Below are 225129 nucleotides of genomic sequence, written 5' to 3'. Positions count from 1 at the left end.
GCATAGAACAGGTTCTTGGTGTAGGTCGGAAGCCGCTCCGGAGCGTAGGAGACCTTCTTGTTCTCCTGCGCCCTCGCAAAAGTCGTCTCTTTTTCCGGGCGGTTCCTGAGATCGGCCAGGACGTTTTCCAGAACCTGCTCGGGCAGGAAATTGTCGATGCAGATATGCGGATAAGGCGATGCCGATTGGTAAGCCTCAGCATAATTCCTGGCCATCGACCGAGCAGCATCAACATCTGCCAGAAGAGTATCCGGATCAATGGGATATACTAACTGCGCCATTACACACCCCCAAACTATACTTCGGTCACAGTGTCATATTTTTTGGATGGCGCAAGCATGCCAAAAGCCCATACTTCGAAAGCGTTAGTTGTTAGAGGAATTCCAAATCAAGCTGCTACTTTTGAAATCCTGCAGTAGAATCAATAGTGTCGGTCGACGGCGCCTCGCATCCCGGCACCCCTTTTCCAAGGCAAGGCTCCGAAGCAGTATGCTTCTACGTCGAATGAAGTAATGGGGCCAATCGAGGGGCGCTGTCTCTAGCTCCGCTCGCCCTCGATCACCATGTCGAACTGCACGACATTGGAATAGATCGGCGTGCCGACATCCATGGCATAGCGCGAGCGGTAGATCCTGCCGCTGACGTTGAAGCCTATCTTTCGGCCGTTCCAGGAGGTCAGTTTCACATCGAAGATTTCGGATGAGCTATGCCCCTTGGCGGTCAGCGTGCCGGTGATGCGGGCACTGTCCGGGCCAGTCTGCTCGATCCGTTCCGACCGGAACGAGATCGTCTCGAACCGGGAGGAATCGAAGACGGCGCCGGAGCGCAGGAAAGCATCGATACGATCCTGGCCGGTGCTGACGCTTTCCGGCTTCAGGTCGAAATTCACCATGGAATGGGCGAGATCGCCGGCTTTCAGGTTGAACGTGCCCGAAAACTTGCCGAATTTGCCCTTGATGCCGCCGCCGCCGACCTGATCCACAGCAAAGGCGATACGGGAACCGGGCGTGATGGCATAACGCCCGGCCGCCTCCGTGAGGCTCGGGACGTCGACCGCGGAGAAGCTGGCCTGCGGAAGCGACATGGTGAGCAGCATTGCTGCGATGACGGTTGCCTTGCGGGTCATGGTCCCGGCTCCTCGATTGACGTTTTAACGGTGTGGTGCCGGCTGCCGAGCATGCGGGTGAGCACGTCGTCGTGCCTGACATAGTGGTGGTAGAGTGCGGCGGCGGAATGCAGGAAGACGAGCGCCAGCGTGGAATAGGCGAGAACCGCATGGACGGTCGTCCACCACGCCTCGGCCGCTTCCGACTTCGGCACCGGAAGATGCGTAATGACGACGAGGTTGAACGCGAAGGTCGGAATTTCGAGCGGCGATACGGAGGCGATCATCCAGCCGGCCACCGGCACAGCCACCGCCAAGGTCAGCAGCAGGTAGTGCATCACATGTGCCGAGCGGCGTTCCAGGGCACCCAGACCTTCCGCGGGCTTCACCCGCGCGACGGTCAGCGAACGGACGAGCCTCACGGCGGCCAGAAGAAGAGCCAGCATGCCAAAGGATTTGTGCCACTGGAAGAGCTGGAACTGCAGGGCGGGATCGATCGATCGGCGGGTCATGACAAAGCCGAGGATCAGCAGGCCGAGGATCAGCACCGCGATCAGCCAGTGCAGAGCAATCGCGACAAGGTCATAGCCATCGGCGGAGCGACGCGGCATGGGATGTTTCCGGGATTCTTCGGCAATTCACAGGTGGAAACATCGTACTTTCCGTCCCGAGCGGCAAGCGTCGGCACGATCACGCTCATTCAATATTATTGAATAGGGATTTGTGCCGCCGTTACTGATCGGCGGCCGTCAGGAACAGGATATTCAAATCCTTTTCGGGGGAGAAATCGTCGGCAGTCATCTCGAAGGTCGTGGGGCCGACCTTCTTAATGCCATTGCCGCAGAAGCTGACATAGTCCTGCGCCCTGCCCTTGTCGATCGTCAGCTTGAACTTGCCGATCGAGCCGCCCCAGTTGGCGCCGGTGGTGAGTATGTACGACACCCATTGCTCGGTGTAGTTCGGACCGCTTTTCCCAGCCGCGGCTTCGAGCTTTGCGGCCGTCTTCAGGAAGGCGGCGTCGATGCAGTAGCGCTCGGCATAGTCCTTGTAGTTGGTCGCCGGCTTGCCCTGGTCGATGAAGGTCATGGCGACAGTGCCGCCGACGCTCGGCTTGTAGCGATGGCTGACGCGGATGGGCTTGCCTGCCGGGAATTTCGTCTTCCACCAATAAACCGATCGCAGCGTCCAGGCAGGCGTCAGCTCCTCCTGCCAGCCCTTGCCGGCATCGTAACGGTTGACGAAAACCAGCCCCTCGGCGATCCAGGCGCCCTTCACGTCTTCTGGGAGGGCCTTGAGCGCGGCGAGCGTCCTGTCGCTATAGGGTAGAAGCGGAATGTTGCGCGCAACGAGTTCGTCGGTGCGGTCGACGCCTGTCGCCAGCACCCGCTGCTGCAGTTCCGGCTTGATCTGCCGGCTGTCCTGCACGACGGAGAAGCCGAGGAAATTGTCGGCGTCGGTCTCGTCGAGCGCGATGTTGCTGTCCATGCTGCCGGTAACATCCGGCATCGGGAAGGCGATGACGCTTTCGACGTCCTTGTCGCTGGTGTTCTTGAAGACGTAATCGACCAGCACTTCCTCACGGGAAATGTAGAGCTGCTCCTCGGCCATGGAGACGTCGGAGGTCTGGACGTAGATCAGCCCGCCCGTCTTCAACTCTGCCATGGTATCGTTGGCGAGTGCCGGGTTCGAGACAAGCAAAAGCCCGCCGATCAGCAAGGTCCACCGCATTTCCGTCCCTCCGGTTCGTTGCCGGCTTTCCGGCCGCCGGAAGATAGACGCAATTGTTGAAACAGAGAAGGCAGGCCGGATGGTCTTCCGGCCTGCCTTTGAGATCGAGCCATATGGGCGGATCAGAATTCCGACCACTCTTCCTTCACGGCCGCGGCGCTCGCCGCCTTGCCGGAAAAGGCGCGGGCGACGGTGGAACGCAGGGCGTTCGCCGGCGATGCCACCGGACGGGCTGCAGACGGGGCCGCAACCGGACGAGAGGTCCGGGCCGCCGGTGTGCCCCCGAAGTTGAACTGCCTCAGCAGGGCATCGAGCGCCTGGGCTTCCTGGGCAAGCTTGTGGCTTGCCGCGTTCTGCTCTTCGACCATGGCGGCGTTCTGCTGCGTGCCCTGGTCCATTGCGTTGACGGAGGTGTTGATCTCCTGGAGGCCGGTCGACTGCTCGCGGGTGGAGATGACGATGGCGGAGAGGTGCTGGTTGATCTGCTGCACTTCGCCGACGATCGCTTCCAGCGCCTGGCCGGTCTCACCGACCAGCGCGACGCCCGCATCCACCTGTTGGCTGGAGGTGGTGATCAACGCCTTGATCTCCTTTGCCGCATTGGCGGAACGCTGAGCGAGCTCGCGGACTTCCTGTGCGACGACCGCGAAACCCTTGCCCGCTTCGCCGGCGCGGGCCGCCTCGACGCCTGCATTGAGCGCGAGCAGGTTGGTCTGGAAGGCGATGTCGTCGATGACCGAGATGATATTGCTGATCTCGCCGGACGACTTCGAGATCTGCTCCATGGCGGAGACCGCCCGGCGGACCACCTCGCCCGATTTCTCGGCACCGATGCGGGTCCGCTCGACGCGCTGGCCGACGTCCTCTGCACGGCGGGCCGATTCCTTCACCGTCGTCGTCACCTGTTCGAGTGCTGCGGCTGTCTCTTCGACGGCTGCGGCCTGCTGTTCGGTGCGTCGGCCGAGATCGTCGGCCGCGGAGCGGATTTCGCCCGCGCCGGAGCTGATCGCCGAGGCGTTCTCGCCGACCGCCTGGAGGGCGGCCTGCAGCCGGCCGAGCGCCTGATTGAAGTCGGTGCGCAGCCGGTCGAGATTGCCGGAGAACGGCTTTTCGATGCGGTAGGCCACATCGCCGTCGGCAAGGCTTGCAAGCCCCGTGGCAAGCGCGTCGATCGCAAATTCGAGATTGGTGGCTTCGCGGGCCTTCTGGGCGTCGTTGTCGAGGCGTTCGCGCTCGCTGGTGTCGCGCAGGATATCCGCATCACGGGCCAGGCGCTGCTTTTCGATCGCCGCATCCTTGAAGACCGTGACGGCCTTGGCCATACGGCCGACTTCGTCGCCGCGTTCGAGAGCCGGGACCTGGATGTCATGATTGCCGCCTGCAAGGCTGGTCATGGCGTCCGTCATGCCGACGATCGGCTTGACGATGACGCGCGACAGGGCCAGCACGAGGGTAACCGCGATCAGGCCAGCAATGCCGCCGCCGATCAGAAGCGTCAGCAACAGGTCGGTGTGGGCGCGGGTCTGGGCATTGACCATGGCGGTGGACAGGTCGAAAGCCTGCTTCTTGATCTTGGCGGCAGCCTCGCGAAAGACGTCGAGTTGGCCCTTGGACTGGTTGCGGCCGATCTCGATGACTTCGTCGATCGGCTTGCTGGTGTTCTTGCGCGCATCGAGCTGCGGAACGGTGAGCTGGGTGTGGAAGACATCGGCTGCGGCCCGCATCGCATCGAGCGAAGTCAGCATATCCGGCATGCCGACGGCGGCCTTCTTGGCGGAGTCGATCGCCGCAATCATCTTCTCGCGGTTGTTGAAGACGTCCGCATAGGTGCTGTCGCTCTTGAAGAGCAGGAAGCCGCGCTGATTGACGGCTTGTTCCAGCATGGCTTCGAGCGCCGCGTCCACATGCATCAGGATGGTCTGGGAGACGACCTGCTGCGCGGAAGACCGGCTCGATTTCAAGGCCTGCCAATAAACGCCGGCGGAGGCCAGCAGACAGACCGACATCAACGCCGCGAAGGTGATGATCAGCTTCTTGTTCAGGGATAGGTTTTTAAGCGACATCAGGGGCTTCCGCTCTCAGTTGAAACAGCAATGGATATCTCCTCCAGCCTGGAGAGAATCCCAACATCATTAAAATTTGATTGAACGCGGCCGCGAGTTTTCATGGATCAAGCCCCTTGCAAGCCAGGCGATAGGCAGGCATTGACTGCACTCATGTCCTCAACTCCCGAAAACCAACGCCTCGACCAGCTTCTCGTCTCGCTCAATCTCGTCGCGAGCCGAGCCCGTGCGCGCGACGCGATCGCCCGCGGCACCGTTACCGTCAACGGCCGTGTCGTCACCAAACCGAGCCTCACCTTTCCGCTCGACGCGCAACTCACCATCGACGACCCGGCGCAGGATTACGTATCCCGCGCGGCGCTGAAGCTTGTCGCGGCGCTCGATCACTTCAAGCTCGACCCGGCGGGCCATGACTGTCTCGATATCGGCGCCTCGACCGGCGGCTTTACCGAAGTGCTGGTCATGCGCGGCGCCGAACATGTCACCTCGATCGACGTCGGCCACGGGCAGATGCATCCGCGACTGCTCGCCGAGCCGCGCGTCACCAATATCGAAGGCCTCAACGCCCGCTATCTGACCGCCGAGGATTACGACGACCGCGAGATCACCTTCATCGTCTCCGACGTCTCGTTCATTTCGCTGAAACTGGCGCTGGCGCCGGCGCTGGATCTTGCCGAGCCCGGCGCGCATTGCGTGCTGCTGGTCAAGCCGCAATTCGAGGCGGGACGCGATGCGATCAGCAAGGCTGGGCTGTTGAAGGAGCCGGAGACGGCACCCCAGGTCGCGGCCGAACTCGAACGTTGGCTCGTCGAAGAAATGGGCTGGGCGAGCCTTGGGATGATCCCCTCCCCGATCGTCGGCGGCGACGGCAACCAGGAATACCTGCTCGCAGGCGTGAAGCCCGGTGAACCGTCATGAGCACGGTCACCGTCACGATCAACCGGCTCGGCGCGCAGGGCCACGGCATCGCCAATGGCGAAGACGGCCCGGTTTATGTGCCCTACGCTCTTCCGGGCGAAACGCTGGCGATCGCCCGCAACGGCGATCACGGCACGGTCATGTCGACTTCCAACCCGTCGCCGGACCGGGTCACGCCGCCCTGCCGCCACTTCGGGCCTGACAGCGACGCGTGCGGCGGCTGTTCGCTGCAGCACCTGGCCGACGTGCCCTACCACGCCTTCAAGCGCAACCTCGTCGTCGAGGCGCTGAAATCCAAGGGCCTGACGCCCGAAGTGGGCGAACTGGTCATCGCGCATCCCGGCGAGCGTCGTCGGGTGGTGTTCTCCGCCCGCAGGACCGAGAAGGAATTGCTGCTCGGCTTCAACCGCGCCGAGACCAACCATATCGTCTCGATCGTCGAATGTCCGATCGCCTCGCCCGGCATCGTTGCCTGGCTCGAGGCGATCCGCGCGGTGGGCAAGGCGCTGGCGACGGGCTCGGAGACGTTCCGCATCGCGGTTCTCGAAACGCCTGCCGGCCTCGACCTTGCCGCGGAAGGGCTGAAGCCGCTCGACGACAAGCAGCGGCGCCTGGTCACCGAGACGGTGCTGGCGCTGAAAAGCATTGCTCGGGTTTCTGCCAATGGCGAGATCGTCATCGAATTGCAGAAGCCGCTGGTGGATTTCGGCGGCGTCAAGGTTTCCCCGCCGCCCGGCGCCTTTACCCAGGCGACGAAACCTGCGGAAGACGCGATGGCGGAACTGGTGCTGTCGCATGTCGGCAAGGCCAAGCGGATTCTCGACCTGTTTGCCGGCTCCGGCACATTTTCCCTCCGGCTCGCCCGCATCGCCAAGGTGCATGCGGTCGAAGGCGACGAGAAGTCGGTCAAGGCGCTCGATCACGCCGCCCGCAACACACAGGGGCTGAAGCCGGTATCGGTGGAGAAGCGCGACCTCTTCCGCCGGCCGATGATGGTGTCCGAGCTAAAGAACTACGACGCCGTCGTCTTCGATCCGCCGCGCGCCGGTGCCGAAGTCCAGATGAAGGAACTTGTCCGGTCTGGCGTGAAGACGGTCGTTGCGGTCAGCTGCAACCCGCTGACGCTCGCCCGCGACCTCAGAATTCTTGTCGACGGCGGATACCAGATCAAGGCCGTCACCCCGATCGACCAGTTCCTCTGGTCGCCGCACGTGGAGGCGGTAGCACTGCTGCAGAAGTAAGCTCGGGCAGAAGACCGCCGGGCCTCTTACCGAGCCAGATCAAGCGTGCCGCTGCCAACGACGCCGGAGCAGCGGCAACGGCCGCCGACGCGGCCCGGTTCGGCGTTGCAGACATAGGGACGACGGCGATCCATGCTCGGCGGCGGGGAGACAACGCAGACATAACGCTGCGGGCGGGGGCGATCTCTATCGCGGTCACGGTCACGGTCGCGATCCCGGTCCCGGTCCCCGTCACGATAACGGTCACGATCGTCGTCACGGCGGATGATGACGCCGTTCGGGCCGATGGTGACGGACGGGCTCTGGGCGAGTTGCAGCGGCTGGCTCTGCAATGGGAATGCCAGCGTCTCGGCCTGCGCCGGCGCTATTCCCAGAAGCAATACGAACAAGCACGACCAGAAACGATAGGACATTCTTTTCCTCCCAGGTTGTGGAGGCAATCTAGCGCCGAAGCTGCGCCAAAAGAAGACGGGAGCGGAGTTTCCCGCGGGACACCGTTAACGTCGCATGAAGGCCTCGAAGGCGGCGCGCGCCTCTGCACTTTTGAGCTGGGCGGAGAAATGCACCAGTTCCTCATCCATGCGGGCGAGCACCGCATCGCGCGGTCCGCGCACCAGGTCGCGGGCGATCCTCAGGGCCTGGGGCGGTTTCGCCGCGAGGCTTGCTGCAAGCGCCAGCGTCTCGGCTTCGACCGCCTGCGGCTCCACGATCTTCCAGATCAGCCCGGCATCGAGCGCCGCCTGCGCGGAAAATCCCTCACCCGCCACCAGCATGGCAAACGCGCGCTGGTGCCCGATGACTTTCGGCGCCAGCAGGCTGGAAGCGGCTTCCGGCACCAGCGCCAGGTCGACGAAGGGCGTCTTGAACAGGCTGCGGGCGGACGCGACCGTCAGGTCGCAATGCATGTTCAAGGTGGTGCCGATGCCGATCGCGAGACCGTCGACACCGGATACCAGCGGCTTTTCGGCAAGTGCCAAGGCCTTGATGAAAACGGCGGCGGCAGGCGCATCCTTCGATCCGGATATGGCATAGGCGAGGAAATCGCCCATGTCGTTGCCGGCGGAGAAGCAGCCGTCGGTGCCCAGGAAGGCGACGGCGCGCACGGCGTCGTCGCGGTTCGCCTCTTCGAGCGCGGCGGTCATGCGGTTGTACATGGCCGAGGTGATGGCGTTCTTCTTTTCCGGCCGGTTGAAACGGATCACCATGACGCCCGGCTGGGCCTCGGGGCGCTCGACGAGGATGTGGGTGTCGCTCACGGATGTCTCCTTCAGGCCAGGATCGCGCGGGCGGCTTGCAAGCTCTCGGCGCCTGAAATCACGCGGTCCTTCAGCGCCGAGGTTTCGGCGAGCAGGTTTTCGGCCATGAAGCGGCAGAGCGCGACGCGCTTTTCCGAGCCGCCGTTATCGGCGGCAACAAGCGCGCCCTTGGCGAGGTAACAGCCGGTCAGCACCAGGCCGAACAGGCGCTGATAGGGCGTCGCACCGGCAAGCGCCTCGGCGGTCCTGCCGGCGCCTTGAGTTTCCAGGAGCCAGCCGGTGGCGGTTTCGAGCGCGGCGATGGCGGCGCGCAGGCGATCTCCCGTCTCGCCGAATGCCGTATCGTTGGAGGCCGAGACCCTGTCGGCGATCTCCTTCAGTTCGCCGATGAAGCCGCGCACCTGGTCGCCCGAAGAGAGCGGCAGCTTGCGGGTCACGAGGTCGATCGCCTGGATGCCGTTGGTGCCCTCGTAGATCGGCGCGATGCGGGCGTCGCGCAGGTAACGGGCAGCGCCCGTCTCCTCGATGAAGCCCATGCCGCCATGCACCTGGATACCGAGCGACGCGACGTCGACGCCGGCATCGGTCGCGAAGGATTTGGCGATCGGCGTCAGAAGCGCTGCCCGTTCGGTCCAGTGGCGGGCCTCGTCGCCTTCGGTGTGGTGCGACATGTCGGTCGCGTGGGCGCAGGCGTAGCAGATCGCGCGAGCGCCTTGCGTCAGTGCCTTCATGGTGATCAGCGTGCGGGCAATATCCGGATGGTCGATGATCGGGCTCATGCCCTCCCCCGACCAGCCGGGCGCCTTGCCCTGGGTGCGTTCCTTGGCAAAGGCAACCGCCTTCTGGGTTGCGGCTTCGGCGATAGCCACGCCCTGCATGCCGACCGCCAGGCGCGCATTGTTCATCATCGTGAACATGCAGGCGAGGCCCTTGTTCTCCTCGCCGATCAGCCAGCCGATCGCGCCCTTGTCCTCCTCGTTTCCGGGAGAATATTTGCCGTCGCCGTAGATCATCGTGCAGGTCGGCGAGCCGTGGATGCCGAGCTTGTGTTCGATCGAATGGCAGAAGACGTCGTTGCGCGCCTCCAGCGATCCGTCGTCGCCCACCAGGAATTTCGGGACCAGGAAAAGCGAGATGCCGCGGGTGCCGACAGGCGCATCGGGAAGCCGCGCCAGCACCAGATGGATGATATTGTCGGCAGCGTCGTGTTCGCCCCAGGTGATGAAGATCTTCTGGCCGAAAATGCGGTAGCTGCCGTCGTCGCCGCGCTCGGCGCGGGTCTTCAGGACGCCGAGATCGGAGCCGGCATGCGGCTCGGTGAGGTTCATGGTGCCGGTCCATTCGCCGGACACCAGTTTTGCGAGGTATTTTTCCTTCAGCGCCTCGCTGCCGTGCGCGACCAGCGCTTCAATGGCGCCCATGGTCAGCGTCGGTGCCAGCGCAAAGGCCATGGAGGCGGAATTCCACATTTCGAGCGCGGCGACGTTCAGCATATGCGGCAGGTTCTGGCCGCCATAGGCTTCCGGCGCAGTCAGGCCGTTCCAGCCGCCTTCCCGCCAATGACGATAGAGTTCCGGCCAGCCGTCCGGCGTCGTCACCTTGCCGTCGGTCAGGCGGGCGCCCTGTCTATCGCCGATCTCGCCGAGCGGCGCCATCTCGTTGCCGGCGAACCGCCCCGCCTCCTCCAGGATCGCCTCGACCAGATCGGCGCTCAAGTCGCCGAACCTGCCGATCTCCAGGGCGTCCGAAAGGCCCGCCACATGGTTCAGGGTGAAGGCGATCTCCTCGACCGGTGCCTTGTACATGATGCTCCTCCTCCTGGGCGCAGGTGACTGCCGTATTCTAGCCGATTCTGCTCCGTCGGCATTCCTCATATGCTTTTTACGTAAACGTAAATGCGGTTGTCAATGTTCAGGCCAAGCCAAAGAACACGGCAAGCGACCGATTCACGGCTACGAGAATGTCATCTTCGATCGAACCGAAAACCCTCCCTATCTTTTCCCGCTTGAGGGTCATCGCCTTGTCGATCATGATCTGGGAAGGGCTGTTGAGCGCGTTGCTGGGCGTGGGCTGGACCATGATGCGGATGAGCGGCGTATCCACAATGGTACTGGACAGCAGCAGAACCGTCAGCGTGTCCGTGTCGAAGAGGTCGGATTGGATCACAAGCGCGGGGCGCGGTTTTCCGAAATCACCAGCCAGAGCAACCGTCACAAGATCGCCCCTGCGCATCATTGCTCCCCGAGATCAGCCAGGGCCTCATCCAGAAATTTCATCAGATCGGGATCTGCCGCATCCGCCGCCGCGACCAAACGCGACTGCCGATGGCATTCCTCCGCAAAACCAGGCCGCCGCGTATCGGGAACCCAAATTTGCACTGGACGCAACCCGGACGCTCGGAGATTTTCACGACGCTTTCTGACGCGCTCATTCACGGAACTGGCCATATGAAATACTCCTTGATTTGTTACATGTAACAAATGGCACTGGACCGTTCAAGGAATTTTTAGAGAATCTTGTTGAAACGGGCGTTACACAAGGGGTCTATGGAGTGATGCCTATGCTTCCGGATTCCTCGCCCATGTCCCTCATGAACCCCGCTGTCCCAGGCCTCGTCTGGGCCTATCGCTTCCATCCGGGATCGGCGCCCTGCACCCGGTTGCCGCTCGATGCGGCGCGTAGCGATCTCGATGTCGGCGACGGTTTCCTGTGGCTGCATCTCAACCTCGCCGACAGCCGGGTCAACGCCTTCCTGGAGAGCTTCCCAGGCCTGACACCGCCGGCTCTCGCCGCACTCACCACCCACGACACGCACGCCGCCGTGACGCTCGACGAGCAGCTCGTCTATGGCACCCTGGTCGATTTCCAGCGGGAATTCGACAGCGAGACACGCAATATCGGCTGGCTGCATTTCTTCGTCTCGGACAGGATCATCATCACCACCCGCCTGCAGCCCCTGCGCTCGATCGACCGGGTGCGGGCGGCGATCGAAAAGAACGCCTCGCGCTATAAAAAGCCGATCGACGTGTTCGAGACGCTGGTCGCCGAGTTCCAGCGCACGCTGATCGTGCTGGTGATGGAGCTCACCGAGGAAATGAACATCATCGAGGATTTCGTCTACGACAACACGCCGCGCGATGAACGCCGTCGGCTGGCGCCGATCAGGCGGACGGTGGTCAGGCTACACCGGCACCTGAGAACGGTGCTGACGCTGCTGCGGCGCGCAGCGGCGACCGACGACGACGAGATGCCCCCCGGTTTCGACGACGCCGCCTCGCGGCTAATCGGTCGGCTGGAGGCGGCGGACCACGACGTCTACGCGCTGCAGGAGCGGGCGCGACTGCTGCACGAGGAAATCGACTCGAAGCTCTCCTCCGAGACCAACCGCCACCTCTACATCCTGTCGCTGATGACCGCCTTCCTGCTCCCGCCGACCTTGGTCACCGGCTTTTTCGGAATGAACACCTCGTCGCTACCCTTCGAGGGAGGCTCCGGCGGAACGGCCTATGCCTTCGGCTTGATCGGCATTTCGGTGCTTGCCGCCTGGTGGCTGTTGAAGCGCACCGGCATTCTCTGACCGCCGGACAAACGAAACCCGCCCGGGTTCGATACCGGACGGGTGGGGTAGTGCCTGCCGGGCGCTCTTAGAAATAAGGCGAATAGCAGGTCTGGCGCCGACCGTAGTTCGGCTGGAACGAGTTCGAATAGGCGTCGTAGGAACGGTAGCGATCGGCGCACCATTCGTAGTGGCGCGGATTGATGTCGTCGCCGCCGCCATAGGCCGGAGCCGGCTCAGCATAACGCGGCTGGGAGGCAATGGCGCCGCCGATCAGGGCGCCGGCACCGAATGCCGCCAGCGGGAACCAGTAGCCGTTATGGCGGCGATAACCCGGACGGTAGTCGCGATAACCGCGATGCCCGCCATACCAGCCGCCGCCATGGCGACGGTACTGCACGAGGGTCACGTCGGTGTCGGCGCTGGTTTCGATCCCGGCGGCCGGAGCGGACGGCAGCGGCATCGCCTGAGCCGGCATCAGAGAGCCGGCGAGAACGGCAGCGGAGATGCCCGCAACCGCGATCTTCTTCAAAAGAGTCATGTTAGGTCCCCAGATCCCTTGTCTATGTTTCAATTTTCGACAGCCAATTATTTCAGTATGCAGTGAATTTCAATTTTGCCGCAACCTTAGGAAGTTCATCCTGAATGCGCCATTAACGTGCGCCGCGACGAAGCAAGCCCGGCCGCTGGCATATGCCGCGACCGGGCTTGGCGTAGAGGTGGCCAACGCTTGCTTATCTGTAAGGCGAGATGCAGCGTACCCGCACGCCGGCGCGCGGCGCATAGGTATCGTCCCAGGCCCGATAGCTGCGATAACGGCTTTCACACCAGGCGACGTGACGGCTCGAATAACCGCCCCGGTCGGCCTGTATGGCACCACCGATGATGGCACCGGCGCCGAACGCGGCGAGCGGGAACCAGAACCCGTTGTAATAACGGTAGCCGGGCCGGCGATCGCGATAACCGCGGTGGCCGCGATACCAGCCATAGCGGTCACGCCGGAAGTCGCGACGGTACTGGACATTGGTGATATCCCCGGCGGCCGAAATGCCTGACGGTGGAGCCGGCATCTGAATGGCCTGCGCTGGCACAAGCCCGGCAAAGGTGGTCGCGATGGCAACCGCCGCCGCAGTCAGACGTAGACGAAAGGCGTTCATGCGGTGTGTTTCCTCATTCTGATTTTTAATCAGAAAACAACGCCAGACGCAGGTTTCGGTTCCTGAAGACGTACCCGGCACCGATCACCGCAGATCACGAATTGGCGATCAGGCGACGATCGAGAGTTGCGCCTGGTCGCCCTGCAGCCGGTTGACCATGAAGTTCGAATACCATTCGACGAACTGCATGACGCCGCCTTCGTGGAGTGGCGAATAGGGACCCGGCTCATAAGCGGGCGAGCGGATGCCGAAGGCGTTTTCCTCGACGATCTGGCGGTCCTGGTCGTTGGTCATGTTCCAGACATGGGTCAGTTCTTCGAGATTGTAGTCGACGCCCTCGACCGCATCCTTGTGGACCAGCCATTTTGTGGTGACCGCCGTTTCCTCCGGCCCCAGCGGGGTGACGCGGAACGAAATCGCATGGTCGCCGAGAATGTGGTTCCAGCTGCTCGGATAGTGGAAGAGCAGCATGGTGCCGATCGAGTTGATCGTCACGTCCTCGGAGAGTTTGCGCTGCACGGCGTTGCGGCCGCTCATCGTATAACTCTCGGCATCCTCGATCAGCGGCATGCGCGCGACGCGGAACTGGCCGGTTTCGTCCATGCGGAACTCGCTCGGCAACCCAGCCTCCTCGCAACGCTGCCAATGGGCGGCGATGACCGGATCGTCCTTGGCACCCTGGACGCCGGTCGCGGTGGGCGATTCCGGATAGGTGCGGCAGAGCTCCGGATGGTTGGCGGCGCAGTGGTAGCACTCGCGGTTGTTTTCCCAGACGAGCTTCCAATTGCCCTTCTCGATGATCGTCGACTGGTGCGCGACCTTGGCTTCCGAGAGGCGGTGCGGCGCCATATAGGGCTCGATCGCCGCGCGGACCGGCGCGAAATCCGGTGCCTCGTTGGCAAGGCAGATGAAGATAAAGCCGGCGACGCTTTCGCAATGGACCTTCTTCATGCTGAACTGGGTCTTGTCGAAGTCCTGGCCCATCTGGCGGCCGACCAAAAGCGAGCCGTCCAGCTCGTAGGTCCATTGATGGTAGGGACAGACGAGCCGGACCGCCGAGCCGTGCTCCTTGGTGCAGACGCGGCTTCCGCGATGACGGCAGGTATTGTGCAGCGCCCGGATCTGGTTGTCGCGGCCGCGCACGACGACGACCGGATAATCGCCGATCTGCAGGGTGAAATAGGCTCCGGCTTTCGGCAGTTCGCAATCATGTCCGACGAACAGCCAGTCGCGATACCAGATCATTTCCAGATCGAGCTTGAAATAGGCGGGATCGGTATAGAAGGGCTGTTCGAGGCTGAAGCCTTCACGGCGGTTCTTGAGCTGCCGCAGGGCCTGATTGCGAATTTCCATATTATCTTCCTCGTCAATGTGGACAGCGGAAGGACATGGAAATGCCGGCCGGCCTCAAGGCCCACCCAACACCCTGTCCCGAACGCCCGCCGCGTCCGGTCGTCATTTTTGATCCCGAGGCTGGTTTCCGGGCTCAGGAGCTTGTCCCTTGTGGGACCGGCTCGGCGCCTTCCCGGGCGGCCCTTGCGGCTCTTTCCCAGTGGCTTATGCCGTGCCTTATTGCTCCACCACCGTTGCGGGGGCAGCGCCGGATTAGGGTTTCTAAAGACCCCTGCCGGCTTCCCAATTCTCCGCCTTCCCTAGTTAGGCGGCACCTCAAGATCGAGGCGGATATAATCATCGAGCGAGCGTGTCGCATAGGCGACATTGCGACATCGGCAACCGCGTTGGCGACAGCGGCGAAACGGCCCAGAATGCAACACTCCAGCCCCGCGAAAGCGAAACCTGTCATTAAGGGATAAGCCATAAAATCCCGGCGTGAATGGGAGCGATGCCACCGTGCAGGCCAAGGGAAAGATCCGTTATTACAAAGCTCCTCCACCAACGCCTCCGGCGCCGGTGGTTGTGAAGACTGCATCCCATTCGGAATTCCTCCGGACGGGGCGCAGCTCCCGCTACAATCCGGTCTGGCTGCCGGAAGAGCGCCGCTATCTCACCCATAACGAAGTCGCCGAGCGCACGGGCAAAAGGCTCGAGGCAGCCGGGGAGACGAGCCACAACCGGATCAACTCCTTCCATCGCTCGATCAAGTTTCCGAAGATCATCTTCCACCACACGCTCGATGAACGTCCGCATCTCGGCTATTGCCATGTCACTGCGGCAAGGACGTTTCTTCCACGCGGCGTCCCCGTGAGCTGGTCGTTCTATATCGCCAACTTCTTCTCCAAGATCGGCGAGGAAGAAACGTTCTTCGAGCATATAAGCCCGGCCAATTCGCGCATGTATTTTGCCGTTGCGGTCGAACGCGAGGCGGGTCAGCCGCTGCAGATCAACCGCACGATCCGCAAGAACGGCCTTCTGTTCCAGACCAATGATCCGATGGAAGCCATCAAGAACGTGCTGATGCTCGGCACTTCCAACGAAATGCTCCGCGAGATCATCAAAAAGCTTTGAAGACGCCCGGGTCCGCGTTATTGACGGGCGGATATGACGGCTCAAATCATCGACATCACCCGGGATCGTGACGGCGCGCTTCGTCAAGCCTGCACCGTCCTTGGCGACGGCTTGCCCGTGGCGATCCCGACCGAGACGGTCTATGGACTTGCGGCCGACGCCACCAATCCCGCCGCCATCACCCGCATCTACGAGACCAAGGGCCGGCCGCGCTTCAACCCGCTGATCTGCCACATGTCGGATCTCGACATGGCCGAGCGCTATGCCGACTTCGATCCGATCTCGCGCAGGCTTGCCGAAGCCTTCTGGCCAGGCCCCCTCACCCTGATCCTTCCGCTGAAGCCCGAGAGCGGCATTCATGCGCTGGCGACGGCCGGGCTCGATACGATCGGCATCCGGCTTCCCAAGGGCTTCGCTTCCGAGCTCATCCGCGCCTTCGGCAAGCCACTCGCGGCCCCCAGCGCCAATACGTCCGGCAAGGTGAGCCCGACCAGCGCGCGCCACGTGGCCGACGACCTGGGCGAGAAGCTGGCGTTGATCATCGACGGCGGTGCGGCTCCGGTCGGTGTCGAATCGACCATCGTTCGCGTCGAGAACGGTATGATCCGGCTGCTGAGACCGGGCGGGGTAGCCGCGGAAGAGATCGAGAAGGCAACCGGTCTTGCAGTGATCCGGCCTGAGGGACCGGCGGCGATCATCGAGGCTCCGGGCATGCTGGCCTCTCATTATGCGCCCGGTGCAGCGGTGAGGCTCAACGCCGACCATGTCGAGGCCGGCGAAGCATTGATCCGGCTCGGTTCCGCTCCGGTGAAGGGAATGGAACTCGCCGCGGCGGTTTTTGACCTGAGCCCGTCCGGTGACCTTGCGCAAGCGGCGGCAAATCTGTTCGATTATCTGAAGCGCGCCGACGCCACCGGTGCCGCCAGCATCGCCGTCACGCCCATTCCCGACCATGGGCTCGGCGAGGCGATCAACGACCGGCTGGCGAGGGCGGCCGCCCCGCGGGAATAAGACGGGGCTAAAGAGGAGGAGACGCCGATGGACATTTCAGGGCCGAACCCAGAGCTTCTCGACCGCTTCGCGGCGATCGTCGGTGAGAACCACGTCCTGCGCGACGCGAACGATCTTGCGCAGCATCTCGTCGAGGGCCGCGGGCTCTACAAGGGTTCTTCGCCTATGCTCCTGAAGCCGGGCTTGGTGGAGGAAGTGTCGGCGATCCTGAAGCTTGCAAGCGAGACCGGCACGCCGATCGTGCCGCAGACCGGCAATACCGGCCTCGTCGGGGGGCAGACGCCACGCACCGGCGGCAGCGACCTGATCGTCTCGCTCGAACGGATGAACCGCATCCGCGACGTCGATCCGGTCGCCAACGTGCTGGTCGCCGACGGCGGCGCCATCCTTGCCGACGTCCAGAAGGCGGCGGAAGCCGTCGACCGGCTGTTTCCCCTGTCGCTCGGTTCGGAAGGCTCCTGCCGCATCGGCGGCAATCTTTCCACCAATGCCGGCGGCACCGCCGTGCTGGCCTATGGCAATACCCGCCAGCTCTGCCTCGGGCTCGAAGTGGTGCTGCCGACAGGCGAGATCTGGGACGGCCTGCGCCGGCTCAAGAAGGACAATACCGGCTACGACCTGCGCGACCTCTTCATCGGCGCGGAAGGCACGCTCGGCATCATCACCGGCGCGGTGCTGAAACTCTTCCCGCAGCCGGTCGGGCACCAGGTCGCACTTGCCGGCCTCAACTCGCCGGCAGACGCGCTAAAACTCTTCGAGCGAGCCTCGAACCTCTGCGGCACGGCGCTGACCGGTTTCGAGCTGATGCCGCGCATCGGCATCGAATTCGTGGCCCGGCATATAGAGGGCGTGCGCGATCCGCTCTCCGAGCCGCATCCGTGGTATGCGCTGATCGACATCTCGACTTCGGATTCCGCCGAGACGGCCAGTTCCATGGTGCAGTCGCTGCTCGAACAGGGTTTTGAAGCGGGCCTCATCCGTGACGCCGTGATCGCCTCCTCCGTCGCCCAGCAGAAGGCGCTCTGGCACATGCGCGAAAGCATGTCCGACGCCCAGAAACCGGAGGGCGGATCGATCAAGCACGACGTGTCGGTGCCCGTCTCGAAAATCCCGAGCTTCATGGCCGAAGCCGAGCAGGCGGTGCTGGCAGCCATGCCGGGCGCCCGGGTCTGCGCCTTCGGCCATCTCGGCGACGGCAACATCCACTACAATATCTCGCAGCCGATCAGCGCTGACATGGCCGCCGACAAGGCAGCCTTCATCGGCCGCTGGCGGGAAATCAACGCGATCGTCCACGGCATCGTGCTCGCCGCCGGCGGGTCGATTTCGGCTGAACACGGCATCGGTCAATTGAAGCGCGACGAGCTTGCCCATATCCGCTCGCCGATCGAGATGGACCTGATGCGGCGCATCAAGCAGGCGTTCGATCCGGCCGGCATCATGAACCCCGGCAAGGTCGTGATCATTCCATGAGCCAACCGTCGAAGACCACGATACGAATCGACCTCGACAACGGCGTGCGGCTCGGTCCGGGCAAGGCGCAGCTTCTGGAATTGATCGCCCAACACGGCTCGATCCGGGCGGCTGGCGCCTCGATCGGCATGTCCTACAGGCGGGCATGGCTGCTCGGAGACGAAATCAACCGGATGTTCAAGGAGCCAGCGATCTTTACCCGCCATGGGGGGAAAAGCGGTGGGGGTGCGGGCCTGACAGAATTCGGCCAGGAACTGCTGTCCCGCTACCGGCGGATGGAAAAGGCGAGCCGCAACGCCATGCGCGCAGACCTCGACTGGCTCGAATCGAACGCCGATCCGCGCTTTGAGACGGCCGACAAGAGCGACGACGCCTGAGAAGACCGGTTCGCTCTCAGCTCAGCCTGATCTGGGACAATGCCCACAGCGTATCCGAGCTGATGCCGGCCGAGCCGCCGCTGCCACTCAGGATGCTGACCGCCGATGCGGTGTTCACGCTGTTCTCCAGATCGTACATGATCGTGAAGCGCTGCACCAATTTCCTGACCTTTTCCGGATCGGCCAGGTCTTCGAGATCGAGCTTTTTCTCCACTATCTTGGCCTGCTGATCGACATCCATGTTGCCGATTTCCGCCGGCAGGCTGAAGGTGACGCGGAAGAACTCCATCAGCGCCTCGTCGCCGAGGATCACGTAAGGGTCGGTGATGCTGTCGGACATGCGCTCGAAATAAAGCGCGAGGCGGACGCCCGGATTTTCCTCGCCCTGCTGGGTTTCGAGCATCTGGCGGACGTAAAGGTCCTGGGTCGCGACAACCTCGCCGCCGTTCTGGGCCTCGCCTGCGGCGCTGCGGTCGATGTCGCCCTTGGAATCGAAGTTGAAGGTGCCGACAATCTGCGCAAACCGCTTGTCCGTCTGGGTATTCACGAAGCTTTGGGGATCGGCAGGATCCGAGTTGAAAGCCTCCTTCAAGAAGTCGTTGGTGACCGTGGAAGGATCTATCCCCTTGGAGATCATCAGGATGTCGAGCGTCTTGCGGTCGGCCAGCAGTTCGTCGCGGCTGCCGATACGCTGCATCGCGTCGGTATAATATTTCGCCTCGGTCTGGGCCTTCGCCCTCGCCGCTTTGAGTTCATCGCCTTCCATGAACCGGCTTTGGCGCAGGATATAGTCCTTGGCGACGTTGGTGATCGCCGCATTGGACTGGAGCAGCACCTGCCGGGTGACGCCCCCCTTGCTGTCGAAATTGAAAAGCTTCGCAAGCGAGATGAACCGTTCGTCCTTCAGCTTGTAGATGTAGCTGTTCGGATCGGAAAGGTCGCTTTTCAGGGCGCTTTTGATCGTCAATTTCGAAACGGTCGTCGGATCGAGGCCAACCGCCTCGAGAGCGAACTTGTAAGAGTCGTTGGCATCCGCGCTCAGGAAGTCGTCAAGCGTCTTCACGGCCGTGAGGTCGAGCTTGTAGAACTTGATGGCCTTTTCGAGATCCGCTTCCTGCTTGTCGTCCCAGCGGCTCATATAGTTGCTGCGGGTGGAGCTGGTCTGCAATTCGTCCTGGGCCTGGCCGGCGGCGACGGTACCGTCGGTATTGAAATTGAAGGCCTTCGCCAGGTCGAGATATTCCGGATTGGTCGCGCCGAACCGGTTCGCGTAGCTGTCCGGATCGGAGAGGTCGCTCGTCAGGATCTGCTCGATCGTCGATTTCACGACCGTGGCCTTGTCGAGATTGAAGGCGACCCTGATATATTTGAGAAGTCGCGGGTCGTCGATGAAGTCGCTGATATTGTCCGCCGTCTTGAGCTCCTGCTCGAAGAGCTCCTGGTTGAACATCGCCTCGGCATGGGTGATACGGGTCTGCTTGTTGAAGAAGCCGCCGACGATCTCCAGCAGCTTTTCCTGAGTGACCGCGCCGCCTGCCGGCACCGAGCCGTCCGCATTGAAGTTGAAATCCTCGGCAAGCGATTTCATCAAGCCGAGATAAGGCGCGTCGGACGCCCCGGCGGCGATGAGCTTTGCTAGTTCGGCGCGCCGCTCGGCCGTCTGGGCGATCGGCACCAGCCTGCCATCCAGCTCGGTGTAACGCGTCTGCGATGTGGCAAGAGTGTCCTGGTCCCTCTGGATCGCCTCTACCGTTTTTGTCAATTCCACCTGCATAGCGTCGATCTGGGATTGGACCGCCGCGGGATCGCTGCTGCCGGGCAATTCAGCCTGCTTGGCGGCGATCTGGGTTTCGAGATCGGTTTTCCTCTGCTGGCCAAGCGCGAGCGAGTCCTGCAGAGCGGGAATGCCGGTACTGAGGCTCAGCCGCTCGGCAAGCTCGCTGTCCTCGGTTTTCATCGCATTATGCTGGTCGAGAGTGTTGCCGTAGGCGGTGTTGTAGAAGCTGGTCGGGTCGGCCGGATCGCTAACCAGCACGCCGCGGATCGCATTGTAATTGTAGTATTTCGTATCGATGCCATAGGCGGTGAACAGGTAATCGCGGAGCCTCGGATTGGCGAGCAGCTGGTCGACATTGGTGATATTGCCGGCCTCGCCCAGCATCGCCTTGAAATAACGGGTGTCGTCCTCGAACACATCGTTCTGGGCGGCGATCGTCTGGTCATAGGTATCGAAGAGCTCCTCCATCTGCCCATTGGACTGGGCGGCGGCCCCTTCTCCGTTGGAAACGCCGAAATTGAAGGCTGCAGCGATATTCTGATATCGATCGTCGGTCAGGCGGTTCGCAAAGCTGTTGTCGTCGCTGAGATCGCTTTCCAGCACCTGCTTCATGAACGCCTTGGCGTAGATCATGTCGTCCAGGCCATGCGCCTGCATCGCATAGGAATAGAGACGATAGTTATCGAGGAACTCGTCGACCGTTTTAATCTTGCCGATATTTTCCTGGTAGTATTTCGTGTCGCTGACGACCATCGTCTGCCCGGCGATCGTCTTCAGGCTTTTCTGCATGTCGCGATTGACAAGATCGAAGGTGAGATAGGTCGATACCACGGAAAGGCCCCACGAGTCGGAATGATGCTGCCGCAATCATCGCGACCTAGCCTTGCCCGGGGCTTTTCTGGGCGTTCCGGCGTCCCGCCGGGATTGTCCCAGGCCTGCACAGGAAAGCCGCGATTCACCTTCCAGAAACCCAAAAGCGTGCCCTTTCGCTAACCATCCAGGCAGGCAAGGCTTCTTTAACCGCTATTTTTAAGCAGTCTCGAACATGGCCCGCCCTATGCTTTGGCTATCAGAGGACAAAAGTCCCGTAGAGAAACCGGCAACGGCTCTCAGGTAAAACAAGGGTAGCATATCGATGACCAACACTGTTCTGAAGCCCGTTTGGGCAGGGTCGACATTCAGGCTCGATCCGTCTCGTTTCCCGCAGCAGGTTACCTATGCGCTGCGCGAGACATCAGGAGATGTCTCCATCACCATCGACGAACGCGGCGCTGTGCTGCGTAAGATCCTTCCCGCAAGCGGCCTGCCGCTCTCCTTCGCTTTGCCCGCCCGTGCCTTCAAAGGTGTTGCGGCCCGCGCCATAGACCACGGCGACGGCGAAGTGACGGTCACGCTCGAACTGCATCACGACGATCCGGATTTGTGCATTCCGCTGCTCGTCGCCCACGACCTCTGCGACATCGCCGCCGACTGGCGGAGCTGGTCGGACGCCTATCGCATTCCGATGCTGATGGTGGAAGCCGACGGCATCGCCCGGCCGCTGGAAAACCATATCGGCGACGTGCGCACCAGTGCCGTCAGGCAGCGCCGCCGTCATTCCTATTTCGCAGCCCGTCGTCCGCGCTTCCTGGTCCGCCGCACCACCGGCAGCCTCGGCGTGACGATGAAGATCGAAGGCAAGGAGATTATCGCGCGTCGGTAGGGCTTTGCTTGTCCCTTTGTCCACCGCCCGCGCGATAAGGTGGGAGAGAGCCCGATCCTCAAGCGGTCGGGCTTTTTCCATTAAAGGGCGAGCGACAGGGCGAGGCCGGCAAACAGGATCGCGCCGACCCGGTTGTTGGACTTGAAAAGCCTCAGGCACTGGTCGGCATTGTCGATATCGAGGACCAGAACCTGCCAGCCGAACATCACCGCCGCGACGAAAAGGCCGAGATAGGCCAGGAAACCGGCGCCAGCCGATCCGAAAGCGAGCAGCAGGAAGACGAGCGTCAGGCCGTAAAGGCCGATCAGCCAGGGCTTGGTATTGTCGCCGAACAGACGCGCGGTCGAGCGTACCCCGATCAGCTCGTCATCCTCCTTGTCCTGATGGGCATAGATCGTGTCGTATCCGATCGTCCAGGCAATGGCGGCGAGGTAGAGCCAGATGGCCGCAAGCGAAAGACTGCCGAACGTTGCGGCCCAGCCCATCAGCGCGCCCCAGGAAAAGGCGAGACCGAGGAAAAATTGCGGCCAGTCGGTAAACCGCTTGGCGAACGGATAGATCGCCACCACTGCCAGGGACAGGATGCCGAGCAGGATGGTGAAAGCGTTGAACTGGACAAGGACGAGCAGACCGACCAACGCCTGCACGGCGATGAAGACCTTGGCCTCGAAGCGCGAGACGCGGCCGGAGGGCAGCGGCCGCGAGCGGGTGCGCGCCACTTCCATGTCGATGTCATGGTCGACCAGATCGTTATAGGTGCAGCCGGCCCCGCGCATTGCGACCGACCCCAAGAAGAACAGCACGAGGTGGAAAAGCAGGAGGCCGAGGGAAAACGCGCCCTCCTCCTTCGCAGTATTCGCCGCCAGTGCCGCGGACCAGAAACACGGCCACATCAGAAGCTGCCAGCCGATCGGCCGGTCCCACCTTGCAAGCTGCGCATAGGGCCAGGCCGGCCGCGGCAGAACGCGGTAGACCCAGTTGTCGGATGGAGCGTCGGCCACGCGGCCGCTGAAATCGTCGGCGTTCGTCATGTCCGGTTCTAGCGCCGGCCGAACGTTACGGTCAAGCCGGCGCTTTGTCGCCTCACTAGCGTGGAAGAGCTACGCCTTCCGGCGCGGAAGAGCCGCGCCTTCCGTCGTGAGCACGCTCACGACTTAGGGCGTAGAAGAGCTACGCTCTCCGGCGCGGAAGAGCCGCGCCTTAGGGAAGCGAGAAGCCGAATTTGTAGCTTGCCGAAACGCCGAACATCAGCTGGTTCTTGGAACCCCGCTCGCGCACCAGGCTGCTGTCGGCGACATCGCCCGTCAGCCGCTTGTATTCGGCAAACGAGGTGAGCTCGAGCTGTTCGGTCGCCTTCCAGGTCAACGCCGCACCGACGCCGACAGAATGCAGGCCGCTGCCCGGATCGTAGGCGGAGAGGCCCGACGCTGCGGACTCGCTCGGGGTGACCTTGTAATAGGCGTCGTTGTAGCCGTTGCTTGCCCAGGTCGCCCGGGGACCGCCGGAAAGCCTGAGATCCGGCTGCAGATCCGTGAAAGCATCGACCGAGACATCGGCGACGACGCCGTCGTGGCTGCGGATGCCCTGGCGGATTTCGGCCCGGGCGCGGATCCAGTCGGTCGGATAGATATCGACGAAGCCACCGAGTTCGCCGCCGAGCTTGACCTTCTTCAGACCCTTCAGGTCGTCGGACGTGTCGCCGTCGCGCGGCATGATCAGCTTGGCGGCCACGCCCGCGCGGATCGAACCCTGGTCGATCAGCGCGAAGGAGATGCTGTCGTTGCGGGAGGAGAAACGTGCCTGTTTGCTGTTCTGACGGCCGAGCGAGATGATCGGCGAGAACTGCAGGCTGCGGCCGTTGTCACCCTCGAATTTCGGTGCGACGAAACCGGCGCCGCCGAGCGTCAGGTACCAGTCGCCGGACCAGAAACCTTCCTGAGCCCCGGCGCTGCCGGGAGAAACGATCGAAAAGACGGAAATGAAAAGGGCAGCCCGAAGAGGCAGGGACATGGCAATGGATCCTGAAAACGCAAAACAGAACAGAGACCCCACTGGGGATTTCTGTTCTATTATCGCATTTCCATTGCCAGCTTGTTAACCAAGCGGAAGATCACACCGCAACCTTGTCAAGCGGGATGCGACTTTCTTCGAAGGCCTTGAGCTCCGCCTCGCGCTCGTAGATGTAGTCGCGATTGTCCGGAACGGCCGTGCGTTTCTTGACGATCTGCATCTGGAAGATGAAGAAGCTTTCGTGGGTGAAGGCCATTTCCGAACCGGCCAGATAGAACTCCCACATCCGCACGAAACGATCGTCGTAAAGCGCCGCCGCCTTGTCCTTGTTGGCGATGAACCGCTCGCGCCAGTGGCGCAGCGTATGGGCGTAGTGCATCGGCAGGATTTCGATGTCGGAGACGAGCAGGCCGGCCTTCTCGACCGCCGGAATCACTTCCGAGATCGCCGGGATGTAACCGCCCGGGAAGATATATTTCTCGATCCAGGGATTGTTGATCAGGGCCGGATAGGGCTGGCCGATCGAATGCAGCACCATGACGCCGTCATCGGCGAGCACGTCGTTCACCTTGTCGAAGAACTTTTGATAGTTCAGCCGGCCCACATGCTCGAACATGCCAACGGAAACGATGCGGTCATAACGCTTGTCCGGGGCTAAGTAATAATAGTCCTGCAACTCGAAGCGGACGCTATTGGCAAGACCGCGCTTGGCGGCGCGCTGGCGGGAAATCTTGAGCTGCTGGGTCGAGAGCGTGATGCCGGTCACATCGACGCCGGACGATTCCGACAGATACATGGCCATGCCGCCCCAGCCGGAGCCGATCTCCAGCGCCTTCTGGCCCGGCTCGGCAAGCAGCTTGGCGACGATGTGGCGCTTCTTGGCGATCTGCGCCTCGTCGAGCGAAATGCCCGGCGGATTGAAATAGGCACAGGAATATTGCCAGTCCTCGTCGAGGAAGAGCGAAAACAGCTTTTCGTTGAGATCGTAATGATGGGCGACGTTGCGCCGATTGTGGTTGATCGGCACGCGATTGCGGAACTGGGAAACCAGCACGCGGGCGATGCCACGCCAGATCATCCCGAAGGTCAGGCCTTCGCTGAGGGTGTTGTCCTTGATAAGCGCCAGGAACTCGTAGATGTCGCCGTCATCGATGACGAGACGGCCGTCCATGTAGAGCTCGCCGAGCTTCAAGGGAGGATCCGCCACCAGTTCGCGTTCGGCGGCCTCATCGATAAAGCGTATCGAAACGGACCGCCCACCGCCGCCGCCATAACGCTGCTCGCCGGCCGAAGCGCGTACGATCAAAGTTCCAGTCTTGATGATTTTGCTGAGAAGATTGTGAAGGGACGAGGCCACGGACCCACCTCCAATAATACTAAGGATGCCTTACTAATCCAAAATCTAGTCGCTTCTTTGCGACTTTCAAGCACATTGCGACCATGAAAATGACATAAAAAAACAGGCCGTCAAACCCTTGGCTGACGGCCCGCACGCTGTGATTGAGATTTTCCGGAAGCCGGTGAAATTTACTTGCGTTTTAAAGCTTCTGCGAGTGCTGCACCGAAGGCGCCCTGAGATGAAGGTTTTTCAGTTTTCATCATTTTCGGGTTAACCGGCCGGACGTCGCGGTCTCCGCGGGGAGCGGGTGCCGCCTCGCCGCCGTCCTTCCGCATCGTCAGCGCTATCCTCTTGCGCTTCACATCGACCTCGACAACGCGCACTTTGACGACGTCGCCGGCCTTTACCACCTCATGCGGGTCCTTGATGAAGCGGTCGGCGAGCTGCGAGACATGGACCAGCCCGTCCTGGTGCACGCCGATATCGACGAAAGCGCCGAAGGCGGCGACATTGGTGACGGCCCCTTCGAGCATCATGCCCGGCTTCAGGTCGGTGATCTCGTCCACGCCTTCTGCAAAAGTGGCGGTCTTGAAGCTCGGGCGCGGGTCGCGGCCGGGCTTTTCCAGTTCGGCGATGATATCCTTGACGGTCGGCAGACCGAAGGTCTCGTCGATGAACCGCTTCGGGTCGAGCGCCTTGAGCGCCGCGCTGTCGCCCATCAGCGAGCGCAGGTCGCGGCCGCAGGCGGCGACGATCTTCTTGGCGACGCCATAGGCTTCCGGATGGACGGCGGACGAATCCAGCGGTTCCTTGCCGTTCGGAATGCGCAGGAAGCCTGCCGCCTGTTCGAAGGTACGGTTTCCGAGACGGGCGACCTTCAGCAGGTCCTTGCGGCTCGAAAAAGCGCCGTTCTGGTCGCGATGGGCGACGATCGCCTCGGCGATCGAGCGGCTGAGGCCGGAGACGCGGGCGAGCAGCGGCGCGGACGCCATGTTCAAATCGACGCCGACCGCGTTCACCGCGTCTTCGACCACCGCATCCAGCGAGCGGGAGAGTTTTCCCTGGTCGACATCGTGCTGGTACTGGCCGACGCCGATCGATTTCGGTTCGATCTTGACCAGTTCCGCCAGCGGATCCTGAAGGCGGCGGGCGATGGAAACTGCGCCGCGCAGCGACACATCGAGGCCGGGGAATTCGAGAGCGGCGGTTTCCGACGCCGAATAGACCGATGCGCCGGCTTCCGAGACGATGACCTTGGTGGGCTTCTGCCCGGGCAGGTTCAGCAGCATGTCGGCGACCAGCTTTTCCGTCTCGCGGCTGCCGGTGCCGTTGCCGATGGCGATCAGCTCGACATTGTGTTCGCGGACCAGCGAGGCGAGCTCGGCCTGGGTACCGCGGATGTCGTTCTTCGGGGGGAACGGGTAGACGGTGGTGGTTTCCAGCAGCTTGCCGGTGGCATCGACGATCGCCACCTTGACGCCGGTGCGGATGCCCGGATCGAGGCCCATCGTGGTGCGCGAGCCGGCGGGTGCGGCGAGCAGCAGGTCCTTGAGGTTGCGGGCGAACACGTGGATCGCCTCCTCCTCGGCGCGCTCACGCAATTCGCGCATCAGGTCGAGTGACAGCGAGACCGAGAGCTTGACACGCCAGGTCCAGCCGGCGGCTTCCATCAGCCAACGGTCGGCGGCCCCACGGTCGCGGATATCGAAGGCGAGCGCGATGATACGCTGGGCGGGTTTTACCGGCGACGGATCGTCCTGGTCGACTTCGATCGTCAGCGTCAGGAATTCCTCGTTCCAGCCGCGCAGCATGGCAAGCGCGCGGTGGCCGGGAGCGGTCGCCCAGCGCTCTGAATGATCGAAATAATCGGAGAACTTGGCGCCGGCCTCCTGCTTGCCGTCGACCACCCTGGCCTTCAGCGTCGCACCAGCCCGCATATGCTGGCGCAGCCGGCCGAGCAGGTCGGCATTTTCGGAGATCGTCTCGGCGACGATATCGCGGGCGCCTTCGAGCGCACCCTTCACGTCAGCGACCTCGTCCTTGACATAGGCTTCGGCAAGCTTTGCCGGATCGGCGTTGCGGTCGGCCCAGATCGCTTCGGCCAAGGGTCCGAGGCCACGTTCGCGGGCAATCTCGGCGCGGGTGCGGCGCTTCGGCTTGTAGGGGAGATAGAGGTCTTCGAGCTCGGCCTTGGTTGTGGCCTTGCCGATCTTTGCGGCAAGCTCGTCGGTCATCTTGCCCTGCGAATTGACCGAATCGACGATGGTGGAACGGCGTGCTTCGAGCTCGCGCAGATAGACCAGGCGTTCAGACAGGTTGCGGAGCTGGGTATCGTCCAGCCCGCCGGTCACTTCCTTGCGGTAGCGCGCAATGAACGGCACGGTGGCGCCCTCGTCGATCAGCCCGATCGCGGCGGCGGCCTGTTCGGGACGGGCATTGATTTCCGCGGCAATCGCGGCGGCAAGGAAACGGAGATCGGCGGCCATGGGCGTCCTCGTTCAAATGGGAGGCGCGACCATAGTCGAAGTTTGTGGCAAGGCAACGTGGCGAATGCCGGTTCCACAATTTGCTTGGCGCCAACCGTGCCGGAACGAGACATGGGGTGACCGATTGCTAACCAAGGCCCTGTGGAAAAGAACCAACGCACTCTCACCTCCGGCAAGAGGCTATTAAAATCATTCCGCCGCATGATGTGGCCGAATGGAGATACGAATGCCCAAAAACGCCGCCAGGACACTGGCATTTGACACGGCGGTCGCCAATGAAGAGCTAGAGGCTGCCATTTCCTATCTCGAACAGAAGCTGAACGATGCGTCCCTTCGGAACGAACCGGTACCTTTCCTCGCCTATCGGAACAGGGTGATCTTCCAGACGACACTGGACATCCGACGTGGCGCCAAAAATCGGCGCGGTGAATTCTGACCTTTATCGAACGCAACGGCCTCCCATCGAAACGCCATGATGGCCACAAGATGGGAGGCCACCTAAGCCTTGGCCCTTGACCTTTGCCTCCCCTCCCCTTAACCGCCGCGCAAGGCCAAGGTTTTCAGCGCAGGCGAGGGCAGGACATGAAGGTTCTCTTGATCGGTTCGGGTGGACGCGAGCACGCGCTCGCCTGGAAACTCGCCCAGTCTCCGAAACTCGGCAAACTCTACGCCGCCCCCGGCAATCCCGGCATCGCCGATCATGCCGAACTCGTATCGCTCGACATCGACGATCATGCCGCCGTCGCGGCCTTCTGCCTCGACAATGCAATCGGTCTCGTCGTCGTCGGGCCGGAAGCGCCGCTCGTCGCCGGGCTTGCGGACCATCTCCGCGCCAAGGGCATTGCGACCTTCGGTCCTTCCGCAGCCGCGGCCCAACTCGAAGGCTCGAAGGGTTTCACCAAGGACCTCTGCGCCCGCTATAATATCCCGACCGGCGCCTATCGCCGCTTCACCGACGCTGCCGAGGCCAAGGCCTATGTGCGCGAACAGGGCGCGCCGATCGTCGTGAAGGCAGACGGGCTTGCCGCCGGCAAGGGCGTCACCGTTGCCATGGTGCTCGACGAGGCGCTTGCGGCAATCGACGACTGCTTCGACGGCGCCTTCGGGTCGGCCGGTGCCGAAGTGGTGGTCGAAGCCTATCTCGACGGCGAGGAGGCGAGCTTCTTCTGCCTGTCCGACGGCAAGACGGCGCTGGCGCTGGCGACGGCCCAGGACCACAAGCGGGTCGGCGACGGCGATACCGGCCCGAATACCGGCGGCATGGGCGCCTATTCGCCCGCTCCCGTGATGACACCGGACATGGTCGCGCGCACCATGAAGGAGATCATCGAGCCGACGATCCGCGGCATGGCGACAAGCGGGCATCCCTTTACCGGCGTATTCTTCGCCGGATTGATGATCACCGCCAAGGGTCCGGAACTGATTGAATACAATGTCCGCTTCGGCGATCCCGAATGCCAGGTGCTGATGATGCGGCTGAAGAGCGACCTGCTCGACCTGCTTCATGCGGCAGCGACCGAAACGCTCGACCAGGTTTCCGCCGAGTGGAGCGACGACGTGGCGCTGACCGTGGTGATGGCCTCCAAGGGTTATCCAGGCGCCTACGACAAGGGCACCCCGATCGCCCACCTGCCGGAGGATGCTGCCGGCGGGAAGATTTTTCACGCCGGGACGGCTCTCAAGGACGGCAAACTTGTCGCAACCGGTGGCCGCGTGCTGAACGTCACGGCGACCGCCGGGACCGTCGCGGACGCGCAGGCGCGCGCCTACGGACTCGTGGACCAGGTCGAATGGGAAAACGGCTTCTGCCGCCGCGATATCGGCTGGCAGGCAGTAGCGCGCGAAAAGAGCTGAGTGCCGGAAACGCCAAGTTCATTCAAAATTTACCGATTATCCAGACGGGATAGAAACGAAGCGGCAGTAAACATTGGGAACCTCAAGAAGGATTCCCGGTCATGCGTCTCGTTCTGGCTACAGCTCTGGTGTTTGCAAGCGGTTCCGCTTTCGCGTCGTCGATCACGGTGATCAACAGCACACATCAGCCAGGCGTCAGTATCGTCACCAAGACCTGCGCAAGCTGCCCGGTCGCCGTGGCGCCGACATCGGACGAGGCAGCCTACAAGGTTCCCGATCTGCCGGCCGGCACCCAGAAGACGGAAATCATCGAGATCAACGGTGAGAAGAAGCTGGCGCGCACCGAAGCCTGGCTCGGCGGCTCGCCGGTGGTCCATGTCAGCAAGCTGCCCAAATGGATGGCTGAGGAAAAGGCCATTGCCGAGCTTCACCCGACGACCAACGGCTCGACCCAGACGCAGATCGTCGCCGCCGAAGCACCGAGTGACGGCATCGATACCGACGCCATGACCAGTGCCGTGAAGACAATCGGCGACGCGTCGGTCGGAATTGCCGAAGCTTCGCTCGCGCCGAAGCCGCTGGCCCTCGACATGTTCGAGCTGCGCACCAACCGGTTCTAAGTTAGAAAATCATTATATTTACATAGCAGAAAGTGCTTCTGGAACGCCGTTTCACGGCATGCGCGCAAATTGTGCATCATCAAATCCGACCTGCTCAAAATATTTGCGTTCGGGCCTGTCAAGACCCCGATAATTAAATTTTTATTCAAATGTTCGAGATCACTCTCCCGTCATAGTGCGATGTGAGCACGTGACCGGCGCAGGACGCGCTTCCCCAAAAACTTCGCCCCGCTCCGGCTCCTCCGGGAGAGTTCGGCTGCCTGAAAGTGAGTCGAAACATGAAGAATCTCAAGATTTCCCACCAGTTATTGACCATGGTGGCAGTGCTCATGGTGGCTTTTACCGCCGTCACCTACTATCAGATCCGCACGTCGATCGCCTCCATCTATGCCGAGCGCTACGAAATGCTGCGCACCCAGGTGGAATCGGGCATTTCCATCCTGCAATCCTATTACGACCGGGAAAAATCGGGCGAGCTGAAGCGCGAGGACGCGCAGAAATTGGCTTACGCAACCGTGGCAGGGATCAAATACGAGCCGGCCGGCTACATCTTCGGCCTGAACTACGAGACGGTGACGCAGTTCCACTTCAATTCCAAACTGATCGGCGTGAACCAGAAGGGTCAGCCGGACAAGATGGGCAACCTGTTCCGCGAAGAGATGGTCGCCAAGGGCCGTGCCGGCGGCGGCGTTACCACCTATTACTGGGAAAAGCCCGGCATGCCGGCTGACAAGGTCTTCGAAAAGGCCGCCTATTCCCGCGCCTTCGAGCCTTGGCAGCTCATTGTCGGCACAGGCGTTTACACCGACGACCTCGACGCCAAGATCAACAAGACGATCCTGGAAGTGGTCGGCATCGGCTTCGTCGCCTTCCTGTTCGCACTCGGCGTCGCCGTCCTCGTCATCCGCAACATCACCAAGCCGCTCGCCGCCGTGCACACGGCGCTGGAGGCCGTCGCCGACGAAAACGTCACCGCGACGATCCCGCATACGGACATGTCGAACGAAGTGGGCATGATGGCGAAGGCCACCCAGGCTCTGCAGGAAAAGATCCGCGAACGCCACGCCATGGCCGATCGCGAGGAAAAACAGAAGACGGAACTCGATCGCGAGCGCCAGCAGAATGTCGATATGCAGCAGCAGGAAGCCGCGCTGCAGACCCGCGTGGTCTCCACCATCGGCGAAGCGCTGGAAGCGCTTGCCCAGGGAGACCTCACTGTCCGCTGCAGCGATCTCGGAGCGCGTTACGAGACGTTGCGCCACAACTTCAACGAAGCGCTCGCCCATCTCGAAGCAGCGATGAGCAAGGTCAATGCCAAGGGCATCGATATCGGCGGCTCGAAGGAAGAAATCCGCCGCGCCTCAAGCGAGCTGTCGCAACGCACCGAACGCCAGGCCGCCAATCTCGAAGAGACGTCGGCGGCGCTCGACGAACTCACCGTCGCCGTTCGCCAGACGGCCGAAGGTGCACACGAGGCGGCCCAGCGCGTCACCTCGGTCAGCGCCGAGGCCACCCGTTCCGACCAGATCGTCGCTCAGGCGATCGACGCGATGGGCGGCATCGAACATTCGTCGGACGAGATCTCCAAGATCATCGGCGTCATCGACGATATCGCCTTCCAGACCAATCTTCTGGCATTGAACGCAGGCGTCGAAGCGGCCCGCGCTGGCGAATCCGGCAAGGGTTTTGCGGTCGTTGCCCAGGAAGTCCGCGAACTCGCCCAGCGCTCCGCCGCTGCGGCAAAGGAGATCAAGGATCAGATCTCGCGTTCTTCCGGACAGGTGCAGAACGGCGTCCGCCTCGTCGGCGAAGCCGGCGAAGCCCTGAAGCGGATTTCCAACCAGGTGAAGGCGGCGAGCGACATCGTCGGCAAGATCGCCCATTCGGCTTCCGAACAGGACACCACGCTGCGCTCGATCTCGTCGTCGCTGAACCAGCTCGACGCTGCGACCCAGCACAATGCGGCGATGGCGGAAGAAACCACCGCCTCGGCCGAAGCGCTTGCCGCCGACACCGATGAACTGCTGAGCCTGATCAGCAGCTTCCGCATCAGTGCAGGCCAGGACACCGGCTACAATGCCGGCGCCGGCAACCTCAACCGCGTCGCGCAGAAAATGCGCCGGGCCAGCTAATTAAAGTTAGTCGGGGGACGGGGAACCGCCGGGTCGAAAGATCCGGCGGCTTGCATCATAAGAGAGAATTAGCCTAAGTATAAATACGAAACTCAAGTCTACAACCGTAGATTTTAGATATTATTGTCAAATCTTTTCGATTTATGGAGCATTAGTGTTCCGAATTCCCTTTATTGTCGACAACTTTAAATACACAGCCCCATGAAAACATACACGTAATTTTTCCAGGTATTAAATATCCTTCCTGAAATTCGCTTTTGTTAAATTTTTATTCAAATATTGCACCATATTCTCTCAAGTGTGCGATGCAGCACATCTCCATGCGCAGAAGCGCCTCTCCATTCAGAATCATTCTTCCAAGTCGCTCGAGGCGAGCTCAATCACTTATGGAACGAACATGAAAAACCTGAGGATTTCAAACCAGCTCGTCCTGCTGGTTCTGGCCCTGATCGCCGGCTTCGCCGTCGTGACCTATTTCGAACTCCAGACCTCGACGCGGGCTATCTATGCCGAGCGGTATGGAATGCTGCGGACCCAGGTGGAGTCAGGTATCGGCATCCTCAAGAAGTTCCAGCAGCGTGAGGCGGCCGGTGAGCTGACGCGCGCAGAAGCCCAGAAACAGGCCTTCGTCGCAGTCTCCGCCATGAGCTTCCAGCCCGACGGCTATCTCTTTGCCTATGACTACGACGTGAAGATGCTGATGCATCCCGATCCGAAGAAGGTCGGCGAGAGCGGCAAGGGCAAACCTGATTCCGCCGGGAAACTGTTCCGCGACGAAATGGTCTCCGTTGGCAAATCCGGCGGCGGAATTGTCGACTATATGAGCACGACCAAGCCCGGTCTGCCTGATGGCAATTTTTCGAAGAGTTCCTATGCGAAGGCATTCGAGCCCTGGCAGATGGTCCTTGCGACAGGCGTCTACACCGACGACCTGCAGGCACAGATTCGCGGAATGGTGCTGGACGCACTCGCTACCGGCGCCTTCGCGTTGATAATCGCCCTTGCGGCTGCCTATGTGGTGATCCGCGGCATCACCAAGCCGCTCGCCGCCGTGCATGGCACGCTTCAGGCGGTCGCCGACGAAAACGTCACGATCGCCATCCCGCATACGGACATGTCGAACGAAGTGGGCATGATGGCGAAGGCCACCCAGGCGCTGCAGGAAAAGATCCGCGAACGCCATGCCATGGCCCATCGCGAGGAAAAGCAGCGCCAGGAGCTCGACCGCGAACGCCAGCAGAACCTCGACGGCCAGCAGCAGGAAGCCGCAAGCCAGGCCCGCGTGGTCTCCACCATCGGCGAAGCGTTGGAATCACTCGCCCAAAGCGACTTGACGATCCGCTGCGGCGATCTCGGCCCGCGTTACGAGACGCTGCGCCACAACTTCAACGAAGCACTCGCCCATCTCGAAGCGGCGATGAGCAAGGTCAATGCCAAGGGCATCGACATCGGCGGCTCGAAGGAAGAAATCCGCCGCGCCTCAAGCGAGCTGTCGCAACGCACCGAACGCCAGGCCGCCAATCTCGAAGAGACGTCGGCGGCGCTCGACGAACTCACCGTCGCCGTTCGCCAGACGGCCGAAGGTGCACACGAGGCGGCCCAGCGCGTCACCTCGGTCAGCGCCGAGGCCACCCGTTCCGACCAGATCGTCGCTCAGGCGATCGACGCGATGGGCGGCATCGAACATTCGTCGGACGAGATCTCCAAGATCATCGGCGTCATCGACGATATCGCCTTCCAGACCAATCTTCTGGCATTGAACGCAGGCGTCGAAGCGGCCCGCGCTGGCGAATCCGGCAAGGGTTTTGCGGTCGTTGCCCAGGAAGTCCGCGAACTCGCCCAGCGCTCCGCCGCTGCGGCAAAGGAGATCAAGGATCAGATCTCGCGTTCTTCCGGACAGGTGCAGAACGGCGTCCGCCTCGTCGGCGAGGCCGGCGAGGCCCTGAAGCGGATTTCCAACCAGGTGAAGGCGGCGAGCGACATCGTCGGCAAGATCGCCCATTCGGCCTCCGAACAGGACACTACGCTGCGCTCGATCTCGTCTTCGCTGAACCAGCTCGACGCGGCGACCCAGCACAATGCGGCAATGGCGGAAGAAACGACCGCCTCGGCCGAAGCGCTTGCCGCCGACACCGATGAGTTGCTGAGCCTGATCAGCAGCTTCCGCATCAGTGCAGGCCAGGACACCGGCTACAATGCCGGCGCCGGCAGCCTCAACCGCGTCGCGCAGAAAATGCGCCGCGCGAGCTGACCAAAGTTAGTCGGGGGACGGGGAACCGCCGGGTCGAAAGATCCGGCGGTTTTTTATTTGGGTCAGGATCAGGCGGCTGCCACTGCCAGGTGGATGCCCGAGCTTTCCTGCAATTGCCGGATGACATTGAACAGATTATCGGCGCGCGGATTGCCTTTAGGCCCGAACATTCGCATCAGGCTCTTGGCCGGCATATCGACCTTTTCGGCCAATCTTTCGAAACCGATCGTGGCGTTGATGAAGTCGCGCAGCACGCTCTTACCGGTTTCGAGATCACCTTCCAGAAGAAGTTCAACCGCATCCGAAAGCAAAGCGGCGCGAAATGCCGGATCCTGATCCAGCCGGGCCTTCACCGTTTCCTTGAATTCGCGTGTCAGGGCCATCTCAGCTTCCCTTCCTGGATTTGTAGTTCTGCCAATAGCCAAGCGCGGTCTCGATATCATTTTGCTGGCGTTGTTTGGTTCCGCCGACCAACAGGATCACCAGTTGCTCGCCGTCCCGACCGAAATAGATTCGGTAGCCGGGCCCATAATCGATCCGGTATTCCAGCACTCCGGCGCCGACCGACTTCACATTCGAGAGGTTGCCTTGTCCGATCCGCGTCAGCGCAATCGTCACCTTCGAGGCCGCACGGGACTCGATCTTCGAAAACCACCGCCCGAAAGGGCTCGATCCATCTGGTTCAAGGTATTCGGTGATCTTCATTGGATGATGGTAACATATGCGTCACCATAATCCAATAGCGTCGGATGTTCAGCCGCTGATCTTGGAAAAGTCCGCGACGGTCGCGGTTGCTTCGCGGATGGCCTTCAGGAGGGCCAGGCGGTTGGCGCGGATGGCGGCGTCCTCGTCGTTGACGAGCACGTCCTCGAAAAATTTGTCGACGGGGGCACGGAGTTTCGACAGGGCTTCCATGGCCGAGCGGAAGTCTTCCCTGGCGACGGCCTCGGCCGCTTCCTTCGAGGCGACGACGATCGCTGCCCAGAGCGCCTTTTCGGCATCGAGCCTCAGCAGTTCTTCCGAAACGCCATCGGCGACGACGGTGCCCTTCTTCTCTTCCGCGGCGAGCAGCTGCACGGCGCGTTTGGTGCCGGCGAGCAGGTTCTTGCCGTCTTCCGAGGTGATGAACGCCGTCAGCGCCTTGACGCGGCGGTCGACCATCAGGAGGTCGTCGGAGTCCGGGGTGAGGACCGCGTCGATCAGGTCGTGGCGGGCGCCCTGGTCGCGGAGGTAGACTTTGAGGCGGTCGTGGAAGAAGGAGAGGAGGTCGGCAAGATTTCGCCTACTTCTTACAACCCATTCAGATTCCCGCAGATTTTCGAGATATTCAAGGGGCAAATCCAAAGTGAAATTGTCCCAATGTTGAGCTATGAAGGCCTTGATCTCATTGCTTAAAGGTGCAGGAAAAGAATCCCCCAAGGCTTCACTCCGCGATGAGCCGCTTTTAAGAGCCAACCACCAGCTATAATAGTTCTGGAAATGATCGATAATCGCATTCTCGATCAGAGAGACCCGGGTTTTTCGCTCAAGCAAAATCCGTACGACGCCGAGCGCAGCGCGGCGCAGCGCATAAGGATCCTTTGAGCCGGTTGGCTTCTCATCAATAATCCAGAAACCAACGAGTGTATCGAGCTTGTCGGCGAGTGCGACAGTGATCGCCACCCGGTCTTCCGGAACGCGGTCGGAGGGGCCTTGCGGCTTGTAGTGGTCTTCGATGGCGGCGGCGACGGACGCATCTTCGCCCTGCAGCGCCGCATATTTACGGCCCATCAAGCCCTGCAGTTCAGGAAATTCGCCGACCGCCTCGGTACGAAGGTCGGCCTTGGCCAAGACCACGGCGCGATCGACGAGGGCCGGATCGGCGCCCGTGACCTTCGCCAATTCCTGAGCCAGTGCGCGGATGCGGGCGACGCGTTCGCCCTGTGTCCCGAGCTTGGCGTGGAACGTCACGTTCAGCGCGTCGAGCTTTGCCATGCGCTGGTCGAGTGGCTTCTTGAGGTCCAGGTCGAACTTCGCAGCTGATGCTTCCAGCGTGTCGAGGTCGGGCATGTCGCCCTGGTCGCGGGTCCAAAAATGCTTGGCGTCGGAGAGACGGGCGCGCACGACCTTGCCGTTGCCGTGCATGATCTCCTTGCCGCCGTCCTTCGCCTCGATGTTCGAAATCAGGATGAAGCGGTTGGAGAGCCCTTCCCCGCCGGCCTGCGGGCGGGTGACGAAACATTTCTGGTTGGTCTTGATGGTCAGGCGGATGATTTCGGACGGGATTTCGAGATAGTCCTGTTCGAATTCGCCCATCAGCACATGCGGCCATTCGACGAGGCCGGAGACTTCCTCCAGAAGGCCCTCGTCCTCGACTAGGTCGAGCCCGTTGGCGAAGGCGAGATCGCGGGCATCGTGCAGGATGACGTCCTTGCGGCGATCGGCATCGAGCATGACCTTCGCCTTTTCGAGGCTCGTCACGTAGTCGTCGAAACGGCGCACGGTGATGGCGGCAGGCGCATGGAACCGATGGCCGTAAGTGATGTTGCTGGCGGTCAGCCCGTCGATCTCGAAGGGGATGACCTGGGTTTCGTCATGTTCCGGGCCGAAAACGCAGACGATCGACTGCAGCGGGCGCACCCAGCGCAGGCTTTCCGGACCTTTGCCGTCAATGCCGGCGAAACGCGCGCCCTTCGGCATGGAAGCGGCACCCCAGCGCATCGATTTCGGCCACGGGAAATTGCGGATGATGCCGGGCATCACCTCGGCGATGATCTCTTCCGCCGGACGGCCGGGCCTGGCGATGACGGCGACGTAGAAATCGCCCTTCTTCGGGTCGTTGACGACCTGGGCCTCGGAGACCGACGAAAGACCCGCACCGCGCAAAAAGCCGGCGATGGCGCCTTCCGGCGCGTCGGTGCGCGGACCCTTGCGTTCCTCGCGCTGATCTGCCGAGCGAGCCGTCAGGCCGCGGATATCCAGCGTCAGGCGACGCGGCGTCCAGTACTCGCGCGCACCCTCATAGGTCAGGCCCGCTTCCACCAGCGCGTCGGTGACGAGCTTTTTCAGGTCTCCCGCCGCCTTGCGCTGCATGCGGGCGGGAATTTCCTCCGAGCGGAGTTCGAGAAGCAGATCGGGCATGATGATGTCTTTGCGCTAACAATAAGGTCGCGGCGGACTTAGCAAGCCCGTCGCCAAAAGTCATCAGTCGGATTGGGGAAAGTCTCTACCAGCCGCCTCCGCCGCCACCGCCTCCGCCGCCACCGGACGAACCGCCGGAAAAGCCGGAGGAGGAGGACGAGGATTTTGGCGCGGGGATGGTCGAGGCGATGGTGGAGGCCATCGAGGAGGAGAAACCGCCGATGCGGTCGCCGAAATTGGATCCGTAATTGCCGCTATACCAGCCGGGCGCATAGGCGCCGGCGGCAGCGCCTGCCGCGGCGCTTGCAAGCCAGGTCTCGAATGTGTTGCTCCACGGCTTTTCGACGCCGAGCGCTACCGCATAGGGCAGAAGCTTTTCGAAATGCTGCGGCGACATGGTAGGGGCGCCGGCCGTGTTCATGCGGTCCTTTTCGGCGAGCGTCAGGTAGATGCGCAGGCCCTCTATGCCATCCATCAGCTTGCGGCCGAGCGGCGTCGGCGCACCTATCAGGAAGAAGAAGATGACGTTGGCGAGCACGATGCCGCCGACCGAGACCAGGATCGGCCAATGCTCGTTGCCGGTCATCTCCGACAGGACCGCCACGAGGATGGCCGAGCCGATCGAGATCGCAACGAGGCCGATGACGCCGAGGATAACGACCGAGACGATTTTCGATAACAGCGACGAGCCGCGGCGGAAGCCCTTGCCGAAACCAACGGCAAGGAAACCGAAGACCACGGCGAAAAACGCGGTGATGATCAGCAGGGCGATCATGTCCGGTTCGAGATTGCCGAACACCAGCAAAGCCACGATGGAAAGCACGCTCAGGATGACGCCGCCGATCACGTAACCCTTGTTGCCGTTGTAATATTGGCCGCGATGTTCCTTCTCGATCGCCTGGCGGAAACTCGCGCCGATCGACTGGACAGTGGTGCCGTGGGCCTCGTCGATGATCAGTTCCTGCCCCTTGGCCCCGATGGAGCCGAGGATCGAGGCCTGGCCGATCGGCACCGCCCTCGGCACTGCCTTGTCGGTGCGCCGGATGACGATCTTTTCCGCGAGATCCTCCAGCGTCACATAACCCTTGACCGCCAGATCCAGCGCGCTTGCGGCAAACGCCGTCCAGCCGCCGCCGGAAAAGCCCTTGTTGTCGATGTAGTTGACCAGAGCCGGCGACAGCCCCTCCGGCGCATCCCAGCGCGGCACGACGACACCCCGATCCGGGTCGCGACCGACGCGGACCCAGAACGCGGCATAATAACCGACGACGAGGACAAGGCCGACGATCGAGATGATCGTCCCGATATTGTCGCGCCACCACCACGCGCTTTCCTGATCCCTGGACGGAGGGGCTACAACCCCCTTGGGAAAGCCCGCGACGATCGTCAGGCCCTCCTGCGCGCCGAGCGGCCTTGTGGTCGAGAACACCGCCTGATTGCCATTCGCCTGCATGCGGGCATTGCGGGCGGTGGAGCCGAGCGGGCCGGTATAGGCGGCGGTCTGGGTTATCCGCGCGCTGCCCGGCAGGGTCACCCGCGCCGAGGCCTGGGCGATGCGGAATTCCCAGCCATTGCCGGTGGCGTTCCAGTAAAGCTCGTCATGGTCGTCGAAATAGCGGATCTGCCGATCGGTCTTGTAGGTGAAAACGAAGGTGTGTTCGCCATCCCGGAGGAAGACGTCCTTGTCGCCGGAATAGATGCGGATGCCGCCGGTAACGCTTTCCGTATGGAAGGGTTCGGCCTGGCCGTCGCGGGTGACGGAAACGACCTCGAAGCCGACCCGCACGGTGCGGCCGGCCGCATCCGTCATGGTCAGCGGGAAGTCGCGAAACAGGCCGCGCTTGATCCTGTCGCCTTCCGCATTGGCGACAATCGTTTCGGCAACCGTCAGGTCGCCGTTTTCCGCGACCTGGATGTCGGAATGATAGGAGCGGATATATTCCTCCGTCGCGGCGGGCAGCGCCGCCGACAAGGAGAAAAGTAATGCCAGGCCAAGGCCGGAGAACCACCGCATCACGACATTCCTCCTCTTCGGCACCAGCCGATCCGGGTTTTCCGCTTAAACTATGTCCGTATATTCGACGCCGAGTGAGGCCAGCACGTCCCAATAGCTGGGGAAGGTCTTGGCGACGCAATCCGGATCGAGAATGGTGATGCCGCCGATCATCAACCCGGCAAGCGCAAAGCTCATGGCAATGCGATGGTCGGCGAAGGTGTTGATCTCCGCCGGCAGGGTCTGGCCGGCAAGCGACCGGTCGGAGGCGACGATCAGGTCGTCGCCCTCTTCCGTCGCAAGGCCGTCGCGAATGGCGTTGAGGCCGAGCGAGAGCGCCCTCACCCGGTCGCATTCCTTGACGCGCAGGTTGGCGATACCGGTAAAACGCACCGGCGTTTCGTTGAAGGCGGCGAGCACGGCAAGCGTCGGGATCGCGTCCTGCATCTGCGAGCCATCGATTTCGGCCGGCAGGTGCGGGAACTGCGCGATCACTTCGTAAGCCTTGGCATCCGGCTGGGTGAAGGCGGTGGCCGCCACGCCGAGATCGATGGCGCCACCGGTCAGCACCTCGGCGGCCCAGAGATAGGTGGCGGCCGACGCGTCCGGTTCAATCACGAAATCCGCCGCGCGATATCCGGTCGGTTCGACCTTCCATGTCGCCGCATCGATCTGCTCGACCTTGGCGCCGAAAGCCTGCATGGCGGCGAGCGTCAGGTCCACATAACCGCGGGCGCCGATTTCCGCGCCGGCCAGCGCAACCGTCAAGGGGGCGTTGGCGCCTTGGCTGACAAGCGGCCCCGCCATCAGCAGCGCCGAGACGTATTGGCTGGAGAGACCGGCATCGATCTCGACGCGGCCGGAGGCGAAATGGCCATTGCCGCGAACCGTCACCGGCGGGCAGCCGGTCGGCGCTTCGGCATCGATGCCGAGCGATTTCAGGGCGGCGACCAGCGGGCCGATCGGCCGCTTGCGCATGTGTTCGTCGCCATCGACGACGACGGTGCCCGCAACGGAAGCGACAGCCGCCGTGAGGAACCGGGTCGCGGTGCCGGCGTTGCCGAGGAACAGCGGGGTAGAGGGCGGCAGAAGCTTGCCGCTGCCGGTGACGACAAAGGTGGTCTCGTCCGGCTCGTCGACCGAAACGCCCATGGCCCTCAAAGCGTCGGCCATGTAGCGCGTGTCGTCGCTGCGCAGGGCGCCGGTCAACCGGCTGGTGCCGCTGGCAAGGCCTGCCAGAAGCAGCGCACGGTTGGTGATCGACTTGGAACCCGGCGGCATGGCGCGTCCGGAAAGCGGCTTGCCCGGCGGCAGGATGGTGAGTTTGGCTCTACCCATGATATTCGTCTCTTAACGCCAATGGAATGCCGCAACGAGCGGCCGACCGCGCTCTTAAACCGTTGCGGCACGAAGGTCCAATGGCGGATTTCAGAACTTGACGGTCGGGACCGCCCGATCGGCGGCGTTCTCGATCTCGAAATACTCGCGCTTCGAGAAGCCGAACTGGCCGGCGACGAGGTTGTTGGGGAAGCTCTCGACCTTGACGTTCAGATCGCGAGCCGCACCGTTATAGTACCGCCGCGACATCTGGATCTCGCTTTCGATGGTTTCGAGCGAGGCCTGCAGTTCGGAAAAATTCTCGTTCGCCTTGAGGTCCGGATAGGCCTCGGCAAGTGCTATGATCTTGCCGAGTGCCTGGCCGAGCAGGCCTTCCGCCTGGGCGCGACCGGCGACGTCGCCTGCCGGCACCGCCTGCGCCTGGTTGCGCAGCTTGACGACTTCCTCGAACGTGCCCTTTTCGTGGGCTGCGTATCCCTTGACCGTCTCGATCAGGTTCGGGATCAGGTCGGCGCGGCGCTTCAATTGAACGTCGATGCCGGACCACGCCTCCTCCGCCATCTGGCGCGCTTTGACGAGGCCGTTGTAGATCATAACGACGTAGAATGCGACGAGAACAATTATGCCGATCAAAATGTACATCTGAGTCTCCCGACTTGCCATTGCGATGGGACAGTAGAGGCCTGGTATAAAAAAGTGGTTGAAGTCATCGATTATTTTTCATGGTCAATTTTTTGACTTACCGCAAAGTCCCGACCGTCCGGATACCCTAGATTCTCTTACAGAAAAACGGGCGATTCCAAAGATTCGGCCCCACCTCAAAACAATCTGGATGGAATTGCCATGGCGTGCCTGGTGCGAACCGCCAATGTGCTGGCGTTTGCCGTGCTGTTTTTTCAGTACGGGGTAATGATGAGGCCCCCGGAGCCGGCCGGCACGCGCCGGTTTCTGCAGATCTACGCAGGACAGCTTCCAACCGGTGCCTACCCGACAATCAAACCTATCTGGCAGTTGGGCACGCAGTGGACCGGAGGCGTTTGAACGGTTCGCCGCGCAGCGTCAATCCCGCTCCAAAACCCGGACCTCAGGCGGCCCGGCCGAAATTCGCACCACCGGCATCGGTCATCAGGAAGGCCTCGCCGCAGGCTTTCGCCAGCGTGCGGACGCGCAGGATATAGCTCTGGCGTTCGGTGACCGAGATCACTCCGCGGGCATCCAGCAGGTTGAAGACGTGGGACGCCTTGATGCACTGGTCATAGGCGGGGAAGACGCATTTGTGCAGCATCTGGTTGGCGTTCGCGCCCGGAGCGCCGGCCGCGAGCAGCGCCTGGCATTCCTTTTCCGCGTCGATAAAATGCCGGTGCAGCATGGCGGTATCGGCAAATTCGAAGTTATGGCGGGAATATTCCTGCTCGGCCTGCAGGAAAACGTCACCATAGGAGATCTTTTCCTCGCCCTCGCGACCGTTGAAATTGAGCTCGTAGATGCTGTCCACGCCCTGCAGATAAGTGGCGAGGCGTTCGAGACCGTAAGTCAGTTCGCCGGCGACCGGCGCGCATTCGATGCCGCAGACCTGCTGGAAGTAAGTGAACTGCGAGACTTCCATGCCGTCGCACCAGCATTCCCAGCCGAGGCCCCAGGCGCCGAGCGTCGGGCTTTCCCAGTCGTCCTCGACAAAACGCACGTCGTGCAGCAGCGGATCGAGGCCGATTGCCGCGAGCGAGCCCAGATAGAGTTCCTGCAGGTTCGGCGGGTTCGGCTTCAGGATGACTTGGAACTGGTAATAATGCTGCAGCCGGTTGGGGTTTTCGCCGTAACGACCGTCGGACGGACGACGCGACGGCTGCACATAGGCAGCCTTCCACGGCTTCGGCCCAAGGGCACGCAGCGTGGTGGCCGGATGGAAGGTACCGGCACCGACTTCCATGTCGTAAGGCTGCAGGATCGCACAGCCCTTGTCCGCCCAGTAATTCTGGAGCGCGAGGATCAGCCCCTGGAAGGAGCGGGTCGGAGACATGTGGTCGGGCAGCTCGGTCATGGCCATATCTGTGTCGGTTCGAGGATGCGGACGAGTGCCACGCATCAGGGGCACGGGTCAAGGATTTATGCGTTTGGGGCGGTTGCGGGGATGCCGAAACGGCACGATCCATGTTAAGGTTCGCCCGTTCTTCCGGCGAAAGACCATGAACGTCAAGAACAGCTTCACCTTGTCCGAGCGCTCTCTGCGACTTGCCGAAAAGCTCGTTGAGGACGGTCAGTTTCCGTCCGTCGAAAAAGTCCTCGAGGCCGGCATCGAGAGCCTGCTGAGGGATGAGGAAAGTTCCGCTCATGAGGATCCGCTGATCGGCATGAAGGACGAAATCCGCCGCCGCGCGAAGCTGCCGCGAGATCAGTGGCTGCCGTGGGATGGAGATGAGATGGCTGCGCGCGTCCGCGAGCAGCTCGCGGAAAAGCGTAGGATCAACGGAACGGATTTATAACCGTAAGCGTCCCTTCGACGATCAAGCCGTCCTGAAGATCTTCCGAGTAATAGCGCGTGCAATTGGCTTCTAAAGCTGCTGCCACCATCAACGCATCATAGAAGGCGAAATTGTATCGCCCGACAAGCTTTAAAGCGGTCATTGTCATCTGCTGATCCATGGGAACGATCATTGACGCCAATCTGGAAAGAACCTCGATCGCTTCCTCAATCTGCTCCAGCGGATGTTTAAGCTTCTTCCGCGCCACGTTTGCGAACTCGTTCAGCCCCTGAGTACTGAGGACGAATGGAGAGGCCATTAATTGCTGGGCGGCCGCTGCTCGTGGGTCTTTGGTGAAGGCGTAGACGATGATGTTGGTGTCCAAAAAATTCGCGACCGTCGGCATCAGCGCGAATTCGCCTCGTCACGATCGAACTTCCAGTCAGGAGGCAAGTCCCATTTGAAGGATTTGAGCTTTTCGAGTGCTTTCCGCCGGGTATCGTCGCGCTCGATTTCAAATACGGCGGCATCCGCGACACGCACAGCAATATCATCGCCTTCCTTGAGGCCCAAAGCGTCGACCACGGACGCCGGAATCCGGATTGCGAGACTATTTCCCCACTTGGCGACCTGCATCACACGCTCCTATGATATACTTCGCAAACGTATATCATCAATCTGCCCTTTTGATAATAGGTCACTCCTCCTCCCTCTTCACCCTATACTCCCCCGTCGTCGGGTCCGGTTCCAGGGTGCCGATCGCGCCGGTCTGGCGTTCCTTTTCCTCGCGGCGGGTGCGCGATGACAGTCTTTCGGCGTCCTTGATGAACTTCTTGTAGAGCATCCAGCCGCCGCCGATGACGATGATCAGAAATAAAAGCTGCGCCATTTCCCCTCTCGCGCTATCCTGACGACCTCAAAGGCCGTAGCGGCTCCACATTGCCTTTTCTTCCAGGCTCGCCGCAAGTCCCGTGACTGCGCCTGCGGCGATTTCTCCAGCCTTGCCCTCGCCGAAGACGACGCCGGGCACGCGGCGGCCGAACAGGGTACGGGCGCTGCCGATCAGTTCCAGCTTCGTATCCTTGCCGTAACGGCGCTTGAGGACCTCGCGCATGTCGCCGAGACTGTCGACTAGGCCGAGATCGAGGCCGCGCAAACCGCTCCAGAACAGGCCCGAAAAGATCGTCGCGTCGTCGGCGAGCCGCTCGCCGCGGCGCATCTTGACCATCTCGATGAAGACCTTGTGGATTTCGAGCTGCAGGGCCTTCAGGTATTCGATGTCGCCTTCCTTTTCCGGCTGGAAGGGATCGAGGATCACCTTGTTCTCGCCGGCGGTATAGACGCGGCGCTCGACGCCGATCTTGCGCAACAGTTCCGGAAAGCCGAAACCGCCGGACACGACACCGATCGAGCCGACGATGGAGGTCGGATCGGCAAAGATTTCATCCCCGGCGAGCGCGATCATATAGCCGCCCGAGGCCGCGACATCCTCGACGAAGACCAGCACCTTCTTGTTCTTTTCTTCCGCCAGCGAGCGGATGCGCTGGAAGATCAGGCGCGACTGGACGGGCGATCCGCCTGGCGAATTGATCGAGATCGCGACGACCGGCGCATCCTTCTTGGCGAAGGCCTTGTCGAGCATCGGCGCCACGCCGGCCAGGTTGAGGCTCTGCTTGAACTGGCTGCCGCCGGCCATGATCGCTCCGTGAAGCCGCACGACGGGAATCGTCAGCCCCTTCTTACGGAACCGTTTCGGCATCAACCTCTTCAAAAACCCGGCCATTTCTTTTCCTTCTGTCGCGTTCGGCTCTGCCAAAGCATGTATGTGACGGATTTTCAAACGCAATGGCTGCGCCGCTTAAAGCAGGATTTTGATTTTCTAGTTGCGAATGACTTGCATTACCATTCCAACAAGGCATTATCCGCTCGCAAACGAAGAGAGTGTGACAATGGACGTTTTGGGTTCGAAGCAGGAAAGCGGCTGGCGGAACAAGCGGGGAGAGGCATCGCTTTCCGACGTCCATCGAAGCATCGACATCTCCCAATCCGGATCCCGTTGGCGGCGGCTCGCTGCCTTTGCGGGGCCGGGTTACCTGGTCGCAGTCGGCTACATGGACCCCGGCAACTGGGCGACCTCGCTCGCCGGCGGGTCGAAGTTCGGCTATGCGCTGCTCGCGGTCGCGCTGCTTTCCAACCTGATGGCGATCGTGCTGCAGTCGCTCTGTGCGCGCCTTGCGATCGCATCGGGCCGAGATCTGGCTCAGGCCTGCCGCGACGCGTTCCCGAAATGGGTTTCCATCCCGCTCTGGGCACTTGCCGAAATCGCCATCATCGCCACCGACATCGCCGAAGTGATCGGCACCGCCATCGGCCTCAACCTGATCTTCGGCATTCCGCTCGAGCTCGGCGTGCTGATCACGGCACTCGACGTTTTCATCATCCTTTACCTGCAGAAGATGGGTTTCCGCTGGGTCGAAGCCTTCATCATCACCCTGCTCGGCGTCATCGCCGTCTGCTTCGCAATCCAGATCTTCCTCGCCGATCCGCAGTGGGGCGGCGTCATCCGCGGCTTCTTCCCGACAACCGAGATCGTCACCAATCCGGAGATGCTCTATCTGGCGCTCGGCATTCTCGGCGCGACCGTCATGCCGCACAATCTCTACCTGCATTCCGGCATCGTGCAGACCCGCAACTATGGCCACACCCTGCCGGAAAAGAAGGAAGCACTCACCTATGCAACGATCGACTCCACCGTCGCGCTCTGTTTCGCACTGTTGATCAATGCCTCGATCCTGATCCTCGCGGCAGCCGCCTTCAACAGCACCGGGCGGACTGAGGTAGCCGAGCTCGGCGAAGCCCATTCGCTGCTGGCGCCGCTGCTCGGCCTTGCCATCGCACCGACGCTTTTCGGGATCGCCCTGCTCTGCTGCGGCCTGAACTCGACGGTGACGGCGACGCTTGCGGGTCAGATCGTCATGGAAGGCTTCCTCAAGATGAAGCTGCAGCCTTGGATCCGCCGGCTGATCACCCGGGCGATCGCCATCATTCCGGCTGCGTTCGTGACGATATGGTACGGCGATGCGGGCACGGCGGAACTGCTGATCCTGACCCAGGTCGTGCTCAGCCTTCAGCTTTCCTTCGCGGTCTTCCCGCTCGTCATGTTCACCGCCAGCAAGGCCAAGATGGGTCAACTCGTGGCGCCGATCTGGCTCTCAGGCATCGCATGGCTGATCGCCGTCGTCATCGCCGGCCTCAACGTCAAGCTTCTCGTGGATTTCGTTTCGGGCTGAGGCGGGAATAGGCGGCGCGGCCATTGTTCAGGTCGTCCACGAACGCCGAAAAAGCATGGCCATCCGCGCCATGCACGAAAAGCGGCGCCCTGAATGTCAGGCGGGCGCGCGAGCCCTTGACGGCGGTGACGAGGATGCGTGTGGCGCTTTCGTCCGGCCGAGGATGGAGAGCCGTGATTTCCAAGCCGCCGAAACGCCTGCCACAGGCGTCGATGATCTCGGCGATCGATTGCGGCCGGGCGATCAGCGACAACTGCCCGCCAGGCTTCATGATCGCGCCGGCGGTGCGGATCCAGGCTTCGAACAGATCTTCCGTCATCGCATGCGCCTCGGCCTTCAACGCATCAGGCGTCTTGCGGTCGCTGGCATCGTTGAAGGGCGGGTTCATGATCACGTGGTCATGAATTTCGTCGACAAGGCCGGCGGCGAGCCGCGGCTTTCCGGTCAGGGTCACATCCGCTTCCAGCACCTCGACGCGACCGGCCAGGAAGGCGTTTTCGGGAAGTTCCAGCGTCCTGCGCGCATAGTCGGCCATCAGCGGCGATTTCTCGATCAGCAGGACTTTCGAATGCGGCAGCCGCGCGGCGACCGCAAGACCTGCAGCGCCTGCGCCCGAACCGAGATCGGCGACGCTCACCGGCTTGTCAGCGGCGACCAGCGAAGCGAGCAGCATCGCATCGACGCCTGACCGATGCCCGCCGCCCTTCGGCTGCATGACGTGAAAGCGGCCGCGATGGAAGGCATCGACGGTGTGGGTTGGAGTGCTCATACTTTGCGGCACCATTGAGCGCTGGTAGTCGGCAGCCCCCCTCTGCCCTGCCGGGCATCTCCCCCACAGATGGGGAGATCACAAGCGGCGTGATCATCGCCCTCCCAAATACGGCGTGCCGGAAGAGAGGCCAGATAAAAATGTGCGAGAAGATACGCCGCACGTTGGTGCGCAGAATGAGACGTCAAATTTGAAGCGGCGAGCGTGCGCCCAGCCGATCTCCCAACCCGTGGGGGAGATGCCCGGCAGGGCAGAGGGGGGCGATCCGCGAGAACGCTCAATGCTAAAGCTCCGGAAAAACTGAGGACCGAGGATCCACAACCATCAAGGCCGCAGCTCCGCTTCCAGCCCCGCGTCCTTCAAGATCCGCCGAGCCTCGTCGGCGCGCTCGCCGTCGACCATCAGCCGGCGCTGCAAGAGGCCGAGAGAGCCTTCGAGCACGCTCATCGACTGGTCGGCCACCATGCAGTAGATGCCCGCATCCTTCATCAGGCTCTGGGCCAGCGACAGGATCACGATGTCGTTGGTGCGGATGATCTCCAGCATGGCTTGTTTGTTACCCCATTATATCTGGCGGGATGCGATTTGCGCTTGCCGCACTATCAGCCTCTTTCTATTGTCGTTTGAAAGATTTCGATAGGGAGGCCTGACATTGGGCGTCGTCATACCGCTTGAAGAAGGCAAAAACAAACTGGCATCCGTCAAACCGCTGGTGGATCTCACCAAGGCGGACATGGATCGGGTCAACCAGCTGATCCTTTCCAAGGCCGGCTCCGACGTGCAGATGATCCCGGAAGTCGCCAACCACCTGATCTCGTCCGGCGGCAAACGGCTGCGGCCGATGCTGACGCTCGCGTCCGCTGCCCTGTTCGGATACCAGGGCGAAGGCCATGTGAAGCTTGCGACCAGCGTCGAGTTCATGCACACGGCAACGCTGCTCCACGACGATGTGGTGGACGAAAGCGATCTGCGCCGCGGGCGTTCCACCGCACGGATGATCTGGGGAAATCAGGCAAGCGTTCTGGTCGGTGATTTCCTGCTTGGCCAGGCCTTCCGGATGATGGTGGAGGTCGGCTCTCTCGAAGCGCTCGACGTGCTGTCGGCCGCAGCGTCCGTGATCGCCGAAGGCGAAGTGCTGCAGCTTTCCGTCGCCAAGAACATGGAGACGACCGAGGACGACTATCTTTCCGTCATCCGCGCCAAGACGGCTGCGCTGTTTGCGGCCGCCGCCGAAGTCGGGCCGATCATCGCCAATGCCGACAAGGCCGGCCGGGGCGCGCTGAAATCCTACGGCATGAACCTTGGCCTTGCGTTCCAGCTCGTCGACGACGCGCTCGACTACGGCGGCAAGGCTGCCGATCTCGGCAAGAATGTCGGCGACGATTTCCGCGAGGGCAAGATCACGCTGCCCGTCATCCTCTCCTATCGCCGCGGCACCGAGGCCGAGCGCGCCTTCTGGCGCCAGGCGATCGAGAAGGGCGAGAGCAGCGACGAGAACCTGGAAAAGGCGCTCGGCCTGATCAACAAATACGGCGCCCTGAACGACACGATCGGCCGGGCGCTGCATTACGGCACGATCGCCCGCGATGCGCTGGCACCGCTTCCGGCCTCGCCGCTGAAAGCCGCTCTTCTCGAAGTGATCGACTTTTCGATCCAGCGCGTCAACTGACCGAAAGCCGCCCGCTGTCGAAGGTGTGACCGGCGCCGCCCCCATGCGGCGCTGGGGATTTCCTTGCGGACGTGCTTCAAAAAAGCCATTCTATCATGAATCAATAGGGCGGAATTGGCGGCGGTATCTCATCGAATCGCCATGCTCTTACGAAAGGCATGTTTATGCGGCAGAAATCCAGCCTTCTTCTGCTCTCCAGTGCGGCGCTTGCAACTGTTCTCCTGTTTGGAACGGTAGCCAATGCGGCGACGGCGGAAGTGAAGCCAGCGGTGAAAGACACGGTGACGTTCGGCCCTGGCAACGTGAAGACGTTTTCCGGTGCATTTCTGGCCGCACGGACAGCCGACGTCGACCACGACTACGACACTGCGATCGCGCTCTACCGCAAGGCGCTGGCTTTCGATGCCGCCAACCTGGAAATCCGCGAGCGGCTGATGATCTCGCTGTTGCTCAACGGCGATTTCGACCAGGGCCTCGCTGAAGCCAACGCGCTCAAGGACGACAAGGCCGTCGAGCGGATCACCAAGATCGTCCGCGGCCTCGATGCCCTGCGCGCCAAGAAGTTCGATACCGCCAAGAAGGTTCTTGCCTACGAAGGCCCGAACGATCTCGACCGGCTGACCCACCAGCTTCTTTCCGCCTGGGCGGATGTCGGCGCCGGCAAGGGCAAGCAGGCGATGGCCGGCATCAACAACCTCAAGGGACCGGCCTGGTACAAGGTATTCACCGATTACCATCTCGGCGCCATGGCGCTGGTGACCGGCGATATCGGCACGGCGCGGCAGCACCTCAATACCGCCGTCACCAACAAGGAAGCCGTCGCCACCGCGCCGGACACCTTTATGCGCGCGGTTATGGCGCTTGCGCGTCTCGAAGCTGCTGCCGGCAACAAGCAGAAGGCGCTGGACGCGATCTCCGTCGGTGACGGCATGGTCTCCAACTATGCGCCGCTGAAGGCCCTGCGCCAGAGCATCGAGAAAGGCCAGAAGCCCGAACAGCAGGTGAGTAATGCCGCAGAAGGCGCAGCCAGTGTCCTGTTTTCGATCGGCGGGGCGCTGAACCGCCAGGGCGCCGAGGACATGGTCTCGCTCTACCTGCAGATTTCCCATGCGCTCGACCCCAAGAGCGCCGACACGCTGATCCTGCTCGGCGGCATCGCTGAAAAGCTCAAGCAGCCGGAGCGCGCCATCAAGTTTTATGCCAGCGTCCCCGCCGATTCGCCGATGCGCCGCATTTCCGAGCTGCAGCTCGGCGTGACGCTTTCCGATACCGGCAAGGTGAACGAGGCCAAGCAGCACCTGAAGTCGCTGATCGATTCCGATCCGTCCGACATCCGTAGCTACATCGCCTATGGCAGCGTGCTTTCCGATGCCAAGGACTACAAGACCATGGCGGAGACCTACGACAAGGCTGCCGAGGTCATCGGGCCTGTGCCGAAGCCCGGCGACTGGACGATCTTCTTCCAGCGCGGCATCGCCTACGAGCGGCTCAAGAACTGGGCGAAGGCCGAGCCGAACTTCCGCAAGGCGCTCGAGCTCAACCCGGAACAGCCGCAGGTCCTCAACTATCTCGGCTATTCGCTGGTCGACATGAACAAGAACCTCGACGAAGGTCTCGACATGATCAAGCGGGCCGTCGATGCACGACCGGATGACGGGTATATCGTCGACTCGCTCGGCTGGGCCTATTTCCGGATGAGCAAGTTCGACGATGCCGTGACCGAGCTGGAACGTGCGGTGCAGCTGCGTGCCGGCGATTCGACGATCAACGACCATCTCGGCGATTCCTACTGGCGCGTCGGGCGCAAGCTCGAGGCCGTCTACCAGTGGAACCGGGCTCTGATCTCGGAAGGCGAGGACATCAACCGCGAGCAGATCAAGGAGAAGATCGAGAAGGGCCTGGCGCCGCTCGATCCGAACGCCACGACTGCCGACCGCAGCCCGACGGAGCCCGTGGCACCTGCCCCGCCGGCGCCTGCCAATCCCGACAAGAAATCCTGACGCGCATGTTCCTGGACAATCCGTCATCCGACAAATGGCTCGCCGACAAGGCGGGCCTCTTCGAACTGGCGCCCGCCAAGATCAATCTCGCGCTGCACGTGACCGGCCAGCGGGCCGACGGTTATCATCGGCTCGAAAGCATCGTGACTTTTGCGGACACCGGGGACCGGCTGTGCTTTAGCGAGACGGAGGCCGACGATTTTTCCGTTTCCGGCCGGTTCGCCTCGCTGCTGCCGGCCTCGCCGGAAGGCAAGAGGGGCAATCTCGTGCTGAAAGCGCGCGATCTCCTGCGCACGGCGCTGGAGGATAAAGGCGTTTTGGCGCCGCCGGTTGCCATCCATCTCGAAAAGAACCTGCCGGTCGCAGCCGGTATCGGCGGTGGTTCGGCTGATGCGGCAGCTGCCCTGCGCGGCCTGATGCGCTTCTGGAACGCCAGCCTGCCGGACGGGGAACTGGCAGCGCTCGGGCTTTCGCTCGGCGCCGATGTGCCGATGTGTCTGAAGAGCGAGGCGCTGATGGCCAGGGGGATAGGCGAGGAACTGACCGCGCTTCCCGACCTGCCCTCGCTGTCGCTGGTGCTCGGCAATCCGCTCGTCGGCGTCTCGACCCCCGATATCTTCCTGCGCCTGACGCAGAAGGAAAACGCGGCGATCGGGCCCTTCGACAGCGACTGGATCGGCTTCCTGAAAACCCTGCGCAACGATCTTGAACCGCCGGCGCGATCGCTGGTGCGCGAGATCGACCAGATCTCCAGCCTGATCGGCGCGGAGGGCACCATGCTGACGCGGATGTCCGGTTCCGGCGCCACCTGTTTCGGGATATTTCCTTCCTTCGAAGCGGCGGAAAAGGCGATGGAAAGCCTTAACGGCCAGAAGCCGGAATGGTATTTTCAGGCGGTGAGGACCGTTGGACAGGTGCCAGAGAAAACCCAATGAACCGGATCGACGAAACCCGTTCCTTCATCCCCGTCGGCATCGCCGTGCTGACAGTCTCCGACACGCGCACGGCGGCCGACGACAAGTCCGGCGACACGCTGGTGGCGCGGATCACTGAAGCCGGCCACGAGTTGAAGGCGCGGGCGATCGTGACGGACGACAAGGACCGCATTGCCGGCCAGGTGCGGGAATGGACGCTCGATCCCGATATCGACGTGGTGATTACCACGGGCGGCACGGGCTTTACCGGCCGGGACGTGACACCGGAGGCGCTGGAGCCGCTGTTCGAAAAGCGCATGGACGGCTTTTCGGAAGTGTTCCACCGCATTTCCTACGACAAGATCGGCACCTCGACGATCCAGTCGCGGGCGACCGGCGGCGTGGCCAACGCCACTTTCATCTTCGTGCTGCCGGGTTCGCCCGGCGCCTGTAAGGATGCCTGGGACGGTATCTTGAAGGCGCAGCTCGACTACCGCCACATGCCCTGCAATTTCATCGAGATCATGCCGCGGCTCGACGAGCACCTGAAGCGCGGCGGCAAGTAGCCGCTACCTGACGGCCGCTGCCACCCAGGCCGGAATAATCTCGCTGGCGAGCTTCGACACCTTCTGGCCGCGTGCCAGCGCTTCCAGGTCCATCCCCGATTTTGCGAGCGCGATCGCCTGCCGCTTCGGCAGCAGCATGCCGTATTCCAACGGCGGCACGGCGCGGCCGATGCGCTTGAAGAACGGCCGCCGATAGTTGCGCGCCGGCGCGAAGCGGGCCGGCTGCTTGTTCAGCGCGATATATTCCATCACCTCGTCGATCCACCCAGCCTGCAGCCGGGCGCCGGGTTCGACCAGCAACAACCATTCTCCACGGGCGCCGCGCAAAATATCCTTGATATCCCAATGGCCGTAAAAACGGCAGCCGGCCGCATCGGCGACGCGGGAGGAACCGTCCCGTGAACCGTGATCGAGCACCACGACATCGCTCACAAGTCCCTCTACCGCCGCGGAAACGAGCACCGAGAGCGTCTGCGCCAGCTCGGATTCCTGATCGCGGCATTCCATGATGACAGTCAGCATTCCTGACATGTAACGCATTGCCACAAGGAACGCCAGAAACGCCGGCCTTCAATTTTGTTCTTGCAATGTTCTCATTTCCGCGCTAGGAATTTAATCATCAGGAACGGGGAATTTCCCCTTCAGGAGCTAACCCATGAACGAGCTGCATCAGTTGCGGCAGGACGCTTTCGCGCCTGCCCATACGGCCGATATTGCCGATGCGTTGGTCAAATCCTCCGGTCTTCGGGTGGAGATCGACCGGCGTCGCGGGCGCGGCGCGGGGCTCAACCCGAGCGGCCGTTTCGAGGAAGAGCGCCGCGAGGCATTCGACGACGGCTGGCAGACCCTGGAGGAGCTCGAACCGTTCAGGACCGAGGTCCAGGTGGAAAAGCCGCGCACCGCGATCACCCGCAACGAATCTCCGGACCTTTCCTTCGATCGCTCGATCAATCCCTATCGCGGCTGCGAGCATGGCTGCATCTATTGCTTCGCCAGGCCGACGCACAGTTTCATGGGGCTTTCGCCGGGCCTCGATTTCGAGGCGAAGCTGTTCGCCAAGCCTGACGTGCCGAAACTGCTCGAACGGGAGCTGAGCCGCCCGGACTACAAGGTGCGGGCAATCGCGATCGGCACCAATACCGACCCCTACCAGCCGATCGAGCGGGAATGGCGGATCATGCGGCAGATCCTCGAAGTGCTGCAGAAGGCCAACCACCCCGTCGCGATCGTTACCAAGTCGGCGCTGATCACCCGCGACATCGACATCCTTGCCGACATGGCTTCGAAAGGGCTCGCGAAGGTCGGGATTTCGGTCACCACCCTCGACCGCAAGCTTGCCCGCACCATGGAGCCGCGCGCCTCGACCCCTCCCAAGCGCCTCACTGCCATCAAGGCGTTGACCGATGCCGGTATTCCGACTGCGGTCATGGTGGCACCCGTCATTCCGGCGCTCAACGACCATGAGATCGAGCGGATCCTCGACGCCGGCCATGCGGCGGGGGCGACGGAAGCGACCTACGTACTCCTGCGCCTGCCGCTGGAGGTGAGCCCCCTCTTCCGCGACTGGCTGCTGCAGAATTATCCGGATCGCTATCGGCATGTGATGTCGCTCGTCCGCTCGATGCGCGGCGGCAAGGATTACGACGCCGAATGGGGAAAGCGGATGAAGGGTGCCGGTCCCTATGCATGGCAGATCGGCCGGCGTTTCGAGATGGCGACCAAGCGGCTCGGCATGGTCCGGCGCGGCCTGCCGTTGCGCGACGACATTTTCCTCCGCCCCGACGGCGGTGGTATCCAACTCTCGCTGCTCTGACCGGGCCCTGGCCCGGTTAAATTGCTAATTCCAATTTTCGACGCGGACCCGCCCTGTCCCCCGCGTCGGAAAATACCCCGGTTCCACCGCCGCCCCTCGGTGGATAGCGACGCCGCAATCGCTTGGCCGGGGGTTGCAGGAGGTCGGGACGACGTGCGAGGTTGCCGCCATGTTACCTCGCACGTCGCCCGATTCTCCGATGCTTTTCGAAGATGTTCCGCTGGTTCCGGATTTCAGTCTGGAGCTTGTGGCACGCCAGGCCGGCCATTGGCCGGTCGCAGGCACCGACGAGGCGGGACGCGGGCCGCTGGCAGGCCCGGTCGTGGCCGCCGCCGTCATCCTCGACCCCGACAATATCCCGGACGGCCTCAACGATTCCAAACAGCTCACCGCAGCCCAGCGGGAAATTCTGTTCGAGGCGATCATGGCGACGGCCGAAGTGTCGATCGCCGCGTCCGGCCCACGCCATATCGACGAGCGCAACATCCTGCGCGCCAGCCTCGACGCCATGCGCCGCGCGGTGGCGGGGCTTGCCGTGACGCCGGCCTATGTGCTCGCCGACGGCCGCGACGTGCCGCAGGGGCTCTGCTGCCCCGGCAAGGCGGTCATCAAGGGCGATGCCCGCTCCGTGTCGATCGCCGCCGCCTCGATCATCGCAAAAGTCACCCGCGACCGGATGATGACCCGCGCGCATCTGGTCTTCCCCGGCTACGGTTTTGCCAACCACGTCGGTTATGGGACGCCCCAGCACCGCGCCGGCATCGAGACGCATGGCCCCTGTTCCCTGCACCGGATGAGCTTTCGGCCGCTTAAAAAGGATGATCTGCCGGAAAGCTGACCGGTAGAAATCCACGGCCCGTCCGGCGAAGCGCTTAGCTCGTCGGTATCGTCTTGAGCATGCTCGGCCGCACGGATACCCGCTCCCACCAGGACATCAGGCCGGAATGCTTGCCCAGCAGGTCGTTTGCGACGGGCGACTTCATGAAATAGTCGATCATCGGCGCCAGATGAAGGTCCGCCAGGCTGATCCCATCCCCGCAGAGCCACGCAGAGTTCTGCGACAGGTCGGCAAGGGCCTTCAGGCAGGTCGGCGCCCTTTCGAGCGCAGCATCCAGGCGGGCGGCATCCGTATCCCTGCCGCTGGCGGGTTTGGAAACCTGCTCGACATAAATGCCCCACACGAGTGTCGGGTAGACATAGCTGTCCGCAATGCCAATCATCTGGTTCATGCGCGCGCGAATGCGAGCGGTGGGCGGCTGCAACGCGGGACCATTAAATGCCTCGTCCACATAGCGCGTGATCGCTCCGGTCTCGTAGAGCTTAAAGTCGCCATCTTCAAACGCGGGGATACGCCCGAAGGGGTGGCGTTCGAGGTATGACATTGGCGGACCACCTGTCGCAAAGACATCGACCGGGACCAGTTCGTGGTCCACGCCCTTCTCCAGGAGTACGAGGCGGGCCGTCCGCACATAAACGCTGTAGTCCGCGCCGAACAATCGTGGCTTGCGCATGACGCTCTCCGTAGGAATCCTCTATTTTCCAAAACAAAAAAAGCCGGGGTTTTCGCCCCGGCTTCTGGAAGTCTTGTGGTGACTGAAATCAGTTCAGTCGTGACTGCACCTTGCCGACGGCGTCCTGGAAGAGCGTGTCCTGGGTGGACGCGTCGGCCTTGCGGGCGATGACGCTCTGGGCAGCGGCGATGGCGAGATCGACGGCGGCGGCACGGACTGCACCGATCGCTTCGGCTTCCGCCTGCTTGATCTTCTGCTCGGAAAGCGCGTTGCGGCGAGTGACGAATTCGTCGGTCTTCTGGCGAGCTTCCTCGGTCAGGGCCGCGGCCTCACGCTCGGCGACAGCCACGATCTGGGCTGCTTCCGCTTCGGCTTCCTTGCGCTTGCGCTGGTATTCGGCGAGCAGGGTCTGCGCTTCTTCGCGCAGGCGCTTGGCTTCGTCGAGTTCCTTGCCGATGTTGGCGGCGCGCTCGTCGAGCGACTTCGCCATCATGCCCGGCACTTTCAGGTAAACGATCAGGGCCAGGAAGATGACGAGAGCGACAAGTGCGAAAAATGTTGCATCCAATGTCATTGGATCAGGCCTCCGTCTTCGCGGCTGCAACTGCAGCCTTGATGTCGTCGCCGCTTGCCTTGGCGCCGATCAGCTGATCGACGATGGCGGTGGCGGTCTCTTCGGCGATCTGGCCAACCTCTGCGAAAGCTTTTGCCTTGATTTCACCGATGCGGGTTTCGGCAGCGGCCAGCTTCTCGGTCAGTTCGGCCTCGATCGCGGTGCGGTCGGCGGCGGCCTTGGTCTTGGCGGCCTCGCGAGCGGTTTCGGCGATCTTGTGGCCCTTGGAACGTGCAGCAGCCAGTTCCTTTTCATAGGTCTCGACGGCAGCGTCCGCTTCCGCCTTCAGGCGGGCGGCCTCGTCGAGGTCCTGGGCGATCCGGTCGTGGCGGTGTTCGAGAATGCCGCCGACGCGCGGAACGATGACCTTCTTCATCAGCAGGTAGAAGAGGCCGAAGCTGATGACCAGCCACAGAAGCTGCGAAGCGAAATAGGTGGAATCCAGGGGCGGGAACGCACCCTTGTGTTCGCCGCCGTGGGCAACGCCGGTTTCGGTATGCACTTCGCCAGCGGGCGCAGCAGGCGTATTTGGAGCGGCCGGCGCGGTCTGCGCATATGCCGAGGTCACGAACATCATCACCTCCAGGTGAATTCCAAATGCGAAAGACCACGGCCGCCCTGTTCAGGCGGCCGCGATCCGAATTCCTGGCCTAGATATCAGACCACGAACAGGAGAAGGAGAGCGACGAGCAGCGAGAAGATGCCCAGAGCTTCCGTAACGGCGAAGCCGAATACCAGACGGCCGAACTGGCTGTCAGCGGCAGACGGGTTGCGCAGTGCGCCCGACAAGTAGCTGCCGAAGATGTTGCCGAGGCCAAGAGCCGTACCGGCCATACCAAAGCAAGCCAGGCCTGCACCGATGAACTTTGCTGCTTCCGCTTCCATGAGAAACTCCTTCGAAATGGTTGTTGCGGCTGTAGACTGACGCCTATGACGCCAATGTCTTTATCCTTAGTGCCCGCCGGGATGGACCGCGTCGTTGAGGTACATGCAAGTGAGCACCGCAAAGACGTAGGCCTGGAGGAAGGCGACGAGGAATTCGAGACCGGTCAGGGCGACGGTCATGATGAGGGGCAGGATGGCACCACCGATGCCGAGTGCGCCGAGCGCTCCGAGCGAGCCGACGAAGCCCGCGAACACTTTCAGCGTGATATGGCCGGCCAGCATGTTGGCGAACAGACGAACGGAGAGCGAAATCGGACGCGAGAGAAACGAGATCACTTCGATCGCCACGACCAGCGGCAGCAATGCCCCCGGGACGCCGCTCGGCACGAAGAGCTTGAGGAAATGCAGGCCGTGCTTGTAAAAGCCGTAGACGATGACCGTGCCGACCACGAGAATCGCCAGCGCGAAGGTGACGATGATCTGGCTGGTGACCGTGAAGAAATAGGGGAACATGCCGAGCAGGTTTGCGGTCAGCACGAACATGAACAGCGAAAAGACCAGCGGGAAGAACTTCATGCCATGGCTGCCAGCGCCTTCGCGCAGCATGTTGGCGATGAATTCATAGGACATTTCCGCAACCGACTGCGCGCGGCCCGGGACGACCGAGCGCTGCGAGGTGGAGAAATAGAGGAAACCTGCGGCGCAGGCCACGGTCGCAACCATGAACAGGGATGCATTGGTAAAGGAGAAGTCGATGCCGCCGATTTCGATCGGAACGATCTTGCTGATCTGGAACTGATGGATCGGATCGTTTGCCACCGTCTACCTCTTTCATTCGCCGCTTTGAGCGGCTCCCTTCACTTCGCCGGAAACGCCCTTCTTAAAGGCCGCCTTCCTTTCCGTCTCCGTCACTGCGCTTCTGCAGGGCAGGCGGCTGAGCCACCTTTCCCACCGAGCGAAGCACGTTCAAGACACCGGCACAGAAGCCGAGGAGGAGAAGAATGATCATCCCCCACGGCGACGTGCCGACATAATAATCGAGCGCATAGCCCAGAATCGCGCCTACTGCGATCGCGGAGATGAACTCGGAGGAAATCTTGAAGCCGAGGGCCATGCCCTTTCGGCTTTCTTCAGATTGCGCGTCCCGCCTCGCCTCTGCGTCGTCTTCGGCCTTCCTTTCCGCAAGTTTTGCGGAAAGACGCCGCCGGCGCTCTTCCAGACCATCGTCGCGGTGATCCGTCATGTGCGTCCTCCCCTATTTCTGCTCCCGGCACAACCGGTTTTATGCTTTCCAACAGCAAAAAAGTGCAGTTGGCGGGGGATTTCGCGCCGTCCGGCCCGTTTTCAAGTCGCGCGCAACATAGTTTTGCCCGCCCCCATAGTCAAGGCGTCCAAGGTTCTTCGATTGAGGTAAATTAATCGAGCAAATTCAACCGGTTAAAACGAGTACAACCGGAGTCGGGTAAAACTGTCGCGGGAATCGCCGCCCGTTGAAGCGACGGGAACCGGCTCAGCTCCAGCCGCCGCCATAAGTGCGGTAGAAGACGTGCAGGCCGATGCGGCCGACCTTCTTCATCGTGCGCGCCCAGTCGGGACGAACATAGACGGCATGATAATGGGTGGCTGAACCGACTTCCGGAAACCAGATCTTGCCGGCGGTCACCGCCATGGCCACTTCGCGTGCCATCTTCCAATGATATTCGGAGCGGATGCGGTCCTTGATATTGTCGCAGGCAAAGGAAAACTGGCAGCGGTTGCGCCAGTCCTCGTTCTGGTAGACGACGTCGCAGATCGTATCCGGATAGGCCGGATTGCGAACGCGGTTCAGGATGACCTGGGCGACTGCCGCCTGGCCGCGGACGGATTCGCCGCGCGCCTCGAAATAGATGCCGGAGGCGAGGCACTGCTGCTCGCGCGCCGAAAAGGAGGCCGGCGGCAACGGCGTCGCAGCCCAGGCGTGATCGTCGAGACCGATCGGCGGAATGAAGCGGCCGGTGCTCGGCTTTTCCGTGAGGATCGCATCGAAGGGCGATTCCTTGGCGAAATCCTGCGCCGCCGGCGCATAGGCGGTCGCCAGCACATCGGCCTGATTGTTGTTGATGAGGCTCGCGATCATCGGCATCAGATCGTCTTCCGGCTTCGGCTCGTCCTTCTTGCGGAAATAGAAGGCGGCGAGTTCGACGGGCTTCTCGCTCTTGCCGGCCTTGGCAAACCTGGTCAGCTCATCGCGCGCGTCGAGCGGCAAGGTCAGCCCACTCGAACGCTGCAGCACGGAGCCTGCGGAAAAGGCCTTGGGCGGCTGCATGCGTTCGACGGTGACGATACGGCCCTTCTTGGCGGCGCGGTTGACGCGGTCTTCATCGGGGCGCGGATCAGAGGATTTCTTTTCGTCGACGAGCGCGATCTTGCGGCCGTCCGGGAGTTCGAGACCGGCATTGCCGGAGACCGCGTTCTTCAGACCGGGAAATGCCAGCGACGCCTGATGGATGGAGCCCGCCGGCGAATCGGTCAGCACCATGCGCCATTGTTCGGCGCCGTCGAAGCCGGTCAGGAGATCGGCGAGATCGCCATGAGCCGGGGCGGACGGAAAGATCAGCCAGCAGGCAAGGCCGAAGACGGCCGGGGAAGTCCATCCACTCAGTCCGGATGAGGACTTGCGACGCAAAACGCTATTCGAACGCAAAACCTTAAAACTCCACAGGGCAACAAGAACCCGATGAAGATCAATCATTAACCTTGATGAGCGGTTAACGCCGGCTGCCGAAACGCCCGGCAACCGGCTTGAATGAGCACATTCACATCAATGTCAGCGAAGGGCGTCCCAATGGCGCATCTCAGATGATGACATGCGAGCCGAGCTCGACGACGCGGTTGGCCGGCAGGTGGAAATAGTCGGACGGGTCGGTCGCGGTGTTGGCCATGGCGATGAACAGCCGGTCCTGCCACATGGGCATGCCGGACGCGGCATCAGGCACCAGCTTGCGGCGGCCCAGATAGAAGGAGGTCGACATGATGTCGAACTTGAAGCCCGTCTTGCGCAGATAAGCGAGCGCCTGCGAGACATTGTGCGACTGCATGAAGCCGAAGCGCAGTTCGATCAGCGTGAAACGCTCCGAGACCTTCTCGATCTTGAACCGCTCCTCGAGCGACACGCGGGGCTTGTTGACCGTGATGATGGTCAGCACCACGTTCTTTTCGTGCAGGACGTGGTTGTGCTTGATGTTGTGCAGCAGTGCTGCGGGCGCGGTTTCCGGATCGCTGGTCAGGAAGATCGCCACGCCGGGCACCGAGACCGGCGCATGATCGCTCTTCTTTTCGACCATCGGAATGAAGGTTTCGAGCGGCACGTCGATGCGGCGGGTCTTTTCGAAGAGGATCGCGGTACCGCGCTTCCAGGTCCACATAACGATGGTGAAGATGATCGCCATCATGACCGGGACCCAGCCGCCGTCGTGGACCTTCAAGAGGTTGGCGCCGAGGAAGACCAGTTCCAGGGCAAGCAGCGGAGCCAGGACGCAGATCGCAAAAGTCTGCGGCCATTTCCACTTCACGCGCACGAATTCGAAGGCCATCAGCGTGGTGACGACCATGGCGCCGGTCACCGAGATACCGTAGGCGGTGGCAAGCGATTCGGAACTTCCGAAGCCCAGGACCAGCGCGATCACACCGACCAGAAGCAGGGTGTTGACCCCCGGCAGGAAGATCTGCCCGGTATTGGTCTCGGAGGTGATCAGGATCTGCATGCGCGGCAGGTAACCGAGATGGATCCCCTGGCGGACCAGCGAGAAGGCACCGGTGATCACCGCCTGGCTGGCGATGATGGTGGCTGCGGTCGCGAGAATGACCACCGGCAGCAGCGCCCATTGCGGAAACATCAGGTAGAACGGATCGGACATCGCTTCCGGATGCTTGAGCACCAGAGCGCCCTGCCCCAGATAGTTCAACGTCAGCGCCGGGAAGACGAGCGTGAACCAAGCCCACTGGATAGGACGGCGGCCGAAATGGCCAAGGTCCGCATAAAGCGCTTCGGCACCGGTGACCGTCAGGAAAACGGCGCCGAGGACGACGATGCCGACGAAACTCTCGTTCAGCATGAATTCGACCGCATAGACCGGATTGAAGGACGCCAGGATGCTGTAGTCGTCCGATATATGGGCGACGCCGCCGGCGCCCATGACGATGAACCAGACGGCGGTGATCGGCCCGAAGAAGCGCGATACGAGGCCGGTTCCCTTCGACTGGATGGCGAAAAGACCAATCAGGATACCGACCGAGATCGGTACCACGGCGCTGCTCATCGACGGCGCCACCAGCTTCAGACCCTCGACGGCGGACAGGACCGACAGCGCCGGCGTAATCATCGCATCGCCCAGGAAAAGTGCGGCGCCGATGAGGCCGAGCAGCATCAACACTGCCCTGTGGCCATTGGCAGACTTGGTCAGAAGTGCAAGGAGCGAGAGCGTGCCGCCTTCGCCGTCGTTGTCGGCGCGCAGCAGGAAAAGCACGTATTTGAACGTGACGATGATCGTCAGCGTCCAGATCATCAGCGAAATGAGGCCGATGATCTCGAGTTCCGTGACGCCGTCGTGGGCGATCGGCTTCAGAGCCTCGCGGAATGCATAGAGCGGGCTCGTACCGATGTCGCCGTAGACGACGCCGACGGAGCCGAGTGCGAGCGCAAAAAGGCCTTGGACCTTCGTCTTCTCGGCGTCGTGATGTTCAGCGGGGTGACCCATGGGGGATGTCCGGCTTAAAGCCAGCCTTTCCAGCGAAAGAAGAAAAAGGGGATGATGGCGGACAGGAGCATCGCGAGGATCGCGAGCGGATATCCGATATGCCACTCGAGTTCCGGCATGAATTGAAAGTTCATGCCGTAGATCGAGGCAACGAGTGTCGGAGGCAGGAACACGACCGACGCGATGGAGAATATCTTGATGATGGCGTTCTGCTCGACATTGATCAGCCCGAGCGAGGCATCCAGCAGAAAGGCGATGTTGCCGGCGATGTAGGAGGCATGCTCCGAAAGCGAGTCGACATCCCGCGCAACGGTGCGGCAGAGGTTGTCGTCGCTCTTGTCCTGGCTGATCAAGGGCACGTTCATGAGAAAGGTCAGCAACCGGGCGAGCGAACCGAGGCTGTCGCGCACCTTGCTGATCAGCCGGTGGTATTCGGCGATATCGGCCAGCTTGCGTTCCAGGAACTTCGGCGGGCGGCGCTTGCCTCGGTCGCGGAAGATTTCCGTCGACAGCGCATCGACGTGATCGACCGTCTGCTCAAGAATTTCGGCGGTGCGATCGGCGATGGTTTCCAGAAGTTTTGCCAGCAAAGTGGCGCCATCGCGCCCCGGTTCCGGCAGGCGGCTCAAGCTGGCGATGAACAGCTGGAAGCTTTTCGGCTCGGCATAGCGCACGGTGATCAGCCGGCTGCCGGAGAGGATGAAGGCGACGTCGGTGAGCTGCGGATCCTTGCCATCGGCGCGCCAGACGAGCGACGCTGTCATGAACACTGAGCCCTTCTCTACATAAAGCCGGCTCGAAGGTTCGATGTCCTTCAGGTCGTCACGGGTCGGAACCTGAATTCCGAGGAGACCCTCGACATAGGCGTCCTCCTGCGGAGTCGGTTCGACCAGATCGATCCAGACGATGTCGTCGGCAAGCTGTCGCAACGCGTCGGCCGGCGCAAGCGTCTTCATCGAGCCAGTGGCGCTATAGGCATTGATCAATCGTGGTCTCCGGCCGAACGTCGTCGGCCCTGAACGAGAAGCGGGCTTGCCGGCCCCTGGTTTAGGGACCGCCAGCCGGCCATCAGCGGGACGGGCCTATAGAGACAGCCATAGTCAAAATCAAGAGCCGTATAAACCTCCTAGTGGGCGCCGCAACATGACTCCCGCGCCGAATATGTTCAAGGGGGCTTCGGCAACAAGGTGATTCGCGACCTACATCAAAGCCTTGACCGGGAACGGCCGCCAAAGTGACTGCCCATCGGCGCGAGGGAGGTATTCCGAAATGGTGAGGAACATATATGCGAATTCTTATTCGAAAACGATTGCAGGCGCCGGTCGGGGAGTAAGGCCACCGAGCTCGGCCCAGACCCTGGCAGCAATCTCGCGGTAGATTTTCGCCGAGGCTCCTTCGGGATCGGAGGCGACGACGGGCGTGCCCGCATCGGACCGTTCGCGGATGTCGATCGTCAGCGGAACCTCGCCGAGGAACGGCACGCCGATCCGTTCCGCCTCGCTTCTCGCGCCGCCATGGCCGAAGATGTCATAACGCTTGCCGGTATCGGGAGCGAGGAAATAGCTCATGTTCTCGACAATGCCGAGCAGCGGCACTTCGACCTTGCGGAACATGGCGATCCCCTTGCGCGCGTCGAGAAGCGCCAGGTCCTGCGGCGTCGAAACGATCACCGCGCCGGCCAGCGGCACCTGCTGGGCCATAGTGAGCTGCACGTCGCCGGTACCCGGCGGCATGTCGACGACGAGCACGTCGAGGTCGCCCCATGCGACTTCGCGCAGCATCTGCAGCAGTGCTGACTGGACCATCGGCCCGCGCCAGATCATCGCCGTCTCCTCATCGACGAGGAAACCCATCGACATGGCCTTCAGGCCGTAATTCTCCATCGGCTTGATGATGCGGTTTTCGATCTGCTGTGGACGGCCGGTAATCTTCAGGAGCCGCGGCACCGACGGCCCGTAGATATCGGCATCGAGAATGCCGACCCGCAGGCCGTTCGCCTGGAGCCCGAGCGCGAGATTGACCGCCGTCGTCGACTTGCCGACGCCGCCCTTGCCGGATGCCACGGCGATGATGGCGCCGACGCCTGGCACACCAGGCTTTTCCCGCTGCGGCGGCTGGCCCGGCTGCTGGCCCGGTTGCTGGCCTTGGGGCGGATGGCTGTGCCCGTGACCATGGGCGTGCCCGTGCGAATGCGGATGAGCAGCCGGTGCGGCAGGCTGCGGGCGCGGAGGCGGAGCGGAACCGGCCTTGCGGTCCGCCGTCAGCGTCACCAGCGCGCCCTTGACGCCCGGCATCGCCTTGACGGTACGTTCCGCTGCCACGCGCAGCGGTTCCAGTTCGTTCGCCCGCGCTGCCGGGACTGTAATCGAGAAATAGACCTTGTTGTCGGAGATGAAGACGTCCGAGACCATGCCGCGCGAGACGATATCGCCTTCGAGGTCCGGCCCGCGCACCTTGGCGAGAACCGCCAGCACTTCCTCTTTCGTCACGTCGGCCATGATTTCAAACTCCCGAATGCCTGATGCGATACCGATCCCTCAAAACGGGACGCTGCGTTCGCAGATATATAGGAGTTCGGCATTGCCAGGGGCAAGCAAGATAAACCGCCGTTCGATCGGCAGCCATGTGGCGCACTGATCGAACGGCAGCTTTTCTTGTCACGCCTCTTGGGGCGCTTGCAGTCCCCTCTGGACCTGCCCCTACAGAAGCACGAAACATGCCAGACGGGAAGATACTTCCTATTGATGAGCTTTTTCAACCACTTCTGGCCGAGAGCCCTGCTGCGGCGCAACATCCCTTGATGGAAGTGGCATTTCGTGACCGGTCAATGCTTGAGCAGTGGTGAAATTTTGTGCGCCGCAGCATTTTATTGGCTACTTGATCAAACCGATTCTGAGCGCCTTGGCGACCGCCTGGGTGCGGTTCACCGTATCCAGCTTCTTGGCCGCACGGTTCAGGTAGTGATTGACCGTGTGTTCGGAGAGGCCGAGGATCTCTGCGATTTCCGCGCTGGTCTTGCCGGCGGCCGTCCAGTTGAGGCAGTCGATCTCGCGGTCGGTGAGCACGTCCGTGGTGCGCACATCGAGGTTGCGGATCTCCGCCAGGCGCTCGAAGACGTGGATGGAGATGTACATCAACTCCATCATCTGCTGGTGCGTGAACGGCAGGCCATCGCCTGCGAAAGAAACGGCGCCGCGGCTGCCGGACATGTCATGGACCGGGAAATAAGCGCCTCGGACGAGACCGAACCTCCCGAACATGCCGCGGATGGCCGGTCCTTGCCGCTCGGGCGGCACCGTATCGAGATCGAAGGTGAACGGGATCGTGGAGGCGCGCAGCCGCCGAAGTACGGGGCTGGTCTGCATCATGCCTTCGCGGTCGAAAAGAGACAGCAGTTCCGCGGGCCAGTTGGTAATGACCGTGTTGTTGGACAGTTCGAGCGAGGTGGCGTGGGGCAGGTTGAGAACCATGAACGTGCGGCAACCATAATGCTCGGTTACCCGCTTCATGAACCGGAACACGTCGAACTGTGTCTTGAGATCCGCGATTTCTCCGACACTTCCGCCAAAGACACGAGCTTCTTCTGCTTTCTCGGTATTGGCCATCATCTGCTTCTCTGTCCGCCGGCTGGCGTCGAGCGATTCCTGGTGTTTCCCATACATCCGCCCAATCCGGTCCTTTATATTCGCATTGCCCGCCTCCGACCCGTGGAACGGAAAAGGCTCTCCGGATTTGCCCGGATAGCTCCCGCCGAACGTGCCTGCGTGGTGGAGGCTGCTATTTCAGATTTTAATTAGATGCTAAATTTGTGGCTATTATCAATTCCGAATAATCACGACATCAATTATCAACTTTCGACAATGATGACATCTACTCGGATTTGCAAACCTTTTGCATGCCTCCAGCCGTTTGTCAGGAGATAATTGTTGGGGATCAAATCACCTATGCGGGGAGTTTGCCGACTCTCTCCCGTCGATGATACTAATCGATTACCTCGGTATGCAATTGGAGATTTCACATGGCGACCACACACGCTTTCGAAGGCCGCGTCCTTTCCTCCTCTCTGTGCCAACTTGGAGAAGGCCCCTCCTTCGAATCGGAAACGGAGACGCTCTGGTGGTTCGACATTCTCGGCAAGGGATTGCACGAATTGCATCTGCCGACCGGGCGGGAGATCGTTCATGCATTGCCGGTGATGGGCAGCGCGCTTGCCTCGATCGACGCCGCCCGACAGATGATCGCGAGCGACAAGGGGATGTTCATCCGTGACCGCGCGACCGGCGCGCTGTCCCCCTATCTCGAACTGGAGCCGGAAAAGCCGGGCAACCGTTCGAACGACGGAAGGGTCCATCCCTCCGGCAGCCTCTGGATCGGAACGATGGGACGAAAAGCCGAGGACGGCGCCGGCGCTATCTATCATGTCCGTCAGGGTGAGGTGACGAAGCTGTTCGACCGCATCAGCATCCCCAACTCGATCTGCTTCTCGCCCGACGGGGCGATCGGTTATTATGCAGACACTCGTGTCAACCGGCTGATGCGCGTATCCCTCGACCCGGCGACAGGTTTGCCGAACGGCGAAGCCGAGCTCCTGGTCGACGAGAACGGCAGGCCCGGCGGCATAGACGGGTCGATCTGCGCCAGCGACGGGACGATCTGGAACGCCCGCTGGGGCCAGGGTGCCATCGATCATTATTCGGCTGACGGCCGGCATCTGTCGCGTCACCTGGTGCCGGCAAAACAGACCACCTGCCCCGCCTTCATCGGCAAGGACCGGTTGGCCGTAACTTCGGCGCGGGAGGGACTGGACGAGGCCGCTCGCGCCGCCGACCCCTTTGCCGGCTCGCTGTTCGAAATCACCGTTTCCATCCAATGCGATCCGGAGCCAGCCTATCGCCTCTAAAGGACGCAAAGAGCGCTTCAAACAAGCAAAACGCGAAAAAGTTCCCGCTCAAACGCCTAAAATTTCAGCAATCTTAGCCGGAACCAATCCGTCCTCATAACATTTTCCTCTCGAACCAGCGCGGCCGGAGAGCTCCGTAACGGAGGGCCGCGTGTTCAGAGATAATCTTGAGCAGAGGAAGGTAGGTTCGTTATGAAGAAGACCCTTAGCACGATGGCAGCCGTTGTTCTTTTGGCGTCCACCGCCATTGCACCGGCATATGCCCAGACCCAGCCGACGTCGCCGGCCTCCCCGGCTCCGGCAACCCCTGCCGCTCCGACAGATTCGGCTGCAAAACCGGCTGACAGCGCCGCAACGCCGGCTCCGAAGACCGGCACCGACACGGCCGCCGCTTCCGGCGGCTACCTGACCGAACAGGCTGAAAACCAGATCAGCGCCAACGACTATATCGGCAAGTCGGTCTACAACGCGGAAAACAAGAGCATCGGCGACGTCAACGACCTCATTCTTGAAGAAAGCGGCGGCCTCGTTGCAGCCGTGGTCGGCGTCGGCGGCTTCCTCGGCATCGGTGAGAAGGAAATCGCTCTGCCGATGGACAAGATCACCATGACGCGTGATGCGGAAAACAACAACGAAGTCCGTCTGACCACCACGGAAACGGCAGAAGCCCTTCAGACCGCTCCGGAATTCAAGAGCCTGGCAGACAAGCAGGCAGAAACCGACCGGACGACCACGTCCTCCACCGGCACCTCGATGCCTGCAGGCGGCGCTACTAACCCGTCGACGACACCGGCTGCCCCGAGCAAATAAACGCTCGATCAGTCAAGGGTCCGGAACGGGTGACACGTCGTCACCACGAAACGGGGCGGTACCGCAGGTGCCGCCTCTTTTTTGCAGGTGCTGAGTGCAAACCAGGCCTCGCTCAAGCCCGTTCGATGGTCATGAAGTCGCGGTAGTGTTCCTGGAGGTAGCGCAGGGTGACAGCGCTGTCAGCCGGTCTGCCGTAATAATAGCCCTGTCCCATCGCGCAGCCGAGTTCGTTGAGCTTGTCCGCATCGGCCTTTTCCTCGATGCCTTCCGCGACCACAGCCAGGTTGAGCCCGTCGCACATGGCGATGATCGCCTTGACGATGTGTTCCGACGCGCGGTCAGTGGTGATGCGCGAGACGAACGCGCGGTCGATTTTCACCTTGTCGAAGGTGAAGTCCCGCAGCCGCCCGAGGCTCGACTGGCCCGTGCCGAAATCGTCGAGCGAGATGCGCACGCCTTGCTGGCGCAGGTCGGTAATGATGCGCTGCGCCGTATCGGCCGAGGTCATCACCGCCGTTTCGGTAATTTCCAGTTCCAGGCGATGAGGATCGAGGCCGACGCGTGCCAGGGTCGCGAGGATGGTCTCGGTCGTGCCGGGGTCCATCAGCTGTGCTGAAGAGAGGTTGAAGGAGAGGAAAAGCTCGCGCGGCCAGGAGAGTGCAGCCTCGGCAGCCTTGTGCAGTAACGTTTCAGAAAGTGCGTCAATAAAACCGCGCTCTTCGGCAAGGGGCACAAAAACCGCGGGCGAGACGAAGCCGAGATCGGCATCGATCCAGCGCGCCAACGCCTCGAAACCGACCACTGCGCCATCGCTGATGCGAACGATCGGCTGAAAGTGGACATCCACGGCATCGGCGATGATGGCGTTGCGAAGCGCCTGTTCCAGCTGTGTCGCCCGCTTCATCTCCTGGGCGATTTCGCGGGAGTAGACCGTGATCTGTCCCCGGCCGCGGCGTTTCGAGCGGTAGAGCGCGGTTTCTGCGCTTTTCAGCAGTTCCTCGAAATCCGCGCCGGCGAAGGGATAGATCGCAAAGCCGAAGGAGGCCGATAGCCGGACGTTGCGGTCGCCGAGATCGTAGGGGGCGGACAGGACGTCCTTGATCATCTGGCCGATACGTTCGGCGCCGACGCGTTCAAAGACAAGAGGCAGGATGAAGGCAAACTCGTCACCGTCATGGCGGGTAACGGTCGCGCCGTCCGGAATGCAGGCTTTCAGGCGATGAGCGACCTGGCAGAGGATCTCGTCGCCCGCTTCGGCGCCGAACAGATCGTTGATCGGCTTGAAGCCGTCGAGATTGGCAATGCAGATGGTAAAGGGTGCAGGATCCTGGGCCCGCTCGGCAGCCAGCAGGCGCACCTTGTCACGCAGACGGTATCGATTTCCAAGTCCCGTCAGGGCGTCACTGTAGGCCATTGCCTGCAGTTCATTCTGGCTGACCTGCGGCAATGGGTTTCCCGCCGACTTCATGAATAATCCCGTTGCGCTTCACAGACCGGCGCAGGATGCGGGAAAAAGATTAAAAAATGATGGCCCGGGCTTAACTTACATGAACGGATTGATTAATCGGTTAAGCATACGACTGCTTTGCGGATATCCCGAGAAATGTCTGGAAAACGGCTTCCAGCGCCTCGGGGCTAATCGGCTTGAGGATCACCTCGTTCATGCCGGAGGCGAAACATTGGTCGCGATCGCGTTCGAAGGCCTGGGGAAGGACGCCGATGATCGGGATGGAGTTGTCGATCGTCTCCAGGTTCCGGATGCGCACGCTCGCATCGAACCCACTGAGCTTCGGAAGGGTGATATCCATCAGGATCAGCCGCGGCGACCGCTCCTGCCAGAGCCGGACCGCTTCTTCGCCATCGGCGGCGATCGCATAACGATAACCCAGGCCCTCGAGGATCTGGGAGAAGACGATCTGGTTCACTTCGTTGTCTTCGGCAACCAGAATGTCGATGCCGGCGCTTTCGCCGGCTTGCGAGGCAATCCAGGCGTCTTCGTCGCGCGCAGTCTCGTTTGCGGCAGGCTGGCTGAACTGGCGAGTGACGCCGGCGGCCAGTTCCCGCTTCACCCGGACCCCATTAATCGCCAAGGCGGGAATGCGGTGCCGCTGGACGATTTCAAGGCAAGCCTTGTCCGCCAGCGTGTCCACGACGACGAGATCGATTGCGATGCTGGCTTCCTTTGCGAGTTGTAGGAAGAGCTCCAGTTCCTCACCGTCTGAAACGGAAGAGGTGTCGAACCCCAGATCATCGAGAATTTCCAGCGCCTCGGCGCTCGTCCTCGGATCGGAGGAGGCGACAAGAACCTTGCGGTTGGAGAGATGGGTCGTGTCGGGCGCAACCGCCGCCTTCACTGGCACGTCGCGCTCCTGCCGAGCCAGCGAAGTGGCGATCAATCCGCCCCGACTCATGCGCGGCTTGATCTCCTCGCCGTCTTCATCGGTCGCGACCAGTCCGGTAATGTCTTCCATGGCGGTGACCAGGTAATAACGCCCCGGCTTCCCGATACGGTATTTGTTGGCGATGATGACGACCTGCGAGCCGTCCGGCCGGATCACCAGTTCGGACATCTGCTGGGGCTCGCCAAGATCGAGGACCCCGCGATTGATGCGGTCCAGGCGCTGCTCCACTTGCGGCGGATGAACATCGGACCCCTTGTGACCGAGAATTGCTTCGGGCGGCAGATCGAGGAAGCGCGCGGCCATCTTGTTGACGGCGACGAAGGTCAGGCTGCTGTCCTTGACGGTAATCGGGAACGGCAGGTTGTCGAGCACCTCTTCGGTGATCTGCACCCGTTCCATGTCGGCGCGCCACTGTTCCTCGCGCTTCTTGTGATCGGAGATATCCCTGACGACGCAGACGCCGTAACCGGACGACAGGCGGCGCTTGGTGAAGCTCACCCAGCGGTCGGTGCCGCGGCGTTCCTGCGACTCGGCCCGTTCCTTCCAGAGCGTGGCGATCTGTTCGGCGATCCAGTCCTCACGGCTCAGCATCCGGCGCGGACCGGAAGCATCGGTCAGGAAGCGTCCGCCGCCATCGTAGACAGCCCCGAGGAAATCCCGAAGGCGCGTGCCGGGCGTCAGAAAGCTCTTCGGAACCGGCAGGAGAGTCAGCAATTGCTGGCTCGCAAAGACGATCAGGTCATTCTTGTCATAGACAAATACGCCGCCCGAAATGCCCTCGGAAATCACTTCGAGCATGACAGCTTGAATGTTTGCGTCCGCCGACGCCAAATCATTCATAGGATGGAACTCCCCGTATGCTTTTTCGGACCGGACAAAGGCCGGGCCGTAATGCCGATATTCGCCTCTCGGCGTTATTCCTTCTAGTTTTCGTCTTGTCGGCGTGGGAACATGCTGGCTCCAAGTCCTCAACGGGTGATCGGGGCTCGCATGACGGTGCCCAGCTGGCCGCCATCCCGGTCACTCGCGGGAAGCTGGCGCCTCCCCGGTTTCATCCAAGTTTAATACCGAACAAATTATCTCGTTTATCTTAAAGCCGGATTAATGAACGGCCGTGCATCAACCTTAAAGTTCATTTCAATCGGTTAGGAAAGGTGCGATCCGGGCTTTCCTTCCGGTGCCGAATCCGGGAAAATGGCGCATGTCCGTCAAACAGCTCCCCGAGACCCTGATCAACCAGATCGCTGCCGGCGAGGTCATCGAAAGGCCCGCCAGCGCCGCGAAGGAACTGATCGAAAACGCCATCGATGCCGGCGCGACCCGCATCGAGATCGCCACCGCCGGCGGCGGCAAAAGCCTGATCCGGATTACCGACAACGGTTCCGGCATGGATGCGGCCGATCTCGATCTTGCGGTGCGGCGACACTGCACATCGAAGATATCCGAGACGCTCGACGACATCCGCACGCTCGGCTTCCGCGGCGAGGCCCTGCCCTCGATCGGTTCGGTGGCGAAGCTCACCATCACCAGCCGCCGCAACGGTCATTCGGAAGGATCGCAGGTGGCGGTGATCGGCGGCAAGATGAGCGGCGTGAAGCCGGCACCGGCCAATACCGGCACGGTGGTCGAGGTGCGCGATATCTTCTTTGCGACGCCGGCGCGGCTGAAATTCTTGAAGACCGAGAAGGCCGAGGCCGGTGCGATCACCGAAGTGGTCAAGCGCATGGCGATCGCCTTTCCGCATATCCGCTTCGTGCTGTCGGGTTCCGACCGCACGACGCTCGAATTCCCGGCGACCGGCGACGACCATCTCGCCCGCATGGCGCAGATCCTCGGCGCCGATTTCCGCGACAATGCGATCGAGATCGACGCGATGCGGGAAGATGTCGGGCTTTCCGGCTTCGTCGGCGTGCCGACCTTTCACCGTGGAAATTCGGCGCATCAATATGCCTTCGTGAACGGCCGGCCGGTACAGGACAAGCTGATCCTGTCGGCCCTGCGCGGCGCCTATGCGGAAAGCGTTCCCTCCGGCCGCTATCCCGTGGCGGTCCTATCGATCAAGATCGATCCGGCGCTGGTGGACGTCAACGTGCATCCGGCGAAGTCGGACGTGCGTTTTCGCGATCCCGGCCTGGTGCGGGGCCTCATCGTCGGGGCGATCCGAGAGGCGCTACATCGCGAGGGCGATCGGGCGGCGACGACCGGAACGTCAGGCATGATGCGCGCCTTCCGACCCGGCTTCCAGCCGGCTCATGCCACACCGCGCACCCCTTGGGCGGCCGCGGCCTCGCCGTTCAGGCCGCTCCATCCACAGCCGGCCAACGACTTTGCCGAACAGGCGCAATCCGGCTTCGACGTGCTGACCATGCCGACAGCCCGAGCCGATACGGCGATCGCGGAACCCGCTCCGAGGACCGCTGGCGAAGACGCGCCGCGATACCGCCTGGGTGCCGCCCGCGCGCAGGTTCACGAAAACTATATCGTGGCGCAGACCGAAGACGGGCTTGTCATCGTCGACCAGCACGCCGCGCATGAACGGCTGGTGTTCGAGGCTATGCGCAAGGCGCTCGACAACAAGCGGCTGGCGAGCCAGGTCCTCCTGATCCCGGAGATCATCGACCTGCCGGAAGAGGATTGTGACCGGCTGATGGCGAATGCGACGGAACTTGACCGGCTGGGCCTGGCGATCGAACGTTTCGGTCCGGGCGCTGTCGCCGTGCGCGAGACGCCCGCCATGCTCGGCGAAGTCGATGCGGCCTCGATGGTCCGCGATCTGGCCGACGAGATCGCCGAATGGAACACCGCCGGGGGCCTGCGCGGCAAGCTCGAATATGTCGCCGCCACCATGGCCTGCCACGGCTCGGTGCGTTCCGGCCGACGGCTGAGGCCGGAGGAGATGAACGCGCTGTTGCGGGAAATGGAAGCGACGCCCGGCTCCGGTACCTGCAACCATGGCCGGCCCACCTATATCGAACTCAAGCTTTCCGACATCGAGCGGCTCTTCGGCCGAAGCTGAAAAAGCTGGCAATTCAGGTTCAATCGGGGTAGAGCAGGCGCCATGTTTTTCCGCAGGAGACGACAGATGAACCGGTTCGAGGGAAGCGGATTCCGCGAAGCGAAGATCCGGTATCTCGATGGCGATTACCAGATTCTGACCGCCGGCTCCTATGTCATATGCGCCATGACTGGGGCGCAGATTCCGATCGACGAATTGCGGTACTGGAGCGTCGCCCGGCAGGAGCCCTATGTCGATTGCGCCTCCTCGCTGGAAGCCGACAAGCGCGCCGGCATTCTGCCCAACCAGAGCCGCGGCTAAATCTTCGCGGCGTTTCCTTCCGTGATACGCCGCTGGCGGAAGTTAGCGATCGCCGTATCGATGATCTTGCCCGGTGCCTGCGGATCGTCGAACGCCATGTCGACCTCGACCACGCTGACCTTTTCCGCCAGTTCCTCCATGCGCCCGTGATGTCCCTGCAGCCGCACCGCATCCTTGGCGGTGGTGACGAGCGTCAGTTTGTCCTTGGCGGCATCGTCCAGGAGGTCCGAGATCTCGTCCTCGCTGAAATAGTGATGGTCGGGGAAGTCGCGCTTTTCCACAACCAGCCCGCCGACCTCTCCGACGGTACGATAGAATTTTTGCGGATCAGCGATGCCGGCGAAGGCGAACAGCGCCTTGCCGGCGATGTCGCGATTTTCGCGCGGCTTCAGCGCCGCGACATAGATCTGCTTGCCGGCCCGGGCGGCCTGGCGCACCAGCTGGTCGGCCGCCTCGCCGTTGCCGACCTTGAGGATCGCCGAGAGCTGACGCATCTGCTCGGATATCGGCGCCCTCACCGGCCCGCCCGGCACGAGATGGCCGTTGCCGATGCCGCGCACCGTGTCGATAACGACGAGGGCGAAATCCAGCGCCAGGCGGGCGCTCTGGAAACCGTCGTCCATGATGATCAGGTCGGCGCCTTCGGCGACCAGTCGATGAGCCCCCTCGACGCGGGTGTGGGAAATCACCGTCAGCGTCTCGCGGCAGAGCAATAGCGCCTCGTCGCCCACCGCCTCGGCCCAGTGATGCTCGGGATCGACCACGGTCGTGACATCAAGCGAACCGCCGTAACCGCGGCTGAGGAAACCGGGCTTCAGGCCCTTTTCTTTAGCGGCGCGTGCAAGGGTGATGGCGGTCGGGGTCTTGCCGGCGCCGCCGACCGTGAAATTGCCGACGCAGATGACCGGCACGGGAATGCTGGCGCGCCTGGCTTTGGCCATGCGGCGACCGGCGATACGGCCATAAAGAAACGAAACGGGGGCAAGGCCCCAGGCACGCCAATCCGCTTTCGTCCACCAGAATGGCGGTGCTTCCGATACCATACCCAAACTCCGGCTGATCCGTCCTGAAACAGCCCGCGAACAAAATGGCAGTTTTGGAAAAAAGGCAAGCCTTTGAAACCAAAGCCCGCTTCAGGCGTGAAGCTTTTCCGGCAGAAGGTCCATGAGCGCGGTAATATCGGCAAGGCAGATATCCGCCGATGCCGACAGCGTCTCGCGGGAGCCGGTGCCGGTCAGCACCGCGACCTTCAGGCCGACGCCCGCGCTCGCACCCATATGCATGTCGTGATTGTTGTCGCCGACCATGGCGACCTCGGCGGGATCAAGCCCGGTGGCACGGCAGAAACCGAGCACCATGCCCGGCTCCGGCTTCACGCCGTGACCGCTGTCGTAGCCGGCGATGAAATCGACATGATCGATGATGCCGAAGCGGATGGCGGTCTGGCGGATCGCCTGTTCGTTGTCGCTGGAGGCGATGCCGAGCTTGAAGCCCCGCGCCTTGAGCTTGGCAAACAGCGCCGCCAGATCTGTGACAGCCACGGAAAATTCAGCCGAACGGATGAAAAGGTCGTCGAGCAGCCGGGTGAGTTCACCCACTTCGAGCGGCGAACCGGCGGCGACAAAGCCCGCGGCGATCTCGGCGGCGTTGCCGGCGGCCAGCAGGCTGTCCGGCCGGGTGTGGCCCGATACCGGGTCCATGCCGCCGGAAAACAGAAGCTGCGGTTCGAGCTCGGCGTCGCCGGCGGAAGCGATGCGGGCAGCCTCGCGGTTCACCGGTCCCCAGCTCTCGTCATAGAGCAACAACGTGCCGTCCTTGTCGAACAGGATGCCGGCGATGTGTGCGAGCTTTTCCGGGGTCATCGAACGGCGGCGGCTTTCGGCTGCAGCCTGGCGCTGACCGTCAGCGGATTGACATAGGGCTCCAGCGCCTTGATCGTCTTCGACAGCGCACCGCGCATCTCGTCCATCGCGTCATGGCCGGAATCGATCATCTTCACACGGGCGAGATCGTTGATCATCAGGTAGTGGACCGCCTTTGCCAGCATCTCCACGTCCTTGACGATGCGGGCACCGCCCTTGCGCACCAGATGCTGGTAGGCGTCGCGGAAATTCTGGACATGCGGGCCGGAAAGCACGGCGCAGCCGAGCATGGCCGGCTCCAGCGGGTTCTGCCCGCCCTCGTTCGTCAGCGACCTGCCGACGAAGGCGATCTCGGTCAGACGCAGGTAAAGCCCCATTTCGCCGATGGAGTCGCCGAGAAAGACGTCGGTCTCCGGCGTCACAACGTCGTTGCGCGAGCGGCGCGCCACGGTCAGGCCCATTTCCTTCAGCATCTCTTCGACCGCGTCGGCGCGATCGGGGTGGCGCGGCACGAGAATGGTCAGCTGGCCGTTCTTCGGTTTCAGCGCCTTGTGGACGGTCGCCGCCGCCTTTTCCTCGCCGTCGAAAGTCGAGATCGCAGCCCAGGTCCGGCGGCTGCCGATCTGCTTGCGATAGCTTGCCAGCACTGCCTCGTCGCAGGGCGGCGGATCGGTATCACTCTTCAGGTTGCCGGATGCGATGACAGGCCAGGCGCCGAGATCGCGGAAGCGCTCGGCATCCAGATCCGACTGAGCGACCACCAGAGCCATCTTGCCGAAGATGGCTTCGGCGATCGAGCTACGGTTGCGCCAGCGATCGAAGGACCGGTCGGAGATGCGGGCATTGACGCGGATCTGCGGAATGCGGCGGCGGGCGAGTTCGGCGATGGTAGTCGGCCAGATCTCGGATTCCGCGGTGATGCAGGCATCCGGCTTCCAGTAGGCGATGAAGCGCTTGATCGGAAATTTCAGGTCGAGCGGCACGTATTGGTGGATCACCTCGTCAGCCAGCCGCGACCGGACGAGATTTGCGGAGGTGACGGTGCCCGTCGTCAGAAGGATGTGGATCTCACGGCGCCGCAGTTCGCGGATCATCGGCATGATGGCGATGGTTTCCCCGACGCTTGCCGCGTGCACCCAGATGAGCGGGCCACGGGGCCGGGCAAGGCTTGCATAACCGAGCCGTTCCAGCTTGCGGGTCCTGTCTTCCTTGCCCTTCATGGCGCGATAAGCAAGGTAAGGGCCGACCAGGGGATAAAGGGAAATACCGGCCACCCGGTAACCAACGAGAGCCAGGCGCGCAGAAATCTTGCTCACCGTGTTTGCCCCCGATGCGTGATGGCCGCCATCAATGTGATAGACCCTCCGATTGCTCATCCGTAACCCAGTTTTTTGTGTTTTACAAATGCGTCAAAAAAGGGTCCCCGGGATCGATACCAGGCGAGGGACCAGCATTGCGAGCACATTGTAAAACGCGAGGCTTATCTCAAGCCGACTTAGTATCAGGATCGAGCAGACGGTGCATATGGACGATGAAATACCGCATATGGGCGTTGTCGACCGTCTGCTGCGCCTTGCCCCGCCAGGCGATCAGCGCGCTCGCGTAGTCCGGATAGATGCCGACGATATCAAGCGCCGAAAGGTCCTTGAATTGAAGGCCCTCCAGGCTCTGCAGTTCACCACCGAAGACCAGGTGCAGAAGTTGTTTCTTTTCGCCCGTTTCCGTCATTGTCCGATATTCCGTCCGTTCCAGCTCCCCCGGCTCTTCCTCTGCTGCATTCCCATGGAAAGGTCAACCCGGAGTGAGCCTAGCGAGCTGGGGTAAAAGGCTGTCGAGCGCGTGTTCGGCGCCGGCGGCCAGCATTTCGTGGCTGACGGTCTCGCGATTGTAGACAAGCCTGTTGCCGGTAAGATCGACGAGGCGGCCGCCCGCCCGTTCGAGAATGAGGTCGGCAGCCGCCAGATCCCAGTCGTGGGAGGCACGCTTGACGACGGTGCCGTCAATGCTGCCGTCGGCGATCATGGCGAGCCGGTAGGCGAGCGACGGCACATGCCGCACCCGGCGGACTTCGTCGCGGAACTCCGGCTCGAATTTCTTGACGAGGTTTTCGTCGGCCGCAATGACCAGTTCGCCATTGCTGCGGGCGACGGTGACGGAAATCGGCCGGCCGTTCTTCAGCGCCGGCCCATCCTTCACCGCGGAAAACTCCTCGTCGAGCGCCGGTGCCACAAGAACACCGGCCACCGGCTGGCCGCGATGCACGACGGCGACCGAGACGCACCAGGTCTTTTCTCCGTTGATGAAGGCGCGGGTACCATCAATCGGATCGACGACGAAGAGCGTTTCGCAGCTAAGCCGGGCGACATCGTCGTCGGTTTCCTCGGAAAGCCAGCCGTAGTTCGGCCGGTCCGTCAGGAGCAGGTTCTGCAGCCGGTCGTTGGCGGCGAAGTCGGCGGCGCTGACCGGCGACTTGCCCTCGTTCTTCCACCAGACTTCCGGCGAGCGGCCGAAAAATCCGTGGGCGATATCGCCGGCCTGGCGCGCCGCGTCGAGAATGAGTTCGAGATCCTGGCCCCAGGCTTCGGCGACCGTCATCGGGATCAGCGTCCCGCCAGTGTCATGCCCTCGATGGCGATGGTCGGGGAGGCGACGCCGAACTTTCGGTCAATGTCGTTGGCCGGCGTCAGGCGCATGAACATGTCCTTGAGGTTGGAGGCGATCGTCACTTCCGAAACAGGATATGCGAGCTCGCCGTTCTCGATCCAGAAGCCGGTGGCGCCGCGCGAGTATTCGCCGGTGATCATGTTAACGCCCTGGCCGATCAGTTCGGTGATGTAGAAACCGTTGCCGATCGACTTGATCAGATCCTCGGGTGAGATGTCGCCGGGCTCCAGCGCCAGATTGGTGGAGGCGGGCGAGACAGCCGTGCCGCCGCGCACGCCGCGGCCGTTGGTGGCAAGCCCCAGTTCGCGCGCGGTCGAGGTCGACAGGAACCAATGGTTCAGGACGCCGTCCTCGATCATCACCATGCGCTCGCCGGACACGCCCTCGCCGTCGAAAGGACGCGAAGAGGAACCACGCACGATCAGCGGATCGTCGGTGATGCTGAGCCCGGCTTTGAGCACCTGCTGGCCCATCTTGTCGCGCAGGAAGCTGGTCTTGCGGGCGACGGACGCGCCGTTGATGGCGCCGGCGACGTGGCCGACGAAACCGCGGGCGATGCGCGGATCAAAGACGACGGTGACGTTGCTGCCGGTGTCGACCTGGCGCGGATTGACGCGCTTGACGACGCGCTCGCCGGCGCGGAGGCCGATCAGCTTCGGGTCGTCGAGATCGGCGGCATAAAGGCGGCTGTCGAAATCGTAGTCGCGCTCCATCTTGGTGCCCTCGCCGGCAATGACGCTGACAGAACGGCCGAAACGGGATGCCATGTAGCTGCCGGAAAAGCCGTGGGAGGTGACGAGCACGAGGCCGCCCATGCCGGACGACGCGCCGGCACCGGAGGAATTGGTGACACCCTCAACGTCGAGCGCCGCCTGCTCCATTTCCAGCGCCGCTTCGCGCAATGCATCGGTCGGTACATCGGTCGGATCGTAGAGTTCGAGGTCCGGATAGGATCTGGCGAGATCGGCCTCGTCCGCAAGGCAGGCGAAAGGATCTTCGGGAGAGACCCTGGCCATGGCGACGGCGCGCTCGGCAAGCACCTTCATGTCGAAGCCGGGATTGGCCGAGACGCTCGCCACTTGGCGGCCGACGAAGACGCGAAGCGAGAAATCGTCGCTCTCGGACGCTTCCGTGCCCTCGACCTTGCCGAGACGGACGCTGACGGAACGGGATCGGGAGCGAACCACGACCGCATCCGCCTGATCCGCTCCCGCGGCCTTGGCTAGATCGATCAGTTGGCTGGCGCGGGAAAGCAGTTCGGCGGAATCGATTTCAGAGGTCATGATTGCAAGCCTTTCATTCTCGTCCCATTTATTGTGCACTGTCAGAAGCATCAAGGGCGGCTCGCCGATTCTTGATTTCCCACCTTAGACTGAAAGTATCCCGCATGACCGCTCCCGGCTCGCTATTTTCCCAAATGCTTCTCCTGCTTGCCGGCGCGGTGATTGCCGCCCCGGTGTTCAGGAAGCTGGGACTCGGCACGGTGCTCGGTTATCTCGCCGCCGGCGTGGTCATCGGACCGATCATGCAGCAGATCGTCGAGACGGAAGAAGTGCTGCATTTCGCGGAATTCGGCGTCGTTTTCCTGCTGTTCATCATCGGGCTCGAACTGAAGCCTTCGCGTCTCTGGCAGATGCGCGGCGACGTGTTCGGCCTCGGGCCGGCACAGGTGGTGATCTCAGGACTGGTGCTGACCGGACTGGCCTATCTGAGCAATATGGCTGACTGGCGCGGCAGCCTGATCGTCGGTTTCGGCCTTGCATTATCCTCGACGGCGTTTGCCCTGCAGATCCTCAACGACGACGGCGAGATGAACAGCCGGCACGGCCAACGATCGTTTTCGGTGCTGCTGTTCCAGGATCTCGCCATCGTGCCGCTGCTGGCACTGATTACCATCCTGGCGCCCGGGACCACGGAGACGGAAGCCTCGCCGCTTCTGGATTTCGCCATCGCGGTCGGGGCCGTGGGTGCGATGGTGATTGCCGGACGCTATCTCCTGACGCCGATGTTCCAGATTATTGCCCGCACCGGTGCGCGCGAGGTGATGATCGCCGCAGCGCTGCTGGTGGTGCTGGGGTCGGCAGCCGCCATGCAGGCGGTCGGCCTGTCGATGGCGATGGGCGCCTTCCTGTCCGGCGTGATGCTGGCCGAATCCTCCTACCGGCACGAGCTGGAGGCGGATATCGAACCGTTCCGCGGCCTGCTTCTGGCGCTGTTCTTCATGGCCGTCGGCCTGTCGCTGGAAGTCCATGTCATCCTCGACAACATCTTCTTCATCCTGCCCGCGGTGCCGATCTTCATGGCGCTCAAGGCGCTGATCGTCTACGGGCTCTCCCGGCTCTGGGGTTCGCCGCACAATGATGCGGTGCGCATCGCGTTCCTGCTGCCGCAGGGCGGCGAATTCGGCTTCGTGCTGTTCACCACGGCAACGGCGAGCGGCCTGTTCTCGTCGGCCACCGCCTCGCTGCTGATCGCCGGCGTGACGCTGTCGATGGCGCTTACACCCTTCGGTGCGGCACTTTCCAAACGGCTCCTCAACGGCGAGAGCCGCGAGGAACTGGAGGAGGATTTCAACGGTGCCGGGGCCGACGTGCTGATGATCGGGTTTTCGCGTTTCGGCCAGATCGCCGCTCAGATCCTGCTGGCCGGCGGCCGCGAGGTGACCGTCATCGACGATTCCGCCGACCGCATCCGCCAGGCCGCCTCCTTCGGTTTCCGTATCTATTTCGGCGACGGGACGCGTCGGGACGTGCTGATCGCGTCGGGCATCGAAAAGGCGAAGATCGTCGCCGTCACCACCCAGAAACGCGAGACGACCGACCAGATCGTCGATCTCATCCGCTCGCAATTTCCGGACGTGCGCCTCTATGTCCGCTCCTACGACCGTATCCATGCGCTGTCGCTGCGGGATCGGAACGTCGAATACGAGCTGCGCGAGACCCTGGAATCCGGCCTGCTGTTCGGAAAAAAGACGCTGGAAGCGCTCGGCATGAGCGAGAACGAGACCGACGAGATCGGCGACGACATCCGCCAGCGCGACGAGGAGCGGCTGCAGATCCAGGCCGTCCAGGGGCTCGGCGCCGGCCGCGAAATGCTGTTCAACAGCCCGGTCCGGCCGGAACCGCTGATCAAGCCGAAGCGGTCGATGGTGGTGGACGCCGACGAACTGAGCGCGGAACCGGCGACGGCGGAGAACGGCTAGGGCCGGCCGGCGCTCCCTCTTGCGACCATCGCGACGATCGTCTCGGAAAGCTCGGCCTTGGCCTCTGCCGCCGTGATGTCGCCGCTGGCGGCGGCGTCAGACAGCGCTTCGGCTGCACCGAGCAGGGCCCAGAGCCCGGGCGAAGCTATATGACCGGCCTCTGCGAACGGGAGAAGCGCAAGCCGGCATTTTTCCATGAATATGCCCTCGTATTCGTGCTTGATCCGTTCGAGCTCGGGAGAGCTCTCCAGCGCGGCGATGACGCCCGGTATCTCCCGGCCCTGCAACAGAACACAATCCACATAGGAGGAGGCGATGACCGCAGCCCGGTCGGCAAGCGTCGGCCCGCTCGATTGCAGGGCCGCGTCCATGATGGCCGTCTGGCGGCTGTCGAAATCCTGATAAAGCGCGGCCAGGAGAACGGGGCGGGTGCTGAAATGATCGTAGACGACGGGCTTTGCGACGCCCGCCTGCTCCGCCAGCCGGGGAAGCGTCAGGGCATCCGTGCCTTCTTCGCGGACGATGCGCCACGCAACCTCCATCAACTGCTGGCGCCTTCCCTGCCGCGACAGGCGCTGCCGGAGACGCGCCGGTTCTTTCATTTCGATGCTTGACATGACTATATACCAAAAGTAACTTACCAAAAGTATATAACCACTGCCCGTGAGTTTCAATCTGCCAGCAGGAGTTTTCGCCATGCACGCGCTGATCGTCGTTTCGCATCCCGAACCCGAATCCCTCACCCACAACGTCGCCGCCCATCTCGCCGAGGGCATCACCATGTCCGGCGGCTCTTTTGAAATTGCCGACCTTGCGGCGGAGGGCTTCGATCCCAGGTTTACACAGGCGGATCTCGCGGCGCATCGCAGGGAGGCACCACCCTCGGCGGATGTCACGGCCGAACAGGCGAGGATCGACCGCGCCGATGCACTGGTGCTCGTCTATCCCGTCTACTGGTGGTCGATGCCGGGGCTACTGAAAGGATGGATCGATCGCGTCTTCGCAAACGGCTGGGCCTATGACGACGTCAAAGGCGCCAAGGTGGTGAAGAAACTTCGCCACCTCCCCATCCATCTGGTCGCGATCGGCGGCGCCGACATGCGCACCTATGCGCGGCACGGTTATTTCGGCGCGATGAGGACACAGATCGATCACGGAATATTCGATTATTGCGGCGCGCCGGTCATGGCATCCGAGCTTCTGCTGGAAGAAGAACTGGCTAAACCCGATTTCCCGTCGGAGATCGCACGGAAGACCGGCCGCAATGTTTTCAGCGCTGTCCGGAAAACCGAGGCCGCGTAGCAGCTCAAACGTCAGGCTTCGGCTGCTGCCGCATGAAGCGCGTCAATGGCGCGCTTGAGCTCATCCTTGATGTGCTCGGACTCGTCGAGGATGTCGCGGGCCTTCAGGAAGTCCAGCACCCGGAAACGGTTGACCGACGGCCGAAGGAAGATCTGGGGCGGATTGAGCTTCAGCTTGAGCGCGATGCTTGCCTGCATGGTCAGCTGGCTGGCGCCGAACAGGCTGTCGATGCGATTGGGCGCATGGGTGCCGTCGCCTTCCGGCGCACCGACCACGTCGACGCCGATCACCACGTCGGCAACATCCATCAGTTGCTCATACGGGACGGGATTGAAGACGCCGCCATCGATCATCACCCGCCCGTTGACCCGGACCGGCATGAACAGGCCGGGAATGGCGGCAGACGCCGCGATCGCGGTGCGCAACTCGCCCTGTTCGAGGATCACCTCCGCCTGGCCGTAATAATCGGTAGCCGAGATCTTCATCGGGATTTCGAGATCGGCGAAATCCTCCGGCACCTGCGGCGGCAGGAAGGCATCGAGGATGAGTTCGAGATTGAACTGGCCGAAGCGGAAACCGCCGAGCTTGTCGCGCATGGTCGCCGGGCCGAGACCCCAGAGCTTGTTCAAAAGGGTACCGCGATGGCCGACCGTCTCCAGCGCGTATTCGCGGATCTCGCGTCCGGTCATGCCCGACGCCATGCCGGCGCCGATGATCGCGCCGATCGACGAGCCGGAAATCGCCACCGGCCGTATGCCGAGCTCGTCGAGCGCCTCGATGATCTGGATATGCGAGAGGCCCCGCGCGCCGCCGCCGCCGAGAGCAACCGCAAACGTCAGGCCGCCCTTGGCTCTGACGGCTTCGAGATCGGGAACTGCAAGCCTTGTGTTCATTCCTCTGACCTCAGGCCGGCTGGTAGCGGAAAAAATCCATGCGGGTATCGCCGAACGTCCGGCTCTCCAAAAACTTGAAGACGGCATCGACGGCAGGATTGATGTCGGCCCGCTCCTCCAGAATGGCAAGGGCTCCGGGTGCGAGCCAGCCGCCGGCATGGGCCGAAAGCATGGCGCCCTCGCCGAGCCCCTGGCCATAAGGCGGGTCGGCAAACAAGAAATGAAACGGCTCGATATTGTTGGCCGTGCCGAGCTTGGTGGCATCACGGCGCAGGATGCGCGCCCGGCCATGCAGGCCGAGGCTGTCGATATTCTCCCACAACAGGCCCCTGCCCTCGACGCCGTTCTCGACGAAGAGCGCACTCTTGCAGCCGCGCGACAACGCCTCCAGCCCCACCGCGCCGGTGCCGGCGAAGAGGTCGATCACCCGGCCGCCATCCAGTGCCTGCGGATAGACGTGGCCGATGATATTGAACAGGCTTTCGCGCGTCCGGTCGATGGTCGGCCGGATGTCGCTTGTTTTGGGCGTGGCCAGAGACCGGCCGCGAAATTCACCACCGACGATCCGCACTGCGCGTTACCCTCTCGGCGTGCGCGGCTTGCCGCCGGCCGGGCGTCCGCCCGAGGCGGGCCGGCCACCAGGCTTGCCCCCGGGCTTGCCGCCGGCACCCGCCGGTTTTCCGCGGCCGCCGGAAGGTTTTCCGCCAAAGCTCTTGCCGCCGCCCGGCTTTGCTCCGAAGGGCTTGCCGCCAGGCTTTCCACCGCGCGGCCTGTCACCTGTGGGCCGGTCACCTGCGGGACGATCACCACGAGGCGGCCGGTCCGAGAACGGCCGGTCGCTGCGCGGACGCTCGGAGCGGCCCTCGCCTGCGGAGAAGGACCGTGCGGGACGCTCTCCATCCTCGCGCGGCTTGCGGTCGCCGAACGACCGTTCGCCTCTCGGCTTGTCGCCGAACGGACGGTCACCACGGGGCGGACGGTCACCGGAAGGACGCTCGCCGCGCGGACGCTCGGAACGGCCTTCGCCGAAGGAACGAGCAGGGCGATCACCATCGGCGCGTGGCTTGCGGTCAGCAAACGGGCGGTCGCCTCTCGGCTTGTCGCCGAACGGGCGGTCGCCACGGGGTTTGTCGCCGAAGGGACGGTCACCACGCGGGCGCTCCGAGCGGGCGTCGCCCGAGAAGGATTTGGTCCGCGGACGGTCGCCGTCCTCACGCGGCTTGCGGTCGCCTCTCGGTTTGTCGCCGAAGGAACGGTCGCCACGATCCGGGCGGTCGCCAAAGGACTTCTTGCGGCCGAAATCGGCCTTTTCCGGCTTGTCAGGCCCGTCGGCGCGGATCCAGTCGCGGTCCTCTTCGGCGCGGTTGACGATGACCGGCCGGTCGTTCTGAGGCGTGGGCTTCTTGAAAAGCTGCTCGGCCTCGGCACGGGCGGAGGATTTGCGCGTCTTGTTTTCGGTGGTCGGGCGGGCGCCCGGCGCCATCCAGACATTGGCGGTGCGGCTGGTGCCCATCGGCGGACGCTTCTTCGGCCGGTCGTCCTCGTCCTCAGCGCGACCGCCGAACGGCTTTGCGCCGCGCGGCTTGTCGGCGAACTTGCGGTCGTCGCGCTTGGTATCCAGACGGCCGAGCGGCTTTTCGCGCCGGTCCTCCGGCTTGCCGGCACGCGGACGTTCGCTCCGCTCCGGCCTTGCCGCCCATTCCGACTTCTCGTTACGGGCCGAACGTTCGGCACGGGCGGGCTTCTCATCCTCTTCCGCAGCCGTCTCGGTATAGATCGGCGCGTCGAAATTCGCCTTGGATTCCTCGATCAGGCGCGGCCCGAGCTGGTCGCGCAGCATGCGGCCCCGCACTTCCACCACCTCGCCTTCCGGCAGGTCCCCGAGCTGGAACGGCCCGTAGGAGATACGGATCAGGCGGTTGACCTCGAGGCCGAGCGCGCCGAGCACGTTCTTGATCTCGCGGTTCTTGCCTTCGCGAAGGCCCATGGTGATCCAGACATTGCTGCCCTGGGTGCGGTCGAGCGTCGCGTCGATCGAGCCGTAGAGCACGCCTTCGACGGCGATGCCCTCCTTCAGCTTGTCCAACTCCTCCTGCTTGATCTCGCCATGGGCGCGCACGCGGTAACGGCGCAGCCAGCCGGTGGTCGGCAGTTCCAGCACGCGCGACAGGCCGCCATCGTTGGTCAGCAGCAGCAGGCCTTCGGTATTGATGTCGAGGCGGCCGATGGAGAGCACCCGCGGCAGACCTTCGGGAAGGTTGTCGAAGACAGTCGCGCGGCCTTCCGGATCGGAATTGGTGGTCACCAGGCCGGCAGGCTTGTGGTAGAGCCAGAGGCGGGTGCGCTCGATGCCGCGGATCGGCATGCCGTCCACCTCGATCTTGTCGGCGAGCGTCACGTTGACGACCGGCGTATCGAGGACCTTGCCGTTCAGGCTGACCCGGCCTTCCATGATCATCCGCTCGATATCGCGGCGCGACGCGACGCCGACGCGTGCGAGGATCTTGGAGATGCGCTCGGGCTTGCCCTCGGCCTCCATGGTTTCCGGTGCCGGCGGCAGCTTGCGGATGGGCTTTGCCGCCTTTTCAGCGCCGCTCTTGGCCGCGGAACTCTTCCTGGGCGCAAGGCCTTCCTTGGCGGAAAAGCCCGCCTTGCCGCCAGGGCCGGCCTTCGGAGCGGCTCTCGGTTTGGTTTCGCGAACGAAAGTCTTGCCTTCGCCGCGCTTCGGCTTGTCTTTGGAATTCATTTGTTGTTTGCCTGAAGCGTGATGTCTACGGAGCGATCCGGACATTCTTGTTCGTGTTGACTGAGATGGATTCGTGCCCGCAGCCGGGCGTCCAGTTGGATGCTTCCTACCAGTTCGCGCGATCCGGGTTAAGAGGAAATCGCCGAAATGCCTAATACCGATGGGTTCATGAATGCTGCCCTTGCGGAAGCCAAAGACGCGGCCGCCCGTGGCGAGGTTCCGATCGGCGCCGTTCTTGTCATCGACGGCGTTGTCGTCGCCCGCTCCGGAAACCGGACCCGCGCCGAAAACGACGTTACCGCCCATGCCGAAATCGCCGTCATCCGGGATGCCGCAGCCGCCCTTGGACAGGAGCGGCTATCGGGTGCCGACCTTTACGTGACGCTCGAACCCTGCACCATGTGCGCGGCGGCGATCTCGTTTGCGCGCATCCGGCGGCTCTATTACGGCGCGGAGGACCCGAAAGGCGGAGCGGTGGACAACGGCGTGCGCTTCTTTGCCCAGCCGACCTGCAATCATGCGCCGGAAGTCTATTCCGGCCTCGGCGAAAGCGAGGCCGCGATCCTGCTCACCGGCTTCTTCAGATCGAAAAGAGAGAGCTAAAGCGGGCTTAGAACAGCTTCCACCAGTCGCTGCCCTTCTTGGCTTCCGCGGCTTGCGCCTTGCGGCGCTTTTCCTTCTGGCTTTCGGGCTCGCCGACATCCGACAGGGCAGCCGCATCCGCCGAACGGAACTCCGCCGGCGGATCGGCGAGCGAACGGCGGCGTCCGGTGACGCTGACGGTCTCGGCGTTTTCCTTGGCCTTGCGGAAGGCTTCCCACTTTTCCGTTTCGGTCATCTGACCGGCCTGGCCGCTGCCTGCGAGCAGCGGTGAACGATAGTTGGGATCGTTCTCGTGGGCCGCCGCTTCGTCACGCAGACGCTTGCGGGTTTCTTCCGGAGATTCGACCCAGTTGGGATTGCTCTCGCGGTTCGCCAGCGATTGCTGCGGCGCCGGCAGCGCCTGATCCTGGCCCTTGGCGACAACCAGCGAAGGACGCGGGTTGTATTTCAGGCCCGCTTTCGCTTCGGCGCTCTTGCCGCCCAGCGAGACGGACTGACCGAGGTCGTCGGTCAGCTGCTCCATGGCTGTCTTGTCAGTGCCGTATGTCGGGCCGCCGATGCAGCCCGAAAGGGTCAATGTCGAGGCGAGGACACCGGCCACGCCCATGCCGACACGAAACGCATATGTCGCTTTCATCAAAACCCTTCCAGCGGCGCCCGTCCTGACGCCTCAGACACACTCAAACGCCTGATGACCGGAAAATCCGGCCAATTTCAGGCGGTTTTACCGGATGATTGCTCAAAGCGCAATCATCCGGTAACTTTCCACCATCAAAGCCGGCCGAGAGCGGCCAACTCGCGCAATGCGGCAGCGTCACGCGCCGAAACATCCGGATAGGCAGGATCGGAGCCGACATCGGTCGTCACCCGCCACGAGCGGGCACATTTGGTGCCTTCGGCGAGTTTCGGATCGACGGCAACGCCCTGCACTTCCGGCAGACGGAAGGCGCTCTCCGGCCCCTCGCCCGCAACGATCGCGATGCCCGACGTGATGCAGGTCTCTTCAAACTCCTGGCCTTCCAACGCCTTCAGCAGCTCCGGATCGTTGACATAAACGACCGGTGCGGCCTCCAGCGAAGAGCCGATCCGCTTGTCCTTGCGTTCGATTTCGAGCGCGCCTGTGACAACCGAGCGCACCTTGCGGATCCGCGCCCACTTTTCGGCAACCGCCTCGTTCTTCCACTCGGCCGGAACCGTCGGGAACTGCTCGAGATGGATCGAGACGGCGTTCGGGTTGCGCGACAGCCACGATTCCTCGGTGGTGAACGGCAGCATGGGCGCAAGCCAGGTCACCGTGCAGTCGAAGATCTTGCGGATGACCGCAAGAGCCGCACGACGGCGCAGCGACGACGGGGCATCGCAATAAAGCGCATCCTTGCGGATATCGAAGTAGAAGGCCGACAGCTCGATATTGGAAAAATCGATGAGCGCCCGGGCGATCTTCTTGAACTCGAAAGCGTCGTAGCCTTCGCGCACGAGTTTATCGAGCTCGGCCAGGCGATGCAGCATCAGCTTTTCGAGTTCCGGCAGATCGGCATAGGCGATCTCCTCGCCCTCGTCATGGGCCAGCGTGCCGAGCATCCAGCGGATCGTGTTACGCAGCTTGCGGTACGCATCGACATTGGTCTGGATGATCGTCTTGCCGAGGCGCTGGTCTTCCCAATAGTCCGTCGTCATCACCCAGAGGCGCAGGATATCGGCGCCGGCATCCTTCATGACGTCCTGTGGGGCCACGACATTGCCGAGCGACTTCGACATCTTCTGGCCCTTCTCATCCATGGTGAAGCCATGGGTGACGACCGTGTCATAGGGCGCCCTGCCGCGGGTGGCGGCGGATTCCAGCAGCGAGGAGTGGAACCAGCCGCGATGCTGGTCCGAACCTTCCAGATAGACGTCGGCCGGCCATTTCAGGTCCGGTCGGTCTTCCAGCGTGAAGGTGTGCGTCGAGCCTGAATCAAACCAGACATCGAGGATATCCCTTACCTGGGTCCAGCCTTCATTGGCACGCGACCCCAGAAAACGCTCGCGCGCTCCTTCGGCGAACCAGGCGTCGGCACCTTCGAGATCGAAGGCTTCGAGGATGCGCTGGTTAACCGCCTCGTCCTGAAGGATTTCGCCCTGCTCGTCGACAAAGACGCAGATCGGGACGCCCCAGGCGCGCTGACGCGAAAGCACCCAGTCCGGGCGCTGTTCGATCATGGCGCGCAGGCGGTTCTGGCCGGCAGCGGGCACGAAACGCGTGTCGTCGATCGCCTTCAGCGCGCGTGAGCGCAGCGTGGTGCCGTCGGCAAGGTCCTTGTCCATGTAGACGAACCACTGCGGCGTGTTGCGGAAGATGATCGGCTTCTTCGACCGCCACGAATGCGGGTATTGATGCTTCATCCGGCCGCGCGCAAACAGCGCGTTGCGCTCGATCAGCGCCTTGATGACGCGGTCGTTGGCATCGCCCTTCTTGCCGTTGTCGTCCATGACGCGAGCGCCCTCGAAACCGGGGGCGTCGGCCGTGTAGAAACCGCCGTCGTCGACCGTGAAGGGGATTTTCGACGAGATGCCGCGGGCTTCGAGCTCGCGGGCAACCGATGTCCAGGCGTCAAAGTCCTCGCGGCCGTGGCCGGGGGCGGTGTGGACGAACCCGGTGCCGGCATCATCGGTGACGTGATCGCCGGCGAGGAGGGGGACGGCGAAATCGTAGCCGCCACCGAGGCCTGCGAGGGGATGCGCAGCGGTGATCGCGCCGAGTTCATCGGCGGTGACAGATCCAAGACGCTTGTACTGCAGCTTCGCCTTGGCGAAGCTCTCCTCCGCCAGCTTGTCGGCGAGGATCAGCTTTTCTCCTGGACGGGGGCCGAAGTCGTTCGCCGCTTCGGTCACCTCATAGAGGCCGTAGGAGATCTTTGGCGAGTAAGCGATGGCGCGGTTGCCGGGGATGGTCCAGGGCGTTGTCGTCCAGATAACTAGGAAAGCCGATCTCAGCTCTTCCACAGTTGCGAGATCGAAACCGTCATCTGGTGCACTTTCGAAATTCACGTCCGAAACCGGGAACTTCACCCAGATCGTGTCGCTCTCGTAATCGTGGTATTCGACCTCGGCCTCAGCCAGCGCGGTGCGCTCGACGACGGACCACATGATGGGCTTCGAACCGCGATAGAGCTGGCCGCTCTTGGCGATCTTCAGGAGTTCGCCGGCGATGCGGCTCTCGGCGTGAAAGTTCATCGTCAGGTACGGGTTTTCGAAATCGCCGACGATGCCGAGGCGCTTGAATTCTTCACCCTGGACCTTGATCCAGCCGGCGGCGAACTCGCGGCATTCTTGGCGGAATTCGTTGATCGGAACTTCGTCCTTGTTCTTGCCCTTGGCGCGATAGGCTTCCTCGATCTTCCATTCGATCGGAAGGCCGTGGCAATCCCAGCCCGGAACATAGTTCGAGTCATAACCACGCATCTGGAACGAGCGGGTGATGACGTCCTTCAGGATCTTGTTCAGCGCGTGGCCGATGTGGATGTTGCCGTTGGCATAGGGCGGGCCATCATGCAGCACGAATTTTGTCCGGCCCGCGGCGGAGGCGCGAAGCTGCTTGTAGAGGTCCATCTGCTGCCAGCGGGCAACCAGTTCCGGTTCCTTCTGCGGCAGGCCGGCGCGCATCGGGAAATCGGTTTCGGGCAGATAGAGGGTCTTCGAATAGTCGAGCTTTTCGGCGGTATCGGTCATGGAAGCAATCGTCCTGGCGCCGCGACGGGGCGCATCTCGATGAAAATTCGCTGGCGGAAGGCGCTCATGAAGCGCCAAAAACCCGGACCCTCCGGCCGCTCTTACAGCGCGCGGAAGGCCGGGCCTATAATTCGAATGATCTGGGCCAGCCGGAATTTTTTCATGGTGGCGGTTCTTAAGGGTTTTTGCGGCGGAAAGGAAGGGGATTTACCAAGCCAATTTCGTCCAGAAAGCCGCATTTGATTTTAGTGCCATCTGCGCTTATATTTCTGGGCAAATGGCACGGAGCCGCCAAATGAGCACCACTGCTAACATGCCTATCCGCAAACGACTGGAGATCGCCTCCCATGGTCGCATCAAGACCTATGACGGAGCCACGGTTTCCAAGCTGACTGAACTCGGTTTTTCGATGGATGAACTCTATCGATTTATCGCACCCCGCCGCACGCTCGCTCGCCGGATCGCCAATGGCGAACCGCTGACCATCACCGAGAATGATGGCGCCCTGCGCGTCGTTCGCGTGATGGAGCTGGCCGAACAGGTTTTCGGCGAACGCGACACAGCCCAGCGTTGGCTACGCAAGCCGAACAGGGGCCTGGATGGTATCGTGCCGCTCGACCTTCTTGAATCGGAGAGCGGTGCCGTACTGGTGGAGCAAGCGCTGCATCAGATCGATCACGGCATTTATGTCTGACGCATGATCCTCTGGCGGATTTCCAATTACGCCGACCTTTCCGGCAGAGGCGGGCTGTTCGCTCCCGGGCGATGGCATAAACAAGGAACGCCGATCGTTTGTTGCTGCGACCATCCATCCACCGCACTTCTGGAGATACTCGTGCATGTGGATCCGGAAGATCTGCCTCGGGATTTTCAGCTGTTGAAGATCCGCTGCCCAGACGATCTTGCCGTTCAGACGATAGCGCCAGATGACATTAATTGCCGGGACAAAGCAGCGACGGAGCATGCGGGAAACGCGTGGCTCGTGGAAAACAAATTCTGCCTTCTGAAAGTGCCGTCGGCGATCCTGCCGGAGGCCGCCAATGTTCTTTTCAATCCTCAGCATGCGGATGCCGGGAAGCTGACAATCGAAAAAGCGGTGCGCTACCCCTTCGACAGCCGGCTGCTCCGCTAACCCCTCAAAACGCGATCTTGGCGTCCACTTCGCCAAGCGGCCTGACGCCGGACAGCAGCGCCCGCGCCTCTTCCTCGTCCCGCTTGATCTGAGCGACCAGGGCATCCAGCCCGTCGAACTTCAGTTCGTCGCGCAGGTGGCCGAAGAAGGAGACGGAACAGGTTTCGCCGTAGAGGCTGCCGGAGAAGTCGAAGAGGTAGGTCTCGAGCAGGGGCGCACCGTTTTCGGTCACCGTCGGGCGGCGGCCGTAGCTGGCGACGCCGTCGAAAAGCGTGCCGTCGGGGCGGCGGAAGCGCACGGCGTAGATGCCGGCCTTGAGTACGGCCTCCGGCGGCAGCTGCATGTTGGCAGTCGGGAAACCGAGCTGCCGGCCGAGCTTTTCACCGCCGATCACTTCTGCCTCAAGCGTATAGCGATAACCGAGCAGGCCGGCCGCGGCGGAGACATCGCCTTCCGCCAGCAGATCGCGGATGCGGCTGGACGAGATTACGTCAGCATTCTCGTCGCGAAAGGCATCGACCAGCTGCACGTTGAAACCGTGCTTGCCGCCCGATGCCATCAGGAAGGCCGGGCCGCCTTTCCTGTCCTTGCCGAAATGAAAGTCGAAGCCGGTGACGACGGCGCTGGCTGCCAGCCAATCCACGAGAATGGTCTGGATGAATTCTTCCGCCGAGCGGGTCGCGAACTCGCGGGTGAAGGGATATTCGATCACCGAGCGGAAACCCATGGCCTCCAGCAGGCGAGCCTTGAGCGGCGCCGGGGTCAGGCGGAAGACCGGTTCCTCCGGGCGGAAAACGGTGCGCGGATGCGGCTCGAAGGTCAGCACCAGGGCGGGTACGCCGTGCTGTTCGGCAAGTGCCAGCGCGCGCTCCAGCACGCTGCGATGGCCGCGATGCACACCGTCGAAATTGCCGATGGCGATGACGCCGCCCTTCAGTTCCTCGGGCAGCGGTTCCTTCTTCTCGTTGCGGTGGAAGACTGTCATGCGGCGGGTTCCGGTTCAGGCCGAATTCGGGCCCAGGGGCTATGCGAGGCGCGGCATCCAGTATTTCGGCGCGGCATTTTCCCGCTTCAGCCAGGCATTGAGGATCGCCTCGTCGGTCTGGCCGTTGACGGTGTATTCCGCGACATGGATGCCCGCGCTGATATAGAGCAGGTCGAGGCCGTATGCGAGCGCGCCGCGCACGTCGGTCGGCATGCCGTCGCCGATCGCCAGCACCCGGTTCATCGGGAACTCGCCGCGCACTTCTCGGGCGGCTTCGATCGTCGCCTCGTAGATCGGACGGTGCGGCTTGCCGGCGACGCGGGTCTTGCCGCCGAACTCTTCGTAATAGGCCGCCACCGCGCCTGCGCAGGGGATGATCTTGTGGCCGCGCTCGACGACGAGATCCGGGTTGGCGCAGATGAAAGGCACGTCACGCTTGGCGAACGCTGCCAGCATGTCGGTATAGTCTTCCGGTACTTCCTTCTCGTCGTCGAAGAAACCCGTGCAGACGATGCATTCGGCTTCGTCGGCGGAGACCACCTCGACGCCGAGCCCGTCAAACAGGTTGAGGTCGCGCTCGGGACCGATCAGAAAGACCTTTTTCGGGCCGTCGACGATCAGGTGTTGGGTGACGTCGCCGGATGTGACGATCCGGTCATAGGTGCCGTCGGGCACGCCGAGCGTGCGCATCTGCTCGATGACGCCGGGAGCCGTGCGCGGCGAATTGGTGATCAGCACGACGGTGGCGCCGGCTTCGCGGGCCGCGGCGAGCGCCTTGCAGGAATGCTGGAAGGCCTCGACACCGTTGTGAACCACACCCCAGACGTCCGAAAGGACCACGTCGTAGTCGCCGATCACTTCGTTCAGATTGCCGATGCGCTTTGCCATGTAACCTTCCCATCTCGCAAGTCCCGGGTCACATGACAAACCCGGTTAAGGATTACAAGAGATATTCGGGAGAAAAGCCGCAACCGCATCGGCACGTCGGCAAGGATAACTCTTCCCACTTCGTCCCTAGCTCGCTACCGCCAACCTGACGGCAAGGCCCACGACCGCGCTGACGGCCAGGACCGGCACCATGCCGATCTTCATGCGGAAGAGCAGGAAGGCCGATACCACGAAAAGCAGGAAGGCGAGCGGATCGAGCGTCGTCCAGACCGGCCAGAAAAGCCTCAAGCCGGCCGCGGGCCAGAGGGAAGTCTGCTCGACCTCGCGGAACAGGACGTGCAGGCCGAACCAGATGGCGAGGTTGAGGATTACGCCGACGACCGCGGCCGTGATTGCCGACAGCGCCGCCGAAAGGACCGGGTTGCCGCGCAGCCGCTCGATATAGGGCGCGCCTGCGAAGATCCAGATGAAGCTCGGCACGAAGGTCGCCCAGGCGACCAGCAGCGCGCCGATCACGCCGCCGGCGACCGGTCCGAGACCGGCGGCTTCCCGGAAACCGACCAGGAAGCCGACGAAGGACAGCACCAGAACCAGCGGCCCTGGCGTCGTTTCGGCAAGCGCCAGCCCGTCCAGCATTTCGCCGGGTTTCAGCCAGCCATAATTGTCGACCGCCACCTGCGCCACATAGGCGAGCACCGCATAGGCACCGCCGAACGTCACCATCGCCATCTTGGAGAAGAAGGTGAACATGACGGCCAGGCCTTCCGGCGCCGAGAACATCCACAGCAGCAGAAGCGGAAGCTGCCAGACCGCGATCCAGAAGACCAGTGTGGCGATCGCCGTCAACGGCTTCGGCCGTTTCGGCAGGTCGATCGCGTCGGAGCTTTTGGCTGTTCCACCGCCCCTGCGGGCGGCAAAGAAGCCGACTAACCCCGCCAGCAGCACCACGAGCGGAAACGGCAGGCCGAAGAAGAACAATGCTACGAAGGCGGCGCCCGCGATGCCGAACAGGAGGCGGTTCTTCAGCGTCTTGCGGCTAAGGCGGATCACCGCCTCGACAACGATCGCGAGCACCGCCGCCTTGAGGCCGAAAAACAGGCCGGTCAGCCAGCTCGTATCCTGATAGAGGGCGTAGGCCGTCGAAAGGGCGATGATGACGGCCAGCCCCGGAAGCACGAAAAGAAGGCCGGCGATCATGCCGCCGCGCACCCCGAACATCAGCCAGCCAATATAGGTGGCCAGCTGCTGGGCTTCCGGTCCCGGCAGCAGCATGCAGTAGTTCAAGGCATGCAGAAACCGCGCCTCGGAAAGCCAGCGCCTTTCGTCCACCAGGGTCCGGTGCATCAGTCCGATCTGCCCGGCGGGCCCGCCGAAGCTCAGGACCCCGATCTTGGCGAACACCGCCGTCAGCTCGCCGAGCGTCGGCCTCACCGCAATCTCGTCCTTCACCGCCTGATCCATCATTGCCTCATGCTTTTCCGCACCTGGTTACCTGTCGTCCATGGCGTCATGTACCCACAGGGCGCGGAAGCTCGCCGCCCCCTCTAGGAGCCATATGTGAAGGCCGTATGAAGGAAGAGAACTTCGGCATGGCGGTACGGCGTTGCGGCATTCGCAGGCCCCGCGCGGCTGTTAAATGCGCCGGCGCCTTTCTTCCACCAAAGTCCGGTGCAACATGCCGACCTGCCCGGAGAGGTAGCCGAAACCGACGACCCGATGTGGCCGGTAGCGGTCATCAGTCCGCCAAGCGCAGGCGTTGCCCAGCATCCGTATCGTTAAGCGTATTTCCCATGAGTTCCGAGCCGTCCCGAAAATTTTACGGCCGTTCTTGACTCATCCGCCGGTCACCCTTATCTCGACGCGGCTGGCACTCTCCAAACGGGAGTGCTAACAGCACCGAGATACGGGTTTCCACCCGTCCATGTCATTTGATCGAGGGATTAGACAATGGCAAGCACCAATTTCCGCCCCCTTCACGACCGCGTCGTTGTTCGTCGCGTCGAATCCGAAGCCAAGACCAAGGGCGGCATCATCATTCCTGATACCGCCAAGGAAAAGCCGCAGGAAGGCGAAATCGTCGCCGTCGGCACCGGCACCCGCGACGACAAGGGCAACATCACCGCTCTCGACGTCAAGGCTGGCGATCGCGTCCTGTTCGGCAAGTGGTCCGGCACCGAAGTCAAGCTCGACGGCGAAGACCTTCTGATCATGAAGGAATCCGACATCATGGGCATCATCGGCTGATCTCAGTCGGTTGCTTTCACTGAAATATCGCTGACACCCCTTTTCAGGAGTTCCCAAAATGGCAGCTAAAGAAATCAAGTTCGGCCGCACCGCGCGCGAAAAGATGCTGCGCGGCGTCGACATTCTCGCCGACGCAGTCAAGGTAACGCTCGGCCCGAAGGGCCGTAACGTCATCATCGACAAGTCCTTCGGCGCTCCGCGCATCACCAAGGACGGCGTTTCGGTCGCCAAGGAAATCGAACTTGACGACAAGTTCGAAAACATGGGCGCCCAGATGGTCCGCGAAGTTGCTTCGAAGACCAACGACATCGCCGGCGACGGCACCACGACGGCTACCGTTCTTGCCCAGGCGATCGTTCGCGAAGGCAACAAGGCCGTTGCAGCCGGCATGAACCCGATGGACCTGAAGCGCGGCATCGACCTCGCAGTGGCTGACGTCGTCAAGGATCTCCAGGCCAAGGCCAAGAAGATCTCGACCTCGGAAGAAGTCGCACAGGTCGGCACGATCTCCGCAAACGGCGACAAGCAGGTCGGTCTCGACATTGCTGAAGCCATGCAGAAGGTCGGCAACGAAGGCGTCATCACGGTTGAAGAAGCCAAGACCGCCGAAACCGAACTTGAAGTCGTCGAAGGCATGCAGTTCGACCGCGGCTACCTGTCGCCCTACTTCGTCACCAACCCGGAAAAGATGGTTGCCGATCTCGACGACGCTTTCATTCTCCTCCACGAGAAGAAGCTCTCGAACCTGCAGGCAATGCTCCCGGTTCTCGAAGCCGTCGTCCAGACCGGCAAGCCGCTCCTGATCATCGCTGAAGACGTCGAAGGCGAAGCTCTTGCGACGCTCGTCGTCAACAAGCTGCGTGGCGGCCTCAAGATCGCTGCCGTCAAGGCTCCGGGCTTCGGTGATCGCCGCAAGGCCATGCTCGAAGACATCGCCATCCTGACGGGCGGCACTGTCATCTCCGAAGACCTCGGCATCAAGCTCGAGAACGTCACGCTCGACATGCTCGGCCGCACCAAGAAGGTCTCGATCTCCAAGGAAAACACCACGATCGTCGACGGCGCCGGCTCCAAGGCCGACATCGAAGGCCGCGTTGGTCAGATCAAGGCTCAGATCGAAGAAACCACTTCCGACTACGACCGCGAAAAGCTGCAGGAACGTCTGGCCAAGCTGGCCGGCGGCGTTGCCGTGATCCGCGTCGGCGGCTCGACGGAAGTCGAAGTCAAGGAAAAGAAGGACCGCATCGACGACGCCCTCAACGCGACGCGCGCTGCCGTTCAGGAAGGCATCGTACCGGGCGGCGGCGTTGCCCTGCTGCGTTCCTCCGTCAAGATCACCGCAAAGGGTGCAAACGACGACCAGGAAGCCGGCATCAACATCGTTCGCCGCGCTCTGCAGTCGCTGGTTCGCCAGATCGCTGAAAACGCTGGTGACGAAGCTTCGATCGTGGTCGGCAAGATCCTCGAAAAGAACGAAGACAACTACGGCTACAACGCCCAGACGTCTGAATATGGCGACATGATCACCATGGGCATCGTCGACCCGCTCAAGGTCGTTCGCACGGCTCTGCAGAACGCAGCTTCGGTTGCTTCGCTGCTGATCACCACCGAAGCCATGATCGCCGAACTTCCGAAGAAGGAATCGGCTGGCGGCGGCATGCCTGGCGGCATGGGCGGTATGGGCGGCATGGACATGATGTAAGACCTCCGGGTCTTCACATCTGAGCCAATCGGTTCAGTTGAGAAAAGGGCGATCCTCGGATCGCCCTTTTTGTTTTGTCTGCGGGATGGAGCCCGGCTGACAAAGACGCAGACCACAATTACAGTCGCGCCATGAGTTTCTTCGAGAGCCTGCTCGTCCTGCTGCTTGTCGCGATCGTGCTCCTGCAGATCTCGCGCCGGCTTTCCGTGCCCTATCCGTCGATGCTGGCGCTGGCGGGTGCCGCGGTCGCGCTGGTGCCGGGCATGCCCTATATCTCGCTCGATCCGCACACCGCGCTGGCGCTGTTCATCGCGCCGGCGCTGCTCGATGCCGCGTTCGATTTTCCGCTCGGGACGGCCCGCCGGTTCTGGGTTCCGCTGCTTGTCTTTGCGATCGGCGGCGTATGTGCGACCGCGGCGGTCGTCGCCTTTGCGGGATGGGCTTTTGCCGGGTTGCCGATTGCCGCGGCGCTGGTGCTCGGTGCGATCGTCGCTCCCCCCGATGCGGCAGCAGCGACGGCGGTGCTGTCGTCGATGTCGATCCCGCGCACCACCGATACGGTCCTCCGAGGCGAGAGCCTGTTCAACGATGCGGCCGCGCTGCTGATCTTCGACGCGGCGCTTTCGGTGCAATCGGCCGGCAGCCTCGACACCGGCGTCGCGCTGCATCTTTCCGTCGCAGTGCCCGGCGGCCTGCTGCTCGGCATCCTTGCCGCCTGGGTGGTCCGGTATCTCATGCGGTTCGTCGCCGGCACGCTCGGCGGCGTCCTCCTGCAGTTCGTCCAAACCTTCCTTCTGTGGATCCTCGCCGAACGGCTTGGCCTGTCGGCTGTGCTCGCCATCGTCGCCTTCGCGATGACGCTGGCGAGAAGCAGCGAAGCCCGCTCCTCGGCCCGCATGCGGGTGCAGTCCTATGCGGTCTGGACTGCGGTCGTCTTCGTGCTCAACGTCATGGCCTTCCTGCTGATGGGCATGCAGGTTCGCGACATCGTCGGCGGAATGCCGGCCGATCATCTTTGGGATGCTGCGCAGTTTTCGCTGATCACCATCGTGATCGTCGTCGCCGTCCGTTTTATCGTCTGCGTCGGCTACAATCGCCTCACCGCCTGGTACGAGCGCAGCCGCGGCAGGCCGGAACCCGCGACGACGACGCAGGCGCTGCTGGCCGGCTGGTGCGGCATGCGCGGCCTAGTGACGCTTGCGACCGCCTTTGCCCTGCCGATGGATTTTCCGCAGCGCGACGTGGTGGTGCTGACCGCCTTTTCGGTGGTTCTTGCGACCCTCGTCGTCCAGGGACTGACGCTGACGCCGATCATCCGCTGGCTCGGCCTCGACCGCCGTGCCGAGGGGCATGGTGAACTCGCCATTCTGCGCAGCAAGATCGCCCTTGCCGGCCTTTCGAGACTCGAGGGCGCGACCGAGACGGAGGCGGAACTGCTGCGCTCCAAGTTCCGCATCGAGCAGCTGGCCGCTTCCCGCAGCGAGGACGCCAACTCGCTCGAGACCTACCGGCGGCTGGCCCTGACGGCGATTGCCGCGCAGCGGGAAGAGCTGGAAAAGCTTCGCTCGGTGCACAAGGTCAATGTCGACGAATACAATCTGCTGCTCGAGGAGATCGACTGGCGCGAACTTTCGGTCCTGCCGGAAGATGCACGCAGGATCGAGGAGAGCTGATCCGCCGTTCAGTCAGTACTATTGCGGGTAACGAAATGCCGGCGCGGCATGCGAAGGGCGGCCTGGAAGCCGCCCCGTTACACCGATCTACAGTTCCGCGTTGCGCAATCAGTAGATATCGCGGCCGTTATTGCTCTTGCGGTAGATGTTGCGCGAAGCGCGGTCCTGCATGCGCTCGATCCGCTGACGCTCCCGATAGGAAATGTAGCCGTCACGGCCGGCACGGGACTGCGCCCGGTCGATGCGATGTTGCTGGCGGGAGAGGTTGCGCAATTCGCGCGGCGTCAGCTCACCCCGGGCCATGCCGCGATAGATGCGGTATTCCTGGCGGTTTTCCCGCGCCTCGCTGCGGTAGGTCTGGGCAAGGGTCGGAACCGCGGATGCGACCAGGAGAGCGAGCGCGGTGATGATGATCTTCTTCATGAGGGGTTCCTTTCATCGGCAATGATCGCATGTTGAAGGAGAAACGATGAACCTTTGCTGAAGGTTGCGTTCAGCAAAGAGGAGCATCCTTGAAGGTCGCTGCCGTTTGAAGCAGGCGGCGGCGCAGTATCGGCCGCACGAGCGATTGTCTCCTTTTGTCGAACAAACCGTCAATCATTGTTCATCTTCCGGATACGGGCGAAATGGGGCACATACGGTCCCAGAGAATTCAACCCCGCGTGTCCCACCAGAGACACCGATCCGGAGATCCCAAAAATGTCCACCACCGCTACCAATTCCCTGCTTCTCGTCGGCCGCGTCCTCCTGTCCGGCATGTTCGTCATGTCCGGTTTCCAGAAGCTCATCGATCCCGCCGGCACCGCCGGCATGATCACCGGCGCCGGCCTTCCGGCCGGCATGCTGCTCGCCTATGTCGCGGGCCTGTTCGAACTGGTCGCCGGCCTTGCCGTGCTGACCGGCTTCCAGACGCGCATCGCAGCGCTGCTGCTGGCTCTCTTCTCGGCTTTCACCGCGTTCGTCTTCCATTCCGGCGCCATCAACGTCCCGAACTTCCCGGAGGCCGCCAACGGCCTGCTGACGCTCTTTAACAGCCTGATGATGATGAAGAACCTGACGATTGCCGGTGGCTTCCTGGTTCTCACCGCCGTCGGCGCCGGTGCATTTTCTGTCGATGCCCGCCGCGGTTCTGTCGCAATCGCTGCCTAAGCTTTCGAAATTCCCTGCCCAAGACTGCCCGCCGGATGAGAAGTCCGGCGGGTATTTTTTTGATCTCAATCGGTCTGGACGGCCGGCAGTTCAGTCATTTCGGGCAGCCAGGAAACGGCCGAGCGGCACCAGATCTGGCGCTGCGGCTTCAACTCCGCCCGCTGGTCGATACTGCCCCAGCGGATGCCCCAGATCCTGGCCGCCTCACCTTCGCCATTGACGAAAAGCGGCGAGCCGCATTCGGGGCAGAAATACTGCTGGCGGACGCGGCCGCTCTCGGCCACCTTACGGTAGAGCTTTGGCTCGTGCCCGGTGAGCTTCAGACCGCTTTCCGGTACGACGGCGGTGACACGAAACGGCGAACCGCTCAGCGTCTGGCAATCGGTGCAATGGCAGATACTGATCCGCTTCGGGTCGAGTTCGGCCTCATAGGTCACATAGCCGCAATGGCATCGACCGGTCACGTGCATCGTGCTTCCTCCTCTTCAAAACTCAGAGCGCGGCGCGGACTGCCTCCACGATCCCGGCGATCCGCGGATCCTTCTCGTGAGCCGGCTTGCGGGCCCGGACCAGGCAGGCCTCGGACTTCAGGATCACCCCATCCGACAGGATCTTCAGGTGATTGGCCCTGAGCGTCGATCCCGTCGAGGTGATATCGACGATGATATCCGCCTGGCCGGCGGCCGGCGCGCCTTCCGTGGCGCCGAGGCTTTCGACGATGCGGTAGAGCTGGATGCCGTGCTGGCTCGAAAAGAATTGCTGGGTGAGCCGCCAGTATTTGGTGGCGATAGCCAGCCGCCGGCCATGGCGGGCGCGGAAATCCGCCGCCACGTCGCCGAGATCGGCCATGGTTTCGACGTCGAGCCAGATTTCCGGCACGGCGACGACCACATCCGCGTGACCGAAGCCGAGGCGGGCGCAGAATTCGACCCGTCCGTCGGCGCCGGCCATGCCTTCGCGCACCAGGTCTTCGCCGGTGACGCCGAAATCGACGGCGCCGCTCGCAAGCTCGCGGGCAATCTCCGAGGCCGAGAGATAGGCGATCTCGACGCCTTCCATGCCCTCGATACGGCCGCGATAGGAACGGTCGTTGCCGACAGCGGAAATGGCAAGCCCGGCGCGCTCGAAGATCTCGGCTGTCTCTTCCTTGATACGGCCCTTGGAGGGCAGAGCGATGGTGATCGTGCTCATCTGGATGCCCTCGCCGTTTCAATCCGGTCGAGCCAGAGCGAGAAACCGACAGCCGGAATATGTTCCTTTGCGCCGAGCAGAGTCAGCAGCCGATCGAAACGACCGCCGCCGGCAAGCACTGCCGACGATCCCACTTCGGTCACCTCGAAAACGAGGCCGGTATAATAATCGAGCGGCCGGCCGAAGGCGGCGCGGTAAGTCATGGCGGAGAGATCGGCGCCGGCATTGGCGAGCGCTGCCAGCCGGGCGTCGAAGCGAGAAACCGCCGCGCCGAGCTTTAGGCCGGCGGCATCGGCAAAGCCGGCCAAGGCGGCGGGCGCTTCCGCGAGTGGCAATTGCAGCGTCAGGAATTCGCGCAGCAGCAGCAATGCAGTGCCGTCGAGCCGGGTTTCGGCCAGTTCCAGCTTCTCCTTTAGCCGTCTCGCGATCTCGGTCGGCGAACGGCTGGCGTTGGTGGAATAACCGGTTTCCTGCATGGTGCGGTCGATGCGGGCAACGAGATCCGCCTCGTTGTCCGAAGCGATCAATTCGGCGATCTGCGGATCGAGGCCGGTGACCGGCTGCGGCCTGGCAAGCCGCTCCAGCAGCGCTTCGAGGTGCGCCATGTCGCCGAACGCGTGGATCAGCCGCCGCTGCCAGCCGAACGGTAGGCCGAGCGCCTTGACCACCGCCTCGAACACCGCCTGGTCGCCGAGCGTGAGCGCGAGCTTGCGGCCGGGCAGTAGCGCTTTCAGGATGCCGGTCGCATCGCCGATGGCCCGGGCATCGGAACTGGCGATATCCTTATCGCCGAGATCCTCGATGCCGGCCTGATAGAATTCGTGGGAACCCTCACGGCGCTGGCGGAACACTTCGCCGAGATAGGAATACCGTTTTGGTGTGCCGGTGGCCGTTTCGATGTGCCGCAGGCAGACGGGGATGGTGAATTCCGGCCGCAAGCAGAGATTGGTGCCGGTCTCGCTTTCGGTGAGGAAAATCCGGCGGCGCAGATCCTCCCCGGCCATATCGAGGAACGGTTCGGCGGGCTGAATGACCGGCGTGTTGACCCGCTCGGTGCGGCGGGCGGCGAATTCGGCGAGGAGGTCGCTGGAGAAGTCGGGCATGTCGATCAGGGGCATGGGATCGCTCCGAAGACAAGTCCCCTCCCCAACCCCTCCCCACAAGGGGGAGGGACTAACCCGCGGCGCTCCAAGAGCACAATCTCAGGCGTCACCGAATCTGGGCGAGTTGATTTGGGCAGGCCAGCGCCGCGTAAAGCCCCTCCCCCTTGTGGGGAGGGGTTGGGGAGGGGTCTACACTCACGCATTGCCCGCCCTCTTCCGATCCTCGGCCTGAGCAGCCAGAATCTCCTTCACCTTGGCGACCAAATCCGCCTCGGGAACGGTTTCCTGCGCTACACGCGCCTCGCGCCAGCTCGCATTGTCCTCGATCTCGCCGGACAGGCGCTTGCCCTCGATCAGGTCCTTCATCTGCACGACGCCCTGCGCCCGCTCGTCGCCGCCCTGGATGATGGCGATCGGGCAGCCGCGGCGGTCGGCATATTTCAGCTGGTTGCCGAACTTCTTCCAGTTGCCCTGGTACATTTCGGCGCGGATGCCTTCGTTGCGCAGCGCCTGGGTGAAGCGCTGGTAACGGCCCATGCTCTCGACATCGCCATCCATGACAGTGATCAGAACCGGGGCGATCACCTCGTCCTGGCCGAGCTTGCCGAGGTTCTTCAGCGCCGTCATCAGGCGCGAAACGCCGATCGAGAAACCGGTCGCCGGAACCGGCTGGCCCATGAAGCGCGACACGAGGCCATCATAACGCCCGCCGCCCCCGACCGAGCCGAACACGACCTTTTCGCCCTTTTCGTTGGTGACGTCGAAGGTGAGTTCGGCTTCGTAGACCATCCCGGTGTAGTATTCGAGACCGCGGACAACAGACATGTCGATAAGTACGCGCTCCGGCCCATAACCAGCAGCTGTGACCAAACTCTTAAGGCTAAGCAGCTCATCGATACCGTTCAGGTATGTCTCGTTTTGCTTGTTTCCTCCAAGTACGCCTTGCAACGGCAACATCATCGACCGTCGGGCTTCTTCTGAAGATTGGACCTGCTTAATCGATTCGCTATCTTTCGTTTCCAAGAACAAACTTGCAATGTAATCAATGTGCATTTGTTTGAGCCCCGCACCCTTGGTGAAGTCGCCGGACTCATCCTTACGGCCTTCCCCGAGCAACAGACGCACGCCTTCAATGCCGAACTTATCGAGCTTGTCGATGGCGCGCAGCACGTTCAGGCGACGTCCGGCATTCTCCTCACCGCCAAGCCCGATCGCCTCCATGACGCCGTCCAGAACCTTGCGGTTATTCACCCGGATCACATAATCGCCGCGCTTGATGCCGAGCGCTTCCATCGTATCGGCCATCATCATGCACATTTCGGCATCCGCCTGGACACCCGGCGCACCAACGGTGTCGGCGTCGAACTGCATGAACTGGCGGAAACGGCCCGGGCCCGGCTTCTCGTTGCGGAAGACGTAGCCGGCGCGATAGGTGCGGAACGGCAGTTGGATTTCGTTGAAATTTTCCGCGACATGGCGGGCGAGCGGCGCCGTCAGGTCGTAGCGCAGGCTCATCCACTGGTCGTCGTCATCCTGCAGCGAGAACACACCCTCGTTCGGGCGGTCGCTGTCGGGCAGGAATTTTCCAAGCGCATCGGTATATTCAAACAGCGGCGTCTCGACCGGGTCGAAACCGTAACGTTCGTAGACCTCGCGGATCTTCGCGGTCATCTCGTTGGTGGCGTGGATATCGGCGGCGGAGCGATCGACGAAGCCGCGCGGCAGGCGGGCTCTCAGTTTCTGCGGTTTTTTGCTCTTGTCGTTCATGATCGGAATTCCATTGCCAAAGGCCCCGGAGAGGCCGGATTTGTGTGCGGTTTCTTAGAGGATAGAGGCCGGAGCGGCAAGGGCGGCGTCATGCCGGATACTGGAAGGTGCGGACATAAAGTGCTATACGAGCGAAGTCCCCGCCACAAAGGAATGCGCCGTGGGTAAGCACGCTGCCATTGAGCTCCCTGATGAGACGATCGAACGGCTCGAAGCATTGGCTGAGCGGACCGGAAAAGATCCGTCTGTTTATGTCACCGAGGCTGTGGAGCAGTTGCTGGAAGATATGGAAGATCTGCGTCTGGCCGAAGAGGCTACGCTCAGAATCCGGCGCGGAGAATCCGAAGTGATCAGCAGCGAGGAGTTCTGGCGTGGTCTGGTCGATTGAATTCGACAAGCTGGTCCGAAAACAAGTCGAAAAGCTCGATCCTCAAGTCCAAAAACGTATCCATTCCTTTCTTTATAACCGTCTGGCAAAGCTCGATAACCCGCGCCAGGCAGGCGAAGCCTTACACGGATCCGAACTGGGCAAGTTCTGGCGCTACAAGGTCGGCGATTACCGCATCATCTGCGACATCCAGGACCACAAGCTCGTCGTGCTGGTGATCGAGGTCGGCCACCGCCGAGAGGTCTATCGCTAATTCATGCTCACCGAAGCCATCCAATACGCCGCGACCTCCCTGGTCACGCCGAAGCAATTCCGTCCCTTCATCCGTTCGTCCGTCAGCCTGTGGTCGCGGGCCGGGCGGTGCGCGAAGGATTGGGCAGCGCATGAAGAGAACTGCAAAGCCTTCATTCGCGAAACGATGGCCGGAATGAAGCAGCGGCGGACCTGCGTCGTGCTGGGTTCGGGCCTGCTGCGCGACGTGCCGATCGACGATCTGGCGGCGAAATTCGATACGGTGGTGCTGGTCGACCTCGTGCATCTGGCGAGCGTGCGGATGCGGCTGAAGGCGAAGCGGTTCGGGAATGTCCGGCTGATTTCGCGCGACCTCTCCGGCTTCGACGATGCGGTCGCAGCCAAAATTCCGGAACCGCTGTCGTTCCTGCGGCAGGTGCCGTATCTCGATCTCGTCGTCTCGGCCAATATCCTGTCGCAGATCGGTGTCGGATCGAAACGCCGGCTGGAGGCCGAAAACAGTCCCTCGCGCGACGAGGTCCTGCAGCGACTGGTCCGGGCGCATCTCGACGGCCTCAAAGCACTGCCCTGCAAAACGGCTCTGATCACCGATACCGCCTATCGCGTCACCGATCGGGCGGGCCAGGTGCTGGAAGAAGCCGACCTGTTTTATGGCGTGCCGGCGCCGGCAGCGAAACGGGGTTGGACTTGGCCGGTTGCGCCTTATGGCGAGCTCAGCAAGGAGTATCAGGCGGTGCACGATGTCATCGCCTTGTGATCTCGGCGCGGTTGATTTCCCCAAGGACGACCGTAGATTCGGAACCATGTCACGCCGCGCCGCTGACGCCCCCTCCCCGCGCCTGACGTAAATTCGGCTCACGTCATCATCAAAACTCTGTCGGACACGGAAAGGAAACCTATGTCTGCAAAAATCTTTCTCATGACCGCCGCCCTCTCCGCTCTCATGACCGGGCCGCTCGCCGCGCAGGAGATGAAGGGGATGGACCACTCCAAGATGAGCATGCCGACGGGCGGCAGCCCCTCCACCAAGGCATTCGAAGATGCGAACGCCAAAATGCACAAGGACATGGCGATCCAGTATTCCGGTGATACGGATGCAGATTTCGTGCGCAGCATGATCCCGCATCACCAGGGCGCAATCGACATGGCCAAGGTCGAGCTTGCGCATGGCAAGGATCCGGAAATCCGCAAGCTCGCTGAAGCCGTCATCAAGGCGCAGGAGGCGGAAATCGCCGACATGCAGGCCTGGTTGAAGGCGCACGGCAAGTAACAACCCTTGATGCAGATCGGCGCCGGGCAGGCTTTCATCTTGCCCGGCGCCCCCTTTTTCGCCATATCAGCGGATGGAGGCAGATCCATGCGCCCGATTACCGCCATCGGCTTCGATGCCGACGATACGCTCTGGCAGAACGAACAGTATTACCGGCTGACGGAGGAACACTTCGCCAAGCTGCTCGGCGGGTTCGCCGAAGGCGCGCATATTGCGGAGCGGCTGCTGGAAGCGGAAAAGCGTAATCTTTCCCACTACGGTTTCGGCATCAAAGGGTTCACCCTGTCGATGATCGAGACGGCGATCGAGATCACCAACGGCAAGGTGCCGACCAGGACGATCAGCGAGATCCTCGACATCGGCCGCGACCTGCTGCGCCATCCGGTCGAAACTCTGCCGCATGTGGAAGAGACGCTGGAGGCCCTGAACGGCGAATATCTGCTGGTGCTGATCACCAAGGGCGACCTGTTCGACCAGGAGCGCAAGCTCGCCCAATCGGGCCTCGGCGATTTCTTCGATGCGGTGGAGATCGTCAGCGAGAAGAACGCCACCACCTATCGCCGCATCTTCTCGAAGGTCGCGGACGGACCTGAACGGGCGATGATGGTCGGCAATTCGCTGAAATCCGACATCGTGCCGGCAATCGCGGCAGGGAGCTACGGCGTGTTCGTACCGCACGCGCTGACCTGGGTTCTGGAACATGTGGACGCGCCGACCGACGCGCCGCGCTTCCGCCAGATCGAACATCTGGGCGAACTGGGATCGGTGCTGTCGGAAATTACGGGCGCCTGAACTTCAGCCTGAGTTCATCGACTTCGCGCTGGCAGAAACAGCCGTCGAGATGGTCGTTGACCATGCCCATCGCCTGCATGAAAGCGTAGACGGTGGTCGGCCCGACGAAGGTCCAGCCGCGTTTTTTCAGAGCTTTGGACAACGTTACCGACACCGGCGTGGTGGGGTTGGCCCTGAGCGTCGCAAGATCCATCACCTCCGGACGCTGGTGCGGCCCCGGCTCGAAACTCCAGAAGAACTTTGCGAGCGAACCGAACTCGCGCTTCAGTTCGATGGCGCGGGCGGCATTGTTGATGGTCGAGACGATCTTGCCGCGATGGCGGATGATGCCGGCATCGGCCAGGCAGCGGGCGATATCCTCCTCGCCGAACTGCGCGATTTTCTCGAAATCGAAACCGGCAAAGGCGGCGCGGAAATTCTCGCGCTTCCTCAGGATCGTCAGCCAGGACAGGCCGGACTGGAAACCTTCCAGGCAGATCTTCTCGAACAGGCGGATATCGTCGGTCACCGGCCGGCCCCATTCCTCGTCGTGATAACGCCGGTAGTCTTCGAGACCGCCATGCCAGGCGCAACGCCCCTTGCCGTCTTCGCCGACGATGATTCCCGCCTTTTCCATTCCCAATTCCTTTTGGCCCGATCCCTTTGGTTAAGGGGCTTTTGGCCGGCTTTAACATTGGTCAACCATGTTTCAAAACCGGGCGGTAACCCTGCCAAAAGGTTTATAGGTCGGCCGGCTTGGAATGTTCCACCCGTTTACCATTCGCTTTCACCTCGCGGTCACCATGTTCGTCAACACCGACGCCAAATTATCCAAATGTTTGAGGGGCGTCCGGTCGGTGATTTGTAACGTGTGGATCCGATCATGAAGAAAACCCTTTTCCTGGCCTTCGGCCTTGCCGCCGCCTTTTCCAGTTCCGCCACGTTTGCCCAGGACCGCTATCGCGAGCGTCCGCCCGTGGTCGTCAGCCCCGATCTTGCAGCCCCATGGGTGATGCAGCTCGCCGGCCCCAACGGCCGCCCGGTGGTCTATCCGCGCCAGGCCGCCCAGCAGCGCGCCATCTACCAGCAGCGCGAGCAGCAGCCGATGGTTCGCCGCGGCATCTTCGACCGCTCCACCGTGCAGCCGGTGGCGATGCGGCCGCAGCCGATCCGCAGCCGGATCGAACCGCAGTTCCTGCCCCAGACGGTCGCCTACGACAGCAAGGAAAAGGCCGGCACCATCATCATCGATACCAATAACCGCTTCCTCTATCTGGTCACGGGCAATGGCCAGGCGCGGCGTTACGGCGTCGGCGTCGGCAAGCCGGGCTTCGAATGGGCCGGTGAGCACCGGGTGACCCGCAAGGCCGAGTGGCCGGACTGGACGCCGCCTTCGGAAATGATCAGCCGCGAAGCCGCCAAGGGCCATTACCTGCCGGCCCGCATGGAAGGCGGACCGGAAAACCCGCTCGGCGCCCGCGCCATGTATCTCGGCTCGACGCTCTACCGCATCCACGGCACCAACGCCCCCTGGTCGATCGGCAGCGCCGTCTCTTCCGGCTGCATTCGCATGCGCAACGAAGATGTCACCGACCTCTACGAGCGGGTGAACATCGGCACCAAAGTCGTCGTCATGTAACGCCGGCAAAGGCCAAAGGTGAGGCGGCGGAGACACAGTACCGCCGCCTTTTTGCCATCACATCTTCTTTATTACATCTATCCCGGCTTGCTTTGATGCCCGAGTCGGTTAGCCTCCGCCGTTCAACAGAGCGGAGAGGATTTTGGAATGAGAACAGGGGGAATGGGGGCAGGCAAGACCTTCGCAATGGCCGTGGGAATGGCTGGCGCGATCTTCTTTACCGCCGGACATGCGAGCGCAATCAGCCCGGCGGCAGCGCCTATCGAACGCCCTGCGGGCGACGTGACGCTTGTCGCGATGCCACGGGAAGTTCCGGAACAATTCAAGCGCCGCGTGGTGCGCTTCTCGACGACCGAGAAACCCGGCACGATCATCGTCGATACCAACAACAAGTTCCTCTACTATATCGAAGGCCCCAACCGGGCGACCCGCTACGGCATCGGCGTCGGGCGCGAAGGGTTCGGCTGGTCGGGCGTGGTCAGTGTCGGCCGCAAGGCGGAGTGGCCCTCCTGGACGCCGCCGGCCGAGATGCGCGTTCGCGAACGCCGCGCCGGCCGCATTCTGCCAGCCGTGCAGGAAGGCGGCATCGACAACCCGCTCGGTGCCCGCGCCATGTATCTCTACAAGGGCGGCCGCGACACGATCTTCCGCATCCACGGCACCAACCAGCCCTGGACGATCGGCCTCAACATGTCATCAGGCTGCATCCGGATGATGAACAAGGATGTCGAACATCTTTATTCGCGCGCCGACATCGGCACGAAGGTGATCGTCATCGGCCCCGGCAACCGGCAGGGCAGCGTCGATTTCAAGGATCGCGGCATCGATATTTTCGGCACAATTTTCGGCGGCTGAGAAACCTCGTCAAAGGTCAAAAAGGGCAGCAAAAGCTGCCCTTTTCAGAGGTTTAGACTTCGTTAACCATAAATCGCCTAGCTTCGTCGGCGACTGATGCAGAAAAAGCACAGACCGCCGATGCATCCGCCGCTAAACATTCAGTCATCAAAAGCCAACGTTCCTCCCTGCAGGCTGATTCATGCGCAAAATTCTTTCTTTCGCTTTCGCTTCCACGCTTCTCACCGCTGGTCTTGCTTATATTGCTCCGGCTCAAGCGGCCGACATGACACCAGCCACCCCAGCCTATGTGGCTCCGGTTCACACCGGCGGATTTGAAATCTCCGGTTACGGCGGTTACCAGTTCGCGCCGCACTCCGATGTCGACGTCTCGGACGGACCTGATTTCGCAGCCGGCTGGGATACCAAGCCCTTCGCGATGCCGCCCTACTGGGGCGTCCGCGGTACCTACTGGTTCGACGGCGGCGCCCTCACGAACTGGGGTGTTTCGCTCGATTACACCCACGCCAAGGTCTATGCAGACGACGAGAGCATGGTCAAGGCTGGCGGCTGGAGCGTCTTCGAATTCACCGACGGCCTGAACCTGCTGACGCTCAACGCGCTCTACAAGTTCCCGATCGAAGGCAGCAAGTGGACGCCTTATGTCGGCGCCGGTGTCGGTATCAACGTGCCGCATGTCGAAGTGACCCGCGCTTCCGGCCGCACCTTCGAATATCAGTTCGGTGGCGCGACGATCCAGGCCCAGGCCGGCGTGAAGTACCAGCTCACCGAAAAGTGGTCGATGTTCGCCGAATACAAGGGCAACTACTCGTTCGTGGATGTGGACATCGACAGCGGCGCTTCGCTGAAGACCAACATCCTGACGCACGCCATCAACCTCGGCGTCTCCTACAAGTTCTAAGGCTTCAGGCCTTTGACGAAAAAAGCCGGCGATTTCGCCGGCTTTTTTATTGAGCGGAATTTTATCCGGCCGGGATCTTTTCCGGCTTGGGGCCTCCATAAGCCCAGTCCAGAAGCTCGACGGTGTGCAGGATCGGGATCGCGGTGCCGGAGGCGATCTGGGTGATGCAGCCGATATTGCCGGTGGCGATCACATCGGCCTTGGTGGCCTCGATATTCCTCACCTTGCGAGCCTTCAACTGTGCCGAGATTTCCGACTGCAGGATATTGTAGGTGCCGGCCGAACCGCAGCACAGATGCCCCTCGCCCGGATCGCGGACAGTGAAGCCCGCCGCCTTCAGCAGGTTCTTCGGCGCCATGGTGATCTTCTGGCCGTGCTGCATCGAGCAGGCGGAGTGATAGGCGACGTTCAGCCGTTTCGGTTCGAGCCTCGGCAGGTCGAGCGTCGACAGATATTCGGTAATATCCTTGCCAAGACTCGAGACTTTGGCCGCCTTGTCCGCATAGGCCGGGTCGAGCCTCAGCATGTGGCCGTAGTCCTTGATCGTCGTGCCGCAGCCCGACGCGGTGATGATGATCGCATCGAGGCCACCCTTGTCGATCTCGCGCATCCAGACATCGACATTGCGGCGGGCAAAATCGAGCGCCTGCTCCTCGCGGCCCATATGGTGGACGAGCGCGCCGCAGCAGCCCTCGCCTTCCGGCACCACGACTTCGATCCCGAGCCGAGCAAGAAGCCGGAGGGTGGCTTCGTTGATGCCCGGATCGAGCACCGGCTGAGCGCAGCCTGACAGGATCGCGACGCGGCCGCGCTTCTCGGTCTCGGGCGCATGCGTGACAGGCATCGCCGAGTGGGAAATCCTGGCGGCGGATTTCGGCGCGAGATCCAGCATCGCGCCCAGCGGCTTCAGCGCAGGAATACGCTTCAGGAGCGGCGCGAAGGGGCGACCGAGTTTGGCGAAACCAAGTGCCGCGCGGAAGCGGGCGGGATAGGGCAGAACGGCGGCGAGCAGGTCGCGGATCAACCTGTCCATCAGCGGGCGCCGGTAGGTATTCTCGATATGGATGCGGGCATGGTCGACCAGGTGCATATAATCGACGCCGGACGGACAGGTGGTGACGCAGGCAAGACAGGAGAGACAACGGTCGATATGGGTAACCACTTCCTCGTCCGCCGCGCGGCCGTTTTCCAGCATGTCCTTGATCAGATAGATGCGGCCGCGCGGGCTGTCGAGTTCGTTGCCGAGGGTGACGTAGGTGGGACAGGTGGCGGTGCAGAACCCGCAATGGACGCAGCGGCGGAGGATCTTTTCGGATTCGGCCACATGCGGATCGGCGAGTTGGGCGAGAGTGAAGTTGGTTTGCATTTATTGAGTATCCCTCGCGGAGGCTGCGCATCGATCGAGGGCACTGCGTCCTGAAGCACACCCCCCTCTGGCCTGCCGGCCATCTCCCCCACAAGGGGGGAGATCGAATCGCGGCAACGTCTCGCCAATTTCGACAGCGGTGATGGAGGCTGTGTCAGCGCGCCCAGCCGATCTCCCCACCTGTGGGGGAGATGGCCGGCAGGCCAGAGGGGGGCGACCGGGTGAAAGCGACGACATATTCATCACCCCATCTTCCCCGGACAAAAAATGCCGGCCGGGTCGAGCTTCTGCTTTACGCGCGCCGAGAGTGCCGCCACCGCATCCGGCAGCGGTTCGAAAGCCTGCGTTCCCGCGCGCACCGCATCCGATGCCCGCAGCAGCGTCGCGTGGCCGCCGCCGAGAGCGCGGATATAGCGGCGCAGCAAATCCGCTTCCGGGTCTGCCTCCATGCGCATCCAGACCAACCCGCCCTGCCAGTCGTAGAAGGCATCGACGCCGGTTTCCAGCCGGAGGGCGGCAACGAGTTGATGGCCCGCAGACGGGGCGATCGAGACGCGCCAGACGGGTTTCAGGGTCCCATCCGAATAGGGATAGACATCGCGGATCTGGCGCCAGAGCGTTTGGTTCTCCTCCAGGCCGAGCCGGGAGACCGGACCGAATGCCTCCATGACGGCCGCGAGCTTTTCGGCGCGCACGGAAACCGACGCGGCAAGGCCTTCAAGGCGCAGGACGGTCGCCTCCCCGCTCGGCAAGGCACCGCCGAGAAAACGGAACCGGACAGTCTGCGGCAGGTGGGCGGCGCCCGATACTTCGACCGGCAGCGCCATCGCCGCCGCCATCGCCTTTGCGGCGGCCGCGTCGTCGAGGCCGGAGATGACGATGGTCTCCACCGTCTGCGGCACCGGCAACACCCGAAAAGTCACTTCGGTCAGGAACCCGAGCGTGCCTTGCGAACCGGCGAGCAGTTTGACGAGATCGAGGCCGGTGACGTTCTTCATCACCCGGCCGCCGGCGCGGATCGCCTCGCCCCGGCCGTTGATGAAACGGATGCCCAGCAGGCTGTCGCGGGCAGCACCCGAGACGAAACGACGCGGGCCGGAGACGTTTGCCGCAAACACGCCGCCGATCGTCGGCTCGCCGAGCGTGCCCATGACGCCGCGATGGTCCATCGGCTCGAACGCCATCATCTGCCGGTTGGCGGCGAGCACCGCCTCGATCTCGGCGACCGGGGTACCTGTCTTGACCGTCATCACCATTTCCGCCGGCTCGTAGTCGACAATGCCGAAAAGGCCGGTCGAGTTCATCATTTCCGCAGGCTCGGCGGAGTTACCGAAACCGGCGCGGGTGTTGCCGCCGCACAGCGCAAGCTTCTTGCCGTCGCCGGCGGCATTGCGGATGATATAGGCGGCATCCGTTTCGGAATTCGGGATCAGCGTCATGCGGCAGGCCGTCCATCCAGCGGAAAGACCTTGGACGGGTTGAGTATCCAGCCTTCGTCGAAGGCGTAGCGCACCGCCATCTGCTGGTTGAGGTCAGCCTCCGAATACTGGTGGCGCATCAGGTCGCGTTTCTCGATGCCGACGCCATGTTCGCCGGTCAGGCAGCCACCGGCATCGACGCAGAGTTTCAGGATCTCGTTGCCCGCCTCCTCGGCCCTGGCCGCATCCTCGGGGTCGTTCGCATTGAACAGGATCAGCGGATGCATGTTGCCGTCGCCGGCATGAAAGACGTTGGCGACCCTGAGCCCGAAACGATCGACGATCTCGGAGGTCTTGTTGAGCACATAGGAGAGCTTGCCGAGCGGCACCGTGCCATCCATGCATATGTAATCGGCGATGCGGCCCGTGGCGCCGAAGGCGGATTTGCGGCCTTTCCAGATCAGCGCCGCCTCGGTTGCCGACTGGCTTTCGCGCACCGTCTTGACGCCATAGCGCCCGGCGATCTCGACGATCGCCTTCAGCATCGCCTCCATCTCGGCCTCGGAGCCCTCGACCTCGACGATCAGCAGCGCTTCCACGTCGAGCGGATAACCCGCATGGGCGAACGCCTCGCAGATCTCGATCGCCGGCTTGTCCATGAATTCGATGGCGACGGGAATGATCCCCGAGCCGATGATGTCAGCGACGCAGGCGCCTGCATGCTCGGATGTATCGAAGCCGAACAGGACCGGGCGGGCGCCCTCCGGCTTGGCGATCAACCGAACCACGGCCTCGGTGACGATGCCGAGCTGGCCTTCCGAGCCGCAGACGAGGCCGAGCAGGTCGTAACCCGCCGCATCCAGATGTTTGCCGCCGAGGTCGATCACCGCGCCGTCGACCAAGACCATCTTCACGCCGAGCAGGTTATTGGTGGTGACTCCGTATTTCAGACAGTGGGCGCCGCCGGAATTCATGCCGATATTGCCGCCGATGGTGCAGGCGAGCTGGGAGCTGGGATCCGGCGCATAGAAAAACCCGTCGATGCCGACCGCTTCGGAAATGTTGAGGTTGGTGACGCCTGCCTGCACGGTGGCGGTGCGGTTGGCGTAGTCGACTTCCAGGATGCGCGACATCTTGGACAGGCCGAGCACGACCGCATCCTCCTGCGGGATGGCGCCGCCGGAAAGCGACGTGCCTGCCCCGCGCGGCACGACCGGAATGCCATAACGATGACAGTATTTCATCACCGCGGCCACCTGCGCCGTGGTCTTCGGCAGGGCGACGGCGAGCGGCAGGCGGCGGTAGGAGACGAACGCGTCCGTCTCGAAAGGCACCAGCTCGCGTGCCTCATGGACCAGGCATTCGGGCGGCAGAAGCTCGGTCAGGTCGGCAATAATCGCCGCCCGGCGCGACAGCACCGCCTCGCGAGGCTTCAGAAAACTGATCGTATCGGCCACCGGCTCCTCCTAAAGACATTCAACTGGTATACTTTTTTTACCAGTGATACAAGAAGCCCGAACGCCAGGCTGGCATCACCCGATTGGAGACGGCAAAGTTGACGCATGAGCTTTTCGCGCCGGTGCCGCATGGTCGAACTGCGGACGAGGTCATCCTGCAGATCGAGAGCCTGATCCTGAACGGCGTGCTGCGCGACGGCGACCGCCTGCCGGGCGAGCGCGAGCTGGCCCAGAGGTTCGACGTTTCCCGGCCGATCCTGCGGGAGGCGCTGAAGGAGCTGGAGGCACGCGGGCTGCTCACCAGCCAGCACGGCGGCGGCACCTATGTCGCCGATATCGTCGGCCAGATCTTCTCGCCGCCGCTGGTCGCCCTGATCCGCCGGCACCAGCGGGCGGTTCACGACTATCTGGAATATCGTCGCCAGCTCGAAGGCATGACGGCGGAACTTGCCGCCGAACGCGCGACGGACACCGACAAGCAACTCATCGAGCGCATCCTGGAGACGATGCGCAGCGCGCATCGGGACGGGCGTTTCGAGGACGAACTGACATCCGACGTCGAATTCCACAATGCAATCGGCGATGCGGCGCATAACATCATTCTCATGCACACCCTGCGCGCCTGCTACCGGCTGCTCAGCGACGGGATCTTTTACAACCGCCGCATCATCTTCAATGTCGGCAGCGCCCACGATGCCGTGATGACGCAACACGAAGCGATCGGCCAGGCAATACTGGACGGCGATCCTGCCAAGGCCCGAAAGGCTGCGGAAGACCATATCGACTTCATCTCGAAGGTCACCAACGAGGCCGAACGCACGGGAGAATGGAGCCGAATCGCGCAACTCAGGATGATCCAGACCACGATCTGAGGCCCCTCCTGCAGATGGCCGGACGTCATGCACAGCTACAATTGAACACCTGTGCAAATTTCTATTGACGTGAAACTAAGTGGCCTCACAATGGTTATCGCTTCCGTAGTGGTTATCCACCGTGATTCTTCTCAAAAGGAGCCGCTGAGGGTCGTTAATCCTCGCGCAAGCATTATATTAGTAAATTACCATTTGCTGGAGGACTAAACAGAAATTGGGCTTGATGGATCGGGTTACGAGCAATCTCAGGTTGATGCTGCAGCGGCCGCCGCGGCAGCAATATGCTGCGCTTTGCTACCGGATAAAAAAGAAGCCGGGACAACTCGAGGTTCTTGTTGCGACCAGCCGCGATACCGGCCGATGGGTCGTGCCGAAGGGCTGGCCGATGACCGACAAGAAGGCTCACCAGGTCGCCGAACGCGAAGCGTTCGAAGAGGTTGGCGTCAAGGGCAAGGTGGAGAAGGAACCGCTCGGTTTCTATCACTACCGCAAGACCCTCGATAACGGCCTGAAGATCCCTGTGCGGGTGCAGGTTCACGCGCTCGAAGTGGACGAATGCTTGAAGAGCTATCCGGAAAAGGGCTCTCGAACACTGGAATGGGTTTCCTGTGAAGAGGCCGCGCTGCGCGTCAACGAACCGGAACTGAAGATTCTCTTCCTGCAGTTCGCCGAACGAATGCAGCCGCGCGTTCCGCAGCTTGCAATCAAGGCTGCAAGTTAGAGCGCTTCGAAGCACCTTCACAATTCCGCAATATTGCCTTCGCCTGCGCACGCTATTAAGCGATAGGCCTTGATTTCTTCCGGGAGGCGGAGACGGCCGACAGTTCCGTTCTCGCGCCTCACTTTTCACCCAAGGATGGAGATATGGGCCAGAAAAGGCCGCGCCTGGCGAAGCCGACGCTCGACAAGGATCTGGAGAAATTCTCCTCCGTTGAGGAAGCCACCCGGCAGATGTCGCGCGGGCTTGCCGCACCGGGAACGGCACTGCTGTTCATCATCCTCGTCGCCATCTTTGCGGCCGCCTACGTCACCGGCAAACCCGGCGCCGTCGTCGTCATCGCCGCCTCCGGCCTTGCCGCCTACATGGCGATGAACATCGGCGCCAACGACGTCACCAACAATATCGGCGCTGCCGTCGGTGCCCGTGCCATGACCATGACCTTCGGTCTCGGTCTTGCGGCCGTTTTCGAAGTGGCGGGTGCCGTGATCGCCGGCCGGGGCGTCGCCAACACGATCGCCAACGGCATCATGCAGGGCGGCATGATCACCAGCCCCGACGTGCTGATATGGGCGATGATGGCGGCACTCCTCTCGGCCGCGGTGCTGATCAACGTCGCGACCTGGCTCGGCACACCGATTTCCACCACCCATTCGATCGTCGGCGGGGTCATGGGTGCCGGGATCGCGGCCGCCGGACTATCCGCAGTCAAGTGGGGAACGATTGCGGGCATCACCGCAAGCTGGGTCTTTTCGCCGATCCTCGGCGCCGTCATTGCCGCCTCCTTCCTGTTCTTCGTCAAGGAAACCATCATCTACCGCGAGGACAAGATCGCCGCGGCGAAGAAGTGGGTGCCGGTGCTGATCGGCGTGATGACTGGCGCCTTTGCAGGCTATCTGGCGCTGCTCGGGCTGGGAGAACTGGTGGACGTGTCGGCGCCGGTTGCCACGCTTGTCGCTCTCCTGACCGGCCTCGCTGCCTGGCGCCTGCTGATCCCGGTGATCGCCCGGCAAGCCGAGGGGCTCGAGAACCGCAATCAGTCGCTTCGCGCGCTCTTCCGTATTCCGCTCATTCTTTCTGCGGCCCTGCTCTCTTTCGCGCATGGCGCCAATGACGTTTCCAACGCCATCGGTCCACTTGCGGCGATCGTTTCTGCGGCCCAACGGGGCATTTCGACCGGCGTACGCATCCCGCTCTGGGAACTGATCATCGGTGGCCTCGGAATCTCGCTCGGCTTGCTGCTCTATGGCCCGAAGCTGGTCCGGCTGGTCGGCGCCGAGATCACCAAGCTCAATCCGATGCGCGCCTATTGCGTCTCGCTGTCGACGGCGCTGACGGTGATCGTTGCCTCCTGGATCGGGCTGCCGGTTTCCTCGACCCACATTGCCGTCGGTGCGGTGTTCGGCGTCGGCTTCTTCCGCGAATGGTATACCCGCCATTCCCGACGCCGCTTCGAATACATGCGGGTGCGGGCCGGCAAGGATCTCGATACCACCGAGCCCTTCGAGCGCAATGACGACGAGCTGAAACGGCGTTACCTGGTGCGGCGCTCGCATTTCTTGAGCATCATCGCGGCGTGGATGATCACCCTTCCGGCGGCAGCAACCCTTGCGGCGCTGATCGCCACGGCTATGTTCGCGCTGTTCGTCTAGCTTCGAGGTTTCCATGCGCGCCAATTTCCGGATGCAGAGGCTGTTCATCGAGGCGCCGCTCGGCGCCGGTGTTCGCCATGAGGTGTCGTCGGAGCAGTTCAACTATCTCGCCAACGTGCTGAGGATGGAGGAAGGTTCGGCAATCCTGCTCTTCAACGGCCGCGACGGCGAATGGAAGGCGAAAATCACCTATCCGACCCGCAAGAAGATCGTGCTGGAAGCGATCGAGGAAACCCGGCCGCAGCCGCCTGCCTCCGACCTGCATTATCTCTTCGCGCCGCTGAAGGTCGGTCGTCTCGACTATCTGGTGCAGAAGGCGGTCGAGATGGGTGCAGGGTTCATCCAGCCGGTCATGACCCAGCATGTACAGGGCAAGATTACCAGCATGGACCGGCTTCAGGCGAATGTGGTGGAGGCCGCGGAACAGTGCGGCATTTTGTCGGTGCCGGAGGTCGCGCCACCGAAGAAACTCGGCGACCTGCTCGATACCTGGCCCCACGATCGGCGCATCATCTTCTGCGACGAAGGCGACGAGGGCCAGAACCCGCTGCCTATCCTCTCGGCGATCAAAGAGAGCAAGCTGGCGCTGCTGGTCGGCCCGGAAGGCGGATTTTCGGACGAGGAAAGGGAAAGGCTGCGTTCGCTTTCCTTCGTCACCGCGATACCGCTCGGGCCCCGGATATTAAGGGCGGATACGGCTGCGGTGGCGGCGCTTGCGGTCATCCAGGCCGCGGTCGGCGACTGGCGTTGACCCGCTTGACATGACGGCCTCGAAAATTCTGAATCTATCTTGAAAGAAATTCACTTGCAGCGCACATCAATCCGGTCCAATCAGCCGGCTATCTGTCCAGATCAGGCATTCCGAGCAAGGTAATTTTCATGGCCCGCGATACGACCGACCAGACACCGCTTACCTCGGTGTCCGAGCTTTCCGCCTACCTGGCGCAGGGACCGCGGCCGAAAGAAGATTTCCGCATCGGCACGGAGCATGAGAAATTCGCCTTTTTCCGGGGAGACAACAGCCCGGTTCCCTATTTCGGCGACGCCAGCATTTCCGCGCTGCTGAAAGGCATGGAAAAGAAGCTCGGCTGGGAGCCGATCATGGACGGCGAGAACATCATCGGGCTTGCCGAACATTCCGGCATGGGCGCGATCTCGATCGAACCCGGCGGCCAGTTCGAGCTTTCCGGCGCGCCGGTCGAGACCATCCATCAGACCTGTCGGGAATCCAACCAGCATCTCGCCGTTCTGCGCGAGATCGCCGAACCGATGGGCATCCGTTTTCTCGGCATCGGCGGCAGCCCGAAATGGACACTCGCGGAAACCCCGCGCATGCCGAAATCCCGTTACGACATCATGACGCGCTACATGCCGAAGGTCGGTTCCAAGGGCCTCGACATGATGTACCGCACCTGCACGATCCAGGTGAACCTCGACTTCTCCTCGGAGGAGGACATGGCCGCCAAGATGCGCGTGTCGATGAAGCTGCAATCGATCGCGACCGCGCTGTTTGCGTCCTCCCCGTTCACTGAAGGCAAGCCGAACGGCCTGGTCTCCTGGCGCGGCGACATCTGGCGCGACACCGACAACCAGCGTTCTGGCGTGCTACCCTTCGTGTTCAAACCAGATTTCGGCTTTGCCGACTATGTGGAATGGGCGCTCGACGTGCCGATGTATTTCATCGTTCGCGACGGCAAATATCACGACTGCACGCATGTCACCTTCCGCCAGTTCATGAACGGCGCCCTGAAAGGCGAAGTCAAGGACTGGGAACCGACGATGGGCGACTGGACAAACCACCTTTCCACCCTCTTCCCCGACGTTCGCCTGAAGCGTTTCCTCGAAATGCGCGGCGCCGATGGTGGCCCGTGGCGGCGGATCTGCGCGCTGCCGGCCTTCTGGGTCGGCCTGCTCTACGACGACACGGCGCTTGCCGACGCCGAAACGCTGACGGCCGACTGGACGGTCGAGGACGTCATCGCCATGCGCGATGCCGTGCCGGTCAAGGGCCTGAAGGCCGAAATCAAGGGCAAGTCGGTGCTCGACGTCGCCCGCGAGGCGGTAGCGATCTCCAAGGCGGGTTTGAAGGCGCGGGCGCGGCTCAACGGCGAAGGACAGGACGAAAGCATCTTCCTGCAACCGCTTGACGAAGTGCTCGCCAAGAAGACGACCATGGCGGACGACCTGCTGTCTCTCTATCACGGCCGCTGGAACGGCTCGGTCGAGCCGGTGTTCGAGGAATACCAATACTGACCAGATTGAGATCGGTTCTAAAAACCGGTTTCCGTCCAGCACTTTCCGGATATAGTGGTGCATCACACAACCGGAAAGGATTCTCCATGCTGCCACTGTTCGACATGATGCTCAGGGCTCAGAACGGCGCAGGCATGGAGGCGATCGCCAAGCAGTTCAACCTGGCCCAGGAACAGGCCACCCAGGCCATGGCGGCGCTGATGCCCGCTTTTTCCTCCGGGTTCAAGCGCACCAGCGCCAATCCCTATGATCTCACCTCGCTGATGAGCAGCATGGTGTCCGGCGCCTATGGCAAATATTTCGAGGACCTGACCAAGGCCTTCACGCCGCAGGGCACGATGGACGGCAACGCGGTGCTCGAAAAGCTGTTCGGCTCCAAGGAAGTCTCCCGCGCGATCGCAGCGCAGGCAGAACAGCTCACCGGGATCGGCCAGGAAGTCTTCAAGAAGATGATGCCGGCCATGGCCGACACATTGATGGGCGGGCTGTTCAAGCAGATGAGCGGTCAGATGACCGGCGCCAACGAGGCCTTCGCCGCCTCCCCCATCGGCCAGATGCAGCAGCAATGGCTGGAAAGCATGGGCCTGCAGCCGAAGGCTAAGCCCCAGGCGGCTGCCAATCCCTTCGACAATCCCTTCGCCCAGGCGATGCGCTCCATGTGGGGGCTCGACAAGCCGGAACAGCCGCAGCCTTCGAGCGGCAACCCGTTTGCGGACAATCCCTTCGCCAAGGCTTTCCAGGACATGATGGGCGGCGCCTTCACGAGCCCCAGCCCGGCGGCAGCCCCGACGCCCGAGAAATCCAAGGAAGCGCCGGCGGACGAATCCAATCCTTATCGCGACGTGCTGAACAACATGTTCGACAGCGGGCTTGAAGTGCAGAAGAGCTACCAGAAGAACATGGAAGCGATCTTCGACACCTATCTGCGCAATGGCACAGGCACCAATGCCGAGCCGGCGGCGACGCCTGTCGCTCCAAAGCCTTCCAAATAAAAAAAGCCCGGCACGGATCGACCGGCCGGGCAAGCAGCAGGGCTATTGGCTATCACCCTGCGGGGAAAAGGTCAGGCAAGATCAGCGATTGGCCGGTCTTGCAAAGCGGTGCCGCGCACGCTCGCGAGCGGAGCGGGACAGAAGCAGCGACGGATCATCCAGCACGCCGGACCGATCGAGCGCCATCACCACATCATGCCGTGTGATGCCGATATCGTTGAGCTGGCGGTCGTCGAGATCATGGAGGCGATTGCTCGCCAAACGATTGCGAAAGGCACGCCATACGGATTTCGTTCGCAGCATCACGACAGCCAGACGGCCTTGCGTGCCGCGCTCCTCGTGAACCAGATCGAGTTCAGTTCCGCAGTCGGTCGTGCTCATTGGTCTATCCTTTCGCAGGCACGAGAAAGGCCGTCCCTTCCGTGGAGGTCCGACGGAAAGGCTGCCCGGATTGGGTGCTCAGGGAAGAAGCACCCTTCGATTTTGATTTGCGATCTCCTTATCGCGTAAAACCTATTGATCAGTCCAACGAATGTTTCTAATGATTAGCATCAACCTCTCTGATGGATCATTCTCATGTCCGCACCGCTCGATATCGATCAGTTGCATACCTTTATTTCCATCGTCGACACCGGCAGTTTCACCAAGGCCGCCGATAGGGTGTTCAAAACTCAGTCCGCCGTGTCGATGCAGATGCGCCGTCTCGAGGAACGGATCGGCAAGCAGCTGTTCGCCAAGGACGGCCGCGGCAACCGGCTGACGGCGGAGGGCGAGAAGCTCCTGAACTATGCACGGCGCATCATCCGCCTGAACAACGAGGCGATCGCCGCCTTCGACGACAACCGTCTCGAGGGCACGCTCCGGATCGGCACGCCGGACGACTACGCCGACCGGTACATGCCCGAGATCATCGGCCGCTTTGCCAAGACCCACCCGAATGTCGAACTCTATATCGTCTGTGAGCCCTCGGTCAGCCTTGCCGAGAAGATGGCACGCGGCGAGCTGGATATCGCGCTCGTCACCCACAACCCGCGCCAGCGGATTTCCGACGTGATGCGCACGGAGCCGCTCTGCTGGGTCGCCTCAGCCAACCATCCGCTGAAGGACGATGCGCCGGTGCCGCTCGCGGTCGGCCGCCGCGATTGCCTTTGGCGGCAGCTTGCCTGTTCGGCGCTCGATGCAGACGGGCGCGAATACCAGGTCCTGTTCACGAGTTGGTCCTCGACCGTCGTCGCAGCCGCGGTGCTCGCGGGCATGGCCGTCTCGGTGCTGCCCGAGTCGGCGCTTCGCACCGGCATGAAGGTGCTGTCGTCCGCCGACGGCTTCCCGCCGCTGCCGCCGGTGCAGATCGGCCTGATGAAGCGGCCCGGACTTTCACCGTCGCTGATGAACGCCATCACCGACCACATCACCGCCTGCCTCGACAACATCTCGCCGGCCGTGATACCCGACGATCTCGACGGCGAGGTGAAAGCGTTCCAGCGCATGCCGCGGGCCCGGGCGACACAGGTGATGCCGGGGTGGTGAGACGACTAGCCGCCAAACGTTTGGCGGCTATCAGGAATGTTTATGGGCGTTGACGTAGGCACGAAGGACGTTCTGCATCTTCGTGAGGTGCCCCTTGCCATTGGCTTCCTCGAAGAAGAAATCGAAAACTTCCGGATCGATCTTCAAATGTACGGAGCGGGGTTTCGCAGGACTTTTTACGTCAGCCTTGGCCCAAAATTCCGCGCCAAGGTTTTCTGTATCCGGCGCCTTAGGGTCATGAAAAAGCTCCCCCGCCTCCCTCATTTTCCTCAGCTCTGTGAGCGATGCTATTCTGATATTCTGATCGGTCATGCCGACCTCCTTTCCACGCTGTTATCAGCCGGATCACGTCGCCGCGCTCGGTAAAATCGACGACGAAACACTCTCCCTCGACCATTCCCAGCGCGATCTTTCGGACCTCACCATAGTCGGCTCGATCATCTATGCGCGTTAGAATGGCCCCTTCGAAAATTCCGGCGGCATACAAAAAATCGACGCCACGTTCCTTGATCACCTGCTGCCGCTTCACATCGTCCCATTCGAATTCCATGGTGATTTCCCCGGCATCTGGCGATATCATACACAAATAGTGTACATTTTGATAGGGCAAAAAAGCCGGGCAAACCCGGCTTTTCTAACTTCGCAATATGCGGAGGTGGCGATTAAGCCAAATTTTTCTTGAAGAACGCCACCGAGCGGCTCCAGGCGAGATCGGCGGCTGTCTTGTCGTAGCGGGCCGACGAGGTATCGTTGTTGAAGGCGTGGTTGGCGCCGTCGTAGACGAAGATCTCGAAGGTCTTGTCGCCTTTTTCAAGCGCCGCCTTGAAGGCCGGAATGCCGGCATTGATGCGCTCGTCGAGACCGCCGTAATGCAGCATCAGCGGCGCCTTGATGGCGGGCACGTCCTCGGCTTTCGGCTGGGCGCCGTAATAGGCGACGCCAGCGTTGAGGCTGGGGGACTTCACGGCAAGATTGTTGACCGCGCCGCCACCCCAGCAGAAGCCGATCGCACCAACCTTGCCGTTCGCGCCGCTGATGCCGGCGAGATAGGTGCGGCTTGCTTCGCCATTGGCCGAAACCTCTTCAGGCTTCAGCGAGGAGAACATCTGCCGGGCCTGCTCTTCATCCGCCGGCGTGCCGCCCTGGGGCGACAGGAAATCGACGGCGAGCGCATTGAAGCCCTCGAGCGCCATACGGCGGGCGACGTCCTTGATATGGGCGTTGAGGCCGCGGTTCTCATGGATGACGAGGACGCCGCCGCGCGTGCCGGAGGCATTCTTGGGTTTTACGAGATAACCCTTCATCGTCACGCCGTTGGCGCCCGGATAGGTAACGTCCTCCGTGGCCAGCCGTTCGTCATTGGCAGGAATGATCTCCGCGATGGCGGAACTGGCGCCGATCAGGGGCGCGATTGCCGCAGCGGCCGCACCGGAGCCCGCGAGCTGGGTCAGCTTCTCCATGAAGCGACGGCGGTCTAAAGTCAGATGGGTGTATTCATCATAGGCGTCGATCATCGCCTGGGTGATCTTCGGTGTCTCGTTATCCATGGCTATTCCTCCGTAGCAGACCGTATGACGGAGAAATCTATACCGAGGACCTGCAGCTTGCAGATGAAACACTGAGTGATCCAAGTGCCCGATATTACACTTGTTCGTGAGGTCGGTTGATCGGCCGCTCCGCCAAAATTACGGCGGAAAGCCGCAAGCGCCGCTCTGCGAAGGTCGAGGGGGTCCGGCTTTCGACCCCATCTGGCGCTGGCTACGCTAGTTCAAAACCAGCCAGGCCGCGAGCCAGCCCCACATAGCCATCACCGCAAAAAAGCCGACCATGAAGATCGGGCGGCGATAGCGGAGCCGGTTGCTGGTGAGATGCACGTAGGAATGCGCATAGCGGGAAAGCACGAATATCCAGGCAAGCGCAACCGTGCCCCAATTGTCTGCAGTCGATACATAAAGGACGAGGCAAACGGCGTAGAACAGGATCGGTAGCTCAAACTGGTTCTTGAGGTTGTTGTGGACAATCAGGCTTTCGCGCGGCTCCTCCCGGTTTTCACGGAACTGACCGGCCGCGGCGCTGCCGGACTTCACAGCCATGTACCGCTTCCTCGACAGGAGCCAGTAGAGAAAGAAGACCAGCGCGGCATGCGCTATCATCGGCCAGAGCATCGCGTCGGTGGAAAGCATCGGTTCTCCTCATTCGTCAGAGGAACCCAATAACACGGGTTCGCCGATGCACAATGGCGTGCCGTCCGAGCGGCGCCACATGGTCTCACCACTGCCTGCGGACTACCCGACTTCGCAATGAGGCAAGGTCGCAGGCATCCAACCAACTATTTCCGAGGCTTGAGGAGGAGGAGGCACGCGACCTCCTCCGATCGAAACCGTCAGGCGCCAGAGCCCGGATAGTTGGGGCTCTCGCGGGTGATCGTCACGTCATGCGCGTGGCTTTCGCGCAGGCCTGCGCCGGAGATACGCACGAAGGTGGCGCGCTCCTGGAATTCCTTGAGATTGGCGCCGCCGACATAACCCATGGCCGCCTTCAGGCCGCCGCCGAGCTGATGCAGCACACCCGAGACCGGACCCTTGTAGGGAACCTGGCCTTCGATGCCTTCGGGAACCAGCTTCAGCGTATCACGCACTTCCGCCTGGAAATAACGGTCGGCGGAACCGCGGGCCATGGCGCCTACCGAGCCCATGCCGCGATAGGCTTTGAACGAGCGGCCCTGGTAGAGATAGACCTCGCCCGGGCTTTCGTCGGTGCCGGCCAGCAGCGAGCCGATCATCACGGCGGATGCACCGGCGGCGATCGCCTTGGCAAGGTCGCCCGAGAACTTGATGCCGCCGTCGGCGATGACGGGAATGTCCTGCACCCGTGCCGCTTCGACGGCCGACATGATCGCTGCGAGCTGCGGCACGCCGACGCCGGCGACGATACGGGTGGTGCAGATCGAGCCCGGGCCGATACCGACCTTGACCGCATCCGCACCGGCATCGATGAGCGCCTTGGTGCCGTCGGAGGTGGCAACATTGCCGGCCATGACGCGTACGTGGTTGGAGATGCGCTTGACGCGGGTGACGGCGTCGAGCACGCGCTGCGAGTGGCCGTGGGCCGTATCGACGACCAGCAGATCGACGCCGGCCTCGATGAGACGTTCGGCGCGCTCGAAACCATCGTCGCCAACGCTGATCGCGGCCGCAGCGCGCAGGCGCCCTTGAGCGTCCTTGGAGGCATTGGGATTGAGCTGGGACTTTTCGATATCTTTGACGGTGATGAGACCGACGCAACGACCTTCGCCATCCACCACCAGCAGCTTCTCGATGCGATGCTTGTGAAGAAGGCGCTTGGCTTCCGTCTGATCGACGCTGCTTTCCTTGACCGTGATGAGGTTCTCACGGGTCATCAGTTCGTAGATCTTCTGAGCCGGATCGGACGCAAAACGGACGTCGCGGTTGGTGAGAATGCCGACCAGCCGGCCCGGTACATGACCGCCGCCGTTCTCGACCACCGGAATACCGGAGATGCTGTAGGACTTCATCAGCGACAGCGCGTCGGCCAGCGTCGCGTCCGGGCCGATCGTCACCGGGTTGACGACCATGCCGCTTTCGAACTTCTTGACCTGGCGGACCTGTTCGGCCTGTTCGATCGGGGTCAGGTTACGGTGGATGACGCCGATGCCGCCGGCCTGCGCCATGGCAATGGCAAGCCGGCTTTCCGTCACCGTATCCATGGCCGAGGAAATGATCGGCAGGTTGAGTTCGATATCCTGGGCGATGCTCGTGGCGATATTCGTCTGGCCCGGCATGACTTCGGAATGGCCGGGCTGCAGGAGCACGTCGTCGAAGGTAAGCGCATCTGCGCCGGTTGCGGTTTCAATGATGCGTGCCATTGCCAAATTCCTTCGATCTAGAAAATGCGGGATGCGCTCAGGAACGACTCTATACGTCCCGACGCTCCGGCAACAATTGCTTGGAAGTTGGCGAGGGCTGGTAACACGTTCATGACAAGAAGGGAATAGCAAAAACCCGAGAGAGGCTTCTCCCGGGTTTCGATTGCTTTTCAACAATAATCAGATGTCGAACTGATAGCTCTTCGGCACGAACCGGTAGCCGGTATCCTGCTTTTCGACGAAACCGACCGCCGGGAAGGGCATATGATAGCCGAGGAAGGCGACCTTGTCCGTGGCGATCATGTCGAGGACCTTCTTGCGGGTGGCCGCCCCCTGCGCCTTGTCCATGTCGAAACGCACCTCCCATTCGGGCCGCTGAAGCGACAGGACGTAGTGGTTGACCGTATCGGCAGCGAGGATCAGGCGCTTGCCTTGCGATTCGATATTGAAATTCAGCATGCCGGGCGTATGGCCCGGCGCCAACATGGCGGTGATGCCGGAAACCACTTCGCCGCCATCCTTCAGGAAGGTCATCTTTTCGGCAAGCGGCTTCACATTGGCGAGCACGCTCTTCTGGTTGCCCTCTGCAGGCGTGCCGGCGCGGGCGGCATCGGTCCAGAAGTCGTATTCCACCTGGCCCGTGATGTAACGCGCTTTCGGGAAAGCCGGCTTGCCGTCTTCCATGAGGCCGCCGATATGGTCGCCATGCATGTGGGTGATGACGACGATCGAGATATCCTCCGGCATGTAGCCAGCGGCTGCCAATCCTTCGATCAGGCGTCCGACCCCCTGGGCGCGGCCCGGTTTACCGAGGCCGGTATCGAACAGGATCACGTTGCTACCGGTATCGATCAGCGTCGGAGAGAAACTGTTGACGAACTGGTCCGTCGGCAGAAAATTCTCAGTGAGCAGCGCTGCGAGCGTTTCGGGCGGCTGCTTGAGGCCAAAGGTTTCGCCGGGAGCACCGGAGGGGCGGGCGCCGTCCTTCACCGCCAGAACCTGGAAACCACCGAGTTTGAATTTGTGAATATCCGGCGGGGTCACATGATCGATAGCCAGTTTCTGTTTCTCCTGGGCAAAAGCCCCGGCATTGATGATCGCCGGAGCGGCGAGAATGCCCAAACCGGCTGTGCCGATAAGGGTGCGCCGTCCGATACCTGAATTCGTCATGATGTCGCTGCCTCCTGGAATTGTGCCGGACCGTCAAGATCGGGTCCTATCCGGTGGAACATAACCGCGCGCCCTGCCGAGGAAATCCGATCTCACGCAGACGTGACCCAAAATCCGAAACGGTGAGATTCCGCAATTGGCAGACGGGACCAACAGGTCTATGGACGGGCCAATTCCCGCCATTGTAGGCACCCCATGAATCGCATCGTTCCGCTCATTCTCGCCGTCGCCCTTTTCATGGAGCAGATGGACTCCACCGTCATTGCGACCGCGCTTCCGGCGATCGCCGCCGACCTCAATGTAGGGCCGATCACGCTCAAACTGGCGCTGACTTCCTACATGGTGGCGCTCGCCATGTTCATCCCGATCAGCGGCTGGATGGCGGACCGCTTCGGCGCCAAGAAAATCTTTCGCGTCGCGATCTTCGTCTTTGTCATCGGCTCGATCTGCTGCGCCTTCTCCTCGGATCTTCTGCAGTTCGTGCTGTCGCGCTTTCTGCAGGGCATGGGCGGGGCGATGATGACGCCGGTCGCGCGCCTGGTTCTCTTGCGCACCACGAAACGCAGCGAACTCGTCTCGGCCATGGCGCTGCTCACCATTCCGGCACTGGTTGGCCCCCTCACCGGCCCTCCGATCGGCGGTTTCATCACCACCTATTTCACCTGGCACTGGATCTTCCTGATCAACGTGCCCGTCGGCCTGCTCGGCATCTATCTCGCGACAATCTTCCTGCCGGAGATCGAGACCACCAATCCTCCCTCGATCGACTGGTGGGGGTTCTTCCTGACCTCGGTCACCGCCGCCGGCACGGTCTTCGGACTTTCGGTCGTCGGCCTTCCGGCGCTACCGCCGGCCGTTGGCATCACGGCGACGGCATTGGGGCTCGCAGCCGGGGTCGCCTATGTGGTCCATGCGCGCAGCCATCCCGCGCCGATCCTCAACCTGCGGCTCTTCAAGGACGATGCGTTCCGGGCCGCCAGCAGCAGCGGTACGCTGTTCCGCATCTCGACAGGGGCCATTCCGTTCCTGATGCCGCTGATGCTGCAGCTCGGTTTCGGCCTCAACCCTTTCCAATCCGGCCTCATCACGTTTGCGGGCGCGCTCGGCGCGCTGATCGTGAAGTTCGTCGCGCGCCGCGTCTTCGCGATGACCGGCTTCAAGATGACGCTGATCGTCGCGGGCGTGCTCGGCGCGGCGACCACAGCGGCAAACGGCTTTTTCACGCCGGAAACCTCCCACGCGCTGATCGTCGCCTTCCTGCTGATGTCGGGTGTCTGCCGTTCCTTCTTCTTCACCGGCTCGAATGCACTCAGCTATTCCGAGATCAGCGACGAACAGGCAAGCCAGGCGACCTCGATCGCCTCCGTCATGCAGCAGATCAGCATGGCGCTGGGCGTCGCCTTTGCGGCCTTCATCCTCGAAGCCTCGGCGGCGGTCACCGGCACGCACCTGCAGCTCTTCGACTTCCACCTGGCTTTCTTCCTGGTGGCGGCCCTTTCGCTTCTGGCGATCATGCCCCTGCTGAGACTGGACCCGATGACGGGTGCTGCCGTTTCCGGCCACGGAGCCGCCAAGATCCAGCCGGAAGCCGGCGAGTAATCAGGCCCGGTCGTCCAGGTCGGTGTCTTCGGCTTCGACGTATTCCACGTCAGCATCCTCCACCTCGGATTCTGGGGCAGTCTCGCCGGCCCTGCGGCCCTTGAAATGCTTGGCAAGCAGGAACATCTCGACCGATTCCTGGCGGGATGCGCCCGGTTTGACGTGGATGACCTGCTTGAAATTCTGCTTCAGCATGTTGAGCAGGTCGCGTTCGGTGCCGCCCTGGAAGGTCTTGGCGAGGAAATGGCCGCCCTCGCCCAGCACCTCGACCGCGAAATGCGCCGCCACCTCGCACAGATGCATGGTGCGCAGGTGATCGGTCTTCTGGTGGCCGGTGGTCGGCGCCGCCATGTCCGAAATGACCACGTCCGGCGTGCCGCCGATCGCTTCCATCAACAGGCGCGGCGCTTCCGGATCGAGGAAGTCGAGCTGCAGGATCTTGACGCCGGCGAGCGGCGCCATTTCCAGGAAATCGATCGCCGCGACGCGGATATCATCATCGGTCGAACCGGTGACATTGGCGGCGATCTGCGACCAGCTTCCCGGTGCAGCACCCAGATCGATGATGCGGCGGGCGCCTTTGAGGATCTGATGTTTTTCGTCGATCTCCAGCAGCTTGAAGGCCGCGCGGGCGCGATATCCTTCGAGTTTGGCGCGCTGGACGTAAGGGTCGTTGATATGGCGCTCGAGCCAGCGCCGCGACGACGCCTTGAGCTTGCCCTTCTTGACCTTCTGGCCGAGCTTGCGGCCAGTGCGATTGCCGCTACCGGGGGATTTGGAGGGTGGTTTCGTCATCGCCTTGCTCCAGCCTCATCCTGTCCGCCGGCACCTTGACTGCCCGCCTGATTGCCCCCTGTGCGGCGCGGCCGCACCCGGCGCCACACGCCGTCATCGGCCATCATGTCCGTCAACAGGCCCTCGCGCAGGCCCCGGTCGGCCACCCGCATGCGCTGGCTCGGCCAGCGGCGGCGGATCGCTTCCAGAATGGCGCAGCCGGCCAGCACCAGATCGGCCCGGTCCGGACCGATGCAGGGATTGGCGGCACGGCCGGCAAAATCCCAGGAGAGCAGCTTTGCCTGCATGGCGGAGACTTCCGCATCCGACAGCCACAGGCCATCAACCTTGCGGCGGTCGTAGCGCGGCAGGTCGAGATGCACGCCGGCAAGCGTGGTCACCGTGCCCGACGTGCCGATCAGATGGAAATCCTCGGCGCCCTGGCGGCGGAAGGCGGCAAGCGGTGGGCAATCGAAACCGGCCAGCATGCCTTCGACTTCCGTCACCATGGCGCTGAACACTTCCGGCGTCACGTCGCGCCCGCCATGCCGTTCAGACAGCGTCACGACGCCGACCGGAAGCGAGGTCCAATGGGTGATGTGATTGGCAAGCCGGCTCGAACGGCTGTCATCGATGCGGATGACGGCGATTTCCGACGAACCGCCGCCGATATCGAAGAGAACGACGGACCGCGCCTCGCGGCCGACCAGCGACGAGCATCCCGACACGGCAAGCCGCGCCTCGGTCTCGCGATCGATGATTTCCAGCTCCAGCCCGGTTTCCGAGATCACCCGCGCCAGAAATTCCTCGCCGTTCTCGGCAGCCCGGCAGGCTTCGGTTGCGATCAGCCGCATGCGGCGGATCGGCCGGTTGGCGAGCTTGGTGGCGCAGATGCGCAACGCTTCGACCGCACGGTCCATGGCATCCTGCGACAGCCGGCGGCTGGTGCCGAGCCCTTCGCCGAGACGGACGATCCGTGAAAACGCATCGACGACGCGAAACTGGCCCGGCCTTGTCGGCTGGGCGATCAGCAGGCGGCAATTGTTGGTGCCGAGGTCGAGCGCCGCATAGAGATCGTTGACGTAGGAGAATTTTTCGCCGCGCTGCTCCGCGCCCGGGCTTTCGGCTCCTGCCCTACCGCGCACATCCTTGGAGGAAACCTGGCCTGAACCGGCAGGCGCTGGAGCTTTGGCCACACCAGGCGCCGCCTTGGCAGGCGTCAGCGGCCGGCCCTGCAGGCCGCGACCGCCTCTGTTCTTCTTGCGCCGATTGCGCGACGACGACTTGGCCGAGTGCGGCTGTTGCCCGCCCTCGCCACGAACCGGAACCTGCTGTGCTGCGGGTGCGATGTTCGCCCCCTGTACCGGCTGCTGGGCGCCCGCGGATTTCGCGCGGCGCCGCTTGCGCTTGCGCGCCGACGGGTTGGGTTCCTGGCTGTTGGGACGTCCGGCAGAGGCGGCCGAATCGACCGCTTCCGAATTGGTTACAGGCGCCGCGTCACGACGTTTGCCGTTCCGCTTCGCCTTCCGACGCCTCGAGGATTTACCCTCTCCGCGCGGTACCGCCGACGCCCCGCCTTCCGGCGGCTTTGCGCCGCTATCGGGGTCCATCACTGTTAAGTCCATCTCGCCGCGCAAAGCCTCTTGAAGGTATGCCGCTGGCGTCTGATTGTTTCGTTGGTGCGAAGATAACAGGCGGGGGCGATTTCGCCAACGGCTTTTTGCCGACCATGTCATTGCCCTGTCATCAGCCGACTTTTGAGCTTTTCCGCGCCTAAGACGAGAAAGCCTCCGCAGCGTCGATTTTTTTCGAAATCGGTATTTGCAATCCGCGCGCTTTTGTTTATAAGCGCCGCACACCGGCCCGGGCATTCACCGGCGCACCCTGCTGGGGAATAGTTCAACGGTAGAACGACGGACTCTGACTCCGTTAATCTTGGTTCGAATCCAGGTTCCCCAGCCAATTCTCCCTAAAAGCCCTTAATTCCTTGATTTTCCAGTCGCGCCGGATATCGTTTTGGCATCATTGGCGACCTGATGCCCACGCGCGAAATCGCGCAGCGGCGTCGCTCCCGGCCGCCGGCTTCTACTCAGCCCTTATTGTTCGGACCATAAGAAGGCGCAGATCACGCGGAGGAAGCGGATAAGCGCGCTTATTCCGCCGCCGCCTTCGCTCCCTCCTTCCGGCTTTCCCATTCCTGCGGGGTCAGCGTCTTGATGTCGAACTGATCGCGGGTCCGGGCATAGGTGTGCCCGCCCATGCGCCCCACCGCGTCCATGAGCTGCTGGTCGATATGCAGGTTCGATGGGTTGACGGCGTCGCTGCGGACATAGACGCCGAGCACCTCGCCTAAGATGATTTCCCGCGCCGGGCCGACCTGCAGGGTGGTGTGACGGCGGCACTCGAGCGCTGCAGGCGCCGCGAGAATGCGCGGGCTGCGCACCATCTGGCCGGGGACGGTCGCAAGGCCTGCCTCCTCCATCTCGTCGACCTCGGGGCCGAACTTGATGGCGCAGACCTCCATCTGGTCGACCAGCGCGTTATCGCAGATGTGGACCGTGAACTCTCCGGTCTCGCGGATGTTTCGCGCCGTGTCCTTGAAACGCATGTCCGAATAGTTCTCGACGCCGATAGCGACGATGGCCGGATCATGGGTCAGCACGTTGAAGAAGCTGAACGGTCCGGCATTGGGCTGCCCTTGCCTGCTGACCGTCGTCACCAGGGCGATGGGGCGCGGGATCACGGTGCCGATCAGAAGCTTGTAGCGCTCGCGCTCGTTAAGCTTGGCGAAATCGAAATGAGTATGGTCGGTCATGTGTCAGGCCTCGGCAGCGATACGATGGGTTTCAAGCGGGGTGTGGCGGGAAAGGTTCTCGAACCCGTCCTTGGTGACGACATACATGTCGCCGACATTGCAGCCGGCGGAGAGCGGTTCCAGCCACTGGGTATGCATCACGAACACCATGCCTTCCTCCATCCGGTCGTAGTTGTGGGAGGAAATGTTGAAACTGTTTTGGCTCCCAGCCATGCCGACGGAATGGCCGAGATTGGGATTATGCGGGCCTTCCGTCGCCGGATAGACATGCATCAGCTTGCGGCCCTGCGCCTCCCAGTCGATGTTCTTCACATACTGGCGTGGGATCAGCCGCGCGCTACCATCATCCATCGGCGCCCAGTTATAGGGCATGGTGCGGGCTTCCGGGGAGGTCAACATGCCACGCTCGATCATCGGCTCGAAGGCGGCATTGTTGACATCGCGCATCAGCGCACCCGGCCGGATCAGTTTTTCGGCGCGCTTGACGCCTTCCGTGCAGACGGCGAGCACCTCCTCCTGCCGCTTGGTAATCTCACCGATTGCGATCATGCGGGCGGTCTGGGCCGTGTAGCCGCGGTAGGTGATGTTGGAGACATAGAGATTGATCAGGTCGCCCGGACGCACGACATGGCCATAGGGTTTGCCGCAATGGGTGCCGAATTCGTTGATGCCTATCTGGTAGCCGTCGCCGGTCTCACCGCCGAAGGCTAGCTGGGCCTGAGTGAAGGCGGCATAGATCTCGTGGTCGGTGACGCCAGGTCGGGCGACGTGATAGGCGGCCTGGGTCGCGATGCTGACCAGTTGGGCGGCAGCCCGGAACATCTCGATCTCGCGCGGTGAACGCACCTTCTGCATCCGGTCGAGAATGGCGTTGTCGGCGATGAACTTGCTCTTTGGCATGAATTCGTCGAGCGCCACCCAGAATGTCAGCGAGGTACGGTCGCCGATCCGGCCGATCTGGGCCTTTGCCAGCCCGAGGCTGGCCAGCACTTCGGCACATTTCTCGGCAGTCTTGATCACGGAGTCGCCTGGACGATCGGCATATTCGCGACCGATCGGGCCGATCTGCCAGATATCCTCGACCAGCACCGGTTCACCGCCCGGCGGCAGGAGCACGGATTGGGTGAAGAAGGAGAGAAGCGTCAGCGGCTTGTCGGTGTCGGTCGGGATGATCAGCACGCCTTCGCGCATCCAGTCGCAGATATAGCGGAGATAGTGGTTCGACGTGTGAAACCAGCCGACACCGCCGGTGTGGACGATCAGCGCGTCATGCCCCGCTTCGACCGCCTGACGGCGGATGCGACGCAGGCGATCCTCGAATTCCTCGACCGGCAGCGGCAGTGGTGCTGCAAAATCGAAGTCCGGCTGGAAATCGGCGAGCAGCGATCCGACACGATAGGAGCCCGCCTTGGTTGCACGCATGTTCATTGGGTATTCCTTCCAGAATTCTAAAAATAGGTCAGGCCTGCTTCTGCGGTGCCAGCACCCGTCTTGCGACAAGCAGCACCACGAGCGTGAGAGCGATCAAAACTCCCGACATCGCGGCAACGCGGACGTCGAGCGACTCTTCGATGAGGGCGAACATTCTGAGCGGCAGCACCGTGGTTCGGGCATCTGCGAGGAAGAGCGAGACGGACACGTTGTCGAGCGACTGGATGAAGACGAGAAACGCACCGGCAAGAATGCCCGGCAGCAGGAGCGGCAAGGTTACGCGCCTCAGCGTCGTAAACCACGTCGCCCCCATCACCGTCGAAGCCTCCGCCAGCGATGGATTGATCCCCTGGGCTACAACGGATGCGGCTCTGTACATCAGCGGCCCGAAGACGACCACATGGCCGGTCACTGTCAGCCAGAGCGAAGGCTGGAAGCCGACGAAGTTGGCGACGATCAGTGCCGCAAGACCGTAGACCAGGCTCGGCAGGACGAGCGGCGCGAGCAGGAGAGGCTCGATGGAACTCACAGTGCTGCGTTTCATCCGTGCCATGCCGATGGTGGCGGGAACTGCAAAAAGCAGGGACCCTAGAACCGCAAGAGCGGCAATCTTCAACGAGTTGCCGGCTGCGATGTGCTCGGTTCCCGAGCGGATCGGATCGAACAAGGCCTCGTACCAGCGGATCGAAAAGCCCTGCGGCGGGTATTTCAGGGTCTGCCCCGACGTAAACGACATGGTGATGGCGATGATGATCGGGGCGACCAGATAGATCAGGCTGAGGCCACCGAAGCCGAACACGAATGCCTTGTAGAGGAAAGCGGGGACCGGATTTTCACGCTTGTTACGCATGGCCAACGAGCCTTCTGTGGCGGGAAATCATTGTCATTGCGACGAGCAGAATTCCGGTCGATAGCAGCAGGACGACTGCAATCGCCGATGCCATGGACCAGTCGAACAGCGTGCCGACCTCACGGTAGATGAGTTGCGGAACGTAGACGTTGCGGGCGCCGCCGATGACCGCCTGCGTCACGAAGGAACTGCTGGTACTCGCAAAAACGAGAATCCAACCGGCCAGCAGGCCCGGCAGCATCATCGGCAGAAGTACGGTCACGAAAATCCGCCAAGGGCCGGCACCGGAAACCTGCGCGGCTTCAGTGAACTGGACGGGTGTCCGCGACAGGATCGCGATCAGCGGCAGGATAATAAGGGGCAGATCGATCTGGCACATGGCCAGCACCAGGCCGAGTTCAGTGGACATCAGCGAGAACGGTTGTCCTGCAAGACCGAGAGCCACGAAGGTCTCGCTGATCGGCCCCTGTCTGCCCAAGATGACGATCCAGGCGAATGTGCGCACCACGTTGCTGGTCAGCATGGGAATGAGCGTCAGAAAAATGATGACCTGACGCGCAGTCTTGCCGCTGTGCCAATACAGGAGCGCGATCGGAATGCCGAGCAGGGTCGTGCTCGCTACAGTCTGCAGACCGAGCTTGGCAGTATTCATCAGCACGCGATAGTTGAACGCATCGCCGAGGAAGCGTCCATAATTGTTGAGTGTCAGTCCGTCTGGGCCGATGAAACTGAACCCGATGAGAACGGCGAGCGGCGTCGCAAAGAACGCCACCGACAAGAGGAGCATCGGGATAACGTAGGGGAAGCCGCTCGCCTTCATTGTCTTATCTCAACCAGCAACGAGGGCGTCGAACTTGCGGATCCATTCCGCACGGTTCTTGTTGATCGAAGCCCAGTCCGGATAGATCATGCCGGCAAGCTGGTCGCGCTTGACGAAAGCCTCGATGCCGGGTGTCAGGGCGACTTGCCCGTTGGTCGGGAACATCTCGCGTGGCGGCATCTTCAACTGATCCTGTGCCGCCTTGGAGATCGCGGCATCCATGTAAGCATAGGCCGCCTCGACGTTCTTCGAGCCCTTGGTCAGGTGGATGTTGACGGGGGCTGCGGGAGAGCCGGTTTCCGGCTGAACGAACTCGGCCTTGAGGCCCATGCTCTTCAGACGCGCGACGTTGCCGGTCGAGCACATGAAGACCGCGATCTCGCCCTGCTGGAACAGCGTCATCTGGTGGTTGGTGCTGGCGACGACGCCCTTGATCTGCTCCGGATTGTCCTTGAACAGCTTGAAGACGGCATCCATGTCCGTGGCACTGGTCCCGAAGATCTTGGCGATCTGGCTATAGGCCATGACGCCGGTGTTCGAGCCGAAGCCGGTCCAGGAAACCTTGCCCTTGTAGGCCGGGTTTTCGAACAGGTCGCGATAGCCCTTGGGGGCCGGCACGAGATCGGGATTGTAGGCGATGCCGTTGACTTCGATCGTCACGGTCGGGCCGTACTCGCCCTGGAAGGCCGGGTCGAGCATGCTCCAGTTCTTGAGCTTGCTCGGATCGATCTTCTGGATCAGGTCGTTGTCGATGGCGGTCGCCATCTGGCCAGGCGACATCAGCAGCGTGTCGTAAGGCGGGTTGCCGGGGCTCGCCATCACCTTGGCGAGCTGGTCCTGCGCCAGAGCCGGGGCGACCGTCAGATCGAAACCGGCTTGCTTCACTAGCGGCGTCAGAACCGTGCGGTAGCCATCCTCCCAGTTGCCGGGGAAGGTTGCGGCGACGACGCTGCCGCCGGCGGCGCGGGCGGAAAACGGCATGGTTGCGGCTGCGGCCGCACCGGCAGCGAGCAGGCCAAAATTACGGCGGGTCATATTGAAGTTGGTCATGCGATCACCTCTGTTGGTTGTTGATTGACGGCTTTCATTCACTGGCTTCATTCACCGGGAGACTTCCGGTTCACCCGGAAAGACATGGGCTCGCGCGGTATCGATCTCGGCAAAAACCTGCGTCCCGGTTTCGGGAACGAAGGTCGAAGGGCCCCGCACCTCGGACGCACGCAGATTGGTCCCGTCGTCGAGGACGAGGTCGTGGACGAGCGTCGGGCCGAGCGGCACGGATACGGTCACGCGTGCCGCAAGCGAATTTTCGCCTGGCTGGCTCGTCAGCCGAACCTCCTCGGGCCGGAAGGTGACGGTGACCTTCGATCCGATGGTGAAGTTCAGGCGGCGCGGCAGGCGAAGAGCCTTGTCGCCCGGCAAGCCGATCAATGTGGCTTCACCATCCAGACGCACGACCGTTCCGTGGAGAATATTGGCCTGCCCGATGAAGGTGTTGACGAACAGCGTGTTCGGCCGGTCGTAGACGGCCATCGGCGTATCGATCTGCTCGACATTACCCTTGCTCATCAAGACAAGACGGTTTGCCAGGCTCTGGGCCTCTTCCTGGTCGTGGGTGACGATCAGCGTTGTGATCCCGAGTGTTTTCTGAAGATGCAGAAGTTCGACCTGCAGGTCGAAGCGAAGCGCCCGGTCCAGTGCGCCGAACGGCTCGTCGAGCAGAAGCAGCGAAGGGCGCCCTGCTATGGCGCGGGCAACCGCGACGCGTTGCTGCTGGCCGCCGGACAGTTCGCGTGGGAGCCGATTGCCGTAACCGTTGAGGCGAACGAGGGACAACATTTCCTCGACGCGTGCTTTTCGTACGGCACGCGGAACCTGCTGGCAGGCGAGTGGATAGGCGATGTTCTCAGCCACGGTCAGATGCGGGAACAGCGCATAATTCTGGAAGACCATGCCGATGCCACGAGCTCGGGCTGATATGTTGGCAAGGTCGGCCCCACCGAGCACCATTCGGCCAGACTTTGGGTGGATCAAGCCTGCAATAGCCCGGAGCACCGTAGATTTGCCGCAGCCGCTTGGCCCGAGGAGTGCGACGATTTCTCCCGCGTTGACCTCAAAGGACACATCGCTGACGGCATTCTGTCCGCCATAACTATGCGTGAGGTCTTTGACACTGAGCTGCTTTCCTTCGATCGAGTTCGCAATATGAGGCATGCAAATTCCCCCATGATCTGCCGCAACGATGGGACGCGAGTAGCGACCGGGAGCTAAGCGGATATGTCGTTGGCTAAAAAATCTGGTCAGGGTCTGGTTCATGCCAATCGAACTGCAAGCACCGTGCCAGTTTCAAACTGCCAACCGAAGAATCGAAGCAAGGCAATGTTTTAAATATGTTATTTTTGTCGAAGTGAAATTCGCAAGTTTATTATCATAGAGTTTTGAATCTGAATAAATCAGTGTTGTTGCATATAATTTGGTCTCGATAGTTTAGTTCTTGAGCAGAAGCTTGGTAGCCGGACGGGAGAATTCACGCCACTTTTCACCGGAAACGCGCCCATTGCAGAGTTTTCGCCTTCAAAATTAGGTAAATATTCCTATAATTGGAGCTAAATTGGATTGGACGCGGCGCTTCCCCTGACAACAACGTTGAGCCCGATGAAATTTTATGCATTCATATTCGCATGAACACACGAAACTAATCTCGAAAGTTTATGCGAATCTCTAGATGGAAATATCTAGCTTTGTTCTCAACAACTTAGAAATCAGTCCGTCAACTTGGCACGGCGATTGCTTCAAAATCCCCGAGAATTCAAACACAGCAAAACAACGAAAGGGGATCCCATGAACAGCATCAACGGAATTCTGAGAAGCGGACTTGCCAGCACATTCGCAGCCTTGCTCTCCCTGTCGGCACAGGCAGCCGAAGGCCCAGCGGTGAAGATGATACCGGAGGCGGACGTGGCGAAGCTGCCGGGCATAGCATTCAACCAGAAACTCGCGGACGGCCTGCCGCCTGCCATCAAGGCGTCAAAGGTCCTCAAGGTCGCAACCGACCTCACCCCGCCGATCAGCTTCCGCGCAGAGGATGGAAAGCTGATCGGCATCGATGCCGATATCGCGGCCGCGCTTGGCGTTGTTCTCGGCATCGACGTGCAGATGACCGACGTCGGCGCTGGGGCCGCGATCGTTCCTGCAATCCTGTCGAAGCGTTTCGACATGACCGTCTCCGGCATCAACGATGATCCGGAACTGGAAAAGCAGGTCGATGTCATCGACTACATGTATGACGCCACCACGATCATGACCATCAAGGACAACCCGCTCGGCATCAAGAGCATGGCGGATCTCTGCGGCAAGAAGGTCGCCGTGCCGGTCGGCACTTTCCAGGGGCGCATGGTGGAAGCCGCGTCGGCCAAGTGCGCCACGCCGATGAACATCATGTCCATCCCGAAAATGCCCGACGTATTGCAGGCAGTGCGCACCGGCCGCGCCGATGCGACCGTCAACGGTTATGCCACGAGCGTCTACACCACGGCAAACCAGACCGGCAGAGGCGTCGGCCTGCAGGCTCTTCCGGATGTCCGCCTCGCAGTCGGATATCTCGGCATGCTGGTATCGAAGGACAACCCACAGCTTCGCAACACGGTCGTGGCAAGCCTTCAGCACATGGTCGATAGTGGCGCCTATGAGGCCATCATGAAAAAATGGAGCCTTGGCCCGCTCGCCGTGAAGACGGTCAAGGTCAACGACGCCGCCAGCATGCCGGTGGATTGAGCCCATGTCCCTTTTTGCTCAACCTGTCAGCATCGCCATGGCACCTCCCGTCGGCAAGCCGATACGGTGGGGGCAAATTACAACCGGCACCAGCGCGATCCTCGCGCTGGCTCTCCTTATGATGATCGTGGGCCGTAGCCAGAGCGTTCAATGGAGCGAAGTCCCTCGCTTCATGATCGATCCGATGATCCTGGGCGGCGTCGTCCTGACGCTTCAACTGACGGCAGGCGCGATGGTGGCCGGGATTGCCGTCGGCTGCATCGTGGCCATCATGGCCACCAGCCAGAACATCGTGCTGAAAGCGATGGCTGTCGGCTTCGTCTGGTGGTTTCGGGGCGTGCCGCTGATCGTCCAGATCTTCTTCTGGTTCAACATCGCACTTTTTATCCCCGAGGTGGGTCTCGGCACCTATACGATATCGATCAATGATCTGGTCACTCCCGCGGTCGCCGGGTTCCTGGCGCTCGGTCTGCACGAGGCCGCCAATATGAGCGAGATCATTCGCGGCGGCCTGACGGCGGTGGATCGTGGACAGCGTGAAGCGGCATCGTCCCTGGGCTTGCGGCCATTGCAAACCTTGCGGACGGTCGTTCTGCCGCAGGCGGTCCGCCTCGTCGTTCCACCGACCGGCAACCAGGCGATCGGCATGCTGAAGGCCAGTGCCATCGTCTCCGTCATCGGCATGCAGGATTTGCTGACACAGGCGCAGGCCATCTATGCGCGCAACTTTCTGGTCATCGAACTGCTGTGCGTTGCATCGCTCTGGTATCTCGCGATCACCACGGTCGCCTCGATCGGCCAGCATTTTCTTGAAAAGCAGCTCGCACCCAAGGGCCGGTCTGGCGGCTCGCAAAAGGAGACCCGGCGACGGACGTGACAGCCCGACGCCATCGTTCAACCCAACCAAGCAAGGATCGCCAGCGCAGCGCATCCGATCAGGAAACTCCAAGGAGCAGACCATGAGACTGGGCATTGATGCACAGAAACTACCCGAGGCCATAAAGCGTGGGCCGCTTGCAAGCCTAGACCATGTCAAGGACCTCGGTCTCGGCGGCCTTTTCTTCCCCACGGTTCTCGATATGAGCCCGACGCTGGACAAGGTTGGACTGCGCGACATCAGCGCGAAGGCCGACGAGCTCGGCCTTTATCTCGAAAGCGGCGTCGGCAAGATCAATCCCTATTGCAGCGCCGAGGCGCCGGAGTTCAGGGCAATCGGCGACGGCGACATCATTCTCGGCTTCACCCGGATGATCGAGGCAGGCGCTGCCATCGGCTGCCGTGAACTCTGGGTATCGCCCGGCAATTTCAAATCGGAGTATCGCGGCAGGTTGGCGAATGACCGGTTCCGGACCGACGTCACCTGGGACGAGCAGTTGCTCGCCATCGAAAAGGTTCTGCTGAAGCTGGCACCTGTCGCCCGCGCCAACGGCGTTCACCTCAACATGGAGACCCATGACGAGATCACCTCCTTCGAAATTCTTCGGCTGATCGAAAAGATCGGCGAGGATTGCATGGGCGTGGTCTTCGACACGGCCAACGGTCTGCAGCGCGCAGAACATCCGGTCTTTGCCGCAAAACGCGTCGCGCCCTATGTCCGCCAGACCCACATCAAGGATGCCTATGTCGGGCGGGCACCCGGTGGCTTCGATTTCCAGACCCGCCCGGTCGGCGGCGGCATCGTCGATTTCGGCTCAATCCTTCCCATCCTCGCAAGAGCGAACCCAGAACTGAATTTTTCGCTCGAAGTTGCCGCCTCCGTCGAAGACAAGCCCCGAAAAGCCAATCCACGCCAGTGCATCCAGATCGACGATCCGATCTGGCGCGCCGGCCACCCAGATCTCAACGCCGAAGAGCTGGACGCTTATCTCGCCATGGTGGACGCATACGAAAAGCGCGTCACATCTGGTGAAATTCCGGATTGGGAAGCGTACGAAGCAAGCCAATACGGCTACCCCACCTATGAGAAACAGTCCTACGGCTACAAGGAAGCTGTGATCTTCATCAAGGACTCGGCGCGCTATGTCGAAAGCATTTGCGCCGAAAACGGCATCCCCCTTTCTTCGCCGGCGACAAAGCGGCAGGCAGCCTGAACGACCAGTCCATCAGCATCGGCGGCATGAGCTGCCGATGCCCTTTAAAATCATGGGAAAGTCTGGATTTTTGTCGAGATCGGCATATACGCAGGAATATTCTCATGGAAAAAATAATGCTGCCGTAAGGGCATTTGGAGCAGGAAATGAAAAGGACGCGCCGTCAAAGCGCCAAGGCCGCGCCGAACGCGAGTAATACAGCGGATACGGCCGAAACCAACAATGACGATGTTTCGGAGCGTATCCGGACCACGCTCGCCGCGGCCATTGGCGAAGGTGCGCTGACGCCGGGCACCAAGATTCTCGAGGATGCGATAGCCGAACATTTCGGCGTCAGCAGAACGGTTGTCCGAGGAGCCCTCGGCGTTCTGGAAAGCGACCACCTTCTGGAGCGAAAGAAAAATCGCGGCACTTTCGTCGCAGAACCCGGCATCGAAGAAGCCAGGGCGCTTTTCGAATCACGCCGGAAACTGGAGCACGTCATCCTCGAACTCGTCATGAACCGCGCCGAAGCGGAGCAACTGGACGCTCTCGAAAAGCTGACCGACGAGGAAGAACATATCCATCATCACGGCGACGAGAAATCGAAAACGGTCCTTTCCGGCAAGTTTCACATCGTGCTCGCCCAACTCGGCGGCAATGCGGTCATGACTGAAATGCTGTCGAAGATCGTTGCCCGCCTCTCGCTCGTGATGGCCCTCTACGAGGAAGAGAAGCAGGACGACTGCGGCGCCGATCACCATCGCCTGATCGTGGCCGCGCTGAAAGCCAAGGACCTGGTGAAGGCGCAGCAGTTGATGGACCATCATCTCGCTGACATCGAAGGCCGCGTGCGGCTCACTGAGGGCCAGGGCGACCGGCATACGTTCATGGCTGTGCTGGAGAACTTTTCGTAAGCTGGATCGACGCCCAGCGTCCGTCCGAGCGGAAATTATTGCCGCTCGGGTCGACCGCTGCAGCAACCACCCCACACTCCCACGTTGACAGATATCAATTGCCGGCAGACTTTACCGGTTATCCTCCTCGATCGAGCGCCTCTCGTTTGCCGACAAGGGCGCGGTTTGATCTGGAGCGCCGATGCCTGCAAATTCAGTCCTCGTCCAGTCCGAGCGCGAAGAGAACGATGCGGCTTCCGAAGGGCTGAGCAGCGCCGAAACGGCGGAGCGTCTGGCGCGGTTCGGCCTGAACCGCCTTCCCGAACCCCGGGCCTCGTCCCTGTTCCTGATCTTCCTTGCGCAATTCCGCAGCCCGCTGATCTATATTCTGCTGATCGCGGCAGCAGTTTCGCTTCTGGTCAGCGAGGCGGAAGATGCCGTTTTCATCGGCATCGTGCTGGTGTTGAACGGCGTGATCGGCGGCATCCAGGAATATTCCGCCGGCCGTGCTGCGGCAGCTTTGCGCAATCTCGAACAACCGTTTGCGACGGTCGTCCGCGACGGGATGGCGCAGGAGATCGAGGCGCGCCTGCTGGTTCCGGGCGATCTCGTGCGGATCGAGGCGGGCGGTCGCATCCCGGCCGATATCGAACTTTTCGAGGCCAACGACCTGCTCTGCGACGAGTCGCTTCTGACTGGCGAATCCGCGCCAGCGCGCAAGACCGTGACCATCATCGGCGCACCGCCCGAAAACAAAAAATCCGGCCTTGCGTTTGCGGGCAGCCTCGTCACGCGCGGGCGCGGTGCCGGCCTGGTGGTTGCGACCGGTCTTTCGACCGAAATCGGCAGGATCGCCGCCGAGATCGGCAAGGCGTCTGCCACCCAGCCGCCGCTGCTGATCCGGCTCAAGCATTTCTCGAACATGATCGCCTGGAGCGTCGGGCTCGCCTCCGCCGTCCTCGTCGCCGTTGGCCTGTTACGCGGGCTTGCCTGGGACGACCTGTTCATGATGTCGGTCGGGCTTGCGGTCAGCGCCATCCCGGAGGGCCTGCCGATCGCCATCTCGATCGCGCTGGCGATCAGCATGCGCCGCATGGCCAAGCGTAACGTCATCGTCCGCCGCATGCCGGCGGTCGAGTCGCTCGGTTCCTGCACGATGATCGCCACCGACAAGACCGGAACGCTGACCCTCAACGAACTGACCGTCACCGATATCCGCCTTCCCGACGGCAGCGAACTCATGCTCGATGCCGGCATGGATCTCGATACCTGCGAGATTCGCGGGTCGAACCTCAGCGCGGCGGAGGCGCGCGATCGTGCCGGGAGACTGCTGAAGGCGGCCGTTCTGCCCAATGAGGGTGGCCTCACCCGCCAGGCGGACGGCTGGAAAGGTGTCGGCGATACGGTCGATATCGCTCTCCTGGCTGCAGCCCGCAAGGCCGGGCTCGAGCAGGAGGCGATGAAGGACGATTACCCGCTGATCGCGCGCATTCCCTATGAGCCGGACCTCAAATATGCCGCCTCCTTCCACCGCCGGGGCGGGCGGGTACGCATCTTCGTCAAGGGGGCGGCTGAAACCCTGATCGACATGGCGGACCGGATGGACGGCGGCAACGGCGTCATGCCGATCGATCGCGAGATACTTCTCCGACAGAAGGAGGAGATGGCAGAGCGCGGCCTCAGAGTGCTCGCGTTCGCGGAAGGGGAAATCCGCAGCGGCTCGGAAGAGACCTTCGGTTACCATCACCTGGTCGACCTGGTGTTTCTCGGCCTTGCCGGCATGCAGGATCCGATCCGCCCGGAAGTTCCGCAAGCGATCCGGGACTGTTACTCGGCCGGCGTGACGGTGGTGATGGTCACCGGCGACGACCCGAAGACCGCTGCCGCCATCGCCGCGGAGGCCGGGTTGCGGTTCCTGCCCGACCAGATCACCAGCGGTGCCGATGTCGGCAAGGCCGAGGAAGCCGGTCCGGATGCGCTCGACGAGCTGACCGGGCGGGCGCGAATCTATGCCCGGGTGGCACCGGCGCAGAAGCTCGCGATCGTGCTGTCGCTCGCCCGCAACGGCCACTTCGTGGCCGTCACCGGCGACGGCATAAACGACGCCCCAGCCCTGAAACACGCCCATGTGGGGGTGGCGATGGGCCGCAAGGGAACGGAAGTCGCCAAGGAAAGCGCCGATATCGTCGTCACCGACGACAATTTCGCGTCAATCGTCAGCGGCATCCGCGAAGGCCGCACCGCCTATTCGAATATCCGCAAGGTGATCCTGATGCTCACCGCGACGGGTGCTGCCGAAATGCTGCTTTTCCTGCTGGCAATCCCGCTCGGGCTGCCCATGCCGCTGCTTCCGGTGCAGCTGCTCTGGCTCAACCTCGTCACCAACGGCATCCAAGATGTCGCGCTTGCCGGCGAGAAATCCGAAGGGGATGAACTGGCACGACCGCCGCGCCGCCCGAAGGAACCGATCTTCGACCGGTTGATGATCCGACGGATCGTCCAGTCGACGCTGGTCATCGGCGGCGGCGGTTTCGCGATCTTCTCCTATCTGCTCTATCAGGGCTACGAGATTTCGCAGGCGCGCAACCTGCTGCTGCTGCTTTTCGTGCTGTTCGAAAACGTCCAGACCTTCACCAGCCGCTCGGAGCGCCGGTCGATCTTTTCACTGAATTTTTTCGGCAACCCGCTGCTGATCCTGACTGTCATCGCGGCCCAGGCCATCCATATTTCGGCAATGTATATTCCCTGGTTCCGCGAAACCCTCGATGTCGCGCCGATCTCGTTTGCGGAGTGGGCGTTGATGATGCTTGCCGCCTCCTCGATCCTGGTCGTTACCGAACTGGACAAATGGCGCCTCCGTAGAACGAACCCGGCCTGAAGGCCGCCCGCGCTCGGATTGCGCTAGGTCAAGGTCGGCGCGGGTACGATGCGGGAAGCTCAGGGCAAGCGACGGATGATCGCAACCACAGGAGCACAGGATGCTTGCCAAAGATTTGATGACGACCAGGGTGGTTCACATCAGCCCCGGAGCCAGCCTCAGACACGCGATCCGCATGATGACCGACAACGACATCAGCGGCCTGCCCGTGATCGACGACGGTGGAGCATTGTGCGGAATGCTTACCGAGGGAGACATTCTGAAACGGCATGAGTTCAACTTTGCGCCGAAGGCCGCTCCGGACGCAGGCGATCCCGCATTCTTCAGAAACTACGTCAAGACGCACGGGTTGAAGGTCGAGGACTGCATGAGCCGCAAGATCGTCAGCGTGGCGCCGGAAGCCAGCGTCGCCGAGATCGTCACACTGATGCGCCTCCATTCCGTCAAGCGAATCCCTGTCCTCGACAACGGCATGCTCGTCGGGATCGTCAGCCGCCGCGATGTCCTCAAGCTCGACATCGGCATGCCTGACGTGATCGCACGTGGCGACGATGCGCTGCAGCTGGCCGTCGCGACGCGGCTCCAGACCGAACTGGGGCTGGGCAAGGACAAGGTCGAAGTCAGGGTGCGCAACTCGGTCGTGGAGATCATTGGCAAGATCGCCTCCGATGCGGAGGAAGCGGTACGTATCCTGGCCGCAAGCATTGCCGACGTCGGCGGCGTCGTGATCCGAACGCCGCCGATGCAATCCGCTCGATAGGCAGCAGGCAATGCGATCTGACCCGCCTTTCTGGTTCAGTCCGTGGGGTGGGTCTTGCGTCCGGGATCAAATAACGTCCCCTCCCTGTCGCTGCACTTTACGCACACAAAAACCCGCCTCCCGCGGACTGACAGGAGGCAGGTCAGGATTTGCCGGATCTTCCAGGTTTTACCGGGCGATCAGCACCGGGAACCTGCTTTCCTCCAGAATCGAAGCGGTCACCCCGCCAAAAATCCGCTCTCGCACCCGCGAGTGTCCGTAGGCGCCCATGACGATGAGGTCGGCGTTGATTTCCAGCGCATGTCTTTCGAGTACGTCCTCCACCAGCCGGGCGCCGCTCAGCAGCTGTTCGACGACGACGTTGATCCCGTGGCGGGCGAGATAGGCGGCGACGTCGGCGCCGGGTTCGCCGCCGCTGACCCAATAGGAGGTGTCCGGATCCACGAGCACCACATGCACTTCTTCCGCCCAGGTCATCATATCAAGAGCCTCGCGCGCGGCCTGGGCGGCCTCGGTGCGGGAATTCCAGGCGAGCAGGATTCGATGCGGTTTCAGCGTCGTCCTGCGGCCCTTCGGAGCCAGCAGGAGGGGACGCCGCGCTTCGAACACGCCACCATCCACGATCCGCCTTGTGAGCATGCTGTCGGCGCGCACGCCGTCTCCGATCACCAGCACATCGGCATAAAGTGCGCGGCGATGAATTTCCTCACTGACGAAACCGCCATCCGCATAGACGACATCGACGTCGAACGAGAGGCCATTCGCCTCGCAGGCGCCGGCTGTCTGTTTCTGGATGCCGTCGAGCAATCTCAGGTCCTGGTCCCGCTGGTCGAGCCATACGGTGCCGGCCGGAAAATCTCCCATGGTTGCCGGAACCGCGAGGCCGATGACCATCACGGAAAGATGTGCCTCAAGTTCGGTCGCGATCTCCATGGCACGGGCGAGATCGGCGGCAGGTTCACTATTGCCGATCGTTGCGAGCACTGTCTTGAACGACATTGTCTGTCTCCTCTGCACGAGGCCTTGATCGGCCCTATGGAGGAAAGTCTAGGATCGGCACCGGCCCGAGCCATGATCTTCGTCAATCGGAGCGGATAATTCGAAACCGCTGGCGCCGCCCGCCGATCAGCTGGAATCGAAGATGGATTCCGTCGTGATGGGGAAAGGCTTTTGTGTAGCCGAAACGCAGCAGCCATGAGAACGCAATCGTGCCTTCTGCCTTCGAAGAAACGAGAGTAGGATCATCCGGTTCGACCAACCAGGGAGATCGAAAATGGGAACGAGAAAAGAGGCGCCTTCGCCCGGAACGTCCGCCAAGGATATCGCCAAGGAGCAGGACGACTACCTGGAAGAGTCGCTCGAAGAGACTTTTCCGGCAAGCGATCCCATCGCACCGGGACATCCGCAGAAACCGGAGAAAGGGCCGGTCGCTCCCAAGCGCAAGTGATCCAAATTCCGTGCGCCGACGACGCGATCGCCGGCATGGAGTTGGAAAACGCGGGGCCTACTCGGAACGGGCAGATCCGATCCGCGGGAACGGGCCGAAGTACCCCTCGGCCCGCATCACTGGAATAGTTAGTTCTTGCCGCCGGGCTTGCGGCCCTTGTCGGCTTTGCCCTTGGCGGAAGAGGTCTTGGCGTCGTAGCCCTGACCGTGGTTGGTGCCGCCGAGATGGCCGCCGCCGCTGGTGTTGATCACCTGGCGCTGGGCACGCTTTACCTGCTGTTCTGCATCTGTCTTTTTCATGGAACTTCTTTCATTATTCAATAACAAAAGGCCGAGAGGAACTGTGCCTCGCGACCGCCTACGGTCCCGCGCCAGTATATCCGTGGCCGGAGCCCGAAGTTGGTTTTGGCTTTAGGCGATCTGCAGATTTTCAGCTGCATTCTTGCCGGTGCGGTTGTCCCGCACGACATCGAAACTCACCTTCTGGCCTTCAGCCAGGTAGGTCATTCCCGAGCGCTCGACGGCCGAGATGTGGACGAACACGTCCGTCGACCCGTCGGCGGGCTGGATAAAGCCGAAACCCTTGGAGGTATTGAAAAATTTTACGATTCCGTTGCTCATGAAGATGATCCTTCCGATCGAACACAGGTCGCCGTCCGGCAAGATGCCGGCGACAAAAGAGATCGATTTTGAAGGGAAAGATCAGCTCGAACGCAAAAGGCGTGAAAACGAAGCTCGACAACCAATTTCGATGGTTACCACTACCGGTCAACTATGTCTTGAGCAAGGCATTTCTCACAACCCGCACATTGCGTTTGGCGCAAGTCCGGCGCATGATGGCAGCTTCAGCAGCGATATAAAGGGCACTGCTGCTTCAGGATTCCCACGCCCTGGCCCCAATGAAAGGAGGACGTCATGTCTTCCGAATTCTCTCAGTCCACATCCCGCAATCTGGTCCGCGTCAGCGGTCCCGGATACCGGGAGAATATCGAACTTCATCAATTCGGTGAGCATACGCAGCCAAGCGACATGCTTGTCGCCGGCCGGGTCGGCGCAACGGGGGCTGCCCTCATGCTTGCCCGTTTTGGCGATCATCCCGAAAAGAGCTTTGGGGCCGCAATATCGGCTTCGTTGAGCAAACACAGAGATACCGCGCTACCGCAGCTTTGATGCTTCGGCTGGCAAAGGCAGGTTTTGCAAATCCGTCATTTCACGCCTAGCATGCCTGTCGCCGAACATGATTTCACTCTCGACATTCGATCGCCGCCCAAGGAGGACAAAATGGCTAAAGGCCAGGTACGAAGTAATCGCGAAACTCGCAAACCGAAAAAAGACAAGGCCGCCGCAGCAACCGCCGCGCCCGCAGGCGCACAGGTCAAGCTCGCCGGTAGCGGCCTTACCTTGGGCAAGAAGCCGAAATAATATTTCGAGCAGGAGGCGCCGCACCACGGCGCCTCTGGCGCAGTCTTTATCCTTGATCGTGTAAAGGTCGCATCGCCTGGATTTTCCGGCGACGCATGCCGGACTGTCTTTTCCGAGAAGGTCGAAACCGATCTAGTTGGACCCGGGGCGCTTTTTCGAAACTCGGGCGGCACGGATGCCGTCAAGCCAAATCTCCGAACCGGTCAGTGGTGGCCCCTGGATCAGCATATCCCGGAAGATCGCATGCAGGGTCGGGGCATCCGGGCAGCCTTCCGCGGCTTGCTCTGCCTGGCTGTCGGTCAGCATCTTCTGAAAATAGAGCTGGAAATTCGGATGCGAGGATCGTGAAGACATCGCGCCCCTCCTTTTTCGTCGGGGCTAGGGCTCGGGTCCCTCAGGCGGCTGCGCCCTTGCCAGTTGCAGCCGACCAGCCACGATGGGCCTCATTTCCGCCGATGGCAAGCGCCGCCTATCCGTATTTGAGACAAGTCTTGAAAGTGTCGCATTATATCGCCATATATGATTCACGTTTTCAGCCTTTTCGGCTACCTGATCCTTCCGGCCCTGCCGGTTGCTTGGCGACACCCTTGATTTTGCGAACGTCGAACTCCGCCCTGTCGGCTGGAGAATTCTTGCGTTGGCCGTCGTCACGTCCCGCAGTCTACCCTTTAAGGTTACATCAATGATCGATACTGTCCGCAATGCCGCCCAGAATCTGTTTCGCAAACCCGATGCAGAAGAAGGCTCCAATGCCGCCAAGCTCCAGGAATTCCGCCATAGGCAGGCCCTGAGAAGCCGCGAGCTCAAGCTCGCCCAGAAGCAGGAACGCCTCCAGAGGCGCGCGTCGCAATTGCAGCCGGCCTGACACGGGACCGCTCCGACGAGGCCGCTCGCTCGGGCCATCCCCTCGCACCTATCCTCGACCACAAGGACACCACCATGGCCGCCTTCAACTACAACGCCGGCGCGGGGCTCTACCCGTGCAAAAACTGGAAGAGAACGAGCAGGCTTGGCTACAAGAGGTTCGACACCGTGGCCGAGGCTCTGCGCTTCGCAATCGAGGTGATGCCCGCATCCCTGTTGCGTGGGTCCATTCTCGAGGTCGAAGAAGCCCGTTTCGACAGCACGCAGATACAGAGGCTCTACGACGCCGGCGATTATCCGCTGCAGCGCCGGGACCAGTGAGACAGCGCCGATCCGGCGTTCCGATGCCGCGTTCGGGGTGGTCGTATTTTACCGGCTGCGGCCGGTTTTTCCTGTCGCCGTCGCATGGCGCCTGCTATAGCGGTGATCCATGCAGGGTTGGATAAGGCGCGCCCCGCGCCAGCGCCTCCCGCCCTCAATGCTTTTGCGGTGATTGGATGACGATATTTTCCGTCCGGCACGTCACCTCCTACCGGTATACGAGGCCGGTAGAGTTCGGCGAACACAGGCTGATGTTCAGGCCGCGGGACAGTTTTGACCAGACTTTGCTGAGTTCCCATCTCAACGTTTTTCCAAAACCGGATTATGTCCGCTGGATCCACGATGTCTTCGGCAATTGCGTCGCGCTCGTCGGCATATCCAAACCCTCATCCGAACTGCGGTTCGAAACGATCATCCGTCTCGACCACACACCTCAGGCGGCGATGGACTTCCAGATCGACGAAGAGGCCCTCACCTACCCTTTCGCATACGATCCCGAAGAAGTCTTTGATCTGGAGCGGACGATCCAGCGCCACTATCCCGATCCAGAGGACCGGGTCGGCAAATGGGCACGGCAATTCATCAAGGTCGGCCACCCGACCGAAACCGGCCACCTGCTGATGACCATGTGTTTTGCGCTGCACGAGGGTTTCATTTACGCCCGGCGCTCGGAACACGGGACGCAACCGCCGCTCGAAACCCTGCAACTGCGCCGCGGCACGTGCCGTGATTTCGCACTGCTGATGATGGAGGCGGCGCGATCGCTCGGATTGGCGGCACGTTTCGTCACCGGCTATATCTACGTGCCCGACCGCGACGGATCGATAACGCTCGGCGGCGGATCGACCCACGCCTGGTGCCAAGTCTATCTTCCCGGCGCCGGCTGGGTAGAATTCGATCCCACCAATGGCATCGTCGGCAACCGTGACCTGATCCGCGTCGGTGTCGCGCGCGATCCGCGGCAGGCTGTCCCGCTATCGGGAAGTTACGATGGCGACGAGACCGATTTCGACAGCATGTCCGTGCAGGTTAACGTGACGACCGATGACCACAGCGTGAAACTGCATGGGTGACCGGAACACCCGGATTATTCGGGCGTTGCCGCTGAACTGCCATTCCGGCGAGAGTTTTTCCATAGGGATACGACCATGAAGATACGCGCAGGGTTTCGCATAGGGTATGAATGCCAGCACGATACCGCGATGCTGCTGGTTCTCAATATCCATCCCTCGCGTCGGGCGGACCTTTTGAGCGATCAGGTACTGAGTTTCGACCGGCCGATCGAGGCCTGGAGCTATCTCGACAGCTTCGGAAACGCCTGCAGCAGGATCGTCGCGCCGGCGGGGCTGACGACGATCTCGACGGAATTCGAAATCTACGACGACGGCATGCCCGATCCCGTGCCGCAGAATGCCTTCCAGCACGAGATCAAGGACCTGCCGGACGACGTGCTGGTCTTCCTGCTCGGCAGCCGCTACTGCGACACCGACCGCCTGGCGGATTTCGCCTGGAAGACATTCTCCTCGACCCCCCTCGGCTGGCCGCGGGTGCAGGCGATCCTCGACTTTGCCCACAACCACATCACCTTCAACTATCAGAACGCCGATCCGCTTCGGACAGCTTTCGGAGGATTTACCGATCGCACCGGCGTCTGCCGCGATTTCGCGCATCTCGCCATCACGCTTTGTCGCTGCATGAACATCCCGGCGCGTTACTGCACCGGCTATCTCGGCGATATCGGCGTCCCGGTGGATGTCAATCCGATGGATTTCAGCGCCTGGTTCCAGGTCTATCTCGGAGGTCGCTGGAATACGGTCGACGCCCGCCATAACAAACCGCGCATCGGGCGCATCCTGATGGCGACGGGGCGGGATGCCACGGACGTGGCGCTTTCAACCGCCTTCGGCCCGGCAATCCTGTCTTCGTTCGAAGTGACGACCGAAGAAATACCGGCCTCCGCCTAGATCTCAAGCCGTCGGCCCATCGGCCCGCGAGACCTTGATGCGGGTACCGCTGATATTCGTTCGTCCGCCAGAAAAGCTACTCATGGTTGCGTATTTCGCGAATTTCAAAACAAAAAGTTGACACTTCAATCCCGATACGGTAGATAGAGGACATCGATACTTTGTTTGCCGATCTTTGTTTTTGCTGCGCTTTGCGCTTCTTGACGAACTTTCCCTCTCAAAAGTCGAAACACCCGCCGTGCGTCGCCCGGCGGTTTATTAATGTTGCTATGAAAGGGTTCGTTATGGCCACTGGCACAGTTAAATGGTTCAATGCCACCAAGGGCTTCGGCTTCATTCAGCCTGACGACGGCAGCGCCGACGTCTTCGTTCACATCTCTGCCGTCGAACGCGCTGGCATGAGCTCGATCGTTGAAGGCCAGAAGCTTGGCTTTGAACTCGAGCGTGACCGCAAGTCGGGCAAGATGTCCGCAGGCCAGCTCCAGGCTGCCTAAAACTTTAGCCTCCCATGACCACGGACGTACTGGCATGGCGGCAAAGATATGTGAAGGCCAGGCGTATGTCTGGCCTTTTTCCGTTGAGGCATCTGGCTGACGCGAATATCTGCATGGCCTCCCGTTAGGCGCGATATTGGTCTCGGACACAAGATTTCAAATCTGACAAGTTCAAATCTGACAAGGACGATACATTGAGACACCCGAACGACAACAGCTTTGCCGAGCGCCGCAAAACCGCAGCGGATGCTAAGCGCGAGCTTTTGGCAAAGTTTGCGACCGCCCCTAAGCCGACCGATCCTGCCGTGCAGGAACGCCGCGCCGAGCGCGAAGCCATTGCGGCCGCGAGGGAAGCTCGCCGCGCCGAGCGCGAGGCCCAGAAGGCTGCCGAGAACGAGCGCCAGCTCCAGGAAGCGGCCGCATTGGCCGCCGCTGCGGAAGCCGATGAAAAGGCCGAGGCCGAGGCCCGGCAAGCGGAAACCAACGACCGGGTTGCCCGGGTCATCGCCGATGAAGCCGCCCGCAAGGCGGAGCGCGATCGTCGTTACGCTGCACGCAAGGCCCGTCAGGGCTGATATTTGAGGCATGTGCCTGAAGACGTGCAGGCACATCCCGCTTCGGGCGCGCCGCATGCCGAGGCCAAAAAGGTGGATCGATATCCATGAACGCCACAGCCCATGCGATTGCGCCCGTTGCCGAAGACGATATCGGCGCCTGGCTCAAGATTCTTTCGAAATACCGGCAGCCCCGTTTCGGACGCAGCACCTTCGAACTGCTGGTCACGGTGCTGCCGTTTGCAGCCTTCTCGGCCGCAGCTTATGTTTCCGTATTCCTAGGCTACCCGATCGGGCTGATCCTCGTCCTTCCGGCCGCGGCCTTTCTTTTGCGGCTGTTCATGATCCAGCACGACTGCGGCCACGGCTCGTTCTTCGCGCGCCGGCGCCTCGACAACTGGACCGGACGAGTGCTCGGGGTGCTGACCCTGACGCCCTACGATTACTGGCGCCGGGCGCATGCCGCCCATCACGCCTCGGCCGGCAACCTCGACGAGCGCGGCATCGGAGATATCACCACGCTGACGATCGACGAATATCAGGCTCTGCCCTGGTCACGCCGGCTTGCCTACCGGCTTTATCGCCACCCGCTGGTGATGTTCGGCATCGGACCCGCCTGGCTCTTCCTCTTCAAGCAGCGCCTGCCGTTCGGAATGATGAAGTCTGGCTCGCTGCCCTGGATTTCGACGATGGCGACCAATCTTGCGGTCGCCATTCTGGCGGCACTGATGATTTGGGCGATCGGGATCGTGCCTTTCCTGCTGGTCCATCTGCCGATCGTGCTGATCGCAGGGGCCGCCGGCGTCTGGCTCTTCTACGTCCAGCATCAGTTCGAGGAAACCCATTGGTCGAAGACCGAGGAATGGCAGTTTCCGGAGGCCGCCCTTCACGGCGCGTCCCACTACGATCTGCCGTTGGCGCTGCGGTGGCTGACCGGCAATATCGGCATCCACCACGTCCATCACCTGTCGAGCCGGATCCCCTATTACCGGCTGCCCGAGGTGCTGCGCGATCATCCCGAGCTTGCCGGCATCGGCCGCATAACGCTTTGGCAGAGCATCCAATGCGTCAAGCTCGTGCTTTGGGACGAAAAGAGCAAAAGGCTCCTGTCGTTTCGCGACGCCGCCAAGGCGGGAAAGACTTCTTAACCCATGCAATCTGCCAGGCCGAAACCACCGCCTGCGCAGCGAATGCACAAAGACTACCTCCGTACCGATCAAGGACCGTACATTGAACACGACCGAGAACACCAAAACAGCCGCCACCCCGACGCCTGCGGCGCACGCGCTGACCGTCGAGCTGACGCCGACCCAGATCAGGGGCCTGAAGCTCGCCAAGGATGGTGACCTGTTTCCGCAGGAAGCCAAGAAATGGACCCATCTGAATGCGGTCGTCACCTATGCGCGGAACGACCGGTTCAAGGAACGGCCCCAGAAGATCAAGTTCCTGACCACCACGACCTTGAACGAACTGCGGGAATACGGCCTTCTGCGCACCCTCAACGAGGACGTTCCGGCAGAGGAATCCGCGCATGGCATCACCATGGCCGGCAAGATCTGGCTTCTAAAGAACAAGTAGCCGACAACGCTACGCCGCCCAACAGCAGGCAGCCGGATCTCATGAAATGCGGCTGCGCCGGATCTCTCAACTCTTGAGGAGCGGAGAGACCTCCCCTTGTATTTGTCCGCGTTCGACCCATATTGAGCGTAGGTAGCAGATTCAGAACCGGGCGCTGCGATCAAGGGCGTGAGCCCTGGCCCCAACGAGGAGGACGACATGTCTTCCATCAGGCGAATCCAACCTTCTTCCCAGACAGGCCCGCAATTACATCGGGCAGGCTATGGCAGCCTGTTCCGCATGGCCGTGCCGGGGATATCCATGGCATTCATTCTCTACATCCTGCTTCGCGATCTGTTCTGACACGGCAATACGCATCATCAGAAACCCCGGAATGCCGTTTCCAAAAGAAATGCCTTCCATCTCGAACTGAAACCATCATGACCCTTATATTTCCGAACAGAAGCCGCAGTTTCGACGAAGCGCGCAAGGTCGTTCGTTTCCTGGGCTATGACGGCATGTTCGAGGTCAGGTTTTTCGTGGAAGCCAAGGCACTCGCCCATAACACTGCGACAGGCATGTCCGAGGCCGATTACTTGAGGGCTTTCGATGCAGCCCGATCCAGTATCCAGGATGCGGCAATGAAGGCCTATCGTCCTAATCGGGGCACTACCTATACGCTGACAGCGGCCGACCTCGGCTGATCCGAGCACGCCTATTGCACCCTTAACCGCAAGCCCCGTCAGTGAACGGTGCCGCGGTCGGTGCCCAGATCATAGATCAAACCATCGTCCCAGGGGCCTGTCTCCCGAAGTATATCGAGGCTGTAACAAGCCTTCGATGCGGAAGACCAGAAATGGACCTTTTCGCACCCGTCCAGTTTTGCGCGCAGTTTGGCGAAATCGAAAAGACGTTTCGCGACACCCTGGCTATCGACGAGGCCAATGGATGCAAAAACCGGTATTTCGAGCTGGCGTCCGTAAATCGGATGCTCGCGGGCAAAGACGTGGCAAAGGCCGCGGACATATCCCTGCGCGTCGGTAACGGCCAGCCAATCGCGACGCAACGAGGCCGATGCGGTCAGCCGTTCCCACGTCTGCAGATCCAGGCCTGACATCACAAGCCGGACGACCGCGAAAGCGCGGTAGACATCTGCCGCGTCCAGGACACCCACGTCGTAATCTGTCTCCATATCCTCTCTCCGCCACAAGGCCCGTGAAGTCAGGTCGGGCCGGCTCCCCAAGACCTCAAGTTTTAGCGTCGTCACCGCCAGCGACATTGACGCGCGTCAACGGGCGCGGGGCGGAGCCCATCTGTCTTCGCTTGCGTCGGGTCAATGAAGACCATCGGGTTCCCAAGCCTGCAGGATCGCGGCGGAGATAGCCTCGGGCGCTTTCGATGCATCGAGCTTCCGCCAGGTTATATCGGTGGGTTTGCGGGCCAATTGGCCGGAAAGCACGTCCGTGGTGGCATCTGACGGGCCGCCCGCCCGCTCCCGAACCCGCTGCCAGAGCAGTTCCGGATCAGCCTCGAGCCAGATGCCCCGGAAGCCTGCCCCGGTCCTCGTGGCCACATCCTCGATGAGGCGCCGGTTGATGGGATCGTCGAAGACAGCATCGGCAACGACCGATCCGCCCTGGGCAAGGATCAGCTCCGCATGCCTTGCCATCTCGCGATAGACCCTTTCCGATACATCGGGTTGATAGGCGGAAACCGGAAGCCTCGTCTCGGCCGAAACACCATGCAGGGCTTTGCGGATTCGGTCGCTTTCGATGATCCTGGCGCCTGGAGGCGCACCTACCTTCGCTGCCAGATGATCCGCAATCGTCGTCTTGCCGGAACCGCTGAGGCCGCCGATCGCGATGAGGCGCGGTGGCACTTCCCTCAGGAGAGCATGGGCGAGATCGAAATAGGACCTTGCCTCCTGCGCCAGCCCGGCGACATCCTGCCCAGGCTCTTCTGCCTGCGTCGCCGTCACATGCGCGCGGACCGCCGCCCTGATCGCCATCAGGAACGGCAGGAGGCAGAACCCGTCCTCGTCGTCGGTTTCATCCAAGTACCGGTTCATCACCAGATTGGCGAGGTCGGGAAAACCGCGATGCCAGAGATCCATCAGCAGGAAGGCGAGGTCGTAAAGGACATCGACGGTGGCGATCCCGAGATTGAATTCGATGCAGTCGAACAGGCAAGGCTTGCCGTCCAGCAGGCAGATATTGCGCAAATGAAGATCACCGTGGCAACGACGGACCTTGCCCGCTAGCGCTCGCCGGTCGAGAAGTTCGCTGTGCTGCACGAGCCGGGACCGAAAGCTCTTGCTAACCTTGGCCAGTTCCGCCGGACCGAAGACACGGCTGGTGGCAAATCCGGCATCGTTGATATCGAGAACGGCTTCGATATTGGCCGCCCCGCCTCCCTTTGAGACAACCGGCGCCCGGCGGTGGTAAAATGCGATCATCCGAGCGGTCTGCGTCATCAGCTCCGGCGTCAGCCGGCCCGCAGCCGCCATTTGGTCGAAGAGCTGGCCCTGCTCGAACCGGCTCATCTCGACGACGGCATCAACGAGCGGTCCGTCGCCATCGAACTCCAAAGTGCCGGCGTCCGAGCGGGTGATCCGCCGCACGCCGATATAGAGACCGGGTGCGGTCTCGCTGTTCAGCGCGACCTCCTTGCGGCAGGCATCCTCGCGGATCGCGGCCGTGGAGAAATCGACATAGGGCAGTTTCAGCGCCTTCTTCAGCTTGTAGACCCGATCGCCGACGAGGAAAATCATGGAGATATGCGTCTCCATGCGCTCGACGGGGACCGCGAGCCCATAGGATGCCGGCTTGGCCAGAAAGACTGCCGTCGCGCTCTGATCGTCTGTCATCATCTGCTGCACCTTATATTGAACGGCACCGGTTCGACAGTTCGCTGATCGCTGCGTCGGCACATTGAGTTGCGTCAAGGAAAGCGACGCCGTTCCGGGCGACACAGATCGCAGGCGCCCCCTCATGCGCACCCTGCGAGAGGAACAGGTCTATCCCGTGGATATCATGCTCAGACATCACGGCCGTTGCGAGGCCATCATCCGCGAAGCGATTTCAATGCGGACGCTCATTTATTTCGCCCGTACCGACGCCGCAGGACTGGTCCTCGGCGCCGGGATTCCTATCATACTGACAAACCGTGCAGTCCCGGCCAAGGCGTCGGCCGCTCTTGCGAGGTCCACTGCCGCGAAACGACTTGAAGCAAGGATGCCTCCATGACGGACAACCTTCTCCTGACGTTCAACGCCGGCTCTTCGACGGTGAAGATCGGCATCTTCAAAGTGGACGGCGAAAGGCCGAAACGGATCGGCAAGGCAGTCGTCGATTTCGGAACCTATCCGCTGACGCTGCATCTGAAGGAAGGTCCGGAGCAGTTCGATCTGCCACTGGAGGGCGAGGCTGGCGACGATCTCGCCGAGTTGATGGACGAGGTGTTCCGGGAACTCGGCAAGCACTTCGACCTGAACGCCGTCACGTCCGCCGGCCATCGGATCGTCCATGGCGGCGACGTCTTCGACGGCCCGGTGGAACTGACGACCGAGACGATCACCAAGGTCCAGTCGTTGACCGAACTGGCGCCGCTTCACCAGCCGCAGGCGCTGCGGATGATCAGGGCAGTCAGGCGCCTGCGGCCGACGCTTTTCCAGACCGGCTCCTTCGACACCACCTTCCATACCACGCAGGCGGATCTCGTGCGGCGCTTCGCCATTCCCCGCGCCTATCACGACCAGGGCATCAAACGGTACGGTTTCCATGGGCTTTCCTACCGGTATGTGGCTGGCGCACTCGTCCGGGAGGCCCCGGACCTCGCGAGCGGCAAAGTCATCATCGCCCACCTCGGCAGCGGCGCCAGCCTCTGCGCCATCGAAAACGGGGAGAGCCGCGATTCCAGCATGGGATTTTCGACGCTCGACGGCATTCCGATGGCGACGAGGCCGGGCTGGCTCGATCCCGGCGTGCTCTTGCATTTCCTGGGTCCACTCGGAAAATCGATCGAGGAGGTGGAGGACATGCTCTACCACAAATCCGGTCTCCTCGGCGTCTCGGACCTCAGCGGCGATACCCGCGAACTGATCGGGGACGGCGGCAGCCAGGCCCAAGAGGCGATCGACCTCTTCGCGCTCCGGATCGCCGGCGAGGTCGGGAGACTTGCCTCGACGCTAGGTGGTCTCGATGCGCTGGTCTTCACCGCCGGCATAGGCGAGAACCAGCCGGAGGTAAGGAAGCGCATCGCCGACCGCCTGCGCTGGCTCGGCGTCGAACTGGATGTGGCGGCCAACGACAGCAACGCCCTGAAGATCAGCACGCCCGCAGCCGGGGTCGCAGTTTATGTCATCCCGACCGACGAGGAGCGGATGATCGCAGAGGAATGCCTCGCCACCCTCAATTCGCAGCCTTGATCCATGTCATGAGCCCGGGTGGAAGCCCGCGGTAGATGTGGTCGACCTATCGAAGGAGAATGAGATGCAACTCAAGACCATCGAGCCGGAAAACCATGAGGCGACGGCTGAGGAACTGGCGCTCATCGACCGCTACTGGCGGGCGGCGAACTATCTCTCCGTGGGGCAGATCTATCTGCTCGACAACCCACTCTTGAGGGGGCCGCTGAAGCCGGAGCATATCAAGCCGCGCTTGCTCGGCCACTGGGGTACGACGCCCGGGCTCAACTTCATTTATGCGCATCTCAACCGGATCATCCGCAACCGCGATCTCAGCATGATCTATGTCTGCGGTCCCGGCCACGGCGGGCCAGGCATGGTCGCCAGCACTTATCTCGAAGGCACCTATAGCGAGATCTATCCGGAGATCGGCGAGGATGCGGCCGGCATGCGGAAACTGTTTCGGCAGTTCTCGTTCCCAGGCGGCATTCCGAGCCACGCGGCACCGGAAACGCCCGGCTCCATCCATGAAGGCGGCGAACTCGGCTATGCGCTGGTGCACGCCTATGGTGCGGCCTTCGACAATCCGGACCTGGTGGTCGCCTGCGTCGTCGGCGACGGCGAGGCAGAGACCGGGCCGCTCGCCGCCAGCTGGCATTCGAACAAGTTCCTGAACCCCGCCCGAGACGGCGCCGTGCTGCCGATCCTGCATCTCAACGGCTACAAGATCGCCAATCCGACGCTGCTCGCGCGGGTGGACGACGAGGATCTCGACCATCTTTTCCGCGGTTATGGATATGAACCCTTCTTCGTCGAAGGCCACGAGCCGGAGAAGATGCACCGGCAGATGGCCGCCGTGCTGGACGAGGTTTTCGACCGTATCCGCGCAATCCAGACGGACGCCCGCGCCGGCAAGGCGCCTGAAGCCTGCCCGCGCTGGCCGATGATCGTGCTGCGCAGCCCGAAAGGCTGGACAGGGCCGAAGGAAGTCGACGGCAAGATGGTCGAAGGTTTCTGGCGTGCCCATCAGGTGCCGGTGTCCGGTTGCCGCGAGAACGACGCCCACCGCAAGATCCTCGAGGACTGGATGCGGAGCTACGATCCGGAAGACCTCTTCGACGGCAACGGTCGGCTGAAGGAGGAGTTGCGCGCGCTCTCGCCCGGGGGCGAACGCCGCATGGGTGCCAATCCGCATGCCAATGGCGGCCTGTTGCGCAAGGAACTCGTCGTGCCCGACATCCGCGACTATGCGGTGCCGGTGAAGGCGCCGGGCAGCGAAATGGTCCAGACGACGGAGATACTCGGCAGATACCTGCGCGACGTGCTGAAGTTCAACGACGTCAATTCCAACTTCCGCATCTTCGGCCCTGACGAAACGGAATCTAACCGGCTCGGCAAGGTCTTCGAGGTCACCGGCCGTGTCTGGATGGAACGGATCGAGCCCTACGACGTGCACCTGTCGCGCGACGGCCGGGTGATGGAGGTGCTTTCCGAGCATCTCTGCCAAGGCTGGCTGGAAGGTTATCTGCTCACCGGCCGCCACGGTTTCTTCTCATGCTACGAGGCGTTCATCCACATTGTCGACTCGATGTTCAACCAGCACGCCAAGTGGCTGAAAGTGTCGCGCGAGCTGGCGTGGCGGAAGCCCGTTTCCTCCCTCAACTACCTGCTCACCTCGCATGTCTGGCGGCAGGACCATAATGGCTTTTCCCATCAGGACCCCGGCTTCGTCGATCTCGTCGCCAACAAGAAGGCGGATATCGTGCGCATCTACCTGCCGCCGGATGCCAATACGCTGCTCTGGATCGGCGACCACTGCCTGAAGACCTGGGACCGCGTCAACGTCATCGTTGCCGGCAAGCAGCCCGAGCCGCAATGGCTGACAATGGACGAGGCGATCCGGCATTGCGAAGCCGGCATCGGCATCTGGGAGTGGGCAAGCAACGAGAGCGGCACGGTCGAACCCGACGTGGTGATGGCCTGCGCCGGCGACGTACCGACCCTGGAGACGCTTGCCGCCGTTTCCCTGCTCCGCGAGGCGATACCCGACTTGAGGATCCGCGTCGTCAATGTCGTCGACCTGCTCGCCCTGCAGTCGCAGGACCAGCATCCGCACGGCCTGCCGGACGCGGAATTCGACCGGCTGTTCACCACCGACCGGCCGGTGATCTTCGCCTATCACGGCTATCCCTACCTCATCCACCGGCTGACCTACAAACGCACCAACCACCAGAACATCCATGTGCGCGGCTTCATCGAGGAGGGCACGACGACGACACCCTTCGACATGACGGTGCTGAACGAACTCGACCGGTTCCACCTCGCCATCGAGGCGATCGAGCGCGTTCCCGGACTGAAGGAAAAGGCGGCCGGCGTGATCGACATGCTGAAGGGCAAGCTTGACGAACATACCCGTTATGTCCGCGAACATGGCGAGGACATGCCGGAAATCCAGAACTGGAAATGGCCGGCGCGCTGATGCCGTACCTATGAAGGTTCCCGGCCCCCCGGACTCGGGAACCTGGCTTCGACGGAGATCACGTTTCGGTGTTTCGCGTCGATGCGTGTAACCGATCACGCGCCTATTCCGTAATCATGCAGGAAGCAGATTATGGATCCGGGAGGTTCCGCCATGATGAACAGACGCATATTCCTGGCTGGCGGCGCGCTGACGCTCGCCGTAGTCCCCCTGGCCGTGGGCATCCGCCCGGCGCTTGCGACCGCCGGCACTTTCCCCGTCAGCCATACCGAAGGCGAGTGGCGCAAGCTGCTGACGCCGGAACAGTACAATATCCTGCGCGAGGAAGGCACCGAATATCCCGGCAGCAGCCCGCTCCTTAACGAGCACCGTAAAGGCACGTTCGCCTGCGTCGGCTGTGACCAAGCGCTTTTTTCGTCGGAAACGAAATTCGAAAGCGGCACCGGCTGGCCGAGCTTCTGGGCGCCGCTCGACAATGCCGTCGGCACGGTGCGCGACACGACGCTCGGCATGGTCCGCGTCGCCGTTCATTGCGCCCGTTGCGGCGGCCATCTCGGCCATGTCTTCGACGACGGACCTAAGCCCACCGGCCTGCGCTACTGCATGAACGGCGCAGCCTTGAAGTTCCGTCCGGTATCGGCCTGATCCGCCGCCTTATCCTTCATTCACTTCGGTTGAGGAGACCGCCATGAAAAACAGAGCGAAAACACCCTATACCCTCACCGCCTTTGCCGGCACGGCGCTGGTTCTGGCCGGCCTGACGTTTGGCGCGACCACCAACGCCACGGCCGAGGAGGGAATTGCCATCCCCGCCCCCGCGATCGACCAGGCGGCGAGCACGGCCGCGACCGAAACCGCCATCTTCGCCGGCGGCTGTTTCTGGGGCGTCCAGGGCGTGTTCCAGCATGTCGAAGGCGTCAAGAACGCCGTTTCCGGTTATGCCGGCGGCGCCAAGGAGACCGCCGTCTACGAGACGGTCGGTTACGGCAAGACCGGCCATGCGGAAGCGGTTCGCGTGACATTCGATCCGAAGAAGGTCAGCTACGGGCATCTGCTGCAGATCTATTTCTCTGTCGCCCATGACCCGACCCAGCTCAACCGCCAGGGGCCGGATACCGGCACCCAGTACCGTTCGACCGTCTTCCCGACCAACGAGGAACAGGCCCGCGTCGCCAAGGCCTATATCGGCCAGCTCGACAAGGCCAAGGTCTTCCACGCGCCGATTGCCACGACCATCGAGCCCGGCAAGGCCTTCTATCCGGCGGAAGCCTACCATCAGGACTTCCTGACCCAGAACCCGACCTATCCTTATATCGTCTATAACGACCTGCCGAAGATCGAGAACCTCAAGAAGCTGTTCCCGACCGATTACCGCGACAAGCCGGTCCTGGTCGCACAGGCCGGCATCGGCAACTGAGACTTAGGGGCACAATTCCGCTGTCGCCGCCCGTCCGGCGATAGCGGCGTCTCGAAGGCCTCAGCTTTCCTGCACGGCCTCGGTGCGCTTCGTCACACCGGGCACGCAGAGGCAGGCGACGATGATGAGGGCGGTGATCAGGAACATCGCGATGAAGGTCATGTGCAGCGCCTGCTGGAGCGCGGACCGGATGGGCGAATCGGCCGCAAGTCCGCCGCCGACGCCCTGCAGCAGATCGCGCAACTGATCGGACGTGATCGGCCCCGCGACGGAATTGGCAAGCCCGTAGGTCAGGACGGCGCCGAGAAGTGCTGCGCCGAGCGTGCTGCCGAGATTGCGGGAAAAGACGTTGGAGGCCGTCGCGCTGCCGCGTTCCGACCAGCCGACATTGTCCTGGATGATCACCAGGCCGGAGATATTGAGCAGACCCATGCCGAAGCCCATCAGGAGCGAGCCGGTGCCCGCCTGGACGGGCGAGCTTTCCGGCGTCAGCAGAACCAGAAGAAATGCTCCGACCGGAACGAAGACGCTGCCGGCGATCATCAGCGGCCGCAATCCGAAGCGCGGGAACATCCGCGAGGCGAACGTCCCGCCGCTCGGCCAGCCGACCAGCAGCATGGTCAGCGTGAAACCGGCCACCAGCGGAGATCGGTTGAGCACCGTCTGCACGTACATCGGCAGGAAAGTCGTCAGCCCCATGATCGCCATGCTGGAGAGGAAGACCGCCGTATTGGCAAAGGCGATCGGCCGCTTCAGCCAGAGTTCCAGGGAAACCATCGGGGCCGATGCGCGCCGTTCCTGCCAGATGAACAGCAGGAAGCTGACGAGGAAGATCGCCAACGAAACGAACAGGTAGCCGGAAGTTCCCTCGGTTTCGGTGAGTGCGATCATCAGCGCGGAAATGGCCACGGCGAAGAGGCCCGCTCCCAGAAAGTCGATCGATGCCGTCCGGGTCTGTTTTTCTTCGTGCAGGTACACGATGAAGCCGACCGCCGACATGATGCCGATCGGCACGTTGATCCAGAACACCCAGGCCCAGGGCAGGCTGTGGACGATGATGCTGCCGAGCAGTGGCCCGACGACGGCAGAAAGCGCCCAGACGCTGGCGAGATATCCCTGGACCTTGCCACGCTCCGCCCCGGGATACAGATCGCCGACGACGGTCATGATGACCGGCTGGATCGCGCCGGCACCGATGCCCTGCAACAGCCGGAAGGCGATCATCGACGGCATCGACCAGGCAAAACCTGCGAGAACGGAGGCGATCAGGAAGACCGCCGTGCCGAACAGGATGATCGGCTTGCGGCCATAGATATCGGAGAGCTTGCCGAACACCACGGTCATTGCCGTCTGCGCCAGCAGGAAGGAGGAGAACACCCAGCTATAGAGGTTCAACTGACCGAGTTGGGCGGCGATCTGCGGCATGGCCGTCGAAACGATGGTCGCCTCGATTGCGATCATCGCCATGCTTGCCATGACGGCCGCAATGACGAGCGCCCGGTTGGAGCTTGGATTGGTCATGGATTCACCTGGGAACGCCGCGCGGCGAACACGCTGGGGATGGATGTTCGGCGGTCAAACGGCCGTCGGCGGGGGATGTTTCTTAGTATTCCCCTGCGGGCCGGCGTCAAGGGCGAAATCTGGCATTTATCAAGGATGTAACGAGGCCGTGACCGCGGGCATGCGGTCAGACGGACTTGATTTCCGACCGGAGGGTTGGCCTCATCGCCTCGTCCCCGCCAGCCGCGACCTGATTGCGGCCGTTGTTCTTCGCCCGGTAAAGCGCATGGTCGGCGCGCTCGAACAGTTCCGCAGTCGTTAGCTTGGCGCCCGCTGCGGGATAGAAGGTCGCGGTACCGATGCTGATCGTCACATGACCCCAGGGAAGGTTCTTCTCATGCGGCAAATGAAGCCCGGCGACGCGCTGGCGGATGTTTTCAGCCGCCTTCAATGCACCGGCACCATTCGTATCCGGCAGGAGGACGGCGAATTCCTCGCCGCCATGACGGGCGGCGAGATTCTTCGACCGTCGGATCGAGCCGCGCACGACGTTTGCAACCGCACGCAGACAGTCGTCGCCGGCGGCGTGGCCATAGGTGTCGTTGAAGAATTTGAAGCGGTCCGCGTCGATCATCAGAATGGAGAGCGGCGTGCGCTGTTGTGCGGCCTGCAGCACCATGTCTTCGAAATGAATGTTGAACGAGCGGCGATTGGCGAGTTGGGTAAGCTCGTCGGTGTTGGCGAGCGCGTCCAGCTCTTCCTGGAGGTTCTTCTGGCGCGTGACATCGCGTGTGACGGCAACGATGCGGATATCATCGCCGCCGGTGCCGCCCGGCAGCCTGTTCAACGTAGTTTCGAGCCAGATCTGCTTGCCGTCGGCCCGCTTGCGGCGGACGATCATGTTTTCCCGGGGCGACCCTTCCCGCAGCCGGGTCATGACCTGGTTGACGGCGTCGTGGTCATCGTCATGCAGGTTCTCGAGGATATGTGTGCCAAGCATCGTTTCGGCGTCGACACCGAATATCTCCCGGACGGACGGCGACAGGTATTCCCTGATCCCATGGCCATTGAAGCGCTGGATCAGGTCGGCTGAACCTTCCGCAAGCAGGCGGAATTCCGCTTCGCGCGCCACCAGCAGCGCTTCGCTCGCTCGCCGCAATATTACCTGCCGCCGCCAGCGCCAAACCAGGAAGCCGGTGATCGCCACCAGGATAAGGCAGGCGACCCATCGTATCCGCGCGCCCCTCATCCAGGTCGCCAGCGCTTCGGACTGGGATACGGCAGCAAGCCCGACCAGGCCGCTGCGCTCGCTCTGATAAAAGCCGCCTATGCGTTGCAGGCCATCAATCGGGGAGACGTAGTGATAGGAGCCGGAATGCCGTTGGCGGAGATGGTCCGTGAACAGATCGTAGGACGAGATGCTCGATCCCAGCAGCGTCTGGAGGAATGGCGCACGCGCCAGCACGACGCCGTCGCGGCGAACCAACAGGAACGAACCCTCGCTGCCCAGGCTGAAGCCCTGAAAGAAGTTGGTCAACTCGGTGAGGATGAATGCCGCCAGCGCAACGCCGCCGAAACTTCCGTCCGGGTTGCTGATCCTCTGCGTGACCGGCAATATCCATTGACCGTTCAACTTGTTCTTCAACGGCCTGCCCAATACGGGTTCCCGCATGTCGGAGGCTTGGTGGAATACGAAATACTCCCTGTCCGAAAAATTCATGCCGCTGGCGTCGATCGAAGACGATGTCGCGACCATTCTGCCATCGGCATCGAAGACGGCGAGGGCGTCGAGCCAAGGGGTGGTATCGACCTGGCGTTTCATCACCTGGGTGATCTTAGCTGGCAGGTCCACCACGTCGCGTTCCTGCTCGATCCGGGTGACCAGGGCCGCCAGCGGAAACCTCGCCATGTCGACCGTATCGTCGGCATGTTGCACCAGCGCCTTGGCTGTCTGGGCCAGCCCCGCCTCGATGCCGGCGACCTGGGATCTCCAACTGGAATATTCTCCCCAGGCGATCAGCCCCACAAAGCCGAAAACGGCAAATGCGACAGCAACGAACGTCCTGGCCGGCAGGTATTTGATTGCACCAGACATCTCTCTCTCCCAAACCGACGCAATAAGGCGGCTCAGGAGTCGCGATCCGCCAGCCAGGGACGTTAGGGAAAAGTTGTTTACGTTCGCCTAAGCCAACATACCCGCATTTTAATCATGCATTTACGGGGCAGAGCCGCGAATAGACATCCTGCGGCGTCGTCGCACGACGTATGGCTGCAGCAGTCTCCTCATCGCGCACGCACCGCGCGATACAGGCGAGAACATTCAGGTGGTCCGGGCGGCCTTCCGGCGTGAGGAGCAGGAACACGAGATCGACCGGCTCGTCGTCCACCGCGTCGAAATCGATCGGATCTGCAAGCCGGGCGAACAGGCAGAAATGCCGGTCGATGCCGCTGATGCCCGCATGCGGGATTGCAATTCCGGCGCCGATGCCGGTCGATCCCAGATTTTCCCGATTGGTCAGCACCCGGGCGAGATCGCCCGCATCCAGCGCCAGCCGCTCGGCGGCGAGCCTGGAAAGCTGCTTGATCAGGATCGCCTTGGACGGCGGTGCCAGATCGAGCACGATGTTCTCCGGCGGGAGGTAGTCACGCAGTTTCATGGGTCATGTCCATTGATCGGGTCTTGGCCTATTGGCCTTCCTGCAGCCGATAACCGACGCCGGTCTCGGTCAGGATGTATTGCGGCTGGTCCGGCGCCTTTTCGATCTTCTGGCGAAGCTGGCGCACGTAGACCCGAAGGTACTGCACGTCGGTCAGACCGTCCCAGACATGTTCGAGAAGGAAACGATGGGTGAGGACCTTGCCGGCATGCTGCACCAGGATACGCAGGATATCGTATTCCTTGGGCGACAGCTTGACCTCCTTGTCCGCCACCTTGACGATGCGCTTGACGAGGTCGACCGAAAGCTCGCCGGTCTGGAAGATCGGTTTTTCGCCCTGGGTCTGGAGCCGGTGGCGAAGCGCCACGCGGATGCGGGCGACGAGTTCGTTCATGCCGAAGGGCTTGGTCACATAGTCGTCGGCGCCGAGTTCGAGCGCCTTGACGATGCCAGCCTCGTCGGTGCGGCTCGACAGGATGACGATCGGCAGATCCAGCCCCTCACCGCGCCATCTGGCGAGCAGATCGTGGCCGGCCATATCCGGCAGGCCGAGATCGAGGATGATCAGGTCCGGCTTCTCGGATTTGACGAGATCGATCGCGACCCTGGCATTCATCGCCTCGCTGACGGAATAGTCCTGGGTGGAGAGGCCGACGCGCAAGAGCTTGCGGATCGGGGGCTCGTCATCGACGATCAGGACGCGCACGGCAGTATTGGTCATTCCTGTTCTCCCAGAATGGGCATTTCGGCCGGCACCGGCATACGGATCGTAAAGATCGCACCGGCACGATCCGACCGGTTGGCAGCCCTGATCGTGCCGCCCATTGCCTCGATGAAGCCGCGGCATATGGAAAGGCCAAGCCCGGTGCCGGCCCGCACATGGTCACCTTTCCGAACGCGGTAGAAACTGTCGAAGATGCGCTCCAGATCGTCGCGCGGAATGCCCGGCCCTTCATCCATCACCGAGATAAGAATTGAATCGCCATCCTGCCAGCCGCGGATGTCGATGACGGTCTCGTCGGGAGCGTACTTGGCGGCATTGTCGATGAGGTTGAACAGGACCTGTTCGAACAGGACCGGATCGACCTTGAGCATCGGCAAATCCGCCGGAATGTTGACGCTGAGCCTGTGCCCGGAGGCGATCTTCGCCGCCCGGCTGAGGGCCGTGCCGACGATATCGCCGGCGAAATGGAAGGCATAGTTCGGCTCCATGGCGCCGGAGCCGATGCGGGTCATGTCGAGCAGGTTGGAAATGAAGCGGTTGAGCCGTTCGGATTCGTCAACCACGCTGGTCAGAAGCTCGGCGCGCGCCTCTTCCGGAATGTTGGCACCAAAGTCCTTGAGCGTGCCGGCGGAGCCCATGATCGCGGCAAGCGGGGTCTTCAGGTCGTGCGAGATGGATGTGAGCAGCGCGGTGCGCAGGCGGTCGGTCTCGGCGGCGAGCTTGGCCTTGTCGACATCCGATACGAGCTGGATGCGCTCGATCGCCAACGCCGCCTGATCGGCCAGCGCATCGAACAGCCGCTGCTGTTCGGGGGTCAGCAGCGGTCCCTGCTTGTCGTTGTCGAGGCCGATGACGCCGACCGCTTCGCGACCGGTGCGCATCGGCAGGTAGAGGCGTTTCGCGCCTGGCAGCGTATCGGCGGCGCGGCCGGCCGGACGATTGTGCTCCCAGGCCCATTTGGCGGCGGCGATATCGGCATCCACCAGCGTGTCGTCCGGCGGGTAGCCGGCCTTGACGGCGATCGAGCCGTTTTCCGGCAGCAGGATGACGACCCGGACTTTCAGCATCGAGGCTATCTGGAAGGCGGTCGCCCAGAGTACATCGTCCAGCGTGCCGGTGCCGGCGAGCTTTTTCGAGAAGAGGTAGAGGTCTTCGGTGGTGCGGGCCCGCTGGCGGGCCGCCGCCGCCTGGCGCTGGACGGCCGCCGTCAGGTTGGAAGCGACGACCGCGACGCCAAGATAAAAGAGCAGCGCCACCAGGCTTTCCGGATCCCGGACCGTAAACGTGTAGCGCGGCTCGAGAAAAAAGAAATTGAAGGAGAGCGCGCCAGCCACGGAGGCGAACAGGCCAGGTCCCAGCCCGCCTCGCACCGCTGCCGCCAGCACCGCCATCAGGAAAACGAGGGCAAGGTTGCGGACGTCGAGCGTCTGGTCGAGCGCGGCACCGGCGATGATCGCGAGAGCCACGAAGATCGTACTCTTGACGTAAGGCTTGAAGCGGAAGGCCTTGGGCAGCTGCGCCGCCTTCAGGCCGCGTTTCGGTTCGCCTTCCTTGGTGTCGCCGGAGATGACATGGACGCTGATATCGCCCGCGTAGCGGATCAGGTCATAGGTGACAGAGCCCTGCAATATCTGTCGCCAGCGCGGCCTGGCCGGGCGTCCGACGACGATATGGGTGAAGTTGTTGGCGTTGGCATAAGCGATGATCTCGCGCGACGGCTGCAGCGCCGGCAGCGTCACGGTCTCGCCGCCGAGCTGTTCGGCCAGCCGCATGTTGGCCGCCAGCCGGTCCTTGTCCTGTTCGGGCAGATTGACCGACTGCGGCGTTTCGAGATGCAGCGCCGCCCATGGCGCCCGCAGGCGATCGGCCTGGCGGCGCGCGTACCGCACCAGGCTCGCGCCGTTCCTGCCGTGGTCGAGGCAGACCAGCACGCGATCGCCGGCGGCCCAGGGGCCGGAAATGGCATGCGCCTGCATAAGGTTCAAAAGCTGCTCGTCAACCCGCTGGGCGGTGCGGCGCAGCGCCAGTTCGCGCAGTGCCGTCAGATTGCCGGGGGAAAAGTAGTTCTCGATGGCACGCCGTGCCGTCTGCGGCACATAGACCTTGCCGTCGTTCAGCCGCTTGATGAGATCGTCCGGCGTGATGTCGATGATCTCGACGTCGTCGGCCCGGTCGATGATGCTGTCCGGCACCGTCTCGCGTACCCGGACACGGGTGATCTGTGCCACCACGTCGTTCAGGCTCTCGACATGTTGGATGTTGAGCGTCGAATAGACATCGATACCTTGGCCGAGGATTTCCTGCACATCCATGTAGCGCTTCGGATGGCGGCTGCCGGCGGCGTTGGTATGGGCGAGTTCGTCGACCAGGACCAGGGCGGGGCGGCGCGCGAGAATGGCGTCCAGGTCCATTTCATCGAGCTGCTGGCCGCGATAGTCGATCGCCTTGCGCGGCACGATCTCGAAGCCCTCGACCAGCGCCTCGGTTTCCTGGCGGCCGTGGGTTTCGACCACGCCGATCACCACGTCGAGACCATCGACTTTCCGGGCGCGGCCGGACATCAGCATCTCGTAGGTCTTGCCGACGCCGGGCGCCGCCCCCAGAAAAATCTTCAGCCGCCCGCGCGCCTCACGCTCGGCATGCTCCAGAAGCGCATCCGGCGAAGGTCTGTTTTCACTCTCTCGACTGTCGTCGGGCATGCTTGGTCTTTCGTGTCAGTGGGTGGCGCCACCCCTCACCCGGCCTCCGCTGCGCTCGGCCACCCTCTCCCCGAGGGGAGAGGAGGAACGGCGACGCCGCGGCATAACTTTCTTCTCCCCAGCGGGGAGAAGGTGGCCCGAAGGGCCGGATGAGGGGGCGACGCAGCTCGCTACTTCACCGAGTCATAGGAGCATCAAGCGCCATATTCAACGCAAGCACGTTGACCACAGGTTCGCCGAGGAACCCGAGTTCGCGGCTTTCGACATGCTGGTCCACAAGCGAGCGAACCGCTGCCTCGTCCATTTGCCGTGCCTTGGCGACGCGCGGCACCTGAAAGTATGCGGCTTCCGGCGAGACATGCGGGTCGAGGCCGCTGCCGGATGCGGTGACGAGGTCGATCGGCACGTCCGCGTTCGGGTTGGTGGCCTTCGCGGCTTCATAGTCCGTCTTCACCCGGTCGATCAGCTTGGCGCTGGTCGGGCCGAGGTTGGAACCGGAAGACGAGGCAGCATTGTAGCCGTCGCCGGCGGCCGAGGGGCGACCGTGGAAATACTGGTCGGCGGTGAATGCCTGGCCGATCAGGGCCGAACCGACAACAGTTCCGTCCTTCTCGATCAGGCTGCCATTTGCCTGGACCGGAAAGATGGCCTGGGCAATGCCAGTCATGGCGAAGGGGTAGATCAGGCCGGTAATGGCCGTGGTGGCAACGATCATGACGATCGCTGGGCGAAGTTGCTTGAACATTGTCATTTCTCCTTAAGCGAGACCGATCGCGGTGATGATCATGTCGATCGCCTTGATGCCGATGAAGGGAACGAGGATGCCGCCGAGACCATAGACGAGCAGATTGCGGGAAAGCAGCGCGCCGGCGCCGATGGCGCGGTATTTGACGCCCTTCAGCGACAGCGGGATCAGCGCGATGATGATCAGCGCGTTGAAGATGATCGCCGACAGGATGGCGCTTTGCGGCGTGGCGAGCCCCATGATGTTCAGCACGCCGAGTTGCGGATAGAAGGTCAGGAACATCGCCGGAATGATGGCAAAATACTTGGCGATGTCGTTGGCGATCGAGAAGGTCGTCAGCGCGCCGCGGGTCATCAGCAGCTGCTTGCCGATCTCGACGATCTCGATGAGCTTGGTCGGATCGCTGTCGAGATCGACCATGTTGCCTGCCTCGCGAGCGGCGACCGTGCCGGTGTTCATGGCGACGCCGACATCGGCCTGGGCAAGCGCCGGGGCGTCGTTGGTGCCGTCGCCGCACATGGCGACGAGCTTGCCCTTGGCCTGCTCCTCGCGGATCAGCGTCAGCTTGTTTTCCGGGGTCGCCTGGGCGAGGAAATCGTCGACGCCGGCTTCGGCGGCAATCGCCGCCGCGGTCATCGGGTTGTCGCCGGTGATCATCACGGTGCGGATGCCCATGCGGCGCAGTTCCGCAAAACGCTCGCGGATGCCGCCCTTGACGATGTCCTTCAGCTGCACGACGCCAAGCAGCTTGCCGTCACGGGCAACGGCAAGCGGCGTGCCGCCGGCCTTGGCGATTTCGTCGGCGATCGCCTGCAGCTCGCGCACTGTGTCGGAATTGGCCTGGGTGGCGATTGCCGCGTTGCCGGAGACCGGCATCGTCCCCGAGCCAACATAGGCGAGCACCGCATCGACCGCGCCCTTGCGGATCTGGGAGCCTTCGAGATCGACGCCGCTCATGCGGGTCTGGGCGGTGAAGGGGACGAAGGTCGCCTTGAGGCTCGCCATGTCGCGGCCGCGGATCGCGTATTTCTCCTTGGCAAGCACGACGATGGAGCGGCCTTCCGGCGTTTCATCGGCGAGCGAAGCGAGCTGGGCGGCATCGGCGAGATCCTGTTCGGAGACGCCGCGGACCGGGCGGAACGAGGTCGCCTGGCGGTTGCCGAGCGTGATCGTCCCGGTCTTGTCGAGCAACAGCGTATCGACGTCGCCGGCGGCCTCCACGGCGCGACCTGACATCGCGAGCACATTGAAGCGGACGAGGCGGTCCATGCCCGCAATGCCGATCGCCGACAGCAGCGCGCCGATCGTGGTCGGGATCAGCGTCACGAACAGCGCGACGAGAACGATGATCGGGATCGAGCCGCCGGCATAGATCGCAAAGCTCGGGATCGTCGCCGTGGCAAGCACGAAGATCAGCGTCATGCCGGCGAGAAGGATGTTGAGGGCGATCTCGTTCGGCGTCTTCTGGCGCTCGGCACCCTCGACAAGCGAGATCATCCGGTCGAGGAAGGTCGAGCCGGCAGCGGCCGTGATACGGACGCGGATCCAGTCGGAAAGAACTTGCGTCCCACCTGTCACGGCCGAGCGGTCGCCGCCGGATTCACGGATGACGGGCGCGGATTCACCGGTGATCGCCGCTTCGTTCACAGAGGCGACACCCTCGATGACTTCGCCATCGGAGGGAATGATGTCGCCCGGCTCGACGAGCACGACGTCGCCGACCTTGAGGCTCGTACCGGCGACCATCTTGTACTGGGTGCGACCACTGCCCGAGAGCAGCTTGGCCTGGGTTTCGGTGCGGGCCTTGCGCAGCGAATCCGCCTGCGCCTTGCCGCGGCCTTCGGCGACCGCTTCGGCGAAGTTGGCAAACAGCACGGTGAACCAGAGCCAGAGATTGATCTGGAAGGAGAAGCCGAGATTGCCGTTACCGGCCGCGAGGTCGCGGAGGAAGAGGACGGTCGTCAGGACCGAGACCGTGGCCACGACGAACATGACCGGATTGCGGGCAAGGGTCCGCGGGTTGAGCTTCTTGAAAGCATCGCCTGCGGCCGGAATGAGGATGCGAGTATCCATGATGCTCGCGGATTTTGCCTGGCTCATAAGAGACTCCAGCTTTGAAAATGAGTTGGCTTGTCAATCGAGGCGACGAAGGTCGATCAGCCGCGCAAGACTTCGATCACGAGGACAACGGCAAGAATGACCGCCGTCATGATAAAAATTGCATAGGATCCGTAGGGGCTCTGCTCACCCTTGCCTCGCTTTTGCGAGGCAAGGGTGGACTGTCTGTGGAGGGCGTTGCGGATGCTCATGGCATTGCTCCCCTTAGTACCTCAAAACGTCTGGCCGGCGATCATGACCAGGTGTTCGACGACCGGGCCGAGCGCCAGGGCGGGCATGAAGGTGAGGCCGCCGACGATCAGGATCGTGCCGACGAGCAGGCCGACGAAGAGCGGGCCATCTGTCGGGAAGGTGCCTGCCGAGGCCGGAACCGTCTTCTTGGCGACCAGCGAGCCTGCGATGGCGAGCGCCGGAATAATGACCAGGAAGCGGCCCATCAGCATGCCGATGCCAAGCGTCACATTGTACCAGGGCGTATTGCCCGTCAGCCCGCCGAAAGCCGAGCCGTTGTTGGCCGCAGCCGACGTATAGGCGTAGAGGATTTCGGAGAAGCCGTGCGGGCCGGCGGTGCCGATCGAGGCGACGGCGGACGGCAGCACCGTGGCGATCGCCGTGAAGACCAGCATGGCGAGCGGCAGGCAGAGGATGGCGAGCACGGCCATCTTCATCTCCTTCGCCTCGATCTTCTTGCCGAGATATTCCGGCGTGCGGCCGACCATGAGGCCTGCCACGAAGACGGTGACGATGATGAAGAGGATGATACCGTAGAAACCCGCGCCGACGCCGCCGACGATGACTTCGCCGAGCTGCATGTTGATGAGCGGGATCAGGCCGCCGAGTGCCGTAAACGAGCCGTGCATGGCATTGACCGCGCCGCAGGAAGCCGCCGTGGTGATGACCGCAAACAGCGACGACAAGGTGATGCCGAAGCGGGCTTCCTTGCCTTCCATGTTGCCGCCTTCAAGACCGAAGGCATGCATCAGCGGATTTCCGGCCGCTTCCGCCCAGTAGGTGATGCCGACGCCGGCGATGAACAGGATGCCCATCGAGGCGAGGATCGCCCAGCCCTGGCGCTGGTTGCCGACCATGCGGCCGAAGACGTTGGTGAAGGCAGCACCGATCGCGAAGATCGACAGCATCTGGATGAGGTTGGAGATCGCATCCGGGTTCTCGAACGGATGCGCCGAGTTGGCGTTGAAGAAGCCGCCGCCATTGGTGCCGAGCATCTTGATGGCAAGCTGCGAGGCGACCGGGCCGAGCGCGATGGTCTGCTTGGCGCCTTCCAGCGTCGTCGCCTCGACATAAGGCCCGAGCGTCTGCGGCACGCCGAGATAGACGTAAACCAGCGTCAGCACGATGCAGATCGGCAGCAGGATATAGAGTATGGCGCGGGTCATATCGACCCAGAAATTGCCGATCGCCTTACCCGATGCGCGCGAAAAAGCGCGGATCAGACCGACGGCGATCGCCATGCCGGTCGCGGCAGACAGGAAGTTCTGCACGTTAAGACCCATCATCTGGGTGAGATACGACATGGTGCTTTCGCCGCCATAGTTCTGCCAGTTGGTATTGCTGACGAAACTGACGGCGGTGTTGAAGGAAAGCTCGGGCGCAACGGCACCCATGCCCGCCGGATTATAAGGCATGCCGGCCTGCAGGCGCATTATCGCGTAAAGCACGACAACGCCGAAGAGGTTGAACATCAGCAGCGAGACGGCATAGGAGGTCCAATGCTGTTCTTCGCGTTCGCTGGTGCCGGCCATGGCATACAGTCCCCGTTCGATCGGAACGAGGACGGGTGACAGAAACGTGCGCTCGCCTGAAAAGATACGCGTCATGTAACCGCCGAGCGGTTTGACGAGCGCGATGATGATCCCGCAAAAAAGCAGGATCTGAAGCCATCCGTTGAGGGTCATTTGGAGTTAACTTTCAATACCCGGCTGCTTGGCTGGAAGCGCCAGTTCTTTTCAAAAGCGTTCTTTTTCAGAAGCGTTCGGGGCGAATGAGAGCGTAGGTGAGGTAGACGGTGAGGAACACGGTCACGGCACCGCTCAGGACATAATCGAGGATCATCGGTGTTTCTCCCTTCAAAGCCTGTCGCAGGCGCGGGTATAGGCAAAGCAGAGACCGAAGAAGACGACTGCGGTGCCGAGTAGAATGACGTCCAACATTGATCTGGACTCCTGTTGTTAAGGCGAGGCCGGACAGGACAAGGGTGCCATCCCTTAAAGACGGCACCTTGATGCTTTCCGGCTTGGAGACGATCTTTTGCGATCTCCCGGACGCTAATATGCGGCGCGACCGCATAGGGGTTCGAGACGGAGCGCAGAGGAAAGAAATAAAAATCCTATAGGAATTTCGTTCTTTCCGGCGGCGATTGCCCTCAGGAAGCGGCCGCAAAGGTTATGGCATAGGCGAAAACGAGCACCATCAGCATAACCGCGAGCATGCCGAGAATGATGCTCGATGCACGCAGATGGTCCGGCTTCCCGAAATTACGGGAGCGCGGATAGACAACTCCGCGCATGTGGTAAACGGCCCTGGACATCGGCATTCTCCTCATGCCCGTCCGACGGTCTTCATGCGGGGATCGATCGCCTTGGGGGCCTTGACCGGGGTCTCGAAAATCGAGCCCAGGCTCAAGGTGACACCTTCCGGCACGCAGCAGACGGCACCCGGCGTGCGATCACTTTCGAACATGGCGAAATGCACCGCCGACGCCCGATCGGTGAACAATCCGCCGACGAGGCCATCGCGGTCGGAGACGACCCAACGGCCGCCGACGTCGCGGCCCACCATGAAACGCACGCCTCGCGAGGGAGGCTCGACTTTCGACATTGCCTTACCCATGACAAACCTCCTCAAGCTACCATCACGGAGACAAGACCCGCGGCGCAAAGGCCCAGGCCGATGACGCCGAGGAGCCTCAGGAAAACGCCGAGGTTCGCATCGACCGGGCGATTTGGCTGCGACAGCCGGCGCTGCCGGGCTTTGGCTTCAGCAAGATGCAGGAAGTAAACGCTCCCCAGACGACCAAACATTTCAGTCACTCCTTGTTGGGATCGGCCCGCGGCATTGTCCGCGCGGAGCCCGCATCGAAACCGATGCACGATCCAGAAGGTAGCGACGGCCCCATAGGCTTTCGATTGGATGCGGCAGACGAAGAAATAGGGAATCCATATAAGCAACAGTGATTTTTCGTTTGCGCCGCAGCATTCCGGGCGGCATGTTGAAATCCTCGAACGATAAAAGACTTGGGAAATGGAATTTAGATCATGACAGCAGATGCGATCGTGCTGGGAGCCGGCATTGTCGGCGTTTCGACGGCATTGCAGCTCGCCCGGCGCGGCAAACCGGTGGTGCTCGTCGATCGGAAAGAACCCGGCATGGAGACCTCCTATGGCAATGCCGGCCTGATCCAGCGCGAGGGCGTCGTCCCCTATGGCTTCCCCCAGCAGTTCGGCCTGATCCTGCGCTACGCTCTGAACAACCGCATCGATGCGCATTTCCACTGGAAAGCCATTCCCTCGGTCACCTCGTTCCTGGCGAAATACTGGTGGCATTCGAACCTGACCCGCCACCAGCTGATCGCCCGCGCCTATGCGCCGCTGATCGAGCACTCGATCGCGACCCATAACGAGCTGATCGAGGAAGCCGGTGCCCAGGACCTAATCGCCAAGAACGGCTGGACGGAGGTGTTCCGCACCCGCGGCAAGCATGATGGCGAGATCGGCGAGGCCGAGCGGCTTCGCAAGGAGTATGGCGTCGCCTTCAAGGAACTTTCGCCTGCCGATATCGCCGAGCAGGAGCCCAATCTTTCGAACGATTTCGTCGGTGGCCTGCGGTGGGAAGACCCGTGGTCTGTCAAGGACCCGCTGGCGCTGACCCGCGCCTATGTGGCGCTGTTCGAAAAGCTCGGCGGCCGGGTGCTGAAGGGTGATGCCAAGAGCCTGTCGCAGACCAAGACCGGCTGGAGGATCGTCGCGGGCGAAGGCACGGTGGAAGCCAAGGATGTGGTGGTGGCGCTCGGCCCCTGGTCCGATACGGTTACGAAACCGCTCGGCTACAATTTCCTGGTCGGCGTCAAGCGCGGCTATCACATGCACTATTCGGCCAAGGGCAATGCCAAGCTCAACGGCTGGACCATGGACGCGGAGCGCGGTTATTTCCTGGCCCCTATGAACCAGGGCATCCGATTGACGACAGGCGCCGAATTCGCCCGCCGCGATGCGCCGAAGACGCCTGTTCAGCTGGAACGCGCCGAAGCGGTGGCGCGGAGCATCTTCCCGCTCGCCGAACGGCTCGACATGGAGCCCTGGATGGGTGCCCGCCCCTGCACACCGGACATGATGCCGGTGATCGGCAAGGCGCCGCGCCACGACGGCCTGTGGTTCGCCTTCGGTCACGCGCATCACGGGCTGACGCTGGGCCCGGTGACCGGCCAGGTGATTGCCGAGGCGATCACGGGGCAGAAGACATTGATCGACATCTCGGCTTATCGGCCGGAGCGCTTCAACGCCTAGCTTTATCTAAAAGCGCGGGTTGGCCTGCGGGCAGCAGGGCCGGTCGGAGTTTGCCCCGACGCGTGACTGACGTCCAATGCGACGCCTATATCCGGATGGTGTGAGATGGCATTTATGACCAGCGAAGATCGGGGCAAGACGAGCGACAATCCCGGCCACACGAATTCGTGGTACGCGGCTTCTGCAAAGGACAAGCGTGTCCGCCCTGCCCTCGACGGGGCGATAGAGGCCGATGTCTGCGTTATCGGTGCCGGCTTCACCGGCATTTCCGCGGCGCTCGAACTGGCCGAGCGCGGATATTCCGTCGTGGTGCTGGAAGCGGAACGCATCGGCTTCGGCGCATCGGGCCGCAATGGCGGTCAGATCGTCAACGGCTACAGCCGTGATCTCGAAACCATCGCCGGCCGTTATGGCCGCGACAAGGCGGTGAAGCTCGGCGCCATGTCGCTCGAAGGCGGCGAGATCATCCGCAGCCGCGTCGCGAAATACGGGATCGATTGTGATCTGGTGCATGGCGGCTTCTTCGCGGCCTTCACGGACAAGCAGATCCGCGAGATGGAGCACCACAAGACCGATTGGGAACGATACGGCCATGGCGGGCTGGAGATGGTCTCAAAGGCGGATGTCGGCAAATACGTGAAGACCGATCGATATGCCGGCGGCATGATCGACAAGCTCGGCGGCCACATCCACCCCCTCAACCTCGTGCTTGGGGAAGCCGCGGCGTTCGAAAGCCTTGGCGGACGCATTTTCGAAGCCTCGCGCGTGACCGGCCTCGACATGGGCGAAAAACCGGTGGTGCGGACGGAAAGGGGTTCGGTGAAAGCCTCGTATGTGCTCGTCTGCGGCAATGCCTATCTCTCCCCGCAGTTTCCGGAGATCAGCGGCCGGATGATGCCGGTATCCAGCCAGGTGATGGCAACGGAACCGCTCGACGCGGCACTGATCGAAAGCCTGCTGCCGGCCAATTACTGCGTCGAGGACGCCAATTACATCCTCGACTACTACAGGCGCACCGCGGATAACCGGCTGCTCTACGGCGGCGGCATCGGTTACGGCGGCCACGATCCGAGCGACCTCACGGGCGTCATTCGCCCCAATATGCTGAAGACGTTTCCGCAATTGAAGGACGTGAAGATCGACTATGCCTGGAGCGGCAATTTCGCGCTCACCCTGACGCGTATCCCGCATATGGGGAAACTGTCGGACAAGGTCTATTTCTCCCACGGCGACAGCGGCCACGGGGTGACCACCACCCATCTGCTCGGCAAGACCCTCGGCGAGGCGGTCGCCGGCCACGCGGAACGCTTCGACATCTGGTCGTCGCTCCCCAACCTGCCCTTCCCGGGCGGCCGAACCTTCCGGGTACCGCTCACCGTGCTCGGCGCCTGGTGGTATGGGTTGCGCGACCGGTTGGGCATCTGATCGAGGGATCAGAGAGAAATCGGGAAGCTGCCGGTAAGGTAGTAGGTCGCCTGCGCCCGAACGATGGACTTGAACTGCGCCACGGTTCCGGCGGCTTCGTCTTCCGGAATCATGAGAGCCAGCCGCAGGGTGGCGCCGGCCATGTGAAACATCACCAGAAGCGTCTGCGCATAACTTTCTCGCAGCGGCTGTTCAACGAAAGGTTCGGTCGCCTGGTAAAAGACGTCGGCCTGGAAGCGAGTCTCGGCGATATCGAGGTCCGCAAGCGCCTTGTCCGCCTGGATGGCATTCAGGAGATCCTGGGTCGCGGGCCTTTCCCGCATATTGTAGTAGTACAAATCGAAAAGTTCGGCCGGTGCCTGCAAAGCTTCTTCTGCCGTGGTGATCCTTCCGATCTGCTCCGTCACCAGGGTACGGACCTCTTCGGCGTAACTCTCGTAGAGCGTGGCGATGATGGCGGATTTGTTCGGGAAATACTGATAGACCGATGCGATAGGCCCGCCGGAGAGAGCGGCTATCTCCTTCATGGTCACTGCGTCGATGCCCTTCTGGCCGATCAGTTCCATGGATACTTTCAGGATTTCATCGATGCGCTCGCGGCTCCGCTCCTGTTTCGGCACCCGGCGAAGGGAACCCCGCCCTGGTCCTTGCGTCGAATCTGGCATCCGCAAACCGTCTCCTCAAACACCTGCCAACCGCTGCCTTCGTTGCCGGTGAGGTTTCCGGTAACCGAGGGCAGAATTGCTTGAACACAAACTGTTTGTTTATACGACGCCCGAAGAGCATCGGATCACGAAGGCCGCTAATTTTTAGAATACTTTCCAAGCCGATGCACAAGACAGAACATCGAAGAAAACGGGAGCTTAAATCCTATTATCTATGCTCCGGTGAGCGCGGTAATACCATCGAAAGCCTTATCGACAATGGTATCGACACTTGCGTCGATGTCGACAGTTACCACGCCAGCCTCATTCTCTGGGCTTTCCAGGGTTGCAAGCTGGCTCTGAAGCAGTGACGCCGGCATGAAATGGCCGGTACGCGCGCCCATTCGCTGCTCAAGCACCTTGGGGTCTCCGGTGAGGAAGACAAAATAGAGCGTGCCGCCGCTCTCCCGCCGCAACCGGTCCCGATAGGTTTGTTTCAAGGAAGAGCACGACACCACCACGCTTTCGCCCCGCCCCCTCGCCTCCGCCAGTTGGTTGCCGATCAGATCGAGCCATGGCCAGCGGTCGTCGTCGGTCAGCGGAATCCCCTTCGCCATCTTGGCGACGTTCGCCTCCGGATGCAGACGGTCACCCTCGACGAAGGCGCAGCCGAGACGCGCGGCGAGGTGCTCGCCCACCGATGTCTTCCCCGACCCGCTGACACCCATGACGACGACGGCAAGAGGGGGCGTGAGTTCGATTGCGGGCATAACTGACTTCCATTTGATAACGCGTTCAGGAGGCGGCAAGGCCGAATTGTGGAGATCGGAGTTAACTTCGGGTTTTCCAATTCTCTTACGGGAACCTTAGAGAGACTACGATAAAAGGACCCACCTTCAACCGAATTCCGTCCTCCAAATCCAACTCGAGATCCACGATCATGCGGCGACTCATCAATATTATTGCGCCTCGCGTTTATCACATCCTGCGCGATACGGGCGGCAATTTTGCGATAGCGACTGCTCTCGCGCTGCCGGTCCTCCTGACGACCGCCGGCGGGGCGGTTGATTTCACCCAGGCCTCGTTCGAACGCAGCCGGCTGCAGGGTGCGCTCGATGCGGCTGTGCTCAGCGCCGTTGCAAAACCTGATATCGCCAGTCAGCGCCGGGAAGCGCTGCGCTTTCTGACCGATACGGTTCCGGAAGAGACCGACCTCGAGACCGCGCTTGTCGTTGCCGCGAATAGCGACGGCAGCCTGACGGGTACCTATGCCCAAGGTGTCCCCACCAATTTCCTCGGCCTGCTCGGTATCCACACCATCGACGTCAAGGTCCGATCCACCGCCATCGCGAACAAGAATCCGAAGCCTTCGGGCGCATGCATCTATGTGCTCAGCAATGCCTCACAGGCGGTTCTGATCAATTCAGGCGCCAACGTGCAGTCGGAGAAATGCGGCGTGGAGGTCAGTTCGACCCAGAACCCGGCCTTCATCATGAATGGCGGGGCGACGATCGATACGGCCAGCTTCTGCGTTGCCGGCACCCAGTATATCAAGAACGGCGGGACGCTCAGCAACCTGAAGCCCGGCTGCAAGGTTTCCGGAGATCCCTATGCCGGCAGCATTGCTGAGCCGACCGTCTCCTCCACCTGCACGACCGGCGGCACAAAGGACGGAGCGGTGCAGGAAATGGCTCCAGGCGTCCATTGCGGCACCACCTTCAACGGATCGCCGAAGATCACGTTCAAACCCGGCCTCCATATCATCAAGGGCCGGATGATCATCAATTCCGGTTCGACGGTCGTCGCGGAGGGCGTGACCTTCTATTTTCCCGACACCGACAGCGAAATCCGCGCCAATGGCAACTTGAGCTTCACGGCGTCGGCGCCGACCAGCGGCACCTACAAGGGCATCCTGATGTTCGAAAAGACCAGCGATACCGCCAACAATGCCCGCAAGCAGCAATACATCTTCAACGGTTCCAATGGCGAAACGCTCAAGGGAGTGATCCATCTTCCGAACCGCGACGTCACCTACAATTCGACGACGAACCAGACGAACCTCATCACGCTGGTAGTCAATACCATGATCATGAACTCGTCCAACTGGAAGATCGAACCCTATACGGGCGCTGCCGGTGGAGCCGGCTCCGAGATTACGTCGGTGCGCCTCGTCAACTGACGCTCAACGCTGCCGGGCGTCCTTGCCGAGCACGATTGGCATCAGCACCGACAGGAACATCAGCCGCAACACGTGGTGGGCGCCGACATAGGTGGGGTCGGCATGCAGCATGACAGCCATCGCCGACATCGTTTCGAGCCCACCCGGCGCAAAGGCGATCAGCGCCGCATCGAGCGGCACGCCGGTCATGTATGAAACCCCGCCAGCAATCGCCGCCGCAAGCGCGATGACGACCACGGTCACCACGCCGCCGGCCACGAAAGCGGTGCGCAATTCGGTGATCGATACGCCGCAGAAGCGCGTGCCGATGACCGAGCCGAGGATGACATAGGTCGGAACCAGCAGCCAGTTCGGAACTCCGCCGCTGATGAACCCCGTCACATGCGTGGCGATCGACACCACGACGCCGCCCAGCAGCAGCGCTGCCGGAAAATTCCAGCGCATGAACAGCAGGCCGAACAGCACTGAGACCGCGAGCATGATCAGGAGAACAGGCGCGCTCATCGCCAGAGGCGCCAGAACCGGGTCGGCGCCGACGAGATCGAAGATTTCCACGATCAACGGAACCGTAATCGTCAGTGCCAGCACGCGCACGCTCTGGCCGACACTGACGGCACGCAGGTCGCAGCGGGTTTCGGCGGCGAGGCTGAGCACGTAACTCAGATGGCCGGGGGAAGAGGCGAGAAGCGCGGTGATCCGGTCATAGTGGAAGAACCGCTGCAGCACCCACGAGCTTGCATAAAGCAGGATCACGACCGCCACGAGCACCATGACGAAACTCAGAGGCCAGGTGCGCGCCGCGACGATCACCTCCGGCGTGACTGTCGCCCCCATCGACACGCCGACAATGATGAAACAGACGTTGCGGACCTGCGCCGGCACCGCCAGGTTCAACCCGGCAAGCCCCGCAATGGTGATCGCGATTGCCGGACCGATGAGGTAAGGAGCTGGAAAGGCAATGAGAATTGCGATCAGCGCACCGGCAGTACCGATCAGCGCAGTCAGCGCGAAGGTGCGCAATTCCGAAAGGGGCATGGCTTGATCCTGAAGGCGCCACAGGAAGGAAAACTGACAAAAGCCAGAAAAACGCCTAGTCCCCTTCTATTGCAAATGGGCGGGAGGTCAACCTCTTCTGCCGCATACGGGGACAGCAAAAAGGCGCCGGCCTCAACGGCGGCGCCTTCAAGAAGCAGGAACGGGCAGGATCAAGCGGCCGGCGCGATGACCTTCGGGATGGCCTTTGGCAGATGCAGCATATCGATGCCCAGCAGAAAATTGATCTGCGGACGCGCCTTGACGAGGTCGTCGATCGTGTATTCGGCGAGCACGTCGAAGAAAGCGTTGAGCGCCTTGCGAAGCGCAGCGTTCAGGCCGCAGCTGTCAACAAGCGGGCATTCCGCAACGCCCTCTTCGAAGCACTCCGCCATGGCAAAGCTGTCTTCAGTCACCTTGATGACATCGAAAAGGGTGATGCGGTCAGCAGCACGGCCGAGCCTTACGCCACCGTTGCGGCCGCGCACGGTCTCCACCAGGCCGGCCTTGTTGAGCGGCTGGAGGATCTTGAAGAGGAAGAGTTCGGAAACGCCGTATGCTCTTGCGATCTCGGGGATGCGGCTGAGGTGGCCGTCGTTGGCGGCACAATACATCAGCATCCGTACTGCGTAATTCGTCTGTTTGGTCAAGCGCATGCTGGTCTCCCGAGACTGGTACCCGCCCTATATAAAGGCTCCGCTAGTTTTGAACAATTCCAAAATAAGAAAATTGTCATCAAGTTTTCGCGCTGCGCCAGCTTGCCTTCATCGGCGCGGAATTCAAGCGGCGAATTGTTCGTCCACACAAACGGAGACCCGGAAGGCCGAGGTACAAGCTAGATCAGGAGGCATAGGCAGACGCCCCGGCGGGCTCTCCCGGGAAAACCTTGCTTTTGCAGCCCGCCGAAAAGACGGACCGCCGAATTATGAGTCGATTTTCCACAACCTCGGATCGCCATTCCGGATCCGCGGCGATTCGCCGGAAAAAGTTCCGGCTCGCATCAACTGGTTATCGCGATCGCCATCCAGGCCGGGACGGCGACCATCACCATTGCAGCCAGCAGGCTAAGGCCGATCTTCGCCAGATACGCGCGACGGGCGCGTTTCGCATCCCACTCGTACACCATGGACATACATCCCCACTCCTACTCCGCGAGCTAAATTAGGATAGTCTGCGGATACGTCAATGGCGGCTATCGATCACGGCTACCTTGCCTGTAGCCGACCTTCGAGCTCGGCGGCGTAGTTGCGGATGTCCTGCTGACGTTGCGGGGTGCCCGGATGGCTCGAGAGAATGCTTGCATCCTCATGATCTCCAAGCTTGTCCTCAAGGATTGCGAAGAAGCGCGCCAGTGCTGCCGGATCGTAGCCGGCCGCCCGCATCAGCTCGACAGACCGGCGGTCGGCTTCCGCTTCCGCGGCCCGGGAATAGGACAGCGCCACCAGTGCGCCGCCCTGCGTAAGGATGTCCTCGACGCCCGAGCCGACATCGCCGGCAATCAACATGACCAGAGCGGCGACGCCTGCGGCGCGGTAGAGCTGCCGCAGGCTGTGCTCGCCTTCGACGTGGGCGATCTCGTGGCCGAGCACGCCAAGGATCATTTCCCGGTCGCCACTAGCGAGCTTCACCAGATCGTCGGTAAGGATCAGGCTGCCGTCCGGTAGTGCGAAGGCATTCGGGCCGATCACGCCGCCATCCCGGAAGTAGAGATGATAGGCCTTCTGCCCGCCCTTCGAATGGACGGCGAGTTTCGAGAAGCCGTCGGAGATCGCCTGCCGTTCGCCTTCCGGCAATTCGGACGGTTTCAGGATGGTCCGATCGAGGGATGCCAGCGTGCCGGAGCCGATCAGTTCCGGCACGAAGGGCGGCGTTACCAGGACGGCGACCTCGACCAGCACGGGGACTGCAAACCGATAGATCGAGACGGCAAGCAGCATGACGGCAATCGTCATGACGATCAGTCGCGGATGGAACTGCTCCAGCCGGTGGATCAAGCCGCTGCCGGCGCCGCGCTTGCCGTGGAGATAGGTGTCGACCCCGTCGTTGTCGCGCGTCTCGAACACGGAACCGTCCGGGAAACTCACCCGCCGCGGGATCGAGCCGACCCGCGCGCTGATCTCGGCCCGCTCCGGCACAGCCGATGCGAGGACCCGCCCCTCTTCCGCTGCGACGAGGAGAGTGCCGTCCTCGCGCAGGACGGCCTCGATTGCGCGGCTGGAATTGGCTGGATGCCATTCGCCTTTCGCGATGACCGCTCCGTCAGAAACCAAAGTCGAACCCTTCCATATCCATGTATTCGGCGCTGATCGCAGCACCGCTCGCCTCGATCGAGGCGAGGATCTCGCCCGGATCGCCGTTGATGCGGATACCGGTGTGTTCGTTGACATACCGCGCCATCCGGACCGCCGCCCAGGGGCGCATCAGCCCCAGCGTCAGCACGGTGACGATCACATTGCTGATTGCGATCCAGGCATAACGCGGCCGGGAGATGTCGCTGACCAGCTGATGGCGGTCGTCGAGCTCCGCCGCCGACCAGGCGACGTTGCGCACACCCGCCCGATAGAAGAGACCAGCAATACCGTAGAGGATGAAATAGATGAAGAGACCGGCGTAGAGACCGACGATGCTCAGCACGGTCATCTGCGTGCTCGTCAATTCGGCGCTCTCGCGCATGACGGTCGCAGCACCCATGATCGCGATGAAGGCAATGAACCCGAAGATGATGCTGCCTAGGAACACGATCAATGCCGGCAGGATCCAGACACCATAAAGCCGGCCAAGCTGGGGGTCGCTGGAAAACGGCCGGTCGCCGTAGCGCAGGTTGTTGAAGAGGTATCGCCAGGTCCAGCGGCTCGCAAGCGGCGCCAGGATGCCGAACGAAATGAAGGCTATGAAGCTGCCGAGCATGATCGCAACGAAGGCGCCGCCTGCCGTGCCGACGAAATCGAAACGCACGTTGCGATAGCTCGTCACCCGGGCGTTGAAGCGCAGGCTGCGCTTGATGAGCCACGGCAGAGCGATCAGGATCAGGATCGGGGTCACGATGCCGACTGGCGGAAAGATCGCCGTGCCGATGTTGAGCACGATCACGAACGCGGTGACGATCAGCCGGCCGATAAAGATCTGCTTGCCGGTCGCGTGATATTCGAAGGCGCGGTCGAGAACGACCGTGTTGCCGTAGAAATATCGCATGCGCCGCACCTTCGCCCAGGCCGAATAGATGCTGAGGGTGATGATCGTCAGCAGAACGTTGACGATCCAGATGCCGAAATATTCGCTGGCGCTGCCGGTGAAGGAGGCGCGTTCAAAAGACTGTCCTTCCGCCGCCCGAGGCGCCGTCTCTGCCATTGCCATGATGTCGTGTCCCCTTGCCGAATACCGTCGAGACGGCCGCCTGCCCGATTCTTCGCCTCATTGTAAGGCCGCGACATGCCATTTCAATCACTGCTCTACATCGCATTGACACTTTCAACCGCCAAAATAAAAACGGGCCTCCGAAGAGGCCCGCCTGATGCTCTGTCCTGATTGCCGTTTCACTTCATCGTCGGCATGACGAATTCGGCACCGTCCTTGATGCCGGACGGCCAGCGGGCGGTGATCGTCTTGGTCTTGGTCCAGAACTTGATCGAATCCGTGCCATGCTGGTTCAGATCGCCGAAGCTGGAGGCCTTCCAGCCACCGAACGAGTGATAGGCGAGCGGAACCGGGATCGGCACGTTGATGCCGATCATGCCGATATTGATGCGGCTGGCGAAGTCACGGGCGGCATCGCCATCGCGGGTGTAGATCGCAACGCCGTTGCCGTATTCGTGCTTCATCGGCAGATCGAGCGCTTCCTCATAGTTGTGGGCGCGGACGACCGAGAGGACCGGACCGAAGATTTCCTGCTTGTAGATGTCCATCTCGGGCGTGACGTGGTCGAACAGCGTGCCACCGACGAAATAGCCGTTCTCGTAACCCTGCAGCCTGAAACCGCGGCCATCGACCAGAAGCTTGGCGCCTTCCTCGACACCGCGGTCGATCAGGCCGTTGATGCGGGCGTGGGCTTCCTTGGTGACGACCGGGCCCATGTCGGCCTTGTCGTCCGTATAGGGACCGATGCGCAGGGACTCGATCTTCGGGATCAGCTTTTCGACGAGGCGGTTGGCGGTTTCCTCGCCGACCGGGACGGCAACCGAAACAGCCATGCAGCGCTCGCCTGCCGAACCGTAGCCCGCGCCCATCAGCGCGTTGACAGCCTGATCGAGATCGGCATCCGGCATGATGATCATGTGGTTCTTGGCACCGCCGAAGCACTGGGCGCGCTTGCCGTTCATGGCAGCCGTGCCATAGACGTAACGGGCGATCGGGGTCGAGCCGACGAAGGAGATGGCGCCGATATCCGGATCGGTGAGGATCGCATCGACGGCTGCCTTGTCGCCGTTGACGACGTTCAGGATGCCGGCAGGCAGGCCCGCCTCGATCATCAGTTCGGCAAGGCGGATCGGAAGCGACGGGTCACGCTCGGACGGCTTGAGGATGAAGGCATTGCCGCAGGCGATCGCCGGCGCGAACATCCACATCGGGATCATGCCCGGAAAGTTGAACGGGGTGATGCCGGCACCGATGCCGACCGGCTGGCGCATCGAATACATGTCGATCTGCGGGCCGGCGCCTTCGGTAAACTCGCCCTTCGACAGGTGCGGGATGCCGATCACGAATTCGCAGACTTCCAGACCACGGATGACGTCGCCCTTGGAATCCTCGATCGTCTTGCCGTGTTCGCGGGACAGCATTTCGGCGAGCTCGTCCATGTTCTGGTTGAGCAGGTCGACGAATTTCATGAACACGCGAGCGCGGCGCTGCGGGTTGGTGGCAGCCCATTTCGGCTGCGCCTGCTTGGCGTTTTCGACGGCAGCGCGGATTTCCGAAACGCTGGCGAGCGAAACCTTCGCCTGGACTTCGCCGGTTGCCGGATTGAAGACGTCAGCCGCGCGGCCGCTGGTGCCGGCGACATGCTTGCCGCCGATGAAATGCCCGATCTCACGCATGGGTATGCTCCTCCTGCCTTTTGTGGCGATCTTTTTTGAATAGCCGAGGATACTCTCAGATTTGCACAAGGCAACGCCGTAGTTTACGCATCCGTTGTGCAAATTTCGACATTGGAGCCTAAAATGAACTGGGACGATGTGCGTATGTTTCTCGCGGTCGCCCGCACCGGCCAGATCCTCGCGGCATCGCGGCGGCTCGGTGTCAACCATGCGACGCTCGGACGAAGAGTGACAGCGCTGGAAGAGGATCTGCGCACCCGCCTCATCATCCGCCGGACCAATGGCTGCGAACTGACTGCCGAAGGCGAGGTGTTCTTTCGAGCGGCCGAGCGGATGGAAACGGAGATGCTGGCGGCGCAGGCGAGCACCGGGCGGATCGACGCGGCGATCGCCGGCACGGTCAGGATCGGTGCGCCCGACGGTTTTGGGGTCTCCTTCCTTGCCTCGCGGCTCGGGCGGCTGACGCGCCGGCATCCGGAACTCAAGCTGCAGCTGGTGCCGGTGCCGCGATCCTTCTCGCTCTCCCAGCGCGAGGCGGATATCGCCATCACCATCGAACGCCCGGAACAGGGCCGGCTCGTCTCTTCGAAACTGACCGATTATACGCTGGGCCTCTATGCCTCGAAGGCCTATCTCGATCAGGCCGGAACGCCGCGGACGGTCGAGGCGCTGAAAAGCCATCCGCGCATCGGTTACGTCGAAGACCTGATCTTCTCGCCTTCCCTGAATTTCACAGGCGAGGTGATGCGGGACTGGGATGCGAGCTTCGAGATTTCAAGCGCCATCGGCCAGACCGAGGCAGTGCGTTCCGGGGCCGGCATCGGCATCCTGCACGACTATGTGGCGCGGCAATATCCGGAACTGGTGCGCGTGCTGCCCGAGACCATCATCCGGAGGTCCTACTGGACCACATATCATGAAACGACGCGCGACCTGATGCGGCTGAGGACGGTGGTGGAGTTCCTGAAGGAACTGGTCGACGGGGAAAGCCACATCTTTGTGTGACGGATAGGACGGCCTTCACAAGAGGAAAAAGAAGAAGGCCTATAACAGGGTCCGGCCGCCGGAGCGGCCGGAAAACCTTGTATCAAGAAGGCAGGAAGGTCGTAACCGGAACCTTGAGTGCCGCGGCAATGCGCTTCAGCTTGGCCGGGTCGGCATCGGTGCCGTTTTCAATGCGAACGATCTCGTCGTTGACGAGGCCGGTCGTGATGGCAAGCTCTTCGATGCTGTAGCCGACAGAACGTCGCGTTTCGGCGACGGCTGAGGCAATGTGCTGCGGAGAAAGCTTCGCTCCATTGGCGGATGCGAAATTATTGATCGAAATTGTCATTGTATGCTCCTTCTGGAATGGCCTGCCGAAAACCGGTCAGGTGAAGGGGGACGAACGCCCAAGACGCAGGTGTCTAAAAAATTAGGCACCGGCTGCCGCAAACATAGGCATGCTGACGGCCGAGACAAGGGCGATTGCTGCAGTGCACAAAAATGTGTTCGCTTTCGGGTCGAAAGAAGGCGGCGTCGATCTACCCGGCGCTGTCAAAATGGCTGGAATCGGGCATTTTCGCCTTAAATCGAGCTGAAAAAACATGAATGGCACCGCTTTTGCGGTGCCACATTAAATTTTCTTAACTTTCAAAAAAACGCATCAGGCCGACTGGATCGACTTGATCCTGTCGATGCCTCCGACGATCGCGGCGAAATCCTGCCAGACGCCTTGAGCGCCTTTCTGCCATTCCTCGAAGGCTTCCGGCTTCAGCAATTTGCCGCCATTCTTGAGCGACACGGCAACGGATGCCGCCTCGTCGTCGACGATGAGCTGGTTGAAATAGGCGGCCCCTTCCTTCGACGCCTCCTGGAAGACCGTCTTCTGCTCGGGGTTCAACTGGTTCCAGAAACTTGCGGAATAATAGATGACGCCGGACGCCCAGATATGGCCGGTTTCGGTCATGCAGGGGACGACTTCATAAAGCTTGAAGCCGGCATAGGCGGATTTGGTGAGGTCCATGGCGTCGGCGACGCCGGTCGCCAGCGCATTGTAGGTCTCGGTGATCGGAATGCCGACCGGGGCAGTACCGAAGGCGGCCCACAGCTTGGTGTGCAACGGGCTCTGGATGACGCGGATCTTCTTGCCCTTCAGCTGTTCCGGGCGGGTGACCGGCTCCTTGGTCAGGAGATGACGGGCGCCGTAGTTGATAAAATCGCCGATCACGAAATTCTGAGCGGCGAGCTTCTGCTTGAGATCTGCACCGACATTGCCGTCAACCGTCTTGCGGACATGGGCTGCGTCGCGGAAGAGGAACGGCAGATCGAGGACCTGCAGCTCCGGTACCCAGCCGGACAGTGACGAGACGGTGGAAAGGCTTGCCTGCACGGAACCGAGGCGGGCGCCTTCCGCCACTTCCTTCTCGCCACCGAGCGCGCCGTTCTTGACGACGTTGAACTTGAACTGGCCGGGCAGCCTGGCTTCCACCAGCTCGCCGATCTTCACCCAGATCTTCGATTCCGGCTTGTCGTCGCCAAGCAGCGAGGCGGTGGTGATCGTCGTCGTGCGAGCGGCCGCGCTGCGCACGAAAACCGGAGCGGCGAGCGCCGCGCCGGTTGCTGCGGCAGTCTTCAGAAGGGTTCGGCGGTTGATGTTGTCCATGTCTCAGGTCCCCGGAATTATGGAAGAATCAGAAGATGATCGCCCAGGCGCAAAGGATCGCCAGGGAAACCAGAAGTGCAAGCAGATAGGGCACGACCGCCTTGAACAGCGCGGTCGCGGGAATGCGGGTGACACCGCTGACCACGAAGACCAGCATGCCGAGCGGCGGGGTCAGGCCGTGGATCATCAGATTGACGACGATGATGACGCCGAAATGGATCGGATCGATGCCCGCGGCGACGGCGGCCGGCAGCAGGATCGGCCCGAACAGCAAGATCGCCGCGCCGATATCGAGCACCAGTCCGACGACCAGAAGGATGACGTTGGAGAGGATGAGGACCGCGAGCGCACTGCCGCCAAGCATCATCACGAACTCGGAGACGAGGCCGGAGACGTTGTCGACGGCGAGCAGGAAGGCGAAAGGCCCGGCCGTGCCGATCAGCAAACCGATCGCAGCGGACTCCGTCGCCGCCTGCCGGAACGAGACGAGCAGCGAGCCTGCTCCGACCCTGCCCCAGACGGCGAGGATGATCGTATAGAGGGCCGCGAGAGCCGCCGCCTCCGTCGTGGTGACGATGCCGATGCGGATGCCGACCACGACGATGATGCCGAGGCCGAAAGCGGGGATGGCGGAGGTGGCGGCCTGCCATCGTTCACGTCCCGACGCGCGCGGCAAGGCCACCTGTTCTCTGACGGAGAGATGGATGGCCACGGCGAGGCAAACCGCCATCAGGCCGCCGGCGAAGAAGCCGCCGACCAGCAGCGAACCGACCGACAGATTGGTGGCCGTCGCAAGGATCAGGAAGGCGATCGACGGCGGGATGACGTTGTCGAGCACCGAGGTGGCGGCGATGATCGCGCCTGCCTGTGCCGGTGGGTAACCGTGCTTCACCAGTTCCGGCTGGAAGGTGGAGGCGCCGAAGGCGGCATTCGCGACGGACGAACCCGAGGCGCCGGAAAACAGCACGCTGGTCAGGAGCGTCGTCTGCGCCAGTCCCGCCCGGCGATGGCCGACCATGGATGCCGCGAACCGGACGAGCTGGTTGGCGACGCCGGAAGAGGTTAGCAGCCCGCCGGCCAGCAGGAAGAAGGGAATGGCGAGCAGCAGGAATTTCGACATGCCGGCCACCGTCGAAGAGACGATCGCCGGTTCCGGCAGGCTGCTCCCGAAGGCGATCGCCACATAGGCTGCCGCCAGGAAAGCATGCGCCAGCGGGGCGGCGAGGACGAGACCGAGTGCTGCCACCAGTGCCAGGAACAGGCTCGGCGGCAGCTCGCTGTCGATAAAGATTTCGGGGACGCCGAAATAGAGCGCGGCTCCGAGGACGAGCGATGTCACTACCGGCAGCGCCCTGCCCTCGGCAAGCCTTTGCAGGAGGAGCACAACGAGGATCAGCACGCCGCCGACGCCTAAGAAACCGAAGCGGATCCACTCCGGAACGCCGAGCGCCGGAGAAATACCGCCGAGCATGGACATGATTTCGGAACCGCCGAAGAGCAGGATCATGGCGGCCAGCACGGTGAACACGTCCGCCAGAACGTGGGTCGCCGGCAGCAGCCGGGCGGGAGCCAAACGCACGAAGACATCGAGCCGCATGGCCAGCGCACTGTTGAGGCTGAGGGGGGCGCCGATCGAGATCAGCGCCACATGCAGCCATATCCCGAGGTCTTCGGCACCGATGAAGCCGGTATTGAAGAAATAGCGCAGGCAGACGCTGACCAGCACGACCGTCAGCAGAACGGCGAGGATGAGCGCTGCAATGGTGCCGAGCACGGTCTCGACGCCCTTCAGCACCCGCGCGGCAAGGCTATCGCCCCGGACTGCCGTCTGCTCTAGAAAGTCGGATGGGCTGGCTGCCACAGGCTCTTACCTTTGCCGGAGAATCAGGCGGTCCTGACCGTGGAAAAATCACGATCGAAGAGCGTCTACCAGGTGAATGACGCGATGCCGACATCTCGCGTGAGACATCGAGACGCGGCAATACCTTTTCGCCGAAGCGATGGGCTTCCTCAAGCAGCGGCAGGCCCGAAAGGAGAAAAGTTTTCGGCGCCCGGCCTTCCGCACGGCCGCAGGTCAAGCGAGGCTTGAGAAGTTCCGCCCTTTTAAGGCGCCAGTCTCCACACCGCAACCGGCCTCAATCCACAGCCAGGACCAGAATCTCGCCCTCGATGCATCTTTTTGCGAGACATGCTTGGCTTTGAGTGAATTAATGGATTCGCGGAAATGCAGGGGCAACCCTTGCGTGACAATCGGGGGATGTGTCCGTGGGCGATATCGAACAAGAAAAGAAATCTCAGGATCTCTTCGAATTTCATCCAGAGCCCGCCGCCCAGACAGGGGCTTCGCCCGACCAGTTCCAAACGGAGATGAGGGATTTCACCATCTTGAGCGTCGATGACGACGAGATGTTCCAGAACTCCCTCAGGCTCTCGCTTTCTGGCTTCACCTATCGCGGCATCGCGCCGCGGATACTGATGGCCTCTTCTGCCAACGAGGCGGCCAAGCTTCTGCTCGAAACGCCTTCGGTCGCGGTCCTGCTGCTCGATGTCGTGATGGAGACGGACGATGCGGGGCTCAGGCTGGTTCGCACGATCCGCGAGGTGCTCGGCAACTCGCAGCTGCGTATCGTGCTTCTCACGGGGCAACCGGGCATCGCGCCGATGCAATCGTCGCTCGAGACCTATGATATTGCCGATTACTGGCTGAAGACCGACCTGACCAATGAGCGGCTTCACAGCATTCTCACTGCGAATCTCAGGACCTTCGAGCAGATCGACGTGCTGAACCGCGCGCGCCGGGGCCTCCAGAGCATTGTGGAGGCGAGCAATAGCCTGGCGAGGTCGTCAGGATTCGAGGACTTCTCCCGCCGGATGATCCACGAACTGGCCGCACTTCTCGGCGTCAGCGAGGATGGCATCGTCTGCGTCCGCGGGCGTGACCGTGAACAGCCGCCGAAGATCATCGGCTCGGCAGGGCGGTTCGCTTCGGTCCTCAACCAGACCCTCGATACCATCCAAGACGAATCCATTCGCGACCTGATCCAGCGCTCGCTCGACGAGCAGGCGAGTATCGAAACCGCGAAAGCGCAGGTTCTGTTTTTCCAGGGCCAGGCGGTCGCACCTCCTGCAGCGGCGTACATCGCCACAAACAGGCGAATCGACGACACGGAGCGGGAATTGCTGCGGGTCTTCGCGACCAATATCGGCACCGGCCTGATCAATGTGGCGCTGACCAGCCAACTCGACCGCACCGCCTATGAAGACGGCCTGCTCGAGATCGCGAACGGCAACGCGCTGAAGCGCGGCATTCAAGCGGCGCTCGAGGTTCCCCCGCCGCGCAGACGGAAGGTCCTGTTCATCGAACTGAACCAGTATGCGAGAAGCTGCGTCTCGCTCGGGGTCGAACAGGGCGATCACCTGCTGCGCGCTTTCGTGAAGCGTCTGGCAGCGGCCTTTCCGCCACCCTGCATGATCGCGCGTCTGCACGAAGACGTATTTGCCGTGCTCGGACCGGAATATCTCGTGCGGATCGAGTATGTAAACCGTCTCGAAGCGGGCGCCCACTCGCCCGAAGCCCTGTTCTTCGGTGCAGAGGCCGCCTCCCTCGATCTCAATCACTTCACGTCAGCTCAAACCGTCATCGCGACTGGGCTTCTGCTCCTGAAGAAGGCGGGACTGAAGGGGACGAGCGGGCAACTCATCGAATACGACCCCAATGTCGAAGACGAGACACGCCGCCGGTTCGCTCTTTCGCAGCAGCTTTACAAGGCGCTGCTCAACCGGGAAATCAGCGTCGTATTCCAGCCGCAGATCGACCTCGCCGACAGTCGAATTGTCGGCGCCGAAATCCTGGCGCGCTGGACGCGTCCGGACGGTTCGGTCGTATTTCCGGCAGATTTCATTCCGCTCGCAGAGGCGAACGGGCTGATCGTGCCCCTGGGTCAGCAAATCCTGGAACAGGCCTGCAGCGCGCTACGGTCCATGAGCGAAGCGGGATTCCCAAGCGTCACGATCGCCGTCAATGTCTCGCCGATCCAGCTTGGGCGAAAGGAATTCATAGACGAACTGATCGCCACCACGCGCCGTTATGGCCTGTCACCGGATCGGCTGGAACTGGAAATTACCGAGACTGTCGCGATGGAAGAGCACCAGCACGCCAACAACATGCTCTCCATTCTCAGAAGCGAAGGTTTCGCGATCGCCATCGACGATTTCGGCACCGGTTATTCTTCGCTGACGAAGCTCCGGTCGTTCGAGGCCGCCACGCTCAAGATCGACCCGTCGTTCATCGCCGGTCTCGGAGAGTCCAGCCAGAGTGACCTGATCGTCGAGATGATCATCCGGCTTGGCGAGCGCATGAACATGCGTGTCCTCGCCGAAGGTGTCGAGACCGAGCAGCAGGCGGAATGGCTGCGGTCGAGAAAATGCATCCTGGCGCAGGGTTATTTCTACGCTCGCCCGGAGCCCTTCGAGCAATTCCTGGCGCGGTTGCAAAACTCGCCGGTCAAGGCGGTGTAGCTGCCGATGATCCCCGCGTCTCCACTCCGCATGTTTCCGTCTCTCCGGGCCATTTATCGCCATCGCAGGCGACTTGCCGTCTTCGTGATACCCTGGATGGTGGGACTTGGCATCGGCGTTCCATTGCTCTGGCATCAGATCGGTGCGAACGCGCGGGAACCTCAGATCCGCAACAGGGAGGAGACCCTGTCGCAAGGCTACGACATTCTCGGTCGGGCCCTGGACCGGCTTGGCCGCGACGCCCTGTTTCTCGCCGACCTGCAATCGCGCTTCGGCGAAACGACGACTCGGCTCGCTCCGTTGAGCGCCGAGATCTTCCAGAGTTTCGCCGCCAGCTCGCCGGATTACGATCAGGTACGGTGGCTGGATAATGACGGCAATGAACGGCTGCGCGTCAACCGCCGCAGCGGCGCGGAACCGGTCGTCGTGAGCAGCGAGCAGCTGCAGAACAAGGCGGACCAACCCTATTTTCGCGATACGATTCCGCTGCCGCTGAACGGCCTCTATTTCTCAGCCCTCGATCTGAATATCGACAACGGCGTGGTCGAGGTCCCCCATCTGCCGACATTGCGCGTCGCAAGCCCCGTCTTCCGCAATGGGATCAAGCAGGGCATCATCGTCATCAACTACCGCGCCACGCGATTGCTTGAACGCCTGAAGCGGCTCGACAGGAGCGTCGAGCTCTATCTGATGAACCAGGCCGGATACTGGCTCCAAGGTCCAGATGCGGATGCGAACTGGGGCTGGCAGCTTGGGGCCTCAACGCCCGGCCCGGCTGAGGCGGAGATGTTGCGGGCGATTGGCAAGGGAGACAGAGGGCTTTTCGGCAGCAGGGACGGCGTTTGGAACTACCGTCGCTTCCAGCCCGTTGCGAGCTTGCTGGCAACAGGCGAAGTCGCGGAAAGACGTGCCGCGGGTGCCGACCTCTATCTGCTCGCCCGTGACTCGGCGGCCGCGATCAACGACCAGGAAACGAGGGGGAAACTCATTCTCGGCGCGGTCGCGGCAATCCTCGCCATGGTGGCGCTTGCGGTCACCGGCCGCCTGGCCAACGGCATGGAGGCCGAGGCGGAATGGGCGCGGCAAATGGAGGACACGAACAAGGCGCTGCGCGAGACCAATGAAAAACTGAACGTGACCCAACGGGAACTTGCGCGAGCCGAACGGCTGTCGTCGCTGGGCCTGATGGTTGCCGGCGTCGCCCACGAGATGAACACGCCGCTTGGAAGTGCGGCACTCGTGCTCAGCAAGGCCGCCAAGGATCTCAGGCTTTTCAAGGAACGGATTGCAGCGGGGCTGCGCCGCTCGGATCTCGACCTCTATGTCGCAGACAGCGATACCAGCCTCGATCTGGTCCGCGACGCCATCCACCGGTGCACCGCGCTGGTTCAACGTTTCAAACAGGTTGCGGTCGACCGCGCGACGCTGGAGCGACGGGATATCGATCTCGCCGCATTCATTCCTGATGCCGATCCGCGCCTGCGCAAATGGGACGCTAGCGCCGGTATCAGCCTGACGCTGAATGTGCCCGCTGATCTGGCGATCACCACCTATCCGGGACCGTTTGCCCAGGTCTTGTCGAACCTCCTCAACAATTCGCTGCTGCATGCCTTCGATGCCGGCAAACCCGGCATGATCAGTATCGATGTCCGCAGACTGGCAGACCAGGTCCTCATCGAATTCACCGACGACGGTCGCGGGATAAACGAGACGGACATCCAGAAGATATTCGAACCCTTCTTTTCCACGGCCCGTCACAGCGGCGGTACCGGTCTCGGGCTGCATATCGTCCACCAGATCGTCACCGAAGTTCTCGGCGGATCGATCGCCGTCGAGAGCCCGCCCGCCGGCAAGGCCCGCGGCACGCGATTTATCATCCGGCTCCCGAGAGTTGCTCCGGCACAAGCGGGAACGTAAAGCCTCTTCAGATCCCGGCATACCATTCGTAGCCGCGATCCTCCCAGAAACCGCCGTTGCCGCCATAAAGGCGACCGAGATCGGCCACCGCCTCGATGCGGGTCAGATATTTTGCGTGCTTGTAGCCGAGCTGGCGCTCGACACGCAGCCGCAGCGGCGCGCCATGCGCGACTTCGAGGTCCCGGCCGTTCATCGTGTGGGCGAGGATGGTCTGGGGATGGAAGGCATCCACCAGATCGACGCTTTCGTAGTACCAGCCGCTGCCGTCGAGCGACTTCTCGTACTCGTCGGCGCAATGGAAGACGATGTAGCGGGCTTCCGGCTTCAGGCCGACCGTCTTGAGCAGCGCGCCGAGCGGCACGCCGGTCCATTTGCCGATGGCGCTCCAGCCTTCGACGCAGTCGTGCCGGGTAATCTGGGTGCGGGCCGGCAGGCCCCTCAATTCGGCAAGCGACAGCTGCATCGGCTTTTCGACCAGGCCGCCGACCTCCAGCTTCCACGTCGAGAACTGCCGGCTCATCCAGTCGAGATATTGCGGATTGTCCGGCATGCTGGTGCCGTTGGCCCGGAAGACCGGGGAGAGATCCGCTTCCGTGAACTCGCGCGCCAGCGCGTTGTCGCCGAGCAGGAAGCGCTGGGTTTTCATCGAAAGCCCCTCGGCGATCTTGAGGACCGATTTCGTCCGGTCGCTTTCGACAAGCGCGTCGCAGCCGCTCAAACCGAGCGCGGAGGCCGTCATGGTCGCGCCGATCAGGAAGCGGCGGCGGGTGAGGATGCTGGTCATTGCTTGCCTCCCTTAATGTTCCCTTGGTCGATCGCGTAGTAGCCGGTGATCATCGAACGCAGATTGTTGAAGACGCCCGACAGGATCACCATCGCGACGTGGACCACCACGAAGGCGACCAGCGAAAACGCGGTGAGGAAATGGATCGTGCGGGCCGACTGCCGCCCGCCGAACACATCGAGCAGCCAGGGTGCCACGGCATTGAAGCCGGGCGACATGGTGAGCCCCGTGAGGATCATCAGTGGCAGGAGCAGGATGATCACCGCGACATAGCTGAGCTTCTGCAGCGTGTTGTAATGCCGCGCCTCCGGCCCTTTCGCAAACCGCAGCCGGGCGTGATTGACGATTTCGTGGCCGATATGGACGGGCGTCAGCTCGTCCCGGGCCGGCAGGAGATCGCGGCGGAAATGACGGCTCACCAATCCATAGGCGAGATAGATGAAGCCGTTGATGACGAACAGCCACGCAAAGAAGAAATGCCAGCGCCGGCCGCTTGCGAGATCCTGATAGCTCGGGATCGTCAGCCAATCGGGGAACCCTCGTGCGGTCGCCTCGCCGTCCACGTCGGAAACACCGAGAAATCCGGTCGTGTCGAAGGTGAGCGAACCCACATGCGTGAGGCCCTTCGCCTTGTCACCATCCTCGACCGCCTCCGTGGAAATGAAGGAGGGATCGTTATTCGCACCGTATTGGCCCCAGTAGAGCGCCGGGTGCGCATTGAATATCTGCAGGCCGCTGAACAGCAGCACGGTCATGCAAAGCACATTCATCCAGTGCGACAGGCGCACCAGCAGGCTGTGGCGGTAGATGACCGTCCGGCCGGTCACAGCGCCGGCATCGATCGTGGCCATGGTGTTTCCTCCGAATGCGGGAATCGGGCTCCAGAAGATAGACGCGGCCGCCGGGCAGAAAGTTTCAGCGGCCGCGGTCAAATCATTTCATCGCGTCGCAGGCCTTCATCATCTCGGATTTCTTCATCGCGTCCTTTTCCATGCCGGCCTTGTGCATGCAGTCGGTCTTGGTGCTGCCCGTCGCCATCGAGTCCTTCTTCATAGCATCCGGTTTCATGGCGTCGGTCTTCATGGAGTCCTTCTTCATCGTGTCGGTGCTCGTGCTGCTCTGGGCGTTCGCCGCACCGGCGAGCGAAAGGCCGACAACAAATGTGCAGGCTGCGAGGCTGGAAAGAAGCTTGGTCATGGGATGTCCTCCTGGGATCAATCGATGTGTCCGCCGGCTGCGTGCCGAGGGCTCACAGCCATCAATTCGACCCGCGCAGAAAGTCGTTACAGCGTCACGGTTATGTGATAGGCCGGAAGCATCCGGATTATTTTCCATTCCGGATGTAACCGTTTATGTGCTTCTCCGAATAATCATTTGAACAGCATGACGAGCACCCATTCGGAAGAAGCCCTGAAGGCCTTGATGCTTCTGTCTCTTGATGGGGACGAGGCCGCCTATCGGCGTTTGCTCAACGCAGTGCGCGTCCTGCTTGTCGGATATTACAGCCGCCGAATGGCTGCTGCGACGAAAGCGGACATGGAAGACCTCGTCCAGGAAACATTGCTGGCGCTGCATTCCCGCCGGGAAACCTATGATCGCGAGCGGCCGTTTACCGCATGGTTCTTCTCGATCGCCCGCTACAAGCTGATCGACCACCATCGCGGCCGCGGCAGCCGGATGATGGCGGAAACGGAGCTCGGCGAGGAATTCGAGAGCGACTACAACGAGGAAGGCCTGACGGCGCGCATGGATGTCGAACGGCTTCTGGATGGCCTGCCGGCGAAACAGCGGGAATTGATCCGCCAGGTGAAGCTCGAGGGCCAATCCGTCGCGGATACGGCAAGCCGGACCGGCCAATCGGAATCGGCCGTCAAGGTCGGCATTCATAGAGGGATCAAGGCACTGGCGGAGAAATTGCGAGGCGGACAGTGAGAAAGACGGACGACGTCATCGACAGCTTGGTGGGCGAATTGAAGCCTGTGCCGCGCCATGCGCTGGCGCGGCGCTTCGTGGCCGGCGTTCTGCCGGCGCTCGCCGTGTCGCTGGTGCTGATGGTGGCGATCCTCGGCTTGCGCATAGACATGGCGGAAGCTCTGATGTTGCCAGTGTTCTGGATCAAGTCCGCCTATAACGTGCTGCTGGCGATCGCCGCGTTCCTCGCCGCCTACCATCTGGCGCGGCCGGACGGTTCGAGGGGGCGGTTCTTCCAGTTCGCGGCGGCGATCGTCGTGATCATGGCTGTGGTTGCGGTCGGCCAGCTGATGATGTCGCCGGCTGAGACCTATCGCTCCTTGATCATCGGATCGTCAGCGCTGCATTGCCCTTTGCTGATCTTCCTTTTCGCGCTGCCGGTGCTTGCCGGGAACGTGTGGGTGCTTCGCCGCGGCGCGCCGACAGACCTGAGGCTCACCGGCTTCATCGCCGGGATTGCGGCCGGTGCCGCCGGCGCCTGGGTCTATTCCTGGTTCTGCACCGAGAACGGCATGCCTTTCGTGCTCATCTGGTATTCGCTCGGCATCCTGCTGACAGGCATTCTCGGCTCGCTTCTGGGACCCCGGCTGCTGCGCTGGTGAGCCGGCGGGAAGATGCCTTGGCGCGATAATTTTATCGGCAACCGACCAGTTTAAGATAATTTAAGGTGCGGAATTCAGCGGCAGACCTGGTCGATTCAACGGTGCACGAGCGCTTAAACACTCGGAGTGCCATCCGTCCCGACAAAACTTTTGATCTGGAAGAAAATGGTACGGTTGGGGGGTCTCGAACCTCCGACCTCAGGTGCCACAAACCTGCGCTCTAACCAACTGAGCTACAACCGCACAAACGCCCTTGGGCGCCGTTGGGGGGTCACATACGGCGATCGGACTTTTTTTGCAAGTCCTATCCCGCAAATAGAAAGTCCTTTCCCGCAAATAGAAGAGGCCGGAGCATGCTCCGGCCTTCTCCTTAAAATCATGCCCTAAGAATTAGGCAGCCTTGAAGGTCGTCATGACCTTTTCAGCGGCTTCCTTGCCCGGCTTCGTCACGTCTTCAACGATCTTGCGGGCGGTGTCCTGCATGGACTTGGCCTGCTCAACCGTGATTTCTGCTTGCTTGCGGATGAAACCGGTCTGCAGTTCGATCAGTTCGGCAAAGGACTTCACGCCGAGCAGCGATTCCATATGGGTCAGCGAGTTTTCGGCGTTGGTGCGCAGAGCGTCGATCGCCTTGAGGCCGAGTTCGACAGAGCCAGCCTGGGCCGACTGCATTGTGGATTCCACCGTCTTGGTGGCTTCCTCGGCAGCGGTTTTCATCTTAGCATAGGCTTCGCGAGACTGGGTGGCACCCTTTTCGGCGAAGTCGCGGAAGCCTTCGGTCATCTTGGACGGATCGAAAGCGGAGAAGGAAAAGATATCGTCGGTCTTGTATGCCATCGTTTCAGGTCCTCGTTGGCGATTTCTTCGGCAGAACCGAAGATGTCATGCCTCTTATATAGACCATCTCGTTGTGCATTGCAATATGATTGTGCGCTGCACAATAAAATGAGTCCCGGAATTAACCCTATCGGAGGTTTGGACGGCGCCGCTCTCGACCCGAAGGCAGGGGGAGGTTATTAACAATCCGTTAAACTACGTAGAAATCCGGTCACAAACGCCCTGTAGGTTTTGCCTATGTCCGCAGTTCAATACCCGTTCATCGACATTGCCGTGCACGAGCGCGTCCGCGATCGTTTTGCAGCAGGCGAAGCGATCGTGCTGTTTTCTCCGGACATGCAAAGCCCCCTCTGGGCGAACGGGCGCGGCGCCGATCTCTTCGGTTTCGGCTCCATCTACGATTTCCTCGACCAGGGTCCCAACCGCGTCGATATCGCCTTCCGTCAGATCGAAGCGGCCGCGCGCCAGCTCGGCGAAGTCGGCGACATCCGCAACCTGACGATCCGCGTCGCCTCCGGTTTCCAGCGCATTCCCGTGCAGGCGATCTGCGAGCTTGTCCAGGTCCAGGGCGAAACGGCCGTGCTGTTCAGCGCGCCGGTGGAACGGGGCAGGCTCGCGCCTTCGGCCTCTGCTGCCCGGATGATCGAAGGCTTCGACGATCCCGATACGCATATGGCGGTGATCGACGAAAACGGTGAGGTGCTTGCGGCCTCCGCCGAGTTCGCGGGGCTCGGCGTTTCCGTGCAGACGGCCAAGATGATGGCGACCATGGCGGGCGCCGATCCGAGCCGCCTCGTCAAGCGCCCGATCCCGACCTCCAAGGGCTACCTGCCGGCTGCGATCGGCAAGCTTTCCAACGAACCGGCCCTGCATCTCCTGTTCACGGTCGAGACCGAACAGGGCCGCGCTGCCGTCGCCAACGGATACGAACCCCGCGACGAGGCACCGACGCTCGCCGAAGACGATCAGGCGAATGCCGAGATCGGCGAGGAAATTACGGAGCCCGCTGCGAGCGACGACACCGAGGACTTCACGGTCGAGGCCGAGCCGGTCGACGATTTTGCCCAGGTGATCGCCGCTGTATCCGAAATCGAGGATACGGAAGAGCCGGAAGAAGAAATTTCGCTTGAAGCCGGCGGGGACGCCGCGCCGGTTCAGTCCGCTGTTTTCGAGCAACCGGCGGAAGAGGTCGCGTCTGAAAATGCCGTGCCGGCCGCGGACGTCGAGGCCCTTTCCCCCGCTGACGCGATCGAGACGGCCGAGGAGCTGGTTTCGCCAACCGCGATCGAGGAAACATCGGCTGCCCAGCTGGAGACAATTGAGGTTGCACCTGCAGTCGAGCCCGCAGCCGCCGAAACTGCCGCTCCGGAGCCGGCTGGTTTCGTCTTCCGCGGCGACGGGCGTGCCACCCGCTTCGTCTGGAAGATCGATGCGGAAGGCCGGTTCAGGGAAGTTTCGAGCGAATTTGCCGATGCCGTCGGCCCCCACGCCGCCGATATCAACGGCATGGCCTTCACCGATCTCGCCGCCCTCTTCCATCTCGATCCCGAAGGCAAGATCACCGAGCTGCTCCAGAAGCGCGATACCTGGTCCGGCAAGACGATCTGGTGGCCGATCGAGGGCACGTCGCTGATGGTGCCGGTCGATCTCGCCGCGCTGCCGACCTATACCCGCACCCGCGAGTTCGACGGTTTTCGCGGCTTCGGCATCGTGCGCATCGGCGATGCAGCCGAGGATCCGAATGCCGTTGGCCTGACCCTGACCCGTGCGGTGCCGGAGGATGTGGCCGAACCGGAAGCGAAGACTGTTTTCGAAACCTACGATGTGCCCGTCGATGCACCGGAAATGGTGGCAGAAGACCTTCTGCAGGGCGAAGCCGAGGATGCCATCGCCGGAAGTTCCGAGTATGACGAACCGGCTGCCGAGGCTTCGGTAACCGAAGAGTTGGAAGTCGCGGAAGATGCCGAACAGTCGGCTACCGCGGAAGACATATCCGCCGATGCGGCGCCATCCGAAGACCTGCTGCCGGAGCCGGCACAAGAGGACGCGCCGCAGCCGTCCAAGTCGGGGCGGCAGATCCCTTCGCTGCTCGACTGGCCGGCCGGCGAACGCCCGGCACTGCGGATCGTCGACAATGCCGGCCGCCGCCATTCCGACAAGGTCATCCAGCTGGAAGAGCGCCGCTCCAACCGCCGCGACGGACTGACCCCCGTCGAACAGGCGGCTTTCCGCGAAATCGCCCGACAGCTCGACAACTTCGTCGGTCGCCGCAACGAGGAAAAGACGCCTGATGCCCCGACAGAGGCGGAGGTACCCGTTGTCGAACAGAACGAGCCGAGCGCGATAGAGCCGGCTCAGCTCGAGCATGAGGCGGTGCACGAGGAACCTGTCGCGCCCGTTTCGGAAGAGATTTCCGAGGAAGAGGCGATCGCCTTCGCCGAAGACGCGAACCAGGCGTTTGCCGACGGGCCGATCGAGCCCACCGAAGAGACGGAAATCGCTGTGGAGGCTCCGGCCGACCCGCATCCGGAGCTTTCCGACCGCGAACTGTTGAGCCAGATGATACCGGTTCGCGAGCGTATCGGCCTTTCCGCGGAGATCGTCGACCAGATGCCGGTGGCGCTTCTCGTCCACAGCGGCGACACCTTGATCTACGGCAATCCGGAATTCCTGCGGCTGACCGGCTATGCCTCGATCGACGAGTTGGCGGAAGTCGGCGGTCTCGATGCGCTGCTGCAGCGCCAGGACCTCGAAGGCAAGACAACGGAAGCCGGCGGCATGGTCGTGGTGCGCGCCGACGATGTGCTGGTGCCGGTGACGGCGCGCCTGCAGTCCGTCCGCTGGGACAATTCGACTGTTCTCATGCTGGCGCTGATGCCGGTCGTGGCCGAGAGCCAGGGCTCCACCGAGGATGGCGAAGCGGCGGCGGTCATTCCCCTGCGCGCGCCTCGCGCCGCCGACCAGCTCGCCAAGCTGCAGGTCGAGGTAACCGAACTGCGCGCCATCCTGGAAACGGCCACCGACGGCGTGGTGATCATCGGCGCCGATGGCGACATCCGCTCCCTGAACCGGGCGGCGAGCGCGCTCTTCAACTACGACAATGAAGAGATCAACGGCAAACCTTTCGTCACCCTGTTCGCCCATGAGAGCCAGCGGGCGATCCTTGATTATCTCGCCGGGCTTGCCGGCCATGGCGTGGCGAGCGTTCTCAACGACGGCCGCGAGGTCATCGGCCGCGAGGCTTCCGGCGGCTTTCTGCCGCTGTTCATGACGATCGGCAAATTGACCTCCTCGAACGGCTATTGCGCTGTCATCCGCGACATCACCCAGTGGAAGCGCACCGAAGACGAGCTGCGCACCGCCAAGCGTGCTGCCGAGACGGCGAACGCCCACAAGAGCGAGTTCCTCGCCCATGTGAGCCACGAAATCCGCACACCGCTCAACGCGATCATCGGCTTTGCCGACATGATGGCGAGCGAACGTTTCGGCCAGATCGGCCATGCGCGTTACGTGGAATATGCCAATGACATCAGCCGCTCCGGCCGGCATGTGCTCGATATCGTCAACGACCTCCTCGACATTTCCAAGATCGAGGCCGGCGAGATGGAGCTTGATTTCGTGGCGGTCGGCCTGAACGAGGCGGTGTCGGAAGCCGTCTCGCTGGTACAGCCGCAGGCAAACGGCCAGCGGGTGATCATCCGCACGGCCCTCTCGCATGCCGTGCCGCAGGTGGTCGCCGATCCGCGCTCGATCAAGCAGATCGTGCTGAACATCCTGTCGAACGCCATCCGCTTCACGCCCTCCGGCGGTCAGATCGTCGTGTCCACGGCCTACGAAACCAACGGCAATGTGGTTCTTCGCGTCCGCGATACTGGCATCGGCATGACCCGCTCGGAGCTGGAACTTGCGATGAAGCCGTTCCGCCAGGTTGCGAGCGCTTCTCGCAAGCGCGGCGACGGCACGGGCCTTGGTCTGCCGCTGACCAAGGCGATGGTCGATGCAAACCGCGCCGCCTTCGCGATCACCTCTGCACCGAACGAGGGCACGCTGGTGGAAATCACCTTCCCCTCACCGCGGGTGCTGGCGAACTGACCCGGGAGACTGCGACTGGTTTTCGCATTCTCGTGGCTCGGCCAGCAACGCTTTTGGTTGCGGCGCAACAGTAGACGCCTTTAGGTTGCGCACCATCTAAAAAGAAAGGCAGCCGAAGCTGCCTTTGAAGTTTAATGCTGTCCAACGAGGGTCGGTGGAGACGTCATGTCTATGAAAGCTCGCGGCTAGGCGTAGTTCATACACGAGACGAAACCATGTTGCTCCACTTTTGATCAAAGCGGCTTAATGGCTCGTTAACAGCGACCCATTTCTGGAATTTATGCCGGAGTTGTGCCGTATCGATACATCTCGCCTCGTTGGTGATACCCGGCGCATCAGCTTTTCAACTCGACAAGTCCGTCGAACAGATCGAGCGCTTCCGGGTTGGCGAGTGTCTCCTTGTTCCTGACTGCCCGTCCGTGCACGACGTCGCGAACCGCCAGTTCGACGATCTTGCCGGACTTGGTGCGGGGGATATCGGCGACCTGGATGACCTTGGCCGGTACGTGGCGCGGCGAAGCGCCGGTGCGGATGCGGGCCTTGATCGCCTTGGTAAGGTCTTCAGTCAGCGTCAGGCCGCCGGCGAGGCGGACGAATAGGATGACGCGGACGTCGTCGTCCCAGTCCTGGCCGATGCAGATGGCTTCCGCGACCTCCTCCATCTGCTCCACCTGATTGTAGATCTCCGCGGTGCCGATCCGTACGCCGCCCGGGTTGAGCGTAGCGTCGGAACGGCCGTGGATGACGATGCCGTCATGTTCGGTCCATTCGGCGAAATCGCCATGGCACCAGACATTGTCGAAGCGCTCGAAATAGGCGGCCCGGTATTTCTGACCTTCGGGATCGTTCCAGAACATGAGCGGCATGCACGGGAAGGCCTTGGGGCAGACGAGTTCGCCCTTTTCCCGGCGTACCGGCTTGCCGTCGTCGTTCCAGACGTCAACGGCAAGCCCCAGACCCGGCCCCTGGATCTCGCCACGCCAGACCGGCTTCAGCGGATTGCCGAGCACGAAGGTGGAGACGATGTCGGTGCCGCCTGAAATCGAGGCGAGATGCACGTCGGATTTGATGCCTTCGTAGACGAAGGAAAAACCTTCCGGCGAGAGCGGCGAACCGGTGGAGATGACGAGCCTGAGCGCAGCCAGATCGTGGCTCTCCCTCGGCGCGATGCCGCCCTTGCGGAGCGCGTCGATATATTTCGCCGAGGTGCCGAACACCGCAAACTTTTCAGCTTCGGCATAGTCGAACAGGACATTGCCGTCCGGCGCGAAGGGCGACCCGTCGAACAGGCAGAGCGTGGCGCCGACCGCGAGGCCTGACGCCAGCCAATTCCACATCATCCAGCCGCAGGTGGTGAAATAGAACATCCTTTCGCCAGGCTCGAGGCTGCAATGGAAGCGATGTTCCTTGAGATGCTGCAGCAGCGTGCCGCCGGCCGAATGGACGATGCATTTCGGCACCCCGGTCGTGCCGGACGAGAAGAGAATGTAGAGCGGGTGGGAGAACGGCAGGGGCTCGAACTCGACGGCCTTCGCTTCATAAGGCGCCGTGAAATCGGCAAGTGTACGGCCATCGGCAAGCGATGCGGCGAGTGCGGGAGCGTCGCCCGCATAGGGCACCACCAGAACCGGCGTCTTCAGCACCGAGGAAACCGCCCTCACCTTGGCGGCGACGTCCTGGAGCTTGCCGTTGTACCAGTAGCCGTCGCAGGTGATGAACAGCTTTGGGTCGATCTGGCTGAAACGGTCGAGCACGCCCTGTTCGCCAAAATCAGGTGAACAGGAAGACCAGATGGCACCGATCGAGGCGGCGGCCAGCATGCAGGCAATAGTTTCCGGCATATTCGGCATCATCGCAGCAATGCGGTCGCCCTTCTCGATACCGAGCACCCTGAAGGCCTGCTGCAGACGAGAGACTTCGGCACGAAGTTTATCCCAGGACCAGCGATAGCCCACCTTGTCCTCGCCGCGGAAGATCAGCGCGTCTCCGGCGCCTGTTCCGGAGAGTAGATTTTCGGCGAAATTCAGCGTCGCATCAGGGAAGAAACGGGCGGCGAGCATGTCTTCGCCATTGATCAGTGCGCGTTCGCCGCGCTCGCCCTTGACGCCGCAGAAATCCCAGACCGCCGACCAGAATTCGGCGCGCTCGCTGATCGACCACGCGTAGAACGCATCATAGTCGGGAAAGCATTTGCCAAAACGCTCGGCGCACCAATTGATGAAATGATAAAGCGGGGTTTTCTGCTGTACTTCCTTCGAGGGCGCCCAGAGCGGCTGTTCATTGCCCATTCCCATTCCTCCACCCTCGGAGAACCCCGCCCCGACATCGGAAACCAGGGTTCTGGCCCGTCTCCATCCACGCCAACCCTGTGAGGTCGCAGGGTCCGGCTTTTATAGCATGTTGCACCGCATTATAAAGGAGACAGCCGGGGACGTTTCACGGATTTGCACGAGGCCGGCATTTCCTATATGCGCGTGATGATCATGCTCACCAATCCGATCGGAAATCTGCGGAAGAACCTGGGCCGCCCGCTGGGCCGGCGGTCGCGCCGCGTTCTGATCGGCGCTATCACCGCCCTCTGCCTGTTCGCGCTTTTCCAGGTTGTCGCACCGTTCCTCGTTTCATCGGCCGTCGTGCGCGAAAGCATGGAGCGGGCAGTCGCCGAATGGACCGGCCATGACGTGGAGATCGAGGGAACACCCGATATCCGTTTCTGGCCCGAGCCTCGGGTCACGCTCAGGGACATCACCATCCGCAAGCAAGCGGAAGACGGCGAGCGCGTGCTCGGCCGGGTCTCGCGGCTTTCGGCCTCCTTCGATCTTGTGCAGGCCCTGATCGGCCAGCCCGAGTTCAAGGACTTCCGGCTCACGGATCCGGAAATCTACGTCATCAGGGAGGCGGACGGCAGGCTCGACTGGGCGAATGACGGGCTGCTCAGCCGTGCGGTGCGCAATGCGCGGCCGGACGGCAGCGGGCAGACGCTGACGACGGATGACGATGCACGCATGGGCGATGTCGGCATCACCAACGGAACACTCGAAATCTCCGACCTCGCCAGCGGCCGCGTCACACGGTTCCAGTCGATCGACGGAACGCTCGACTGGCCCTGGCTTTCTCGCGGCCTGGAGCTGAAGGCGGATGCCGAGCTCAGCGGCCGGGCGCTGACGCTGGACATAAGTTCGACCCAACCCCTGCTGCTGCTCTCTGGCAAAAGCGGCGACATCTCGGGCACGATGGCGTCCTCCCTCTTTCGGGGCCAGTTCCGAGGCGTCGCCGACCTTGCGACGCAGGCATTTCTTTCCGGCGATGCCGAACTCACGGTCCCCGACCTGGCGGCGGCGATGAGCTGGGCCGGCCTGAACTTTTCCGGCACGGAACGCTTGAAAAGCTTCTCTTTGACGACCCACCTCGTTACCAACGACAACGTCCTGCGCTTCGACAACCTCTCCCTCAGCCTGAACGACGCCAAGGCGACGGGCGTACTCGATCTGCTGCTGCCCGCGGACAAACCGCCGAGACTGACCGGCACGCTCGCATTCGACCAGATGGATTTTTCCGCCGCACTTGCCGCCATTGCGCCGCGCACCATGGGAGACGCCAGCGAGAGCGATGGCCAGCTCGCCGATCTGGAACTCGACCTGAGGCTTTCCGCCCAGCAGGCGACGCTCGGACCTTTCCAGCTTTCGGAGGCAGCCGTGAGCGTGATGAACACCGGCGAGCAATCCCGTATCGACATTGCCGACAGCGATTTCGAGACGGGCCGCCTGACCGGCCGGGTCGCCACCGTAAAAGGCGGCGTGGCCGGGGCTGTCGCCTTGCGCCTTGCTGTCCAGGACGCCGATTTCGGGAATATCGTCAGGGAACTCGGCCTCGCCGGGCCACTTCCGGCAGCACGCGGATCGTTGGACCTGGCGCTCGACGTCGACCGGCCGCTGGAGCCGAAAGCCTGGCGTAATGCCAAGGGTACCTTGCGCTTCCGCGCGGACCGCGGTTCGTTTTCAGGCGTCAATATTGCCGGCATCCGGCAGCTCGCGGCGCAAAAACCCTATTTCCCCCTGAGCGATGCCGGCACCGGCAACCTGGAATTCGACCATATCGACATATCCGCCAGTCTTGCGGACGGTTCGGCCGATATCCGCGAGGGGAAGATAACCGGCGCTGCAGAAACGCTGACGCTTTCTGGCGTCATTCCTTACATCAACAATAGCCTCGCGCTCTCGGCGATTGTCAAAACGATCCCGCAGGGTGCGGATACCGCGCCGCTGATGGTCTTCATCGGCGGGTCCTGGCCCAACCCGGTGATCTGGCCTGTTTCGCAAACTCCGGCGAAACCCCTACAATGAGCCGAATCAACCGGATGGGGGTAATCTGGTGGCGCGGTTCCTGATCAATCTATGCAAGGCGCTGCTCGCCTGTCTCATCATGGGCGCGGTCTTAAGCTTTTTCGGCATCACCATGCCGTCGCTGCTGGCGCTCCTGCACCTGACGCCGGACGATATCCGGATCGGGCTCGAGAACGCCTATGTCTGGTCGGTGCCGCGCATCGTGCTCGGCGCCGTCATCGTGCTGCCGGCCTGGCTGCTCATCTACATCTTCCTGCCGCCGCGCGGAGGCGAGTGAGGGTCAGGTCGTACCACGGGCTGCGACGTGCTCGTCGCGGATACGCCGCATCTCGGCCTGCTTGGTGGTGATCGAGGTGATGATGACGCCGATGGTGACAAGCCCGATCAGGATGGTGCAGATCGCATTGATTTCCGGCGTGACGCCCAGGCGAACCTGGCTGTAGATCTTGATCGGCAATGTGGTCGCGCCGGGACCTGTGGTGAAGCTCGCAATCACCAGGTCGTCCAGCGACAGCGTGAACGCCAGCATCCAGCCGGCGATGACCGCCGGAAAGATCAGCGGCAGGGTGATCTTGAAGAAGGTCTTGACCGGCGGGCAGCCGAGATCGAGGGCCGCTTCCTCCAGGCTCCGGTCGAAGGTCAGCAGCCGCGACTGCACGACGATCGCCACATAACACATCGTGAAGGTCGTATGCGCAATGATGACCGTCCAGAAACCGCGATCGATGCCGACCGCGACGAACAACAGCAGCATCGACAGGCCGGTGATCACTTCCGGCATGACGAGCGGCGCATAGATCATCCCGGAAAACAGCATCCGGCCGGGAAAGCGCGTGAAGCGCACGAGGGAAAGGGCCGCGAGGGTGCCGAGCACCGTACCGATCGTGGCGCTGATGATGCCGACGCGTGCCGTTACCCAGGCGGCGTCCATAAGACCCTGGTTCGACCACATCGTGCGATACCATTGCAGCGAAAAGCCACCCCAGACCGTGACGAGCTTGGAGGCATTGAACGAATAGACCACCAGGATGATGATCGGGATGTAGAGGAAGGCGAAACCGAGGGTCAGGACGGTGGCGTCGAAGCGGGATGATTTCATCTCAAGCCACCTTCTTCTGCTGGTTCTGGAAAATCATGATCGGCACGACCAGCATGATCAGCAGGATGACCGCGACTGCCGATGCCAGCGGCCAGTCGCGGTTGCCGAAAAATTCCGTCCACAGCGTCTTGCCGATCATCAGCGTGTCGGCGCCGCCGAGGAGATCCGGGATGACGAATTCGCCGGTGATCGGGATGAAGCAGATCATCGAACCGGCAATCACGCCCGGCAGCGACAAGGGGAAGGTGATCTTCCAGAATGCCTTCCAGGGCGGGCAGCCGAGATCGCTCGCGGCCTCGAGCAGAGTATTGTCCATCTTTTCCAGAGCCGCATAGAGCGGCAGGACCATGAACGGCAGGTAGGAATAGACGATGCCGACGAAGACGGCGTAGTCGGTGCGGAAGACCTGAACCTGCTCATCTGCGCCGAGAAGGCCGACCGACTGGAACAGCAGCGTCAGCAGGCCGTCGGGCTTCAGGATGCCTATCCAGGCGTAGACGCGGATCAGGAATGACGTCCAGAACGGCAGGATGACCAGCATCACCAGCGTCGACCGCAGCATGGTCGGGGCGCGGGCCATGGCGAGCGCCATGGGATAACCGATCAGCAGCAGCAGGAAGGTGGAGATCACCGCGATGCGCAGCGAAGAGAGATAGGCCTCTATGTAAAGCGGATCGTCGGTCAGGAAGAGATAGTTGTCGAGATCGAGTTCGGAAACGAAATCGCCGAATGCGCCGAACCCTTCAAACAGCGGCGTATAGGGCGGCATGGCGATCGCCGTCTCGGAGAGCGAGATCTTGAAGATGATCAGGAAAGGGGCGACGAAGAACAGCAGCAGCCAGAGATAGGGCACCGCGACTACCAGCCAGCGGGCGGGGTTGGGTTTGTTGGCGGGGTGAGTTTCGGAAACGCTTGCCATCTCCTTGTCCCCCGCTCAACGCGTCAACACGAGGCCGGCATCGAGCGGCCAGGTGAGCCAGACCATGTCGCCGAAGGTGATCGGCCGATCGACGAGGCGGGAAACGTTGGCCTGCGCCGCACGCACCACCCGGCCATCCGCGAGCTTCACCAGGAAAACCGAAAAGTCGCCGAGATAACCGATATCCCAGACCTCGCCGTAGACCGCATTGGCCGAGATATCCGCCGGCTGGTCCGGCGAGATGCGGACCTTTTCCGGCCGCACCGCGAAGGCGACCTTGTCGCCCGCGACCGCCTGGCATTCCTGCTCCACCGATACCGCGATGCCGTCGCAATCGATCCTGACCGTGCCCGGCGCGCCGAGTGCGCTGTCGGTCGAAGCGACCGTGCCTTCGAGAATATTGATGTCGCCGATGAAATCTGCGACGTAGCGGCTGTTCGGCGCCTCGTAGATCTCGGCCGGCGTCGCCACCTGCATGATCAGGCCCTTGTCCATGACAGCGATGCGATCCGACACGGTCATCGCCTCTTCCTGGTCGTGGGTGACGATCAGGAATGTCAGGCCTAACTTGGTCTGGAGGTCCATCAGCTCGAACTGCGTCTCTTCGCGCAGCTTCTTGTCGAGCGCACCGAGCGGCTCGTCGAGCAGCAGCACCTTGGGGCGCTTGGCGAGGGAACGGGCGAGCGCCACGCGCTGGCGCTGGCCGCCGGACAGCTGGTTCGGCTTGCGCTTGGCGAACTGCTCCAGCTTGACGAGCTTCAGCATTTCCTCGACGCGGGTGGCGATCTCGCCCTTCGGCAGATTGTCCTGCTCCAACCCGAAGGCGATGTTCTTTTCGACCGTCATGTGAGGGAAGAGCGCGTAGGACTGGAACATCATGTTGGTCGGCCGGCGGTAGGGCGGCACGCCGGAAATATCCTTGCCCTGCAGCAGGATGCGGCCTTCGGTCGGTTCCTCGAAACCGGCGAGCATGCGCATCAGCGTCGTCTTGCCGCAACCGGAGGGCCCGAGCAGCGAAAAGAATTCCCGCTCGTAGATATCGAGCGTCAGGTTGTCGACGGCGGTGAAGGTGCCGAACCGTTTGGTGATGTTTTCGAAACGAATGAACGGAACCGCAGACGGGTCGGTCCAGGGAGAAAATTTACGCTTTACCGGCCCAAGAGATTTCGCCATGCCCTTACCCCATTTCGCCCGATTGCTGCTGCCCCAAAAGTAATCGGGGCAGACGTTTCCGCCTGCCCCGCCCTTGATCAGCTACCGGTCTTGATCTGCGTCCAGACCCGGTTCAGGACCCGCTGCTCGCGCGGGCCGTATGGCGAAATGGTGAAAAGTTTCTTGACCACGTCTTCCGGCGGATAGACGGAAGGATTTTCCAGGACTTCCTTGTCGATGAACTTCTGGGAAGCCAGGTTGCCGTTGGCGTATTGAACGAAGTTCGAAGCCTTGGCGATGACTTCCGGCTTCATCAGGTAATTGATGAAGGCATGCGCTTCGGCGACATGCTTCGCGTCCGCCGGGATCGCGAGGTTGTCGAACCACATATACGTGCCTTCCTTGGGGATGATGAATTCGATGTTGACGCCGTTCTTGGCTTCCTCGGCGCGGGTCTTGGCCTGCAGCACGTCGCCCGACCAGCCGATCGTGATGCAGCTGTCGCCATTGGCGAGCTCATCGATATAGGCGGACGAATTGAAGGTCTTCACCGACTTGCGGATCTTGCTGTAGACGGCGCCGCCGGCTTCGAGGTCCTTGGTTTCCTTGCTGTCCGGGTTCTTGCCGAGATAGTTGAGCGCGATTGCGAAGGTCTCGTCGGATGCATCGAGAATGTTGATGCCGCAGGACTTCAGCTTGGCAGCGTTTTCGGGCTTGAAGAGGACATTCCAGCTGTCGATCGGAACATTGCCGAGTGCCGCCTTCACCTTGTCGACGTTATAACCGATGCCGGTCGTGCCCCACATGTAATTGACGGCATACTGATTGCCGGGATCGTATTTCGACAGACGCTCGGAAACCAGCGGCCACACGTTGGAGAGGTTCGGCAGCTTCGACTTGTCGAGCTTCTGGAAAACCTTGGCCTGGATCTGGCGTGCGAGGAACGGGCCGGTCGGCACGACGACATCATAACCGGAACCGCCGGCGAGAAGCTTGGTCTCCAGCATCTCGTTGCTGTCGAACACGTCGTAGATGACCTTGATGCCGGTCTCCTTGGTGAAATCGACCAGGATCGACTCATCGATATAGTCCGACCAGTTGTAGACGCGGACTTCGCGCTCCTGGGCCAGAGCAGCCGTCGCGGCGAAGGCCGTGGCGGCAACTGCAGCGGCAAGACTGAGCAAATGACTTTTCATGATCTCTCCTGTTCCAGTTTTTTCTGCGCAATCGTCAAACCGCGCCTAGTTCCCTTATATTTTTCGCGAGAGTAAAAAGTAATTTTACACCCCACAAGGGGGAATGTGCGCCGCCGCAAAACTCATTGGAAATCGAAGGCGCTGAGGCCGGTCACCATCTCGTCCAGACCGAGCGGTCTGGTGACCGGCGGTTCGGCACGGGAAAGGCAACCCTGTCTTTCGCAAAGCCGGCAGGCGGTGCCGACAAGTACCGTCGCCGCGCTTCCCGGCAGAGCCTCGCCATAGACGGTGTCTCCCACGCTCGACAGATCGCAGCCGAGAAGGATCGCGGTGCGCCGGATCCGCTCGCCGAACCCCGCTTGAGGGCCTTCGAGCGTCCTCGACAATGTCAGGAACGTCCCGCCATCCGGCATTTCTACCCGATCGACGAGGACCTGGCCCGGCTGGAGGAAGGCGGAATGGAGCCCAAGCTTCGGACAGAGCCCGCCGAAACGGGCCTGCGGGAACCCTTGAGCGCCGGCGCGGCGGATCGCATTGCCGGCGTGGTCAAGTTCCATCAGAAAAAACGGGATGCCCGGCGCGCCGGACCGCGCGAGCGACGTCAGACGGTTGGCGGCCTGCTCGAACGACACATCGAAGCGCGAGCGCAACACGTCGAGATCGTATCGGGCGCGCTGGGCTGCCGCGAGAAAAGCCCCGTAGGGCATCATCAGCGCATGGGCGGCATAACGGGCGAGTTCGAAGCGGCCGATACGCCGCGCCTCGTTGGTGGAGAGGTTGAGGTCTTCGAGTTCGGCGGCGATCTCCCGGCCCAGCGCCAGCAGCGCCACTTCCATGGCAAGCTCGCGGGTCCGATCGAAGGGCGAGAGCCTCTCCGAGAGAAACAGCCGCATGGAATGGCGGTCGTAACGCCGGCGCAGGTTCGGCATGGCATGGACGGGTAGCGTGCGCACCACGATGCCGTGCTCGTTCTTCGCCCAGGCCTTCAAAGCGCCGGGCAGCTCGTCGCCGGTTCCGAGCCTGGCCGCAAAGGTTTCCGCCGCATCCTCGATGCGCGCGAAGAAGTTGGGGCGACGCTCCAGCGTCTCGCGCACTTCGTCGATCGGCAGGCGCGTGCCGGCAATCGATGTCTCATGACCCTCGCGAGCGAGAAGCTCGGCGAGATCGGAAAGCCGTGCTGCCTGCTCGCGATAGGCGCGATAGAGCTTCATCAGCCCGAGCGCCGCATTGGGGGCCGCCTCCGCCACCTCGATGATTTCCTGGTCACCGGGGATTTCACCCGCCAGCAGCGGATCGGCAAATACTTCGCGTAGCCGCCCCGCAAGACCGCCGCCCTCGCCCTGCAGCGCATCGAGATCGACCTTGTAGACGGAGGCGAGCTTCAAGAGGAGCTGGACGGTCAGCGGCCGCTGGTTGCGCTCGATGAGATTGAGATAGGAAGGCGAAATGCCGAGCGCCTCGGCCATGGCCGTCTGGGTGAGCCCAAGGCCCAATCGCACCCGCCGCACCCGCGGGCCGGCAAAAATCTTTCGCTCTGCCATTTGTCACCGTTTTTACAAATCTGCCAGCCAGCCTCTTTTACTAAATTAACATCTTCACAGAAGCGCTTGTGAAAGACAAGACATCCTAACCCCTTTGCCAGCACCAATCCGGCATCTTTTCTGGCAGTGCAGCATTCTATTCTGTAAATATAGTCACATCAAACCCGCATCGAGCGGCTGACGAATTTACACAGGAGGATGACGATGACAGATTTTTACACGCTGGTTCCAGGCGCTCAAAAAGGCCGTTTCGAGGGTGTCGAACGCCCCTATTCCGCAGACGACGTCAGGCGGTTGCGCGGCTCGGCGGAGATCCGTTATTCGCTCGCCGAAATGGGTGCCAACCGGCTGTGGTCGCTGCTGCACCGCGAGGACTTCGTCAACGCGCTGGGTGCGATGACCGGCAATCAGGCCATGCAACAGGTCCGGGCCGGGCTGAAGGCAATCTACCTGTCGGGCTGGCAGGTCGCAGCCGATGCCAATACCGCTTCCGCGATGTATCCCGACCAGTCGCTCTATCCGGCCAATGCCGCGCCTGAACTGGCGCGACGCATCAACCGCACCCTGCAGCGTGCCGACCAGATCGAGACGGCGGAAGGCAAGGGCCTTTCGGTCGAAACCTGGTTCGCGCCGATCGTTGCGGATGCGGAAGCCGGGTTCGGCGGGCCGCTCAACGCATTCGAGATCATGAAGGCCTTCATCGAGGCGGGTGCAGCGGGCGTCCACTACGAGGACCAGCTCGCATCGGAAAAGAAGTGCGGCCACCTTGGCGGCAAGGTTCTGATCCCGACCGCCGCACATATCCGCAACCTGACGGCCGCGCGGCTTGCCGCCGACGTCATGGGCACGCCGACGCTTGTCATCGCCCGCACCGATGCGGAAGCGGCAAAGCTGCTCACCTCGGATATCGACGAGCGCGACCGGCCCTTCGTCGACTACGATGCCGGGCGCACGGTCGAGGGTTTCTATCAGGTGAAGAACGGGCTCGAACCCTGCATCGCCCGCGCCGTTGCCTATGCACCCTATTGCGATCTCATCTGGTGCGAAACCTCGAAGCCGGACCTCGAACAGGCCCGCCGGTTCGCGGAAGGGGTCCACAAGGTGCATCCAGGCAAGATGCTCGCCTACAACTGCTCGCCGTCGTTCAACTGGAAAAAGAACCTCGACGACGTGACGATCGCCAAGTTCCAGCGGGAACTGGGCGCGATGGGCTACAAGTTCCAGTTCATCACGCTCGCGGGCTTCCACCAGCTGAATTTCGGCATGTTCGAGCTCGCCCGTGGCTACAAGGACCGCCAGATGGCTGCCTATTCGGAGCTGCAGGAAGCGGAGTTCGCCGCCGAGATCAACGGCTATACCGCCACAAAACACCAGCGCGAGGTCGGCACCGGCTATTTCGACGCTGTCTCCGTAGCCATCACCGGCGGACTTTCGTCCACCACCGCGATGAAGGAATCCACCGAGCACGACCAGTTCCGGCCGGCTGCGGAATAGGCCTTACAAACTCATCACCAAGAGGAGAACCGACATGAACATCCAGACCCACGTCAAGGAACGCGCAGAAGAGCAGTCGACGGCGATGACGCCCGACCAGCAGGCGGCGATCCGCACGCTCGCCAACGACCTGCATCGCCTCAACCATGCGATCATGAAGGCGGTCGAGGCCGGGGTTTCGGTGGAGCTCGTCCGTTCCGCCCGACACCACGGCGGCGACGGCCACTGGGGCGACCTGATGATCCCGGTCATCGTCACCAACCGGGTGCAGTGACGGGAAGACAGGTCTAAGGTTGCCGGCCGGCAAATAGCGGGCCGTGGCCTCGGGCGAACTTCACCATCCGATCGACCACCGTGCGGATATCCCGGCGGTGGCGATCGTCGTTGTTCATGACGATCCACTGGCTGTGCCGAAGGCTCTCGATCTCGCCGCCGACCCGCTCGAGCCGCATGTCCTGGTCGCCGACGAAACAGGGCAGGACCGCGGTTCCGGCACCCCCCAGCGCCAAATCGCGCAGGGAGCGCGGGCGGTTGACGGTAACCGCCACTTGCGCTGCCCGTTCCTGATGCGGCCAACGCAGATAGGCGGAAATCGCGTCCTCCTCCGAGACCGCAAGCCAGCGGTCGGCCACCGAGGGGTGGGCGTTGCGGGCACGATAGGCTGAATAGGCGACCTCCCCGAGCCTGGTTGCCGCAAGGTTCGGCTCTTCGGGCTCGAAGGCGCGTATACCGATATCGCTTTCCCGGTGCGTCAGGCTCGCCCGTCGTTCGGCGATATAGAAATCGAGGCGGAAGTTATCGCGCTCGGTGCGGATAAGCGAGAGATTGCGGGTGAACATCCAGGCAAGCCAGGTGCCGCAGGCAACCCGCACCAGCGTCGAACCGGCGCCTTCCCGTTTCCAGCTCTCGATGCGGCGGGCGGCGCCTTCCATCTCCAGAATCTGGGCAAACAACGCAGACCCATCGGCGGTCAGCTGATAGCCGGTACGGCTGCGTAAAAACAACGGGCGCCCGACGGCCTCTTCCAGATCGAGCATCCGCCGGCCGATCGTCGCGGGGCTCAATCCGGTGATGCCGGCAGCACCGGACAGCCCGCCAAGCCGGGCAACCTGCATGAAAAGCTCGTAGGCATCCCAGTTGATGTTTTTCATAGGTGAAAGACATAGCCGGAATTCGGCGGTACAAGAAGCAGTTTTTGAGGTTTAATAGAGGAAACGATTTCCACAAACGGAGCAATTCCGATGCATGAGAATATCGTCGCAGCCGCCTATTCGTACCTCTTCCGAACAAGTCCCATCCGTCGAGATACCGCAGCGGAGAACGATTTCTATGAGCGTTACGCCCACCCCTACCCGCGCTGGCTCGTCAGCCTGCAGCGGGTGACGGATAGACATAAAACGACAAAGGGCGGCATCGCTGCCGCCCAGGAGATTGGTTCCAGTCTATCCGGCGGCGCAGGCGAAGACCAAACCTCCGACCGCTGCCACCCTAGGCAAGATTACCGGGCAGTGCCGGAGCGGTGCGGTACCCTATTTTCCGCAGCGCCCGGCTCGCCGTCGCTTTGAGATCGGCAGATATCATGCAGCGCGGGAATAACCCGAGCGGCGACTGCTCGCGTCGATGCGGAACTGCTCTACCAGTTCGAGCAGGGCATCCGCCTCGCTTGCGAGACGTCGGCTTGCTTCCGTCGTCTCGCCGACCATCGCGCCGTTCTGCTGGGTCATCTGGTCCATGCGGTTGACGGAATTGTTGATGTCCTGCAACGCGGCCGATTGATCGCGGCTGGCCGTCGCGATCATTTCCACGTGCTGGCTGACGCCGGTGATCTGCTGGCTGATCGCTGCCAGCACTTCGCCCGCCTGCTGCACCAGGCCGGCACCGGAGCCGACTTCCCGGCTCGACTGGGTGATCAGGTCCTTGATTTCCTTTGCGGCACCGGCGGAACGCTGCGCCAGTTCGCGAACTTCCTGCGCCACGACCGCAAATCCCTTGCCGGCCTCACCGGCACGGGCTGCCTCGATGCCGGCGTTGAGCGCCAGAAGGTTGGTCTGGAACGCGATGTCGTCGATGACCTCGATGATCAGCTCGATCTTGCCGGAAGCCTCTTCGATACGTCCCATGGCGGCGACCGCGTTGCTCACGACGGTGCCGGAGCTGTCGGCGCTCTTCTTGGTGATGGCGACCGCCAAATCCGCCTCACGGGCGCGCTCGGCAGAAGAGCGGACCGTCGCGGTGATCTCGTCGACCGCGGCGGCCGTCTCCTCGAGGGAAGCCGCCTGGGTTTCGGTACGCCGCGAAAGTTCGGTCGAGGAATGGCTGAGATCGGCACTGCTCTTCTGGATGGAGAGCGTGCTTTCGCGGATATGAGAAAGCGTATCCCGCAGCCGGACGATGGAGCCGTTGAAGTCGGTGCGGAGCTGCTCCAGCCGGCCGGAATACTGCGTCTCGATCGTGCTCGACAGGTCGCCCTGCGCCAGGCGGGCCAAAGCCGCACCCAGTTCGCTGACGGCAGTGTCGATCTCGCGGTCGACACGCTGCTTTTCGGCATCGTTGCGACGGCGTTCGGCCTCCGTTTCGGCGCGATCCTCGGCGCTGCGGCTCTCCAGCCGTTGTTTTTCGCGCGCGGCTTCCCGGAAAACTTCCAGGGCGCGAGCGATATTGCCGAATTCGTTGCGGCGTTCGGCATAGGGGATTTCGGTTGCGTCATTGCCTTGGGCAAGTGCATGCACGGTGCCGGTCAGCACGCCGAGCGGCTTCAGCAGCATACGCAGGGCGAAAAGGCTTGCGATTCCGATGACGAGAAGAGCGGCAAGCGATGTACCGATAACGATATGACCCGCAGTGGCAATATGGGCAAAATAGACTTCCATCGGAATGCCGATGAAAAGCAGGCCGGTGACGCCGTTCGAGGCGTTGGTGATGGGGAAATACCCCGTCATGAAATCCTTGCCGAACAAGACAGCGGGCCCAAAATAAGCTTCCCCACGCGCCAGGAACGGCTGTGCCGGATGCTCTGCGGCAAGCTTGGTGCCGACGGCCCGCTCGCCCTTTTCCGTCTTCACATTGGTCGATATCCGGACATAGTCGGTGCCCTTCTTTTCGAACAGGGTCGCGACACCGCCGATGGCTGACGCCGTGCGATCGACCATGTCATGGTCTTTCACCACACCCTCGGCCTGGCTGACACGGATGACCGCGCCGTCACGGATCTCGGTTTTGGCGCCATCCAGTTCCAGATCGTAAAGCAGGCTCATGGTGCGTATCGCCTTGCGGGCATCGTTCTTAGCCGTATCCATGATATCGCCGCGCAGATAGGTATAGGTGAGACCACCCACCGCTATCACCGCAACGAAGATCATGAAGAGGCAAAGAAGAACGATCCGCGATACCACGGACGACGGCAGGATTTTGATCATTTAGGCCAGCTTCCCCGCAAAACTATGTACTGAAATCTAGTATCGCCGGTGGAAGTGAAAATTTACTAAATTTGAATGTAGTGAATTAAAGAGGCCCCGAGGCGCGGAACTGACGCGAACCTGAGCTCGGGAATGCGCGAGAATAAACGGGCCAACGCTCCGCGAGCGTGACTAAAGACCGCCGCCGTTCAGGCGCGCGGTGAACTCGAAGAGTGGAAGCTCTTAGAAAAAGAGAGTCGGAAGCGCGAGGAGCGCGGCCGTTGCACCGATGGCGATCGCGAGAAAACGAAGGCGAATGAGCTTCGGGTTATCCTGAACCTTAGCGATTGCGATTGCACGGGCACGGCTGGGTCTCTGCATGGAAACGGCACTCCAAGGCAAGTTGCTCTGGCGCTCCAGCCGCCACCGGCAGGAAGCGCATGCCCGCCTTAAACCACAGGATTTGGCTGGCATTAAGGCAGGATGGCTGGCGCACATTAACAACTGCTGAATCAACCTATACTACAAAGCCTCCCCACAAACATGGCCCGAGGCCCATGCCCATTGGAAATTGTAGCCGCCGAGCCAGCCGGTCACATCCACGCATTCGCCGATGAAATAAAGGTCAGACACCGCCTTGGCCTGCATCGTCTTCGAGTCCAGTTCGGACGTATCGATGCCGCCGAGCGTCACCTCGGCGGTTCGGTAACCTTCCGAGCCGGCGGGCCGGATGGCCCAGGTCTGGATCGAGGCGGCCAGCCCCTCGATCGCCTTGTCGGGAAGATCGGCGAGATGCCCGGTCAGGCCGCGGTTTTCGACGAAGAACTGAGCCAGCCGTTTCGGCAACACCTCCGCCAGCACCGTCTGCGCCGCCTGCCTTCCATTTGCCTTGCGGGCCGTCTTGAGGAACGCTGCGATATCGAGGTCGGGCTCGATCACCAGCGTCACGTCATCGCCTTCCCGCCAATAGGAGGAGATCTGCAGGATCGACGGGCCGCTCAAGCCACGATGCGTAAAGAGCAATGCCTCGCGGAAGGCAGTCCTACCGTGACGGACTTCGGCCGGCACCGCGATGCCGGAAAGCGGCGAGAGCTTTTCGAGCAGGTTCGGATCGAGCGTCAGCGGCACGAGCGCCGGCCGCGTCTCGACGATCTTCAGCCCGAATTGCCTGGCGATGTCGTAGGCAAAACCGGTGGCGCCCATCTTGGGGATCGATTTGCCGCCGGTCGCAATCACCAGCGATCCCGCCTCCACTGGCCCGTCGGAGGTGCCGATGCGGAAGCCGTCGGGCGTCTTTTCGATCGACGTGATCTGCTTCTGCAGTTCGAGCACGACGTTCGCCGCCTTCATTTCGGACAGCAGCATGCGGATGACGTCCTTGGCGCTGTCGTCGCAGAAGAGCTGGCCAAGCGTCTTTTCGTGCCAAGGAATGCCGTGGCGTTCGACCATGTCCAGAAAATCGCGCGGCGTGTAGCGCGCAAGCGCCGACTTGGCGAAATGCGGATTGGCTGAGAGGTAGTTCTTGGCGGTCGCATGGATATTGGTGAAATTGCAGCGGCCACCGCCGGAAATACGGATCTTTTCGCCCGGCGCCTTGGCGTGATCGAGGACCAGCACCGAACGGCCGCGTCCGCCCGCACGGATGGCGCACATCATGCCCGCGCCGCCGGCGCCCAGGACGACCACATCGAATTTCCGCGTCACCGCATGCTCCTTGTTTCAATATCTGCTGTTTTCGATCGGCAACTCAAAGTCAATGGCGTCTCCCCCTCGCCATTCGCCAATCCGTGGTTATGATGGAACATCCGATCAACCTCACCCCGATGTGTCATGCCGCGCAAAAAAACCGCTCCCGCCCTCGCAACCGGCACTGTGGCGAAGGCCGCGACTGCCCAGCCGACGCTCACTTCGCTCAGAGGTGTCGCAGACTGGCGGGAGGCCGCCGCGTGGCTTCGGGCTCGAGGGATAGAGGATATCGAGTGCATCACGCCCGATCTGGCCGGCGTGCCGCGCGGCAAGATGATGCCCTCTTCGAAGTTCACCTCGAACACCTCGCTGGCGCTGCCGTCCGCCCTTTACCGCCACACCATTTCCGGTGAATACCCCGAAGAGACCGGCACGTTCCGCTACGAGCCGCGCGACAGCGATTTGAAGCTGGTGCCGGATCTTTCGACCCTTGCGGTGGTGCCCTGGGAGACCGATCCGACCGCGCAGGTGATCTGCGACATCGTCGATACCGAAGGCAAGGCTGTCCCCTATACGCCGCGCAACGTGCTGAAGAACATCCTCAAACTCTATGAGGAGCGCGGCTGGAAGCCGGTCGTGGCGCCGGAAATCGAATTCTACCTCGTCGCCAAGAACGATGATCCGGACTATCCGCTGCACCCGCCGAAAGGCCGCTCCGGCCGTTCCATCCTCGGCGGCCAGGGTTATTCGATCGCCGGCATCAACGAATTCGACGAGCTGATCGACGACATCTACCATTTCTCGGAAAAGCAGGGCCTCGAGATCGATACGTTGATCCATGAGGAAGGTCCGGCGCAGCTCGAGATCAACCTGCGTCATGGCGACCCGATCGAACTCGCCGACCAGGTGTTCATGTTCAAGCGCACCATCCGCGAGGCGGCCATGAAACACGGCATCTACGCCACGTTCATGGCCAAGCCGATGCAGGGCCAGGCGGGTTCGGCAATGCACATCCACCAGTCAGTGGTCGACATCAAGACCGGCAAGAACGTCTTCTCGAACCCGGACGGCTCCGCCTCGAAGGAATTTTTCCACTTCATCGGCGGCATGCAGACCTTTGTGCCGAAGACGCTCGCGATGATGGCCCCCTATGTGAACTCCTACCGCCGCCTGACGCCCGATATGTCGGCGCCGGTCAACAATGCCTGGGGCTACGACAACCGGACCACCGCCTTCCGCGTTCCGGTCTCGGATGCGAACGCCCGCCGCGTCGAAAACCGCCTGCCGAGCTCGGACGCCAATCCCTATCTGGCGCTCGCGGCCTCGCTCGGCTGCGGCCTGCTCGGCATCATGAACGCGATCGAGCCGGGTCCGCCGACCGAGGATACAGCCAACGAGGGATCGATCGAACTGCCGCGCGGCCTGCTCGAAGCCGTGTCGCTGCTCGAGTCCGATCCGGCGCTGGCCAGCGTCTTCAGCTCGGAATTCATCGGCCTCTATGCGGGCGTCAAGCGCGGCGAATTCGAGACCTTCATGCAGGTGATCAGCCCCTGGGAGCGGGAATTCCTGCTTCTCAACGTGTGAGGGCTGCGCCTTGGATGCATGGCAGAGCCCGATCGCACCGGGAATTTCCTGGTATCAGGCAACAGTCCCCGAGCGGCCGACCTATCCGGCACTCGACGGATCCAGATCAGTCGACGTGGCGATCATCGGCGGCGGTTATACCGGCCTGCAGGCGGCTTACAACCTCGCAAAGGCTGGCATCTCCGTCGCGCTGATCGAGGCCAGCCGGTTCGGCGACGGCGCCTCCGGCCGCAATGGCGGACAGATGGGTACCGGGCAGCGCTGGTGGCCGGAGGATCTTGAAAAGGAGATCGGCTACGAGCGCTCCAGGGCGCTGTTCGACATGGCCGAGAACGCCAAGCGGCACCTCCTCGACTTTGCCGAGATCCACGGCATCGACATGGAGTACATGCCGGGACAGATGAACGTTTCCCACAAACGGGGCCACGAGAAGGATTATCGGGCGACCGCCGAGATCGCAGCGCAGCGTTACGGGTATCCTCATATTTCCTTCATGGACGGCAGAGAGACCGCAGAGCGGCTCGGCACGAAAGACTATTATTGCGGGGTGCGCGATACCGGCACCGGCCACATCCACCCGCTGAAGCTGCTGGTCGGGCTTGCCAGGGTGGCGCAGGCGGCCGGTGCGCAGATTTTCGAGATGACCCGCGCGACAGGCATCGA

The 225129-nt window shown here is 62.0% G+C and carries 216 protein-coding genes, 2 tRNA genes, 1 pseudogene and 1 riboswitch (2 of these 220 only partly in view); of the genes and pseudogenes, 90 read left to right on the top strand and 129 right to left on the bottom strand.

All coding sequences use genetic code 11. The features are described from left to right. From ACSQ3G_RS02200 to ACSQ3G_RS02180, 5 genes are all read right to left on the bottom strand, one after another. Positions 1–215 carry the 5' end (the start) of a 2OG-Fe(II) oxygenase gene (locus ACSQ3G_RS02200; protein WP_436108881.1) on the bottom strand. Its footprint begins 559 nt before the window's first position, so 215 of the gene's 774 nt are visible here — the first part of the coding sequence; the start codon lies at positions 213–215; its stop codon lies off the left edge, out of view. Between the two features lie 323 nt (positions 216–538). Continuing rightward, a complete protein-coding gene (locus ACSQ3G_RS02195) occupies positions 539–1126 on the bottom strand; it encodes a YceI family protein (protein WP_436108880.1) in 588 nt (195 codons plus the stop codon). Continuing rightward, complete coding sequence (locus ACSQ3G_RS02190) at positions 1123–1716, bottom strand: cytochrome b (RefSeq protein ID WP_436108879.1); 594 nt, start codon at positions 1714–1716, stop codon at positions 1123–1125. The genes ACSQ3G_RS02195 and ACSQ3G_RS02190 overlap by 4 nt, the downstream gene beginning before the upstream one ends. Positions 1717–1837: 121 nt before the next feature. Beyond that, the gene (locus ACSQ3G_RS02185) at positions 1838–2833 is read right to left on the bottom strand and encodes a DUF4424 domain-containing protein (protein WP_436108878.1); all 996 of its coding nucleotides are present in this window, start codon (positions 2831–2833) and stop codon (positions 1838–1840) included. 122 nt (positions 2834–2955) lie between these two features. Next, entirely contained in the window at positions 2956–4896 is a 1941-nt protein-coding gene (locus ACSQ3G_RS02180) for a methyl-accepting chemotaxis protein (protein WP_436108877.1), read from the bottom strand. A 153-nt stretch (positions 4897–5049) separates the two neighbouring features. Between ACSQ3G_RS02180 and ACSQ3G_RS02175 the strand changes: the two genes are divergently transcribed. Both ACSQ3G_RS02175 and ACSQ3G_RS02170 read left to right on the top strand, forming a co-directional pair. Next, on the top strand, positions 5050–5814 hold the full coding sequence (locus tag ACSQ3G_RS02175) for a TlyA family RNA methyltransferase (RefSeq protein ID WP_436108876.1): 765 nt from the start codon (positions 5050–5052) through the stop codon (positions 5812–5814). After that, entirely contained in the window at positions 5811–7055 is a 1245-nt protein-coding gene (locus tag ACSQ3G_RS02170) for a class I SAM-dependent RNA methyltransferase (RefSeq protein WP_436108875.1), read from the top strand. The genes ACSQ3G_RS02175 and ACSQ3G_RS02170 overlap by 4 nt, the downstream gene beginning before the upstream one ends. A 26-nt stretch (positions 7056–7081) precedes the next feature. Here ACSQ3G_RS02170 and ACSQ3G_RS02165 read toward each other — a convergent pair whose 3' ends face one another. The 5 genes from ACSQ3G_RS02165 to ACSQ3G_RS02145 form a co-directional block, all read right to left on the bottom strand. Beyond that, complete coding sequence (locus tag ACSQ3G_RS02165) at positions 7082–7468, bottom strand: hypothetical protein (protein WP_436108874.1); 387 nt, start codon at positions 7466–7468, stop codon at positions 7082–7084. An 84-nt stretch (positions 7469–7552) separates the two neighbouring features. Further along, complete coding sequence (locus ACSQ3G_RS02160) at positions 7553–8311, bottom strand: crotonase/enoyl-CoA hydratase family protein (RefSeq protein WP_436108873.1); 759 nt, start codon at positions 8309–8311, stop codon at positions 7553–7555. Between the two features lie 11 nt (positions 8312–8322). Then, a complete protein-coding gene (locus ACSQ3G_RS02155; RefSeq protein ID WP_436108872.1) occupies positions 8323–10116 on the bottom strand; it encodes an acyl-CoA dehydrogenase in 1794 nt (597 codons plus the stop codon). A gap of 106 nt (positions 10117–10222) precedes the next feature. Next, positions 10223–10543: a type II toxin-antitoxin system PemK/MazF family toxin gene (locus ACSQ3G_RS02150; protein WP_436108871.1), complete on the bottom strand. Its 321-nt coding sequence runs from the start codon at positions 10541–10543 to the stop codon at positions 10223–10225. Next, positions 10543–10758 carry an antitoxin MazE family protein gene (locus tag ACSQ3G_RS02145; RefSeq protein WP_105402025.1) on the bottom strand — a complete coding sequence of 72 codons (216 nt, stop codon included), beginning with the start codon at positions 10756–10758 and terminating at the stop codon, positions 10543–10545. The genes ACSQ3G_RS02150 and ACSQ3G_RS02145 overlap by 1 nt, the downstream gene beginning before the upstream one ends. 134 nt (positions 10759–10892) lie before the next feature. Here ACSQ3G_RS02145 and ACSQ3G_RS02140 point away from each other — a divergent pair, with 134 nt between their 5' ends. Then, complete coding sequence (locus ACSQ3G_RS02140; RefSeq protein ID WP_105426236.1) at positions 10893–11888, top strand: transporter; 996 nt, start codon at positions 10893–10895, stop codon at positions 11886–11888. Positions 11889–11955: 67 nt separating this feature from the next. On the opposite strand, the gene ACSQ3G_RS02135 is transcribed toward ACSQ3G_RS02140, so the two are convergent. From ACSQ3G_RS02135 to ACSQ3G_RS02125, 3 genes are all read right to left on the bottom strand, one after another. Continuing rightward, positions 11956–12408, bottom strand: a complete 453-nt coding sequence (locus ACSQ3G_RS02135; protein ID WP_105439057.1) for a BA14K family protein — start codon at positions 12406–12408, stop codon at positions 11956–11958. A gap of 193 nt (positions 12409–12601) precedes the next feature. After that, on the bottom strand, positions 12602–13024 hold the full coding sequence (locus ACSQ3G_RS02130) for a BA14K family protein (protein ID WP_436108870.1): 423 nt from the start codon (positions 13022–13024) through the stop codon (positions 12602–12604). Between the two features lie 108 nt (positions 13025–13132). Next, positions 13133–14377 carry an aromatic ring-hydroxylating oxygenase subunit alpha gene (locus ACSQ3G_RS02125; RefSeq protein ID WP_105402028.1) on the bottom strand — a complete coding sequence of 415 codons (1245 nt, stop codon included), beginning with the start codon at positions 14375–14377 and terminating at the stop codon, positions 13133–13135. 101 nt (positions 14378–14478) lie between these two features. Then, a riboswitch (cobalamin riboswitch) is annotated at positions 14479–14710 on the bottom strand. Between the two features lie 165 nt (positions 14711–14875). Here ACSQ3G_RS02125 and ACSQ3G_RS02120 point away from each other — a divergent pair. From ACSQ3G_RS02120 to ACSQ3G_RS02105, 4 genes are read left to right on the top strand one after another with little or no spacing between them, the layout of a single operon-like run. After that, complete coding sequence (locus ACSQ3G_RS02120; protein ID WP_436108869.1) at positions 14876–15490, top strand: DUF6656 family protein; 615 nt, start codon at positions 14876–14878, stop codon at positions 15488–15490. A gap of 33 nt (positions 15491–15523) precedes the next feature. Then, positions 15524–16501, top strand: a complete 978-nt coding sequence (locus ACSQ3G_RS02115; protein WP_436108868.1) for an L-threonylcarbamoyladenylate synthase — start codon at positions 15524–15526, stop codon at positions 16499–16501. A gap of 27 nt (positions 16502–16528) precedes the next feature. Further along, entirely contained in the window at positions 16529–17974 is a 1446-nt protein-coding gene (locus ACSQ3G_RS02110) for an FAD-binding oxidoreductase (protein ID WP_436108867.1), read from the top strand. After that, a complete protein-coding gene (locus ACSQ3G_RS02105; RefSeq protein WP_436108866.1) occupies positions 17971–18351 on the top strand; it encodes a winged helix-turn-helix domain-containing protein in 381 nt (126 codons plus the stop codon). The genes ACSQ3G_RS02110 and ACSQ3G_RS02105 overlap by 4 nt, the downstream gene beginning before the upstream one ends. 16 nt (positions 18352–18367) lie before the next feature. Here ACSQ3G_RS02105 and ACSQ3G_RS02100 read toward each other — a convergent pair whose 3' ends face one another. Beyond that, entirely contained in the window at positions 18368–20959 is a 2592-nt protein-coding gene (locus tag ACSQ3G_RS02100) for a DUF1217 domain-containing protein (protein ID WP_436108865.1), read from the bottom strand. Positions 20960–21263: 304 nt separating this feature from the next. Here ACSQ3G_RS02100 and ACSQ3G_RS02095 point away from each other — a divergent pair, with 304 nt between their 5' ends. Beyond that, complete coding sequence (locus tag ACSQ3G_RS02095; protein ID WP_105402033.1) at positions 21264–21830, top strand: DUF6101 family protein; 567 nt, start codon at positions 21264–21266, stop codon at positions 21828–21830. Between the two features lie 80 nt (positions 21831–21910). Here ACSQ3G_RS02095 and ubiA read toward each other — a convergent pair whose 3' ends face one another. The 4 genes from ubiA to ACSQ3G_RS02075 form a co-directional block, all read right to left on the bottom strand. Continuing rightward, positions 21911–22861 carry a 4-hydroxybenzoate octaprenyltransferase gene (gene ubiA / locus ACSQ3G_RS02090; RefSeq protein ID WP_436108864.1) on the bottom strand — a complete coding sequence of 317 codons (951 nt, stop codon included), beginning with the start codon at positions 22859–22861 and terminating at the stop codon, positions 21911–21913. A gap of 169 nt (positions 22862–23030) precedes the next feature. Continuing rightward, positions 23031–23840: a MipA/OmpV family protein gene (locus ACSQ3G_RS02085; RefSeq protein ID WP_436108863.1), complete on the bottom strand. Its 810-nt coding sequence runs from the start codon at positions 23838–23840 to the stop codon at positions 23031–23033. A gap of 100 nt (positions 23841–23940) precedes the next feature. After that, positions 23941–25197, bottom strand: coding sequence for a cyclopropane fatty acid synthase (locus ACSQ3G_RS02080; protein ID WP_436108862.1), 1257 nt, complete (start codon positions 25195–25197; stop codon positions 23941–23943). Positions 25198–25367: 170 nt separating this feature from the next. After that, a complete protein-coding gene (locus ACSQ3G_RS02075) occupies positions 25368–27665 on the bottom strand; it encodes a Tex family protein (protein ID WP_436108861.1) in 2298 nt (765 codons plus the stop codon). Positions 27666–27891: 226 nt separating this feature from the next. Between ACSQ3G_RS02075 and ACSQ3G_RS02070 the strand changes: the two genes are divergently transcribed. The 5 genes from ACSQ3G_RS02070 to ACSQ3G_RS02050 all read left to right on the top strand — a co-directional run bounded on the left by ACSQ3G_RS02070 (position 27892) and on the right by ACSQ3G_RS02050 (position 34522). Further along, complete coding sequence (locus tag ACSQ3G_RS02070) at positions 27892–28101, top strand: hypothetical protein (RefSeq protein WP_105418679.1); 210 nt, start codon at positions 27892–27894, stop codon at positions 28099–28101. 146 nt (positions 28102–28247) lie between these two features. Next, positions 28248–29519 carry a phosphoribosylamine--glycine ligase gene (purD, locus tag ACSQ3G_RS02065; protein ID WP_436108860.1) on the top strand — a complete coding sequence of 424 codons (1272 nt, stop codon included), beginning with the start codon at positions 28248–28250 and terminating at the stop codon, positions 29517–29519. A gap of 101 nt (positions 29520–29620) precedes the next feature. Next, positions 29621–30139: a plant virulence effector HPE1-like domain-containing protein gene (locus tag ACSQ3G_RS02060; RefSeq protein ID WP_436108859.1), complete on the top strand. Its 519-nt coding sequence runs from the start codon at positions 29621–29623 to the stop codon at positions 30137–30139. A 278-nt stretch (positions 30140–30417) separates the two neighbouring features. After that, positions 30418–32271 carry a methyl-accepting chemotaxis protein gene (locus ACSQ3G_RS02055; protein WP_436108858.1) on the top strand — a complete coding sequence of 618 codons (1854 nt, stop codon included), beginning with the start codon at positions 30418–30420 and terminating at the stop codon, positions 32269–32271. Between the two features lie 397 nt (positions 32272–32668). Further along, positions 32669–34522, top strand: coding sequence for a methyl-accepting chemotaxis protein (locus ACSQ3G_RS02050; RefSeq protein ID WP_436108857.1), 1854 nt, complete (start codon positions 32669–32671; stop codon positions 34520–34522). Positions 34523–34590: 68 nt separating this feature from the next. Here ACSQ3G_RS02050 and ACSQ3G_RS02045 read toward each other — a convergent pair whose 3' ends face one another. The 7 genes from ACSQ3G_RS02045 to ACSQ3G_RS02015 all read right to left on the bottom strand — a co-directional run bounded on the left by ACSQ3G_RS02045 (position 34591) and on the right by ACSQ3G_RS02015 (position 43011). Next, on the bottom strand, positions 34591–34905 hold the full coding sequence (locus tag ACSQ3G_RS02045) for a helix-turn-helix domain-containing transcriptional regulator (RefSeq protein ID WP_436108856.1): 315 nt from the start codon (positions 34903–34905) through the stop codon (positions 34591–34593). Position 34906: 1 nt separating this feature from the next. Next, entirely contained in the window at positions 34907–35227 is a 321-nt protein-coding gene (locus ACSQ3G_RS02040; protein WP_436108855.1) for a type II toxin-antitoxin system RelE/ParE family toxin, read from the bottom strand. Between the two features lie 48 nt (positions 35228–35275). Continuing rightward, positions 35276–37642 (bottom strand): glycine--tRNA ligase subunit beta, encoded by a 2367-nt coding sequence (gene glyS / locus ACSQ3G_RS02035; RefSeq protein ID WP_436108854.1) that lies wholly within the window; start codon positions 37640–37642, stop codon positions 35276–35278. 85 nt (positions 37643–37727) lie between these two features. After that, on the bottom strand, positions 37728–39659 hold the full coding sequence (locus tag ACSQ3G_RS02030; protein ID WP_436108853.1) for a DUF2207 domain-containing protein: 1932 nt from the start codon (positions 39657–39659) through the stop codon (positions 37728–37730). 42 nt (positions 39660–39701) lie between these two features. Beyond that, positions 39702–40976 (bottom strand): 3-phosphoshikimate 1-carboxyvinyltransferase, encoded by a 1275-nt coding sequence (locus ACSQ3G_RS02025; protein WP_436111653.1) that lies wholly within the window; start codon positions 40974–40976, stop codon positions 39702–39704. Positions 40977–41063: 87 nt separating this feature from the next. Next, positions 41064–41615, bottom strand: coding sequence for a LemA family protein (locus tag ACSQ3G_RS02020; protein ID WP_046611032.1), 552 nt, complete (start codon positions 41613–41615; stop codon positions 41064–41066). A 442-nt stretch (positions 41616–42057) separates the two neighbouring features. Beyond that, positions 42058–43011, bottom strand: coding sequence for a glycine--tRNA ligase subunit alpha (locus ACSQ3G_RS02015; RefSeq protein WP_105419067.1), 954 nt, complete (start codon positions 43009–43011; stop codon positions 42058–42060). 145 nt (positions 43012–43156) lie between these two features. Between ACSQ3G_RS02015 and ACSQ3G_RS02010 the strand changes: the two genes are divergently transcribed. Next, the gene (locus ACSQ3G_RS02010) at positions 43157–43453 is read left to right on the top strand and encodes a hypothetical protein (protein ID WP_436108852.1); all 297 of its coding nucleotides are present in this window, start codon (positions 43157–43159) and stop codon (positions 43451–43453) included. Here ACSQ3G_RS02010 and ACSQ3G_RS02005 read toward each other — a convergent pair. From ACSQ3G_RS02005 to ACSQ3G_RS01990, 4 genes are all read right to left on the bottom strand, one after another. Beyond that, positions 43434–43838 (bottom strand): PIN domain-containing protein, encoded by a 405-nt coding sequence (locus tag ACSQ3G_RS02005; protein WP_436108851.1) that lies wholly within the window; start codon positions 43836–43838, stop codon positions 43434–43436. The two genes, ACSQ3G_RS02010 and ACSQ3G_RS02005, sit on opposite strands and share 20 nt — an antisense overlap. Further along, entirely contained in the window at positions 43838–44068 is a 231-nt protein-coding gene (locus ACSQ3G_RS02000) for an AbrB/MazE/SpoVT family DNA-binding domain-containing protein (RefSeq protein ID WP_436111652.1), read from the bottom strand. Before ACSQ3G_RS02000 ends, ACSQ3G_RS02005 begins: the two co-directional genes overlap by 1 nt. Positions 44069–44129: 61 nt before the next feature. Beyond that, the gene (locus tag ACSQ3G_RS01995; RefSeq protein ID WP_436108850.1) at positions 44130–44321 is read right to left on the bottom strand and encodes a hypothetical protein; all 192 of its coding nucleotides are present in this window, start codon (positions 44319–44321) and stop codon (positions 44130–44132) included. Between the two features lie 27 nt (positions 44322–44348). Beyond that, entirely contained in the window at positions 44349–45215 is an 867-nt protein-coding gene (locus tag ACSQ3G_RS01990) for a S49 family peptidase (RefSeq protein ID WP_436108849.1), read from the bottom strand. 166 nt (positions 45216–45381) lie between these two features. On the opposite strand from ACSQ3G_RS01990, the gene ACSQ3G_RS01985 reads away from it, so the two are divergent. Continuing rightward, positions 45382–46722 (top strand): Nramp family divalent metal transporter, encoded by a 1341-nt coding sequence (locus tag ACSQ3G_RS01985; RefSeq protein WP_436108848.1) that lies wholly within the window; start codon positions 45382–45384, stop codon positions 46720–46722. Here the strand turns inward: ACSQ3G_RS01985 and ACSQ3G_RS01980 are convergent. Together ACSQ3G_RS01980 and ACSQ3G_RS01975 are read right to left on the bottom strand one after the other, a co-directional pair. Then, the gene (locus ACSQ3G_RS01980; RefSeq protein ID WP_436108847.1) at positions 46691–47491 is read right to left on the bottom strand and encodes a tRNA1(Val) (adenine(37)-N6)-methyltransferase; all 801 of its coding nucleotides are present in this window, start codon (positions 47489–47491) and stop codon (positions 46691–46693) included. The two genes, ACSQ3G_RS01985 and ACSQ3G_RS01980, sit on opposite strands and share 32 nt — an antisense overlap. Positions 47492–47815: 324 nt before the next feature. After that, entirely contained in the window at positions 47816–48037 is a 222-nt protein-coding gene (locus ACSQ3G_RS01975; RefSeq protein WP_037087717.1) for a putative signal transducing protein, read from the bottom strand. A gap of 106 nt (positions 48038–48143) precedes the next feature. Between ACSQ3G_RS01975 and ACSQ3G_RS01970 the strand changes: the two genes are divergently transcribed. The 4 genes from ACSQ3G_RS01970 to moaB all read left to right on the top strand — a co-directional run bounded on the left by ACSQ3G_RS01970 (position 48144) and on the right by moaB (position 52640). After that, the gene (locus ACSQ3G_RS01970; RefSeq protein ID WP_046631012.1) at positions 48144–49160 is read left to right on the top strand and encodes a polyprenyl synthetase family protein; all 1017 of its coding nucleotides are present in this window, start codon (positions 48144–48146) and stop codon (positions 49158–49160) included. Between the two features lie 164 nt (positions 49161–49324). After that, positions 49325–51160, top strand: a complete 1836-nt coding sequence (locus tag ACSQ3G_RS01965) for a tetratricopeptide repeat protein (protein ID WP_105439031.1) — start codon at positions 49325–49327, stop codon at positions 51158–51160. Between the two features lie 5 nt (positions 51161–51165). After that, positions 51166–52095: a 4-(cytidine 5'-diphospho)-2-C-methyl-D-erythritol kinase gene (locus tag ACSQ3G_RS01960; RefSeq protein WP_436108846.1), complete on the top strand. Its 930-nt coding sequence runs from the start codon at positions 51166–51168 to the stop codon at positions 52093–52095. Beyond that, positions 52092–52640 carry a molybdenum cofactor biosynthesis protein B gene (gene moaB / locus ACSQ3G_RS01955; protein WP_105418649.1) on the top strand — a complete coding sequence of 183 codons (549 nt, stop codon included), beginning with the start codon at positions 52092–52094 and terminating at the stop codon, positions 52638–52640. The genes ACSQ3G_RS01960 and moaB overlap by 4 nt, the downstream gene beginning before the upstream one ends. Positions 52641–52643: 3 nt before the next feature. On the opposite strand, the gene ACSQ3G_RS01950 is transcribed toward moaB, so the two are convergent. Continuing rightward, entirely contained in the window at positions 52644–53162 is a 519-nt protein-coding gene (locus tag ACSQ3G_RS01950) for a glycosyl transferase (protein WP_046664605.1), read from the bottom strand. A 133-nt stretch (positions 53163–53295) separates the two neighbouring features. Here ACSQ3G_RS01950 and ACSQ3G_RS01945 point away from each other — a divergent pair, with 133 nt between their 5' ends. Together ACSQ3G_RS01945 and rnhB are read left to right on the top strand one after the other, a co-directional pair. Further along, positions 53296–54453 carry a PA0069 family radical SAM protein gene (locus tag ACSQ3G_RS01945; protein WP_436108845.1) on the top strand — a complete coding sequence of 386 codons (1158 nt, stop codon included), beginning with the start codon at positions 53296–53298 and terminating at the stop codon, positions 54451–54453. Positions 54454–54622: 169 nt separating this feature from the next. Continuing rightward, positions 54623–55291, top strand: coding sequence for a ribonuclease HII (gene rnhB / locus ACSQ3G_RS01940; RefSeq protein WP_436108844.1), 669 nt, complete (start codon positions 54623–54625; stop codon positions 55289–55291). 34 nt (positions 55292–55325) lie between these two features. Here rnhB and ACSQ3G_RS01935 read toward each other — a convergent pair whose 3' ends face one another. From ACSQ3G_RS01935 to ACSQ3G_RS01885, 11 genes are all read right to left on the bottom strand, one after another. Continuing rightward, positions 55326–55964 carry a glutathione S-transferase family protein gene (locus ACSQ3G_RS01935; protein ID WP_436108843.1) on the bottom strand — a complete coding sequence of 213 codons (639 nt, stop codon included), beginning with the start codon at positions 55962–55964 and terminating at the stop codon, positions 55326–55328. 88 nt (positions 55965–56052) lie between these two features. Next, positions 56053–56538, bottom strand: a complete 486-nt coding sequence (locus ACSQ3G_RS01930; RefSeq protein WP_046631000.1) for a F0F1 ATP synthase subunit B — start codon at positions 56536–56538, stop codon at positions 56053–56055. A 4-nt stretch (positions 56539–56542) separates the two neighbouring features. After that, the gene (locus ACSQ3G_RS01925) at positions 56543–57151 is read right to left on the bottom strand and encodes a F0F1 ATP synthase subunit B (RefSeq protein ID WP_105418641.1); all 609 of its coding nucleotides are present in this window, start codon (positions 57149–57151) and stop codon (positions 56543–56545) included. 83 nt (positions 57152–57234) lie between these two features. Then, a complete protein-coding gene (locus ACSQ3G_RS01920) occupies positions 57235–57462 on the bottom strand; it encodes a F0F1 ATP synthase subunit C (protein WP_037087706.1) in 228 nt (75 codons plus the stop codon). Between the two features lie 66 nt (positions 57463–57528). Then, positions 57529–58281 (bottom strand): F0F1 ATP synthase subunit A, encoded by a 753-nt coding sequence (locus ACSQ3G_RS01915; protein WP_046630996.1) that lies wholly within the window; start codon positions 58279–58281, stop codon positions 57529–57531. A 61-nt stretch (positions 58282–58342) separates the two neighbouring features. Continuing rightward, positions 58343–58705, bottom strand: coding sequence for an AtpZ/AtpI family protein (locus tag ACSQ3G_RS01910; protein ID WP_436108842.1), 363 nt, complete (start codon positions 58703–58705; stop codon positions 58343–58345). Between the two features lie 267 nt (positions 58706–58972). Then, complete coding sequence (locus ACSQ3G_RS01905; protein WP_436108841.1) at positions 58973–60127, bottom strand: cell wall hydrolase; 1155 nt, start codon at positions 60125–60127, stop codon at positions 58973–58975. A gap of 169 nt (positions 60128–60296) precedes the next feature. Next, entirely contained in the window at positions 60297–62198 is a 1902-nt protein-coding gene (locus tag ACSQ3G_RS01900; RefSeq protein WP_436108840.1) for a potassium transporter Kup, read from the bottom strand. Between the two features lie 14 nt (positions 62199–62212). After that, complete coding sequence (locus tag ACSQ3G_RS01895; protein WP_436108839.1) at positions 62213–63184, bottom strand: magnesium transporter CorA family protein; 972 nt, start codon at positions 63182–63184, stop codon at positions 62213–62215. A gap of 309 nt (positions 63185–63493) precedes the next feature. Then, positions 63494–64696 carry an iron-sulfur cluster carrier protein ApbC gene (gene apbC, locus ACSQ3G_RS01890; RefSeq protein WP_436108838.1) on the bottom strand — a complete coding sequence of 401 codons (1203 nt, stop codon included), beginning with the start codon at positions 64694–64696 and terminating at the stop codon, positions 63494–63496. 375 nt (positions 64697–65071) lie between these two features. Beyond that, positions 65072–65803, bottom strand: a complete 732-nt coding sequence (locus ACSQ3G_RS01885) for a LuxR family transcriptional regulator (RefSeq protein WP_436111651.1) — start codon at positions 65801–65803, stop codon at positions 65072–65074. 413 nt (positions 65804–66216) lie between these two features. On the opposite strand from ACSQ3G_RS01885, the gene ACSQ3G_RS01880 reads away from it, so the two are divergent. Continuing rightward, positions 66217–67098: an SMP-30/gluconolactonase/LRE family protein gene (locus ACSQ3G_RS01880; protein WP_436108837.1), complete on the top strand. Its 882-nt coding sequence runs from the start codon at positions 66217–66219 to the stop codon at positions 67096–67098. A 192-nt stretch (positions 67099–67290) separates the two neighbouring features. Beyond that, entirely contained in the window at positions 67291–67908 is a 618-nt protein-coding gene (locus ACSQ3G_RS01875) for a PRC-barrel domain-containing protein (protein WP_436108836.1), read from the top strand. A 112-nt stretch (positions 67909–68020) separates the two neighbouring features. Here ACSQ3G_RS01875 and ACSQ3G_RS01870 read toward each other — a convergent pair whose 3' ends face one another. Then, complete coding sequence (locus ACSQ3G_RS01870) at positions 68021–69376, bottom strand: putative bifunctional diguanylate cyclase/phosphodiesterase (protein WP_105402064.1); 1356 nt, start codon at positions 69374–69376, stop codon at positions 68021–68023. 100 nt (positions 69377–69476) lie between these two features. Next, complete coding sequence (locus ACSQ3G_RS01865) at positions 69477–71150, bottom strand: response regulator (protein ID WP_436108835.1); 1674 nt, start codon at positions 71148–71150, stop codon at positions 69477–69479. Between the two features lie 361 nt (positions 71151–71511). On the opposite strand from ACSQ3G_RS01865, the gene mutL reads away from it, so the two are divergent. Together mutL and ACSQ3G_RS01855 are read left to right on the top strand one after the other, a co-directional pair. Further along, positions 71512–73326, top strand: a complete 1815-nt coding sequence (gene mutL / locus ACSQ3G_RS01860) for a DNA mismatch repair endonuclease MutL (protein ID WP_436108834.1) — start codon at positions 71512–71514, stop codon at positions 73324–73326. A gap of 66 nt (positions 73327–73392) precedes the next feature. Then, a complete protein-coding gene (locus tag ACSQ3G_RS01855) occupies positions 73393–73626 on the top strand; it encodes a DUF2093 domain-containing protein (protein WP_046630976.1) in 234 nt (77 codons plus the stop codon). Here the strand turns inward: ACSQ3G_RS01855 and lpxK are convergent. From lpxK to ACSQ3G_RS01825, 6 genes are all read right to left on the bottom strand, one after another. Next, positions 73623–74669 (bottom strand): tetraacyldisaccharide 4'-kinase, encoded by a 1047-nt coding sequence (gene lpxK, locus ACSQ3G_RS01850; protein ID WP_436108833.1) that lies wholly within the window; start codon positions 74667–74669, stop codon positions 73623–73625. The two genes, ACSQ3G_RS01855 and lpxK, sit on opposite strands and share 4 nt — an antisense overlap. Positions 74670–74759: 90 nt before the next feature. Beyond that, positions 74760–75488 (bottom strand): HAD family hydrolase, encoded by a 729-nt coding sequence (locus ACSQ3G_RS01845; RefSeq protein ID WP_105439015.1) that lies wholly within the window; start codon positions 75486–75488, stop codon positions 74760–74762. Continuing rightward, positions 75485–76804 carry a lipid IV(A) 3-deoxy-D-manno-octulosonic acid transferase gene (gene waaA / locus ACSQ3G_RS01840; RefSeq protein WP_046611054.1) on the bottom strand — a complete coding sequence of 440 codons (1320 nt, stop codon included), beginning with the start codon at positions 76802–76804 and terminating at the stop codon, positions 75485–75487. The genes ACSQ3G_RS01845 and waaA overlap by 4 nt, the downstream gene beginning before the upstream one ends. A gap of 169 nt (positions 76805–76973) precedes the next feature. Next, complete coding sequence (locus ACSQ3G_RS01835) at positions 76974–77216, bottom strand: DUF4170 domain-containing protein (protein ID WP_046630968.1); 243 nt, start codon at positions 77214–77216, stop codon at positions 76974–76976. Positions 77217–77279: 63 nt separating this feature from the next. Further along, a complete protein-coding gene (locus tag ACSQ3G_RS01830) occupies positions 77280–78083 on the bottom strand; it encodes a 3'(2'),5'-bisphosphate nucleotidase CysQ (RefSeq protein WP_436108832.1) in 804 nt (267 codons plus the stop codon). A gap of 5 nt (positions 78084–78088) precedes the next feature. After that, positions 78089–79435: a TldD/PmbA family protein gene (locus tag ACSQ3G_RS01825; protein WP_436108831.1), complete on the bottom strand. Its 1347-nt coding sequence runs from the start codon at positions 79433–79435 to the stop codon at positions 78089–78091. A 104-nt stretch (positions 79436–79539) separates the two neighbouring features. Here ACSQ3G_RS01825 and ACSQ3G_RS01820 point away from each other — a divergent pair, with 104 nt between their 5' ends. Further along, the gene (locus ACSQ3G_RS01820) at positions 79540–81354 is read left to right on the top strand and encodes a monovalent cation:proton antiporter-2 (CPA2) family protein (RefSeq protein ID WP_046664620.1); all 1815 of its coding nucleotides are present in this window, start codon (positions 79540–79542) and stop codon (positions 81352–81354) included. On the opposite strand, the gene ACSQ3G_RS01815 is transcribed toward ACSQ3G_RS01820, so the two are convergent. After that, a complete protein-coding gene (locus ACSQ3G_RS01815; RefSeq protein ID WP_436108830.1) occupies positions 81351–81971 on the bottom strand; it encodes a TetR/AcrR family transcriptional regulator in 621 nt (206 codons plus the stop codon). The two genes, ACSQ3G_RS01820 and ACSQ3G_RS01815, sit on opposite strands and share 4 nt — an antisense overlap. A 79-nt stretch (positions 81972–82050) precedes the next feature. Here ACSQ3G_RS01815 and ACSQ3G_RS01810 point away from each other — a divergent pair, with 79 nt between their 5' ends. Then, on the top strand, positions 82051–82656 hold the full coding sequence (locus ACSQ3G_RS01810) for an NAD(P)H-dependent oxidoreductase (protein ID WP_436108829.1): 606 nt from the start codon (positions 82051–82053) through the stop codon (positions 82654–82656). Positions 82657–82667: 11 nt separating this feature from the next. On the opposite strand, the gene ACSQ3G_RS01805 is transcribed toward ACSQ3G_RS01810, so the two are convergent. The 3 genes from ACSQ3G_RS01805 to ACSQ3G_RS01795 are packed head-to-tail and all read right to left on the bottom strand — an operon-like array spanning position 82668 to position 86295. Continuing rightward, positions 82668–83549, bottom strand: a complete 882-nt coding sequence (locus ACSQ3G_RS01805; RefSeq protein WP_436108828.1) for a patatin-like phospholipase family protein — start codon at positions 83547–83549, stop codon at positions 82668–82670. A gap of 10 nt (positions 83550–83559) precedes the next feature. Then, positions 83560–84120 carry a 16S rRNA (guanine(966)-N(2))-methyltransferase RsmD gene (gene rsmD / locus ACSQ3G_RS01800; RefSeq protein ID WP_046630955.1) on the bottom strand — a complete coding sequence of 187 codons (561 nt, stop codon included), beginning with the start codon at positions 84118–84120 and terminating at the stop codon, positions 83560–83562. A gap of 6 nt (positions 84121–84126) precedes the next feature. Then, positions 84127–86295, bottom strand: a complete 2169-nt coding sequence (locus tag ACSQ3G_RS01795; RefSeq protein WP_436108827.1) for a pseudouridine synthase — start codon at positions 86293–86295, stop codon at positions 84127–84129. Between the two features lie 147 nt (positions 86296–86442). On the opposite strand from ACSQ3G_RS01795, the gene ACSQ3G_RS01790 reads away from it, so the two are divergent. Beyond that, positions 86443–86898: a nucleoside deaminase gene (locus tag ACSQ3G_RS01790; RefSeq protein WP_436108826.1), complete on the top strand. Its 456-nt coding sequence runs from the start codon at positions 86443–86445 to the stop codon at positions 86896–86898. 7 nt (positions 86899–86905) lie between these two features. On the opposite strand, the gene ACSQ3G_RS01785 is transcribed toward ACSQ3G_RS01790, so the two are convergent. Together ACSQ3G_RS01785 and ileS are read right to left on the bottom strand one after the other, a co-directional pair. Beyond that, the gene (locus tag ACSQ3G_RS01785) at positions 86906–87535 is read right to left on the bottom strand and encodes a hypothetical protein (protein ID WP_046630949.1); all 630 of its coding nucleotides are present in this window, start codon (positions 87533–87535) and stop codon (positions 86906–86908) included. A gap of 134 nt (positions 87536–87669) precedes the next feature. Further along, positions 87670–90606, bottom strand: coding sequence for an isoleucine--tRNA ligase (gene ileS / locus ACSQ3G_RS01780; protein ID WP_436108825.1), 2937 nt, complete (start codon positions 90604–90606; stop codon positions 87670–87672). A gap of 295 nt (positions 90607–90901) precedes the next feature. Between ileS and ACSQ3G_RS01775 the strand changes: the two genes are divergently transcribed. Both ACSQ3G_RS01775 and ACSQ3G_RS01770 read left to right on the top strand, forming a co-directional pair. Next, entirely contained in the window at positions 90902–91300 is a 399-nt protein-coding gene (locus ACSQ3G_RS01775) for an Xre family toxin-antitoxin system antitoxin (protein ID WP_436108824.1), read from the top strand. A 3-nt stretch (positions 91301–91303) separates the two neighbouring features. Next, complete coding sequence (locus tag ACSQ3G_RS01770) at positions 91304–91738, top strand: RES family NAD+ phosphorylase (RefSeq protein ID WP_436108823.1); 435 nt, start codon at positions 91304–91306, stop codon at positions 91736–91738. A gap of 4 nt (positions 91739–91742) precedes the next feature. On the opposite strand, the gene ACSQ3G_RS01765 is transcribed toward ACSQ3G_RS01770, so the two are convergent. The 3 genes from ACSQ3G_RS01765 to chrA all read right to left on the bottom strand — a co-directional run bounded on the left by ACSQ3G_RS01765 (position 91743) and on the right by chrA (position 95072). Beyond that, complete coding sequence (locus ACSQ3G_RS01765) at positions 91743–92723, bottom strand: bifunctional riboflavin kinase/FAD synthetase (RefSeq protein WP_105439004.1); 981 nt, start codon at positions 92721–92723, stop codon at positions 91743–91745. A gap of 39 nt (positions 92724–92762) precedes the next feature. Further along, positions 92763–93611: a TIGR01459 family HAD-type hydrolase gene (locus ACSQ3G_RS01760; protein WP_105402078.1), complete on the bottom strand. Its 849-nt coding sequence runs from the start codon at positions 93609–93611 to the stop codon at positions 92763–92765. A 126-nt stretch (positions 93612–93737) separates the two neighbouring features. Beyond that, the gene (gene chrA, locus ACSQ3G_RS01755; protein WP_436111650.1) at positions 93738–95072 is read right to left on the bottom strand and encodes a chromate efflux transporter; all 1335 of its coding nucleotides are present in this window, start codon (positions 95070–95072) and stop codon (positions 93738–93740) included. 486 nt (positions 95073–95558) lie between these two features. On the opposite strand from chrA, the gene groES reads away from it, so the two are divergent. From groES to ACSQ3G_RS01740, 3 genes are all read left to right on the top strand, one after another. Next, complete coding sequence (gene groES, locus ACSQ3G_RS01750; RefSeq protein WP_007752582.1) at positions 95559–95855, top strand: co-chaperone GroES; 297 nt, start codon at positions 95559–95561, stop codon at positions 95853–95855. A gap of 58 nt (positions 95856–95913) precedes the next feature. Next, positions 95914–97557: a chaperonin GroEL gene (gene groL / locus ACSQ3G_RS01745; protein WP_038540272.1), complete on the top strand. Its 1644-nt coding sequence runs from the start codon at positions 95914–95916 to the stop codon at positions 97555–97557. A 131-nt stretch (positions 97558–97688) separates the two neighbouring features. Next, on the top strand, positions 97689–99230 hold the full coding sequence (locus ACSQ3G_RS01740) for a cation:proton antiporter (RefSeq protein ID WP_436108822.1): 1542 nt from the start codon (positions 97689–97691) through the stop codon (positions 99228–99230). 108 nt (positions 99231–99338) lie between these two features. On the opposite strand, the gene ACSQ3G_RS01735 is transcribed toward ACSQ3G_RS01740, so the two are convergent. Next, complete coding sequence (locus ACSQ3G_RS01735) at positions 99339–99653, bottom strand: hypothetical protein (protein WP_436108821.1); 315 nt, start codon at positions 99651–99653, stop codon at positions 99339–99341. 276 nt (positions 99654–99929) lie between these two features. On the opposite strand from ACSQ3G_RS01735, the gene ACSQ3G_RS01730 reads away from it, so the two are divergent. After that, positions 99930–100379, top strand: coding sequence for a DoxX family protein (locus ACSQ3G_RS01730; protein ID WP_436108820.1), 450 nt, complete (start codon positions 99930–99932; stop codon positions 100377–100379). 65 nt (positions 100380–100444) lie between these two features. Here ACSQ3G_RS01730 and ACSQ3G_RS01725 read toward each other — a convergent pair whose 3' ends face one another. The 4 genes from ACSQ3G_RS01725 to hisS all read right to left on the bottom strand — a co-directional run bounded on the left by ACSQ3G_RS01725 (position 100445) and on the right by hisS (position 104440). Beyond that, the gene (locus ACSQ3G_RS01725; RefSeq protein ID WP_436108819.1) at positions 100445–100849 is read right to left on the bottom strand and encodes a GFA family protein; all 405 of its coding nucleotides are present in this window, start codon (positions 100847–100849) and stop codon (positions 100445–100447) included. A 22-nt stretch (positions 100850–100871) separates the two neighbouring features. Next, positions 100872–101570 carry an ATP phosphoribosyltransferase gene (gene hisG, locus ACSQ3G_RS01720; protein WP_436108818.1) on the bottom strand — a complete coding sequence of 233 codons (699 nt, stop codon included), beginning with the start codon at positions 101568–101570 and terminating at the stop codon, positions 100872–100874. Beyond that, complete coding sequence (locus ACSQ3G_RS01715) at positions 101567–102688, bottom strand: ATP phosphoribosyltransferase regulatory subunit (protein ID WP_436108817.1); 1122 nt, start codon at positions 102686–102688, stop codon at positions 101567–101569. Before ACSQ3G_RS01715 ends, hisG begins: the two co-directional genes overlap by 4 nt. A gap of 180 nt (positions 102689–102868) precedes the next feature. Further along, the gene (hisS, locus tag ACSQ3G_RS01710; protein ID WP_436108816.1) at positions 102869–104440 is read right to left on the bottom strand and encodes a histidine--tRNA ligase; all 1572 of its coding nucleotides are present in this window, start codon (positions 104438–104440) and stop codon (positions 102869–102871) included. 160 nt (positions 104441–104600) lie between these two features. Between hisS and relB the strand changes: the two genes are divergently transcribed. The 5 genes from relB to ACSQ3G_RS01685 all read left to right on the top strand — a co-directional run bounded on the left by relB (position 104601) and on the right by ACSQ3G_RS01685 (position 107142). Further along, positions 104601–104828, top strand: coding sequence for a type II toxin-antitoxin system RelB family antitoxin (relB, locus tag ACSQ3G_RS01705; RefSeq protein ID WP_436108815.1), 228 nt, complete (start codon positions 104601–104603; stop codon positions 104826–104828). Further along, positions 104812–105081 carry a type II toxin-antitoxin system RelE family toxin gene (locus tag ACSQ3G_RS01700; RefSeq protein ID WP_436108814.1) on the top strand — a complete coding sequence of 90 codons (270 nt, stop codon included), beginning with the start codon at positions 104812–104814 and terminating at the stop codon, positions 105079–105081. Before relB ends, ACSQ3G_RS01700 begins: the two co-directional genes overlap by 17 nt. Before the next feature lie 3 nt (positions 105082–105084). After that, positions 105085–105837 (top strand): hypothetical protein, encoded by a 753-nt coding sequence (locus tag ACSQ3G_RS01695; RefSeq protein ID WP_436108813.1) that lies wholly within the window; start codon positions 105085–105087, stop codon positions 105835–105837. A 141-nt stretch (positions 105838–105978) separates the two neighbouring features. Continuing rightward, positions 105979–106350 (top strand): CopM family metallochaperone, encoded by a 372-nt coding sequence (gene copM / locus ACSQ3G_RS01690; RefSeq protein ID WP_436108812.1) that lies wholly within the window; start codon positions 105979–105981, stop codon positions 106348–106350. Positions 106351–106437: 87 nt separating this feature from the next. After that, positions 106438–107142 carry an HAD family hydrolase gene (locus tag ACSQ3G_RS01685; RefSeq protein WP_436108811.1) on the top strand — a complete coding sequence of 235 codons (705 nt, stop codon included), beginning with the start codon at positions 106438–106440 and terminating at the stop codon, positions 107140–107142. Here ACSQ3G_RS01685 and ACSQ3G_RS01680 read toward each other — a convergent pair. Then, on the bottom strand, positions 107129–107758 hold the full coding sequence (locus tag ACSQ3G_RS01680) for a DNA-3-methyladenine glycosylase I (protein WP_105418578.1): 630 nt from the start codon (positions 107756–107758) through the stop codon (positions 107129–107131). The two genes, ACSQ3G_RS01685 and ACSQ3G_RS01680, sit on opposite strands and share 14 nt — an antisense overlap. 243 nt (positions 107759–108001) lie before the next feature. On the opposite strand from ACSQ3G_RS01680, the gene ACSQ3G_RS01675 reads away from it, so the two are divergent. The 3 genes from ACSQ3G_RS01675 to ACSQ3G_RS01665 all read left to right on the top strand — a co-directional run bounded on the left by ACSQ3G_RS01675 (position 108002) and on the right by ACSQ3G_RS01665 (position 110516). After that, complete coding sequence (locus tag ACSQ3G_RS01675; RefSeq protein ID WP_498072572.1) at positions 108002–108760, top strand: L,D-transpeptidase; 759 nt, start codon at positions 108002–108004, stop codon at positions 108758–108760. Between the two features lie 147 nt (positions 108761–108907). Beyond that, positions 108908–109615, top strand: coding sequence for a L,D-transpeptidase (locus ACSQ3G_RS01670; RefSeq protein WP_436108809.1), 708 nt, complete (start codon positions 108908–108910; stop codon positions 109613–109615). Between the two features lie 181 nt (positions 109616–109796). Then, positions 109797–110516, top strand: a complete 720-nt coding sequence (locus tag ACSQ3G_RS01665; protein ID WP_498072568.1) for an outer membrane protein — start codon at positions 109797–109799, stop codon at positions 110514–110516. Between the two features lie 61 nt (positions 110517–110577). Here the strand turns inward: ACSQ3G_RS01665 and glcF are convergent, their stop codons facing one another. From glcF to ACSQ3G_RS01650, 3 genes are all read right to left on the bottom strand, one after another. Beyond that, positions 110578–111882 (bottom strand): glycolate oxidase subunit GlcF, encoded by a 1305-nt coding sequence (gene glcF, locus ACSQ3G_RS01660; protein ID WP_436108807.1) that lies wholly within the window; start codon positions 111880–111882, stop codon positions 110578–110580. 242 nt (positions 111883–112124) lie between these two features. Then, positions 112125–113321 (bottom strand): FAD-binding protein, encoded by a 1197-nt coding sequence (locus tag ACSQ3G_RS01655; protein ID WP_436108806.1) that lies wholly within the window; start codon positions 113319–113321, stop codon positions 112125–112127. Further along, positions 113318–114757, bottom strand: coding sequence for an FAD-linked oxidase C-terminal domain-containing protein (locus ACSQ3G_RS01650; RefSeq protein ID WP_436108805.1), 1440 nt, complete (start codon positions 114755–114757; stop codon positions 113318–113320). The genes ACSQ3G_RS01655 and ACSQ3G_RS01650 overlap by 4 nt, the downstream gene beginning before the upstream one ends. A 98-nt stretch (positions 114758–114855) precedes the next feature. Between ACSQ3G_RS01650 and ACSQ3G_RS01645 the strand changes: the two genes are divergently transcribed. The 6 genes from ACSQ3G_RS01645 (at position 114856) to ACSQ3G_RS01620 (ending at position 121244) form a co-directional block, all read left to right on the top strand. Beyond that, positions 114856–115629 carry a FadR/GntR family transcriptional regulator gene (locus ACSQ3G_RS01645; protein ID WP_436108804.1) on the top strand — a complete coding sequence of 258 codons (774 nt, stop codon included), beginning with the start codon at positions 114856–114858 and terminating at the stop codon, positions 115627–115629. 214 nt (positions 115630–115843) lie between these two features. After that, the gene (locus ACSQ3G_RS01640) at positions 115844–116350 is read left to right on the top strand and encodes an NUDIX hydrolase (RefSeq protein WP_105426546.1); all 507 of its coding nucleotides are present in this window, start codon (positions 115844–115846) and stop codon (positions 116348–116350) included. A gap of 143 nt (positions 116351–116493) precedes the next feature. After that, positions 116494–117999 (top strand): inorganic phosphate transporter, encoded by a 1506-nt coding sequence (locus ACSQ3G_RS01635; RefSeq protein ID WP_436108803.1) that lies wholly within the window; start codon positions 116494–116496, stop codon positions 117997–117999. A 13-nt stretch (positions 118000–118012) separates the two neighbouring features. After that, a complete protein-coding gene (locus ACSQ3G_RS01630) occupies positions 118013–118750 on the top strand; it encodes a 16S rRNA (uracil(1498)-N(3))-methyltransferase (protein WP_436108802.1) in 738 nt (245 codons plus the stop codon). A 128-nt stretch (positions 118751–118878) separates the two neighbouring features. After that, entirely contained in the window at positions 118879–120252 is a 1374-nt protein-coding gene (locus ACSQ3G_RS01625; protein ID WP_436108801.1) for a glutamate--cysteine ligase, read from the top strand. A gap of 86 nt (positions 120253–120338) precedes the next feature. Continuing rightward, positions 120339–121244, top strand: a complete 906-nt coding sequence (locus tag ACSQ3G_RS01620; protein ID WP_436108800.1) for a DUF937 domain-containing protein — start codon at positions 120339–120341, stop codon at positions 121242–121244. A gap of 81 nt (positions 121245–121325) precedes the next feature. Here ACSQ3G_RS01620 and ACSQ3G_RS01615 read toward each other — a convergent pair whose 3' ends face one another. Further along, positions 121326–121625: a YjiS-like domain-containing protein gene (locus tag ACSQ3G_RS01615; RefSeq protein WP_105402102.1), complete on the bottom strand. Its 300-nt coding sequence runs from the start codon at positions 121623–121625 to the stop codon at positions 121326–121328. Positions 121626–121820: 195 nt separating this feature from the next. Here ACSQ3G_RS01615 and ACSQ3G_RS01610 point away from each other — a divergent pair, with 195 nt between their 5' ends. Beyond that, positions 121821–122771, top strand: a complete 951-nt coding sequence (locus tag ACSQ3G_RS01610) for a LysR substrate-binding domain-containing protein (protein ID WP_105402103.1) — start codon at positions 121821–121823, stop codon at positions 122769–122771. 30 nt (positions 122772–122801) lie between these two features. On the opposite strand, the gene ACSQ3G_RS01605 is transcribed toward ACSQ3G_RS01610, so the two are convergent. The 6 genes from ACSQ3G_RS01605 to ACSQ3G_RS01580 form a co-directional block, all read right to left on the bottom strand. Next, the gene (locus tag ACSQ3G_RS01605; protein ID WP_436111766.1) at positions 122802–123083 is read right to left on the bottom strand and encodes a BrnA antitoxin family protein; all 282 of its coding nucleotides are present in this window, start codon (positions 123081–123083) and stop codon (positions 122802–122804) included. Beyond that, on the bottom strand, positions 123007–123321 hold the full coding sequence (locus ACSQ3G_RS01600; RefSeq protein WP_436108799.1) for a BrnT family toxin: 315 nt from the start codon (positions 123319–123321) through the stop codon (positions 123007–123009). The genes ACSQ3G_RS01605 and ACSQ3G_RS01600 overlap by 77 nt, the downstream gene beginning before the upstream one ends. A gap of 112 nt (positions 123322–123433) precedes the next feature. Next, a complete protein-coding gene (locus ACSQ3G_RS01595) occupies positions 123434–124318 on the bottom strand; it encodes a dienelactone hydrolase family protein (RefSeq protein ID WP_436108798.1) in 885 nt (294 codons plus the stop codon). A 216-nt stretch (positions 124319–124534) separates the two neighbouring features. Further along, positions 124535–124954, bottom strand: a complete 420-nt coding sequence (locus ACSQ3G_RS01590) for an MAPEG family protein (protein ID WP_436108797.1) — start codon at positions 124952–124954, stop codon at positions 124535–124537. A gap of 200 nt (positions 124955–125154) precedes the next feature. Beyond that, positions 125155–126657, bottom strand: coding sequence for an IMP dehydrogenase (gene guaB, locus ACSQ3G_RS01585; protein WP_436108796.1), 1503 nt, complete (start codon positions 126655–126657; stop codon positions 125155–125157). Between the two features lie 180 nt (positions 126658–126837). Next, on the bottom strand, positions 126838–127827 hold the full coding sequence (locus tag ACSQ3G_RS01580) for an MBL fold metallo-hydrolase (RefSeq protein WP_172723973.1): 990 nt from the start codon (positions 127825–127827) through the stop codon (positions 126838–126840). Between the two features lie 195 nt (positions 127828–128022). Between ACSQ3G_RS01580 and ACSQ3G_RS01575 the strand changes: the two genes are divergently transcribed. Further along, positions 128023–129426, top strand: coding sequence for a DHA2 family efflux MFS transporter permease subunit (locus ACSQ3G_RS01575; protein WP_436108795.1), 1404 nt, complete (start codon positions 128023–128025; stop codon positions 129424–129426). Here the strand turns inward: ACSQ3G_RS01575 and ACSQ3G_RS01570 are convergent, their stop codons facing one another. Together ACSQ3G_RS01570 and ACSQ3G_RS01565 are read right to left on the bottom strand one after the other, a co-directional pair. Next, complete coding sequence (locus ACSQ3G_RS01570) at positions 129427–130221, bottom strand: RlmE family RNA methyltransferase (protein ID WP_436108794.1); 795 nt, start codon at positions 130219–130221, stop codon at positions 129427–129429. Further along, positions 130218–131810 carry a Ppx/GppA phosphatase family protein gene (locus ACSQ3G_RS01565; protein ID WP_436111649.1) on the bottom strand — a complete coding sequence of 531 codons (1593 nt, stop codon included), beginning with the start codon at positions 131808–131810 and terminating at the stop codon, positions 130218–130220. The genes ACSQ3G_RS01570 and ACSQ3G_RS01565 overlap by 4 nt, the downstream gene beginning before the upstream one ends. A gap of 278 nt (positions 131811–132088) precedes the next feature. Between ACSQ3G_RS01565 and ACSQ3G_RS01560 the strand changes: the two genes are divergently transcribed. Next, a tRNA-Gln gene (locus ACSQ3G_RS01560) sits at positions 132089–132162 on the top strand. Positions 132163–132352: 190 nt separating this feature from the next. Here ACSQ3G_RS01560 and ACSQ3G_RS01555 read toward each other — a convergent pair. From ACSQ3G_RS01555 to ACSQ3G_RS01530, 6 genes are read right to left on the bottom strand one after another with little or no spacing between them, the layout of a single operon-like run. Next, complete coding sequence (locus tag ACSQ3G_RS01555) at positions 132353–133015, bottom strand: flavin reductase family protein (protein WP_046664659.1); 663 nt, start codon at positions 133013–133015, stop codon at positions 132353–132355. A 3-nt stretch (positions 133016–133018) separates the two neighbouring features. After that, positions 133019–134443, bottom strand: a complete 1425-nt coding sequence (locus tag ACSQ3G_RS01550) for a Xaa-Pro peptidase family protein (RefSeq protein WP_436108793.1) — start codon at positions 134441–134443, stop codon at positions 133019–133021. A gap of 31 nt (positions 134444–134474) precedes the next feature. After that, positions 134475–135296, bottom strand: a complete 822-nt coding sequence (locus ACSQ3G_RS01545) for an ABC transporter permease (RefSeq protein ID WP_436108792.1) — start codon at positions 135294–135296, stop codon at positions 134475–134477. Next, complete coding sequence (locus tag ACSQ3G_RS01540) at positions 135289–136116, bottom strand: ABC transporter permease (RefSeq protein WP_105402114.1); 828 nt, start codon at positions 136114–136116, stop codon at positions 135289–135291. Before ACSQ3G_RS01540 ends, ACSQ3G_RS01545 begins: the two co-directional genes overlap by 8 nt. Before the next feature lie 9 nt (positions 136117–136125). Next, positions 136126–137166, bottom strand: a complete 1041-nt coding sequence (locus ACSQ3G_RS01535; RefSeq protein ID WP_436108791.1) for an extracellular solute-binding protein — start codon at positions 137164–137166, stop codon at positions 136126–136128. A 51-nt stretch (positions 137167–137217) separates the two neighbouring features. After that, a complete protein-coding gene (locus ACSQ3G_RS01530; RefSeq protein WP_436108790.1) occupies positions 137218–138330 on the bottom strand; it encodes an ABC transporter ATP-binding protein in 1113 nt (370 codons plus the stop codon). Positions 138331–138957: 627 nt separating this feature from the next. On the opposite strand from ACSQ3G_RS01530, the gene ACSQ3G_RS01525 reads away from it, so the two are divergent. From ACSQ3G_RS01525 to ACSQ3G_RS01500, 6 genes are all read left to right on the top strand, one after another. Then, positions 138958–139890, top strand: a complete 933-nt coding sequence (locus tag ACSQ3G_RS01525) for an ABC transporter substrate-binding protein (protein ID WP_436108789.1) — start codon at positions 138958–138960, stop codon at positions 139888–139890. A 4-nt stretch (positions 139891–139894) separates the two neighbouring features. Continuing rightward, positions 139895–140767: an amino acid ABC transporter permease gene (locus ACSQ3G_RS01520; protein ID WP_436108788.1), complete on the top strand. Its 873-nt coding sequence runs from the start codon at positions 139895–139897 to the stop codon at positions 140765–140767. A gap of 82 nt (positions 140768–140849) precedes the next feature. Continuing rightward, complete coding sequence (locus ACSQ3G_RS01515) at positions 140850–141980, top strand: sugar phosphate isomerase/epimerase family protein (RefSeq protein WP_436108787.1); 1131 nt, start codon at positions 140850–140852, stop codon at positions 141978–141980. A 146-nt stretch (positions 141981–142126) separates the two neighbouring features. Continuing rightward, the gene (locus ACSQ3G_RS01510) at positions 142127–142876 is read left to right on the top strand and encodes a GntR family transcriptional regulator (protein ID WP_436108786.1); all 750 of its coding nucleotides are present in this window, start codon (positions 142127–142129) and stop codon (positions 142874–142876) included. Between the two features lie 181 nt (positions 142877–143057). Next, positions 143058–145733, top strand: coding sequence for a cation-translocating P-type ATPase (locus ACSQ3G_RS01505; protein ID WP_436108785.1), 2676 nt, complete (start codon positions 143058–143060; stop codon positions 145731–145733). Positions 145734–145833: 100 nt separating this feature from the next. Next, positions 145834–146493 (top strand): CBS domain-containing protein, encoded by a 660-nt coding sequence (locus tag ACSQ3G_RS01500; RefSeq protein WP_436108784.1) that lies wholly within the window; start codon positions 145834–145836, stop codon positions 146491–146493. Between the two features lie 168 nt (positions 146494–146661). Here the strand turns inward: ACSQ3G_RS01500 and ACSQ3G_RS01495 are convergent, their stop codons facing one another. Beyond that, on the bottom strand, positions 146662–147492 hold the full coding sequence (locus tag ACSQ3G_RS01495; protein WP_436108783.1) for a universal stress protein: 831 nt from the start codon (positions 147490–147492) through the stop codon (positions 146662–146664). Between the two features lie 274 nt (positions 147493–147766). On the opposite strand from ACSQ3G_RS01495, the gene ACSQ3G_RS01490 reads away from it, so the two are divergent. Beyond that, positions 147767–147940, top strand: coding sequence for a hypothetical protein (locus tag ACSQ3G_RS01490; protein ID WP_172723971.1), 174 nt, complete (start codon positions 147767–147769; stop codon positions 147938–147940). A gap of 128 nt (positions 147941–148068) precedes the next feature. Here the strand turns inward: ACSQ3G_RS01490 and ACSQ3G_RS01485 are convergent, their stop codons facing one another. Continuing rightward, on the bottom strand, positions 148069–148239 hold the full coding sequence (locus ACSQ3G_RS01485) for a hypothetical protein (protein WP_436108782.1): 171 nt from the start codon (positions 148237–148239) through the stop codon (positions 148069–148071). A gap of 111 nt (positions 148240–148350) precedes the next feature. Beyond that, complete coding sequence (locus tag ACSQ3G_RS01480) at positions 148351–148560, bottom strand: cold-shock protein (RefSeq protein ID WP_038592822.1); 210 nt, start codon at positions 148558–148560, stop codon at positions 148351–148353. Between the two features lie 294 nt (positions 148561–148854). On the opposite strand from ACSQ3G_RS01480, the gene ACSQ3G_RS01475 reads away from it, so the two are divergent. Together ACSQ3G_RS01475 and ACSQ3G_RS01470 are read left to right on the top strand one after the other, a co-directional pair. Then, positions 148855–149109, top strand: a complete 255-nt coding sequence (locus ACSQ3G_RS01475) for a hypothetical protein (protein ID WP_436108781.1) — start codon at positions 148855–148857, stop codon at positions 149107–149109. 111 nt (positions 149110–149220) lie between these two features. Further along, positions 149221–149361 carry a hypothetical protein gene (locus ACSQ3G_RS01470; protein WP_172716950.1) on the top strand — a complete coding sequence of 47 codons (141 nt, stop codon included), beginning with the start codon at positions 149221–149223 and terminating at the stop codon, positions 149359–149361. Positions 149362–149493: 132 nt separating this feature from the next. On the opposite strand, the gene ACSQ3G_RS01465 is transcribed toward ACSQ3G_RS01470, so the two are convergent. Further along, on the bottom strand, positions 149494–149715 hold the full coding sequence (locus ACSQ3G_RS01465) for a hypothetical protein (protein WP_436108780.1): 222 nt from the start codon (positions 149713–149715) through the stop codon (positions 149494–149496). Between the two features lie 328 nt (positions 149716–150043). Here ACSQ3G_RS01465 and ACSQ3G_RS01460 point away from each other — a divergent pair, with 328 nt between their 5' ends. The 10 genes from ACSQ3G_RS01460 to ACSQ3G_RS01415 all read left to right on the top strand — a co-directional run bounded on the left by ACSQ3G_RS01460 (position 150044) and on the right by ACSQ3G_RS01415 (position 155819). Further along, positions 150044–150226, top strand: a complete 183-nt coding sequence (locus ACSQ3G_RS01460) for a hypothetical protein (protein ID WP_105402128.1) — start codon at positions 150044–150046, stop codon at positions 150224–150226. Between the two features lie 74 nt (positions 150227–150300). Continuing rightward, positions 150301–150546 carry a hypothetical protein gene (locus tag ACSQ3G_RS01455; protein WP_046603327.1) on the top strand — a complete coding sequence of 82 codons (246 nt, stop codon included), beginning with the start codon at positions 150301–150303 and terminating at the stop codon, positions 150544–150546. Between the two features lie 176 nt (positions 150547–150722). Beyond that, positions 150723–151619: a transglutaminase family protein gene (locus ACSQ3G_RS01450; protein WP_046630870.1), complete on the top strand. Its 897-nt coding sequence runs from the start codon at positions 150723–150725 to the stop codon at positions 151617–151619. A 75-nt stretch (positions 151620–151694) separates the two neighbouring features. Beyond that, the gene (locus ACSQ3G_RS01445) at positions 151695–152510 is read left to right on the top strand and encodes a transglutaminase-like domain-containing protein (protein WP_105402129.1); all 816 of its coding nucleotides are present in this window, start codon (positions 151695–151697) and stop codon (positions 152508–152510) included. 284 nt (positions 152511–152794) lie between these two features. Further along, positions 152795–153004, top strand: a complete 210-nt coding sequence (locus ACSQ3G_RS01440; protein WP_037085395.1) for a cold-shock protein — start codon at positions 152795–152797, stop codon at positions 153002–153004. Positions 153005–153198: 194 nt separating this feature from the next. After that, positions 153199–153579: a DUF6481 family protein gene (locus ACSQ3G_RS01435; protein WP_105402130.1), complete on the top strand. Its 381-nt coding sequence runs from the start codon at positions 153199–153201 to the stop codon at positions 153577–153579. 86 nt (positions 153580–153665) lie between these two features. Next, on the top strand, positions 153666–154706 hold the full coding sequence (locus ACSQ3G_RS01430) for a fatty acid desaturase (protein WP_436108779.1): 1041 nt from the start codon (positions 153666–153668) through the stop codon (positions 154704–154706). A 139-nt stretch (positions 154707–154845) separates the two neighbouring features. Next, entirely contained in the window at positions 154846–155136 is a 291-nt protein-coding gene (locus ACSQ3G_RS01425; RefSeq protein WP_105402205.1) for a hypothetical protein, read from the top strand. Positions 155137–155334: 198 nt separating this feature from the next. Further along, positions 155335–155478, top strand: a complete 144-nt coding sequence (locus ACSQ3G_RS01420) for a hypothetical protein (protein WP_172723969.1) — start codon at positions 155335–155337, stop codon at positions 155476–155478. 77 nt (positions 155479–155555) lie between these two features. Continuing rightward, on the top strand, positions 155556–155819 hold the full coding sequence (locus tag ACSQ3G_RS01415; RefSeq protein ID WP_046630864.1) for a DUF1488 family protein: 264 nt from the start codon (positions 155556–155558) through the stop codon (positions 155817–155819). 38 nt (positions 155820–155857) lie between these two features. Here the strand turns inward: ACSQ3G_RS01415 and ACSQ3G_RS01410 are convergent, their stop codons facing one another. Continuing rightward, positions 155858–156394, bottom strand: coding sequence for a hypothetical protein (locus tag ACSQ3G_RS01410; protein ID WP_436108778.1), 537 nt, complete (start codon positions 156392–156394; stop codon positions 155858–155860). Between the two features lie 54 nt (positions 156395–156448). Beyond that, a complete protein-coding gene (locus ACSQ3G_RS01405; RefSeq protein ID WP_436108777.1) occupies positions 156449–157984 on the bottom strand; it encodes a bifunctional aminoglycoside phosphotransferase/ATP-binding protein in 1536 nt (511 codons plus the stop codon). Between the two features lie 372 nt (positions 157985–158356). Here ACSQ3G_RS01405 and ACSQ3G_RS01400 point away from each other — a divergent pair, with 372 nt between their 5' ends. The 4 genes from ACSQ3G_RS01400 (at position 158357) to msrA (ending at position 163416) form a co-directional block, all read left to right on the top strand. Next, on the top strand, positions 158357–159541 hold the full coding sequence (locus ACSQ3G_RS01400) for an acetate/propionate family kinase (RefSeq protein ID WP_436108776.1): 1185 nt from the start codon (positions 158357–158359) through the stop codon (positions 159539–159541). Positions 159542–159605: 64 nt separating this feature from the next. Then, positions 159606–161999, top strand: coding sequence for a phosphoketolase family protein (locus tag ACSQ3G_RS01395; RefSeq protein WP_436108775.1), 2394 nt, complete (start codon positions 159606–159608; stop codon positions 161997–161999). Between the two features lie 153 nt (positions 162000–162152). After that, entirely contained in the window at positions 162153–162644 is a 492-nt protein-coding gene (gene msrB / locus ACSQ3G_RS01390) for a peptide-methionine (R)-S-oxide reductase MsrB (protein ID WP_436108774.1), read from the top strand. A gap of 43 nt (positions 162645–162687) precedes the next feature. Beyond that, a complete protein-coding gene (msrA, locus tag ACSQ3G_RS01385; RefSeq protein WP_436108773.1) occupies positions 162688–163416 on the top strand; it encodes a peptide-methionine (S)-S-oxide reductase MsrA in 729 nt (242 codons plus the stop codon). A 60-nt stretch (positions 163417–163476) separates the two neighbouring features. On the opposite strand, the gene ACSQ3G_RS01380 is transcribed toward msrA, so the two are convergent. The 13 genes from ACSQ3G_RS01380 to ACSQ3G_RS01320 form a co-directional block, all read right to left on the bottom strand. Then, entirely contained in the window at positions 163477–164937 is a 1461-nt protein-coding gene (locus ACSQ3G_RS01380; protein WP_436108772.1) for an MDR family MFS transporter, read from the bottom strand. 166 nt (positions 164938–165103) lie between these two features. Then, positions 165104–167011, bottom strand: coding sequence for a diguanylate cyclase (locus ACSQ3G_RS01375; RefSeq protein ID WP_436108771.1), 1908 nt, complete (start codon positions 167009–167011; stop codon positions 165104–165106). A 112-nt stretch (positions 167012–167123) separates the two neighbouring features. After that, on the bottom strand, positions 167124–167573 hold the full coding sequence (locus ACSQ3G_RS01370) for a PTS sugar transporter subunit IIA (RefSeq protein ID WP_105418493.1): 450 nt from the start codon (positions 167571–167573) through the stop codon (positions 167124–167126). Positions 167574–167601: 28 nt separating this feature from the next. Then, a complete protein-coding gene (locus tag ACSQ3G_RS01365; RefSeq protein WP_436108770.1) occupies positions 167602–168294 on the bottom strand; it encodes a response regulator transcription factor in 693 nt (230 codons plus the stop codon). Further along, positions 168291–170996, bottom strand: a complete 2706-nt coding sequence (locus tag ACSQ3G_RS01360; protein ID WP_436108769.1) for a DUF4118 domain-containing protein — start codon at positions 170994–170996, stop codon at positions 168291–168293. Before ACSQ3G_RS01360 ends, ACSQ3G_RS01365 begins: the two co-directional genes overlap by 4 nt. 175 nt (positions 170997–171171) lie before the next feature. After that, a complete protein-coding gene (gene kdpC / locus ACSQ3G_RS01355) occupies positions 171172–171741 on the bottom strand; it encodes a potassium-transporting ATPase subunit KdpC (RefSeq protein WP_436108768.1) in 570 nt (189 codons plus the stop codon). 12 nt (positions 171742–171753) lie between these two features. Further along, entirely contained in the window at positions 171754–173841 is a 2088-nt protein-coding gene (gene kdpB / locus ACSQ3G_RS01350; protein WP_436108767.1) for a potassium-transporting ATPase subunit KdpB, read from the bottom strand. 56 nt (positions 173842–173897) lie between these two features. Next, complete coding sequence (locus ACSQ3G_RS01345) at positions 173898–174050, bottom strand: hypothetical protein (protein WP_436108766.1); 153 nt, start codon at positions 174048–174050, stop codon at positions 173898–173900. 21 nt (positions 174051–174071) lie between these two features. Continuing rightward, positions 174072–175775 carry a potassium-transporting ATPase subunit KdpA gene (kdpA, locus tag ACSQ3G_RS01340; RefSeq protein ID WP_436108765.1) on the bottom strand — a complete coding sequence of 568 codons (1704 nt, stop codon included), beginning with the start codon at positions 175773–175775 and terminating at the stop codon, positions 174072–174074. A 67-nt stretch (positions 175776–175842) separates the two neighbouring features. Next, a complete protein-coding gene (locus ACSQ3G_RS01335; protein ID WP_007760774.1) occupies positions 175843–175932 on the bottom strand; it encodes a K(+)-transporting ATPase subunit F in 90 nt (29 codons plus the stop codon). Positions 175933–176242: 310 nt separating this feature from the next. Continuing rightward, on the bottom strand, positions 176243–176407 hold the full coding sequence (locus ACSQ3G_RS01330) for a hypothetical protein (RefSeq protein ID WP_436108764.1): 165 nt from the start codon (positions 176405–176407) through the stop codon (positions 176243–176245). Between the two features lie 11 nt (positions 176408–176418). Continuing rightward, positions 176419–176709, bottom strand: a complete 291-nt coding sequence (locus ACSQ3G_RS01325; protein ID WP_436108763.1) for a hypothetical protein — start codon at positions 176707–176709, stop codon at positions 176419–176421. 11 nt (positions 176710–176720) lie between these two features. Beyond that, a complete protein-coding gene (locus ACSQ3G_RS01320) occupies positions 176721–176900 on the bottom strand; it encodes a hypothetical protein (RefSeq protein ID WP_172745846.1) in 180 nt (59 codons plus the stop codon). A gap of 234 nt (positions 176901–177134) precedes the next feature. Between ACSQ3G_RS01320 and ACSQ3G_RS01315 the strand changes: the two genes are divergently transcribed. Together ACSQ3G_RS01315 and ACSQ3G_RS01310 are read left to right on the top strand one after the other, a co-directional pair. After that, complete coding sequence (locus ACSQ3G_RS01315; protein WP_436108762.1) at positions 177135–178382, top strand: NAD(P)/FAD-dependent oxidoreductase; 1248 nt, start codon at positions 177135–177137, stop codon at positions 178380–178382. 114 nt (positions 178383–178496) lie between these two features. Next, positions 178497–179807: an NAD(P)/FAD-dependent oxidoreductase gene (locus tag ACSQ3G_RS01310; protein ID WP_436111648.1), complete on the top strand. Its 1311-nt coding sequence runs from the start codon at positions 178497–178499 to the stop codon at positions 179805–179807. 8 nt (positions 179808–179815) lie between these two features. Here the strand turns inward: ACSQ3G_RS01310 and ACSQ3G_RS01305 are convergent, their stop codons facing one another. Both ACSQ3G_RS01305 and ACSQ3G_RS01300 read right to left on the bottom strand, forming a co-directional pair. Further along, on the bottom strand, positions 179816–180472 hold the full coding sequence (locus tag ACSQ3G_RS01305; RefSeq protein WP_436108761.1) for a TetR/AcrR family transcriptional regulator: 657 nt from the start codon (positions 180470–180472) through the stop codon (positions 179816–179818). A 212-nt stretch (positions 180473–180684) separates the two neighbouring features. After that, positions 180685–181221, bottom strand: a complete 537-nt coding sequence (locus ACSQ3G_RS01300) for a gluconokinase (RefSeq protein ID WP_436108760.1) — start codon at positions 181219–181221, stop codon at positions 180685–180687. A gap of 170 nt (positions 181222–181391) precedes the next feature. On the opposite strand from ACSQ3G_RS01300, the gene ACSQ3G_RS01295 reads away from it, so the two are divergent. After that, on the top strand, positions 181392–182630 hold the full coding sequence (locus ACSQ3G_RS01295) for a TadE/TadG family type IV pilus assembly protein (RefSeq protein WP_436108759.1): 1239 nt from the start codon (positions 181392–181394) through the stop codon (positions 182628–182630). Positions 182631–182633: 3 nt separating this feature from the next. On the opposite strand, the gene ACSQ3G_RS01290 is transcribed toward ACSQ3G_RS01295, so the two are convergent. From ACSQ3G_RS01290 to ACSQ3G_RS01265, 6 genes are all read right to left on the bottom strand, one after another. Further along, positions 182634–183665 carry an AbrB family transcriptional regulator gene (locus ACSQ3G_RS01290; RefSeq protein ID WP_436108758.1) on the bottom strand — a complete coding sequence of 344 codons (1032 nt, stop codon included), beginning with the start codon at positions 183663–183665 and terminating at the stop codon, positions 182634–182636. 170 nt (positions 183666–183835) lie between these two features. Then, positions 183836–184318, bottom strand: a complete 483-nt coding sequence (gene rirA / locus ACSQ3G_RS01285) for an iron-responsive transcriptional regulator RirA (protein WP_436108757.1) — start codon at positions 184316–184318, stop codon at positions 183836–183838. A 344-nt stretch (positions 184319–184662) separates the two neighbouring features. Next, positions 184663–184788, bottom strand: a complete 126-nt coding sequence (locus ACSQ3G_RS01280) for a hypothetical protein (protein WP_436108756.1) — start codon at positions 184786–184788, stop codon at positions 184663–184665. Positions 184789–184867: 79 nt separating this feature from the next. Further along, positions 184868–185932 carry a M48 family metallopeptidase gene (locus tag ACSQ3G_RS01275; protein ID WP_436108755.1) on the bottom strand — a complete coding sequence of 355 codons (1065 nt, stop codon included), beginning with the start codon at positions 185930–185932 and terminating at the stop codon, positions 184868–184870. Continuing rightward, positions 185922–187016: a YjgN family protein gene (locus tag ACSQ3G_RS01270; RefSeq protein ID WP_436108754.1), complete on the bottom strand. Its 1095-nt coding sequence runs from the start codon at positions 187014–187016 to the stop codon at positions 185922–185924. Before ACSQ3G_RS01270 ends, ACSQ3G_RS01275 begins: the two co-directional genes overlap by 11 nt. Positions 187017–187195: 179 nt before the next feature. After that, positions 187196–188692: a CoA-acylating methylmalonate-semialdehyde dehydrogenase gene (locus tag ACSQ3G_RS01265; RefSeq protein WP_436108753.1), complete on the bottom strand. Its 1497-nt coding sequence runs from the start codon at positions 188690–188692 to the stop codon at positions 187196–187198. A 123-nt stretch (positions 188693–188815) separates the two neighbouring features. Between ACSQ3G_RS01265 and ACSQ3G_RS01260 the strand changes: the two genes are divergently transcribed. Continuing rightward, positions 188816–189697: a LysR family transcriptional regulator gene (locus ACSQ3G_RS01260; RefSeq protein ID WP_436108752.1), complete on the top strand. Its 882-nt coding sequence runs from the start codon at positions 188816–188818 to the stop codon at positions 189695–189697. Positions 189698–189779: 82 nt separating this feature from the next. Here the strand turns inward: ACSQ3G_RS01260 and ACSQ3G_RS01255 are convergent, their stop codons facing one another. The 4 genes and pseudogenes from ACSQ3G_RS01255 to ACSQ3G_RS01240 all read right to left on the bottom strand — a co-directional run. Beyond that, complete coding sequence (locus ACSQ3G_RS01255) at positions 189780–190025, bottom strand: helix-turn-helix domain-containing protein (RefSeq protein ID WP_038539927.1); 246 nt, start codon at positions 190023–190025, stop codon at positions 189780–189782. Between the two features lie 312 nt (positions 190026–190337). Then, positions 190338–191336 carry a TRAP transporter substrate-binding protein gene (locus ACSQ3G_RS01250; RefSeq protein WP_436108751.1) on the bottom strand — a complete coding sequence of 333 codons (999 nt, stop codon included), beginning with the start codon at positions 191334–191336 and terminating at the stop codon, positions 190338–190340. A gap of 28 nt (positions 191337–191364) precedes the next feature. Beyond that, a complete protein-coding gene (locus ACSQ3G_RS01245) occupies positions 191365–193197 on the bottom strand; it encodes a TRAP transporter large permease (RefSeq protein WP_436108750.1) in 1833 nt (610 codons plus the stop codon). 65 nt (positions 193198–193262) lie between these two features. Beyond that, a pseudogene (locus ACSQ3G_RS01240) lies at positions 193263–193378 on the bottom strand (alkanesulfonate monooxygenase); the annotation flags it as partial. A 343-nt stretch (positions 193379–193721) separates the two neighbouring features. Here ACSQ3G_RS01240 and ACSQ3G_RS01235 point away from each other — a divergent pair. Both ACSQ3G_RS01235 and ACSQ3G_RS01230 read left to right on the top strand, forming a co-directional pair. Further along, complete coding sequence (locus ACSQ3G_RS01235; protein ID WP_436108749.1) at positions 193722–195854, top strand: putative bifunctional diguanylate cyclase/phosphodiesterase; 2133 nt, start codon at positions 193722–193724, stop codon at positions 195852–195854. Positions 195855–195950: 96 nt separating this feature from the next. Continuing rightward, positions 195951–197771 carry a sensor histidine kinase gene (locus ACSQ3G_RS01230; RefSeq protein WP_436108748.1) on the top strand — a complete coding sequence of 607 codons (1821 nt, stop codon included), beginning with the start codon at positions 195951–195953 and terminating at the stop codon, positions 197769–197771. 7 nt (positions 197772–197778) lie between these two features. Here ACSQ3G_RS01230 and ACSQ3G_RS01225 read toward each other — a convergent pair whose 3' ends face one another. The 3 genes from ACSQ3G_RS01225 to ACSQ3G_RS01215 form a co-directional block, all read right to left on the bottom strand. Continuing rightward, positions 197779–198555: a molybdopterin-binding protein gene (locus ACSQ3G_RS01225; protein ID WP_436108747.1), complete on the bottom strand. Its 777-nt coding sequence runs from the start codon at positions 198553–198555 to the stop codon at positions 197779–197781. Continuing rightward, on the bottom strand, positions 198552–199406 hold the full coding sequence (locus ACSQ3G_RS01220; protein WP_436108746.1) for a cytochrome b/b6 domain-containing protein: 855 nt from the start codon (positions 199404–199406) through the stop codon (positions 198552–198554). Before ACSQ3G_RS01220 ends, ACSQ3G_RS01225 begins: the two co-directional genes overlap by 4 nt. An 82-nt stretch (positions 199407–199488) precedes the next feature. Further along, positions 199489–199752: a pentapeptide MXKDX repeat protein gene (locus tag ACSQ3G_RS01215; protein ID WP_105426499.1), complete on the bottom strand. Its 264-nt coding sequence runs from the start codon at positions 199750–199752 to the stop codon at positions 199489–199491. A 186-nt stretch (positions 199753–199938) separates the two neighbouring features. Here ACSQ3G_RS01215 and ACSQ3G_RS01210 point away from each other — a divergent pair, with 186 nt between their 5' ends. Next, positions 199939–200487 carry a sigma-70 family RNA polymerase sigma factor gene (locus ACSQ3G_RS01210; RefSeq protein ID WP_105419053.1) on the top strand — a complete coding sequence of 183 codons (549 nt, stop codon included), beginning with the start codon at positions 199939–199941 and terminating at the stop codon, positions 200485–200487. Beyond that, positions 200484–201128, top strand: coding sequence for an NrsF family protein (locus ACSQ3G_RS01205; RefSeq protein ID WP_436108745.1), 645 nt, complete (start codon positions 200484–200486; stop codon positions 201126–201128). The genes ACSQ3G_RS01210 and ACSQ3G_RS01205 overlap by 4 nt, the downstream gene beginning before the upstream one ends. A gap of 166 nt (positions 201129–201294) precedes the next feature. Here ACSQ3G_RS01205 and ACSQ3G_RS01200 read toward each other — a convergent pair. After that, positions 201295–201371 (bottom strand) — tRNA-His (locus tag ACSQ3G_RS01200). Between the two features lie 147 nt (positions 201372–201518). After that, on the bottom strand, positions 201519–201965 hold the full coding sequence (locus ACSQ3G_RS01195; protein ID WP_105418451.1) for a phasin: 447 nt from the start codon (positions 201963–201965) through the stop codon (positions 201519–201521). Between the two features lie 237 nt (positions 201966–202202). Between ACSQ3G_RS01195 and ACSQ3G_RS01190 the strand changes: the two genes are divergently transcribed. Then, positions 202203–206057 (top strand): ATP-binding protein, encoded by a 3855-nt coding sequence (locus ACSQ3G_RS01190; protein ID WP_436108744.1) that lies wholly within the window; start codon positions 202203–202205, stop codon positions 206055–206057. 335 nt (positions 206058–206392) lie between these two features. Here ACSQ3G_RS01190 and ACSQ3G_RS01185 read toward each other — a convergent pair whose 3' ends face one another. Beyond that, positions 206393–208345: an acetoacetate--CoA ligase gene (locus ACSQ3G_RS01185; RefSeq protein ID WP_436108743.1), complete on the bottom strand. Its 1953-nt coding sequence runs from the start codon at positions 208343–208345 to the stop codon at positions 206393–206395. 180 nt (positions 208346–208525) lie between these two features. Here ACSQ3G_RS01185 and ACSQ3G_RS01180 point away from each other — a divergent pair, with 180 nt between their 5' ends. Both ACSQ3G_RS01180 and ACSQ3G_RS01175 read left to right on the top strand, forming a co-directional pair. Continuing rightward, entirely contained in the window at positions 208526–210400 is a 1875-nt protein-coding gene (locus ACSQ3G_RS01180) for an AsmA family protein (RefSeq protein WP_436108742.1), read from the top strand. Positions 210401–210428: 28 nt separating this feature from the next. Further along, the gene (locus ACSQ3G_RS01175) at positions 210429–210677 is read left to right on the top strand and encodes a hypothetical protein (protein WP_052751617.1); all 249 of its coding nucleotides are present in this window, start codon (positions 210429–210431) and stop codon (positions 210675–210677) included. Between the two features lie 3 nt (positions 210678–210680). Here ACSQ3G_RS01175 and ACSQ3G_RS01170 read toward each other — a convergent pair whose 3' ends face one another. From ACSQ3G_RS01170 to ACSQ3G_RS01150, 5 genes are all read right to left on the bottom strand, one after another. Then, complete coding sequence (locus tag ACSQ3G_RS01170; RefSeq protein WP_436108741.1) at positions 210681–211499, bottom strand: ABC transporter permease; 819 nt, start codon at positions 211497–211499, stop codon at positions 210681–210683. A 1-nt stretch (position 211500) separates the two neighbouring features. Further along, a complete protein-coding gene (locus ACSQ3G_RS01165; RefSeq protein WP_436108740.1) occupies positions 211501–212418 on the bottom strand; it encodes an ABC transporter permease subunit in 918 nt (305 codons plus the stop codon). Between the two features lie 15 nt (positions 212419–212433). Then, complete coding sequence (locus ACSQ3G_RS01160) at positions 212434–213591, bottom strand: ABC transporter ATP-binding protein (RefSeq protein WP_250809436.1); 1158 nt, start codon at positions 213589–213591, stop codon at positions 212434–212436. Between the two features lie 77 nt (positions 213592–213668). Continuing rightward, the gene (locus ACSQ3G_RS01155; protein ID WP_105404122.1) at positions 213669–214766 is read right to left on the bottom strand and encodes a polyamine ABC transporter substrate-binding protein; all 1098 of its coding nucleotides are present in this window, start codon (positions 214764–214766) and stop codon (positions 213669–213671) included. Between the two features lie 122 nt (positions 214767–214888). Continuing rightward, positions 214889–216307, bottom strand: coding sequence for a helix-turn-helix domain-containing protein (locus ACSQ3G_RS01150; RefSeq protein ID WP_105404121.1), 1419 nt, complete (start codon positions 216305–216307; stop codon positions 214889–214891). 204 nt (positions 216308–216511) lie between these two features. Here ACSQ3G_RS01150 and aceA point away from each other — a divergent pair, with 204 nt between their 5' ends. Beyond that, complete coding sequence (aceA, locus tag ACSQ3G_RS01145) at positions 216512–217801, top strand: isocitrate lyase (RefSeq protein WP_436108739.1); 1290 nt, start codon at positions 216512–216514, stop codon at positions 217799–217801. A gap of 34 nt (positions 217802–217835) precedes the next feature. Continuing rightward, on the top strand, positions 217836–218075 hold the full coding sequence (locus tag ACSQ3G_RS01140) for an SMc00767 family acetate metabolism repressor (protein ID WP_038583760.1): 240 nt from the start codon (positions 217836–217838) through the stop codon (positions 218073–218075). Positions 218076–218088: 13 nt separating this feature from the next. On the opposite strand, the gene ACSQ3G_RS01135 is transcribed toward ACSQ3G_RS01140, so the two are convergent. Further along, positions 218089–218952, bottom strand: coding sequence for a LysR family transcriptional regulator (locus ACSQ3G_RS01135; RefSeq protein ID WP_436108738.1), 864 nt, complete (start codon positions 218950–218952; stop codon positions 218089–218091). Between the two features lie 90 nt (positions 218953–219042). On the opposite strand from ACSQ3G_RS01135, the gene ACSQ3G_RS01130 reads away from it, so the two are divergent. Continuing rightward, on the top strand, positions 219043–219366 hold the full coding sequence (locus tag ACSQ3G_RS01130; protein WP_436108737.1) for a hypothetical protein: 324 nt from the start codon (positions 219043–219045) through the stop codon (positions 219364–219366). A 12-nt stretch (positions 219367–219378) separates the two neighbouring features. Here the strand turns inward: ACSQ3G_RS01130 and ACSQ3G_RS01125 are convergent, their stop codons facing one another. Next, positions 219379–221217, bottom strand: a complete 1839-nt coding sequence (locus ACSQ3G_RS01125) for a methyl-accepting chemotaxis protein (protein ID WP_436108736.1) — start codon at positions 221215–221217, stop codon at positions 219379–219381. A gap of 501 nt (positions 221218–221718) precedes the next feature. After that, positions 221719–222900 (bottom strand): BaiN/RdsA family NAD(P)/FAD-dependent oxidoreductase, encoded by a 1182-nt coding sequence (locus ACSQ3G_RS01120; RefSeq protein WP_105404116.1) that lies wholly within the window; start codon positions 222898–222900, stop codon positions 221719–221721. A gap of 126 nt (positions 222901–223026) precedes the next feature. Here ACSQ3G_RS01120 and ACSQ3G_RS01115 point away from each other — a divergent pair, with 126 nt between their 5' ends. Both ACSQ3G_RS01115 and ACSQ3G_RS01110 read left to right on the top strand, forming a co-directional pair. After that, positions 223027–224466 carry a glutamine synthetase family protein gene (locus tag ACSQ3G_RS01115; RefSeq protein ID WP_105404115.1) on the top strand — a complete coding sequence of 480 codons (1440 nt, stop codon included), beginning with the start codon at positions 223027–223029 and terminating at the stop codon, positions 224464–224466. A 10-nt stretch (positions 224467–224476) separates the two neighbouring features. Next, on the top strand, positions 224477–225129 hold the 5' portion of the coding sequence (locus tag ACSQ3G_RS01110; RefSeq protein WP_436108735.1) for an NAD(P)/FAD-dependent oxidoreductase. Its footprint extends 649 nt past the window's final position; the window shows 653 of its 1302 coding nt (coding positions 1–653); its start codon is at positions 224477–224479; its stop codon lies beyond the right edge, outside the window.

Source organism: Neorhizobium tomejilense (assembly GCF_964254135.1).
GTDB lineage: Bacteria > Pseudomonadota > Alphaproteobacteria > Rhizobiales > Rhizobiaceae > Neorhizobium > Neorhizobium tomejilense.
Note: the sequence above shows the minus strand (reverse complement) of the source record. Positions and strands in the feature narration are given on the sequence as shown.

Bases quoted from the DNA above. Each gene is read 5' to 3' on its own strand.
- ACSQ3G_RS02195 (WP_436108880.1), bottom strand. From the start codon at position 1,126: ATGACCCGCAAGGCAACCGTCATCGCAGCAATGCTGCTCACCATGTCG.
- ACSQ3G_RS02190 (WP_436108879.1), bottom strand. From the start codon at position 1,716: ATGCCGCGTCGCTCCGCCGATGGCTATGACCTTGTCGCGATTGCTCTG.
- ACSQ3G_RS02185 (WP_436108878.1), bottom strand. From the start codon at position 2,833: ATGCGGTGGACCTTGCTGATCGGCGGGCTTTTGCTTGTCTCGAACCCG.
- ACSQ3G_RS02180 (WP_436108877.1), bottom strand. From the start codon at position 4,896: ATGTCGCTTAAAAACCTATCCCTGAACAAGAAGCTGATCATCACCTTC.
- ACSQ3G_RS02175 (WP_436108876.1), top strand. From the start codon at position 5,050: ATGTCCTCAACTCCCGAAAACCAACGCCTCGACCAGCTTCTCGTCTCG.
- ACSQ3G_RS02170 (WP_436108875.1), top strand. From the start codon at position 5,811: ATGAGCACGGTCACCGTCACGATCAACCGGCTCGGCGCGCAGGGCCAC.
- ACSQ3G_RS02165 (WP_436108874.1), bottom strand. From the start codon at position 7,468: ATGTCCTATCGTTTCTGGTCGTGCTTGTTCGTATTGCTTCTGGGAATA.
- ACSQ3G_RS02155 (WP_436108872.1), bottom strand. From the start codon at position 10,116: ATGTACAAGGCACCGGTCGAGGAGATCGCCTTCACCCTGAACCATGTG.
- ACSQ3G_RS02150 (WP_436108871.1), bottom strand. From the start codon at position 10,543: ATGCGCAGGGGCGATCTTGTGACGGTTGCTCTGGCTGGTGATTTCGGA.
- ACSQ3G_RS02145 (WP_105402025.1), bottom strand. From the start codon at position 10,758: ATGGCCAGTTCCGTGAATGAGCGCGTCAGAAAGCGTCGTGAAAATCTC.
- ACSQ3G_RS02140 (WP_105426236.1), top strand. From the start codon at position 10,893: ATGTCCCTCATGAACCCCGCTGTCCCAGGCCTCGTCTGGGCCTATCGC.
- ACSQ3G_RS02135 (WP_105439057.1), bottom strand. From the start codon at position 12,408: ATGACTCTTTTGAAGAAGATCGCGGTTGCGGGCATCTCCGCTGCCGTT.
- ACSQ3G_RS02130 (WP_436108870.1), bottom strand. From the start codon at position 13,024: ATGAACGCCTTTCGTCTACGTCTGACTGCGGCGGCGGTTGCCATCGCG.
- ACSQ3G_RS02125 (WP_105402028.1), bottom strand. From the start codon at position 14,377: ATGGAAATTCGCAATCAGGCCCTGCGGCAGCTCAAGAACCGCCGTGAA.
- ACSQ3G_RS02115 (WP_436108868.1), top strand. From the start codon at position 15,524: ATGACGGCTCAAATCATCGACATCACCCGGGATCGTGACGGCGCGCTT.
- ACSQ3G_RS02110 (WP_436108867.1), top strand. From the start codon at position 16,529: ATGGACATTTCAGGGCCGAACCCAGAGCTTCTCGACCGCTTCGCGGCG.
- ACSQ3G_RS02105 (WP_436108866.1), top strand. From the start codon at position 17,971: ATGAGCCAACCGTCGAAGACCACGATACGAATCGACCTCGACAACGGC.
- ACSQ3G_RS02095 (WP_105402033.1), top strand. From the start codon at position 21,264: ATGACCAACACTGTTCTGAAGCCCGTTTGGGCAGGGTCGACATTCAGG.
- ubiA (WP_436108864.1), bottom strand. From the start codon at position 22,861: ATGACGAACGCCGACGATTTCAGCGGCCGCGTGGCCGACGCTCCATCC.
- ACSQ3G_RS02085 (WP_436108863.1), bottom strand. From the start codon at position 23,840: ATGTCCCTGCCTCTTCGGGCTGCCCTTTTCATTTCCGTCTTTTCGATC.
- ACSQ3G_RS02075 (WP_436108861.1), bottom strand. From the start codon at position 27,665: ATGGCCGCCGATCTCCGTTTCCTTGCCGCCGCGATTGCCGCGGAAATC.
- ACSQ3G_RS02070 (WP_105418679.1), top strand. From the start codon at position 27,892: ATGCCCAAAAACGCCGCCAGGACACTGGCATTTGACACGGCGGTCGCC.
- purD (WP_436108860.1), top strand. From the start codon at position 28,248: ATGAAGGTTCTCTTGATCGGTTCGGGTGGACGCGAGCACGCGCTCGCC.
- ACSQ3G_RS02060 (WP_436108859.1), top strand. From the start codon at position 29,621: ATGCGTCTCGTTCTGGCTACAGCTCTGGTGTTTGCAAGCGGTTCCGCT.
- ACSQ3G_RS02055 (WP_436108858.1), top strand. From the start codon at position 30,418: ATGAAGAATCTCAAGATTTCCCACCAGTTATTGACCATGGTGGCAGTG.
- ACSQ3G_RS02050 (WP_436108857.1), top strand. From the start codon at position 32,669: ATGAAAAACCTGAGGATTTCAAACCAGCTCGTCCTGCTGGTTCTGGCC.
- ACSQ3G_RS02045 (WP_436108856.1), bottom strand. From the start codon at position 34,905: ATGGCCCTGACACGCGAATTCAAGGAAACGGTGAAGGCCCGGCTGGAT.
- ACSQ3G_RS02040 (WP_436108855.1), bottom strand. From the start codon at position 35,227: ATGAAGATCACCGAATACCTTGAACCAGATGGATCGAGCCCTTTCGGG.
- glyS (WP_436108854.1), bottom strand. From the start codon at position 37,642: ATGCCCGATCTGCTTCTCGAACTCCGCTCGGAGGAAATTCCCGCCCGC.
- ACSQ3G_RS02020 (WP_046611032.1), bottom strand. From the start codon at position 41,615: ATGTACATTTTGATCGGCATAATTGTTCTCGTCGCATTCTACGTCGTT.
- ACSQ3G_RS02015 (WP_105419067.1), bottom strand. From the start codon at position 43,011: ATGACCGAGCTGCCCGACCACATGTCTCCGACCCGCTCCTTCCAGGGG.
- ACSQ3G_RS02010 (WP_436108852.1), top strand. From the start codon at position 43,157: ATGAACGTCAAGAACAGCTTCACCTTGTCCGAGCGCTCTCTGCGACTT.
- ACSQ3G_RS02005 (WP_436108851.1), bottom strand. From the start codon at position 43,838: ATGCCGACGGTCGCGAATTTTTTGGACACCAACATCATCGTCTACGCC.
- ACSQ3G_RS02000 (WP_436111652.1), bottom strand. From the start codon at position 44,068: ATGCAGGTCGCCAAGTGGGGAAATAGTCTCGCAATCCGGATTCCGGCG.
- ACSQ3G_RS01995 (WP_436108850.1), bottom strand. From the start codon at position 44,321: ATGGCGCAGCTTTTATTTCTGATCATCGTCATCGGCGGCGGCTGGATG.
- ACSQ3G_RS01990 (WP_436108849.1), bottom strand. From the start codon at position 45,215: ATGGCCGGGTTTTTGAAGAGGTTGATGCCGAAACGGTTCCGTAAGAAG.
- ACSQ3G_RS01985 (WP_436108848.1), top strand. From the start codon at position 45,382: ATGGACGTTTTGGGTTCGAAGCAGGAAAGCGGCTGGCGGAACAAGCGG.
- ACSQ3G_RS01980 (WP_436108847.1), bottom strand. From the start codon at position 47,491: ATGAGCACTCCAACCCACACCGTCGATGCCTTCCATCGCGGCCGCTTT.
- ACSQ3G_RS01975 (WP_037087717.1), bottom strand. From the start codon at position 48,037: ATGCTGGAGATCATCCGCACCAACGACATCGTGATCCTGTCGCTGGCC.
- ACSQ3G_RS01965 (WP_105439031.1), top strand. From the start codon at position 49,325: ATGCGGCAGAAATCCAGCCTTCTTCTGCTCTCCAGTGCGGCGCTTGCA.
- ACSQ3G_RS01960 (WP_436108846.1), top strand. From the start codon at position 51,166: ATGTTCCTGGACAATCCGTCATCCGACAAATGGCTCGCCGACAAGGCG.
- moaB (WP_105418649.1), top strand. From the start codon at position 52,092: ATGAACCGGATCGACGAAACCCGTTCCTTCATCCCCGTCGGCATCGCC.
- ACSQ3G_RS01950 (WP_046664605.1), bottom strand. From the start codon at position 53,162: ATGCTGACTGTCATCATGGAATGCCGCGATCAGGAATCCGAGCTGGCG.
- ACSQ3G_RS01945 (WP_436108845.1), top strand. From the start codon at position 53,296: ATGAACGAGCTGCATCAGTTGCGGCAGGACGCTTTCGCGCCTGCCCAT.
- rnhB (WP_436108844.1), top strand. From the start codon at position 54,623: ATGTTACCTCGCACGTCGCCCGATTCTCCGATGCTTTTCGAAGATGTT.
- ACSQ3G_RS01935 (WP_436108843.1), bottom strand. From the start codon at position 55,964: ATGCGCAAGCCACGATTGTTCGGCGCGGACTACAGCGTTTATGTGCGG.
- ACSQ3G_RS01930 (WP_046631000.1), bottom strand. From the start codon at position 56,538: ATGACATTGGATGCAACATTTTTCGCACTTGTCGCTCTCGTCATCTTC.
- ACSQ3G_RS01925 (WP_105418641.1), bottom strand. From the start codon at position 57,151: ATGTTCGTGACCTCGGCATATGCGCAGACCGCGCCGGCCGCTCCAAAT.
- ACSQ3G_RS01920 (WP_037087706.1), bottom strand. From the start codon at position 57,462: ATGGAAGCGGAAGCAGCAAAGTTCATCGGTGCAGGCCTGGCTTGCTTT.
- ACSQ3G_RS01910 (WP_436108842.1), bottom strand. From the start codon at position 58,705: ATGACGGATCACCGCGACGATGGTCTGGAAGAGCGCCGGCGGCGTCTT.
- ACSQ3G_RS01900 (WP_436108840.1), bottom strand. From the start codon at position 62,198: ATGGGTCACCCCGCTGAACATCACGACGCCGAGAAGACGAAGGTCCAA.
- apbC (WP_436108838.1), bottom strand. From the start codon at position 64,696: ATGGCCGACGTGACGAAAGAGGAAGTGCTGGCGGTTCTCGCCAAGGTG.
- ACSQ3G_RS01885 (WP_436111651.1), bottom strand. From the start codon at position 65,803: ATGGCCAATACCGAGAAAGCAGAAGAAGCTCGTGTCTTTGGCGGAAGT.
- ACSQ3G_RS01880 (WP_436108837.1), top strand. From the start codon at position 66,217: ATGGCGACCACACACGCTTTCGAAGGCCGCGTCCTTTCCTCCTCTCTG.
- ACSQ3G_RS01875 (WP_436108836.1), top strand. From the start codon at position 67,291: ATGAAGAAGACCCTTAGCACGATGGCAGCCGTTGTTCTTTTGGCGTCC.
- ACSQ3G_RS01870 (WP_105402064.1), bottom strand. From the start codon at position 69,376: ATGAAGTCGGCGGGAAACCCATTGCCGCAGGTCAGCCAGAATGAACTG.
- ACSQ3G_RS01865 (WP_436108835.1), bottom strand. From the start codon at position 71,150: ATGAATGATTTGGCGTCGGCGGACGCAAACATTCAAGCTGTCATGCTC.
- mutL (WP_436108834.1), top strand. From the start codon at position 71,512: ATGTCCGTCAAACAGCTCCCCGAGACCCTGATCAACCAGATCGCTGCC.
- ACSQ3G_RS01855 (WP_046630976.1), top strand. From the start codon at position 73,393: ATGAACCGGTTCGAGGGAAGCGGATTCCGCGAAGCGAAGATCCGGTAT.
- lpxK (WP_436108833.1), bottom strand. From the start codon at position 74,669: ATGGTATCGGAAGCACCGCCATTCTGGTGGACGAAAGCGGATTGGCGT.
- ACSQ3G_RS01845 (WP_105439015.1), bottom strand. From the start codon at position 75,488: ATGACCCCGGAAAAGCTCGCACACATCGCCGGCATCCTGTTCGACAAG.
- ACSQ3G_RS01835 (WP_046630968.1), bottom strand. From the start codon at position 77,216: ATGACGGAAACGGGCGAAAAGAAACAACTTCTGCACCTGGTCTTCGGT.
- ACSQ3G_RS01830 (WP_436108832.1), bottom strand. From the start codon at position 78,083: ATGACGGTCGCCGAAGCCTGGGGCCAGGATCTCGAACTCATTCTCGAC.
- ACSQ3G_RS01825 (WP_436108831.1), bottom strand. From the start codon at position 79,435: ATGACCTCTGAAATCGATTCCGCCGAACTGCTTTCCCGCGCCAGCCAA.
- ACSQ3G_RS01820 (WP_046664620.1), top strand. From the start codon at position 79,540: ATGACCGCTCCCGGCTCGCTATTTTCCCAAATGCTTCTCCTGCTTGCC.
- ACSQ3G_RS01815 (WP_436108830.1), bottom strand. From the start codon at position 81,971: ATGTCAAGCATCGAAATGAAAGAACCGGCGCGTCTCCGGCAGCGCCTG.
- ACSQ3G_RS01810 (WP_436108829.1), top strand. From the start codon at position 82,051: ATGCACGCGCTGATCGTCGTTTCGCATCCCGAACCCGAATCCCTCACC.
- ACSQ3G_RS01805 (WP_436108828.1), bottom strand. From the start codon at position 83,549: ATGAACACAAGGCTTGCAGTTCCCGATCTCGAAGCCGTCAGAGCCAAG.
- ACSQ3G_RS01795 (WP_436108827.1), bottom strand. From the start codon at position 86,295: ATGAATTCCAAAGACAAGCCGAAGCGCGGCGAAGGCAAGACTTTCGTT.
- ACSQ3G_RS01790 (WP_436108826.1), top strand. From the start codon at position 86,443: ATGCCTAATACCGATGGGTTCATGAATGCTGCCCTTGCGGAAGCCAAA.
- ACSQ3G_RS01785 (WP_046630949.1), bottom strand. From the start codon at position 87,535: ATGAAAGCGACATATGCGTTTCGTGTCGGCATGGGCGTGGCCGGTGTC.
- ileS (WP_436108825.1), bottom strand. From the start codon at position 90,606: ATGACCGATACCGCCGAAAAGCTCGACTATTCGAAGACCCTCTATCTG.
- ACSQ3G_RS01775 (WP_436108824.1), top strand. From the start codon at position 90,902: ATGAGCACCACTGCTAACATGCCTATCCGCAAACGACTGGAGATCGCC.
- ACSQ3G_RS01770 (WP_436108823.1), top strand. From the start codon at position 91,304: ATGATCCTCTGGCGGATTTCCAATTACGCCGACCTTTCCGGCAGAGGC.
- ACSQ3G_RS01765 (WP_105439004.1), bottom strand. From the start codon at position 92,723: ATGACAGTCTTCCACCGCAACGAGAAGAAGGAACCGCTGCCCGAGGAA.
- ACSQ3G_RS01760 (WP_105402078.1), bottom strand. From the start codon at position 93,611: ATGGCAAAGCGCATCGGCAATCTGAACGAAGTGATCGGCGACTACGAC.
- chrA (WP_436111650.1), bottom strand. From the start codon at position 95,072: ATGGATCAGGCGGTGAAGGACGAGATTGCGGTGAGGCCGACGCTCGGC.
- groES (WP_007752582.1), top strand. From the start codon at position 95,559: ATGGCAAGCACCAATTTCCGCCCCCTTCACGACCGCGTCGTTGTTCGT.
- groL (WP_038540272.1), top strand. From the start codon at position 95,914: ATGGCAGCTAAAGAAATCAAGTTCGGCCGCACCGCGCGCGAAAAGATG.
- ACSQ3G_RS01740 (WP_436108822.1), top strand. From the start codon at position 97,689: ATGAGTTTCTTCGAGAGCCTGCTCGTCCTGCTGCTTGTCGCGATCGTG.
- ACSQ3G_RS01735 (WP_436108821.1), bottom strand. From the start codon at position 99,653: ATGAAGAAGATCATCATCACCGCGCTCGCTCTCCTGGTCGCATCCGCG.
- ACSQ3G_RS01730 (WP_436108820.1), top strand. From the start codon at position 99,930: ATGTCCACCACCGCTACCAATTCCCTGCTTCTCGTCGGCCGCGTCCTC.
- ACSQ3G_RS01725 (WP_436108819.1), bottom strand. From the start codon at position 100,849: ATGCACGTGACCGGTCGATGCCATTGCGGCTATGTGACCTATGAGGCC.
- hisG (WP_436108818.1), bottom strand. From the start codon at position 101,570: ATGAGCACGATCACCATCGCTCTGCCCTCCAAGGGCCGTATCAAGGAA.
- ACSQ3G_RS01715 (WP_436108817.1), bottom strand. From the start codon at position 102,688: ATGCCCCTGATCGACATGCCCGACTTCTCCAGCGACCTCCTCGCCGAA.
- hisS (WP_436108816.1), bottom strand. From the start codon at position 104,440: ATGAACGACAAGAGCAAAAAACCGCAGAAACTGAGAGCCCGCCTGCCG.
- ACSQ3G_RS01695 (WP_436108813.1), top strand. From the start codon at position 105,085: ATGCTCACCGAAGCCATCCAATACGCCGCGACCTCCCTGGTCACGCCG.
- copM (WP_436108812.1), top strand. From the start codon at position 105,979: ATGTCTGCAAAAATCTTTCTCATGACCGCCGCCCTCTCCGCTCTCATG.
- ACSQ3G_RS01685 (WP_436108811.1), top strand. From the start codon at position 106,438: ATGCGCCCGATTACCGCCATCGGCTTCGATGCCGACGATACGCTCTGG.
- ACSQ3G_RS01680 (WP_105418578.1), bottom strand. From the start codon at position 107,758: ATGGAAAAGGCGGGAATCATCGTCGGCGAAGACGGCAAGGGGCGTTGC.
- ACSQ3G_RS01670 (WP_436108809.1), top strand. From the start codon at position 108,908: ATGAGAACAGGGGGAATGGGGGCAGGCAAGACCTTCGCAATGGCCGTG.
- ACSQ3G_RS01665 (WP_498072568.1), top strand. From the start codon at position 109,797: ATGCGCAAAATTCTTTCTTTCGCTTTCGCTTCCACGCTTCTCACCGCT.
- glcF (WP_436108807.1), bottom strand. From the start codon at position 111,882: ATGCAAACCAACTTCACTCTCGCCCAACTCGCCGATCCGCATGTGGCC.
- ACSQ3G_RS01655 (WP_436108806.1), bottom strand. From the start codon at position 113,321: ATGACGCTGATCCCGAATTCCGAAACGGATGCCGCCTATATCATCCGC.
- ACSQ3G_RS01635 (WP_436108803.1), top strand. From the start codon at position 116,494: ATGGGCCAGAAAAGGCCGCGCCTGGCGAAGCCGACGCTCGACAAGGAT.
- ACSQ3G_RS01630 (WP_436108802.1), top strand. From the start codon at position 118,013: ATGCGCGCCAATTTCCGGATGCAGAGGCTGTTCATCGAGGCGCCGCTC.
- ACSQ3G_RS01625 (WP_436108801.1), top strand. From the start codon at position 118,879: ATGGCCCGCGATACGACCGACCAGACACCGCTTACCTCGGTGTCCGAG.
- ACSQ3G_RS01620 (WP_436108800.1), top strand. From the start codon at position 120,339: ATGCTGCCACTGTTCGACATGATGCTCAGGGCTCAGAACGGCGCAGGC.
- ACSQ3G_RS01615 (WP_105402102.1), bottom strand. From the start codon at position 121,625: ATGAGCACGACCGACTGCGGAACTGAACTCGATCTGGTTCACGAGGAG.
- ACSQ3G_RS01610 (WP_105402103.1), top strand. From the start codon at position 121,821: ATGTCCGCACCGCTCGATATCGATCAGTTGCATACCTTTATTTCCATC.
- ACSQ3G_RS01605 (WP_436111766.1), bottom strand. From the start codon at position 123,083: ATGACCGATCAGAATATCAGAATAGCATCGCTCACAGAGCTGAGGAAA.
- ACSQ3G_RS01600 (WP_436108799.1), bottom strand. From the start codon at position 123,321: ATGGAATTCGAATGGGACGATGTGAAGCGGCAGCAGGTGATCAAGGAA.
- ACSQ3G_RS01595 (WP_436108798.1), bottom strand. From the start codon at position 124,318: ATGGATAACGAGACACCGAAGATCACCCAGGCGATGATCGACGCCTAT.
- ACSQ3G_RS01590 (WP_436108797.1), bottom strand. From the start codon at position 124,954: ATGCTTTCCACCGACGCGATGCTCTGGCCGATGATAGCGCATGCCGCG.
- guaB (WP_436108796.1), bottom strand. From the start codon at position 126,657: ATGGCACGCATCATTGAAACCGCAACCGGCGCAGATGCGCTTACCTTC.
- ACSQ3G_RS01580 (WP_172723973.1), bottom strand. From the start codon at position 127,827: ATGACGAATTCAGGTATCGGACGGCGCACCCTTATCGGCACAGCCGGT.
- ACSQ3G_RS01575 (WP_436108795.1), top strand. From the start codon at position 128,023: ATGAATCGCATCGTTCCGCTCATTCTCGCCGTCGCCCTTTTCATGGAG.
- ACSQ3G_RS01570 (WP_436108794.1), bottom strand. From the start codon at position 130,221: ATGACGAAACCACCCTCCAAATCCCCCGGTAGCGGCAATCGCACTGGC.
- ACSQ3G_RS01565 (WP_436111649.1), bottom strand. From the start codon at position 131,810: ATGGACCCCGATAGCGGCGCAAAGCCGCCGGAAGGCGGGGCGTCGGCG.
- ACSQ3G_RS01555 (WP_046664659.1), bottom strand. From the start codon at position 133,015: ATGACCGACCATACTCATTTCGATTTCGCCAAGCTTAACGAGCGCGAG.
- ACSQ3G_RS01550 (WP_436108793.1), bottom strand. From the start codon at position 134,443: ATGAACATGCGTGCAACCAAGGCGGGCTCCTATCGTGTCGGATCGCTG.
- ACSQ3G_RS01545 (WP_436108792.1), bottom strand. From the start codon at position 135,296: ATGCGTAACAAGCGTGAAAATCCGGTCCCCGCTTTCCTCTACAAGGCA.
- ACSQ3G_RS01540 (WP_105402114.1), bottom strand. From the start codon at position 136,116: ATGAAGGCGAGCGGCTTCCCCTACGTTATCCCGATGCTCCTCTTGTCG.
- ACSQ3G_RS01535 (WP_436108791.1), bottom strand. From the start codon at position 137,166: ATGACCAACTTCAATATGACCCGCCGTAATTTTGGCCTGCTCGCTGCC.
- ACSQ3G_RS01530 (WP_436108790.1), bottom strand. From the start codon at position 138,330: ATGCCTCATATTGCGAACTCGATCGAAGGAAAGCAGCTCAGTGTCAAA.
- ACSQ3G_RS01525 (WP_436108789.1), top strand. From the start codon at position 138,958: ATGAACAGCATCAACGGAATTCTGAGAAGCGGACTTGCCAGCACATTC.
- ACSQ3G_RS01520 (WP_436108788.1), top strand. From the start codon at position 139,895: ATGTCCCTTTTTGCTCAACCTGTCAGCATCGCCATGGCACCTCCCGTC.
- ACSQ3G_RS01515 (WP_436108787.1), top strand. From the start codon at position 140,850: ATGAGACTGGGCATTGATGCACAGAAACTACCCGAGGCCATAAAGCGT.
- ACSQ3G_RS01510 (WP_436108786.1), top strand. From the start codon at position 142,127: ATGAAAAGGACGCGCCGTCAAAGCGCCAAGGCCGCGCCGAACGCGAGT.
- ACSQ3G_RS01505 (WP_436108785.1), top strand. From the start codon at position 143,058: ATGCCTGCAAATTCAGTCCTCGTCCAGTCCGAGCGCGAAGAGAACGAT.
- ACSQ3G_RS01500 (WP_436108784.1), top strand. From the start codon at position 145,834: ATGCTTGCCAAAGATTTGATGACGACCAGGGTGGTTCACATCAGCCCC.
- ACSQ3G_RS01495 (WP_436108783.1), bottom strand. From the start codon at position 147,492: ATGTCGTTCAAGACAGTGCTCGCAACGATCGGCAATAGTGAACCTGCC.
- ACSQ3G_RS01490 (WP_172723971.1), top strand. From the start codon at position 147,767: ATGGGAACGAGAAAAGAGGCGCCTTCGCCCGGAACGTCCGCCAAGGAT.
- ACSQ3G_RS01485 (WP_436108782.1), bottom strand. From the start codon at position 148,239: ATGAAAAAGACAGATGCAGAACAGCAGGTAAAGCGTGCCCAGCGCCAG.
- ACSQ3G_RS01480 (WP_038592822.1), bottom strand. From the start codon at position 148,560: ATGAGCAACGGAATCGTAAAATTTTTCAATACCTCCAAGGGTTTCGGC.
- ACSQ3G_RS01475 (WP_436108781.1), top strand. From the start codon at position 148,855: ATGTCTTCCGAATTCTCTCAGTCCACATCCCGCAATCTGGTCCGCGTC.
- ACSQ3G_RS01470 (WP_172716950.1), top strand. From the start codon at position 149,221: ATGGCTAAAGGCCAGGTACGAAGTAATCGCGAAACTCGCAAACCGAAA.
- ACSQ3G_RS01465 (WP_436108780.1), bottom strand. From the start codon at position 149,715: ATGTCTTCACGATCCTCGCATCCGAATTTCCAGCTCTATTTTCAGAAG.
- ACSQ3G_RS01460 (WP_105402128.1), top strand. From the start codon at position 150,044: ATGATCGATACTGTCCGCAATGCCGCCCAGAATCTGTTTCGCAAACCC.
- ACSQ3G_RS01455 (WP_046603327.1), top strand. From the start codon at position 150,301: ATGGCCGCCTTCAACTACAACGCCGGCGCGGGGCTCTACCCGTGCAAA.
- ACSQ3G_RS01450 (WP_046630870.1), top strand. From the start codon at position 150,723: ATGACGATATTTTCCGTCCGGCACGTCACCTCCTACCGGTATACGAGG.
- ACSQ3G_RS01445 (WP_105402129.1), top strand. From the start codon at position 151,695: ATGAAGATACGCGCAGGGTTTCGCATAGGGTATGAATGCCAGCACGAT.
- ACSQ3G_RS01440 (WP_037085395.1), top strand. From the start codon at position 152,795: ATGGCCACTGGCACAGTTAAATGGTTCAATGCCACCAAGGGCTTCGGC.
- ACSQ3G_RS01430 (WP_436108779.1), top strand. From the start codon at position 153,666: ATGAACGCCACAGCCCATGCGATTGCGCCCGTTGCCGAAGACGATATC.
- ACSQ3G_RS01420 (WP_172723969.1), top strand. From the start codon at position 155,335: ATGTCTTCCATCAGGCGAATCCAACCTTCTTCCCAGACAGGCCCGCAA.
- ACSQ3G_RS01415 (WP_046630864.1), top strand. From the start codon at position 155,556: ATGACCCTTATATTTCCGAACAGAAGCCGCAGTTTCGACGAAGCGCGC.
- ACSQ3G_RS01410 (WP_436108778.1), bottom strand. From the start codon at position 156,394: ATGTCGCTGGCGGTGACGACGCTAAAACTTGAGGTCTTGGGGAGCCGG.
- ACSQ3G_RS01405 (WP_436108777.1), bottom strand. From the start codon at position 157,984: ATGATGACAGACGATCAGAGCGCGACGGCAGTCTTTCTGGCCAAGCCG.
- ACSQ3G_RS01400 (WP_436108776.1), top strand. From the start codon at position 158,357: ATGACGGACAACCTTCTCCTGACGTTCAACGCCGGCTCTTCGACGGTG.
- ACSQ3G_RS01395 (WP_436108775.1), top strand. From the start codon at position 159,606: ATGCAACTCAAGACCATCGAGCCGGAAAACCATGAGGCGACGGCTGAG.
- msrB (WP_436108774.1), top strand. From the start codon at position 162,153: ATGATGAACAGACGCATATTCCTGGCTGGCGGCGCGCTGACGCTCGCC.
- msrA (WP_436108773.1), top strand. From the start codon at position 162,688: ATGAAAAACAGAGCGAAAACACCCTATACCCTCACCGCCTTTGCCGGC.
- ACSQ3G_RS01380 (WP_436108772.1), bottom strand. From the start codon at position 164,937: ATGACCAATCCAAGCTCCAACCGGGCGCTCGTCATTGCGGCCGTCATG.
- ACSQ3G_RS01375 (WP_436108771.1), bottom strand. From the start codon at position 167,011: ATGTCTGGTGCAATCAAATACCTGCCGGCCAGGACGTTCGTTGCTGTC.
- ACSQ3G_RS01370 (WP_105418493.1), bottom strand. From the start codon at position 167,573: ATGAAACTGCGTGACTACCTCCCGCCGGAGAACATCGTGCTCGATCTG.
- ACSQ3G_RS01365 (WP_436108770.1), bottom strand. From the start codon at position 168,294: ATGACCAATACTGCCGTGCGCGTCCTGATCGTCGATGACGAGCCCCCG.
- ACSQ3G_RS01360 (WP_436108769.1), bottom strand. From the start codon at position 170,996: ATGCCCGACGACAGTCGAGAGAGTGAAAACAGACCTTCGCCGGATGCG.
- kdpC (WP_436108768.1), bottom strand. From the start codon at position 171,741: ATGTTCAAGCAACTTCGCCCAGCGATCGTCATGATCGTTGCCACCACG.
- kdpB (WP_436108767.1), bottom strand. From the start codon at position 173,841: ATGAGCCAGGCAAAATCCGCGAGCATCATGGATACTCGCATCCTCATT.
- ACSQ3G_RS01345 (WP_436108766.1), bottom strand. From the start codon at position 174,050: ATGAGCATCCGCAACGCCCTCCACAGACAGTCCACCCTTGCCTCGCAA.
- kdpA (WP_436108765.1), bottom strand. From the start codon at position 175,775: ATGACCCTCAACGGATGGCTTCAGATCCTGCTTTTTTGCGGGATCATC.
- ACSQ3G_RS01335 (WP_007760774.1), bottom strand. From the start codon at position 175,932: ATGATCCTCGATTATGTCCTGAGCGGTGCCGTGACCGTGTTCCTCACC.
- ACSQ3G_RS01330 (WP_436108764.1), bottom strand. From the start codon at position 176,407: ATGTCCAGGGCCGTTTACCACATGCGCGGAGTTGTCTATCCGCGCTCC.
- ACSQ3G_RS01325 (WP_436108763.1), bottom strand. From the start codon at position 176,709: ATGGGTAAGGCAATGTCGAAAGTCGAGCCTCCCTCGCGAGGCGTGCGT.
- ACSQ3G_RS01320 (WP_172745846.1), bottom strand. From the start codon at position 176,900: ATGTTTGGTCGTCTGGGGAGCGTTTACTTCCTGCATCTTGCTGAAGCC.
- ACSQ3G_RS01315 (WP_436108762.1), top strand. From the start codon at position 177,135: ATGACAGCAGATGCGATCGTGCTGGGAGCCGGCATTGTCGGCGTTTCG.
- ACSQ3G_RS01310 (WP_436111648.1), top strand. From the start codon at position 178,497: ATGACCAGCGAAGATCGGGGCAAGACGAGCGACAATCCCGGCCACACG.
- ACSQ3G_RS01305 (WP_436108761.1), bottom strand. From the start codon at position 180,472: ATGCCAGATTCGACGCAAGGACCAGGGCGGGGTTCCCTTCGCCGGGTG.
- ACSQ3G_RS01300 (WP_436108760.1), bottom strand. From the start codon at position 181,221: ATGCCCGCAATCGAACTCACGCCCCCTCTTGCCGTCGTCGTCATGGGT.
- ACSQ3G_RS01295 (WP_436108759.1), top strand. From the start codon at position 181,392: ATGCGGCGACTCATCAATATTATTGCGCCTCGCGTTTATCACATCCTG.
- ACSQ3G_RS01290 (WP_436108758.1), bottom strand. From the start codon at position 183,665: ATGCCCCTTTCGGAATTGCGCACCTTCGCGCTGACTGCGCTGATCGGT.
- rirA (WP_436108757.1), bottom strand. From the start codon at position 184,318: ATGCGCTTGACCAAACAGACGAATTACGCAGTACGGATGCTGATGTAT.
- ACSQ3G_RS01280 (WP_436108756.1), bottom strand. From the start codon at position 184,788: ATGGTGTACGAGTGGGATGCGAAACGCGCCCGTCGCGCGTATCTGGCG.
- ACSQ3G_RS01270 (WP_436108754.1), bottom strand. From the start codon at position 187,016: ATGGCAATGGCAGAGACGGCGCCTCGGGCGGCGGAAGGACAGTCTTTT.
- ACSQ3G_RS01265 (WP_436108753.1), bottom strand. From the start codon at position 188,692: ATGCGTGAGATCGGGCATTTCATCGGCGGCAAGCATGTCGCCGGCACC.
- ACSQ3G_RS01260 (WP_436108752.1), top strand. From the start codon at position 188,816: ATGAACTGGGACGATGTGCGTATGTTTCTCGCGGTCGCCCGCACCGGC.
- ACSQ3G_RS01255 (WP_038539927.1), bottom strand. From the start codon at position 190,025: ATGACAATTTCGATCAATAATTTCGCATCCGCCAATGGAGCGAAGCTT.
- ACSQ3G_RS01250 (WP_436108751.1), bottom strand. From the start codon at position 191,336: ATGGACAACATCAACCGCCGAACCCTTCTGAAGACTGCCGCAGCAACC.
- ACSQ3G_RS01230 (WP_436108748.1), top strand. From the start codon at position 195,951: ATGGTGGGACTTGGCATCGGCGTTCCATTGCTCTGGCATCAGATCGGT.
- ACSQ3G_RS01225 (WP_436108747.1), bottom strand. From the start codon at position 198,555: ATGACCAGCATCCTCACCCGCCGCCGCTTCCTGATCGGCGCGACCATG.
- ACSQ3G_RS01220 (WP_436108746.1), bottom strand. From the start codon at position 199,406: ATGGCCACGATCGATGCCGGCGCTGTGACCGGCCGGACGGTCATCTAC.
- ACSQ3G_RS01215 (WP_105426499.1), bottom strand. From the start codon at position 199,752: ATGACCAAGCTTCTTTCCAGCCTCGCAGCCTGCACATTTGTTGTCGGC.
- ACSQ3G_RS01210 (WP_105419053.1), top strand. From the start codon at position 199,939: ATGACGAGCACCCATTCGGAAGAAGCCCTGAAGGCCTTGATGCTTCTG.
- ACSQ3G_RS01195 (WP_105418451.1), bottom strand. From the start codon at position 201,965: ATGGCATACAAGACCGACGATATCTTTTCCTTCTCCGCTTTCGATCCG.
- ACSQ3G_RS01190 (WP_436108744.1), top strand. From the start codon at position 202,203: ATGTCCGCAGTTCAATACCCGTTCATCGACATTGCCGTGCACGAGCGC.
- ACSQ3G_RS01185 (WP_436108743.1), bottom strand. From the start codon at position 208,345: ATGGGCAATGAACAGCCGCTCTGGGCGCCCTCGAAGGAAGTACAGCAG.
- ACSQ3G_RS01180 (WP_436108742.1), top strand. From the start codon at position 208,526: ATGCGCGTGATGATCATGCTCACCAATCCGATCGGAAATCTGCGGAAG.
- ACSQ3G_RS01170 (WP_436108741.1), bottom strand. From the start codon at position 211,499: ATGAAATCATCCCGCTTCGACGCCACCGTCCTGACCCTCGGTTTCGCC.
- ACSQ3G_RS01165 (WP_436108740.1), bottom strand. From the start codon at position 212,418: ATGGCAAGCGTTTCCGAAACTCACCCCGCCAACAAACCCAACCCCGCC.
- ACSQ3G_RS01160 (WP_250809436.1), bottom strand. From the start codon at position 213,591: ATGGCGAAATCTCTTGGGCCGGTAAAGCGTAAATTTTCTCCCTGGACC.
- ACSQ3G_RS01155 (WP_105404122.1), bottom strand. From the start codon at position 214,766: ATGAAAAGTCATTTGCTCAGTCTTGCCGCTGCAGTTGCCGCCACGGCC.
- ACSQ3G_RS01150 (WP_105404121.1), bottom strand. From the start codon at position 216,307: ATGGCAGAGCGAAAGATTTTTGCCGGCCCGCGGGTGCGGCGGGTGCGA.
- aceA (WP_436108739.1), top strand. From the start codon at position 216,512: ATGACAGATTTTTACACGCTGGTTCCAGGCGCTCAAAAAGGCCGTTTC.
- ACSQ3G_RS01140 (WP_038583760.1), top strand. From the start codon at position 217,836: ATGAACATCCAGACCCACGTCAAGGAACGCGCAGAAGAGCAGTCGACG.
- ACSQ3G_RS01135 (WP_436108738.1), bottom strand. From the start codon at position 218,952: ATGAAAAACATCAACTGGGATGCCTACGAGCTTTTCATGCAGGTTGCC.
- ACSQ3G_RS01130 (WP_436108737.1), top strand. From the start codon at position 219,043: ATGCATGAGAATATCGTCGCAGCCGCCTATTCGTACCTCTTCCGAACA.
- ACSQ3G_RS01125 (WP_436108736.1), bottom strand. From the start codon at position 221,217: ATGATCAAAATCCTGCCGTCGTCCGTGGTATCGCGGATCGTTCTTCTT.
- ACSQ3G_RS01115 (WP_105404115.1), top strand. From the start codon at position 223,027: ATGCCGCGCAAAAAAACCGCTCCCGCCCTCGCAACCGGCACTGTGGCG.